The 230,686-nt window shown below is 42.7% G+C and carries 183 protein-coding genes, 1 pseudogene and 2 riboswitches (1 of these 186 running past the window's edge); of the genes and pseudogenes, 62 read left to right on the top strand and 122 right to left on the bottom strand.

What is annotated here, in order from left to right; genetic code table 11:
* From NST09_RS02190 to NST09_RS02165, 6 genes are all read right to left on the bottom strand, one after another.
* Positions 1-536, bottom strand: partial view of an amino acid ABC transporter ATP-binding protein gene (locus tag NST09_RS02190; protein ID WP_007498162.1) — the 5' portion only. 211 nt of this gene lie to the left of the window's left edge; the window shows 536 of its 747 coding nt (coding positions 1-536); it begins with the start codon at positions 534-536; the stop codon falls past the left edge of the window.
* A gap of 12 nt (positions 537-548) precedes the next feature.
* Positions 549-1,223: an amino acid ABC transporter permease gene (locus tag NST09_RS02185; RefSeq protein WP_007498163.1), complete on the bottom strand. Its 675-nt coding sequence runs from the start codon at positions 1,221-1,223 to the stop codon at positions 549-551.
* 24 nt (positions 1,224-1,247) lie between these two features.
* Positions 1,248-2,042: an amino acid ABC transporter substrate-binding protein gene (locus NST09_RS02180; RefSeq protein ID WP_008347268.1), complete on the bottom strand. Its 795-nt coding sequence runs from the start codon at positions 2,040-2,042 to the stop codon at positions 1,248-1,250.
* Positions 2,043-2,064: 22 nt separating this feature from the next.
* Positions 2,065-2,568 carry a GNAT family N-acetyltransferase gene (locus NST09_RS02175; protein ID WP_007498165.1) on the bottom strand — a complete coding sequence of 168 codons (504 nt, stop codon included), beginning with the start codon at positions 2,566-2,568 and terminating at the stop codon, positions 2,065-2,067.
* A 17-nt stretch (positions 2,569-2,585) separates the two neighbouring features.
* On the bottom strand, positions 2,586-3,911 hold the full coding sequence (locus NST09_RS02170) for an LLM class flavin-dependent oxidoreductase (protein ID WP_342493301.1): 1,326 nt from the start codon (positions 3,909-3,911) through the stop codon (positions 2,586-2,588).
* Between the two features lie 198 nt (positions 3,912-4,109).
* Positions 4,110-5,894 carry a right-handed parallel beta-helix repeat-containing protein gene (locus tag NST09_RS02165; RefSeq protein ID WP_342493300.1) on the bottom strand — a complete coding sequence of 595 codons (1,785 nt, stop codon included), beginning with the start codon at positions 5,892-5,894 and terminating at the stop codon, positions 4,110-4,112.
* A 263-nt stretch (positions 5,895-6,157) separates the two neighbouring features.
* Between NST09_RS02165 and NST09_RS02160 the strand changes: the two genes are divergently transcribed.
* Positions 6,158-7,651 (top strand): peptide MFS transporter, encoded by a 1,494-nt coding sequence (locus NST09_RS02160; RefSeq protein WP_241511730.1) that lies wholly within the window; start codon positions 6,158-6,160, stop codon positions 7,649-7,651.
* Positions 7,652-7,695: 44 nt separating this feature from the next.
* On the opposite strand, the gene NST09_RS02155 is transcribed toward NST09_RS02160, so the two are convergent.
* Complete coding sequence (locus NST09_RS02155; protein ID WP_046344933.1) at positions 7,696-9,087, bottom strand: amino acid permease; 1,392 nt, start codon at positions 9,085-9,087, stop codon at positions 7,696-7,698.
* Between the two features lie 327 nt (positions 9,088-9,414).
* Positions 9,415-10,035, bottom strand: a complete 621-nt coding sequence (locus NST09_RS02150) for an alpha/beta fold hydrolase (RefSeq protein ID WP_342493299.1) — start codon at positions 10,033-10,035, stop codon at positions 9,415-9,417.
* Positions 10,036-10,396: 361 nt separating this feature from the next.
* Between NST09_RS02150 and tcyA the strand changes: the two genes are divergently transcribed.
* The 16 genes and pseudogenes from tcyA (at position 10,397) to queC (ending at position 25,326) form a co-directional block, all read left to right on the top strand.
* Entirely contained in the window at positions 10,397-11,212 is an 816-nt protein-coding gene (gene tcyA, locus NST09_RS02145) for a cystine ABC transporter substrate-binding lipoprotein TcyA (protein ID WP_007498178.1), read from the top strand.
* Positions 11,199-11,891, top strand: a complete 693-nt coding sequence (locus NST09_RS02140) for an amino acid ABC transporter permease (RefSeq protein ID WP_017366604.1) — start codon at positions 11,199-11,201, stop codon at positions 11,889-11,891. The genes tcyA and NST09_RS02140 overlap by 14 nt, the downstream gene beginning before the upstream one ends.
* A gap of 12 nt (positions 11,892-11,903) precedes the next feature.
* Positions 11,904-12,647, top strand: coding sequence for an amino acid ABC transporter ATP-binding protein (locus NST09_RS02135; protein ID WP_007498183.1), 744 nt, complete (start codon positions 11,904-11,906; stop codon positions 12,645-12,647).
* 104 nt (positions 12,648-12,751) lie between these two features.
* Positions 12,752-14,104: pseudogene (locus tag NST09_RS02130) on the top strand (IS1182 family transposase).
* Between the two features lie 993 nt (positions 14,105-15,097).
* A complete protein-coding gene (locus NST09_RS02125; RefSeq protein ID WP_056703552.1) occupies positions 15,098-15,499 on the top strand; it encodes a 6-carboxytetrahydropterin synthase in 402 nt (133 codons plus the stop codon).
* Positions 15,500-15,728: 229 nt separating this feature from the next.
* Entirely contained in the window at positions 15,729-16,730 is a 1,002-nt protein-coding gene (locus NST09_RS02120) for a bis-aminopropyl spermidine synthase family protein (RefSeq protein WP_162242777.1), read from the top strand.
* A 12-nt stretch (positions 16,731-16,742) separates the two neighbouring features.
* Positions 16,743-18,392: a carbamoyltransferase C-terminal domain-containing protein gene (locus tag NST09_RS02115; protein ID WP_056703558.1), complete on the top strand. Its 1,650-nt coding sequence runs from the start codon at positions 16,743-16,745 to the stop codon at positions 18,390-18,392.
* Positions 18,393-18,408: 16 nt separating this feature from the next.
* Positions 18,409-19,116, top strand: coding sequence for a DUF5591 domain-containing protein (locus NST09_RS02110; protein ID WP_056703563.1), 708 nt, complete (start codon positions 18,409-18,411; stop codon positions 19,114-19,116).
* Positions 19,082-19,909 (top strand): glycosyltransferase, encoded by an 828-nt coding sequence (locus NST09_RS02105; protein ID WP_056703565.1) that lies wholly within the window; start codon positions 19,082-19,084, stop codon positions 19,907-19,909. Before NST09_RS02110 ends, NST09_RS02105 begins: the two co-directional genes overlap by 35 nt.
* Complete coding sequence (locus NST09_RS02100; protein WP_056703568.1) at positions 19,884-20,657, top strand: class I SAM-dependent methyltransferase; 774 nt, start codon at positions 19,884-19,886, stop codon at positions 20,655-20,657. The genes NST09_RS02105 and NST09_RS02100 overlap by 26 nt, the downstream gene beginning before the upstream one ends.
* Before the next feature lie 16 nt (positions 20,658-20,673).
* Positions 20,674-21,318 (top strand): PIG-L domain-containing protein, encoded by a 645-nt coding sequence (locus tag NST09_RS02095; RefSeq protein WP_056703571.1) that lies wholly within the window; start codon positions 20,674-20,676, stop codon positions 21,316-21,318.
* A 73-nt stretch (positions 21,319-21,391) separates the two neighbouring features.
* Positions 21,392-22,342 (top strand): ATP-binding cassette domain-containing protein, encoded by a 951-nt coding sequence (locus NST09_RS02090; RefSeq protein ID WP_162242778.1) that lies wholly within the window; start codon positions 21,392-21,394, stop codon positions 22,340-22,342.
* On the top strand, positions 22,339-23,130 hold the full coding sequence (locus tag NST09_RS02085) for an ABC-2 family transporter protein (RefSeq protein ID WP_056703577.1): 792 nt from the start codon (positions 22,339-22,341) through the stop codon (positions 23,128-23,130). The genes NST09_RS02090 and NST09_RS02085 overlap by 4 nt, the downstream gene beginning before the upstream one ends.
* Before the next feature lie 79 nt (positions 23,131-23,209).
* Positions 23,210-23,917 carry an ABC-2 family transporter protein gene (locus NST09_RS02080; RefSeq protein WP_268356244.1) on the top strand — a complete coding sequence of 236 codons (708 nt, stop codon included), beginning with the start codon at positions 23,210-23,212 and terminating at the stop codon, positions 23,915-23,917.
* A gap of 10 nt (positions 23,918-23,927) precedes the next feature.
* Positions 23,928-24,629: a radical SAM protein gene (locus tag NST09_RS02075; protein ID WP_056703583.1), complete on the top strand. Its 702-nt coding sequence runs from the start codon at positions 23,928-23,930 to the stop codon at positions 24,627-24,629.
* Between the two features lies 1 nt (position 24,630).
* Positions 24,631-25,326 carry a 7-cyano-7-deazaguanine synthase QueC gene (queC, locus tag NST09_RS02070; protein ID WP_082515459.1) on the top strand — a complete coding sequence of 232 codons (696 nt, stop codon included), beginning with the start codon at positions 24,631-24,633 and terminating at the stop codon, positions 25,324-25,326.
* Between the two features lie 259 nt (positions 25,327-25,585).
* Here queC and NST09_RS02065 read toward each other — a convergent pair whose 3' ends face one another.
* The 3 genes from NST09_RS02065 to NST09_RS02055 all read right to left on the bottom strand — a co-directional run bounded on the left by NST09_RS02065 (position 25,586) and on the right by NST09_RS02055 (position 30,597).
* On the bottom strand, positions 25,586-25,870 hold the full coding sequence (locus tag NST09_RS02065) for an AbrB/MazE/SpoVT family DNA-binding domain-containing protein (RefSeq protein ID WP_041508244.1): 285 nt from the start codon (positions 25,868-25,870) through the stop codon (positions 25,586-25,588).
* Between the two features lie 110 nt (positions 25,871-25,980).
* Complete coding sequence (locus NST09_RS02060) at positions 25,981-26,541, bottom strand: class D sortase (protein WP_039166256.1); 561 nt, start codon at positions 26,539-26,541, stop codon at positions 25,981-25,983.
* Between the two features lie 6 nt (positions 26,542-26,547).
* Entirely contained in the window at positions 26,548-30,597 is a 4,050-nt protein-coding gene (locus NST09_RS02055; RefSeq protein ID WP_268414371.1) for an isopeptide-forming domain-containing fimbrial protein, read from the bottom strand.
* A gap of 546 nt (positions 30,598-31,143) precedes the next feature.
* On the opposite strand from NST09_RS02055, the gene NST09_RS02050 reads away from it, so the two are divergent.
* Positions 31,144-31,788, top strand: coding sequence for a YitT family protein (locus NST09_RS02050; RefSeq protein ID WP_007498187.1), 645 nt, complete (start codon positions 31,144-31,146; stop codon positions 31,786-31,788).
* 85 nt (positions 31,789-31,873) lie between these two features.
* The gene (locus tag NST09_RS02045) at positions 31,874-32,464 is read left to right on the top strand and encodes a hypothetical protein (protein ID WP_342493298.1); all 591 of its coding nucleotides are present in this window, start codon (positions 31,874-31,876) and stop codon (positions 32,462-32,464) included.
* A gap of 25 nt (positions 32,465-32,489) precedes the next feature.
* Here NST09_RS02045 and NST09_RS02040 read toward each other — a convergent pair whose 3' ends face one another.
* Entirely contained in the window at positions 32,490-33,350 is an 861-nt protein-coding gene (locus NST09_RS02040; RefSeq protein WP_342493297.1) for a GyrI-like domain-containing protein, read from the bottom strand.
* Positions 33,351-33,493: 143 nt separating this feature from the next.
* Here NST09_RS02040 and NST09_RS02035 point away from each other — a divergent pair, with 143 nt between their 5' ends.
* Positions 33,494-34,195: a 4'-phosphopantetheinyl transferase superfamily protein gene (locus tag NST09_RS02035; protein ID WP_035704395.1), complete on the top strand. Its 702-nt coding sequence runs from the start codon at positions 33,494-33,496 to the stop codon at positions 34,193-34,195.
* On the opposite strand, the gene NST09_RS02030 is transcribed toward NST09_RS02035, so the two are convergent.
* On the bottom strand, positions 34,182-35,519 hold the full coding sequence (locus NST09_RS02030; RefSeq protein WP_342493296.1) for a PLP-dependent aminotransferase family protein: 1,338 nt from the start codon (positions 35,517-35,519) through the stop codon (positions 34,182-34,184). The two genes, NST09_RS02035 and NST09_RS02030, sit on opposite strands and share 14 nt — an antisense overlap.
* A gap of 131 nt (positions 35,520-35,650) precedes the next feature.
* Between NST09_RS02030 and NST09_RS02025 the strand changes: the two genes are divergently transcribed.
* Positions 35,651-36,565, top strand: a complete 915-nt coding sequence (locus tag NST09_RS02025; protein WP_008347299.1) for a DMT family transporter — start codon at positions 35,651-35,653, stop codon at positions 36,563-36,565.
* A gap of 38 nt (positions 36,566-36,603) precedes the next feature.
* Here the strand turns inward: NST09_RS02025 and NST09_RS02020 are convergent, their stop codons facing one another.
* The 12 genes from NST09_RS02020 to NST09_RS01965 form a co-directional block, all read right to left on the bottom strand.
* On the bottom strand, positions 36,604-37,344 hold the full coding sequence (locus tag NST09_RS02020) for an alpha/beta fold hydrolase (RefSeq protein WP_048001291.1): 741 nt from the start codon (positions 37,342-37,344) through the stop codon (positions 36,604-36,606).
* 6 nt (positions 37,345-37,350) lie between these two features.
* Positions 37,351-45,549, bottom strand: a complete 8,199-nt coding sequence (locus tag NST09_RS02015; protein WP_342493295.1) for an amino acid adenylation domain-containing protein — start codon at positions 45,547-45,549, stop codon at positions 37,351-37,353.
* Positions 45,550-45,562: 13 nt separating this feature from the next.
* A complete protein-coding gene (locus tag NST09_RS02010; RefSeq protein ID WP_342493294.1) occupies positions 45,563-55,705 on the bottom strand; it encodes an amino acid adenylation domain-containing protein in 10,143 nt (3,380 codons plus the stop codon).
* Positions 55,706-55,767: 62 nt separating this feature from the next.
* The gene (locus NST09_RS02005; protein ID WP_342493293.1) at positions 55,768-59,601 is read right to left on the bottom strand and encodes an amino acid adenylation domain-containing protein; all 3,834 of its coding nucleotides are present in this window, start codon (positions 59,599-59,601) and stop codon (positions 55,768-55,770) included.
* A 45-nt stretch (positions 59,602-59,646) separates the two neighbouring features.
* Entirely contained in the window at positions 59,647-70,341 is a 10,695-nt protein-coding gene (locus NST09_RS02000; protein WP_342493292.1) for an amino acid adenylation domain-containing protein, read from the bottom strand.
* Positions 70,342-70,360: 19 nt separating this feature from the next.
* The gene (locus NST09_RS01995) at positions 70,361-81,076 is read right to left on the bottom strand and encodes an amino acid adenylation domain-containing protein (RefSeq protein WP_342493291.1); all 10,716 of its coding nucleotides are present in this window, start codon (positions 81,074-81,076) and stop codon (positions 70,361-70,363) included.
* Positions 81,077-81,223: 147 nt separating this feature from the next.
* A riboswitch (cyclic di-GMP riboswitch) is annotated at positions 81,224-81,316 on the bottom strand.
* A 368-nt stretch (positions 81,317-81,684) separates the two neighbouring features.
* Positions 81,685-82,488 carry an ABC transporter permease gene (locus tag NST09_RS01990; RefSeq protein WP_008347828.1) on the bottom strand — a complete coding sequence of 268 codons (804 nt, stop codon included), beginning with the start codon at positions 82,486-82,488 and terminating at the stop codon, positions 81,685-81,687.
* Positions 82,481-83,350, bottom strand: coding sequence for an ABC transporter permease (locus NST09_RS01985; RefSeq protein WP_008347830.1), 870 nt, complete (start codon positions 83,348-83,350; stop codon positions 82,481-82,483). The genes NST09_RS01990 and NST09_RS01985 overlap by 8 nt, the downstream gene beginning before the upstream one ends.
* Positions 83,350-84,438 carry an ABC transporter ATP-binding protein gene (locus NST09_RS01980; RefSeq protein ID WP_342493290.1) on the bottom strand — a complete coding sequence of 363 codons (1,089 nt, stop codon included), beginning with the start codon at positions 84,436-84,438 and terminating at the stop codon, positions 83,350-83,352. The genes NST09_RS01985 and NST09_RS01980 overlap by 1 nt, the downstream gene beginning before the upstream one ends.
* An 8-nt stretch (positions 84,439-84,446) precedes the next feature.
* The gene (locus NST09_RS01975) at positions 84,447-85,532 is read right to left on the bottom strand and encodes an ABC transporter substrate-binding protein (RefSeq protein WP_057078562.1); all 1,086 of its coding nucleotides are present in this window, start codon (positions 85,530-85,532) and stop codon (positions 84,447-84,449) included.
* Positions 85,529-87,514 carry a hydantoinase B/oxoprolinase family protein gene (locus tag NST09_RS01970; protein ID WP_017366593.1) on the bottom strand — a complete coding sequence of 662 codons (1,986 nt, stop codon included), beginning with the start codon at positions 87,512-87,514 and terminating at the stop codon, positions 85,529-85,531. The genes NST09_RS01975 and NST09_RS01970 overlap by 4 nt, the downstream gene beginning before the upstream one ends.
* On the bottom strand, positions 87,504-89,573 hold the full coding sequence (locus NST09_RS01965; RefSeq protein ID WP_342493289.1) for a hydantoinase/oxoprolinase family protein: 2,070 nt from the start codon (positions 89,571-89,573) through the stop codon (positions 87,504-87,506). The genes NST09_RS01970 and NST09_RS01965 overlap by 11 nt, the downstream gene beginning before the upstream one ends.
* Before the next feature lie 366 nt (positions 89,574-89,939).
* On the opposite strand from NST09_RS01965, the gene NST09_RS01960 reads away from it, so the two are divergent.
* The 3 genes from NST09_RS01960 to comJ all read left to right on the top strand — a co-directional run bounded on the left by NST09_RS01960 (position 89,940) and on the right by comJ (position 92,717).
* Entirely contained in the window at positions 89,940-90,368 is a 429-nt protein-coding gene (locus NST09_RS01960) for a NucA/NucB deoxyribonuclease domain-containing protein (RefSeq protein ID WP_007498233.1), read from the top strand.
* A 127-nt stretch (positions 90,369-90,495) separates the two neighbouring features.
* Entirely contained in the window at positions 90,496-92,193 is a 1,698-nt protein-coding gene (locus NST09_RS01955; protein ID WP_342493288.1) for a methyl-accepting chemotaxis protein, read from the top strand.
* A gap of 137 nt (positions 92,194-92,330) precedes the next feature.
* On the top strand, positions 92,331-92,717 hold the full coding sequence (gene comJ, locus NST09_RS01950; protein WP_050826928.1) for a competence protein ComJ: 387 nt from the start codon (positions 92,331-92,333) through the stop codon (positions 92,715-92,717).
* Between the two features lies 1 nt (position 92,718).
* Here comJ and NST09_RS01945 read toward each other — a convergent pair whose 3' ends face one another.
* Both NST09_RS01945 and NST09_RS01940 read right to left on the bottom strand, forming a co-directional pair.
* A complete protein-coding gene (locus tag NST09_RS01945; protein ID WP_342493287.1) occupies positions 92,719-93,525 on the bottom strand; it encodes an AAC(3) family N-acetyltransferase in 807 nt (268 codons plus the stop codon).
* Between the two features lie 24 nt (positions 93,526-93,549).
* Positions 93,550-93,969, bottom strand: coding sequence for an Lrp/AsnC family transcriptional regulator (locus NST09_RS01940; RefSeq protein ID WP_008347846.1), 420 nt, complete (start codon positions 93,967-93,969; stop codon positions 93,550-93,552).
* Positions 93,970-94,084: 115 nt separating this feature from the next.
* Here NST09_RS01940 and NST09_RS01935 point away from each other — a divergent pair, with 115 nt between their 5' ends.
* Positions 94,085-94,849, top strand: coding sequence for an MBL fold metallo-hydrolase (locus NST09_RS01935; protein WP_342493286.1), 765 nt, complete (start codon positions 94,085-94,087; stop codon positions 94,847-94,849).
* A 46-nt stretch (positions 94,850-94,895) separates the two neighbouring features.
* Here NST09_RS01935 and NST09_RS01930 read toward each other — a convergent pair whose 3' ends face one another.
* On the bottom strand, positions 94,896-95,225 hold the full coding sequence (locus NST09_RS01930) for a YckD family protein (RefSeq protein WP_007498247.1): 330 nt from the start codon (positions 95,223-95,225) through the stop codon (positions 94,896-94,898).
* A gap of 181 nt (positions 95,226-95,406) precedes the next feature.
* Between NST09_RS01930 and NST09_RS01925 the strand changes: the two genes are divergently transcribed.
* Positions 95,407-96,279 (top strand): transporter substrate-binding domain-containing protein, encoded by an 873-nt coding sequence (locus NST09_RS01925; protein WP_342493285.1) that lies wholly within the window; start codon positions 95,407-95,409, stop codon positions 96,277-96,279.
* Positions 96,280-96,291: 12 nt separating this feature from the next.
* Entirely contained in the window at positions 96,292-96,969 is a 678-nt protein-coding gene (locus NST09_RS01920) for an amino acid ABC transporter permease (protein WP_008347854.1), read from the top strand.
* 31 nt (positions 96,970-97,000) lie between these two features.
* Here the strand turns inward: NST09_RS01920 and NST09_RS01915 are convergent, their stop codons facing one another.
* The 5 genes from NST09_RS01915 to NST09_RS01895 form a co-directional block, all read right to left on the bottom strand.
* Positions 97,001-98,299, bottom strand: a complete 1,299-nt coding sequence (locus NST09_RS01915) for an arsenic transporter (RefSeq protein ID WP_098680999.1) — start codon at positions 98,297-98,299, stop codon at positions 97,001-97,003.
* A 129-nt stretch (positions 98,300-98,428) separates the two neighbouring features.
* Positions 98,429-99,661: a helix-turn-helix domain-containing protein gene (locus tag NST09_RS01910; protein WP_008342058.1), complete on the bottom strand. Its 1,233-nt coding sequence runs from the start codon at positions 99,659-99,661 to the stop codon at positions 98,429-98,431.
* Positions 99,662-99,786: 125 nt separating this feature from the next.
* Positions 99,787-101,334, bottom strand: coding sequence for an L-glutamate gamma-semialdehyde dehydrogenase (pruA, locus tag NST09_RS01905; protein ID WP_007498254.1), 1,548 nt, complete (start codon positions 101,332-101,334; stop codon positions 99,787-99,789).
* A 23-nt stretch (positions 101,335-101,357) separates the two neighbouring features.
* The gene (locus NST09_RS01900) at positions 101,358-102,275 is read right to left on the bottom strand and encodes a proline dehydrogenase (protein ID WP_007498256.1); all 918 of its coding nucleotides are present in this window, start codon (positions 102,273-102,275) and stop codon (positions 101,358-101,360) included.
* A gap of 161 nt (positions 102,276-102,436) precedes the next feature.
* The gene (locus NST09_RS01895) at positions 102,437-103,240 is read right to left on the bottom strand and encodes a nucleotidyltransferase domain-containing protein (RefSeq protein WP_335358087.1); all 804 of its coding nucleotides are present in this window, start codon (positions 103,238-103,240) and stop codon (positions 102,437-102,439) included.
* A gap of 60 nt (positions 103,241-103,300) precedes the next feature.
* Here NST09_RS01895 and NST09_RS01890 point away from each other — a divergent pair, with 60 nt between their 5' ends.
* The gene (locus tag NST09_RS01890) at positions 103,301-103,615 is read left to right on the top strand and encodes a hypothetical protein (protein ID WP_008342068.1); all 315 of its coding nucleotides are present in this window, start codon (positions 103,301-103,303) and stop codon (positions 103,613-103,615) included.
* Between the two features lie 71 nt (positions 103,616-103,686).
* On the opposite strand, the gene NST09_RS01885 is transcribed toward NST09_RS01890, so the two are convergent.
* Entirely contained in the window at positions 103,687-104,649 is a 963-nt protein-coding gene (locus tag NST09_RS01885; protein ID WP_342493284.1) for an acetylxylan esterase, read from the bottom strand.
* 210 nt (positions 104,650-104,859) lie between these two features.
* Here NST09_RS01885 and NST09_RS01880 point away from each other — a divergent pair, with 210 nt between their 5' ends.
* Positions 104,860-105,645: a carbon-nitrogen family hydrolase gene (locus tag NST09_RS01880; RefSeq protein WP_342493283.1), complete on the top strand. Its 786-nt coding sequence runs from the start codon at positions 104,860-104,862 to the stop codon at positions 105,643-105,645.
* Positions 105,646-105,843: 198 nt separating this feature from the next.
* Here the strand turns inward: NST09_RS01880 and NST09_RS01875 are convergent, their stop codons facing one another.
* Positions 105,844-106,749: a LysR substrate-binding domain-containing protein gene (locus NST09_RS01875; protein ID WP_129548440.1), complete on the bottom strand. Its 906-nt coding sequence runs from the start codon at positions 106,747-106,749 to the stop codon at positions 105,844-105,846.
* A gap of 117 nt (positions 106,750-106,866) precedes the next feature.
* On the opposite strand from NST09_RS01875, the gene NST09_RS01870 reads away from it, so the two are divergent.
* Positions 106,867-107,640, top strand: coding sequence for a class I SAM-dependent methyltransferase (locus NST09_RS01870; protein ID WP_017366580.1), 774 nt, complete (start codon positions 106,867-106,869; stop codon positions 107,638-107,640).
* 230 nt (positions 107,641-107,870) lie between these two features.
* Here NST09_RS01870 and NST09_RS01865 read toward each other — a convergent pair whose 3' ends face one another.
* From NST09_RS01865 to NST09_RS01845, 5 genes are all read right to left on the bottom strand, one after another.
* Entirely contained in the window at positions 107,871-109,247 is a 1,377-nt protein-coding gene (locus NST09_RS01865; RefSeq protein ID WP_024718969.1) for an MFS transporter, read from the bottom strand.
* 120 nt (positions 109,248-109,367) lie between these two features.
* Positions 109,368-110,375 carry a LacI family DNA-binding transcriptional regulator gene (locus NST09_RS01860; RefSeq protein ID WP_017358562.1) on the bottom strand — a complete coding sequence of 336 codons (1,008 nt, stop codon included), beginning with the start codon at positions 110,373-110,375 and terminating at the stop codon, positions 109,368-109,370.
* Between the two features lie 77 nt (positions 110,376-110,452).
* Entirely contained in the window at positions 110,453-111,400 is a 948-nt protein-coding gene (locus NST09_RS01855) for a dihydrodipicolinate synthase family protein (protein WP_060832059.1), read from the bottom strand.
* Between the two features lie 411 nt (positions 111,401-111,811).
* Positions 111,812-112,369 (bottom strand): shikimate kinase, encoded by a 558-nt coding sequence (locus tag NST09_RS01850; protein WP_007498270.1) that lies wholly within the window; start codon positions 112,367-112,369, stop codon positions 111,812-111,814.
* 85 nt (positions 112,370-112,454) lie between these two features.
* On the bottom strand, positions 112,455-113,228 hold the full coding sequence (locus tag NST09_RS01845) for an IclR family transcriptional regulator (protein ID WP_017366579.1): 774 nt from the start codon (positions 113,226-113,228) through the stop codon (positions 112,455-112,457).
* A 143-nt stretch (positions 113,229-113,371) separates the two neighbouring features.
* Between NST09_RS01845 and NST09_RS01840 the strand changes: the two genes are divergently transcribed.
* A complete protein-coding gene (locus tag NST09_RS01840) occupies positions 113,372-114,733 on the top strand; it encodes a hypothetical protein (protein ID WP_342493282.1) in 1,362 nt (453 codons plus the stop codon).
* A gap of 40 nt (positions 114,734-114,773) precedes the next feature.
* On the opposite strand, the gene NST09_RS01835 is transcribed toward NST09_RS01840, so the two are convergent.
* The 9 genes from NST09_RS01835 to NST09_RS01795 form a co-directional block, all read right to left on the bottom strand.
* The gene (locus NST09_RS01835) at positions 114,774-116,084 is read right to left on the bottom strand and encodes an MFS transporter (RefSeq protein ID WP_008342087.1); all 1,311 of its coding nucleotides are present in this window, start codon (positions 116,082-116,084) and stop codon (positions 114,774-114,776) included.
* 45 nt (positions 116,085-116,129) lie between these two features.
* Complete coding sequence (locus NST09_RS01830; RefSeq protein ID WP_146271393.1) at positions 116,130-117,332, bottom strand: CoA transferase; 1,203 nt, start codon at positions 117,330-117,332, stop codon at positions 116,130-116,132.
* 86 nt (positions 117,333-117,418) lie between these two features.
* Entirely contained in the window at positions 117,419-117,799 is a 381-nt protein-coding gene (locus NST09_RS01825) for a cupin domain-containing protein (RefSeq protein WP_017366575.1), read from the bottom strand.
* Between the two features lie 23 nt (positions 117,800-117,822).
* Positions 117,823-119,583 carry a thiamine pyrophosphate-binding protein gene (locus NST09_RS01820; protein WP_079920443.1) on the bottom strand — a complete coding sequence of 587 codons (1,761 nt, stop codon included), beginning with the start codon at positions 119,581-119,583 and terminating at the stop codon, positions 117,823-117,825.
* Between the two features lie 38 nt (positions 119,584-119,621).
* Positions 119,622-120,395 carry a type I 3-dehydroquinate dehydratase gene (aroD, locus tag NST09_RS01815; RefSeq protein ID WP_342493281.1) on the bottom strand — a complete coding sequence of 258 codons (774 nt, stop codon included), beginning with the start codon at positions 120,393-120,395 and terminating at the stop codon, positions 119,622-119,624.
* Between the two features lie 9 nt (positions 120,396-120,404).
* Positions 120,405-121,838 carry an aldehyde dehydrogenase family protein gene (locus NST09_RS01810; RefSeq protein ID WP_202734005.1) on the bottom strand — a complete coding sequence of 478 codons (1,434 nt, stop codon included), beginning with the start codon at positions 121,836-121,838 and terminating at the stop codon, positions 120,405-120,407.
* The gene (locus NST09_RS01805) at positions 121,835-122,692 is read right to left on the bottom strand and encodes a citryl-CoA lyase (RefSeq protein ID WP_272511972.1); all 858 of its coding nucleotides are present in this window, start codon (positions 122,690-122,692) and stop codon (positions 121,835-121,837) included. Before NST09_RS01805 ends, NST09_RS01810 begins: the two co-directional genes overlap by 4 nt.
* A 324-nt stretch (positions 122,693-123,016) precedes the next feature.
* Positions 123,017-123,838 (bottom strand): ammonia-dependent NAD(+) synthetase, encoded by an 822-nt coding sequence (nadE, locus tag NST09_RS01800; protein ID WP_007498287.1) that lies wholly within the window; start codon positions 123,836-123,838, stop codon positions 123,017-123,019.
* A 195-nt stretch (positions 123,839-124,033) separates the two neighbouring features.
* Complete coding sequence (locus tag NST09_RS01795; RefSeq protein WP_008342104.1) at positions 124,034-124,630, bottom strand: urea carboxylase-associated family protein; 597 nt, start codon at positions 124,628-124,630, stop codon at positions 124,034-124,036.
* A gap of 82 nt (positions 124,631-124,712) precedes the next feature.
* Here NST09_RS01795 and NST09_RS01790 point away from each other — a divergent pair, with 82 nt between their 5' ends.
* Entirely contained in the window at positions 124,713-126,062 is a 1,350-nt protein-coding gene (locus NST09_RS01790; RefSeq protein ID WP_007498290.1) for an amino acid permease, read from the top strand.
* On the opposite strand, the gene NST09_RS01785 is transcribed toward NST09_RS01790, so the two are convergent.
* Entirely contained in the window at positions 126,057-126,815 is a 759-nt protein-coding gene (locus NST09_RS01785) for a YqcI/YcgG family protein (RefSeq protein WP_342493280.1), read from the bottom strand. The two genes, NST09_RS01790 and NST09_RS01785, sit on opposite strands and share 6 nt — an antisense overlap.
* Positions 126,816-127,044: 229 nt before the next feature.
* On the opposite strand from NST09_RS01785, the gene NST09_RS01780 reads away from it, so the two are divergent.
* On the top strand, positions 127,045-127,326 hold the full coding sequence (locus NST09_RS01780; RefSeq protein WP_008342109.1) for a DUF2651 family protein: 282 nt from the start codon (positions 127,045-127,047) through the stop codon (positions 127,324-127,326).
* Here NST09_RS01780 and NST09_RS01775 read toward each other — a convergent pair.
* From NST09_RS01775 to NST09_RS01750, 6 genes are all read right to left on the bottom strand, one after another.
* On the bottom strand, positions 127,321-127,707 hold the full coding sequence (locus NST09_RS01775; RefSeq protein WP_342493279.1) for a UPF0715 family protein: 387 nt from the start codon (positions 127,705-127,707) through the stop codon (positions 127,321-127,323). The genes NST09_RS01780 and NST09_RS01775 overlap by 6 nt on opposite strands.
* A gap of 119 nt (positions 127,708-127,826) precedes the next feature.
* Positions 127,827-128,456, bottom strand: coding sequence for a LysE family translocator (locus tag NST09_RS01770; protein ID WP_008342111.1), 630 nt, complete (start codon positions 128,454-128,456; stop codon positions 127,827-127,829).
* 125 nt (positions 128,457-128,581) lie between these two features.
* Positions 128,582-129,769, bottom strand: a complete 1,188-nt coding sequence (locus tag NST09_RS01765) for an MFS transporter (RefSeq protein WP_342493278.1) — start codon at positions 129,767-129,769, stop codon at positions 128,582-128,584.
* A 57-nt stretch (positions 129,770-129,826) separates the two neighbouring features.
* A complete protein-coding gene (locus NST09_RS01760; protein WP_007498302.1) occupies positions 129,827-130,873 on the bottom strand; it encodes a Gfo/Idh/MocA family oxidoreductase in 1,047 nt (348 codons plus the stop codon).
* Positions 130,870-131,736 carry an HAD-IIB family hydrolase gene (locus tag NST09_RS01755; RefSeq protein ID WP_342493277.1) on the bottom strand — a complete coding sequence of 289 codons (867 nt, stop codon included), beginning with the start codon at positions 131,734-131,736 and terminating at the stop codon, positions 130,870-130,872. Before NST09_RS01755 ends, NST09_RS01760 begins: the two co-directional genes overlap by 4 nt.
* The gene (locus tag NST09_RS01750) at positions 131,711-133,036 is read right to left on the bottom strand and encodes a DegT/DnrJ/EryC1/StrS family aminotransferase (protein ID WP_342493276.1); all 1,326 of its coding nucleotides are present in this window, start codon (positions 133,034-133,036) and stop codon (positions 131,711-131,713) included. The genes NST09_RS01755 and NST09_RS01750 overlap by 26 nt, the downstream gene beginning before the upstream one ends.
* Positions 133,037-133,145: 109 nt before the next feature.
* Between NST09_RS01750 and NST09_RS01745 the strand changes: the two genes are divergently transcribed.
* Positions 133,146-134,135: a LacI family DNA-binding transcriptional regulator gene (locus NST09_RS01745; protein WP_342493275.1), complete on the top strand. Its 990-nt coding sequence runs from the start codon at positions 133,146-133,148 to the stop codon at positions 134,133-134,135.
* 250 nt (positions 134,136-134,385) lie between these two features.
* Here NST09_RS01745 and NST09_RS01740 read toward each other — a convergent pair whose 3' ends face one another.
* The 3 genes from NST09_RS01740 to NST09_RS01730 all read right to left on the bottom strand — a co-directional run bounded on the left by NST09_RS01740 (position 134,386) and on the right by NST09_RS01730 (position 138,647).
* Positions 134,386-136,008: an L-lactate permease gene (locus NST09_RS01740; protein WP_217816209.1), complete on the bottom strand. Its 1,623-nt coding sequence runs from the start codon at positions 136,006-136,008 to the stop codon at positions 134,386-134,388.
* Between the two features lie 43 nt (positions 136,009-136,051).
* Entirely contained in the window at positions 136,052-136,999 is a 948-nt protein-coding gene (locus NST09_RS01735; protein WP_007498309.1) for an L-lactate dehydrogenase, read from the bottom strand.
* A gap of 217 nt (positions 137,000-137,216) precedes the next feature.
* Positions 137,217-138,647, bottom strand: a complete 1,431-nt coding sequence (locus NST09_RS01730) for a YfcC family protein (protein WP_017366562.1) — start codon at positions 138,645-138,647, stop codon at positions 137,217-137,219.
* 153 nt (positions 138,648-138,800) lie between these two features.
* Between NST09_RS01730 and NST09_RS01725 the strand changes: the two genes are divergently transcribed.
* A complete protein-coding gene (locus tag NST09_RS01725; protein WP_342493274.1) occupies positions 138,801-139,928 on the top strand; it encodes a M20 peptidase aminoacylase family protein in 1,128 nt (375 codons plus the stop codon).
* A gap of 47 nt (positions 139,929-139,975) precedes the next feature.
* Here NST09_RS01725 and NST09_RS01720 read toward each other — a convergent pair whose 3' ends face one another.
* From NST09_RS01720 to NST09_RS01650, 15 genes are all read right to left on the bottom strand, one after another.
* Positions 139,976-140,698 carry an SDR family NAD(P)-dependent oxidoreductase gene (locus NST09_RS01720; RefSeq protein ID WP_342493273.1) on the bottom strand — a complete coding sequence of 241 codons (723 nt, stop codon included), beginning with the start codon at positions 140,696-140,698 and terminating at the stop codon, positions 139,976-139,978.
* An 85-nt stretch (positions 140,699-140,783) separates the two neighbouring features.
* Positions 140,784-141,659: an alpha/beta hydrolase gene (locus NST09_RS01715; protein WP_342493272.1), complete on the bottom strand. Its 876-nt coding sequence runs from the start codon at positions 141,657-141,659 to the stop codon at positions 140,784-140,786.
* A 39-nt stretch (positions 141,660-141,698) separates the two neighbouring features.
* Positions 141,699-142,580, bottom strand: a complete 882-nt coding sequence (locus NST09_RS01710) for a glycine betaine ABC transporter substrate-binding protein (protein WP_008342122.1) — start codon at positions 142,578-142,580, stop codon at positions 141,699-141,701.
* Positions 142,580-143,425, bottom strand: coding sequence for a glycine/proline betaine ABC transporter permease subunit OpuAB (gene opuAB, locus NST09_RS01705; RefSeq protein WP_024718999.1), 846 nt, complete (start codon positions 143,423-143,425; stop codon positions 142,580-142,582). Before opuAB ends, NST09_RS01710 begins: the two co-directional genes overlap by 1 nt.
* A 10-nt stretch (positions 143,426-143,435) precedes the next feature.
* Complete coding sequence (gene opuAA, locus NST09_RS01700; RefSeq protein ID WP_008342124.1) at positions 143,436-144,701, bottom strand: glycine/proline betaine ABC transporter ATP-binding protein OpuAA; 1,266 nt, start codon at positions 144,699-144,701, stop codon at positions 143,436-143,438.
* Between the two features lie 400 nt (positions 144,702-145,101).
* Complete coding sequence (locus NST09_RS01695) at positions 145,102-146,196, bottom strand: toxic anion resistance protein (RefSeq protein WP_007498324.1); 1,095 nt, start codon at positions 146,194-146,196, stop codon at positions 145,102-145,104.
* A 14-nt stretch (positions 146,197-146,210) separates the two neighbouring features.
* Positions 146,211-147,827: a YceG family protein gene (locus NST09_RS01690; RefSeq protein WP_096880960.1), complete on the bottom strand. Its 1,617-nt coding sequence runs from the start codon at positions 147,825-147,827 to the stop codon at positions 146,211-146,213.
* A 70-nt stretch (positions 147,828-147,897) separates the two neighbouring features.
* Positions 147,898-148,713 (bottom strand): HAD family hydrolase, encoded by an 816-nt coding sequence (locus NST09_RS01685; protein WP_342493271.1) that lies wholly within the window; start codon positions 148,711-148,713, stop codon positions 147,898-147,900.
* Positions 148,710-149,819, bottom strand: coding sequence for a cysteine protease StiP family protein (locus NST09_RS01680; protein WP_138825003.1), 1,110 nt, complete (start codon positions 149,817-149,819; stop codon positions 148,710-148,712). Before NST09_RS01680 ends, NST09_RS01685 begins: the two co-directional genes overlap by 4 nt.
* Complete coding sequence (locus NST09_RS01675) at positions 149,812-151,143, bottom strand: phosphoribosyltransferase family protein (protein WP_224559460.1); 1,332 nt, start codon at positions 151,141-151,143, stop codon at positions 149,812-149,814. The genes NST09_RS01680 and NST09_RS01675 overlap by 8 nt, the downstream gene beginning before the upstream one ends.
* A complete protein-coding gene (locus NST09_RS01670) occupies positions 151,127-152,320 on the bottom strand; it encodes an HpcH/HpaI aldolase/citrate lyase family protein (RefSeq protein WP_017358591.1) in 1,194 nt (397 codons plus the stop codon). The genes NST09_RS01675 and NST09_RS01670 overlap by 17 nt, the downstream gene beginning before the upstream one ends.
* A gap of 82 nt (positions 152,321-152,402) precedes the next feature.
* Positions 152,403-153,182, bottom strand: coding sequence for a TerC family protein (locus NST09_RS01665; protein WP_008342130.1), 780 nt, complete (start codon positions 153,180-153,182; stop codon positions 152,403-152,405).
* A 140-nt stretch (positions 153,183-153,322) separates the two neighbouring features.
* Positions 153,323-153,901, bottom strand: a complete 579-nt coding sequence (locus NST09_RS01660; protein ID WP_007498343.1) for a TerD family protein — start codon at positions 153,899-153,901, stop codon at positions 153,323-153,325.
* A 41-nt stretch (positions 153,902-153,942) separates the two neighbouring features.
* Positions 153,943-154,524 (bottom strand): TerD family protein, encoded by a 582-nt coding sequence (locus NST09_RS01655; RefSeq protein WP_008342133.1) that lies wholly within the window; start codon positions 154,522-154,524, stop codon positions 153,943-153,945.
* A gap of 20 nt (positions 154,525-154,544) precedes the next feature.
* Positions 154,545-155,147 (bottom strand): TerD family protein, encoded by a 603-nt coding sequence (locus tag NST09_RS01650; RefSeq protein WP_017358594.1) that lies wholly within the window; start codon positions 155,145-155,147, stop codon positions 154,545-154,547.
* Positions 155,148-155,564: 417 nt separating this feature from the next.
* On the opposite strand from NST09_RS01650, the gene NST09_RS01645 reads away from it, so the two are divergent.
* Together NST09_RS01645 and NST09_RS01640 are read left to right on the top strand one after the other, a co-directional pair.
* Complete coding sequence (locus NST09_RS01645; protein ID WP_342493270.1) at positions 155,565-156,557, top strand: LLM class flavin-dependent oxidoreductase; 993 nt, start codon at positions 155,565-155,567, stop codon at positions 156,555-156,557.
* Positions 156,558-156,770: 213 nt separating this feature from the next.
* Positions 156,771-157,811 carry an acyltransferase family protein gene (locus NST09_RS01640; RefSeq protein ID WP_035703090.1) on the top strand — a complete coding sequence of 347 codons (1,041 nt, stop codon included), beginning with the start codon at positions 156,771-156,773 and terminating at the stop codon, positions 157,809-157,811.
* Between the two features lie 19 nt (positions 157,812-157,830).
* On the opposite strand, the gene NST09_RS01635 is transcribed toward NST09_RS01640, so the two are convergent.
* Together NST09_RS01635 and NST09_RS01630 are read right to left on the bottom strand one after the other, a co-directional pair.
* A complete protein-coding gene (locus NST09_RS01635) occupies positions 157,831-158,613 on the bottom strand; it encodes a glucose 1-dehydrogenase (protein WP_017366553.1) in 783 nt (260 codons plus the stop codon).
* Positions 158,614-158,725: 112 nt separating this feature from the next.
* Positions 158,726-159,154 carry a cell wall hydrolase gene (locus NST09_RS01630; RefSeq protein ID WP_008342138.1) on the bottom strand — a complete coding sequence of 143 codons (429 nt, stop codon included), beginning with the start codon at positions 159,152-159,154 and terminating at the stop codon, positions 158,726-158,728.
* A gap of 539 nt (positions 159,155-159,693) precedes the next feature.
* On the opposite strand from NST09_RS01630, the gene NST09_RS01625 reads away from it, so the two are divergent.
* On the top strand, positions 159,694-160,755 hold the full coding sequence (locus NST09_RS01625) for a DUF4352 domain-containing protein (RefSeq protein ID WP_007498351.1): 1,062 nt from the start codon (positions 159,694-159,696) through the stop codon (positions 160,753-160,755).
* A gap of 29 nt (positions 160,756-160,784) precedes the next feature.
* Here NST09_RS01625 and NST09_RS01620 read toward each other — a convergent pair whose 3' ends face one another.
* The 4 genes from NST09_RS01620 to NST09_RS01605 form a co-directional block, all read right to left on the bottom strand.
* Positions 160,785-161,018, bottom strand: coding sequence for a hypothetical protein (locus NST09_RS01620; RefSeq protein WP_227820658.1), 234 nt, complete (start codon positions 161,016-161,018; stop codon positions 160,785-160,787).
* Between the two features lie 42 nt (positions 161,019-161,060).
* On the bottom strand, positions 161,061-161,372 hold the full coding sequence (locus NST09_RS01615; RefSeq protein WP_017366552.1) for a hypothetical protein: 312 nt from the start codon (positions 161,370-161,372) through the stop codon (positions 161,061-161,063).
* A 172-nt stretch (positions 161,373-161,544) separates the two neighbouring features.
* Positions 161,545-162,726 carry an ABC transporter permease gene (locus NST09_RS01610; protein WP_050826896.1) on the bottom strand — a complete coding sequence of 394 codons (1,182 nt, stop codon included), beginning with the start codon at positions 162,724-162,726 and terminating at the stop codon, positions 161,545-161,547.
* Positions 162,726-163,466, bottom strand: a complete 741-nt coding sequence (locus NST09_RS01605; protein WP_041508193.1) for an ATP-binding cassette domain-containing protein — start codon at positions 163,464-163,466, stop codon at positions 162,726-162,728. The genes NST09_RS01610 and NST09_RS01605 overlap by 1 nt, the downstream gene beginning before the upstream one ends.
* 160 nt (positions 163,467-163,626) lie before the next feature.
* On the opposite strand from NST09_RS01605, the gene NST09_RS01600 reads away from it, so the two are divergent.
* Positions 163,627-164,328, top strand: a complete 702-nt coding sequence (locus NST09_RS01600) for a LytTR family DNA-binding domain-containing protein (protein ID WP_017358602.1) — start codon at positions 163,627-163,629, stop codon at positions 164,326-164,328.
* A 182-nt stretch (positions 164,329-164,510) separates the two neighbouring features.
* Positions 164,511-165,305, top strand: coding sequence for a GHKL domain-containing protein (locus tag NST09_RS01595; RefSeq protein WP_342493269.1), 795 nt, complete (start codon positions 164,511-164,513; stop codon positions 165,303-165,305).
* Positions 165,306-165,340: 35 nt separating this feature from the next.
* Here NST09_RS01595 and NST09_RS01590 read toward each other — a convergent pair whose 3' ends face one another.
* The gene (locus NST09_RS01590; RefSeq protein ID WP_007498377.1) at positions 165,341-166,270 is read right to left on the bottom strand and encodes an aldo/keto reductase; all 930 of its coding nucleotides are present in this window, start codon (positions 166,268-166,270) and stop codon (positions 165,341-165,343) included.
* A 498-nt stretch (positions 166,271-166,768) separates the two neighbouring features.
* Between NST09_RS01590 and NST09_RS01585 the strand changes: the two genes are divergently transcribed.
* The gene (locus NST09_RS01585) at positions 166,769-167,809 is read left to right on the top strand and encodes a DUF4352 domain-containing protein (protein WP_008342147.1); all 1,041 of its coding nucleotides are present in this window, start codon (positions 166,769-166,771) and stop codon (positions 167,807-167,809) included.
* A gap of 48 nt (positions 167,810-167,857) precedes the next feature.
* Here NST09_RS01585 and NST09_RS01580 read toward each other — a convergent pair whose 3' ends face one another.
* The 3 genes from NST09_RS01580 to NST09_RS01570 form a co-directional block, all read right to left on the bottom strand.
* On the bottom strand, positions 167,858-168,949 hold the full coding sequence (locus NST09_RS01580) for an SEC-C metal-binding domain-containing protein (RefSeq protein WP_342493268.1): 1,092 nt from the start codon (positions 168,947-168,949) through the stop codon (positions 167,858-167,860).
* Between the two features lie 193 nt (positions 168,950-169,142).
* Positions 169,143-170,081, bottom strand: coding sequence for a response regulator (locus tag NST09_RS01575; RefSeq protein ID WP_017358606.1), 939 nt, complete (start codon positions 170,079-170,081; stop codon positions 169,143-169,145).
* A gap of 4 nt (positions 170,082-170,085) precedes the next feature.
* Positions 170,086-171,372, bottom strand: a complete 1,287-nt coding sequence (locus NST09_RS01570; protein ID WP_342493267.1) for a sensor histidine kinase — start codon at positions 171,370-171,372, stop codon at positions 170,086-170,088.
* A 516-nt stretch (positions 171,373-171,888) separates the two neighbouring features.
* On the opposite strand from NST09_RS01570, the gene NST09_RS01565 reads away from it, so the two are divergent.
* Both NST09_RS01565 and NST09_RS01560 read left to right on the top strand, forming a co-directional pair.
* Positions 171,889-172,869, top strand: coding sequence for a glutaminase (locus NST09_RS01565; RefSeq protein WP_008342152.1), 981 nt, complete (start codon positions 171,889-171,891; stop codon positions 172,867-172,869).
* A 33-nt stretch (positions 172,870-172,902) separates the two neighbouring features.
* A complete protein-coding gene (locus tag NST09_RS01560) occupies positions 172,903-174,330 on the top strand; it encodes an alanine/glycine:cation symporter family protein (protein ID WP_046342539.1) in 1,428 nt (475 codons plus the stop codon).
* A 39-nt stretch (positions 174,331-174,369) separates the two neighbouring features.
* On the opposite strand, the gene NST09_RS01555 is transcribed toward NST09_RS01560, so the two are convergent.
* From NST09_RS01555 to NST09_RS01540, 4 genes are all read right to left on the bottom strand, one after another.
* Positions 174,370-175,230 carry an alpha/beta hydrolase gene (locus NST09_RS01555; RefSeq protein ID WP_008342154.1) on the bottom strand — a complete coding sequence of 287 codons (861 nt, stop codon included), beginning with the start codon at positions 175,228-175,230 and terminating at the stop codon, positions 174,370-174,372.
* 113 nt (positions 175,231-175,343) lie between these two features.
* Positions 175,344-175,709 (bottom strand): VOC family protein, encoded by a 366-nt coding sequence (locus NST09_RS01550; protein WP_008342155.1) that lies wholly within the window; start codon positions 175,707-175,709, stop codon positions 175,344-175,346.
* A 100-nt stretch (positions 175,710-175,809) separates the two neighbouring features.
* Positions 175,810-177,192 (bottom strand): amino acid permease, encoded by a 1,383-nt coding sequence (locus NST09_RS01545; protein ID WP_017358611.1) that lies wholly within the window; start codon positions 177,190-177,192, stop codon positions 175,810-175,812.
* A 67-nt stretch (positions 177,193-177,259) separates the two neighbouring features.
* Entirely contained in the window at positions 177,260-178,768 is a 1,509-nt protein-coding gene (locus NST09_RS01540; protein WP_342493266.1) for an AMP-binding protein, read from the bottom strand.
* A 262-nt stretch (positions 178,769-179,030) separates the two neighbouring features.
* Here NST09_RS01540 and NST09_RS01535 point away from each other — a divergent pair, with 262 nt between their 5' ends.
* Positions 179,031-179,468 (top strand): MarR family transcriptional regulator, encoded by a 438-nt coding sequence (locus NST09_RS01535; RefSeq protein ID WP_007498406.1) that lies wholly within the window; start codon positions 179,031-179,033, stop codon positions 179,466-179,468.
* A gap of 278 nt (positions 179,469-179,746) precedes the next feature.
* Here NST09_RS01535 and NST09_RS01530 read toward each other — a convergent pair whose 3' ends face one another.
* The 3 genes from NST09_RS01530 to NST09_RS01520 form a co-directional block, all read right to left on the bottom strand.
* On the bottom strand, positions 179,747-180,769 hold the full coding sequence (locus NST09_RS01530; RefSeq protein WP_035390571.1) for a quercetin 2,3-dioxygenase: 1,023 nt from the start codon (positions 180,767-180,769) through the stop codon (positions 179,747-179,749).
* 80 nt (positions 180,770-180,849) lie between these two features.
* Positions 180,850-181,413, bottom strand: coding sequence for a TetR/AcrR family transcriptional regulator (locus tag NST09_RS01525; protein ID WP_041508183.1), 564 nt, complete (start codon positions 181,411-181,413; stop codon positions 180,850-180,852).
* 45 nt (positions 181,414-181,458) lie between these two features.
* A complete protein-coding gene (locus NST09_RS01520) occupies positions 181,459-182,943 on the bottom strand; it encodes an amidase (protein WP_342493265.1) in 1,485 nt (494 codons plus the stop codon).
* Positions 182,944-183,131: 188 nt separating this feature from the next.
* Between NST09_RS01520 and NST09_RS01515 the strand changes: the two genes are divergently transcribed.
* Positions 183,132-184,745: a S8 family serine peptidase gene (locus tag NST09_RS01515; protein ID WP_342493264.1), complete on the top strand. Its 1,614-nt coding sequence runs from the start codon at positions 183,132-183,134 to the stop codon at positions 184,743-184,745.
* Positions 184,746-184,782: 37 nt separating this feature from the next.
* Here the strand turns inward: NST09_RS01515 and NST09_RS01510 are convergent, their stop codons facing one another.
* Both NST09_RS01510 and NST09_RS01505 read right to left on the bottom strand, forming a co-directional pair.
* On the bottom strand, positions 184,783-185,319 hold the full coding sequence (locus NST09_RS01510) for a DUF402 domain-containing protein (protein ID WP_342493263.1): 537 nt from the start codon (positions 185,317-185,319) through the stop codon (positions 184,783-184,785).
* A gap of 284 nt (positions 185,320-185,603) precedes the next feature.
* Entirely contained in the window at positions 185,604-186,140 is a 537-nt protein-coding gene (locus tag NST09_RS01505) for a GNAT family N-acetyltransferase (RefSeq protein ID WP_342493262.1), read from the bottom strand.
* A 211-nt stretch (positions 186,141-186,351) separates the two neighbouring features.
* Here NST09_RS01505 and NST09_RS01500 point away from each other — a divergent pair, with 211 nt between their 5' ends.
* Positions 186,352-187,569, top strand: a complete 1,218-nt coding sequence (locus tag NST09_RS01500; RefSeq protein WP_148780765.1) for a multidrug effflux MFS transporter — start codon at positions 186,352-186,354, stop codon at positions 187,567-187,569.
* Between the two features lie 13 nt (positions 187,570-187,582).
* Here the strand turns inward: NST09_RS01500 and NST09_RS01495 are convergent, their stop codons facing one another.
* The 4 genes from NST09_RS01495 to NST09_RS01480 form a co-directional block, all read right to left on the bottom strand.
* Positions 187,583-187,753, bottom strand: coding sequence for a hypothetical protein (locus NST09_RS01495; RefSeq protein WP_017360401.1), 171 nt, complete (start codon positions 187,751-187,753; stop codon positions 187,583-187,585).
* A complete protein-coding gene (locus tag NST09_RS01490) occupies positions 187,750-188,337 on the bottom strand; it encodes a DUF1700 domain-containing protein (protein WP_342493261.1) in 588 nt (195 codons plus the stop codon). The genes NST09_RS01495 and NST09_RS01490 overlap by 4 nt, the downstream gene beginning before the upstream one ends.
* A complete protein-coding gene (locus NST09_RS01485) occupies positions 188,330-188,647 on the bottom strand; it encodes a PadR family transcriptional regulator (RefSeq protein ID WP_017366535.1) in 318 nt (105 codons plus the stop codon). Before NST09_RS01485 ends, NST09_RS01490 begins: the two co-directional genes overlap by 8 nt.
* Before the next feature lie 694 nt (positions 188,648-189,341).
* A complete protein-coding gene (locus tag NST09_RS01480) occupies positions 189,342-190,172 on the bottom strand; it encodes a YitT family protein (protein WP_025206673.1) in 831 nt (276 codons plus the stop codon).
* Positions 190,173-190,508: 336 nt separating this feature from the next.
* On the opposite strand from NST09_RS01480, the gene mmuM reads away from it, so the two are divergent.
* From mmuM to NST09_RS01465, 3 genes are all read left to right on the top strand, one after another.
* Positions 190,509-191,447 carry a homocysteine S-methyltransferase gene (gene mmuM / locus NST09_RS01475; RefSeq protein ID WP_342493260.1) on the top strand — a complete coding sequence of 313 codons (939 nt, stop codon included), beginning with the start codon at positions 190,509-190,511 and terminating at the stop codon, positions 191,445-191,447.
* A gap of 46 nt (positions 191,448-191,493) precedes the next feature.
* The gene (gene mmuP, locus NST09_RS01470) at positions 191,494-192,897 is read left to right on the top strand and encodes an S-methylmethionine permease (RefSeq protein WP_008342173.1); all 1,404 of its coding nucleotides are present in this window, start codon (positions 191,494-191,496) and stop codon (positions 192,895-192,897) included.
* Positions 192,898-193,010: 113 nt separating this feature from the next.
* Positions 193,011-193,631: a hypothetical protein gene (locus NST09_RS01465; RefSeq protein ID WP_342493259.1), complete on the top strand. Its 621-nt coding sequence runs from the start codon at positions 193,011-193,013 to the stop codon at positions 193,629-193,631.
* A gap of 323 nt (positions 193,632-193,954) precedes the next feature.
* Here NST09_RS01465 and NST09_RS01460 read toward each other — a convergent pair whose 3' ends face one another.
* From NST09_RS01460 to NST09_RS01450, 3 genes are all read right to left on the bottom strand, one after another.
* The gene (locus NST09_RS01460; RefSeq protein ID WP_096880938.1) at positions 193,955-194,698 is read right to left on the bottom strand and encodes a hypothetical protein; all 744 of its coding nucleotides are present in this window, start codon (positions 194,696-194,698) and stop codon (positions 193,955-193,957) included.
* A gap of 81 nt (positions 194,699-194,779) precedes the next feature.
* Entirely contained in the window at positions 194,780-195,265 is a 486-nt protein-coding gene (locus NST09_RS01455) for a hypothetical protein (RefSeq protein WP_096880937.1), read from the bottom strand.
* 107 nt (positions 195,266-195,372) lie between these two features.
* Complete coding sequence (locus NST09_RS01450; protein ID WP_342493258.1) at positions 195,373-198,039, bottom strand: S8 family serine peptidase; 2,667 nt, start codon at positions 198,037-198,039, stop codon at positions 195,373-195,375.
* A 242-nt stretch (positions 198,040-198,281) separates the two neighbouring features.
* Here NST09_RS01450 and NST09_RS01445 point away from each other — a divergent pair, with 242 nt between their 5' ends.
* Genes NST09_RS01445 through NST09_RS01420 form a run of 6 tightly spaced genes read left to right on the top strand, consistent with a single transcriptional unit; the run spans position 198,282 to position 205,771 of the window.
* Positions 198,282-198,740, top strand: coding sequence for a PTS sugar transporter subunit IIA (locus NST09_RS01445; RefSeq protein ID WP_116307362.1), 459 nt, complete (start codon positions 198,282-198,284; stop codon positions 198,738-198,740).
* A complete protein-coding gene (locus NST09_RS01440) occupies positions 198,737-199,066 on the top strand; it encodes a fructose PTS transporter subunit IIB (RefSeq protein ID WP_007498438.1) in 330 nt (109 codons plus the stop codon). The genes NST09_RS01445 and NST09_RS01440 overlap by 4 nt, the downstream gene beginning before the upstream one ends.
* 36 nt (positions 199,067-199,102) lie before the next feature.
* Positions 199,103-200,221, top strand: coding sequence for a PTS fructose transporter subunit IIC (locus NST09_RS01435; protein WP_008342177.1), 1,119 nt, complete (start codon positions 199,103-199,105; stop codon positions 200,219-200,221).
* 28 nt (positions 200,222-200,249) lie between these two features.
* Positions 200,250-202,913: a mannosylglycerate hydrolase gene (gene mngB, locus NST09_RS01430; protein WP_342493257.1), complete on the top strand. Its 2,664-nt coding sequence runs from the start codon at positions 200,250-200,252 to the stop codon at positions 202,911-202,913.
* A 57-nt stretch (positions 202,914-202,970) separates the two neighbouring features.
* Entirely contained in the window at positions 202,971-203,855 is an 885-nt protein-coding gene (locus tag NST09_RS01425; protein ID WP_342493256.1) for an ROK family protein, read from the top strand.
* Entirely contained in the window at positions 203,852-205,771 is a 1,920-nt protein-coding gene (locus NST09_RS01420) for a BglG family transcription antiterminator (RefSeq protein WP_342493255.1), read from the top strand. The genes NST09_RS01425 and NST09_RS01420 overlap by 4 nt, the downstream gene beginning before the upstream one ends.
* Before the next feature lie 61 nt (positions 205,772-205,832).
* Here the strand turns inward: NST09_RS01420 and arr are convergent, their stop codons facing one another.
* From arr to NST09_RS01395, 5 genes are all read right to left on the bottom strand, one after another.
* Entirely contained in the window at positions 205,833-206,249 is a 417-nt protein-coding gene (gene arr / locus NST09_RS01415; protein WP_216943107.1) for an NAD(+)--rifampin ADP-ribosyltransferase, read from the bottom strand.
* 120 nt (positions 206,250-206,369) lie between these two features.
* Positions 206,370-206,555, bottom strand: coding sequence for a hypothetical protein (locus NST09_RS01410; protein WP_008343855.1), 186 nt, complete (start codon positions 206,553-206,555; stop codon positions 206,370-206,372).
* Positions 206,556-206,712: 157 nt separating this feature from the next.
* The gene (locus NST09_RS01405) at positions 206,713-208,134 is read right to left on the bottom strand and encodes a glycoside hydrolase family 1 protein (RefSeq protein ID WP_025206665.1); all 1,422 of its coding nucleotides are present in this window, start codon (positions 208,132-208,134) and stop codon (positions 206,713-206,715) included.
* A gap of 19 nt (positions 208,135-208,153) precedes the next feature.
* Positions 208,154-210,013: a beta-glucoside-specific PTS transporter subunit IIABC gene (locus NST09_RS01400; RefSeq protein ID WP_008343857.1), complete on the bottom strand. Its 1,860-nt coding sequence runs from the start codon at positions 210,011-210,013 to the stop codon at positions 208,154-208,156.
* Between the two features lie 236 nt (positions 210,014-210,249).
* Positions 210,250-211,086 (bottom strand): PRD domain-containing protein, encoded by an 837-nt coding sequence (locus NST09_RS01395; RefSeq protein WP_017358738.1) that lies wholly within the window; start codon positions 211,084-211,086, stop codon positions 210,250-210,252.
* A gap of 185 nt (positions 211,087-211,271) precedes the next feature.
* On the opposite strand from NST09_RS01395, the gene NST09_RS01390 reads away from it, so the two are divergent.
* The gene (locus NST09_RS01390) at positions 211,272-211,472 is read left to right on the top strand and encodes a hypothetical protein (RefSeq protein WP_008343859.1); all 201 of its coding nucleotides are present in this window, start codon (positions 211,272-211,274) and stop codon (positions 211,470-211,472) included.
* A 34-nt stretch (positions 211,473-211,506) separates the two neighbouring features.
* On the opposite strand, the gene NST09_RS01385 is transcribed toward NST09_RS01390, so the two are convergent.
* Together NST09_RS01385 and NST09_RS01380 are read right to left on the bottom strand one after the other, a co-directional pair.
* Positions 211,507-213,126 (bottom strand): APC family permease, encoded by a 1,620-nt coding sequence (locus tag NST09_RS01385; protein WP_008343861.1) that lies wholly within the window; start codon positions 213,124-213,126, stop codon positions 211,507-211,509.
* A 343-nt stretch (positions 213,127-213,469) separates the two neighbouring features.
* Positions 213,470-214,438, bottom strand: a complete 969-nt coding sequence (locus NST09_RS01380) for a rhodanese-related sulfurtransferase (protein WP_007498459.1) — start codon at positions 214,436-214,438, stop codon at positions 213,470-213,472.
* A gap of 199 nt (positions 214,439-214,637) precedes the next feature.
* Here NST09_RS01380 and NST09_RS01375 point away from each other — a divergent pair, with 199 nt between their 5' ends.
* A complete protein-coding gene (locus NST09_RS01375) occupies positions 214,638-215,720 on the top strand; it encodes an iron-containing alcohol dehydrogenase family protein (protein ID WP_342493254.1) in 1,083 nt (360 codons plus the stop codon).
* Positions 215,721-215,768: 48 nt separating this feature from the next.
* Here NST09_RS01375 and NST09_RS01370 read toward each other — a convergent pair whose 3' ends face one another.
* The 3 genes from NST09_RS01370 to NST09_RS01360 all read right to left on the bottom strand — a co-directional run bounded on the left by NST09_RS01370 (position 215,769) and on the right by NST09_RS01360 (position 218,046).
* Positions 215,769-216,596, bottom strand: a complete 828-nt coding sequence (locus tag NST09_RS01370) for an aldo/keto reductase (RefSeq protein WP_017358734.1) — start codon at positions 216,594-216,596, stop codon at positions 215,769-215,771.
* Between the two features lie 181 nt (positions 216,597-216,777).
* On the bottom strand, positions 216,778-217,239 hold the full coding sequence (locus NST09_RS01365; RefSeq protein WP_045034650.1) for a DUF523 domain-containing protein: 462 nt from the start codon (positions 217,237-217,239) through the stop codon (positions 216,778-216,780).
* Between the two features lie 348 nt (positions 217,240-217,587).
* On the bottom strand, positions 217,588-218,046 hold the full coding sequence (locus NST09_RS01360; RefSeq protein ID WP_017366520.1) for a MarR family transcriptional regulator: 459 nt from the start codon (positions 218,044-218,046) through the stop codon (positions 217,588-217,590).
* A gap of 207 nt (positions 218,047-218,253) precedes the next feature.
* Here NST09_RS01360 and NST09_RS01355 point away from each other — a divergent pair, with 207 nt between their 5' ends.
* Both NST09_RS01355 and NST09_RS01350 read left to right on the top strand, forming a co-directional pair.
* Positions 218,254-219,021: a GNAT family N-acetyltransferase gene (locus NST09_RS01355; protein ID WP_342493253.1), complete on the top strand. Its 768-nt coding sequence runs from the start codon at positions 218,254-218,256 to the stop codon at positions 219,019-219,021.
* A gap of 138 nt (positions 219,022-219,159) precedes the next feature.
* Positions 219,160-219,537, top strand: a complete 378-nt coding sequence (locus tag NST09_RS01350) for a hotdog domain-containing protein (protein WP_008343876.1) — start codon at positions 219,160-219,162, stop codon at positions 219,535-219,537.
* Between the two features lie 53 nt (positions 219,538-219,590).
* Here the strand turns inward: NST09_RS01350 and NST09_RS01345 are convergent, their stop codons facing one another.
* The gene (locus NST09_RS01345) at positions 219,591-220,763 is read right to left on the bottom strand and encodes an MFS transporter (RefSeq protein ID WP_017366517.1); all 1,173 of its coding nucleotides are present in this window, start codon (positions 220,761-220,763) and stop codon (positions 219,591-219,593) included.
* A gap of 77 nt (positions 220,764-220,840) precedes the next feature.
* A riboswitch (purine riboswitch) is annotated at positions 220,841-220,940 on the bottom strand.
* A gap of 400 nt (positions 220,941-221,340) precedes the next feature.
* On the opposite strand from NST09_RS01345, the gene proS reads away from it, so the two are divergent.
* A complete protein-coding gene (gene proS, locus NST09_RS01340; protein WP_035703007.1) occupies positions 221,341-222,774 on the top strand; it encodes a proline--tRNA ligase in 1,434 nt (477 codons plus the stop codon).
* A gap of 290 nt (positions 222,775-223,064) precedes the next feature.
* Positions 223,065-223,241, top strand: a complete 177-nt coding sequence (locus tag NST09_RS01335; protein WP_017358723.1) for a hypothetical protein — start codon at positions 223,065-223,067, stop codon at positions 223,239-223,241.
* A gap of 52 nt (positions 223,242-223,293) precedes the next feature.
* Here NST09_RS01335 and NST09_RS01330 read toward each other — a convergent pair whose 3' ends face one another.
* From NST09_RS01330 to NST09_RS01285, 10 genes are all read right to left on the bottom strand, one after another.
* A complete protein-coding gene (locus NST09_RS01330; RefSeq protein ID WP_058214104.1) occupies positions 223,294-224,070 on the bottom strand; it encodes a sulfite exporter TauE/SafE family protein in 777 nt (258 codons plus the stop codon).
* Positions 224,071-224,128: 58 nt separating this feature from the next.
* Positions 224,129-224,359, bottom strand: coding sequence for a sulfurtransferase TusA family protein (locus NST09_RS01325; protein WP_008343881.1), 231 nt, complete (start codon positions 224,357-224,359; stop codon positions 224,129-224,131).
* Between the two features lie 34 nt (positions 224,360-224,393).
* On the bottom strand, positions 224,394-225,521 hold the full coding sequence (locus NST09_RS01320; RefSeq protein ID WP_079919412.1) for an MBL fold metallo-hydrolase: 1,128 nt from the start codon (positions 225,519-225,521) through the stop codon (positions 224,394-224,396).
* Positions 225,522-225,536: 15 nt separating this feature from the next.
* Complete coding sequence (locus NST09_RS01315) at positions 225,537-226,100, bottom strand: sulfurtransferase TusA family protein (protein WP_342493252.1); 564 nt, start codon at positions 226,098-226,100, stop codon at positions 225,537-225,539.
* A gap of 53 nt (positions 226,101-226,153) precedes the next feature.
* The gene (locus tag NST09_RS01310) at positions 226,154-226,510 is read right to left on the bottom strand and encodes a rhodanese-like domain-containing protein (RefSeq protein ID WP_079919416.1); all 357 of its coding nucleotides are present in this window, start codon (positions 226,508-226,510) and stop codon (positions 226,154-226,156) included.
* Between the two features lie 14 nt (positions 226,511-226,524).
* The gene (locus NST09_RS01305; protein ID WP_052320710.1) at positions 226,525-227,007 is read right to left on the bottom strand and encodes a DsrE/DsrF/DrsH-like family protein; all 483 of its coding nucleotides are present in this window, start codon (positions 227,005-227,007) and stop codon (positions 226,525-226,527) included.
* A 125-nt stretch (positions 227,008-227,132) separates the two neighbouring features.
* Positions 227,133-227,393, bottom strand: a complete 261-nt coding sequence (locus NST09_RS01300) for a metal-sensitive transcriptional regulator (protein ID WP_003217059.1) — start codon at positions 227,391-227,393, stop codon at positions 227,133-227,135.
* A gap of 122 nt (positions 227,394-227,515) precedes the next feature.
* On the bottom strand, positions 227,516-227,980 hold the full coding sequence (locus NST09_RS01295) for a DMT family transporter (RefSeq protein WP_035390624.1): 465 nt from the start codon (positions 227,978-227,980) through the stop codon (positions 227,516-227,518).
* A 13-nt stretch (positions 227,981-227,993) separates the two neighbouring features.
* The gene (locus NST09_RS01290; RefSeq protein ID WP_008343887.1) at positions 227,994-228,422 is read right to left on the bottom strand and encodes a DMT family transporter; all 429 of its coding nucleotides are present in this window, start codon (positions 228,420-228,422) and stop codon (positions 227,994-227,996) included.
* A gap of 83 nt (positions 228,423-228,505) precedes the next feature.
* A complete protein-coding gene (locus tag NST09_RS01285) occupies positions 228,506-228,820 on the bottom strand; it encodes a metalloregulator ArsR/SmtB family transcription factor (RefSeq protein WP_008343888.1) in 315 nt (104 codons plus the stop codon).
* Positions 228,821-228,939: 119 nt separating this feature from the next.
* Here NST09_RS01285 and NST09_RS01280 point away from each other — a divergent pair, with 119 nt between their 5' ends.
* Positions 228,940-229,446, top strand: coding sequence for a hypothetical protein (locus NST09_RS01280; protein WP_099496266.1), 507 nt, complete (start codon positions 228,940-228,942; stop codon positions 229,444-229,446).
* A 361-nt stretch (positions 229,447-229,807) separates the two neighbouring features.
* On the opposite strand, the gene NST09_RS01275 is transcribed toward NST09_RS01280, so the two are convergent.
* A complete protein-coding gene (locus NST09_RS01275; RefSeq protein WP_025206654.1) occupies positions 229,808-230,644 on the bottom strand; it encodes a helix-turn-helix transcriptional regulator in 837 nt (278 codons plus the stop codon).
* Between the last annotated feature and the right edge of the window lie 42 nt (positions 230,645-230,686).

Genomic DNA, 230,686 nt, shown 5'->3' with positions numbered 1-230,686 from the left:
AGCACACCTGAAACAAGCTCTGGATCTAGTGCTGACGTTGGTTCATCTAGCAGAATCGCATGTGGATCAACCGCTAAGGCTCGGGCAATTCCGATTCGCTGCTGCTGACCGCCGGATAGTGTAACCGGATAGCTGTCCGCTTTTTGTTCTAGCCCTACTTGTTTCAATAGCTTCATACCAATTTCATTTGCCTGCTGTTTTGTCATTTTTTTCGTCACAAGCAGTGACTCGGTAATGTTTTGCAAGGCTGTTTTGTTTTTGAATAAATTATAGTTTTGAAACACCATGGCCGTTTGCTGACGCAGGTGATGGGCTTCTTTACGTGTATATTTAGACGCATTCAGCTTCGCATCGCCAATTTCAATCGTACCTTCATCTGGCGTTTCTAATAGATTTAGACAGCGCAGCAATGTTGATTTACCGGAGCCAGAAGGTCCGATAATGGCCACAACCTGCCCTTTTTGCACGTCAAGATTAATTCCGTCTAAAACGACAAGGTCGCCGAATGATTTTTTCAAATTGGTGAGCTTGATCATGTCCACACCTCCTTAATTCCGGTAAGGTTTGCTGATTTTTCGTTCAAATAGGTCTTGCAGGAAACTATAAATGATGGTGAGCACCCAATACACAATGCCAACCGCTAAATACGTTTCAAAGTACTTATAGTTGGCCGATGCAATCATTTTCCCTTGCGCAAACATTTCTGCTACCCCAATGGTAAAGGCAAGCGATGTTTCTTTTAAAAGACCAATAAAGGTATTCCCCGTCGCTGGAATGGCATTTCTGACGGCCTGCGGGAAAATAATTCTGACGTAAGACTGCCATCTTGTCATGCCGACAGACAGGCACGCCTCAAGCTGCCCTTCATCCACTGAATTAAGAGCCGCTCTAAAAATTTCTGCTAAGTACGCTGAGTTTTTAATACTTAAACCGATAATGACCGCTGTTAAGGCATCCATTGAGGTCATCGCAGGGAATAGCTGCGGAAGACCAAAATAAATGAGAAAGAGCTGAACCAAAGTTGGAACCGCTCTGAAAAAAGAAATATACAGCTTGGCAAATTGGTATAAGACAGGTATCCGGTTTTTCGTTATAAGCGCGAATACCACACCAATGATAATGGCAAATACCATGGAGACAATCGCCATGAAGATCGTTATCGGCAAGTATTGAATCAAGGTTGGAAAAACCGTCACCATATACTGCCAATCAATGTGATTCATGTCTGCTTTTCACCGCCGCTGTTGTTATTTTTTAATCGGCACTGTGACATCGTCTTTGAAATATTTCTCAGACAATTTCTTCAGTGTTCCGTCTTCTCTTAATTCTTTGATCGCTTTATTGAATTCTTCTCTTAGCTTGTCGTGCTTTTCATCTTTGGCAAATGGGTAGCCGACTTCTTCATATACGATTGGGTTGCCGACGATTTTGAGTGGAAGTCCTGTTTTTTCAATTTGAGCTAACAAGACACTGCGTCCGTTGACGTAAGCATCTACACGACCATTTGCAACTTCATTTAAGACACCGTCTTGTGTTTCATATGTTTTGATGTTGATTTTCTTGTCTGGGTCTTTGCTCTCTAGGTTTTTGGCATGGTTTGAGCCAAGAACAGCCGCCACCGTTTTTCCTTTTAAGTCATCAAGTCCTTTAATGTCCTTGTTGTCCTTCTTGACAATGATTTGTGTTCCTGCGTATGCATACGTATCTGTAAAGTTGAACGTTTGTTTACGCTCATCTGTAATCGCAACTTGGTTTGATACGGTATCCAGCTTACCAGATGTCAGCTGGCCCATCAGTCCGCTGAATTCACTCAGCTGCCAGTCTAGTTTGTAGCCTAGCTTTTTCGCAATGGCTTCTGTGACCTCGACATCAAATCCTACTAGTTTGCCGTTTTCTTTATAAGCAAATGGATAGCTTTGGCCTGTAGCGCCCACTTTAAGAACTTTCTCATCTTTGCCTTCACTCTGATTACCCCCGCCGCATGCCGCTAACACCGCAAGCATTGCCGCAAATAAAACAACTAGCCACTTTTTGTTTTTCATGTTCGTACACCCTTCTTTCCTCTTATGGTTGTGTAATATCTGATCGTAATTGTTTTTTAAAATAAATGGTGATATGGCCTTTGCCTAGATCCTTTTCACCTGCTCTGACATAGCCTTTACGCTCATACATGTCCATGAGCCACGGATGCTTATCAGCTGTACCGAGAGAGACATACGGTACCTTTAGTGTGTCCCTTAGCACTTCCGTTTCAACCCACTCAAGCAAGGCTGAGCCTGTGCCTTTTTTTGCCGCTGGTTCTGAAGCAAACCACCATATATGCGGAACGCCGAATGGTCCTGGCTGTTCTCCCCAAGGCATACGGAGTGATAAGGTGGAGAGAAGCTCTCCGTTTTCTTCCATTACATAGCAAAGGTTCTTTTGTACATTTTTCTGAACGAGGGCGATATCTGCATGTGCTGCTTGGAACTGGATGCCGAGCTCACGAATCGGCTCATAGGCTCTTGTTGTCAGTTCAAGCAACGCTTCTATATCATCCTCAGTTGCCAGACGAAACGTATATCCCAACGTTAGTCACCTCACCTTTATGTCATGTAGCGATTTTTTGGCTGTTTTAATCCGAGATTTTCTCGTAAAGTTTGTCCTGTGTATTCTGTTTTGAACAGGCCTCTTTCCTGAAGGATCGGAACGACGCGGTCTACGAAGGCATCAAGTCCTTCTGGCAATAATGGCGGCATCACGTTAAAACCGTCGGCTGCTTCCTCAACGAGCCATGTCTCCATCACATCTGCTAGTTGCTCTGGTGTTCCAATGAAGATATGGTGCCCACGGGAACCTGCAACAGATTGGTAGAGCTGGCGAATGGTCAGGTTGTCCTTTCTCGCCATATTCATCACAAGGTCAAAGCGGCTTTTCACGGCATTTGACGCGCTTGGATCAATCTCTGGAAGCGGTCCGTCTAGTGGATACTGCGAAAGATCAATACCCCCTAAGTAGTTTTGTAAAATGCTAAGGCCGATCTCTGGAACAATCAGCTCTTGTAATTCTTGATACTTCGCTTTTGCTTCTTCGACAGTATCGGCAATGATTGGGAAGATGCCCGGCATGATGCTGACATCCTCTCTAGCTCGTCCAGCAGCCTCTACTTTTCCCTTCAAGCTTTGGTAAAATTCCTTCGCTTTGTCGAGATCGTTTTGTGCCGTAAAAATAAGCTCAGCCGTTTTAGCCGCAAGCTTTTGACCATCTTCAGAAGACCCTGCTTGAATGATCACCGGCTGTCCTTGAGGGGTGCGTGATACGTTAAGCGGACCCCGTACGGAGAAAAATTCACCTTTGTGCTGCAGCTCATGAAGCTTACTAGACTCAAAGAATTCTCCTGTTTCTTGGTTTCTGATAAGTGCGTCCTCTTCCCAAGAATCCCACAGACCTTTGACGACATCGACGAATTCTTCAGCTCGCTCGTATCGTTTGTGGTGCGCTAAATGCTCTTCTCCGCTAAAATTTTTCGCTGTTTCTTCAATAGAAGACGTGACCACATTCCATGCTGCTCGTCCGCCTGATAAATGATCGAGTGAGGCAAACTGTCTCGCAATATGGAATGGCTCACTGTATGTAGTTGATGCTGTTGCTGCTAAACCAATTGTTGAGGTAGACTCTGCAATCGAAGAAAGCAGGGTGAGCGGTTCAAATCTCGTTAATACATTTGGATGAGATGTATGATTAATTGATAAGCTGTCGGCTAAAAAGAGCAAATCCAGCTTCCCTTCCTCGGCCTTTTTCGCTAATTGTTTAAAGTAATCAAGATTCATGGCTGCGTCTGGTACTGCTTTCGGATGTCTCCAAGAGGCGACATGATGTCCAGTTCCTGCGATGAATACGCCTAGCTTGAGCTTCCGTTTCGGCTGTGACACTTGTTCTTCATCCTTTCTATATCTTCCTTGTATCAAGTGATTATTTTACAAGATACATTTTTCTGATTGAATTAATCGGTTTTATCCATAAAAAAAGGGCAAATGTTGTGAAAAATGAAAAATAATTATTACTATATGCCCTTTTTACATGATTGTCAACCGCCTTCTGAACCTCCAAAAAAAGGGATTTACAGGCGTTTAGGGCGGATCAATTTCAATATTTCCGATGAGCCGGTCCGTGGAGTGCGTCATCAATTGACTGCGCTCTAGTACGTTATGGGCAATCACCGAATGAGTGGAAGATACGGTGCGGACGGCAATCGCTTTTTGAGGAGAGAGATTAATGATGTTATTCCGTAGCACACGTGCTGAGACAACCTCATCAAGAAAAACGGCTGTCGGCTGTCCGATCGAACGATTTAAATAAAAGCGGTTATCTCCAATTTGGGGTGAGCCATTTTTAATATACATCACCACATATAAGGACGTTTCTTCAAAGGAATTGTCTTTAATCTCTAAAGGAGCGGTCGTATTGCTGTAGACGGCATAGTTTTGATAGTGCTTAAAACGATTCTGCCATATGAAAGCCTTTGCATTTCCTGTCACGCTGATCGTATACGAAGATGCGAGCTGTGAATGTCCTTCTTGAATAAAGTGATTGCCGTTGATCCCTGCTTCTCCCTCCTGCACCCATATCCCGCGGCTGAATTCCTTGAATTGATTATGCTGAATTAAGATATTCGTTCCTCTGACCATCGCCGCATCGATGACAGAGTAGACGGTATTGTTTGAAAAGACAATGCTGTCTGATTGATAAATACGCAGCGATGTACTTCTAAGCCGTGTGTTTGTCCCTGACTCAATATGGTTTCCTTCTATTAAAATACGATTGGCCATATAGACAGACACAGCCGCATCTTCAAAAAGACTGATTTTATTACCTGTGATGTGCACGCTGTCTCCCCTCACATCAATCCCCTTTTCAAATCCTTCAATCATATTGCCAATAATGATCACATTGTTTTCCGATTGATCAAGCGGCACGCCTAAGCTCGTAATCCCTGCTTTTGTCACGCCCCCTCCCACTGCACGAATCAAATTATTCGCAATGATCATTTCAGTGGCGAAGCCATAGGAGATACTGCTGTCCGTTTGATTGCCTTCAATGATCACACCATAGCCATTGAAATTATAGATAGAGCTGGCTGCGCCGCCTCTGACTATGTTGTTTCGAATTTGAATATTCAGCGGTTCCTCCAAGTTGGTCGCATTTTCCCCGTATCCTTCAATATCAATGCCCATTTTTGGCTCGACCCCGTTCACCCCTGCCCTTTCAAGCAAACAGTCTTCCACAATGACACCATCACAGCCTGTAATAGACATATTGTTTCGCCTTGAGTCAGTGATGGTGCAGCCAGAAATATGAATAGACGAAGCTGGCGAGTACGATTCGATATGTGTCAATAAACCGTGCGGACTGACAATGATACCGTCTCCCGTACAATTGTTGATTTGAACACGATCGATATTCACATGGGAAGCACCTTCAATACACACCCCGAAGCCCCATTCATGTGTTTTTCTTTCTGGCGGGAGTGCCTTGTACACATGCTCATCACGGTCGCCTTCAATCCGCCCGCCCCGAATGGTCACATGCTCTACCTCTCCAATATAGAAGGCTGCATATCCCCACGAATCATTTGGTTTCACTTTGATAACGGCATCTGATGCCATCTCAATACAAATATGACTTGGCACTCGTATGCCGGCATTACGAAAAGGAAAAAATTGATCCCCCCTGTACACCGCATCTATTAGATACGTTCCACTCGGCAACCAGACATGGGAGTAACCCTGTGCTTTTGTCCATTCCAGGCATTCGTTCAGTTTCGCTGTACAGTCCGTTTTCCCGTCAGCAATCACGCCAAAGTCTAATACATTGACAACGGGTTTCTTCAGATCAGTTTCATTTACATCCCCCAATGAAAACCCCTCCTTTTTACACATGTCCTCTTGTCATCCTATGCATGTGGGAAAGGTTTGCTTGTACGATATTTCAAATTTTATATAAATTCTTCTGGAATAACTTTCCGATGATTTTCACTTGAGCGAATTTTTCATTTTTTTGAGTCTTTACGCCTATTAAACTAACATTTTCCTGTTTTAGAATAGTTTTATATTGACACAAGAACTATACAAGAATATCATTTTTCTCATATCTCTTTTTTTAAGAAAGGATCTATGCCATGTCTACAATTGACCACGATAAAATTGTTAAAAGTGTTCCTCAAAAAGGGTTTTTTGGACATCCTAAAGGACTTTACACACTGTTTTTCACTGAATTTTGGGAGCGTTTTTCTTATTATGGCATGCGTGCACTGCTTATTTATTATATGTACACAGAGGTGACAAAAGGCGGTCTTGGTTTCGACCAGACAACCGCTAATTCGATCATGTCTGTCTATGGTGCGCTTGTCTACATGTCAGGTATTATTGGCGGATGGCTCGCCGACCGGGTATTTGGTTCGTCCAGTACGGTCTTTTATGGCGGGGTATTCATTATGCTTGGTCATGTCATTTTGGCACTACCTAGCGGAGCAACAGCGCTCTTTATTAGTATGGGGCTGATTATTATTGGGACAGGTCTCCTAAAGCCGAACGTATCAAACATAGTCGGTGACCTGTATACAAAAACAGACCCTCGCAGGGATTCTGGATTCAGTATTTTCTATATGGGGATCAATATGGGTGGTTTTATTGCCCCATTAATTGTCGGAACACTCGGTCAAAAAGTGAATTTCCACCTTGGTTTCTCACTCGCTGCCGTTGGTATGCTTGTTGGACTGATTACGTTTGTCATCACGAAAAAGCCGAATCTTGGACTTGCCGGCACTTATGTCACAAATCCACTATCAGCTACTGAACGCAAGAACTTCAAAATTTTCGGTACATTGATCGTGATTGTACTTGCTGTTTTTGCTGTCATCGGCATTCAAACAGGAGCGCTCACGATTAATCTATTCACTTGGTTTGTCAGTGTCCTTGGTGTGCTGATTCCAATTGTTTATTTTATTGTGATGTATTTTAGTAAAAAAACGAGTGCAGTGGAGCAGTCGAGGGTCCTCGCTTATATTCCATTGTTCCTAGCTGCGGTGATGTTCTGGGCCATTCAAGAACAAGGCTCAAATATTTTAGCCACATATGCAGATCAGCGAACAAACTTGAATTTCCTTGGCATGACATTAGCCTCTTCTTGGTTCCAATCATTGAACCCAATCTTTATTGTGCTCCTGTCACCAGTATTTGCTTGGTTATGGGTCAGACTTGGTAAGAAACAGCCGTCTACCCCGATTAAATTCTCACTTGGCCTTCTGTTCGCAGGATTATCCTTTATCATCATGATCATTCCTGCCTACATGTCTGGACCAAATACACTTGTAAGCCCACTATGGCTCGTTCTAAGCTTCTTCCTTGTCGTGATTGGAGAGCTTTGCTTATCACCAGTTGGGCTGTCAGCGACAACAAAACTGGCACCTGCTGCCTTCTCAGCGCAAACGATGAGCCTTTGGTTCCTTTCAAATGCAATGGCACAGGCGATCAATGCACAAGTGGTCAAGCTGTTTGATAAAGTGCCAGAAACCGTCTATTTCGGGATCATCGGCATGCTCGCTATCGTTTTATGTGGCGCTATGCTTCTGCTTACACCAGTGATTAAGAAAGCGATGAAAGGCGTGCATTAAATTGAAAAAGAAGCCTCCCAAATGGGAAGGCTTCTTTTTTTGAATTAAAACCGAATCTCATCATCTCCGTGGATTTGCAACTGGAGCGGTTCACTTTTCACCTGATGTTTTTTCACATAGCGGTGATAGACAACATACCCAATGATCATGAGCGGTACGCCGACATACAGCCCAATCCGCTGCTCCGCATCAAAGGCAAGACTGATTAGCACAATCGAGTTCAGCGTGATCGCAATGATCGGCAGTACCGGATAAAGAGGGGTTTTAAATTTTAGGTTTTCCAGCTTTCCGCCTGCTTTCAAATATCTTCTGCGGAAAAGCAGCTGTGATAATGTAATCGTAATCCAGCCGGTTTGGGCACTCATGCCTGCAATAGACACGATCCAAGCAAAAACGGTTTTCTCTGCAAAGAATCCTGATAATAACGAAATACCTGTAAACAGGAAAGTGAGCAGTAAGGCATTCATCGGGATGCCCCGCTGATTGACTCGTCTAAACGCCTTCCCTGCCATTCCTTCCTTCGACAAAGAGTACAGCATTCTCGTAGAGGCATATAGGCCAGAGTTCGCCACAGATAATAAAGCAATGATAATGACAAAGTTCATGATATCTGCCGCATATGGAATGCCCGTTCTCTCAAACACAGTGACAAATGGGCTTTGCAGCACACTCGCTTCTTTCCAAGGCACCATGCCCGCTAAGACAAAAATAGATAAAACGAAAAAAACAAGTGTGCGCCAAACCGTCTGATGAATCGAGCGAGGCACGGTTTTCTCTGGATTTTCACTTTCTCCTGCCGCAATCCCGATCAGCTCCGTTCCTTGAAACGAAAAATTCACCGTGATCATCGTGACGACTACTGCGAGCAAGCCATTCGGAAACAGACCGTCACTCACAAAATGACTAAAGTAAGGAGCTGGTTCCCCGCTCGTCGTTTGAATAAAACCAAACATCGCCGCTCCGCCTACGCCAATAAATAGTAAGATGGCAACAATCTTAATGGTTGAAAAGAAAAACTCCGACTCCCCGAACGCTTTCGCTGACCTGGCATTTAATAAGAACAAACACAGCCCAAATATGAGACACCAAATCCACACATCCACTTGTGGAAGCCAGCGTCTCATCAGCTGCCCTGCTGATAAAAATTCCAGCGCCACAGTGGCTGCCCAGCCAAGCCAATAAATCCAGCCAACAGCAAATCCTGCTGCAGGACTCATAAATTTCGTCGCATACGTATGAAAAGACCCCGACACAGGAAGCGCGACTGAGAGCTCTCCAAGACACAGCATGGTTAAATACATAATCAATCCGCCCACAATATAGGAAAGAACAGCTCCAACTGGCCCTGCTTGTCCAATCGTATAGCCTGTTCCAAGGAAAAAGCCTGTCCCAATGACACCGCCAAGAGAAATCATAAATAAATGGCGGGAGGTCATCGCCCTTTTCAATTGTTCGGGCTGATTTTGTCCAACATCCACAATGATGCCCTCCTTCTTCTAAGATGTTCTGTTATCAAAACATGTCTCCATGTAATTATTCCATTTTCAAAACAACCTACTAATTATACATCTTTTATAATAAATATGCTTCCTTCTATCGTCACTGTTACAAAGTCTTTATTTTAGTAATGTTCGCACAACTATACGGTGATTTTGATCATTTGATAGGATGCCTAATATCCAACAGAATTGTACGAAAAAACCAGCATGCAAACTTACAGACACTGGTTTCATTTCCCTCTATTCGAGTCTCATTTCAAACAGTCATGAGTCATTTTCCTTTTGTAGACACTCTTTGATAAAAACATTTATTTCTTGAAAGCAGCGATTTTTAGATTCAGCGTGAAAAGTCGTAGAATCTGGATTGGCGAATCCATGCTGCCCCTTTACTATTTTCACGCAAAGCTTTTCCTTTTTCTCCAAAACATTCGCAACCTCCCGAGGGTTAAAAGATGCTTCAACTTCCGGGAAAAATAACAGCGTATTGCAGGCAGGCGTCATATCGAGAAAATCTCTTATCCTTGAACCATAAAATCCAATGACTCCGGTAAACAACTGATCATATTGGCTGCATTGCCAAGCAATTGTTGCCCCCACACTAAAACCTATCAGACATATGTCTCTCTCTGCATTTTTCGTTTTTAACTCTTTTGCCACATTCAATACGATCTTTACCGATTCATCAAAACCAACATTATTCATAAAGTAGTCATATGCCTCATTCTCACTGGCATAAGGGAAGTGTTTAGCCTGTCCTAATAAATGAGGACAATAAACCTCAAAACCAGCTTTGTCAAAATGATCGATCATACTCTTCATATGATCATTTATTCCGTATATTTCGTGTACTAAAATCATGACAGGTTTTTGTTTCGATGTATGCAAATGATCACACTTCCCTTTTATTCCGTTTGTTCACTGGAGGATCGTGTACTTTAAAAAGTCATTTAAGTCGACTGATCAACACCCACATAAACTTCTTTTGATGTGAAAATCATAGCATATTTTTCCATTAAATAGTCTATCTCACATTCTCATAAATCGAACTCTCTTCATCATCGTTTGAGAATGCGTTTGGTTTTATCCACCTTTTGTTTTGGGTATAGTTCTATCGTTTATCCGTTCAACCAGTTCAAGGCATAAAGTTGGTGAGATTCGCTCAAGCTAGTTTCAAATGCTTTACTTTTAGGTTGCTTCTCTGTAAGATCATATGTTGTAAATACCAACAAGAAAAGTGGGGAATAAAATGAAAAAAATGTTCTTTGCCATTATTTTAGGCGCTTGTGTTGCATTGATCACAGCATGTGGATCAGCTGCAAACGACAGCGCAAATAAACAATCTGGGTCTAAGGAATCAGGTGACCTTTGGAAGTCCATTCAGGATAAAGGCGTATTAACCATCGGTACAGAAGGTACATATGCTCCTTTCACCTTCCATGACAAAAAAACAGATAAATTAACTGGCTATGATGTCGAGGTCATCACAGAAGTCGCAAAACGTCTTGACTTAAAACCAGAATTCAAAGAAACACAATGGGACAGCATGTTTGCTGGTCTGAATTCTAAACGTTTTGATGTGGTAGCGAACCAAGTTGGTAAAACTGGACGTGAAAATCAATATGATTTCTCTGATAAATACACAACGTCTCAAGCCATTGTTGTGACAAAATCAGATAACAATGACATCAAGAAACTTTCTGATGTGAAAGGCAAAAAAGCAGCGCAATCATTAACAAGTAACTACAACAAATTAGCTACAGATGCTGGCGCTAAAATTGAAGGGGTTGAAGGTCTTGCACAATCCATTCAATTGATTCAGCAAGGGCGTGCTGATTTGACGTTCAATGATAAATTAGCTGTCTTGAATTACTTGAAAACAAGCGGTAACAAAAACCTAAAAGTTGCATTTGAAACAGGAGATCCACAAGAAACGTATTTTGCCTTCAGAAAAGGTAGCGGCGAAGTCGTTGACAAAGTGAATGGCGCATTAAAAGAAATGAAAAAAGACGGTACACTTGCTAAGATTTCTAAGAAATGGTTTGGTGAAGATGTTACAAAGTAATACCCTAGGAGTCGTCATTCCTTGGGATCTTCTTCAGCAATCTTTTTGGCCAATGGTGATGCAGGGGATTTATTATACAATCCCCCTTGCCATCATTGCCTTCATTATTGGTCTTTTTATCGCGCTTGTGACAGCTCTTGCTAGAATGTCTAAAATCAAAGCCCTCAGATGGATTTTCTCCATCTATGTGTCGGCCGTTCGCGGAACGCCGCTTTTTGTGCAATTGTTTATTATTTTCTATTTCTTTCCGACATTTAATATCACACTTGATCCATATCCAAGTGCTATCATCGCTTTTTCTTTAAACGTAGGTGCGTATGCTTCGGAAATTATCCGTGCATCCGTCCTATCTGTTCCAAAAGGACAATGGGAAGCGGGGTATTCGATTGGGATGACCCATCGCAAAACGCTCGTCCGCGTGATTTTACCGCAGGCAGTGCGTGTATCGATTCCGCCGCTGTCTAATTCATTCATTAGTTTGGTGAAAGATACATCACTTGCCTCCCAAATCCTTGTGGCTGAGATGTTCCGTAAATCACAGGAAATAGCTGCGGCGAACTTGGATCAAATTTTATTTATTTATATGGAAGCAGCCCTGATCTATTGGGTATTCTGCTTCATTCTATCGCTCGTTCAACACCAAATTGAAAAACGACTTGATCGATATGTCGCAAGGTAAGGAGGGAACGACATGCTAACAGTCAAAGGCTTAAACAAATCCTTTGGTGAAAATGAGATTTTAAAGTCGATTGATTTTACGATCAACAAAGGGCAGGTTGTGGCGATTCTTGGTCCATCAGGTTCAGGAAAAACAACGATGCTTCGCTGTTTAAATGCACTTGAAATTCCAAATGCCGGCTCCTTTACCTTCGATGATTTCTCGATTGATTTTTCTAAAAAAAATAAACAAGCTGATTTGCTCAAGCTTCGCCGGAAGTCAGGCATGGTGTTTCAAGATTATCATCTGTTCCCACATCGTACTGTTCTTGAGAATGTGATGGAAGGTCCAGTCCAAGTCCAGCGCCGTCCGAAAGAAGCGGTGCGAAAAGAAGCGATTCAGCTCCTGCAAAAGGTAGGACTTGAGGATAAAAAAGATTTGTATCCCTTCCAGCTGTCAGGCGGTCAAAAGCAGCGTGTCGGCATTGCCCGTGCACTTGCCATTCAGCCAGAGCTTATGCTTTTTGATGAACCAACCTCTGCGCTAGATCCTGAGCTTGTCGGAGAAGTCTTAAAGGTCATGAAGGATTTAGCGAAAGAAGGCTGGACGATGGCGGTTGTTACACATGAAATCAAGTTTGCCCAAGAAGTAGCAGACGAAGTGATTTTTATTGATGGCGGCGTCATCGTCGAACAAGGTCCTCCTGAAGAAATCTTCAAACGACCAAAGGAAGAACGAACAAAACAATTCTTAAATCGGATTTTGAATCCAGTATGATCAAAAAGGCTGTTCTCATCATGTGAGAACAGTCAGCTTGTAGACAAAGTCTACAAGCTTTTTTATATAATAAGGGTAATAACACAATTCTGTGGGGGATGAACATGTTATGGAAACATGAAGAAGAAAGAAGAAATCAACTAGAAGTAGTGGCTTTAGATGAATTAGTACCTAAAGATCATCTTGTACGAAAAATTGATCAAGCGATCGATTTTGATTTAATTTATGATCTCGTCAAAGATCATTATAGTTCTGTTAACGGTAAACCAAGTGTGGATCCCTTTGTTCTCATTAAAATGGTTTTGATTCAATATCTATTCGGCATTCGCTCCATGCGTCAAACCATTAAAGAAATTGAAACCAATGTGGCTTATCGTTGGTTTATTGGATATGGATTTTCGGAGAAAATTCAGCACTTTTCTACCTTCGCTAAGAGCTACGTGAAACGCTTCCACGATACAGATTTATTTGAACAAATTTTTTACCGAATCTTAAGAGAAGCGATGAAAAAATGTCTCGTTGACCCTTCTATCGCCTTCATTGCTCAACCCATGTAAAAGCGAACGCTAATAAGAAAAAACTTGAAAAGAAAATCGTTCGAGTAGAAACAGAAGTTATCAAAATCAGCTTCATGAGGAGATCAATATTGATTGTGAAGAACATGGAAAAAAGCCCTTCCCCTACAGAATAAAGAAAAGGAAAAAGAAATCAAGGTCAGTACAACTGAACCAGAGAGTGGCTACTATGTAAAGGATGAACGTGAAAAGTTATTTGCTTATTCATTTCATACAGCTTGTGATTCAAAAGGATTTATTTTAGGATCACTGGTCACTGGTGGAAATGTTCATGATAGTCGTAGGTTAGATTCACTCGTATCAAAGGTGACAAAGAAAGTCGGAAAACCAAATGTAGTTGCAGTAGATGCTGGATATAAAACATCCTTACATCGCCAAGTTTTTAATGGATAAGAGATAAGACCTGTCATGCCTTACACTCGTCCGAGAACAAAAGCTGGTTACTTGAAAAAGAATGAATATGTGTATGATGCACATTTTGATTGTTACATTTGCCCAAACGGGCAAATTCTTTCTTATCGTACAACAACTAGAGAAGGCTATAAGCAATATACGTCCGATTCAGAGGTATGTAAATCCTGCTCATTTCTAGAGAACTGTACACAAAGTCAAAATCATACCAAACAAATTCATCAGCATATTTGGCAGGACTATCTAGATGAAGCAGACCATCTGAGACTCACACAAATGAATATGGACATCTATGCAAAACGGAAAGAAACAATAGAAGACGCCTTTGCGGATGCAAAAGAAAAGCATGGTATGCGTTGGACGAAACTTCATGGACTAAAAAAAGTTTGAATGCAAGCGATGCTTACTTTCGCTACCATGAATCTTAAAAAATTAGCAAACTGGACATGGAAAGAACCATGTCCAGCGTAAGACATCAGATAGATTTTATCGAAATAAGTGAAAACCCCACTTTTACTTGAAGTAAAGGTGGGGTTTGTCTACGGTCTGACTGTTCTCATCATGTGAGAACAGTTTTTTTGATTTTACGCATCAAGCTAGCAAATCTGCATGGACCCATAAAGTTATCATGGCCAAAATAATTATTCAATCTTACGATAATTTTTTATTAACCATTTCATCTAAAAAATTGGATGACTTCTCTCCCATACAATTTTTATTAACTAAACAAAAAAAACTGTAAAAGTATTTTCAAATTAAAAAATTACTGATTGATTTCCCTTAAAACTTGATAAAACGATAGTTTATTTCTTACTGTATATTTTATATTTTATAAATTTTAATAGGTACAGCCCTTAAATATTGAATCTTTCCTTTCAGTATCAAAATCTAAGGAACACATTTTTTATGAGTAGAATTACTCTTAAAAGCAGCAATATTTCAAATTCATTAATTTTTAAGGAAAAACGACAATTTTCACCTTACTTCGACAAAACGACGGTGTTATATTGCATTTAGATACATTTTATTACATCAATGGATAATTAGTTGAATTAAAGAGTAAAAATGACAATTTTGATATACCTCGTTTTAAACAAATGTTAATTCGTTTAAAACTAAATGAAACGCCAGCAAACAAATATATATCTATATTTACAATTCATGTAGCAAAGCCAGTTTTTAAAAGAACATTCTAACACATGTATTTGTCATTCAAACGGCGCTTAACTTAATCCTTCAAGCCTAGAATTTAAACTAAACCAATAAATTCTATCCTCTTTGAAATGCACAGTTATTTTTCATCATGATAAACACCTTATTGTTTCCTTAACAAATATCTTACGTGAAACCTATAATTAATTATCCGAATTTTGCAATACTTATATGCATAAATGGAAAATTTAAATTGCTTCTTAATCCGAAAATTAAATTGTATAAACATAGTATAAAAAAGGGGTTAAATCCATGAGTAATCAATATATCTATACATTAACTAAACATTTCTGGATTTCTTGCGCCCATAAAGTCACAGGTGCGGGAAAATGCGCAAGGCTTCATGGCCATAACTACAAGGTTACCTTTTGCATTACCGGTTCAGCATTAGACGAAAAAGATATGTTAATAGATTTTCGTGAAGTGAAGCACCATTTAGAGAAAAAGTATGATCATTATGTGCTAAATGATTTTGACGAATTTAACAAAATAAAAGGAGGATATGAGCCGAGCACCGAAAGGGTCGCTCAGGTTTTTTTCGAGATAATAGAATCATTATGCAACGCAAAGAGGAATCAGCCGCATATTAAATGGATTGAAGTTCAAGAAACCAATGAAGCCAGTGCGAGATACGAAAAACTTGAAAGGAGGTGATCCTGTGGAAAAAGAAATCGTGAAAAAAGAGGAAGATCAAATTTCTGAAGATTTGCTCTTGACTGACGAATTGGAGCTTGAAGAAAAAGAACTTTTTTTAACCAACGCTAAGACGATATAACAAAAAATAGGATCTACAAAACAAATCGTTTTGTAGATCCTGATAATGATAGGGTGTGATCTTATAGACATTTTAAAAAAATGCTATGAAGATTTTTTAAAGATAGATATGGAAACAGAAATCGGACATCTTCTTAAACATAAGCAAGCTGAAAAAATAATTGGCATATGGAACTTATGGAGCGGTATCAGCTTCACACAGTTTGAAAAGTATGTGTGGCAATGCATAAATAAGGCAAAAAAAATTCAAGACGTCATCAATATAACCGGAACGATGCACATTGCCATAAATCTCCTCTACGTTTTAAGGAATCACCAACTATGTAAAATAAGCAAAATTGGCGAAATCGAATTTTCAAATGATCTGATGAACTTTGAGGTTGCTGGTGATCTCGCAACTGCGGTTTTTCCGGAACGGATAAGAAACAAAAAAGAACATGGGCAGTTTCAAGCAACATGGACCACTTCGGTTAAGCGTGCAAATATAATTTTTGAGAAAGTGCCTCCGTGGAAAGATGTATTTTTTTGCGGCGATGATGATTTAACAAGCCTTGCTCTTGCCCAAATCAGTGGCAACGCATTTAACATATCTGTAGGTGATATAGACAGCGATCTCGTGTCTTTTATAGAATCCATCAACAGACGGGAAGGGTTGCAAATTGAAACATTTGAATTTGATGTCACATATGAAGCCCCTGACAGGCTTAAAAAGAAATACGACGTATTCCATTGTGATCCCCTCGATCATGGGCAAGGCATAGATTTATGGTTACAGAGGGCACAAGAAGTATTGAAAGGCGAACCAGGGGATTTGATTTATCTGAATATTAGTGCGGATCGTCTCGGACAAAGAGAGTATCTTCTATTCAAACATCTCCACGAGATGGGCTTTTACTTGGAGGAAAAACATAAAAATTTTAGTAGCTATCAAGTGGAAGAAGAACCTTTTTTAAATAAGGAAAAATTAAATGATGAAATAGGAAAATTAAACCTTGAGTACAGCGCAATAAAAGATTTATATATTCATACAGATCTATATGTTTTCATCAGAAAAGCGGTTAGATCAATTTTTCTTCCGCAAGAATTTTTGGAGATTAGAAGAAAAATATGATGAGGTGTTTTAATGTACGTGCTAGGTATAAATGGTTGGGATAAAGGTGTGCACGATACGAGTGCAAGTTTATTTTATCAAGGAAAATTGCTCGCTGCCGCTGAAGAAGAACGATTTATAAGAAGAAAAAAAGCGTTTGACACAGTGCCCGTTCATTCTATTTCTTATTGCTTGCACGAAGCAGGTATTACAGCAGATGAAGTCGACTATATAGCATTAGGCTGGGATGTGGAAAAACTTGAAATTGAGTATGGCGACAAACAAAGGCTGACAACTAAAGATATCTTGCATTGTGTTTTCCCTAAAAATATGTTTCCGAGAAAAAAAGACCCAACACTACAAATGTATCCCCACCATCAAGCCCACGCTGCTGGCGCATACTATAGTTCCGGATTTGATGACGCAGCAATACTTGTAGTAGACGGTTCGGGCGAGGAAGAGTCCATCACAATCGCTAAAGGAGAAAAAGGGCATATCGATTATCTTGAAGTTTACCCTTTGGAATGTTCCTTGGGAATCTTTTATGAGGGGTTATCAAAATATATTGGTCTGGGCAGATTTAGAGAAGGAAAAACAATGGGCTTGTCATCTTATGGAGTATGGGAAGGGAACGTCCCGTTAATTGTCAACAAACATGATGGATATAGAAGAACTTATAATCAAATTTTAACAGATTGGGTACGTTACTTTTATAAAAAATTCGGTGAAAAGAGAAATTCAGCACATTATGTCTACGACCACAAAGGGGCTAAACTATACGATCAACTTGATGCATTATCTTATAATCATGTGGCAGCTTTTGGACAAAAAGCATTGGAAGAGAATTTGATCTACCTTGCCAAGAGGGCGATAGAGATTACCGGCTGCTCTCGATTATGCATCTCCGGCGGCGTCGGGCTTAACTGTGTAAGCAATAGGAAACTGCTTGACTTAGAAGAAGTTAAAGATATTTTTATACAGCCCGCTGCATCTGATGCAGGAGTATCATTAGGGGCAGGAGCAATGCTGTCTAAAGAACTGGGTTTTGATGTAAAGCTTTCGAAAGACCATGTCTATTCAGGACCGGCCTTTAGTGATAGAGAAATTAAAGATTTGCTAGAACAATACAAAATTAAATATGAGTTTTTTGAGAATGGCATAAACGAAGCTGCAGTCGAGCTTTTAAAAAAAGGAAGTGTCGGAGCTAGATTTTCCGGAAGAATGGAATTCGGACCAAGAGCTTTAGGAAACCGAAGCATTCTGGCCAATCCGCAAAGCAAAACAATGCTTCAAAGGGTAAATTATATAAAAGAAAGGGAACAATGGCGCCCACTTGCACCTAGCATTAATGCAGAGAATCAGACGATGGCGATAAACGAGGTAACGGCATCTCCTTATATGCTTTTAAACGCAACAATACATAAATCCTCGCTAGAGTTGCTTCAGGCAGTAACTCATATCGATGGTTCCACAAGGCCTCAAATCGTAGATAGAGAGGTGAATTCACCTTATTGGGAGCTTATTCAATGTTTTTATGAAGAAACCGGAATACCAGCTGTTTTAAATACGTCTTTTAATATTGGAAATGAGCCGATCGTTTGTTCACCGAAGGATGCAATTCGTTCATTTTTTTGTTCTGAGCTAGATTTTCTATTCTTAAATCATTTTTTAATCAAAAAATAAGATGAGGTGAGTGTTCATGAGTTCTACCTATCCAAACTTTCCGGAATACAAACTGAAAAACATCTATAAGGGGGAAACCTTCTTTAAGAGAGGGGCGACCAGCGACCATATCTTTCACGAAGAATTTGAACAATGGCAAAAATTCTTTTGTAGTGATGAGTACCTTCCGCCAGCCGGAAAAGACATCATTTTATTCCAAGTCTGCACATGGGCAAAACCATATGACTTTTCTTATATTGGAAAAAAAATAAGAAAGATAACAAATAAATTTGAAAGGATACACCCCATCATATTGTCTAATGCAGGCGTTATCCCTTATGAATATCAAATGAATCCGGCATTTTGCGCATACGATTGGATACAAACAGAGGATATATCCGAAGAAGAAGCTTTAAGAATGAAAAAATTATATCAAGATTCACTTTTAAATCGAATAAAGAATTATTTAACCTCCAAGCAGCAACATTATAAAGCAGTTGTACACTATTGCATGCCAATAAAGGATTCAATTGTGACTGACATTCATGATTTTTGCAAAACAATAGACCTCACATATTTTCATACACCTGGTTTGGAGACATTCAGAAGTTCAAAAGGCGTCTTGACTAACTTAAAGGATTGGGGAGAGTTTTATATTTTAGATCCTGTGTTGAATGATTTGGAAAATACTTTAAAAAAGGTGAGTAGCATTGATAGATCTGTCAATCGTAATACCAGCTTATAATGACCCTAGACTTGACGATTGTTTAAAAAGCATAGACATAGAGGCAGAAATTATAGTCGTACTCAACGGCGCAACCAAACAAGTTGAAAATATCGCCAAAAAACACAATGCAATAATGGTCTATCTTCCCTTTCCAAATCTTGCAAAGGCTTATAACGAAGGAATCAAGTCTTCAAGCAAAAATAATGTTCTGCTAATGGATTCAGATTGTATTTTTAGAAAAGGCTGTATAGATAAGTTATACAACATGTTGTATAAACATCCGTTAGCTAAAGGAAGGGTTCTTTTTGCCTACCGGTCAAAAACAGAAAAAATAATTGCAACTTCCAGACATATTCATACTACTAAAAAAAATGCGTATTCCCCCCCTTTAGCATTTAGAAAGAATATTTTAGATCAAATAGACAACTATTATTTTGACGATCAAATAAACTGGACAGAAGATTATGATTTTGATGCAAGAGTGAGGAGGGCTGATCTCAGCATCGGATACGATGATAGTGCCCAAGTCATCCATCCTGCCCTGACGCTGTTAGGCGATTTGAAAAGCTCTTACAACTATGGAAGGGGACAAGCAAGGGGGGTTAAATCGAATAAAGAATGGTATTCTCCTCCTAGCAACCTGTTGAAAAGCATGCTAAAAAGTTGGACTCCTTTGAAAAATAGGTTTGGTACGGGTGTAGCTATTTATCTTTCTTTATGGCAGATTGCATTTTTCATGGGGTTTAAAAAGGAAAGCAAATCATTTGAAAGAGGTGTAAAAAAGAGTGGTTCAGCAAATACAACAGTATGACAATATCTCTAGCGTTTATGATAAATTAATTCCTGAACCGGACGGACTATTTGATTTCTACAGCAGCTTTGTAAAGGAAGGTATCACAATTCTTGACATCGGATGCGGATCTGGCCGACTGGCCTTTCAATTAGCCCAAAACGGTGCAACCGTTCATGCTATCGATATTTCCGCAGGGATGGTTGAAAATGCAAAAAGGAAACTTGCTACATCTGACCAGAAAACATTAGAACGTATACATTTTGAGAAGGCCGATATAAAAAATTTCCATTGTGATAGCCAATTTGATTATATTTTTATGAGCGGTGGTGTTTTTGAGTATCTTTTGACCCCAAAAGATCAGGTCGAAGCGCTAAAAAAAATTAAGCAACTGCTAAAACCTGAAGGCAAGTTTATTTTTGACATCATATCGCCGCCGCAAGTCTGTCCTTACGACAAGAGGCAAAAAGATTTTGGAAACACAGCTAATCCCTCCAAAGATCATCAATATATTAAATCCCAAAGTATATTTCGAATAGACCATTATAAACAAATTGTATCAACTTATTGTTTATTTGAAATACATCAAGGTGATAAAGCAACGGAGAAATACGAATTCAAGTTTTTAACTAGATATTCACTACCGACAGAACTGTTTTATCTTCTAAAATCCAGAGGTTTTACTGTTTTAGACTTTTATGGGGATTACAATAGAGAACCTTTCAAGCGAGGCAGCGAGTTTATGATCTACATCACAAAGCTTTCTTAAAGAAAGGAGAAAGTGAATGCACACAAATAACAGAAAACATTTAGTCATCGCGCCACATCATGACGATGAAATGATCGGATGCGGGGGAACAATTGCCAAAGCGATTAAACGCGGGGATCAGGCGAGAATTATTATCGTCACAAAGGGCGAACTTTCCGGAATCGATGGCAGCATTGAACAAAATATTCAAATACGTGAAAACGAATGCAAAAGAGCTTGCGCAATCATCGGCACACAAGATATTCATTTTTTAAAAGAAAAAGACCGGGCGCTCACCTATAGAAGAGATCTTGTTGAAAGAGTGCTGATGCATATAGATGATTATCGGCCTGATTATGTATACTATCCTCACTCGGAAGAAGCTGACCGTGACCATCGAATTGTTCATGAAATTACCAGTGAGGCATTATTTTTAAACCGCTCTAATTTTCTGCGAAACAAAAACAAGATCAAAAGATGTTTGCAGTATGAGATTTGGACTCCGTTAACCACTTATCAATTAGTCAGTGATATCAGTAGTGTGATAGACCAAAAAATGGAGGCTTTAAGCGCATATAAATCTCAAGGAGCCATCCTCCAATTGGAAAATGGGGTTAAAGGGTTAAATGCATATAGAGGTATGCAGGTCGGCACTGAGTTCGCAGAAATTTTCAAATTTTAAAACTTATCAACGGAAGGATTTGGTTATGTTCATACAGGTCGAAAATGTATCACGTTCATTCAGCAGAGCTTCAATGGATGAAGGATTTTGGAATTCCGTTAAGAGTCTATTTCATAGAGAAAAAGAAGTCATTCATGCTATAAACAATGTTTCTTTTTCAATTCCAAAAGGAAAAATTATTGGTCTTATCGGTGCAAATGGGGCAGGCAAGTCAACTTTAATTAAGCTGATGACGGGTTTGATTACACCGACTTCAGGGAGGATAACGGTCGATTCATTTACGCCGCATAAAAAAGAACCGGCGTTTTTAAAGAAAATAGGGGTTGTATTAGGACAAAAAAATCAATTGTGGTGGGATCTTACACCATACGAAACATTTTTGCTCCATAAAGAAATATATCAGATTGCCCAAGCTGAGTTTGAGGATCATATAGAGCGACTGACAACCGCTTTGCATGTGAAGCATGTTGTGAGATCTCCCGTTCGAAATCTTTCTCTTGGCGAAAGAATGAAATGTGAATTGGTAGCCGCGCTACTTCACTCTCCTGAGATTTTATTTTTGGATGAGCCAACAATTGGCTTAGATTTTATTGCTCAAAAAAATATTAGACGATTCTTGAAGTCATACTGCCGGGAACGGGAAGTGACAGTTATCTTAACGAGCCATTATTTACAGGATATCGAGGAGCTTTGTGAGCAAATTATGATTTTGCGAGATGGAGCGCTTTATTATAATGGGAGCTTTAAAGGTTTGCCAGGTTTAAACGATGATGAATACAAGTTGTTGTCGATCACCCTATCAGAAATGGAAAACCTTTCGCTTTTGAAGCAATATGGTGAAATCATCGAAGAACTGGATCATACTGTTCTTTTGAAAATTAGTAGAAATACATTCAGTCAGGCTTTGAGGGATATTATCAATAATTACGATATTATTCATTTTGAGGAGAAGCATACAGAAATCCAATCTTTATTAGAGGAGATTTATAAACAATCAGAGCATGTCGGAGTTGAAAAAAATTGAGAAAATATATTAAGCCGGGGCTCATGGCCATACAGACGGCTTTTCAGTATCGACTCAACACCCTGCTGTATATGGCATTTAGCCTGCTTCCACTTATTGCAGTCATTTATTTATGGCAGAATGTCTACGATCAAAAACAAATCATTGAAGGCTACACAATTGAATCAATGATTACATATTTAATTATAGCAAAGATTCTCGAGATCTTATTGCTTCCTTCTTTCCACTGGTCAATTCAAGATGAGGTGAGCAGCGGTGAACTTTCAAAATATTTAACAAAACCTATTTCATACTGGGGATTCTGGTTTTCAAAAAATACCGGAAATAAGCTGGTCCAATTAACGCTTGTTATTATTCCAATAGGAATTATTTCTTTTTGCAATAGAGAATATTTTTTATTTCCTGATTTTCATGATTTAGCAGGTCTGATTGCAGCTGCCATCTTGGCGATGATTTTGTATTATAATTTGTATTTTCTTGTTTCTCTATTTTCTTTTTATTTTGTTGAGATAGCTTCGTTCTTTTTTACAGTAGATATTTTGCTTGAACTGCTATCAGGTACGCTATTTCCATTAAAGCTTTTGCCGGACCCATTTTTTCATATCGTTAAAAATCTCCCATTTGCCTATTTGATTGATTTTCCTGTAAACATATATCTTGGCCGTTTGGGAATGGGAGAAATCTTTTACGGCTTATTTATTCAACTTATATGGATCGGCATACTTTCTGCTTTTTCGAAGTATGCGTGGAAACGTGCGATGTCAAAATATGAATCGGTTGGTGCATGAAATGAGATACATCACTCTTTTTCTCCACATTGTTAAAATCAATAGCATTAATTTAATGATGTACAGAACCAACTTCTTTATGAATATTATTGACAGTCTCATATGGTTTGTCATTACACTAATTTTTTTCAATACACTCTTTGGTTATGTGGAAAACGTCAATGGATGGAGTATATATGACATTTATTTACTAATCGGAACAAGCGAGATATTAAAATCCTTAATTTTTGTATTGTTTATCAATAACCTTCCCTATATCCCATCATTGGTTAATAAAGGAACCTTGGATCTTCTTTTATTAAAGCCCGTAAACAGCCAGTTTATTATTTCTTTGCGGAAATTAGATATGGGGAATTTCGGGAATTTAATTCCAGCAATTTTGCTTGTTATATATGCATTGATCAATCTACATGTCGCCTTACAAATAAACCAAATATTTGAATATTTGTTCCTTATTTTAACCGGAGTAGTGCTGGCTTACGCACTCTGGTTTATCACTATGACATTATCGATTTGGATTACGAAAGTTGACGGTCTGCACGAATTGTTTTTAGGGGCAATGACGCTATTTAGATATCCGACGTCTTTTTTTAAAGGGATTGGCAGAATAATTTTTGTTTTTATTTTTCCTATAGTGATCGTCGCAAATGTACCGGTGGAACGCCTTCTTGATGTGTCTAATGAAACAAACGTTTATCAGTATTTCTTATATGTTATTGGTTTTCTAGTATGTAGCGCGATATTTTGGAAATTCTCTCTGAAACATTATCAGAGCGCGGGAGGGTGATGAGCGTAAAATGAATGCAGATACAACAGTATTACCAATGGTCGAAATTTTCGAAACAATAGAGGGTGAAGGATCTGCTGTGGGAAAACAGACGACATTTATAAGGCTGTTTCATTGTAATCTGCGTTGTGTGTGGTGCGATACAAAATACAGCTATGCCCCCAGCAAACCCGAGTTTGAAGCTACAATAGAAGAGATCGCACAGAAGGTGTCCCGTTTGGCAAACCATTATGTTTGTTTAACCGGGGGAGAGCCCTTAATCCATGGGGAAAAATCTTTAGCTTTAATTCAGAGGCTGGCTAAAATCGATGTAATTAAAGATATTCATATTGAAACAAATGGTGCTATTCATTTAAAGACTTTTATAAACATGAGGCGTCAATCCCCTGAAATGTCCAATAAAGTTCGATTTATAATGGATTTTAAACTACCAGAAAGTGGAGAAATGGAAAAAATGATCTATGAAAACTTTGATTTATTAGATGAAAATGATGAAATCAAATTTGTTATAGGATCTGAAAACGATTTTCAAATCGCCATGGATGTTATTGACAAGCATCATAAAAAGGGCCGGCTATTAATGAGTCCGGTTTGGGAGACGATGAAGCCAGCGAATCTAGTCAAAAAAGTTCTAAACAGCCGGCGGAAAGATATTCAAGTTAATCTTCAGATTCACAAAATCATTTGGGATCCGAAAGAAAGGGGTGTTTAATATTAAAAAGAATGATAAGAAAGCAGTCGTTGTTTTAAGCGGTGGATTAGACAGTGCCACCTGCATGGGAATTGCAGAGAATGAAGGATACAAGTTGCATGCCCTCACGTTTTACTATGGGCAGAGACATTCCAGAGAAGTGGAACAAGCTAAAAAAATTGCAGAGCATTATCAAGTACAAGAGCATAAAATTGTAAATATTGATTTTTTAAAAAATTTAGGAGGCAGCGCATTAACCGATGAAAATATAGATGTACCGAAAAAAGTGAATCAAAATAACATCCCGATAACATATGTACCGGCTAGGAATTTAATTTTTCTCTCCTGTGCATCAGCTTATGCGGAAGTGATTAAAGCAGAAGCTATTTTCACTGGAGTAAGTAGAGTCGACTACAGTGGGTATCCAGATTGCCGTCCAGAGTTTATTGAAAGCTTAAACAATACGGTCCGTCTTGCGACCAAAAGAAATATCGAAGGGGAAAAAACAAACATTTATACTCCTCTTATCAATTTAAGTAAAGCGGATACAATAACGCTGGGACTTAAGTTGAATGTGCCTTACGAGCTTACTACCTCCTGCTACAACGGAGAAGAGTATGCCTGTGGTGAATGTGACAGTTGCACATTAAGGTTAAAAGGTTTTAAAGAGGCTGGTTATAAAGATCCTATTACTTATAAAAATATTCAAATGATTTAAAAAACGGAAAATCGGTAGACACCAAAGATAACCTTATCATTTAAGTAAATAATAAATCAATGTACTGATCAATTTTACGAATCAGGTGATCCTCTTTGATCCAATTGATCTAACAATACAAATTCTGCTTCGTGCTGAGGATAATTTCTAATGTGGAACATGAGAAAATCACCTTCCTGTACTAGACTTTTTCCTATTATAAATGAGAACCTGGAAAATTTAAGAAAAAGGCTGTCAAGATTTTCTCGACAGCCTTTTTTTATATCTCTTTTTGCAGCCGCAGCGCTAGTAAATCTTGCAGGAGCAGTCTCGCTCCCTCTGGGCTGACAACTACACCGCCTGACAGCGCCTTATTGGAACAGGTGACTTGCCCTGTAACGATACAAGGTTTATCCTGCCAATAAGGCTTTATCACAATGTGACTTTCTTCTTGATAGATTTCAATAAAATCTTGTGGATGAATTTTCAACCGTTTTCTTATATCTGTCGGCAGGACAATTCTTCCAACGTTATCTATATACTTTACATCTTCTTTATTTAACAAATTGACCCCCCCTGCATCTCTAGATATGATATAGAAGATTCCCTGTTTATCAAGGGATTAAGCGCTCTAATCGGTTAATGAAAAGAATGAGCTGCAGGCTGATCCAGTGGCTAAACACGCTTCCCATATATAATATATCTGTTTGGCGCAGGCCCAATGAAAGAAAAAGGATAACATGTGGTGAGGACAAGTTCTTCCTTTTCCTGTTGTAGTGTAATAATACTTTGATCATCTTTTTTCACAATCTTTGTTTTCTCAATTTCATAGGTAAACCGACCGTATGAAAGCTCTATGACAAGTTGATCCCCTTTCACAAGTTCTCCTGTTCGTCTAAACACAGTATCACGATGCCCAGATAAAACAATTTGTCCCTGTTCGTTAGGAAAATAGCTCTCGTGATAATGACCCACTCCCTTTGCCAAATCCTCCGCCGCTGTTCCTTCTACAATTGGTAACTCAGCGTTTAACTTTGGAATGTGCAAGAGCCCAATGGTTTCACCAGCCTCCGGCACAAAAGAGGAATCCATTTTCCCCTTTTGCTGGATGGCTGCTTGCGCTGACTGGAATGATTGATCTACTTGTCTTTGTCCATCAACGATTTTCATATATCCTACAATCACAAGACAAATACCTGCTGTAATCAATAGAGCTGAGATGATTTTTTGAAACATGGACGATTATCCGTTTCTTTTTCTTCTTTTCCATACAATAAGGGATGCACCTATTAGTACAAGTGCAAATCCTGCTAGTAAAAGGTTGTACATCTCTGTTGCAGTGTTCGGAAGATGATGACCAGGTGTATCCGGTTCTGAATGAGAAGGCTGCTCTGGATTTGCTGGCACCTCTGGCACATGCGGCGGTACTACCGTTGTTGAGTTTTCAGGTTTGTCTGGTTCGTCAACATTATCACCCTTCACAACTGCGATATTTTGAATGGTTTTACCTTCAGTTCCTTTCGCGACCTTCGCTTCAAAAGTCACCGTATGCCAGTCCGTATCTTTGATATCGCCAAATTGACCGGTCACTGTGCCTTTTGTGTAGTCTCCGTTGTCGTCATCTTTTGCATCTGTGACGGCTTGGTCATCTACTTTTAATGATCCTTCGACATATTCAAGACCTTCTGGCAGTTGATCTGCGATCACTAAATCTTTGATGATACTGTCTTCTACACTATTTTTTGTTTTGATGGTGTAAAGGAGAGTGTCGCCTACTTGTACTTCTTTTTCATTTGTATTGCCTTCTGCTTTTTGAGAGATCTCAGATGTTTTTTCTGATTCAAGCTTTGGATCTCTTGGATCAATGTTCGTTTCGGTTGTCGGCTCATCTGGCGGTGTGTTTTCGCCTGTTACTTTCGCTGTGTTTTGAATGGTTTTATCCGCTTGGCCTTTTGCTACTTTCGCTTCAAACGTCACGGTATGCCAGTCTGTATCTTTGATATCGCCAAATTGACCGGTCACTGTGCCTTTTGTGTAGTCTCCGTTGTCGTCATCTTTTGCATCTGTGACGGCTTGGTCATCTACTTTTAATGACCCTTCGACATATTCAAGACCTTCTGGCAGTTGATCTGCGATGACTAGATCTTTGATGACACTGTCTTCTACACTATTTTTTGTTTTGATGGTGTAAAGAAGGGTGTCGCCTACCTGAACTTGTTTTTCATTTGTATTGCCTTCTGCTTTTTGAGCAATCTCAGATGTTTTTTCTGATTCAAGCTTTGGATCTCTTGGATCAATGTTTGTTTCGGTTGTCGGCTCATCTGGCGGCGTGTTTTCGCCTGTTACTTTCGCTGTGTTTTGAATGCTTTTACCTGCTTGTCCTTTGGCTACTTTCGCCTCAAACGTCACAGTATGCCAGTCCGTGTCTTTGATATCACCAAATTGTCCGGTCACTGTGCCTTTTGTGTAATCTCCGTTATCGTCATCTTTTGCATCTGTGACGGCTTGGTCATCTACTTTTAATGATCCTTCGACATATTCAAGACCTTCTGGCAGTTGATCTGAAATCACGAGATTTTCGACGATGCTGTCCTCTTCAAGATTCTTTGTTTTGATCGTATACAGAAGGGTATCGCCTACCTGTGGTGTTTTTTCATCTGTGTTCCCTTCTGCTTTTTTCTGAATGCTCGCTGTCTTTTCTGATGCTAGTTTTGGTTCACGAGGATAAATTTCTGTTTTCGTTGTTGGATCATCTGGCGGTGTGTTTTCACCTGTTACTTCGGCAGTGTTTTGAATGTCTTGACCAGCCTGTCCCTTTTCAACTGTCACTTCAAACGTCACGGTATGCCAGTCCGTGTCCTTCACATCACCAAAATAACCTGTGACCTTTCCATCTGTGTAGTCTCCGCTATCGTCGTCTTTCACATCTGTGACAGATTCTCCATCAATTTCAAGAGACCCAGCGACATACGTCAGCCCTTTTGGTAATTGATCTGAGATCACTAGATTTTCCACAAGGCTGTCTTCTATCGTGTTCTTTGTTTTAATTGTATAAAGCAGGGTATCTCCTACTTCTGGATGCTTCTCATCTTTGTTACCTTCAGCTTTTTTCTGCAAGACCGCTGATTTTTCTGATTCTAGCTTTGGATCACGAGGATAGATTTCTGTTTTTGTTGTCGGATCGTCTGGTGGTGTGTTTTCACCTGTGACACTCGCTGTATTTTGAATGTCTTTGCCAGATTGTCCTTTTTCAACCGTCACTTCAAATGTCACAGTATGCCAATCTGTATCTTGAATGTCACCAAATTGTCCTGATATGGTACCATCTGTGAAGTCTCCGTTATCGTCATCCTTTGCGTCAGTGACTGCCTCTCCATCCACTTGAAGTGAATCCGGCACATACGCTAATCCTTCCGGCAGTTCGTCTGAGATCACTAAATTTTCAACGAGACTGTCTTCTATCGTATTCTTTGTTTTAATCGTATAAAGAAGTGTATCACCGACCTCTGGATGCTTCTCATCTGTATTGCCATCTGCTTTTTTCTGCAAGACCGCTGATTTTTCAGAAGTCAGCTTTGGGTCACGAGGATAGATCTCTACATTCGTTGTCGGCTCGTCTGGCGGTGTGTTGCCGGTTGTGACACTCGCTGTATTTTGAATATCTTTGCCTGCCTGGCCTTTTTCAACTGTGACTTCAAACGTCACGGTATGCCATTTCGTATCTTTCACTTCACCGAACGTTCCAGTGACAGTTCCATCTGTCATATCACCGTTGTCGTCATCTTTTACATCTGTGACCGGATTTCCATCTACCTGAAGTGAATTTGGTACATAAGATAATCCTTGAGGTAACTTGTCAGAAATCACAAGGTCTTCTATTACACTATCTTCAATAGCGTTACGGGCTTGAATGGTATACAGCAATGTGTCCCCTACTTCTGGGTGTTTCTCATCTGTATTCCCATCTGCTTTTTTCTGTAAGACCGCTGATTTTTCTGATTCAAGCTTCGGATCACGAGGATAAATTTCTATGTTTGTTGTTGGATTGTCTGGCGGTGTGTTTTCCCCTTTGACATTCGCTGTATTTTGAATATCTTTACCCGCTTGCCCTTTTGCTACTTTCGCTTCAAATGTCACGGTGTGCCAATCGGTATCTTTCACATCACCTATTTGACCTGTCACAGTACCGTTTGTAAAATCACCTTTGTCTTGATCCTTTGCATCTGTTACGCTTGTGCCATCTACCTTAAGAGATCCAGAAACATAGGTTAAGCTGCTCGGAAGGTTATCTGATATGATCAGATTTTTAAGAATGCCGAATTGCACCGTATTTTTTGCTCTAATTGTATAAAGCAAAGTGTCGCCTACTTCTGGATGCTTTTCATCTGTGTTGCCTTCTGCTTTTTTCTGTAAAGCAACAGATTTTTCTGATTCAAGGTTAGGAGGATATGGATCGAATTCAGGCTTCACCCTTGAAGCTAAGTCGTAAGATAATGAATCACCTACAGTGCCCATATATGTTGTACTTAATGTTTTCGCATCAAGTGTAAAAAGAGTAGAATGACCAATAGAGTCATCTTTTCCTGATTGTAATAGCATTTGTCCATTTGGCAAAAAGCTAATTCCTCGTACTCCTCCCTCAATCGGTTTACCATCTGCATTTGTGATTGGAATCACTCGAATGACTTCAGCTGTTTCAGGATTCATTTGCGCAATGGACCCACTGGTATTAGATGCGAACCAAAGATAGCCATCCTTATCGACGACAAGGTCTCCGCCAATGTCTCCGCCAATGCCAGGGCCAACGTCATAACCGACAATTTTCTTGGCCGTTTTTTGACCAGTTGCTAAGTCGTACGTTGCAAGGTAGGGTTCTCCATCAACCGCATACGAATGAATATATTTACCGTTATAAACAACGGCATTAGGCGCTCTTCCGCCTAAAACACCTACACGCTCTGCTTGTCCAGTGGTCGCATTTATTTTATAAAGAACTGGCTCTCCACTTGCTGTCGTAGTTGCATACACAGTGTTTTCTTGATCATTCACAGCAACACCGTTCACTACAGTCGAATTAATTCCCTTCACCTGTACACTAGCCTTTACGTTTGTTGGATTTTGCCCATCAAGCTGATAAAGAACTAACTTCCCATTTCCAATCATGTAGGAATCTGCGTTATTGACAACCACTGTCCCAGCGGCTTTCGTAACAGGTGGCGAAACTGTTAATAAATTCCCAGCAATCAGCACCAATATTAGAAATAATTGACTCGTTCTTTTTAATATGTTCATTTTTTGACATCCCCTTTTCCCTGCTCTAAATCATAATGGTATGTACCAGTTCACCTCCCACACTTTGGTAAAGAATATCAGTAACATTTCAGAACCCTCAACATGACTAAAAGACTATTTTCGACAAAAATAGCCCTTTTGTCATATACAGCTTTCGACATCTGATCCATCTATGTTTTTTCCAATAAAACAAGTTTTTTTATCGTGTATTAAATATTTTATCTATCAATAAAAACAGGCCTAACGGCGCAATTTACATACAATCTATTCTAATTTATCTTGAATATTCTTTAATTGGATAAAGGTTGTTTTTTTGTCATTTTACATTGAATTTTTTTCTTATTTTCATAAAAATTGTTAATTATTGGTTCACTTTGTTAAAAAAAACAAGGCAAAAGTCTTGCTCCAAAATTTGATGTTTTCTGCTCTTTTTATGGAAAAAATTCTTTTTATCGAGTAAGCGATTACAATTGAGCAAAGCCATTTAAAGGGGCGTGCGAGTATGTTACGATTGAAATCGAGTGTTTAAGAAAGAAGGGAAAGCTTTTGAAGCGGGAACATCTTTTACGTTGGTTTTTTTATTTTGTTGGATTGATTGTACTTGCTTTTGGACTATCGCTGACAGTGAAGGGAAAGATCCTTGGCATTGGTCCGTGGGACGCTTTTCATTATGGACTGTTTCAGCATTTTGGTTTAACCATTGGACAATGGTCGATCATTATTGGTGCACTCATTGTGACACTGACATCTGTTTTCACGAAATCTTTTCCAAAGATCGGCGCCCTTCTCAATATGGTGCTGATTGGCGTGTTTATTGATTTCTTTAATGCAGTATTACCTGCACCACATGGGTATTTACCTGCTTTATATGTATTTATTACGGGCGTGATTGTGTCTGGGTATGGCGTTGGCATTTATGTCTCAGCTAATCTTGGCGCCGGGCCAAGAGATTCATTAATGCTGCTCATCTCAGCAAAAACAGGGCTGAACGTACAGTGGGTTCGAAATGGTATTGAGTTAACCGTGCTTCTATTTGCATGGATGCTCGGCGGCCCGATTGGCATTGGAACGATTCTGACGGCCATCTTTACTGGACTCGTCCTTCGCTTTTCATTGCCACAATCGACACGGCTCTTGCAGCTGCTCATTACAAAAACAGCGGAGAAACCTGTTCAAACCCTTACCCGATAAGAACAAGCCATTCTACTAAAAGAATGGCTTGTTTTGTGCTAAACTAAATAGACGCAATATTCTTAAAACAGGAGATGATCCTCTGATGCAGCTTTTCCATTATCATTACTGGACACCATTTGTTGAGGAGACGGAGCAGGCGTACACTTCATTAGGCTTTGAAGTAAAGGGGCGTTTCGCAAAGGAAGGTTCCTTTCCCCCTCCGCAGACATGGGATGATTTTAGAGAGAAGAAGCCCTCTTTCCGAATCATTGAGATGAGAAAGGGACAGATCAATATCACATTTGGTTATAGTAAAAAAGTCCTTTTTGATCACATCGGCTTTCTAGTGACTGATGATGAATATGATCAGCTGCTGGTACAAGCGCAAAAGAGAAACTGGGCAATCCAGACCGGGGAGCGAAGAACGTTTCTTTCTACACCGATGCGCTTAAGGCTTGAATTGCAGCGGCGGACAGATGTGATTGAAACTGGTGAAGAAGCAATTGCCGAGATGACGATCGCAGTACCTGATTTGACTCATACACCTGCGGTCGATCAGTTGCTGGACGGTTTGACACAACCTATTCATTGGAAAAAGGGAGAACGTCTCTCTTTACTTGAAGTGAAGATGATGGATTCTTCTGGGATGAATACGATTGATCCAAACGGTGTTCATGTCCTCAAACAAGGATAAAAAGCAGCGAGATACGCTGCCTTTTTTATGATTGTTTACGGATTGGAATCCAAATCAATGTCACATGATCTGGAGAATTTATCTCTCCATCTAAAGGGTACGTTTCCATCTCCATTCCCCCAGCATGCTCATATCCTGAGGCAGGAAACCATTCTGTGAAAATACGTGTCCATGTTGAATGCACAGCGGTTTCGACAGGCCCCTTTGCCTGAAATACAGCCCACGTACTGGCCGGAATCTGCTCGACTGTCATGGTCGAATCTGGTTGTTCCTCACCTTGCTCAATCCCAATGATATAGTCAAATGTTTCAAGCGTTTCATCAAAATGCGCACATACACCGATATATCCGAGTTCTCCAGCTGCATGAGCCAGTGAATCCGTCCATCCTTCTTGATTGACACGCTTCCAAAAGGCGGGAATATCCTGTTTGTTTTGGCTATTCTTTGTTGTTGTCTTTAGTTTTCTGCCCATGATTGAAAATGAATCCTTTTCCACAATTCGATAATGCATCGGTTCGACTCCTTTTATTTGAAGTTCGAAGGAGAGACGGGGGTAGGCTTTCACTGTATACTCGCCTGTTTTCACTGCTGCCGGTGTATATCCATGATGCCGCTTGAAGGCTTTCGCAAACGACTCTGGGGTTTCATAGCCATACTTCACCGCCGCATCAATGACTTTCACTTGCTTGGTCATGAATTCTTCTGCCACAAGGGTTAATCGTCTTTTGCGAATATATTCTGCTACTGCAATTCCCGTCAGCATATGGAATAGCCGCTGATAATGAAATTTAGACATACATGCGGCCTCTGCCACTTCTTCGATCTGCAAAGGCTGATCCAGCCTCTCTTCCATATAATTGATACTATCCATGATCAAGTGAATCATTTTTCCCTCTCCTTCCTTTTCCACTATATCGAGAACCGCCCGCACCTTCCTGTCATTTTGTGCTTTCATTGAACAGGATGTCTGTTTCTCTTTTGCATGTGTTCATCCAATGGTACAATAAATGTAAAAAATTGAGGTCCGTTATGAAGATTTTCGCTATTCAATTACAACCTTTAGATGATAGAAATGCACGAAAACAAATAGAACAGCTGAAGCCTTTTGTATCACTTGAAAAACGCGCCGCCGCTGAGCGCTTTCGTTTTTTGATCGATGCAAGAAGAACGCTTTTAGGTGAGGTACTGATTCGTCACATCATTCATGAGATGTACGCACTGCCTATGGAACAGATCATTTTTGAAACAGAAGGGAATGGAAAGCCTGTTGTCCGGCAAATTCCTTCTTTTCATTTTAATCTTTCTCACTCTGGTGATTGGGTCGTGGGCGCAGTAGATGATGCGCCTGTTGGCATTGATATTGAAGAGATTAAACCGATTGATTTAGCCATTGCCAAACGATTTTTTTCAGCTGACGAATATCAAGATTTACTCTCACAGCCGGCAGAACGGCAGGAAGCCTATTTCTTTCATTTATGGTCCATGAAGGAGGCTTTTATCAAGCTGACAGGGAAGGGAATATCCTATGGTCTTTCATCCTTTACCGCTCGCTTGTCAGAGGATGGACAGGCTACTTTGAGATTACCTGATCACGAAGCCCCTTGCGTTGTCCAAACATATTCGCTTGATCCTGCCTACCAAATGGCGGTTTGTACAAGAAAACCTGCTGCGGCTGAGCACGTCGATATACTCACTTGTGAGAACATGCTATCTCGCCTTAATAACGTGTGATTTGTTGAAGTGATGACTTTAGCAAATCGACGCCTCGTGCGATTTCCTCTTCTTTTACATGCCAAATGTTCAGCTGAAGTATAGGCTCCTTTTGATAAGTAGAAATGAAATGGCGGTCGATCGGCTGAACCATCACAGAAGCCTTTTTTAGCTGCTGAATGAGCTGATTCATTGGAATGGACCGGTCGACACGAACGTGGGTGTGGGTAGCTGGCTCCTCTTCTCCCAGCGCATAAGCACCTTGATCATTTTTCAAACAGGCCACAAGTTGTTTGGATCGAGCTCTATAGGTCGCCTGCATCCTTTCTCTATGACGCTCAAACATCCCGCTTTTCAAATAAATTTCTAAAGCAGCCTGCGAGAGCATCGAGCTGTCGATATCAATAAGCCGTTTATGTTCACTAAAGGGGCCAATCAGCTCGTTTGGTAAGACGACAGCACCTGTTCTAAGCCCCGGAAAAATGATTTTTGAGAAGCTTTTTAAATAAATGACCTTCCCCGCCTGATCATATGAATAGATCGGGTCTCTTTTTGTATCGAATTCTAAATCAGCCAAATAATCGTCTTCAACGATGTAGACATCATATGCTTCGGCAAGGGCTGCAATCGCTATTTTTTCTTGTTTCGACAGACTCGTTCCAAGCGGGTTTTGAAATCTTGGCATCGTATAGAAAAAGCGAATATCCTCCTCCCGGAAGATACGCTCCAATTCCTGAAGGTCGAGTCCGTTTTCCGTCCGCTGAATCCCCCGGACAGGCAGCTGGTTTTTCTCTAAGTATTGGAGGAATAGGTGATAGCCTGGCTGCTCGACCAATATGGTCTGTTTTCCATTTGGAAACGGGATGGTGCTTAAAATCGATAAAGCCAGCTGAATACCAGAAGTCATGACGATCTGTTCTGGAGAGGCAAACACTTGATAATCCGTTAAACGCTTTGAAATGATTGGCAGTAAAGATGGTAATCCATTGGTGGTGCCATAGATAAATAAATCATTTTGATACAGATCAATCGCTTGATTGATGCAGTGCTGAAAATCGACATACGGAAACACAATGGGATCAGGCGCTGAGGAAGCAAAATCAATCCATGTGCAGCCCTTCTTAACGGCTGACTGATTGGTTTTCACGACAAAATAGCCACTTCTTTCTACAGAGTACAGCAAGTGTTCACGCTCTAATGTGTCTAGTGCTTTTATGACAGTGCTTTTGCTCACAGCATATTGAGCCGCTAAGTGACGAATGGATGGGATTTTCATTCCAGCATTGTATTCACTGCTCTCGATTTTGTTTTTTATATTCAACACAAGCTGATCATATTTCCTCACAGTACTACCCTCCTTGTACCGGTACAGATATCAATAACTCTTATTGTACACTTTACTTGATCCGTTTACGATAAAAAGACAGAACCGGTCAATTCAACTGAAGCATGCATGCTCGTGTAAGGAGAATTCTGATGGATATGTCAAAACAAAAAGCGTATGCTGCTTCGATCGCATACGCCTGTATAATTGGTTTTTCATTCTTGTTTGTCAAAGTAGCCTTAGCATCAGCGAATCCGATAGATGTATTGGCACACCGATTTACTGTTTCTTTTGCAGCGGCTCTTTTGTTATTTCCATTTTTGCGAAAAAAGTATCGTTTTTCCATTCAATGGCGTGATCTCATTTACATTGTGCCTTTTTCCTTGCTTTATCCTGTGTTGTTTTTTGCATTTCAAGTGTGGGGGCTGATGTTCACCTCTTCATCAGAGGCCGGCATTATTCAGGCGACCATCCCTATTTTGACAATGGTGCTTGCAGCATGGTGTTTAAAGGAACGTCCTACCTCGATTCAGGTGCTGTTTACCATTCTTTCTGTGTCCGGGGTGATGCTCCTCTTTGTGGTGAAGGGAATTGATGTGAAACATTCTCATCTCATTGGTTATGTGCTGATCTTACTTTCAGCCTTATCATCCAGTGCCTATAGCGTATTTGCCAGAGTGATGACACGGCGATTCCATGTCATTGAACTGACTTTCGTGATGACATTCTTTGGATTTGTCTTCTTTAATGCTGCTGCTCTCATTCGGCACTCGGTACATGCTACACTACCGCAGTTTTTCAGTCCGTTTACGCAGCCATCCTTTGTATGGTCTATGCTCTTTTTAGGCATTCTCTCATCACTGCTCACAGCGTATTTATCAAACTATGCTCTTTCCCACCTTGAAGCAGCAAAGGTGAGTATTTTTAACAATCTATCTGCTTTCATTACCATTGCCGCTGGCGTGCTTATTTTACATGAAACGATTGATATGGTTCACCTCATCGGGGCTGTGCTCGTTATTGGCGGAGTGATTGGCGGGAATGTGGTGAGGAAGGGGAATTCATAAAGAAAACGGCCCTCGTTTGACGGGGCCGTTGTTTTCTTTTATTGGCTGATGAATTGCCTTTTTGTTGTCTGCTCAATGACATGCCTCATATGTTCTGCGAACTGCTCGAGGTGTGTGTTGATATACATGTGCCCTCCTTCGAAATCAGTACGTTCGATGGCGTTTGCCCATGTTAGCCAGCCGTCTGCGTCTTCCATGCATTTCTTATCTTGCTTTCCGTTCAATAAATAAACGGGTGATTTAATGATTGTTTTGTCTGTGTGCTGGAAGGATTCTAATGCTTGATAGTCGGCACGTAAGGATGGTGTAAAGTAATCCATCATTGGCTTGTTCTCTAACAATTCTTTTGGAATCCCGCCCATTTCAGCGATATGCTGAACAAATGCTTCATTCGATAAATGGGTCAATATTTGTCTTTTTGTTTGCGGTGGCTGAATGGCAGAAATGACAACCGCTGCCGGATCGATGCCTTCCCTTTCTAGCAACTGAGTCAGCCTGTACACCACAAGTCCGCCCATGGAATGTCCGAACAAAATAAATGGACGGTTTAATTTGCCTGTCAGTCCTTCTTTATACAATTCAGCCAGCCGGTCAATGCTTGTTTCAAGCGGCATGAGGTTCGTTCCATGACCCGGAGGCTCTGCTGCTGTCACTTCGGCCGTGTCCTTCAGCTGTTCAAAGAGCGGACGGTAAGAGGCGGAATATCCGCCAGCAAAAGGAAAACAAATAAGCTGAATGAGATCTGATTTTTTTTCAAAGGTTTTAAATAATTGGTTCATACGTCCTTACCCCTTTACGATCGTTTCAAGAATCTGCGCAAGTTGATCTGCCTGCGGTCTTTTCATCATGGTCACATGGTCGCCTTTTATTTGATAATACGAGCACGTTTCTCTCGTGTAAGCTTCCCAATCGGCAAATTTCTTCTGGAAATCTGTGGCGTGATCGCTGCTTTGTATAATATAAAACGGCACAGAGAATGGGTCTTTTTCTAATTCAATGGCTTGTGACATGATGGTATTATGAGTCTGCATTTGCAAGTATTTATCTAAATAGTGATCATTCATAAATTGATGAACGACTTCATCCTTTTCTGCTTCTTTGAGGATTTTCTGCTTCACTTCTTGGAAGCTGAGCCCTTGTAATGCTTCTGGTTTGATGCCGACGAGGTTCCCCATACCTAGGACGAGGGCGAGCATTTTCACTTCTTCTTCGTTCATATCGGCATGAAGCGCTTGATCTGCCTCATCTCTTAATACCGGAACCGTATCTAAAATGATCAATCCTTTTGGCGCTTTTCCTGCATGACAGAGTCTCTGATTCATTCCGTAAGCAAGATGTCCGCCCATAGAATGCCCTGCCAAATAATCAATGCCTGGTCGATAGAATGTCTCAATGGCTTCAATAAAAATGGTGACAAGCTCTGTATAATGAAGGAATTGTGGTTCTTCATCCTCATATAAGCCTGGAGACTGCAAGGCGTAAACAGCTCCTTCATGTGTCATGAGCTTGGCCACATCGATATACCCCATCACCGTTCCACCAGCAGGCGGTGCAAAGAAAATTCTCGGTTCAGCCGGATCCCCTTTTTTCAACTCGATTACATAGTCTTTCGGCGCTCTTTCGACAGGCTCGCCTGTTTCTGGCACTGTGTCCAAATATGCCGCTAACTGTGCTGGCGCTGGGTGCATAAAAATCCATTTCGGATCAACACGGACACCTTTTTCTTTTAATTTGGCAACGGCTTGAATACTCATAATGGAATCTCCACCTAAATCAAAGAATGAATCATGAATTCCTACTCGTTTGACACCAAGCACTTCACTGAAAGCTGTCACAATCAGCTGCTGTGTTTCTGTTGCCGGTTGATCGTCTTCATGTGAGGATGAGACTGCGTCTGTCGGCTCCGGCAAAGCTTTTTGATCGACCTTCCCATTCGTTGTGACGGGAATTGCGTCAAGTACGATAAAGTAACTTGGAATCATATAGCCTGGCAGGCTTTCCTGTAAAAATGCTTTCCATCCGGGAACAGGCTCTCCCCCATCTGTGACAAGGTAGGCTGCCAGCCGTTTTGAGCTACCGTACGTTTTAGCAATGACGGTACATTCTTTTACTTGTGGATGTTTGAGCAGGGCTGTCTCAATTTCTCCACATTCAATTCGGTAGCCTCTAATTTTGACCAAGTTGTCTTTTCGGCCAAGGTATTCAATACTGCCATCAGATCGCCATTTCCCTAGGTCACCGGAACGATACAGTTTGTCCCCTTTTAATGCCGGGAATGGATTGTCAATAAACCGCTCCTCCGTGCGCTCTGGGTCATGCAGATATCCTTTTGCCAGCCCTGTTCCGCCGATATAGATTTCTCCTTTGACGCCTGTTGGTACTGGATTGAGATGATCATCTAGTATGACAACCGTTGAGTTGGCGACTGGCACACCGATTGGCACTGATCTTGCATCCTCCGGTACGTGTGTGACTTGATAAGTGGTCGCTAATGTTGTGTTTTCTGTTGGACCGTAAGCATTGATCAGCACACCCTTCATATGTGGCAATGCCTTTCGTGCATGCTCACTAGACATGGCTTCTCCGCCAACAAGTAATGTACGGTATCCAGCCACACTTTTTGGATCATGCTCAATCAGCCGGTTGAATAATGCAGTTGGCAAACAGTTGGCTGTGACTTGATGCGTTTTGATTAAACGAGTTAATTCGTCCATATTCAGAGCAGCATATTTCGGGATCAGAACCAGCTGACCGCCATTTAGCAGCATTCCCCATAATTCAAAGGTAAAGGCATCAAATGCATAATTAGACAGCTGAAGCATTTTATCTTCTGAACCAAGCTCAATATAGTTTGTTTCTTTCACTAAGCGGACCACTCCTGCATGAGGAAGCATCACGCCTTTTGGTGTGCCTGTTGAGCCTGAAGTGTAGTTCACATAGGCAAGCTGGTCTTCTCCTACAATCGATTTTTCCCTTTGATACACTGCGCCTGTTTCTGGTAACGGCTTGTCCATTTCAATCTTTGTGCCGCTCAGATCGTCTAAACGTTTGATCAGATGCGACTGGGTTAAAATGATATCGCTTTGTGTATCGCGAACGATCAGACCGATGCGGGCATCTGGATACTCAGGTGACATCGGTACATAAGCAGCACCCGACTTGACGATCCCTAGAACTGAGACCATCATGTCAAACGAACGATCAAACAGCATCGGGACAAGTGAACCTGGTCCAACGCCCTTTAACTGTAAATAGGCAGCCAGTTTTGTCGCCTTCTCGTCTAAATCTTGATACGTCATATGCTCTTCCATATAAGATACAGCAATCCGGTGCGGGTCACGCTGCACTTGTTCTTCAAATAATTCTTGCAGCGTACGCTTTGGATAAGGCGTGTCAGTTTGATTTTTCCCTATGATCATGGCATCCTGTTCTGTTTTGTCCATGACGCAAAAGTCAGCGAATGTCCGTTCAGGCTGAGCCGTCATGCCATCTAACAGATTGAGATAATAATTCATCATACGGTGGATCGTTTCTTGCTCAAATAAATCCGTATTATATTCCACATGGATAGACAGCTTGTCCTCCTGCTCAAATACATGCAAGGTGAGATCAAATTTAGAGACGGTATGATGGACCATCACTTGTTCCGATGTCAGTCCTTTTAGGTTGATATCCAGCGAATCAGTGACATACCCCATGGCGACTTGGAAGATTGGTGAACGACTTAGGTCTCTATCCATTGAAAGGTCATCCACAAGCTTGTCGAATGGATAATGCTGATGCTCAAAGGCTTTTAACGTCATTTCTTTCACCTTTGCCAGTAAATCGGCAAAGGTATCGGCTTTTGAAACGTCCTGTCTCAGCGCCAATGTATTGACAAACATGCCGACGAGCTTCTCTGATTGTTCGACATCACGCCCAGCGATCGGCGATCCAACAATGACATCTGTTTGTCCAGACAACTTGTGAAGCAGGACATAATAGGCTGACAGCATCGTCATAAATAGTGTTGTCCCCTGCTGTCTCGACAAGGCATGTAAACGACGAACAAGCGGTTCATCTATCACGATTTGCTCTGTAGCTCCATTAAATGTTTGAACCGGCGGACGAGGACGGTCAAACGGGAGCTCTAATACCGGCAGCTCTCCTTGTAACGTTTCTAGCCAATAGCTCTGAGCCTCATGGTGGTTCTTTAATTGCTCATTCTCCCAATGAACATAATCGGTCCATTCAATCTCAAGTGCAGGTAGCTCAGGCGTTTTCTCTGATAATAGCGCACCATACACGACTTCTAATTCTTGAATAAGCAGGCTGAGCGACCATGCATCGGAAATGATATGATGCTGCGCACAAAGCAAGTAATATTCCTCTTTCCCCATATCAACAATTGTCCATTGTGCAAGCGGTCCCCGTTCTAAGTCATAGATGCGGTTCGCCTCTTGCTGAATCAGCTGTTCCAATCTTCTCACTCTTGTTTTTTCATTAAATAATGAGAAATTCGCAACGGTTACTGATGGCGGAAGATCTTCACGGATGACTTGAACCGGCTTGCCGCCAATGGTTTGAAATGTTGCGCGAAGTGCTTCATGACGTTTTGTTAAGAGACCGATCGCCTTTGTTAACGTTTGGATGTGTAATTGACCCATCAGCTTCCAAGCACCTAATATATTGTAATGATGGCTCTTTTCTAATGTAGATAAGAACCAAATCCGCTTTTGAGCGTGTGACAGCTCATAGCTTGTTCGTTTTTCCAGCTTTGGAATGCTGGCTTCCTGAATGGCTGGTGCTTCATTGATGTCATCGACCATTTGTGCCAAGTGTGCTAGATTCTTGCTTTCAAACAATATTTTTAGCGGCGCCTTTAGTGAAAACTCATGATTAATACGTGAAATCGTTTGAGTGGCCTTTAATGAATGTCCACCAAGGTCAAAGAATTGATCCTCTTTGTACACACGATCGACTTCTAAAATATCCTCCCATATGGCCGCAAGCACCTGCTCTGTCTTCGTTTCTGGCAATTGCTTTTCAAACGGCTGTGCGTGTTTGTGATGGAACTGTTTGAGGGCTTCGTGATCAATAGAGCCATCTTGTTTTTTCGGTATATCTTCCACTTGCCTGATGTCCCATTTCCCCTCTATGATGCCTGTGATCTTGTCAGCATCCACTTCTTTGCCTGATTGCACCGTATAGTACAGTTTCTTTTCAAAATGTGGTATTGGTGCTGGTTGAAGATGTTCAGCAATTTCTTGATTGGCCCCATCTAGGCCGATAAATAGATGCGCTTCATTCAGCCGAACACCTAGACATAATGAATGGAGTCCTTGTTTTTTTCCAATCAATTGAAAGCCCTTGCGAACGGTTAGCGCAGCCCCAGTATGTCCCTTAGACAAACCAAGATTATCCCACATACTGAAATTCAACGAAATCGCTCTTCTTCCCTCATGATAGGTAAGGGCATGTGCGAGTCCATCTAAAAAGCTGTTCGCCGCAGAATATGCGCCAAATGTGGTACCACCAAAAAAGCCATTCACTGATCCAAAAAAGACGAGTGGCACTGACGGATCATGCTTGAAAGCTTCCTGCAGCACCCAAGCACCGTCTGCCTTCCCTGAAAGTTCTTTGACGAAATCTTCTTCTGTTGTATGAGCCAGTGTGTACGTATCCACATGCTGAAAGTGCTCAGATACATTGCCAGCACCGGCTAAATGAAGCGCTCCTCGGATCGACTGTCCGAAATGTTTTTCTGCTTCATAAATCGCCTGCTCGACGTCACATAAATTCGTCACATCGGCTTGTACATAAAGGACGTCTCCCAGATCTTTAAGTTGTGAGAATGACGCCTCTTTTTCTCTGTCTTCTTCAAGGGATGTCCGTCCAATTAACACGAGCTTCAAGCCAAATTGGAGCATTTGCTTAGACAGTTCAAATCCAATACCGCCAAGCCCGCCAGTCAGCAAGTACAAGCCTTCATATTCTAAAAACCCTTCTGTCTGAGGTGCCGTCATCATATTCACTTTTTCCAGCTTTGGTACGAGGCGCTGGCCATGCCGGTAAGACACTTCTGCTTTTAAATGAATCGCACCTAGTTCGTCCGCAATATGCTTGGCATCCTGTTCCACATTCTCCGCTTCAATATCAAGGTGAGACACTTCTGCCCCTTCCCATTCTTGCGGGATGGTTTTTAATAATCCAGCAAGAGACGTTTTCTCCACATGAAGCTCATCTTGCGGTTTTACAAATTGACCACCTTTTGTGACAACAACGAGACGCATCGGCTCTTTATTTTCTTGTCTCAATGCTTGATACAAATACAAAATGGATTGGCTGGTGCTTGCATTCAGTTCTTTGAACTGCGCAGGGCTGGCAATCATCTCCTTGTCTGACACATTCCACAAGTGGAGCATACGGTCAATTTTTAATTCATCGGCTTCAAGCGCCGCCACAAGCCTGACGTAATCCCCCTTGATTCGAGGGTTCATCTGATACATCCCTTTTGACAGGCGTAAAAATTCATGACCCTTTTTCACAGAAACATAAGGCAGGTTCATTTGTTCAAATTGTGTATAAAGCGATTGATAAAGCCCTTTTTCATCCTCAAATACGAGTACATGATCAGTGGAGACTGGCTGAGATGGACCGATATTCTCTTTTACCCAAATACGTTTAAAGAACCAATCTGGGAGGGTTTGTTCATTTTCCGAAGCAAGATCAAGTGCACGTTCAATGTCATGAAACACCCCATCTTTCAGTGCCGCACCTAGTTGGGCACGTTGGATTTTTCCGCTTTCTGTTTTCGGAAATTGGTCTTTTTTCACCGGAATGATGTGGTCAGGTTCGATTCCCATTTTGCGAATGATGCTCTCTCTAATCTGCTGAATCATTGTGATTTGATCCTCTATCGAATCCTTCTGCGTGACAAAAAAGACGGCGAGTGTGTCATTACTTGATTCGGGATTGTAAATGCCGTACGCAGCGGCAAAGGTGACTTCAACCCCCTCAACCTCTTCCACAACGGCTTCAATTTCGTAATTCAAATAGTTCGCGCCGTTGATGACGATGATATCCTTTTCCCGCCCTGTGAGGACTAGGCGCCCTTCATGAATAAATCCTAAATCTCCTGTATGAAACCAGCCGTTTTCCGCAAATACTTCTTCATTCGCTTCCTCATTTTGATAGTAGCCCATCATAATCGTTGGACTCTTCACCTGCAAGCGGCCGACTTGATCTTCTGGCAGCACATGGTGATGCTCATCAACAATCCGAATCCATACAGAAGGGATGGGTGCACCAACTTCTGTAAAGGTCATCTTGTGCGGATGATCGTGCGTCACATATTGAATCTCACTTGTTAATGAGGTCTGATCAATGGTCAGTTGTCCATCCTGATCATCATGACGCATGAATTCTTTTGACTGGACAATGGCTGATGATGTTTCTGACATGCCATAAGCCGGCACCATCGCATGGCGGCTTAATCCGTGCTCACCCATGATGTGCATGAAACGCTGCGTCACTTTAGGAACAACTGCTTCGGCGGCGTTCATGATATAAGTCAAGGTGGAGAGATCCCAGCTCCCTTTGCGAATGTCGTCTTCATATTCATTCATCATCGCAAAGGCAAAGTTTGGCGCCCACGTCCTTGTGACACCGTATCTTTCTACCCAATCCAGCCACACCATCGGACGTTCGATAAATTGGTCAATGGATGGACTAATTTGCTGGCAGCCGAGGTACACATCATGGACATGAAACATGACAATGCCCCCTACATGATCAAGCGGCATCCAGTTCATTGATACATCCTCATGCGTGAAACCATTTGCCTGCTCAAAGGAAATGATTCTAGATAAAATGCTTTGATGGTTGTGCCGGATACACTTTGGCACACCCGTACTTCCTGAGGACAGCAGCTGAAGCACAGGCTCATCCGGCTCTGGCTCATAATGCTGTTCATCTGGATCACAGGCAAGTAATGTTTCGATTGTTAAAATCGGAATCGCTTTTGATTCAAATGTTTTACGCAGTCCTGCAATGTCCTCAGCACTCGCTTCGTTTGTAATAATGAATGGCTCATTTTGCAGCTGAAACACGCCCTTGAGCTTGTTCACGCCTTGATTCATTTCATCGTACACCGGCGGTACAGAGACTGGGGTTGGAATGATTCCACCGAGAATACAGCCCCAGAATACCGTGATAAAATCTTGATGATCTTTCAATTGAAGCAGCACTTGATCGCCGTTTGAAAGTCCGGCTGCCCTTAATCCAGATAGGACACGTTCCGCTCCTGTGAGCAATTCCGGGTAAGTCTGGATCACCTCATGACCGCCTTCTTTGAGATACGTGACTCCGCGATTTGGTGACATAAAGGCGGCTCGGATCAGTACCTCTGTCAATGTGACTGGTGTACCTAGTTTTCTGATCACATCACCTCCATAAACAAGAGCTGGTGGTTTTTCTTGTACGGAGGATTGTATGGTTTGGCTGACTTCATCTTTTGAAAACGATTCGTTTCCATTTGTACGCTGTCTATCCGGGAAGAGGTCATCTAAATGATAAGGTGTTTGTTTTTCTGTCTGACTCTCTATCAAAACAGCTGCTTCCTCTACTCCATCTATGGCTTTCGTGCGCTCTTCTATCTTTCTTCGTTCCTCTTCATCTAGTACATCAATGGCAAGCAGCGCCTCGGTATCGACCGCTCCACTTTCTTTTCGCGGCAAGGAAGAGACGAGGACGAGTGCGGCTGGCACTTCATCAGGATGAAGCGGGCCTTTCATCAAATCCTCTCTTGTCAGCGAAGGGTCCTTCGCCTGTGCAAACAGCACAAGCGATAGGCCTCCTTCTTGATTTTTCTTCGGGATGAGCGCACATTCCTTTAGTGGAAAGTGAAGCATGAAGACTTTCTCTAATGCTTTGAGATCGATTCGTTTTCCATTGATCCTGACAATATGATTTGCTGCATTTCCTTTTCGTCTACTAACTAGCATTCTTCTTCTCCTCCTACATCCAATCCAAAATCTGAATCTTGCTTTCTTCCGTCCAAACGCCGACATCCCCTGTCGGATAAAGGTATTCGCCTGTTTGATGTTTGAATGGATGCGGAATTTTATGCGCCTCCATCCAATCGGCTAGCTCTCCAAAAAGTGCTTTGATCTCTTTGGCGCCGATAAAAATATCTCCAGGAAATCCAATCGGCATGAGCTGATGTTCTTCATTCAGGACATATATTTCCGTTTCATAGGCAGGATCATGTACGCCTGCATAAACTTCTTCTTGGTCTGGGTATAGCACGCTGACACATGCGTTTTTCGCCCAATCACTGATCATCCGCTCTTTTTCCTCATTTGTCACAATTGTGAAGGAAGATAGCGGCGTATCCACTTGTTCTGTCATGGCTTCAAGTGTGTGAATCAGCTGCTGCATCAGCGTTTGTATTTGCTTTTCTGTATATTGATTTAAGTTGTATGTGATCCGAAGCTCCAGCGTATCTCCCGGCACTGCGACAAGGGTTAAGTCATAATTTGTTTCTTCATGACTGGCGATGTCTAAAATGCGTACGCCATACGGCTCAATGGACTCAATCGGATAGTTTTCAAACACGACAATGCTGTGAAACAATGCCTCTCCATTTGGAATTTCCGTCATCTGCTGAATATCTGGCAGTACGGTATACTCGTATTCTCTCATCTGAAAAACGGTTTCCTGTGTATGGGCGAGCAATCGTGCAATCGTCCAGTCCGAATGGATCGGTAAACGAAGCGGCAATGTGTTAATAAAGAGCCCTGTCATGCTTTCCACTTCTGGTAAGTCGGCTGGCCGGCCAGATACGGTCACCCCAAATATGACATCCTCTGCGCCCGAATGAAGGTGCAAGAGCAGTCCCCACGCTGATTGAATCAGTGTGCTCATCGTGACCTTCTGCTTGCCAGTCATCTTCTCCAGCTTCTGCTGCATCTCTGGCGTCAATTTGACGCTGGACTGCGCCATGCTTACTTCTTGGTCTAAAGCATGTTCTTCGCCGTCTCCTGGAAGCGGTGTCGCTTCCTCTACGCCTGACATATAACGCTGCCAGAATTCTTGCGCCTTCTCTTGATCCTGCTTTTGCAGCCATTCGATAAAATCTTTATATGGACGGACTGTAGAAAGACTGATCTCTCGGTCGTCCACAAGAGAGCGATACAGCGCAAAGGATTCCTGAATAAAACTGAACAAACTCCATCCATCGATTAAAATGTGATGAAAACTAAAGACAAACGTGCATCTTTCCTCATCACAACGGAATAAAGCAATCCGAATTAGCGGTTCATCTATATGGTCTAAATGGAAATCCTTTGAACGATCAGATACTAAAAAGTGTTCGATTGTCTCTTCTTGCTTCGCATCACTCAGGTGGCGCACATCGTGCTGAGTGAGATGGATGCTTCCTTCTGATTGAATGAACTGAACAGGCTCCTTCAGCCCTTCCCAAGCGAATTTTGTTCTCAAAATCGAATGACGTTCTACAAGAAGATTCCAAGCTTGTTCATAGGCATCGCCGTTTGTTAAGCCTTGGAGCGTCATATGCACCTGACCAAAATAAGCTTGTGAGTCTTGATCTAGCAGTGCATGAAACAGCATTCCTTGCTGCATTGGAGACAGCGGATACACATCGACTACATTGTCTGGAAGTTCATCTATTTGCTTTTGCGTGAGCTGAACCATCGGAAAATCAGATGGTGTAAAGCCGCCGCTCGTTTCAACACAATGCGTCAAGATGATCTCCATTTTTTCTTTAAAACGTTCAGGTAACAACCGCACCTCTTGATCTTGTAGCAGTTCACGATTGATCATAAAGTTCATCTGCAACTGACCATCTGTCACATATCCATACACATCGATCAAATGCTGTCTTTCTGCTTTCGGATCGTGAACATGTCCATTTCGCTCGTCTGCTATATACAGCTTGGCTTCGCCATCTGCCTGATCTAACTGACCGAGGTAATTAAAGCTCATCTGCGGCGTTACCGTTTTGAGTAAACGAGATTCTGTCATGTATTGAAGCAAACCGTAGCCGATTCCCTTTTGCGGCACAGCTCGTAAGGTTTCTTTGACGTCTTTGATTTGTCTTGCAACATCGGTTTGTATAAAAGGAATAAAAATAGGATAAGAGCTTGTAAACCAGCCGACTGTCCGTGACAAATCCATCTGTTCAAATAAATCCTCGCGTCCGTGCCCTTCTAAGGTAATGAGCATTGGCTTTCCAATGGCTTGCGTGAGTCCTGCTAACAGTAAATCGTTAATCTCTGTTCGGTATGCTTGTGAGGCCTGTCTAAGTAACATATCTGTTTGTTCCTTTGTGAGCTGAACCGACAGGATCTCTGCATGTTCTTCTATATTAGAAAGCGCAGGCAGTTGGAAAGGAGAACCTTCTTCCTCTTGATCCTTGATTTTTTGCCAAAAAGAGGCCTGCGCTTGTAATTGATCGGTTTGTGCATATTCATATAAGGCATCTGCCCACTGCTTATAGGAGGCGGTTTTTTTCGCAAATAGGATGTCCTGCCCCGTAGCAAGCTGTTTCAATCCATTTAGTACATCTTCTTGTATCATGCGCCATGATATGCCATCCATGACGAGATGGTGTGCAGCAATAAAGAGCTCAGACGTGTCTTTACCTGTATGGAAAAGAATCGCTTTGATCACTTCTCCTCGCTCTAATGACAATGTTCCTTGACAGGCACTTGTCTCCAAGCGGATTTGTTCCCGTGCTTCCTCCTGAGATACATCCGTCACATCAAAGAATGTGACACAAGGTGTGATGCCAGGCTCACGAATGGTTTGAATCCATGTGCCATCTGCCTCTTTTGTATATATAGCTCTCAGCATATCGTGATGATCGACCAGTTTTGAAAGAACCTGTGTTAACTGTTCATGTGGAACAGATCGCTTCATTTCAATATGCGCCGAGAGATTCCAATAATCTTGATTGGTCATCGATTGCTCAAAGAACCAAGATTGAATCGGGAGAAGACGAACCTCTCCTGTCACAGGTGATTGATCATAGACCGTAGAGACCTCTGACTTTCTCATCGCTTGTGCGAGTTGTGAGATGGTCTGTTTTTCAAATACATCTCTCGGCTGGATGACGTAGCCTTCCTGTGCTAAGCGTGCCACCATTTGTATGACAATAATGGAATCTCCGCCAAGCTCAAAGTAGTTATCATGGACGCCAATAGAAGGAACGCCTAGCAGCTGAGACCACACTTTTTCTAACACACGTTCTTCCTCAGTAGCTGCTTTGTCAATGGCTGTTTCTACTTCTTCTTGTCTCCACTCTGGCGGTGGAAGACGCTTTTGGTCTACCTTGCCATTTGGCGTGAGCGGTAATTCATCCAGCTCTATTAATAGGCTTGGCACCATATAATCTGGCAGAATGTCTTTTAAGTTATGGCGAATGTCTTGCGTGGTCATGCCGCCTTTTTGGACAAAATAACCGATCAATCGCTTATGACCACTCTCATGCTGATGCGGGATAACGGCACATTCTGTGATGTCATCAAATGTCAGCATAGCGGCTTCAATTTCTCCGCATTCCACGCGGTGTCCACGAATTTTCACTTGATGATCGATTCTTCCAAGACAGTCAATGATGCCATTTGACAGCCAGCGGCCCATATCGCCTGTTTTATATAAACGCGCTCCTTCTTGGAAAGGATGCGGGATAAATGATGATGCTGTTTTTTCTTCATCTCCAAGGTAACCAAGTGCTAGCCCTGTGCCGCCAACATAAATTTCGCCGATGACGCCTTGCGGAACTGGCTGCATTTGGTCATCTAATACATAAGCTTGTGAATAAGCAATAGGCTGTCCAATCGGGACCGTCGCCTGATCTTCTTCTAGTGCTCGAATGTGATGCACACAGGAGAACGTCGTATTCTCTGTTGGTCCATATCCATTTAAAAGCCCTTCAGGCAAATACGGTAGTGCTTTTCGGATATGAGCGGCTGATAAGGCATCTCCGCCGATCAATAATGCATGAAGACCAGATAAAGCTTCTGGATGTTCTTCTGTTAAACGGTTGAACAGCGGCACAGTCAGAAACCCTGTTGTAATCTGATAAGTTTTTAGTGCTTCCGCTAATGTATCCATTGATAAAATGGTATTTCGATCCGTCAGTATGAGCCTTCCCCCGTTTAAAAGGGCTCCCCATATTTCATACGTAAAAGCATCAAAAGAGAAGCTGGCGATTTGTAAAATGCGCGTTTGTTCATTAAGGGTGACATAGTCTGTTTCACACACAAGCCGGACGACCGCTTGATGCGGGATCAGTACTCCTTTTGGCTGTCCAGTTGACCCCGATGTGTAATTGATATAAGCAAGTCCATCAGGTCTTAGTGCAGCGGGCATGACCTCTGCTTCTGGTAAAAATTCTTCATACCCTTGATCAAGACAAATAAGTTCCGTTTGATGGATGGATACTTTTTTCAGCCATTCATTTTTTGTCAGTAAAAGCTGAATCCCTGTATCTCTCAGCATATAGTCAATGCGGGCATCTGGATATTCAGGATCAATTGGCACATAAGCCCCTCCTGCTTTCACAATGGCCAGCACCCCAAGAATCATTTCAGGCGATCTGTCGATGAGCAGTCCAACTGGTTCATGCGGCGTCACGCCTCGCTGCTGCAAATAGGCTGCAAGACGATCGACTTTCCCGTGTAACTCCTGGTACGTCCACTCATCTCCCTGGAACTCGAGCGCCACTGCATGAGGTGTCTTTTTCACTTGCGCTTCAAATCGTTCCGTCATGAGTAGCGGACCTTTTGGTTGATCAGTCTTTCCGCTCCATTCATAGAGCAATTGATGCTTTTCTTTCTCTGGCAGGAAATTCACTTGTCTGATCGGCTGCGCTGGATTTTCACAAATTCCTTCAAGCAGGTGCTCGTAGTATGCAAGGAATCGCTCCATCGTGTCATCAGAAAATAAATCCGCATGATACTCAAGCTTTAACTGAAGCCCTTCAGCTCCTTCAAACACAAACAGAGAGAGATCAAATTTCGCTGTATCATTATCCTCAATGGCTAAAACCGACGTCGCCTCTCCCATTGGAGAAGCTTCCAGCGGTAGGTTTTGCAGAACAAACATGACCTGAAACAGCGGCTGCTTACTGGCATCACGCACAATATTCAATTCATCGACCACCATCTCAAACGGCACATCCTGATGTGCATAAGCACCGACGGTTGTCTCCTTCACTCGCTCTAATAATTCCGTAAAGGCTGGATTCCCGCTATGGTCGATCCGAAGCGCCAATGTATTCACGAAAAATCCGATTAAATGCTCCATTTCCGTTCGATTTCTCCCAGCAATGACCGAGCCAATGACAAACTCGTCCTGTGAAGACAATCGATGTAATAGCGTAGAGAAAGCCGACAGCAAGGTCATATACAGTGTGCTGTCTGTTTTCTTAGATAGCTCATCAATCTTTTCAGACAGTGACTTCGACAGCTGATATGTTTTCGTCTTCCCTTTGTAGGATTGAACGGCCGGCCGCGGATGATCATACGGCAATACCAAATCTTCAACAGGTGCCGCAAATTGCTCCTTCCAATAGGCAAGCTGCTTATCTAGTGGCTCTCCTGTCAAATACTCCTTCTGCCACAGTGCGTAATCCGCATATTGAATAGGCAGTGCCGGCAAGTGAGGCTCCCGCCCTTCGATCTCCGCTGTATACCACTCGGATAATTCTCTTGCAACAATGCCGATCGACCAGCCATCTGACACGATGTGGTGAATGGACATCAGCAAGATATGCTCTGCGGGTGAAAGTCGAATCAGCTTCACTCGAAAGAGCGCTTCGTGTTCTAATTGAAAAGGTGTGGATGCCTCTTCTTTCGCCCATTCAGCCGCTTTTTGTTCTTTCTCTTCCTGTGACGCTATGCCTGAAAGGTCCATCACCTCAAGCTCTGGAAGGGCCATCTGTTCATGAATGACCTGTACCGGTTCATCCCCGCTCATCGTAAAGGACGTTCTGAGCGATTCATGTCTTTCCACCATATGATGCAGACTTTCCTGAAGCACCTTGATATCTAAAGGCCCATTCATCCGAAACGAAATCGTATTATTGTATAATGGCAAATCCGGCTCTAATTGATAGAGGAACCACTGTCTTTGCTGGGCATAAGACATCGGAATGTCCTGACCCTTCTCCATTTTTCTCATCGGAATCACTTCATCTGCTTTGGCATTTGAATCGATCCAATCCGCTAATTCTCCGAGTCTCGTATGTTCAAACAACACAGCAAGTGGCACGTCAAACCCTGTTTTTTGTCTAACCGCAGACAGCATTTGCGTCGCCTTCAGCGAATGACCTCCTAGTAAAAAGAAATGATCGCCGCAGCTGACATCCGAGACATCGAGCAACTCTGACCAAATGTGTGCGAGCAGTTTCTCCGTTTCTGTGTGAGGTGCTCTGTTGTCTGAATCCATTCCGCTTTCCTCTATTAATTCATGAAAATATGCCTCGTCTGGCGATCCATCTTCTGTTTCTTTCCAATATTCCTCAGGAAACAAATGCACGGCATATTCACCAGATAGACGGGACTGTAAACACGTATGAATCGATTGATACAGCCGCTCTTCAACCGCCTTTGTTTGATCAGTTTTGAAAAAGACGTAAAAGGTCTGCTCTGTTTGCATCTCCGCATCCGCATGGACCATCTCGTGAATCTCTTTTTTCGATCGATCCAATCCCGCATAAATGAGCGGAGCATCTGTCATCAGACATGCGAGCATCGTTTGGAAGCCTGCCTGCTTTGAAATTGGGAGATAACCTCTTTCTTTTAACATGCCTTTTATCATGGAGCCTTCACTCATTCCAATCTCGTCCCACATGCTGAAACTAAAGCAATATGGCTTCACTGTAGATGTCAGCTTCTGATAATGAGCAAATTGTTCCACGAACTCATTGGCAGCGCAATAGGCGCCGACAGTCATACCGCCCTTTAGCGTTCGGGCTGACGAGCTGGAAAGAAATAAAACATTCCTGCGTTTGGAGGCAGCTTCATGAAGCGCAATCGTTCCATATACCTTCGCTTCGTACATGTCATTCAGAGACACAGATGTCATATCAGCAAGCAGTTCTTCTTGAATGATACCTGCGAAATGAATGATCCCATCCAGCCTTCGATTTCCAGCGACCTCATGTCTAGAGATGATCGCTTCCACCTCTTTTTCAGCCGTGATGTCTGCTTTCTCATAAAGAACCTTGCCGCCACGCCATTTTGCCTGCTTTTCTAGCAAAGACAATGTCTCTTGCTGGTCACTAGAAAGTGCCTCTCTCTCTTTCCTTCCAAGCAACACGAGATGTGCTTGATAAGATGTCAGTAGGTGTTCACTGACTAAACGTCCAATTCCGCCTAGCCCGCCTGTTATGACATAAAGCCCAGATGATTCAAATGGCGGCTCTTTCCTTTTCTGTTCCTTTTCCAAATGAAGAGGTGCTAAAAAGGGAATATAACGAACACCTTGACGATAAGCAGCAACATGACGATCTTGGTCATGTGTGAGTTCTGCCATTATCGCCATTGCATGGGAATGACTAGATACCGATTCTGCTAGAGAAAAATCAAGACATTGCACCTTGATAAACGGCCATTCATGCTGAATTGCTGTCATCAGTCCTACTGTCGTTGCTTTTTCTACATCGTGGATTTGATCCTCCGGCACATTCATCGCATGGGCTGAGACAAAAGTGATGGCCACCTGCTCCTCATAGACGGAAATGGCTTTTGTTAAAAATAATGCACTCATGCTGCCCGTTTTCTGCGCTTGTTTTGCCTTGTCCACATAAAGCTTGTCTTCTTGGTTTGTATAGTTCCAAAGGTGAATGATGTGTTTCACCGAAACGCCATACGAACGGAGCGTCTCAAAGAGTTGTTCGTAGTCAGACGGCCGATTCGGGTGGATGATGAAGTGAGTGTGTGTGAGTTGTTTGAACGCTTGACCCGGTTCAACCGTAATGTATGTTTGTTCACTGTTTGCGAAAGATTTCAAATGATCTGCCAGTCCTAATGGATCTGCGAAGATCACAACGTCCCCTACGATCTGCTTGTCAGCTGCATCAAGTGGAGCAGGTATCCACTTCTTTTGATAACTCCAATCAGGCAAGGTATGTTCATTTTCAAGTCTCATATCCATTTCCATGATCATTTCATCAAATTCGCCTTCTTGCCATCTTGTCTTGAGCTGTGCCCTTTCTATTTTTCCAGAGCTTGTTTTGGGAAATGCATGCTTCTGGACAGGAATGATGCGAGATGCAGACAAGCCCATTTTTGTTGCAATATGGGATTTAATGTGCTGACTTGCCCTCATAATATAAGTCGGCTCATACAGCTTCGGTGTAAAAAAGAGAATCAGTTCATCGGATGCAGAAGCCTCCATTCGGACGGAACAAGCAGCCACAAAGCTCGTTTCTACTCCCGGTACTTCCTCTGCTATGGCTTCAATTTCATAGTTGTGATAGTTTTTCCCGTTGATGATAATCATGTCTTTTTCTCTACCGGTTAGTGTCAGCCTTCCTTCGTGCAGGAAACCTAAATCACCTGTGTGAAACCAGCCATCCGCTTGAAATACTTCTTGATTCGCTTCGTCATTCCGGTAATAGCCCTTCATGGTGGTTGGACCTTTTATTTGCACACGGCCAATATGATCTTCTGGAAGAAGCTCATGCTGATGATTGACGATGCGTATCGTGATACCTGGAATCGGTTTGCCCAACTCTGTAAAGCTGACGGTTCCTGTCTCACGTGCTTCTGCAGGTCTTAGCTGCTCTGTCAGCGACGTTTCCTCAAAGGTCAGAACCCCGCTGTTTTCATCTCCACGCTCAATCGCAAAGGAAAACACAACCGCTGATGAGATTTCAGACATGCCGAAAGCCGGTCTGATCACATCTCCCTTTAAGCCGTGCGGAGCAAGCAGGTGTAGAAATCGGTGGATGGTTTTTGGCACGACCGCCTCTGCCCCATTGATCATGCAGGTCATCGCCGACAGATCCCAAGATCCTGATGAAATCTCTTTCTCATAATCATTGATCATCGCAAATGCAAAGTTAGGTGCCCACGTCTTCGTTGCACGGTAGCGGTCCATCCAGTCAAGCCACCGCAGCGGCTGAGCGATAAAGTCATCTGTTCTTGCCCGAATCTGCTCGCAGCCTGTGTACACATTGACAAGGTGGAACATCACGATGCCACCAATATGATCTAAAGGCATCCAGTCTAACGAGACATCCTCTTGTGTAAATTGATTTGCTGCCACTGTTCCTTTGACGTTCGCCAGCACACTTCTATGGGAATGCTCTACACACTTTGGCATCCCTGTACTTCCAGACGTTAAGATAAAGAAGACGGAATCATCCGGCGCGACAGGGTGAGCGGCTGTATCTCTTTCTAATGTCAGCATCGGCTCAACTGCTGCGACACGTATTTGGTCTGTATGCCACAGTAAGGCTAACCCTTGCACCTCCTCGATCAGTGAGTCATCTGTTAGGATGAGCGGATGCTCGAGCAGCTTCCAAGCATGATGAAGCTTCTTCACTGCAGCATTCATCTCCCGATAGGTTGGGGCAGCCGACACAAGCGTTGGAACAAATCCGCCTAATACACATGCCCAAAAGGCAGTGACCATGGCATGATTCGATGAGAATTGAAAGAAAACAGGATCGCCTGCCTTAAGCCCCAGTGCCCTTAAACCAGTCAGAACCCTCTCGGCGTCTCCTTGTAACTGCGCATAAGATTGTGTGAGTTCGTTCTTGCTATTCACGATATACGTAAGCCCATTTGTCGTTTTTGCAGCCTCTGTTAAGACGTCCTGTAAGGTCTGTGCGCCTTGTGTGACGTCGAGATCCCCTCCATAGGAAAGAGCGGGCGGCATATCGGCCAAAGCAGGTACAGCCGTTTGCGTCTGTATCGCTTCCGCTGCGGCCTCCTGCTCAATGTGCTTGTCGAGAAATAAATGAGAGAGGTGATACGGCCGCGGTCGAATGGTTTTTTCACGTGAAAAAACAGCGAAGCGTTCGATTTCGTTGGTTTGTAAAATGGTTGTCTTTACATCTTGTAAAATCGCATCCATTGATTCATGTCTACTCGTTTGGTTAATGGTTGATGGTTTCATATGAGTTCCTTTCCTTTTTTGTTAGGCAGGACTGCAAGGCTGCATCCTGCCTAATCTAAAGTTTACAAGACTCGTTCTCTATTTGTTTGATTGACAATATGTTTGATCAGCTTTGCATTTTGAGCTGCACATTCTTTCTGTTTGAACATATCAGCATGCTGGCCATAGCCTTGGTATTGGGTAAAAGATCCGGCTGTTGCCTGTGTCCACTCTTCCATCCAGTCCGGGATCGCTATTTGTTCTTCAGATTGGATGAACGTAATATCTGCCTGTATTTTGCCTTGATTCACCCCCTTAACAAACGTTTCATAGTAGGCGCGCGTCTTTTGGGCAAGCGCTTCTTGAACGATCTCCCCTTGAGCAAGTTCGCTTTGTTTCGTTTGATGAACAATCGCTTCAATATCATCATCAATGGATCGTCCTTCTAAATCACTTTCTCCAATTTTCTTATAGGAATCGATCATGATGACCTTCTCGACTGTCCGCCCTCCTTGTTCAAGCGCTTGAACAAGCTCAAAGGCGAGGTAACATCCGCCTGAGTACCCCATCAACGTCAGCTGCCCTTTTGGCTGAAGGTGCTGAATATGCTGAACGTACTGCGCCATTCGGTTATTCGTTTCAATAAAATCAAAAGCGACTAGCCGAACATCATCAAGCGTTTTTGCTGCTTCCTGATAGATAAAGCCGTAGCCTGGTAATGGCGGAAGAGCAAAGACTGTTGATGTTTGAGATTCATTGAATACAAGATAGCCAGCGGTTTCCCCGTCCTGATGCTGAATATAATGACTAAGTGCTTCAATCGTCGGGGTCTCAAACAACAAATGGATCGGCACCTGAACCTCAAACTCTTTTGATACTTTGGACAAAAGAGACATCGCTTTTAAAGAATGTCCGCCAAGCTCAAAGAAATGGTCATCTGTGCTAATATCCTCTCGTTCAAGTACTTCCCGCCACATTACCAGCAGCTTTTGTTCAACTTCATTTGCGGGCAGTTTCACATGGCGGTTCCCTTGCGGCGCCTCTGGTTTTGGTAGCTGGCGTTTATCAACCTTCCCGTTTGGCGTAAGTGGGAGGTTCTCCAGTTCAATCAGCTCATGAGGCAGCATATAAGCTGGAAGACGCTCTTTCAGCCCTGATTTGATGTCATCGAGTTTGCCTTTCCATGCATCATCACACGTGATGTAGGCAAGCAGCCTTGTATGATTGGTTTCATCATGATCCGCTAGGAGTACAGCTTGTTTTACACCTGGGTGCATGAGAAGGTTGGCTTCAATTTCTGTCAATTCAATTCGGTGCCCCCGAATTTTCACCTGATCATCGACTCTGCCTGCATACTCAATCAGACCGTCTTCTCGAAAATAGGCTAAATCCCCCGTGCGATACAGCCGCTCGCCCGCAGCGAATGGATGAGCGATAAAGACTTGTTTTGTCAGATCAGGACGATTCAAATACCCTTTTGCCAGTCCTTTGCCGCTCAGACAAAGCTCTCCAACCATTCCAATCGGCTGAAGCTGTCTGTGCTCACTCAATATATAAGCGCCCGTCTGGTTGAGCGGCTTCCCAATTGGAATAGAACGTGCCTCTAAAGGGATCGCTTCATCTATCGGATAATATGTGGCAAAAACCGTTGATTCGGTTGGTCCGTATACATTCAACAATCTGCCTTTTCCCATCACATCAAAGGCTTTTCTCACATGCTGAACCGATGCCCTCTCTCCCCCAAACAGCACCTTACGCACACCGCGCATCCAGTCTGTTCCTTCATCAACGAGAAGATGGAATAAAGCGGTTGGAACAAACATGACAGAAATATGCTCTCCTTTTATCAACTCAGTGAGCTTCCCCATATCTAAAATGGTTTCTTTTTGCGGCAGGACAAGCTTTGCTCCGTTTAAAAGCGCACCATATACATCAAATGTAAAGCCATCAAATACGCTATTTGATAACGACAGCAATGTATCTGTTTCTAAAATGGTTAAATAATTCGTATTTTTGACCACCCGGGCAATATTGGAATGGGTCGTCATGATGCCTTTTGGCTGTCCGGTTGTTCCAGATGTATACATGATGTATGCCGTATCATCTAAACCAGCTTCAAGTGGCAGATTCTCTGAGCTCATCAGTAAAATTTCTTGATCATCTGCAAAAAGATACGTGCCATCAAATGCGAGTGACCTCGTCTGACTGATAAAGGATGAATGAGTCAGAAGATGCGTCGCTCCGCTGTCTCTCAGCATATATTGGATACGGCTTTCTGGATAATCTGGATCAATCGACACATAGGTGGCACCTGCTTTTAAGACAGCGAGTAAACTGACAATGAGTTCAGGTGTCCGCTCTGCTAAAATGGCGGTCACCGTTTGATGACCCACCCCATTTTTTTGCAAATGCCTTGCCAGTCGATTGGCTTGTTCGTTCAGCTCCGCATATGTCATCGTGTGATCACCTGCTGATAATGCCACTGCATTCGGCTGTTTTCGGACATTATGCTCAAACCACTTTGTCAAATAAAGCTGATCATGCTCCAGCTCAGGTGCATTCCATTCCTCTAACATTCGCTGTTTTTCCTGCTTTGTCACAAGTGTCAGTATATGAACTAACTGATCTGGATGTTTGATGGCCCCTTTGATCAAAAGGGTCAGCTGATCCTTTAATTTATGGACAAATGCAGGATCAAATGCACGCTGATTAAAGGCCAGCTTCAGCTGCAATTGTTCCCCGGGCGACGCCAGTAAATTGAGATCATAGTTCGATTTCTCATAGACATTCATGTCTTCTACTGTAAAGCCAAGCAGTGACTCCTGCTCGTCTTTCTTTGCAGCAGGGACATTCTCAAACACCACAATATGATCAATGAGCTGCTGCTGACCTGCCTTAGCCTGAATATCATAAATCGGGATATATTGGTGCGGTTCAGCCGCTAAAGACTGCTGCTGCGTCTCTGATAATAGAGAACGGAACGTCATTTGGTCTGTCAGCTGAATTCGTCTTGGAATGACATTGATGAACAACCCCACCATCCGGTCCACACCAGCTAAATCTGCCGGACGTCCTGACACAACCGTTCCAAACAACACATCGTTTGAGCGCTGATACCTGCTTAGTAAAATGGACCAAGCCGATTGAAGCGCACTGCTTAACGTGGCATTCTGCTGCAAGGCTAACTCTGATAAAGCAGCAGTTTCTTCTTTACTCATGGCCCATTCGATTTCGCCTAATTCATGCTCATTTGTTTGCTTTCGCTGTTCTTTAAAAGTCGACTGCCCCTCAAAACCAGCCAAAGATTGCGTCCAATATTCAAGTGAGGCTTGTTTATCTTGTTTTTCCAGCCATTGAATATATTCTTTATATGGCTTGACTGGCTCCAGCCTATAAGGGATGTCATGCAAAAGTGCATGATAAATCGCAAACAATTCCTGCACAACTAGGCCAAAACACCAGCCATCTAGAAGGATATGGTGATAGCTCCATATCCAGCGATAGCTTGAAGGACCCGTTTGAAAAACAGAGGCCCGCATGAGCAGATCCTTCGAGAGATCAAATCCTCTCAGCTGATCCTTTTGTTTAAAACGATCAATACGTTCAAGCTGTTCACTTTCAGAAAGATCCTGTATGTCCACAACATCAAGCTGGAAAGGTCGATTTTTTAATACAACTTGGACAGGACGCTTCACTTTTTCGTGGAGGAACACGGTACGAAAAATATCGTACCGTTCCACAATGATATTCATGCTTTTCTCAAGCAAATCATGCCGAAGTGTGCCCTTCACGTTCATATCCATTTGTTCTACATAAAAGCCTTTTTCTTGATGATGGAGGGTATGAAACAGCATTCCTTCTTGCATCGGTGACAGATAGTACATATCTTGAACTTGATCCCTTTTAAATTGACTCATCTATTTCATTCCTCCTTCCCCTTTTTCATGACTGATCTAGTGGTGTTAGGTCAATTTCTCCTCAAGCATGTCAAAGATATCGTCCATTTCATCCATTTCAAGGTCTGCAGCCGAGAAGTCACTTGGTGTAAATTCTCGCTCTTGATGCGCTAAGCAATGGGTGATGATGGATCTGATCTTCTCCTTCAACAATGCGATGAACTGCTGTATCGTTTGTTCTTCATATTCACTTGCACAATATGAGCACGACAGAATGAATTGATTGTGCTGAACAAGACCGCTGAGGTTCAGCTTATAAACAGCTTCAGATTCAGGGCTTGCTTGACGGCCCATATCATAGGTTGAGGGCCCAAAGAGTTCTGTCGTCACTTCCTGATCAATCTGCCCAAGATAGTTCAAGCTGATTTCAGGCTGCACGTGTTTGACTGACGGTTCGGATGGTGTCATGTATCTTAAAATACCGTAACCAATCCCTTTATTCGGTACACGCCGTAGCATCTCTTTCGTTCCTTTGATAGCGTCTGCAATGGTCTGATTCGGTTTCGCTTCAAGAACGACTGGATACATGCTCGTAAACCAGCCAACTGTGCGGGATATATCTAATCCTGATAAAATGTCCTCTCTTCCATGACCTTCAAGCTGTACATGTACATGAGATTGACCTGTCCATTCCTGAACGGCCAGCCCAAGCGCACATAGAAGAATATCATTCATTTCTGTTGTGTACGGAAGATGGATATTCGTTAACAGATGCTCGGTTTCTGCTTCTGTCAGCTGCATTTTGACCGCTTTCGTATCCGCGACTTTTCTTTCTTTTACTTCATGGTCAACAGGTAAAGTCGTAAACGGTCTATTTTCAATCGCTGCCCAATACTCCTTCTGGTTTTTTAGCAGCTGTGACTGCGCATATCGTTCAATCGCTTCTGCCCATTCTTTGAAAGAGTGCGTTTTTGGCGGCAGAACCATCGTTTCTCCTTTTTCTGCCTGATGATAAAGAGACATAAAGTCTTCTAGTAAAATCCGGCATGAAACGCCGTCAATCACTAGATGATGTGTGATCATGAGTAAGTGATCACCGTTTTCTGTATGGAAACAAATCACTTTCATCAACGGACCTTTTTCAAGATTCAGTTGACGCTGATACTCATTGGCGTATGTGGAAATCGCCTGTTTCACATCTTGCGCTTTTGAAACATCACAAGAAATAATTGAAAATGGTTCTGTCAGCTCCCGCTGATTGTATTGCAGCATGTCATCATGCTCCTGTCTGAACACCATACGCAGTGCATCATGATGTGAGAGCAGTCTTTGCAGAACTTGTTCTATGACAGCCAAGTCAAACCCTTTTGGTGCATGAAGCATCATTGAGAGATTCCAGTGGTGCTGGTGATCAAAGTTCCGTTCAAAGAACCAGCGCTGAATCGGTGTTAAAATCACCTCTCCTTCGACAGCTGACTGATCGGCTGTGAGAAGATCCGCTTCTTCGATATATGGGCGGAGCTCCGCAATCGTTGGATATTGGAAAAGCAGTTTCATATCGAGCTTCCAGCCTTCTTGCGTGAGTCTGCTTGCCATTTGGATGCCTTTAATCGAATCTCCGCCAAGGAAGAAGAAATGGTCGTGAATACCGACTTGGCTGACGCCAAGCACATCTTCCCAAATGCCGCAAAGCAGTGTTTCCACTTCATCTCTTGGGGCTTCGTATGCTGTTTGATTCGCTTCCACATCAGGTGCTGGCAGTGCTTTGAGATCCACTTTGCCATTTGCCGTCATCGGCAGTTGGGCTAGCTTAATGATCCATGATGGCACCATATATTCAGGTAAGGTGCGCTTTAGGCTTTCTTTCAAAGTGCCCGTTTCTTTATCTGTGATGACGTAAGCGACAAGAGCGTCTTGATCACTTGCGTCTTTGACCGTTGTCACGACGGCTTCTTGGACTGAATCCAGCGCAAGGAGCTGCGCTTCAATTTCTGACAGCTCAATACGGAATCCGCGGATGCTCACTTGATGGTCTTTTCTGCCGAGATAGATCAGTTCGCCATCCTCTGTCCATTTCACCAAGTCACCTGTACGGTACATGCGCTCTCCTGGATAAAATGGATCTGGGACAAACCGTTTGTCCGTTTCCTCTGGGAGATTCCAGTAGCCTCTTGCCAGTCCTTTCCCCGCAATCACGAGCTCACCCGGTACGCCTTGCGGCGAGAGGTCATATAACGAACCCATAATGTAAAAACGAGTATTGGCAATCGCTGTTCCGATAGGAAGCGTGCCTTGATCTGGATCAATGATCCCGCTTGTCGCCACGACCGTATTTTCTGTTGGGCCGTAGTTATTCACGAGTTTGTATGGAACGGGCTTCACCTGTTTCAGCTTGTCCCCGCCTGTCAGTAAGTAACGGAGAGAATGATTGTCCATCGACATAAACTGCTCACATAGCTGTGTTGGCAGGAACGCAATGGTGATGCCTTCATGATTAAAATACGAATTGAGCTTGATCATATCGAGGCGAATCGCTTCGTCGATGATATGGAGCTCTGCGCCGGCGATCCACGTCGGGAACATCTCCCAAATGGAGGCATCAAAGCCAAAGCCGGCATATTTAGCGGTTCGGTCTTGTTTCGTTACCTGGAAGGCATCATTGTGCCAGTAGGCGAGATTGACAAGGGACTGGTGCTCGACCATGACACCCTTCGGCTGTCCAGTCGTTCCAGATGTGTAAATCATATAGGCGAGATCCGTTGGTTTGATAGGAACCTGAATCTCGTGCGCTTCTCCTTCTACCGCCTCTTCTATTGAGAGGGTATGACCTGTGAAAGAAGGTGGTGCAGTGAGCCCTTTCTGAATCAGAAGGACCTCTGCCCTGCCATCTTCCAACATGTAGGCAATGCGCTGCGCTGGATAATCGGCATCAATTGGCACGAATGCCGCACCTGCCTTGAGCACACCGAGAACAGCGGCTGTCATCTCGAGCGATGGACGCGTGAGAATGCCGATGCGGTCTCCCGGTTTTGTGCCGCTGGAAATGAGTCTTGCGGCGACTGTATTCGCCCGGTTGTTCAGTTCTTCATACGTCCAGCTTGTGCCGCAGAAGGATGCGGCTTTTTGATGAGATACTTCCTGCGACTTCGCCTTAATCAATGCATGAACCGTTTGATCTGTCGGAACATCTAGGATAGGTCCTGACCATTCATTAAGCAGTTCTCGCTCTTCTTCTTTTGTTAAGATGGAGATGGTTGAGATCGGCTGATTCAATTTCTCGATCATTTCGTCTATGATTCGCTCAACATATTGACTCCATCGCTGAATGGTACTCTTTTTAAATAGTGCCGCTGCATATTCAAAGCGCAAGCCCATTTGATCTTGTTCCTCAAAGATGCCGAGCGTTAAATCAAACTTTGCCTGAACGGCTTCTTGCTGTCTGTGTGAAAGCGTAAGTCCATTCAAATTCGGTAACGTCAGATCACGCTCATCCGTTGTCATCATGACACTAAACAACGGGTTGCGGCTCGTGTCTTTCGGAAGGTCTAACTGCGCGACCAAATCCTCAAACGGGAATCCTTGATGTTCATAAGCTGATAGATTGTGATCTTTTATTTTTTCTAGCAGATGCTCTGCAGTTTCTTCTAACTGAACGTCATGTCGAAGGGCCAGTGTATTCACAAACATGCCCGGAATCCGTTCGATTGACGCATGTGTACGTCCAGCCGTTACAGCCCCTATGACGATGTCATGCTGCCCAGTCAATTTATGAAGGAGAATGGCAAAGGCCGTTTGCATCACCATGTTCAAACTCACATTTTTTTCAGCCATGAGCGCTTTGATATGCTGCGCCTTTTCAGCAGACAGCCATCTATCCACCCGGTCTCCTGCAAATGACTGCACACTAGGCCGCGGGAAATCAAGCGGAAGTGCTAAGTCTTCTGGCGGCTGTGCATATTGCTCCAGCCAATAATGCCGCTGTTTTTCAAGTGCTACTTGCTGCTCTTCCTCTTGCTGCCATACCGCATAATCCTTGTAGTGCAACTGAACTGGCGGTAACGTCTTATGCTCATACAACTCCGCTAATTCTTGAATGAGCAGACTGCGTGTCACCCCGTCTGCGATGATATGGTGCATATCCATCATGAACACATATTTGTCATCAGACAGCTTTGCCACTTTCGCTCTCATTAGAGGTGCTTGATGTAATGAGAATGGAGTCATGAAGTTGTCTACGACGGATTGTACCTGATCGCTTTCTACTTCAACCATCTGTAACGTAAACGGCACACGGCGATAAATTTTTTGGACGGGACTGCCGTCAATTTCAACAAAGGCTGTCCGCAATGACTCATGTCTATCAATTAAAGCTTGAATCGCTCCTTCTAGCTGCTTCAGATCAAGGTTTCCTTCCATCATGAAAACGGCTGGCATATGGTAGGTGACGGATTCTGGATGCAACTGCTGTAATACGTACATTCGCTTTTGTGCGGAAGAGACTGGATAGAAATCTTGCTTTTCCGCTGGCTGAATGGATGTAACAAGCGAAGCATCAGCTTCTTTCAAATAGGCAGCTATCGCCCGTATCGTTGGCTTTTCAAAAAGAACCTTGAGTGGAACATGCTGATTCAGTTTGGCTTGGATTTTCGAAATGAGCACCATGCCTTTCAGAGAATGCCCGCCTAATTCAAAGAAATGGTCATCAATGCCAACTTTCTCAATTCCAAGAACATCTGACCAAATATCACAAAGCGTCTTCTCAAGCGCCGTTTCTGGTGCTGCGTGTGCCGTGCGGTTCATATGTGCCTCATGAGGAAGCGGCAGAGATTTCGCATCTACTTTTCCGTTTTGCGTCAGCGGCATATGATCCACTTTGACAAAATAAGTAGGAATCATGTAATCCGGCAGTGTCTCTGAAAGCTTTTCTCTAAATGTCAGCGTTCCAATGTGATCAGGTGCTGTATAATATAACGCCAGCTCCGGTAAACGAGACGTGTTGATCACTTTGACATACACTTTTTGAATGGTTGAAAGGGCACGTGCGGCATGCTCAATTTCTTGTTTCTCAATTCGATAGCCGCGAATTTTCACTTGATCGTCTACTCTTCCAAGGAATTCAATCTCCCCATTTGCATGCTGTCTGACCAAATCTCCAGTTCGATACATCCGCTCTTGAGGGAAATAAGGATTTTCAAGAAAACGCTCTGCTGTTAATTCAGGCTGATTCAAATAACCTTTTGAAACACCATCACCTGAAATGTAGAGCTCACCCGGTGCGCCATAAGGGACAAGGCGCTGCTCGCGATTGCATACGAGCGCTCTTGTATGAGCAATAGGCTTTCCGATGATAGAACGCTCCTTTAAAGCATCCAGCTCATGCGGTGTCATTAGCTTGCTCACTGTACCAATCGTTGTTTCTGTCGGACCGTAATGGTTCATCACTGCCACGCATGGATGCTGCTTCATAAATGTCGCAACATCTTCAGAGACAATCGGTTCTCCTCCCAATACCACAAGCCGTAAAGCGTCAAATGTATGACCCTTCGAATCTGCCATCATATGAAATAAGGATGGTGTCATTTTGATATAAGTCAGCTCTTGTTCATCAATAAAACGCATGAGACGTACAGGGTCTGTATACACGTCTTCACGAGGAATATAGAGTGTCCCGCCTGCTCTTAGAACCGGGAAAATGCTTGTGTAACCAAGGTCGTATGCATAAGAAGACAGGAGTGCTGTTCGATCGCATTCTTGTAAAGTCACTTCATGTGTCAACCAATTGACGTAGTGTGATAGATTACGATGCGTGAGCTGTACACCCTTTGGCTTCCCTGTTGTTCCAGATGTGTAAATCACATAAGCCAGTTGATCAACCGATACGTCCGGCAGGTCTAGAGAATCGTTTCGTTGGACGGCTTTCTCCACATGTACGACCTGAATCGACTTGAGATGCTGATAGGAATCGCCAAGAGACTCATTTGCCACGATGACTTTTGCCCCTGAATCTTTTAATGTGTAACGAATACGTTCCGCAGGAAAAGCTGGATCAATTGGTACAAATGCACCGCCTGCTTTCATTACACCTAGCATCGAGACAATGACATAGACAGACCGATCAAGAATAAGCGCGACTGTGCTTTCTTTCTCTACGCCTTGCATCTTCAGCTCACTGCAAAGAGCATTGGACATGTGATCTAGTTCACGGTAGGTCAGCTTCCTTTCACCATCCATCACCGCAATGGCATCAGGCGTTTCCATGGCTTGACGTGAAAATTGCACATGGTACGGCTCATGTTGACCTGTTTGTTCTCCATCCCTTTTCTCCAGCCGCTCCATTTGCTCATGCTGATCCAAGAGATTGAACAAGCCAATTCGTTCATCCGGATGCTGGACCGCCTCACGAATAATCGCAAGAAGATGTGTTCCGAACCGGCGGATGGTTTCCTCTTTAAATAATGCCGTTGCATAGTCTAGGCTTAGTTTTATTTCTCCCTCACGTTCAAATGCTTCTAGAGACAGATCAAATTTGACGGATCGGTGTTGCATTGCATAAGGCGAAATGTTCAGATTGCCGAGCTTTAGTGCAGGAACATCCATGTTCTGCATATTAAACGAAACACTAAAGAGCGGGCTTCGGGTTGTATCACGATCAAGCGGTAGACGCGCGATTAACTCTTCGAGCGGATAGCTTTGATGTGCAAAAGCATCTACACTCGTTTCTTTTATTTCTTCAAGCAGCTGTATAAATGACTTTGTTTGTTCCGGTTTCCCGCGCATCGCAATGGTATTGATGAACATCCCTGGCATGTCCTGAATATCTGGATGTGTTCGCCCCGCAACAGGAGATCCGACAATGATATCTTCCTGTCCGCTGTAGGATGCAAGCAGCACTTGAAATGCAGATAACAAGAACATGTACAGCGTCGTATCTGTTTTCTTGAGCAGCTCATGAATACGCTGAGTTGTCGCTTGATCACAGCCAAACATCACCCGTTCTCCAGAAAAATCACGTTCCACTGGACGTGGGTAGTCTGTCGGCAAATCTAAAACCGGTACATCTCCTTCGTATTGCTTCAGCCAATACGCTTCATGCGCACGCTGTTTCTCTGTTTCTTCTTCACTTAACTGCCAGACAGCGTAATCTTTATAATGAATGGCTCTTTCTGCAAGTGCCTCTCCATCATAGGCTTTCGCCAAATCCTGAATGAACGTCTTCATGGAGCTGCCATCTGTAATCAGGTGATGTGCTTCCAAGACTAATAGATGACGATCATGACTCACTTTGAGCAACTGTGCTCGCAGGAGGGGAGCGGCTGTCAAATCAAACGGCGCCTGACGTTCAGCAAGAAATGCCTCGGCCTCTTCTTCCTTTACATCATGGACAGGGAGGTCAAATGCCGCTCTTTCATGTACCCTTTGGACGATGTTCTCGCCTTTCATATGAAAACTCGTTCTTAAGATTTCATGCGTTTGAATCAACTCATCAAATGCTGAGGTGAGCCGCTGATGATCGAGCGTACCTTCAAGCGTTAAGACGATCGGAATATGATAGTTCGTACTCTTAGGTTCAAGTGTTTGTAAAATGTATAAGCGCCGCTGAGCTGGTGACACTGGATAGTCCTCCGCCTTCGCTGCGGGTAAGATCGGATGTCCTTGTTCTTCTTGACCGTCCTGGTCAATGTATGCCGCAAGCGATCGAACCGTTGGCTTTTCGAATATCACTTGAATCGGAACTTCCTTTTGGAACACTTCTTGGATTTTGGCTGACATCATCATTGCTTTAAGTGAATGTCCGCCAGTCATGAAGAAATGCTCATCTATTCCCACCGCTTTCCCAAGCAGTTCCTCCCAAATTTGAGCAAGCGCCTTTTCCGTCTCGGTTTCAGGTGGAATGATCCTGATTTCTTCACGATCAGCTTCGTCAGGCGTTGGTAAAGCTTTTCGATCAACCTTTCCGTTTGTGGTAAGCGGAAAAACATCTAGCTTCATGACGTGATGAGGTACCATATATGCTGGCAGTGCTTGATGAAATAGAGCCCGCACTTCTTCTTCCGTGATCGTTCCCGTATAGTAAGCGGTCATTTCTTTTTCATCTGAAGGAGACGCATGGATGAGCACAACCGCATCATCGATCCCCGCCTCTTGTTGAAGAATCGTTTCAATTTCACCTAGCTCAATACGGAAGCCGCGGATTTTCACTTGATCATCTGTCCGTCCGAGGAATTCGATTTGACCATTTGAACCGTACCTAGCCAAATCTCCTGTTCGATACAAACGCCCTTTTGCCTTGAAAGGATCAGCGATAAATGCTTGCTCTGTTAATTCTGGACGATGGAGATATCCTCTTGAGACACCGTCTCCGCCAACATACAGCTCTCCTGGCGCGCCAATTGGCTGAAGTCTTTGATTTTCATCTAAAATGTAAGCGGACGAATGATTGATCGGCTGACCAATTGGAATCGTGCCCGTTTCATCCCCTCTCACCTCATAAATGGTCGAGATGGTGGTGTTTTCTGTTGGGCCGTACGCATTCAGTAAAACAAGTGATGGATGATGTTTCTTCACAAGCTCTGCACTTTTCACATTGATCACATCACCGCCTGTGATCAATTTGGACAATCCTTTAAACATATGCGGTCGCTGCTGAGCGAGTTGATTAAACAAACCTGTCGTTAAAAAGAGTGCCGAGATTTGATTCGTTTGGATAAAGCGTTCAAACCGGTTGATGTCCAATAACGTGTCACGGTCAACAGGATAAAGCGTTGCACCGTTCAGCAGTGTGGTGAAAATTTCAAAAGTAATGGCATCAAAGCTGACTGCTCCTGTATGTGCCATACGATCCGACTTGTTCAAGCCCAGTGTCTCCTGTGAACATGCCAATCTGACAATATGTTGATGCTCAATTTGAACACCTTTTGGCTGACCGGTTGACCCCGACGTGTACATGATATACGCCAATTGCGAAGGAGAGGTCTCGACTTCGAAAGGTCCGTTTGACTGATTCGATATGTCCGACACATGAACGGCTTGGATGCTTTCATGAACTGGCGGCTGGCTGTCCGCATAGAGCAAAACGGATGCACCGCTGTCTTCAAGCATAAAGCGGATTCTATCCTCTGGCTGGGCTGGATCAATTGGTACATAAGCAGCCCCTGCTTGAAGAACCGCTAAAATGGCGATCACTGCTTCAGCAGATCGATTCATATACACTGCGACGGCATCTTCTTGTTTCACTCCGCTATCAATCAAATGACCCGCAACACGATGGATTTCTTGGCCGAGCTCTTCATAGGTGAATGCCCGCTCTCCTTCGACTAACGCCAGATGGTCTGGTTGCGTTTGAATGCGTTCTTTCAGAAGCTCAGGAATAGACAGATGCTTTGGATAATCTCGTTCTGTCTTGTTCCATGCTTCCATCTGCTGTTTTTCTTCTTCGGTGATACACGTCACGTCATGAAGGCGAACTTCCGGATTTTCGATGATCTGCTTCATGAGATTAGTGAGGTGTTTTGATATTTTTCCAATGACCTCTTCTTCAAAAGCCACCGCATTGTATTTGATTTTCAATGTCCATGTTTCACCTGGATATACGAGGACATTTAGATCGAAATTCGTTTGTTCAAATCCGTCTTTTACATCAATGGAAAACCCTAGACGTTCCGACATGGTGTCACCAGATAGCTCTTGATCTAAAGGATAGTTCTCAAACCCGACCAAGTGATCGAAGAGTTGTCCTCCTGCAGCTGTCTGTTGCTGAATGTCATAAAGCGGCATAAAATCATAGTTTTCCGCTTCCAGCGCATGCTGCTGAACTTTTTGAAACAGCTGTTTGAAGGTGTCTTCCTGATTCATTTCTACCCTGACCGGTATTGTATTGATAAAAAGCCCTGCCATCTGTTCTATCCCAGCCACACTTGGCGGCCTTCCAGATACGACTGTTCCGAAAGTGACATCATGTGCCGCATGGTAAGTCCCTAAAAGAACCGACCAAACAGCCTGGAATAGATTTGGTGCTGTCACTTGGCAATTCCTTGCGATCTCTTGAATGCTGCTGACCATTTCAGCATCCCATGTGAACGTCCATTCCTGATGGTCATATTGCCCGTTCGCTTCTTTTTGCTGCAAAAGCCCTTGATGCTGAACCGCACCGTCTAAGCGATCCTTCCAATAGCCTTCCGCTGCTTGTTGATTTTGCTTGCCAAGCCACTGGATATAATCTGCATAAGGTTTTCCTTGTGAGCGATCCGGCGTTTTGCCGTTCCGATAAGATTCGTAGTAATGAAACAATTTTTTCATCAAAACTCCCATGGACCAACCATCCATGATGATGTGATGGTTGCTCCAAATGAGATGCCAGTTTGTTTCATTCAGTTGAAAAACAGCGACCTTCAATAACAAATCATTCGTTAAATGGAAGCCTTGCCTTCTCACTTGCTTTTTATATTGATCTAGTACCTTTTGCTGTTCCTGATGATTCAGGTGAGATAGATTCTCTCTATACACATCTAGATTGCGCTCTGCCAGTACAACCTGACGAGGCTTCTGTAATTGCTGATAGACAAAGGCTGTACGGAGAATGTCATATGTGCCGATGAGCTCATTGAGACTTTTTTCAAAAAGATCGAGATCAAACTCCCCTCTTATTCCAAGCTCCAGCTGTGTGAAATAAGAGGACGAATTAGGGTCTAGCATGGCATGATATAACATGCCTTCTTGCATTGGTGTTAAAGGATATACCTTTTGAATCTTCTGTTTGCTCATAGTCCACCTCTTCGTTTGCTTAAAATATATCCATTAGCTTTTCAAGTTCATCCATGGTCAGGTCATCGTCTCCTACATCACTAGGTGTAATTTGCGCTTCATCTTGTGATACACAATGTGAGATGAGTGCCTTCACGTTCTTTTCTAAAAGGTCCTTAAACTGTTCCATCGTTTGCTCTTCGAATTCAAGCTGGTGATATGAAATCGTCATATGGAACATGCCCTGTTCTACGAAACCAACAATATCTAATGCATGAGGTTTCTCTGATTCTGGACTTAATGATTGACCTGCCTGCCAAGTGGATCGACTTAGTTCACCCCCGCCAATCTGTTCATCAAACTGACCAAGATAGTTAAAGCTGATATCTGGCGTGACATCAAATGCGATACCGTCCTTCATTTTGTCAGGCGTTAAGTATTTTAAAACGCCATAGCTGATTCCCTTGTTCGGAATGTGTCTGAGCTCTTCTTTCAAAAGCTTGATTTGATACGAAAGATCCTCCGCATGCGACAAATCAAGCAGCACAGGATACATGCTCGTAAACCAGCCGATGGTCCGCGACACATTGACCGCCGGAAGGATGTCTTCCCTTCCATGTCCTTCAAGGTGAATAAAGTGTCTGTCTTCTCCTGTCCACTCTTTCAGGGTCAATCCTAAAGCGGTTAGCAAAATGTCATTGATTTCCGTATGGTACGCTTCATGTACTTCTGTCAGTAGACTGCGTGTTTCTTCCTCAGACAGCGTAAAGCGAATGGTTTTTGTATGCAGCATTCTTTGATCCTCTGTAACATGATCCTTTTTCAGAGGTGCAGTTAAATGCCCAAGTACCTTTTTCCAATAGTCCCTTTCTGCCAGCAGCTCATCTGACACTGCATATTCCGTCAACTTCTGGGCATATGCTTGGAATGAATGTGTTTTTTCAGGAAGTGTCAGCTCTTCCCCACGCTTCGCCTGCTCATAAAGAGCCATGAAGTCTTCAAGGAAAATACGCCATGACACACCATCAATGACAAGGTGATGTACAACGAGCAATAAGTGATCTCCATGATCGGTACGGAAAATCGCAGGTTTGACTAATGGTCCCTCTGTTAAAGAAATACTCGCCTGCACTTCATTTGCCAGCTTTTCTACGTGCTCGATTTGCTGTGATCGTTCTCCTTGTACTTCTATCACGTCCACCGCTACATCGTTTTCGTCTACTCCACGATGACGCTGGATGATGCGTCCTTCTTCTATCGGATAAACCAATCGCAAAGCATCATGATGGGTCATCATCTGCTCGAGCACTTGCTTGACAAGCGCTTCATCCAAACCATTTGCCGCATGGAGCATAACGGACTGATTCCAATGATGCTGGCTGCTGAAGTTCCGTTCAAAGAACCAGCGCTGTATCGGTGTTAAAATAACCTCTCCTTCGACAGCTGACTGATCGGCTGTGAGAAGGTCCGCTTCTTCGATATATGGGCGAAGCTCCGCAATCGTTGGGTATTGGAAAAGCAGCTTCATATCGAGCCTCCAGCCCTCTTGCGTGAGTCTGCTTGCCATTTGGATGCCTTTAATCGAATCTCCGCCAAGGAAGAAAAAGTGGTCGTGAATACCAACTTGGCTGACGCCAAGTACATCTTCCCAAATGCCGCAAAGCAGTGTTTCCACTTCATCTCTTGGCGCTTCGTATGCAGTTTGATTCTCTTCCACATCAGGTGCTGGCAGTGCTTTGAGATCCACTTTTCCATTTGCCGTCATCGGCAGTTGGTCTAGCTTGATGATCCATGATGGCACCATATATTCAGGCAAGGTGCGCTTTAAGCTATCTTTCAAAGTGGTCGCTTCTTCATCTGTGATGACATAAGCGACAAGAGCGTCTTGATCACTTGCGTCTTTGACCGTTGTCACGACGGCTTCTTTCACTTCATTTAGCGCAAGGAGCTGTGCTTCAATTTCTGACAGCTCAATACGGAATCCGCGGATGCTCACTTGATGGTCTTTTCTGCCGAGGTAGATCAGCTCACCATCCTCTGTCCATTTCACCAAATCACCTGTGCGGTACATGCGCTCTCCTGGATAAAATGGATCTGGGACAAACCGTTTGTCCGTTTCCTCTGGGAGATTCCAGTAGCCTCTTGCCAGTCCTTTCCCCGCAATCACGAGCTCACCCGGTACGCCTTGCGGCGAGAGGTCATATAACGAACCCATAATGTAAAAACGAGTATTGGCAATCGCTGTTCCGATAGGAAGCGTGCCTTGATCTGGATCAATGATCCCGCTTGTCGCCACGACCGTATTTTCTGTTGGGCCGTAGTTATTGACGAGTTTGTATGGAACGGGCTTCACCTGTTTTAGCTTGTCCCCGCCTGTCAGTAAGTAACGGAGAGAATGATTGTCCATCGACATAAACTGCTCACATAGCTGTGTTGGCAAGAATGCAATGGTGATGCCTTCGTGATTAAAATACGAATTGAGCTTGATCATATCGAGGCGAATCGCTTCGTCGATGATATGGAGCTCTGCGCCGGCCATCCACGTCGGGAACATTTCCCAAATGGAGGCATCAAAACCAAAGCCGGCATATTTGGCGGTTCGGTCTTGTTTCGTCACCTGGAAAGCATCATTGTGCCAAAAAGCAAGATTGACAAGAGACTGGTGCTCGACCATGACACCCTTCGGCTGTCCAGTCGTTCCAGATGTGTAAATCATATAGGCGAGATCCGTTGGTTTGACAGGAACCTGAATCTCGTGTGCTTCTCCTTCTACTGCCTCTTCTATGAAGAGGGTATGACCTGTGAAAGAACGTGGTGCAGTGAGCCCTTTCTGAATCAGAAGGACCTCTGCCCCGCAATCTTCCAACATGTAGGCAATGCGCTGCGCTGGATAATCGGCATCAATCGGCACAAATGCCGCACCTGCCTTGAGAACCCCAAGAACAGCGGCTGTCATCTCGAGCGATGGACGCGTGAGAATGCCGATGCGGTCTCCCGGTTTTGTGCCGCTGGACATAAGTCTTGCGGCGACTGTATTCGCCCGGTTGTTCAGTTCTTCATACGTCCAGCTTGTGCCGCAGAAGGCAGCGGCTTTTTGATGAGATACTTCCTGCGACTTCGCCTCAATCAATGCATGAACCGTTTGATCTGTCGGGACATTTAGGATAGGGCCTGACCATTCATCAAGCAGTTTTTGCTGCTGCGCTGGTGATAATAATTGCATCTGATCTAATAATTGATCTGGTGCTGACACCATTTGTTCGATCAAGTAAAGGAAATACTCCTTCCACTTCTCAATCGACGACCGTTCAAAGATAGAAGAATTAAAATCAAACACAAGCTCGATTTGATCGTCAGATTCGTTTCCAGTTAAGGTTAAGTCAAATTTCGCTATGTTCTCATTGAACGGCTGGGGAATGATATCAAGTCCATCCATCGACAGGTCACGAATATCTGCATTTTCCATCGAGAACACCACATCAAAGATTGGATGGCGGCTTGTGTCGCGAACCGTTTGCACTTGGTCCACCAATTCTTCAAATGGGTAAAGTTGATGTTCATTTGCCGCTAACACAAGCTCATGAACTGTTGACGCAAATTGAGAAAATGTCTGGTGTCCTTCCGGTTTTGTTCTGAGTGCCAGCGTATTCACAAACATGCCGATGACTGATTGAATATCAGGATGAGTTCTGCCCACCACTGGAGAACCGATCATGATGTCTTCTTGTCTCGAAAGCTTGCTTAAAAGTGTACTGTAGCAAGCAAGCAGCACTGTATACGTTGTACCGTTGAGTGATCTAACCAGCTCATCCAATTGCGCTTTAAGCGCACCGTCTATAGAAAATTCGACGCGGCCCCCTTCAAACGTCTGAACCTTTGGTCTCGGAAGATCCTCAGGCAACGCCAAAACAGGCAGTTCTCCTTGTAATTGTTCCAACCAAAACGCCGCTTCAGCCTCTTTTTGTACAAGAGATTCTTCACTGTTTGACCAAACCGCATAGTCCTTATATTGAATAGGCAATTCATCAAGTTCGTCTCCTCGATACAAGATCGATAGCTCATCAATTAAAATACCGACAGACGCACCATCTGAAATGATGTGGTGCATATCAATCAACAGATAATGAACACTCTCCGATTCAGACACAAGCCCCACTCTAAGCAGCGGCGCTTTTTCTACATCAAATGGACGAATAAAATCATTCATTAATTGCTGAATGTCTCGGCCTTCCCCTTCGATGTTTTCAATGTTCACAGAAACATTCGTTTCAATTCGTTGAACAGGTTCACCCTGAACGAAGTCAAAGCTCGTACGGAATGCTTCATGACGATGAACAAGCTGGTCAATGGCTTTTTTAAATCGTTTTTCATCAAATACACCTTCAAGCTTTAAAGCAGCTGGCATATGATAGCTCTGCTCGGCATCTGTCATTTTTTGCAGAACAAACAATCTTTTCTGAGCAGATGTCACAGGATAAAAAGCCGCTTCTTCCGCTTTTTCCACTCGTCTGATTTCAGTTCGATCTGTTTGATCCACCGCATGGGCAAACGCCTCTAAAGTGGGTGATTCAAATAATGTTTTCAACGTACATTCCACATGCATCTCTTCATAGAGCCTGTTCAGCATTTTCATGCCGCGCAGTGAATGACCACCGCATTCAAAGAAATGATCATGTCTGCCGATTTTCGGAACTTCAAGAACTTCCTGCCAAATATGTGCCAATATACGCTCTGTATCTGATTGAGGTGGGACGTATTCATTTGCCGCCTGCTCACTTACATCAGGTACCGGTAATGCCCGTCTGTCTACCTTGCCATTCCCCGTTAGTGGCAGCTCGTCTAATTGCATGAAGAAAGCTGGCATCATATAAACAGGGAGTTCTCGTCCTGCTTGCTCACGTAAATCCGACAGCGGAACAGCACCTTCTGCTGTGAAATATGCACACAATGCATCATTTGATATCGCAATGACAACGGCTTCCTTCACTTGCGGATGCTGCAATAGCTGGTGTTCAATTTCGCCAAGCTCGATACGCTGACCTCGAATCTTGACTTGATGATCGATTCGCCCAATGAATTCAATATCTCCATTTGACAGCCATCGTGCGAGATCGCCCGTTTTGTACATGACTTCACCAGGTCGGAAAGGATTTTCAACAAACTTTTCGCTCGTTAACTCTGGCTGGCGATAATACCCCTTGACCAGTCCGTCACCTGCGACACAAAGCTCTCCAGCTACTCCCGGCGGCTGCACATGTCCAAACTCATCGACAATATAAACAGCCGTTTGACTCACCGGCTTTCCGATCGGAATCGATAGTGCTTGTTCTTCAATGTGATTCACCGGATAATACGTTGTGAAAATCGTGCTTTCAGAAGGTCCATACATATGAATAAGTTTGTCTTCTCCAACCGTTTCAAGGGCTGCCACAACATGCGGCACAGAAGCACGTTCCCCGCCAAACAGCACTTTTCTGACGTTTTTCAGGCTGCCTTTTTTCATATCAATCAGTAAGTGAAATAGAGCGGTCGTGATCATTAAAATACTGACTTTTTCCTTCTCAATCGCGCCAGAAAGCTCATTCATATTTAAAATGTGATCCTTTGGCAAAACAATGAGTTTCGCTCCGTTCAATAAAGCGCCAAACACATCAAACATAAATGCATCAAATACATAGTTTGAAAGGCTCATCACCGTGTCTTCATGATGAATGGTGAGATAATTCGACTGCTTCACTGTTCTCAAAATGTTCCGGTGCGTCACCATGTTCCCTTTAGGTTTGCCTGTCGTACCAGATGTATAGGTTAAATTCGCCAAGTCCAAAGGCGAAACACATACAACTGGATTGCTCTCTGACTGCTGATCAACGGCTCGATCTTCTGTTTCTATGATTTTCCCTTCAAACGCAGTAAGCACAGAGCGATGACGCAGCACCTGATGGGTCAGGACAAACTGTGCACCACTATCTGTCAAAAAGTGCTTGATGCGCTCATCAGGGAAGTCAGGGTCGATTGGCACATAGACACCGCCAGCCTTTAGCACAGCTAAAACCGACAACACCATCTCATTGGAACGTTCAAAGAATAAAGCCGCTGTCATCCCTTTTTCAAAACCATGTTCACGTAAATAATGAGCCAGCTGGTTCACTCTGCGATTCAGCTCTTGATAAGAAAGAACCTCATCTTTATATTGCAAAGCAGGCTGATGACCATGCTGCTGTACTTGCGATTCAAATTGCGTCACAATGGTTTCTTCCACAGGATATGGCGTAGGTAACGGGTTCCACATCTTCAATTGAGCCGCTGCTTCTTGTTCAGACAGTAAGCGGTATGATTGAATCGCTTGCTCCGGCATTTCGACCATCTGCTCCAGAAGATAAACATAATGCTTGAGCATCTGCTCGGCAGTACTTCGTTTAAATAACGCCGTACTGTAATCGAGAACAAAGGAAAGACCATGACTTGACTCCATCGCTTGAAGTGTGAGATCAAACTTTGCAATATGGAAATTGGTTTCCTCGGCTTCGACTTTCATCTCTCCAATATGCTGGGTTGTTGAATGATCTGGCGTTAGAGTAAAGACCGTATCAAATAATGGATGGCGGCTAAAATCTCTTTGCACATTTAGCTTTTCAAGCAGCAGCTCGAATGGATATTGCTGATGCTCAAACGCCCTCATCGTCTTTTCCTTTACTTGCTCAATCAACTGCGTCATTGAACCGTTCGGATCTACCTCTGAACGTAAAGCAAGTGTTTGGACAAACATGCCGATCATGTCATTCAAATCTGCATGCACCCGGCCTGCTGTTGGCGTCCCCACCACAAACTCCTTTTGACCTGTGTATTTCGCAAGCAATGTATAGTAAGCAGAAAGCAACACGGTATACAGCGTCGTATGATGATTCGCTGCAAGCTCCTGCAAACGGCCTGTTAACGTCTCATCGATGTTTCTGAGAACGCGGTCTCCAGCGAAAGACTGGACAGCCGGACGCTGATAATCCGTTAGCAGCTGCAAAGCAGGGATATCTCCTGAAAATTCTTTCAGCCAGAATGCTTCATCTATTTGCCCGCCTTGCTCTGCCTGTTGTTCTTGCCAAACAGCATAATCTTGATATTGAAGCTTCAATGGCGCTTTCACTAATCCCTCATATGCGTCAGACAGCTCACGCAGCATCAAATCAATTGAAAGACCATCTGAAATCAGATGATGCATATCGAAATAGAGAAGATGCTCCCGGTCATGTAAAGACTGTAGACCAACACGCAAAAGCGGAGCCTGCTCAAGATAAAAAGGTCGGACGAATTGACGCATGTTTTCTTCCATCGTACTGCCTGTCACCTGTTCTATTTGAAATGGGACGGATGAAGCTACCCGCTGACGAGGGACTCCTTTGACTGTATGAAAAGAAGTGCGCAGCACATCATGACGTGCGATCAGTTTTTCAAAAGCTCCCTCCAACTTCTCTCGTTGCAGCGTTCCTCTTAATTTCACAACGGCAGGCATATGATAGGCGATGCTCTGCTCCAGCTGAGTCACCATATAAACACGCTGCTGCGCTGGTGACAGTGGATAATCGGCGGCAGTCGGTGCTTTCGGTATGACCACTTGTGAAGACTTTTCCGCTTGTTCAATATAAACAGCAAGTGCTGAAATCGTTTGCTGTTCAAATAAAACAGATAAAGGGACCTCCACTTGAAAAGCCCGCTGAACGAGTGTAAGAACTTTCATCGCTTTGAGTGAATGCCCGCCTAGGTCAAAGAATGAGTCGTACACACCTATGTTCTCTTGATGAAGAACGTCTTCCCACAAACGAACAAGCTTCGTTTCTACATCGTTTCTAGGCGCTACATAAACAGCACTGACAGCCTTGTCTCCTTTTAATACAGCAAGCGCACGCCGGTCGACTTTCCCACTCACTGTCAGTGGAAATGCCTCAAGCTGCTTGAAATAAAGCGGCATCATATAAGCTGGCAACTGATGTTTGATAGCGGCTTGCAGGGTGTTCACGGAAAGAAATTCTTGTCGTGCTTGATAGTAAGCACTTAAAGCCTTTCCACCGTCCGGTTCATCCACGACAAGGACAACAGCCTGATCGACTCCGTCTACCTGCTCCATGACCGCCTCAATTTCACCTGTTTCGATGCGGTAACCTCTTATTTTTACTTGGTCATCTATTCTTCCAAGGTAATCAATTGTGCCGTCTGGAAGCCATCTCACTACATCACCTGTGCGATACATCCGGTCTTCAGGAAAAAATGGATCTGGTCTGAATGCCTTCTCCGTCAATTCAGGCTGATTCACATAGCCCCGTCCAACTCCTATTCCCGCAATGCATAGTTCTCCCACAGCTCCCTGCACCTGTAGTTGTTCATGTTCATTTAAAATATAAATCCGGTGATGGCCCAGTGGCTTTCCAATTGACACATAGCGCTGTTCTGGTGACTTCTGCAGCTCACTGAGATCTAGACGGTGAACCGCCGCATCCACACACGTTTCTGTCGGACCATACACATTCCACAAGGCAAAATCCGGCTGGCTGACACGCACAGCTTCAATCAGCGCCTGCGCTGCTTTCGCAGGGAGTGCTTCTCCCCCAATCAGCATATGAGTCAGTGCAAGCCCATCCAAATCAGCTGCAAGTAAAAGCTGCACATGTGCTGGCGTTCCATCTGTTGCCTTAATTTGATGTTCTTTGTAATAAGCCGCTAGCTGTACACCGTTTCGTGTCGTTTCTCTTGGCACAATATGAAGCGTATGTCCAAATAAAAGAGCAGCAAAGATTTGTTTAACAGATGCATCGAAATGGAACGGTGCAAGAAGCGCCACTTGAAGCTGATTTGCCCCCTCATACACTTCGTGATGCAGGGCATGAACCAAATGATGCAGCTGAAGATGCTCGATCATCACTCCCTTCGGCTTTCCAGTTGTACCCGATGTATAAATAAGATAAGCCAAATCCTGTGATGTCGTCTGATCGATCAGCTCAGGCAGCGGACGATCTTCTAATTCCATATGCTGCTGGACAATCATTTTTTCCGCAATGGATGAATATTGCTGAACAAACGATTCTTCTGTTAAAACGATAGAAGCACCAGAATCTTCTACAATAAATTGAATGCGTTCCTCAGGTAATGCCGGATCGATCGGTACATATGCACCGCCAGCTTTTAATATCCCAAAAATGGCAACCATCGCATCTGCCGTCCGTTCCATTAAAACGGCAACTGGTACATCACGCGAGACACCTTTCATCTGTAAAAACCGTGCCAGTTTGTCCGCTTTTTGATACAGCTCTCCATAAGTGAACGTTCCATTTTCCGCTACCACAGCTGCCCGTTCTGAATACGTTTTAGCTACCTCATCAAATAAGTGGTGAACTGGTTTCGCTCCTGGTAAATCAAATGCTTCTCCCTTAGATAATTGAAGCAGTTGCTTTTGTTCATCTGCTGGCAGTAAAGAGAGAGCCCCAATCAGCTGATCTGGCTGAGAGACCGCCGCCTCCAGCAAAATGATCAATCGATCAAACAGCTTACTCATATCGTCTTCACTAAATAGGTCTGTACGGTAATCCAAATCAATGGTCAATGTATCTGTATCCCAGCGGTCCTTCACATGAATCGATATATCATTCATCCCGCTTCCACTAAAAATCGGCTCCGTAATGAACGAAAGATTCTCTTTTTTCTGCCACTGCATGACCTGATACTCTAAAGAAATATCAAACAGGCGCCCTGTAAATCCATCTCTTTCCCTTAAATCATTCATGAGCACATTGTAAGGATATTTTTGATGACGCAAGATCTTCATCTGATCCGCCATGACCTGCTTCACGAAATCAAGAAACGTGAGGGATCCTTGCACAGATGCGCGCATCGGAATGGTCGACACAAACATCCCAATCATCTTTTTTTCCTTTGCATTTGTCCGATTGCCCATAAAAGTGCCAAGGACCACATCCTCCATGCCGCTAAATCGGTGCAAGTAAATATAGACAGCGGACATAAACATAGAAAGCATACTGACTTTCTCTTCTTCACAAAAGACTCGAAGCTTCTCCTTTAAAGAATCAGGAATATCCCCTGAAAATCTCTCCGCATGTAAGCTCATCTCGTAACCTTTATGCGGTGTTAAAGAAGCGAAATCTGGAATATTGGAAAATTGCTCGTTCCAAAAAGCTTGGTCTTTCTGAAAACGTTTAGAAGATTCATACGTTTGCTCACTCATGATGTGATCAACGAAGGAAATGTCTTCAATTGGGGAGATGTCTGTCCCCTGCAGCATGTCATGGTATAGATCAATGATTCGATTTCCCATCAAGATAATTGAAATACCATCAGCCACAATATGATGTGCTTTACAGAACAGCCAGCACTCTTGATCACTGATTTGAAAGACCGTAAATTCAATTAAGGAACGATCAATCAGTTCCATCGGCTCACGAATCTCCTCGTTCGCCCACGCTCTGACTTCCTTTTCACTCCAGCCTTTCACCAAACGAATCGGCTGTTTTTCATATGGCTTGATATATTGAACGGGCTCCTCCTGCTCATGTCGATACACCAGCCTTAAACGAAGAGAATCAGTTTCACGAATGTACGCTTGAAGCACATCCACGATCAAAGAAGGATTTAGACCTGATACCGATCTTAACTTGGCAAACCCACCCAAATTAGAAATACTTGTGCCTGGATAAAATCTTTCCGTGTAGAATACTCGCTTTTGCGCATGTGTTAAGGGGTAATAAACTGTACTCATTCTCATCCTCCGCTCTTCTATGTTTTCTCCACCAACTGTGATACCCTGCACCCTCTATATCAAAAGAACCAAGTCTATTTCATTAAAATAGACGGAATAACAAAAAAGGAGCCCACCCCGAATAAAACGGAGGGACTCCCATTTTGATTCGGTAACCTGCCGACCATAGTAAAAAAGCAACTTTTACCTTAGGACATGGCTTTGCGTCTCTATGTTTCCATAGATTTGCCTTTTTCTTCTTTTCTTTTAGATATTTTCTATTTACGTCCACTTTATATGAAATTATTGTTTTTTTCACCGAAAAATGGGTGTAAAGATTCATGCGTTATGCCGAAGGGATCACATCATAATTTACGATATTTACCGAAAATAACTAATAATAGTTGCGTTCCACCGAAAATAAATGACCGATTACCGCAAAAATTTCATGTTTTTCCTTAAATTTTTCAAATATGACCGAAAATGTAGGAGAGAGGTCTCCTATCACGCCTCGCATTTTCTTAAACCTTAAGAACTATATTCCATAAAACTTTGAATATTTTTACCATAAAAAACAATACAAAAAGAGCTGTCATTTCAAATGACAGCTCCTTGTTTCTTCATTATATTTACATCACCTTAGACAGACCAATCGTTTTCTCAATAATGAGCAACGCAATGATAGAAATGATAATAAATATGACAGATATCGCATTGACACTCGGATCAAAAGTTTGCTCAATGTAATTAAACGTCCTCACGGGAATCGTAATGGTTTGAGGTGAAGAAACGAACAAACTAATCGAGATTTCACCAAATGATGTCACAGCAGAAAACACCCCACCTGCGATAATACCAGGCTTGATCAAGGGCAGTGTCACACGAAAGAAAGTACGTATGGGCCCTGCACCAAGATTCATGGAAGCTAGCTCAAGACGTGGATCAAGATTTGAAACACTGACACCCACGGTTCGTACCACATAAGGAAAACCAATGATGACATGCCCAATGACTAATGCCCACAAAGACCCTGTAAAGCCCATAGCTGTAAACAAATACAGCATCGCAATCCCTAATACCACTTGAGGAATCATAAGAGGTGACAAAATAAAGGCTTGAACAGCTTCCTTTCCCTTAAAGGAAAGCCTTGCTAAAGCATAAGAAGCCATCGTTCCTAAAAGAACAGTAAGCGGCGTCACAATCAATAACAGAATCACGCTGATACGCAAAGATTCCATCCATTCTGGATTCGACACGACCTCATGAAACCAGCGAACGGAAAACGAAGTCGGCGGGAATTCAGGAAAAGCATTCGGACTAAAAGCAGAAAGAACAATGACAAGAACAGGTACGGTTAAAAAGAGATAAACGAGTGAGCCTGCGGTCCATATCAGAACCGAAAGCAAACGGTCACTTATTGATTTTTTACGCATGCATCCTCGCCTCCCAACGCTTCAATAGATAGCTTAATAGACTGACGACCGCTAGCACACAAATCAATAAAGTAAAGGACATCGCAGCGGCAAGAGGCAAATTATACACCTGCATGACCTGCTGATAAATGGACAGTGGCAAGAGCGGTTGCATCCGTCCGCCGACTAGCAGAGGAGTAATATAACTTCCTGCTGCAAGTGAGAAGACAATAATTGCTCCGGTGATCATGCCTGGAATCGTAAGCGGCAAGGTCACATGAAAAAATGTCCGAATACGACCAGCACCAAGACTCATAGAAGCCGGTCTTAAGTGACGGTCCATATCAGTTAAGCTCGTTGCAATAGGCAGCACTGCAAAAGGCAGCATCACTTGAACATAAGCAATAATGACCGCATTCATATTCCACAGCATCGATAGCGGTTTCTCAATCAGATGTAAATCGATCAGCATGCCATTGATCAAGCCATTTTGAGAAAGAAGAACGATCCATGCAAATGTCCGAATGACGACACTCGTCAAAAGCGGCGATACAAGTAAGATATAGAAAAAAGCCCGCAATCTTGGGTGAGGTGCTTTCACTAGCACATAAGCTGCTGGATATGCCATCAATAAACAAATCACCGTTGTCTGTAAGGCCACCCACACAGTACTTCCAATTGCTTTCACATATGCATCTGTCGTAAATACATGTAAATATTGAGACAAACTATAGGATTGTAACGTATTCATCATCGAATCCACATCACGAAAACTGAGGACAAACATCATCACAAGCGGAGCAAGAAGGAATACAACTAGAAACAAACAAGCTGGCAGCAGCATAAACCAATGAAAGCGCTGATTCTTTTTTTTGATTCGCATCACGCATGCACCTTCGAATCTAAGAACACAATATCTTCAGGCTGCCAATGAATATGCACAGTTTCTCCAACTCGAGGCAGCTCGGGAAATGCTGCGTCTGATGCATGGACAATGATTTCACCTTGATTAAGCCCAACGACCAAACGTAAAGAGTGCCCAATATAACTGACATCTGCCAACACGCCTGTGACATGATTTGGCTGAACTTCCTCCCCGCCAGAAGATAACTTGATTCTCTCAGGACGCAGCATGAGTAAATGCTTCTCGCTCTTCTCTTTAAATGCGGCTTTTAGCTGAACTTGCTTCCCGTTTGATTGAATGAAATGTGGAACAGTGTATGTGGAAGTAACTTCATCATACTTCGCTTCAAATAGATTGACCTGTCCGATAAATTCAGCAACAAAACGATTATTTGGCTGACGATATACTTCTAAAGGTGTCCCAATCTGCTGAATTTTCCCCTCACCTAATATCCCAATTCGGTCGGAAAGACTTAAGGCTTCCTCCTGATCATGCGTCACAAGAATAGTCGTAATTCCGACATTCCGTTGAATATTTCGCAGCTCCGTCTGCATATTTTTTCTTAGCTTTGCATCTAGGTTACTAAGTGGTTCATCCAGAAGGAGAACGGCAGGCTGGATAGCAAGTGCACGTGCAATTGCGACCCGTTGCTGCTGACCACCACTTAATTGGTGCGGCATACGTTTGGCAAATGACTCTAATTGAACAAGAGACAAACTCTGCATCACCTTTTGCTTGATTTCCGCCTTCTTTTTCTTTTGAACCTTCAACCCATATGCAACATTATCAAATACGGTGAGATGTGGGAAAAGTGCATAGCTTTGAAAGACCATCCCCGTTTTCCTTTGATAAGGAGGTAAAGTCGTCACATCATGATCACCAATATAGACGACTCCTTTTGTCGGTTCTAAAAAACCGCCAATGATATTGAGTAAAGTTGATTTTCCGCAGCCACTAGGGCCAAGAAGGGAGAAAAACTCTCCCTCTTTTACCGTAAGACTGACATCATCAAGAGCAATCTGTTCGCCGAAATGCTGGCTGATATGTTCTAAATTGATTCCACTCATGCGATCACCTATTTTCCTCCGCCTAATACTTCATTCCATCGATTCGTCCATTGACCGAGCTCTGAAGTCGCTGTTTCATAATCTACCCAAGTCAGCTTGCTATAATAATTTTCGCCAACCTTCACTTTCCCTTTAATCTTGTCTCCGTATTTCACATCAGAATTCGACATACCGTAGTAAGATTTTTCTGAGAAGGCTTCTTGAGCTTCTTTCCCACTAAGGTAGTTTAATAGCTTATAAGCCGCTTCCTCATGCTGACTTCCCTTTGTTAACGCCCAGCTCGCAACTGCTGCCACAGCGCCTTCTTTCGGATATGAGAATCCAATATCCATCCCTTCTTCTTCAAGTGCAAATGCTCGGCCATCCCAATATGGAACTGCCGTCACGTCACCACGTTCTAACAGCGTTTGAATAGACCCTGGGTTATCAGGAAAAGCAGCTACACGCCCTTTTAATTGTGCGAGGCTTTTAAATGCTTTATCAATATCCTTAGGATTTGATTCTGTCCCTCCTTGAGCATGGACAAGTGCAGAGAAAAATTGTAAGCCCGCTGAATAAGTTGGGGAAGAAATCGCCACTTTCCCTTTCAGCTGATCGCTCCATAAATCTGTCCAGCTGTTTGGCTCCTGTTTGACAAGATCTTTTCTATAAGCAATTCCAAGCTGTCCCATACTAAAGCCTGCTGCATATTGTTTTCCATCAACAGTGAGTTTCTTTTGAACAGAACGATAAAGCTTTTTCACATTTGGCGCTTGATCTTCATCAATAGGCGCAAGAACGTTTGCCGCAATACCTCTTTGAATCGTATCAGGCTGTAAAATAAGCAAATCATACGGTGGATTTTTACCATTAGATGCTTTTAATTTTGTAAACCATTCAGAATCTGCCCCAGAGACCGTTTGTACTTTAATGCCTGTATCCTTTTCAAACTTTTCGAGGATTGGCTTAATATTCTTTTCCCAATCCCCTCCGTAGACACCAACGATCACAGTCTGCTGCTGTTTACTTTGATCATGCCCATTTCCACCGCATGCAGACAGCAGTAACATGACGGATAGGACACCTGCAAATATGGCGATTACTCTTCTTTTCATGATTCATTTCCCCCTTTTTGTTGATTCAACTGACGAAGTGCTTGAATAATATCCATCTTTGTTAACGGTTCCTGTCTATGACTAAAATGAGAATGAACCGCATGTTTATAGTGCGTACGCTCATTTGCTGGGTATGAACGAAGCTGCACAGCAAGCTCACTGCTGGCTTCGTCCGTCCACACTTTCTCATAAGCTGCTCTTTGTTTTCCAAAATCCCAAGCGACAGCATCAGCATCATTCATCTTTTCACGAAGCCTGCTCGTCTGCTCGTCATCAATTTTCCATTCATTATGATATCGATAGACTTTGACGCCATATTGCTGAAGTGCTCTTTCTTCACTTAATAGCCCTGCTTCCACTTCATGAAGGACTTTTTCTTTCATTCTAGCAAATGGATTCCCCCATCCTCCTCCACTTGGTGAAACCAATTGAACAATATCGCCTTTTTCAAGACGCATGACATCAATTTTCGGCTGGTTTTGTGTCTCCCCATTTGGTTTGGTCAATTTCACCTCACCAATTGCTCCTGCACGTCCGCCCATTAACCCCCAAGGTTGAAACTTCATTCGTTCCATTCCTCGTGCCGTCACCATCGATTCTGGCTTGATCATTTCAAATTCTAAACCAATCGCATGTCCCCCTCTATGTTCCCCTGCTCCACCTGTGTTCGGTAGCAGTTCATATCGGTGTACATGAATATCAATATGCTGTTCCAAGCTCTCGATAGGTGTATTTTTTAAAAAGCCTGACGAATGATCAATTCCATCGACTCCATCAGTCCCTTTTTGAGCACCGCCGCCTCCGCCTAACGGTTCGACCACAGACATTTTTCTGCCTCCTGTTTGATCATCAGGAACTGAGAGAACGACGATAGCGGATTGACCTGCACCTGCCGCCGGCACTGCTTCAGGCAACAGCTTACCAATAGCACCTAGCACGACATTATACAGTCTCATTGTAATGGAATGCCGAATACCGACAGAAGCCGGATATTCTGGATGGACAAGCGTTCCTTTAGGTGAAATCACGTCTATCGGATACGTAATCCCACCATTAATCGGAATAAAAGGATCTTTACTAATGATGTAATTAATCAATCCTTGATATAAGAAGGAGTGCTTTTGACCATTGGTGACAAGATTAAAAGCTGTCTTAACTTGCGGGTCACACTCAGAGAAGTCCAGTGTCAGCTGTTTCCCTTTGACCGTCAGCTTGATCTTTAATCGGATCGGCACATCCGAAATCATATCATCATCCAAATAATCAGCGAATTCACTCGTTCCATCAGGAATGGCTTCAATTACTTTTCCGGCGCGATCCTCTGCTTGCTTCAGCAGATCAATCATTCCTTGCTTCACTTCGTTTTTTCCAAATTTCTCGATCATTTCTTTTAGTCTGATTTCTGCTGTATTAACAGCGGCAATCATCGCATTAATATCGCCATCATTTAAATGACTCGCCCGGCTATTAGCTCTTAAAAAGGTACGAACAACCTGATTCTCTTTTCCACCTTCATAGATTTTCACTGGTGGAATTCTTAATCCTTCCTGATGAACATCTGTTGCAGTTGGAGAAATGCTTGAAGGGACAAGACCTCCCACATCACTTACATGAACAAAAGACCAGGCATAACTGACAATTTCATCTTCTATAAAAATAGGTTTGATGATATGAACATCTGGCAAATGAGTCGCTAAACCGTCTGTCGTATAAGGATCATTTGTGATGATAATGTCACCCGGCTGCATCGGTCCGCTTTCTTCAATCGCTTTTTTGAGACTCAGCCCTAAAAAGATCGTGACACCGACTGTTTTTGGGTAAACAAAGAAATCTCCAGAAGGCGTGGCTAATGCTGTGGCAAAATCCGCCGATTCTTTTACGAATGTTGTAAAAGATGTCCGCTCAATGACATGTCCCATGCCTGATGCAATCGCATTAAAATAACTCCTCATCATCTCAAGCTTTGCTGGATCAGTTCCCATGTAAAGCCGCCTCCCTTGAAATCACCAAGTTTCCTGAATGGTCTATGCTGCCTGCCCAGTTTGGCAAAATCAATGTTGTCGTATCATCTTGCTCAATGATGGCAGGTCCATTCACAACAGCACCTAATGACAAAGTACTCCGATTGTAAACAGATGCTTCGTACTCTTTTTCTTCTATAAAGATTCGTCTGTATGATTGTGGTATTAAAGGCTGTCCGCTGCTTTCATCAACAGGAGAGAAAGGCAGTGGAGGTGTTTCACCTATAACCCGAACTCGCAAATGAGTAAATTCAATGTTCGCCTGATCATCTCTATGGCCATATTGACGCTCATGCAGGTTGTGGAAAGCTTCAATCAGGTGATAGACGTCTTGTTCCTGCTTTAGCCAATCCACCGATAATGGCAATTCAATCTCAAATGCCTGTCCTTGATAGCGGGCATCTGCTAATAACAAAATGGACGTTTGATTGATATGTTGAATGTTTTGCTGGCTGAACCAATCCGTTGCTTTGCGAGAAAGCATTTCATAATCTTGTTTTAATTCGTCAATCGTATAGTCTTGTAAGCAGATTTTCTTAGACAACACAGCATCATGGATAAAATCGGCTGTAAGTGCACCTAGCGCACATAATGTTCCTGGACTTGGAGGGACGACCACATTTTTTGCATGAATTTCTCTCGCAAGGAAATTCGCAACAACAGGCCCTGCCCCGCCAAATGCCAACAAACTAAAATCTCTAGGATCAAACCCTTGCTGCTCCATGACATTGCTTAGTTCTGTGTACATATTGGCAACAGCCACTTGAATCAACTGGTCAGCCGCCTGTTCGACCGTTCTATGAAGCTGATCAGCAATTGGCTGAAAGGCTATTCCCGCTGCAGACCGCTGCAATTGTAAATGTCCTCCGGCAAACCGTTCTTGATTGAGGTAACCGCATATGAGAAATGCATCGGTTAAAGCAGCTTTTTTTCCCTTTCCATACGAAGCAGGACCAGGCTGCGAGCCAACTGATTCCGGTCCTGCTTTAAGAAGCCCGCCTTGATCAAGCCATGCGACAGAACCTCCGCCAGCCCCTATCGAATACATTGCAACAGATGGAAGAATGATCGGAAATCCTGAAAGCTGATTCGATTGAGCCATTGTAGGCTGCCCATTTTGAATGATCGAGATATCTGCACTTGTGCCACCAACATCAAACGTAATTAAATTGGGTTCATTTGCAGATATTGCAATTCTTGCTGCACCAATTACACCAGCTGCCGGGCCAGAAAAAAGAGTTTTAACGGGTGAAGTAGCTGCACTTTCTGCATCCATTAAACCACCATTTGATTGGGTAATGTATGGAGAAATTGGTACACCTTCTTCTTTCAAGCGGTTTTTCAACGTTTGTAAATATTGTTTCACCTTTGGTTGAATGTACAAATTGACAACAGACATCACTGTCCGCTCATATTCTCTCATTTGTGGCCATAATTCTGATGATGTCAGGACTTCTAACTGTGGGTAATGATGATGAATATAGGCTTTTGCCTGTAATTCATGAACTGGATTTTGATAGCTATGTAAAAAAGAAATGACAATGCCTGCTAGTTTTTTAGAGATGACCTGCTGGACAGCATCATCTAATTGCTGCAGTTGGAGAGGTTTTTTGATCGAACCATCGTGTATGAGCCTTTCAGAGATTGGATATACATGTTTTCGTGGTATCAATGGTTCTGGCAATTGAGAATTGAAGTCATAAGGAATGGGTAGACGTAAACGCTGTAATGACAAAATGTCTTGAAAACCTTCCGTTACAAAAAGGGCTAAATCTGCTCCCTTTCTCTGCAATAATGTATTAAGACCGATTGTCATCCCGTGTACGAGATATTGTATTTTGGATAAATCGACACCTCTTTCTTTTAGAAGTTTCAGCCCATTGATAATTCCTTGAGCTGGGTCATCTGTCACTGTAGGTGTCTTGAGTTCAGTCAGCTCCCCTGTCGCTTCATTCATCAGCGATAAATCAGTAAATGTTCCACCTATGTCTATTCCGAGCCGATAAGAGACATCCGCCATTTGTACTTCCCTCCTGCAATGTAATTGGAATCATATTTTGATAAATTACGACATTTTTTGATATTTGACTCCATATTATTAAAGCATATCGGTCTAGTCAATTTTATTTTTTTGAAATTTCTGTGTGTTAAAATCTTGAAATTAGCCCAAAAACCAATCATAAAGCCATTTTGCATCAGCATATATGTTTTTTGAGCAGCAAAATTAAATTTTTATGAGTTTGTACAACGATGAAAAGAGCATAAACAGGTAAAAACCGTTTTTCAAACTTTAAAAGACGTTTTTTCAAAACGAGGAGAATTTGGTAAGTAATTCTGCTATACTTCTGTTTACAAAATACGCTAAAGAGAAAGAGAGCTAGCATCTATGAAACTTCTTAAAACCATTCTCTTGCTTTTATTGATTGTCATTGGTATAGCGACAGGCTATGTCCAACTAGGGCAACATAAACAAGAGACGACAAACTCTTCTTATGACAAAACCATTCACTTTCCATCAGATCGATATCCAGAAACCGCGAAGCACATAGAAGAAGCTATTGACGAAGGTCATTCTTCCATTTGCACCATTGATCGAAAAAATAGTGATGAGCAAAGAGACAAATCACTTCATGGCATTCCAACAAAGCGTGGTTATGATCGTGATGAATGGCCAATGGCGATGTGTAAAGAAGGTGGAGCAGGGGCTTCTGTCAAATATGTACGTCCTTCGGATAATAGGGGGGCAGGCTCTTGGGTAAGTCATCAATTATCAGATGATCCTGATGGCACAAGAATCCAATTTATTATCGAGTAGCACTATCTTTCCTTTTTTCACAACAAAAATTTCTGTGTAAGTGCATTCACGTATATCAAACATTTTTTTCATGCCGATAATCCTTAAGGAGGGATACCCCTACCTTATACCTAAAGGAGTAAAAAGCATGAAGAAAAAAGGAAAACTGAGGCTTGGCGCCAAAATAATGCTGATCTTTTTAAGTGTCCTCATCGTATTTTCAGCAGTTGTTGGTTATGTAGTGAACCGCGAAATGACAGAGAACATTAAGCAAATGGCCACCGAAAAAGCAAAAGGCGATCTAAAGCTAGGATACGCTTACCTAACTGAAAAGGTTGCTGGCTCGTGGCAGATAAAAGATGGCAAGCTTTACAAAGGAAATACTCAAATCAATAACCATGACACATTGGTTGATCAATTGGCCGAATATACTGGTGATACAATCACGATTTTCCAAGGAAATACCCGTGTTGCCACAAATGTCATGTTAAACGGGAAACGAGCTGTAGGAACCGAAGTCTCGCCTGAAGTAAAGGCCGCTGTTTTGGATAAAGGCGAGAATTATTACGGAACAGCCAATGTTGCCGGGGAAGACTACCAAACGGCTTATATGCCCATCAAAAATGATACAGGGGAAACGATTGGTATTTTCTATACCGGTGCAAATCAAAGCATGATTTCACAAATGCTTCAGTCTTTCTTTATTCAATTTGTCACGGTTCTACTGTTAAGTTTAATTGTTTCTGTTATCATTATTTCTATTTTCACAAAGCGGATTCAGACACGTCTCAAACATATGGCATCTGCTATTAAGAGTGCAGGCGAAGGAAATTTAACCATCAACGTGACAGATCACACAGGCGATGAACTTTCTGAGCTGGCAGGTCACTTTAATAAGATGCGTGAGAAATTAAATCACACCATTTTAAATGTAATCAAAACTTCTGAATTAGTAGCCACCTCTTCTGAGGAGCTGTCAGCTAGCGCAGAAGAAACGAGTGCAGCATCAGAGAAAATTACCCATACCATTCAAGAAGTCGCACAATCGTCTGAACAGCAATCAGCCCAAATGACAGCTAGTGAGCACACGATGAGACAAGTATCTAACGAGCTGGTAAACATCACTGAAAATGCGGGACAAATGGCAACAAGAAGCCAGTCCGCACAAGAAATGGCCCAAAAAGGTGTACAAAATATCGGTGAAGTCAATTCACAAATGACATCTATTGCAAAATCAATTGAAGAGAATGGTACAGCAATTCAAGCGTTGGAAACACGTTCAGCCGAGATTGATCAAATTTCCAAAGTGATTACAGATATCGCTAACCAAACAAATCTACTTGCTCTTAATGCGGCCATTGAGGCAGCACGCGCAGGTGAACATGGAAAAGGTTTTGCCGTTGTGGCAGACGAAGTGAGGAAGCTCGCAGAAGAATCGCAAACATCATCCAACATGATTTCACATCTCATTTCCGAAATACAAAAAGAGATGAATCATTCGACGAGTGCCATTAAACGAGTACGAGAGGAAGCGGCTCAAGGGGCTGTTCTTATTTCTCATACAGAGGATTCATTTATTGACATTCAGCAGTCAATGAAGGAAATGGCAGATGGCATTCAACATTTATCAGATGCATCCCAAAAAATCGCAGCTTATACAAATGATGCGAAGCAGACCTTTGCCTCTATCACAGAAGGCGTTAAACTGACGAGTGAACATTCACAACAAGTAGCAGGTTTAACAGAAGAACAATTTGCAGCAATGGAAGAAGTAACAGCTTCATCAGAGGCTCTTGCCCATTTAGCAGGAGACCTAAAAGAAATGGTTTCGCAATTTCACATCTAGATCCCTCAAACAGTAGCGCAAGACGGCGACAATCGTCTTGCTGCCTAACATTCTCTTCAATTATCATACTTTCAAACATTCACTTTTCAACATGATCGCCAGCTGGACAAATTTTATGAATAAAGGAGTTAATCTATATGAATGATTTAAATCAAATGTATCCCCTATCTATCTCCTATCACCAAATCACCGTATACACTGGAAGCACGACGCCACCTGTGATTGATTGGACAGATGACGATATTCTTCAAGGATTCGCAACTGGGGATCGAGGTATTTCTTTTGAAGGCATCAATAACGGAAAGGCTTCTATTATCGTGACATTAAACAGCCATGAGCCTCCATCATCCGTTGATAGAGTCATCACAGTGCCATTTACTCATTCAAGTGATCATGTTTATCTAACAAGCGTCATGGCACAGGTACTGTCTTTCTCCATTCCAAAAGGAGACTATCAGCTCACCTGCTATATATCTGAGCACCCTGATCAAGATCTCTATTATTTTGATTTTCAGACTGCTTAGATCACGCCTGGTCGTACTGCTCAAGCCATTTTTCTGCAAAATCGACTGATTCTCTCATCGGCAATAAATACGAATTGGCTAGCCCGATTTGACTGTGGTTATAACTACATCCTGATTGTAAAAAGTCACGACCAATCTGTTCAAATAGTTCTTCTCTTGTGATGATATCTTGATACTCTTTCCACACCCTCCAACCATTCTCTAAAATGGGGGCCCCTCGTGTCATGAGGTCTTGCTGTGAGATTCGATATTCAGCTAAGTGAAAAGCTGTAACACTCTCGAATGATGTGCCAATTAGCAGCACTTTTGCATCAAGATTGTACATACGTCCAAGAGGTGAATTTTCTCCTAAACCATAAGGAAGCGCATGGTGGTTCAACACTTCATGTTTCCTTTTCCCCCAGGCGGTGAATGAGAAATGAGGATGATTGCTTCTTTCTACGCCTGGGTATTTCCAAAAGGTCTCCGCTACCTTTCCCATTGCTGTTGGAGCTGTGTAAGCCGGATCAAATGCAGGCATCGTGTCTTTGATCGGTTTCCACCAAGAATAAGGAACAGGCGGATTGATCCAATCAGCAGGATCAGACAGCTCTAATGTTTGTGCCGGCATAATCAGTGTTCCTTCATCTGTTAAAATATCCATCATAGCTTGGATAACTGCTATGGCCCCTCCATTCACCCAGCCAATAGATGACAAGGATGAGTGGACACATAAGGTCATGCCCTGCCTCACACCGAGTTGAACCAAATCCGCTTTGATTCTTTCCTTTGTGATCGGCTCAACCTGATGTTCGATTAATTTTTTCATCGGTTATTTCCTCCTGCGCCTCATCTATTCTTGATGAGTGAGACGTTTCACAGCGATAGACAATTTATAATTTGCATGCTTTGTTAGCTCCGTTAAAAATTGATCAAGCTCATCATGACTGGAGAAATGTCCTTCAGCCATATAACAGCCCTCTCCACTTATTTTAAACAGGTTTTTGATTTCTTCCTTTTGATGGAGAAACGATAAAAGCGGTTCATGATCATAACTTCGGGTAAAGAGCTGCAAAAATGTTTGGATGTTCTGCTGTGTCCGCCAGTTAATTGAAATGGTATAGGCTTCAATAATCCCCTCTTCTTCAAGCTTTAAAACTCTATTTTTAGCAGCTTGACCGGTTAAATGGACTTTTTCACCAAGTGCTTTCATCGTCAATCGGCTATTCTTTGAGAGTTCTTTTAATATATCCATATCTGTTTTGTCTAGCATTAGCTCACCTCTTTCAAAAATCAAGTCGTTCCGCTGAAAGACTTTCATGATCCTCTGTCACATGAGGCTCTTTTAATATACTGTAAACTTAATAAGAAAAAAAGGAGGCCTTCTAATGAAAATAACACTCATTCGTAATGCTACTTTATACCTTCAATATGGTCCGTCAACATTTTTAATCGATCCCTTTTTAGCAGCAAAAGGAACCTATCCACCGTTCCCGCATACTGCCAATCAACATGCAAACAATCCAATTGTTGAGCTGCCTGCAAACATTGATTTGGACAAGATATTACAGCCTGATGCTGTCCTGCTCACTCATTTACATGTAGATCACTTTGACGACGAGGCAAAAAAGAGATTAGCTCAAACTTTGCCGATCTATACTCAATCAGAGAAAGATCGCACGGAAGTAAAAGAAGCTGGATTTCAGCATGTTACATGCATTGAAGATGAAATGGATGTTTGCGGTGTTCATATCAAACGAACTGGCGGGCAGCACGGGACAGGAGAAACCGCTAAACGGATGGGACAAGTGAGCGGTTTTGTTTTCTCTCATCCTGATGAGCCTACTCTTTATATTGCAGGAGATACCATTTGGTGTGATGAGCCGAAAGAGGTTGTGAATACATGCCAGCCAGATATTATTGTGGTCAATAGTGGGGCTGCCCAATTTTTAGAGGGAGATCCAATTACGATGACAAAGGAAGAGATTGTAGACATTCACCATACTCAACCACAAGCTCAAATCATCGCCTGTCACCTTGAAGCCGTGAATCATTGTTTATTAACAAGAGCGGCATTAACATCTTACATTCGAGAGAATCATGCAGATCAGGCCATTTTTGTCCCTCAAGATGGTGAGACGCTGACCTTTTAACACATAAACAATAAAAACCGGCACCTTGCTGCCGGTTTTCTTGAACTTATGGTCGATGGTGCTGTGGTTTTTTTAGTAATGGAACAAACCCGTTATTTTTTAAGTGATTGTAATGTTCATCCATTCGTTTTGTGATGTGCGTGCCTTGTTCCTTCGTTAACACACCATACTGAACGTATTTTTCGATCACTTCTTTTCGTTTAGACAAAATTTGCTGTTCAAGTACTTCAATTTGTTTTTGTTGCTCTGTCGTTAATTTTACTTGATGCGTGACGGGGCGCTTTTCCATTTGGGGTGTTTCTCCATGAGCCGTATTCACTTGAAAACCAAATAATATCACCATCGTTAGTATGATCAAACCACTTGTTTTTTTCATCTCTGTCGTTCCCTCCTTTATTCGATTTTAATTTGCGCATCCTTTCCTTTTTTATACATTATTCACACCATCAAATTGCACATAATATTCTTACTTTTTCGCTTTTCATCTGAAAACGTTGTCCTAACTGAAAAAGCGTGCTATGTTTTGTTTTGTATAAAAAATAGAGGAGGATTCTTAAATGAGTCGTTTTTATCATAGAAAACCTATATGGGTGTTGCTTGTTGTGTCTGCTCTCATGCTTGTCATGTCTGCTTGCAATCAATCAGGCTCATCTCAGTCTGGAGAATCAAAGTGGGATCAGATTCAAAAGAAAGGGAAAATCGTGGTCGCTACTTCAGGCACCTTGTATCCTACGTCTTACCATGATACATCGAACGGCAAGGATCAATTGACTGGCTATGAAGTGGAAGTCGTCAAAGAAGCATTTAAGCGCCTTGACGTAAAAGTAGAATTTAAAGAAATGGGTTATGATGGTATGCTCAGTGCCATTAATTCAGGTCAGGTGGATGCCGCTGCAAACGATATCGACATCACAGATGACAGGAAAGATAAGTTCGCCTTTTCAACACCTTATAAATACTCATATGGAACCGCTATCGTCAGAAAAGATGATCTGTCAGGTATTAAAACGCTAAAGGATTTAAAAGGAAAGAAAGCAGCAGGTGCTGCAACGACCATTTATATGGATGTTGCCCGTAAGTATGGTGCAAAAGAAGTCATTTATGATAATGCTACAAACGAGCAATATTTAAAGGATGTCGCAAACGGCCGTACAGATGTCATTTTAAATGACTACTACTTGCAAACACTGGCGCTTGCTGCATTCCCTAAGCTAAATATTACGATCCATCCAGACTTAAAATACATGCCGAATGAACAAGGGTTTGTGATGAAAAAAGACAATACAGAGCTGCAAAAAGAATTAAATCATGTATTAAAAGAGATGAAAAAAGACGGAACCATGAAAAAGATTTCGGAGAAATTCTTTAATCATGCTGACGTCTCAAAGAAAATTGATGTTGATGTCGAAGATGTCGACATTTCTAAATAAGGAGCCGCAGACGTGGGAGATATTCATTTAGAATATATCTTTAATCCTGCACTGGCAAAAGCGTCATTTCCATTTGTGATGAAAGGCATCTGGCTGACGCTGCTCATTTCTTTTGTGAGCATGTTTTTTGGTACGATTCTAGGCTTTTTTATTGCCCTTGCTAGAATGGCAAATACGTGGTTCCTTCGGTTGCCTGCACGGCTGTATATTTCATTCATGCGTGGGGTTCCCATTCTGGTCATTTTGTTTATCCTTTATTTCGGATTCCCTTACATCGGCATTGAATTTACAGCTGTCACTGCTGCTATTATTGGATTCAGCTTCAATAGTGCTGCATACATTGCCGAAATTAACCGGGCGGCTCTCTCCTCTGTTCCAAGTGGTCAAGTGGAAGCCGCCAAATCACTTGGTCTCAGTTATTGGCAAACGATGCGCGGAGTCATTTTGCCTCAATCCGTGCGCATTGCACTGCCGCCCCTGACCAACGTCATGCTTGATTTAATCAAAGCTTCCTCACTAGCGGCAATGATTACTGTGCCCGAACTCTTCCAGCAAGCAAAAATTGTGGGTGGACGAGAATTCGATTATATGACCATGTATATTTTGGTTGCCTTGATTTACTGGGGCATATGCAGTGTGGTCTCATTGCTCCAAGACTTTTTGGAAAAACGCTATGCGAAATATCTATAACAACAAAAAGCAGATCCATTGGGTCTGCTTTTTAATGTATCAACCATAACCACACATACAACCCCAATAACGTGATGATCAGCGTCGGTATGGTTAGAATGATTCCAGCTTTCATGTATGCTCCCCAAGAAATATGCACACCTTTTTTCTTCAAGACATGAAGCCACAGCAATGTCGCCAATGAACCGATTGGGGTCATTTTCGGACCAAGGTTTGAGCCGATGACGTTGGCATAAATCAGTGCATCTCTCATCACACCTGCTGTATCTGTGTGACCGATGGCAATCGCATCAATTAAAACGGTTGGGAGATTGTTCATGACAGAAGATAGCACTGCTGCCAGGAGCCCCATAAACATCGTTCCCGCAAGTAAACCGTGTGACGCCCCCTGTTCAATCCACGCCGCTAAAATTTCTGTCAGGCCGACATTTTTCAGCCCATACACCACGACATACATGCCGATAGAGAAAAACACAATCGACCAAGGTGCTTCTTTGACGACTCGTTTTGTCGCCACTTGTGGACTCCGTTTCGCCAGCCATAAGAAAGCAATGGCAATGCCTCCTACAATGATTGACACCGGAATGCCTGCCAATTCCCCAGCAAAATATCCAACAAGCAAGCACCCTAACACATACCAAGATAACCGGAACATGCGCAGATCACGAATGGCCGAAGCTGGTTCCTTCGCCTGCGAAACATCGTACGTTTTCGGGATGAGTTTCCGATAAAACACATACAACACAAGCATACTAGCGCCAAGCGATACAAGGTTTGGGACGAACATGTTTGCTGTATATTCAAGAAAGCCAATATGAAAATAATCGGCTGATACGATATTGACCAAGTTACTAATGACAAATGGCAAAGACGTCGTATCTGCAATAAAGCCGCTTGCCATGACAAACGGCAGGATCATACGCTCATCCAGCTTCAGCGCTCTGACCACAGATAAAACGATCGGGGTTAAGATAAGTGCTGCTCCATCGTTGGCAAAAAAAGCTGCTACCACAGCGCCTAGCAATGTTAAATAAATAAACATGCGGACCCCGTTCCCTCTTGCGGCTTTTGCCATATGAAGTGCCGCCCATTCAAAAAAACCAATCTCATCTAAAATCAGTGAAATGATGATAATTCCAATAAATGCAAAGGTGGCGTTCCAGACAATTTGGGTGACTTCCCATACATCGCCCAAATGAACGACCCCAAAAGCAAGAGCAAGAATCGCTCCCCCGCACGCTGACCATCCAATGGTTAAACGTCCTGGCTGCCAAATGACAAGGACGAGGGTCATGATGAAAATCAAAATGGCCAAGGTGACTGATCCCAAAGGTGGCCCTCCTTTCACTTTCCTCATAAAATCTTTATCTATCATACAACGAAATAAGGCAATTGTATGCCATTTTATGATCTCGCATAAAAATCCGCAGGTCATCCTTTGCACCTGCGGAGTCCACGCCTATTGATCTTTTTTCATCAGCATCAATTCAATAAATAACTCACATCGCTGGCTAAAATGACTTAAATCGATAGACGTCATTTCAAAAATTTGTTTCATTCGATAGTTTAGTGTATTTTGATGAATAAACAACTGCTCTGCAGCTGGTTTTAACTTGCAATTATTCAATAAGTAGACCTCTAAGGTTTTTAAAAATGATGTTTGGCTGTCACGGTCTTTTTCCTTTAGGCGCAACAGATCTGGATTAAAGTCGTTTTTCTTTTTTTGGTGACTGTAAATCGAGTCTAAGAACCGGAAGACCCCCAAATGCTCGTAATCGTATGGAATCAATTCCTGCCCCCCGACAATCTTCACTGCTTTCACGACTTCTATCGCTTCAAATCGACTTGTGCTCATTTTCATGACATCTCGATATTCTCTTCCCATCCCAATATATAAAGGAGATGGGTGTGTATGCGTTTTCGATTGAAGATGGGCGACGACATCCGCAGCGGTCGCTTTTGGTGAGTGTCGATCTGACAAACTGCCTAATATCACGACGATGTCTGCTTGCACAGAGTAGACGTGATTGACCTTGTCTTCTAGCTGTAAATAGGTTCTAATCATATCCTTCACATCTTCTGCCGTCTCACTTTTATTATCGGCGGCATGAACAACCATCACAGTAAAGACAGCTGGCAGTGGAATGCTTAAATTCTCAGCTTCCCATTTCAGCTCTTCTTCTGTATAAAAATGATCATCCATGACCTTTTTGAAGAACTCTTCAATCTTGCCTTCCTTTTTCTCCAGCTGTTTCTTATTTTTATAAATGACTTTTCCAACCTGAAACGATGCCTCGTGTAAAAATTGCAGCTCCTCTTGAGAGAGAGAATCTTCAATGTCCTGCACCCAAATAAAGCCGACAACCTCTTGTTTGTGCTTGGCGCTTACAGCCACTCGTCGATTAAACCCGAGCTCCTCATGACCATTCACATAAAAAGGATTTGAATCTGTATATAGCTGCTCAATGACCCCTGTTTTTTTTAACCAATCCACCACAGCTCCCGGACATTCCTTTGAGAAAATGGTTTGCTGATTGACTGGGTCGAACTGCTGGATGCTGTAAGAATTATAAGCAAGCAGCTGACATTCAGTACTTTCTAAAATGACTGGTTTTTTTAAATAACCACTAATAAATGCAATTAATTTATCGACATCAAAAAATGTATGAAGCTTTTCTAATATCTCTTCCATCCCGATTGCTCCCTGAATAAGTGATACATTTATCATACTTCTTTCCAGTCAGATTTGTATAGAAACAAGTCGTAGACAGGTAAAAAAAGCATGAACTCGCCTGCACGAGTTCATGCTTTTCCATATTAAAACATTTCGCTGATCGTTTTGGCCTGCATGTGCAGAGCAAGATAATCTGGACCGCCTGCTTTTGAATCAGTTCCTGACATTTTAAAGCCGCCAAATGGGTGGTAACCCACAATCGCTCCCGTACAGTTACGGTTAAAGTAAAGGTTCCCGACATGGAACTCCTGCTTCGCACGGTTGATGTGATCACGATTATTTGTAATGACCGCACCGGTTAACCCGTATTCTGTGTTGTTGGCTACTTCAAGCGCCTCATCAAAGCTTGAGACTTTTGAGAAAGCTAGGACAGGTCCAAAGATTTCTTCTTGCATTAAACGAGATGTTGGCTCTAGATCTGCAAACACGGTTGGATGAATGAAGTACCCTTCTGAATCATCACTTGTTCCGCCAGTGACTAGACGGCCTTCTTGCTTGCCAATTTCGATATATTCCGTGATCTTGTCAAAGGAAGCTTGATCAATGACAGGTCCCATGTACACATCAGCTGATAACGGATTCGCTGTTGTTTTCGTTTCTGTGATTTCTTTCACTCGCTCAACGACTTGGTCATACAGCTTCTCGTGGACGACAGCACGAGACCCAGCTGAACATTTTTGACCTGAAAAACCGAAGGCTGATGTGAAAATGGCGTTAGCGGCTAATTCGACATCTGCATCCTCATCTACAACGACTGTATCTTTACCGCCCATTTCAGCAATTACACGCTTTAAATGCTGTTGTCCTGGCTGTACTTTTGCCGCACGTTCAAAAATACGTGTGCCCACTTCTCTTGATCCAGTGAATGTAATAAGGCTTGTTTTCGGATGATCTACTAAGTAATCTCCAACTTCTGCTCCGCTACCTGGCACGAAGTTGACAACACCTTTCGGCAGACCTGCTTGCTCCAGTTCTTCTACAAAGCGGGCAGCAATGACAGGCGTCGCACTTGCTGGCTTTAATACGACTGTATTCCCTGTGACGATTGGTGCAACGGTTGTCCCTGCCATGATCGCAAACAAGAAGTTCCATGGTGGAATGACAAGCGTCACGCCAGTTGGTGTGTACACATATTGATTGCGTTCCCCTTCGCGGCTGTTCACCGGTTTGCCTTTCGCAAGCTCTAGCATTTGACGGGCATAATACTCTAGGAAGTCAATGGCTTCTGCTGTATCTGCATCCGCTTCATTCCAAGGCTTCCCTGCTTCTTTTACGAGAAGGGCTGAATACTCATGCTTTTTACGGCGAATGCTTGCCGCAGCGCGGAATAAGACGCCGGCTCTTTCTTCTGGAGACGTGTAGCGCCATGTTTCAAACGCTTTTGCCGCAGCTTGAATCGCTTGCTCTGCCTCTTCTTTCCCAGCTTTTGATACGGTACCCACGACTTCTTCCTTCTTCGCCGGATTGATCGAAACAATCTTGTCTGTTGTTTCGATTCTTTCTCCATTAATCACAAGCGGATAGGTTTGCCCAAGCGATTCTGTTACTTTGGCTAATGCTTGTTCAAACGCTTGGCGATTTTCTTCCTGGCTAAAATCCGTGAATGGTTCATGCTTGTAAGGTGTTGTCATCTTTGTCACGCTCCCGTTTCAAATTATTTTCTCGTCATCCCTTTTAAAGCAAATGCAATGTTTGCCGGTCGTTCTGCAAGACGTCTCATGTAGTAGCCATACCACTCTCGTCCATACGGGGTGTAGACCCTCATTTGATAGCCTTCCTTCACGAGTGCTTGCTGCGTTTCTGATCTCATGCCATACAGCATTTGAAATTCGAACTGATCTGTCTGTATATTGTGTTTTTTCACAATATGTTTCGTAAATTCGATCATTTGATCGTCATGTGTCGCAATGGCTGTATAGTTCCCTGAGAGTAATTGCTTTTCGATCAGCTTCTTGTAATTCTGATCGACGTCTTTTTTGTTTGGATACGCCACTTCAGCGGATTCCTTATAGGCACCCTTTACAAGTCTTAAAAATGGCTGCAACTCATTTAGGTCATCAAGATCTTGTTCTGTTCTGTACAAATACGCCTGCAAAACCGTACTGACATACTCATATTGAGATTTCATTTCTTTAAAAATGTCCAGCGTTTTTTGACAGCGCTGTTCATCCTCCATATCAATTGTCACCATAATACGGTGTTTCTCTGCCGTATCTAAAATACTTTTCATATTGCGATACACAAGGTCATCGTCAATATCTAAGCCAAGCGATGTCATTTTAAGTGACACGTGGGAATTGAGTCCCGCCTCTGCAATTCGCTGAATGGTTTGAATACACTCATTCGTCCGCTCATTTGCAATCTCTGCCTTTGTGACAAACTCACCAAGGTGATCAACCGTTACGGCCATACCTTGATCGTTTAATCGTTTGATGACAGGGATAGCGCTCTCAAAATCCTTCCCACCGATGATTTTCTTTGATGCAACAGCACTTCCCCAATTACGAGCAATATGGTTCAAGAGACTGCTCTTTGACAAAAACAAGAAGAAATTTCTTGTGACCGACTCCATAAAGGGCACCTCCCACTCTTTGTAAGCTATGTCTTTATTGTAAGGCTCATGAGCTGTCCGCTACAATATTTGAAGATGACAAAAATTCTGACTTTTTTTGTGGTTTTATCACAATAAGAGATAAAAAAGAGCCTGCCGCTAACCGGCTGGCTCTTTCATGCTTACGCCCACACCTCATCAAGGGTAGACTGCAAAAGCTTATTTAATTCTTGCATCAGATTGTCTTTCGGCTGATTGTAGCTTTTCACCAATTCATCAAAACGCGCCAGCTCTTGATCAATAAATGGATGGACATGAGCGAGACGGTTCTCTACATCCATTTCTTCTCCGTCCATTTTACGTTTGAGCAGTTCGTGAATTTCTGCTAACAGCGGGCCTTCCTCCACTAGCTCCTTGAGTAATTCATGAAAGTCCATGGGTGGAACCGTCCGGTAACGTTCAATCCACTGACAGGCAAGCAGCGGACGGAGCACATAGAAATACTTCTTGATTCGCACCTGCTCTCCTCGTAAATGCCGGCTTTCATTCCGCTTCGCCATATTGAGGTAATGATACATCAAAGCCGCAGGGTAAAACGCTCGATCCTTTAATTCTCTTAGCTGCTTGGCTAGAGAGAAAGATTCAGCATAGATGATGTCAGAAGACAGCCATTCCATAATGGATGGATTCGATTTATTGAATAAACGCAGCGCCTTTCTAAGCTCCCAGCCGCTGATATCAAGCATGTCATCAATCGGCCGTTCAATGACATCTCGATGTTCTTCCATCGCCCAGTACCATTCCTTCCGGGGAACGTATAAAAAGCGAACATCATAATCACTGTCAGTTGAAGGAAATCCCCATGCCCTGCTGCCCGATTCAACGGCGAGACAAATCTTGACGTCATACGTTTCTTCGATGATTTTCAGCTCTTCCTTAATTCTTTCTCTCAAGTGTCCATCAACTCTTTCTATAGAATTCTGCATGACTTCTTCACCTTTTGGGAAAATACGAATAAGACATATATGAAAAAGGAGTTGGATCTGATGTCTATATCTCGCATTATGAAATGGATCACTGGGATTTTTGAAGCTTGCCTTGCTATCCCTGTGATCGGAGGTCTATTCGTTATCAGCAATGGCTATTCACCGCTCATGGTCATGCTTATTCTGCATATTATCACACTCGTCTTATCGAAGCGAGACCAGGGACCAATGATCGGAAGTATCATTGGCATTGTGACATCCTGCCTTGCCTGGATTCCGATTCTCGGATTCATCCTTCACATCATCACAGCCCTTGCCCTGATCGTTACAGCATTAGTGCCTGATGAAAAAACAAGACAGAACACCAGTTATTAAGCTGATCGCTCCAATAGCTGAAAAAAGACAAAGAGCTAAAATGAATGTCATTTTAGCTCTTTGTCATGCTCTTATGTTGATAGAAGCAAATGCTTTTGTAAAAAGGACAGCTTCTCTGTTTGAAAAGCAGGAATAAACTCGTGCCCAAAATATCGGTACACTTTCAGCTCTTTATCTGTTTCTAAATGATTGTATGCCGCAAACACGGTGGATGGCGGTGTCACTTGATCAATCAGACCGATCGCCATCAATGTTGGCTGTTTCACCCAGTCGGCTAAATTGATTAAATCAAAATAGCTTAATGTCTCAAATGCCTTTTCCTCCACTTTCGGATCACTGTTTCTTCGAAAGTATGAATTGATTTCTAAATAAGGCTGCTCCAAGGCAACATCAACTGCACGCTCAAAATTTGATAAGTAAGGATAGTCTGCCACAACGACTTTTGGAATGTCTGAAAGGGCTGCGGCCGCAATCGCTAATGCACCCCCCTGACTTCCACCGATCACGCCGATACGGTGTTCATCTACTTCGGGGAAAGACTGAATGACTTCGAGTGCACGAACAGCATCTAGATAAACACCTCGATAATAGTACGTATCCTTCGATAAAATGCCTTTTGTCATCCACCCTAATGCATGTCCGCCCGGCGTCACTGAGGTGTCTTCACTGCCACCTTGACCACGGACAAGCATTCCAAACGTCGCATAGCCATGCAGCGCCCAGTTGACGATGTCGTGAATGCCGCCGTCATAGCTGGCATTATAGCCATGAAAACGAACGAGCGCTGGATGCGGACCAGTTTGATCAGGCACAGCATAAAAGCCTTCAATTTTAGAATGTCCAAAGCTTTGATACGTCAGGCGGTACACCTTGACGCCTTTCACTGGATAGTCATAAGATTCAAGTGTTGGCTCTGCCTCCACTTGGCGCAGTTCTTCGAGCGATTTCTTCCAAAAGTCTGAGAAATCAGGACGTGCTGTTTTCTTTGGTTTATATTTTTTTAGCTCTTCTAGTGATAAATCGAACAATTGCATATCATACTATTCCCCTTTGTTTTATTAGTTATGAGTATCATACCACTCATTTCTTGATTGAGAAAGTCATTTAACAAAACCTTCTGACATTTCTATTGGCAAAGATGGCGGAAAGCTTTATGATAAAGAAACTGGCTTGAAGACTAGATGCTTCAGGCAATATCACCCGAACCATTCATTGCATGAAACGAATAAAGGAGGAAGACCGACATGAACATCGCCCTGATTCAAATGGACGTACAAATAGGAGAACCTGATGTAAACTTTCAGAAAGCAGAAGCGTTTTTAGAAGAAGCCATTCGCCAACAGCCTGATTTGATTATTCTACCTGAAATGTGGAATACCGGCTATGCGCTGGAACAAGCGGATGAGCTTGCCGATGCAGATGGTGAGCGGACAAAACAACTCTTCTCTTCCTTTGCTCGTCAGCACCAAGTGTATCTCATCGCAGGCAGTGTTTTAAATAAGAGGACAGAAGATGAAAACATCACCAATACAATGTATGTCTTTAACCGCCAAGGTGAGCTTTTGTTAGATTATGATAAAATTCATTTATTCCGCTTAATGGATGAACACAACTATTTAACCGCCGGTCATCAGCTTGGTTTATTTAACTATGATGAAGATGTCAAGATTGGCACCATGATCTGCTATGACCTCCGCTTCCCTCAGCTTTCTAGGACGCTCGTGAACAAAGGGGCGAAGGTGCTTATCAATACCGCTCAATGGCCGTCAGCAAGAGTGGACCATTGGCGCAGTCTGCTCATCGCAAGAGCCATTGAGAATCAGTCATTTGTGATTGCGGTGAACCGGACGGGCACAAGCAGAGACACTGAATTCCCTGGTCACTCCATGGTGATTGACCCGCTCGGACGCATTCTGCTTGAGACAAATGATGAAGAAGACATTTATTATGCAGACATTGATCTTCAGCTCGTAGATGAAGTGAGACAACAAATCCCCGTCATGACAGATCAGCGGCTGGATTTATATTAGAAAGCAGGGGACTCCCCTGCTTTCAGCGTGTAGACAAACCCTCGCATTCGGTGTCAGTCCTGCGTGCCGGTGCTCACGAATGTCAAATTCGCTCCGCGTCGGTACTCGTCCTTCCTAAACTGCAAAGGTTTTCTATCACGCTGAAAAAAGGTAAAAGCAGGGGACTCCCCTGCTTTTTGCGTTTAATTAAACGTTTGTTTAAGCTTTTCCTTGATTCTGTTGAAGGTCCATGAAGGCTTGAGCGGCTTTCGTTAAATATCTTTCTTCCACATATGCAAACACAAGTGTGCGGGTTGGGCATGAATCAATGTGTAAATAAGTGACTGCTTTGCTTTCCTCTTGTGCCACCATTTTCGGCACCACTGTCACCCCTAGCTCATTTTCAACCAATGCCTGAGCTGTTTGAATATGACTCGTTTCAAATGCAATCCTCGGCCGAAAACCATGATGACGGCACAGTTCCGTGACCACTTGCCGAAAGCCATATCCCTCTTTCAGCATAATAAATGGGGCATCTTCCAGAAGACGAAACGGGACAGACCCTTCTTGATCCGCTTGATTGATGATTTCATTCAGTTCATCTGTCAACCACGGTTGAGCCGTTTGCGGAATGGCGAGAAGAAGCGGCTCGGTCAGCATTTGTTTTGTTTTCAATGATTCATGCTCGACAGGCAAAGAAAGAATCGCCAGATCCAGTTTCCCAGTGAGTAAACGTCTTTCTAGCTCACGAGGCGATTCTTCTATCAAATGAACGTGAACATGCGGATACGTTTGACAATAGGTTTTTAATAAACTTGGTAGGACATATCCCCCTGTAACAGCTGGCGCACCGATCATCAGTTCTTTCCCCACCTCATAAGCAGCTTCCCCCATCTCACGCAATAAATCATCTCGTTCCTTCAAAATGGTTTCTGCTCTTTTGATCAATCGGTTTCCCTGAGGTGTAGGAGTGACTTGTCCATACTTCCGAATAAACAGGGGAGTATCTAATTCTTCCTCAAGTTTTTTAATTTGCTGACTTAATGAGGGCTGTGCAATGTGAAGTTTTTCCGCTGCTTTTGTAAAGCTTTGCTGCCGGTACACTTCCATGACATATTCCATCATTCGTATATCCACTTCTCTCACCTCATAGGTTTTAACTATTCATATCATATCTTTTATGTCTTAGACAAATCACGGGAAGAACCCTACGATAAAGAAACAACAAAAGGGGGTAAAGAAATGAATCCATATTCGAAAGCCGAGAAACAATTCTCACAAAATGCAGAGAACTACCGAGATTCACCCATCTTTGCAGCTGGAAAAGAGCTTGAATGGATGAAAACGGCGGCGAAGCCAAAGGGCGATGAGCATCTACTTGATATCGGCTGCGCGGCAGGTCATACCATTTTTTCCTTTTCAGACGTCATCTCTAAAGGAATCGGGATTGATGTCACACACAAAATGATCGAGGTTGCTACAGCACTTGCAAAAGAGCGCCAGCTGAACCACATTACGTTTGAGCAGGCATCCGCAGACGCATTGCCCTTTTCTGATGCATCATTTGATCTCGTCACATGCCGATTTGCTGCTCATCACTTCCCACATCTCCCGGCAGCCATGTCTGAAATCAGCCGAGTCTTAAAGAAAGGCGGCAAATTTCTACTTGTCGATCATTATGCACCTGAAAACCAAGCACAGGATGACTTTATTAATCATTTAAATAGACTGAGAGATCCCTCCCATGTGCGAGAAAGCTCGTTATCAGAATGGAAAGAGCTTTTCGCTGACAACCATCTGACGAAAGAAGATATCCGTTACTGGGATCTGCATATTGATTATCAGGACTGGATCATACGAGGACGTACACCAGAGAATGTTCAAAAGGAAATCGTTGCCCACCTTCATGCTGCAGACGATGAAACGAAACAGCTGTTTCAACTGCAATTCGACGAACATCGTCAGCCAATATCCTTTTGCCTAAAAGCCGCACTGCTTCAAGGGATCAAACATTAAACTGATCGAAAAAGTCTACCCTAGCCGGTAGACTTTTATATTATGAATATACATTTCCACTATCTGATAGATATTACTTTTCATGTTCGTGACAAGGAGTGTTGCATGATGTTTCTATTATAAGATAATTGAACTGAGGTAGGTTAGGCTTTTTCAAAAGTGTACGTAAATCCTCTGAATAAAAAAAGAACCTACCCTCTTTAGAATAAGTTCTTCACTGCATGCATCACTTACGGTGCAATATCTTCTAATACTTTCTCTCGCGTTTCGATCATTTTAAAAGCAAGAATTGCTCCCACTACAGTCACACTTGCAAAAAGAATAAAAATAGTTGAAACACCGCTCACCTCTAAAATAAAACCTATCATAATAGGAGCGATCGCTGAGGCCAGCCTAAGCCACGCTGTAGCAAATGCCGTACCAATTACCCTCATACGGGTTGGATAGATTTCAGGTGTATATAAATAGAGAAGAACTGTAATTGTCCCCATCATTCCGTAGGCAGCGGACCCTAAATAAATAACGCTTTCTGGAGAATTTGCTCCGCTGATCCATAAAGCCGTTAATAAAGCACCTGTTACGATAAATGCAATGGTTGCCCAGCGCTTCCGTCCTACTTTATCGATTAAAAATGCACAAGCGAATACCCCTATGGTCTGTAAAATATTTGTGAGAGAGGCTGCCCTTAATGAATCTCCAACTGGCAAATTGTAAACCGTATTATAAAGACTCGGTAACCAATTATTTAATCCATTCGATACAAAGTAGGCAGAAAACCATAGTCCCCATACTATCAATGTTCTTTTACGATAAAAAGTAGAAAAGAGCTCTTTCCAGTCGCCTTTTTCAGTGCTGCTGGACACTTGCTTTGCAACAGGCATTCGTTTGTCCGTACTAGCTTCAATCTCTTCAATGATTCTTTCGGCTTCATCTAACCTGCCTTTTGAAATAAGCCATCTTGGAGATTCACGCAACATGAAAAAGAAGACAAAGACGATTAAACCGCCAATTCCACCAATCAAGAACATCCATTTCCACCCAAAGCTAGGTACAACAAATGCGCCAATTTGAGCTGAGATCATTAATCCTAATGGAAAAATCATCTCATAGAGCATAAAAAATCTCCCTCTGCCTTGGGCCCGGGACAACTCATTGATATATGAGGCCGCTACTGGCACTTCTCCTCCTACTCCAATCCCCTGTATAAAACGAAAAATAAAAAGGGCCATAAAGTTACCTGAAAATACACATGCGATACTCATAATAGACATGAGAAACACAGTCCACTTTGCACTAAATACACGGCCACGTCTTTCTGCTAACCATCCAAAGAAAATAGCACCAATCGCTTGTCCGATATAACCAGACCCAATAAGAAGACCAATTTGAGCAGGTGATAAATTCCACATGCCGATGAGAACTGGGAGAACAAACGCTAAAGATAGTGCATCAAAAGCATCAAAAAAGGTAGCAGATCCCATAATGATACGAGGTTTTAAATGCCATCTCGAAAAAGGTACACTTTCCATCCTAGTCAATAGTTGTGAAGCTCTATCAACAACTTGCTCATCATGAGAATTTGAATTTCCGCTGAGTTCTAACGTCATGATATCTCCTCCTTAATAGAGGAAATGATGCAAAAGTACATGCTGATGAGCACAAAAGAAATCGCTTACATTTTAAATGAAGAGACATTCTAAAGCGATCATATGAGTTTTCAGCATCTATCATTTCTTTTTTGGCGTTCCCGTGGTGCCACGATCTACATAGTACATCGGGAAGATATGTTCCATCTTCTCTAACTGTTCTCCTTCTACTAACTGCGTTAGTAAAGAAACCGCTTTTCTTCCCATTCCAACTAAATCAACATGAACAGAAGATAAAGAAGGGGTTAGAAAACTTGCAATGGGCACATCATCAGCACCAACGACAGACAAATCATGAGGTATTGACACATTTGCGATATCTGCCGCTTTCATGACCCCTATCGCCAAAAAATCTGAAGAGCAAACAACTCCAGTCATGTGCTGGTTTCCTTGGAGAAATTGAGAAACCACTTCTACTACTTTTCCCCCATCAAATTCATCTAACTCAAACACAAGCTCTTTGTTCATTGTTAATCCTAAACTTTTCAGTGTACGCTCATATCCCTTGTAATACCTCACACTATGCATCGAACTCATTGGACCATTGACCAGTCCAATGGTTCGATGACCTTTATCAAATAAAGCCGTGACAGATTGGCACACACCTTCTTCATCATCAGGCCTGACACATGGAAATGGAGAATCCTCTAAGTAACTTCCGACAACGATAATGGGAATAGCTAAACTTTTTAACCAATCCATGCTCAATTCTTCATTTCTTGGAGAAAATAAAATGGCACCATCTACAGCCTGCGTTTCAAGTAATCGCTGCTGCTGTACAGATGTAAATGACATCAACATATTGAATTCAGTCTCATCTAATTCCTTCGCTATCCCATCTAAAATCGTCGAAAAAAATGGATTATTCAAAATATATGAACCACGCGGAACCACGACAGCAATATTGCCAGTCTTTCTTTTAACGAGCCCTCTAGCTCCTAAATTAGGACGATAGCCTAATTCATCAATCACTTGTTTAATTCTTTCAGCCGTTTGAGCACCTACTCCTGGTTTGCCACTTAATACTCGGGAAACAGAGGCGATAGATACTCCAGCTTTCAATGCGACATCTTTAATACTTACTGACACATTTCATACCTCCGGGAGTCTGTTGTTTTATACTCTATTATAACCTGACTCACCTTCATCATGAAATCAATGGTCTGTTATTTACTAACGTTTTCCTTAAGTAAACCAACACTTTGAAGGCCCTGACGAATCTCTTCTTTTTCCTTTTGAGTTAAAGGTAATACTGGCTTCCTCGCAAGCGAACTGCTGATCAAACCTCGCTGGAACATCGCTTCCTTCATTCGCAGATGAGAGGTAGAGGAAGGTTCATCCATTTTATACACAGCATGCTTTAATTCAAAGATTCTATCGTACACTTTATTAGCCGCTACAAGGTCTTGTTCTTCCACACATTTCACAAGCTCAGCAATCAAATCTGGTACAAAACAGCCGAAACCTACAAGCGCCCCATCAATTCCTTGAACTAATGTTGGCAATAAATATTCATCGTGACATGTGAGCAACGATACATCTGGTGCATGCTTTTTCAGTGCGCGCACATCGACTTCATATTGCGCCATGTCTCTTTGACCGATTTTAAATGAGACAACGTTTGGAATCTCCGACATTTCTAATAATTGACTGGTTGTATAAGAGGTTTTTGTCCATGTTGGATACTGATGGACGATGATTGAAATGTCAATTGCTTCTGCAACATCTTTAAAGAATTGGACAGGTGACTCAGGCTGCATACCGAATCTCAGCCATGAATGTGGCGGCATAAGAAGAATACCTTCTCCACCAGCTTCCTCCACTGCTTTTGCATGCTGGATCGCTTCAATTGTCCCTTCAGCTGAAACCCCAGAAATGACAGGAATTTCTCCCTTTAATTCGTCGGCTGCAATACGCACAGCTTCAGCTCGTTCATGTGGCAGCAAAGTCATAATCTCGCCAGTATGTCCATTGACAACGATCCCATTAATCCCTTCGTGCCCCGCCACCCAGCGAACAAGCTTACGAAAAGCAGGTTCATCAATTGAATAGTCATCTTTAAAAGGAATTAAGACTGCCGGGAATACACCGCTCCATTTTTCTTTATTTTTCATCAACAAATTCCTCCCCATCCGTTATAGTAAACGTTTACGGTAAGCGTTTACGTTAATAATCATAGAATGATATAACCGAAGGTGTCAACCAGATTTTTAAAAATTATAATAATTCAAAAAACTATTATTGGAATTTAGATACTATTTTATTTTTTCAAAAAAAGAAAATGAGAGATATATTTCGTTTCCCACATCAATCAAATAACCTCATCATCTTGACCTAGTTGTAGTCTAATCACCACTTTTTTCAAACGGCTAGACACACCACATAAAGGATGCATACATTTTGATATAGTGACGAAGGAAAAAACATCTTTTCTTCTTTTTTTCATCCATCATCCAACTTAGACTGTGATTTCTTTGACTACTCCTGATCTAATAGAAAAAGTCTACCCCATAGGATAGACTTTTTTATTTCGAATATAGATCCCAGCCAAGCTTGAGTGTGTCGACAATATAATTGGCGACTTCTTCAGCTTCTAGATGATCTGTTTCCACTCTTGAGTTATGAAGGGAATAAATTTCCCGGCGCTCTTCAAACAGCTCTTTCATCTCGTCAAGCGTGCGGTTATGAAGAACAGGACGGTTTTCAATTAAAATATCCAGCCGCTGCTTCCAATTCTCCCAAGATAGGTCAAGGAAAAGAACCGTACAATGCTTTAAGCAAGATCGTTTGATTTCTTCCTGTTTAAACGCACCGCCTCCAAGAGACACGATCTTTAGCTGAGTATGTTCACATAAATCGACGATATAGTCCTTTTCAGCCTGCCTGAAGAACGCTTCTCCTTTTTGCTGAAACATTTCTGGAATCGTCATGTTGTACTTTTTCTCAATCTCCTGATCAACATCAATAAAATCTCTATATAACTTTTTGGCAACCAGCTGCCCAATGGTTGTTTTCCCAACGCCCATAAAGCCAATGAGGACAATATTTCGCTGTCTCACAGGAATCTCTCTATTGTTTTTCATGTTCGTGACACGTCCTCCTTACGACAAGGAATGCTACATAATGTTTCTATTATATGATAAATGGACTGAGAAAAGATAGGCATTCTTAAAAATTGTGTTTGACGACGTAACCGAGCTGTTCGGAGAGCTTCTCGGCATGCTCTTTCACTTTTTGCTGCAGCTGAGGGATGACATCTTCAGTAAATCGTTGGGTCGGTCCAGATATGGATAAACATGCCTGCACTTCCCCGTGAATGTTAAAGATCGGTGCCGCCACTGCCGCCGATCCGACTTCCCGTTCATCAATACTGCAAGCGGTATGCGTTTCAAGAATATGACGACATTCTTTTTGCCATTCCTCCATCGTCATGTGATCAGCCTCAGATGCGAAAACTTGCTGTTGAAACTCTTCGCTTTGGAAAGCAAGTAGCACCTTTCCACCAGCACCAGCGTATAACGGCAGCTTCTCACCGATTTTCACAAGATGCCGAATCGATTGCAGCCCTTCGGCTTGTTCAATACATACCCTGCTTTTGTGATCGAGCACATACAGGTTGACGGTTTCCTTTGTTTCATCACGAAGTGTGTACATGAGCGGTTTTGCCAGTTCCCTCAATTTGATGGACTTCCCAGCAATATAACCGAGAAGATAAAGTCTTTGACCGAGCCGGTACTTCATCGTCTCTTGGTTCTTTTCCACAAAATGATTCATTTCAAGTGCCTTGAGCAGTCTCGTTGTGGTAGACATTGCTAAGTTCATCTCTTTTGAAATGTCCGTTAGCGTCAACTCTTGACGTTCTTCGCTAAAGCAAGAAAGAATATCCAAAGCCCGCTGAACGGTACGCAATCCTGATTCTTCTTTTGACTTTTTATCAGCCATGTTCACTTTCTCCTTTTCCCCTTTGATTTCTTATCGACATGATTAACCAATTTTGCTATAATCCATTTTAAATGTTCCATTAAAAGAAAACAAATTCCACTGTACGGAATAAAACCGATAGATGTTTTGATGGAGGAGATATCATGATCTACCTGCTCATTTTCACACTTCTTATTAGCTTATACATCGTTCATCAACTATTCCCTGCTCCCATTCTCTCCTATTTGGTTGGTCTGCTGGCGGCTACTTCGCTCACCATTTCCTTTAAGAAGGCCAATGGACTTTATTTGAAAACGGGTGCTATGTTTCTCTTGATTGGATTGGTGTTATTTTTCTGGTCAGAACAGCCTTTGCATACGCTTTTTCTTCATTTTCATTCCATGCTAGGCTTGCTTTCTTTATTTTTCATGTTGCCATTTATTCATTCTCTCATACATGTTGGACATTTCGATACTCAATTAAATAAACTGCTTACCTTACATACAACAAGTACAAATCAGCTTTATCGCAAGAGTTCATTTGTCACTCATGTTCTTGGCATGTTTTTAAATATCGCAACGATTCCCTTATTATATACATCCTTGAAACCGTCGCTGAACGCCCTTCAGGAACAAGTCAAACAGCACCTTTATACGCGCAATCTTTTAAGGTCATATGCGCTATGTCTTAGCTGGAGTCCTGTCGAAGTACTGGTGAGTGTCACCATTGATGCAACCAAATTGAAATATTATCAGATTGCACCCGTTACGTTTTGTTTAATGGTGCTTGTACTGTTGACGGATTGGTTGCTGTTTTCTCGTCAAAGCAAACGATTGCCGCATATCATCCAGCCGGCGGAAGCTCACTCCAACCCTCATCGCATCAAGAGAAAAACCCTTCAGCTTGCTTTCATGCTGCTCAGTTTTATGACAGTCGTTTCGCTTGTTGACGCCTGGGTTGGGAAAGGTTATCTGTTCGCTGTTGTGCTGACGATTATTCCTTTCGCTCTATTATTCTCGTCTATCATCAAAAAACGAAAACAATATGTAGCCGTCTCTATTCCCCATTGGAAAGAACGGACCCGCCGGCTCTCCAATTATATGTGTCTATTTTTAAGCGCGGGCTTCTTTGTCGATATGCTGCTTGTCACAAACAGCCTGCAGCCGATTCAAGCATTTATCGTCAGTATATCAGATCATGCCATTTGGGTTTATGGGGTCATCGGGCTGTATTTTCTCATCACCGCTCTTTGCGGTTTTCACCCGCTCGTTTCGCTTGCTCTCTTAGTGAGCTTGATGGCACCTGTCATTCATGAACTACCTGCCCTTCCCATCGCCATCATGCTCATTATCGCTGGAACCTCAACGGTCATGTTTAGCCCATATAATGTATCTGTCTCCCTATTAGCCGATTTGATGAAGGTCAACCCTTACCGAATCACTCGATGGAATATCTGGTTTGCTGGTTTTTATATCAGCATGGGGATCGCATGTGCAACGATCATCACCGTCATCTTTTATTCATAGAAAAAGAGAACCCAATGAGTTCTCTTTTTCTTACTCTCTATTATTTTAATTGAATCCGTTCAATCTTACCTACAATAAAGATATACGACAACGCTCCGCCTAATGCCACTAGGCTGACGAATAAAATACCGCCGTTGTAAGAGCCTGTCGCCGATACAATGAATCCGATAATCAGCGGGGTGATGATGCCGGATAAGTTAGCAAAAAAGTTGAATACGCCGCCAGCCAGCCCGACCATTTCTCTTGGTGCCACCTCAGACAGCATGGTCCAGGAGATATTAGACAGTCCTTGTGCAAAGGAGGCGATGGATAAAATAGTCAGCACAAGCGGGATATTCGTTGTAAAATTCGCTAAAACAATGGTACTTGTCAGAAGCAGACCGACCACAACCGGCAGCTTTCTCGCTACATTGACCGATACACCCTTTTTAAGCAGCCAGTCAGACACATATCCTCCAAACAGCACCCCAAAGAATGCAGCGATGTATGGCAGAGATGCCGCAAAACCCACTTTGAGAAAGGCCATATTTTTCGCCTCTGCTAAATAGGTCGGAAACCATGTTAAAAAGAAAAAGAGGGTAGACGCAACAGAAAATTGACCAATATAGAGTCCAATCAATTTACGATATTTTAAAAGTGCGGCAAAGTCTGCCCATTTCAGTTTCTCCTGTGATGCCACTGTCAGTCCTTCGCCTTGACGGATCAATTCTAGCTCATCTTCATTGATCTTTGGATGCTCTTTCGGTTCGTGATAATACTTGTACCAAAAGAAAGCAAATATAATACCGAGCGCACCAGCAGTGATAAAGACGGTTCTCCAATCGAAAGTTGTCATGATCCAAAAAAGAAGAGGTGTCGCAAATGCAAGCCCCACATACTCTCCAGCGGTATAAACCCCTGTTGCAAATGCGCGTTCCCGCCTTGGAAACCAAGTGGTCACAATGCGGTTATTCGCAGGAAATGCGGGAGATTCTGTAATTCCGATAAACAAACGGCAGCCAAATAAGAAGGCAAAGCTGTTCGCAAACGCCTGTAAACCGGTGAAAATAGACCAAGTAATGAGTGATATTCCATACGTTACCTTTGATCCAAATTTATCAAGAATAAAGCCGCCAGGGATCTGCATGGCTGTATAGGTCCAGCTAAATGCTGAAAAGATGAGGCCTAATAAGGCAGGGTTTAATTGCAATGAAGACTGAATCGCAGGTGCAACAATGGATACACTGGCTCGATCAATATAGTTAATAGCGGTAATAAAAAACAACAGAATCAAGATGCCGAAACGAGCTTTTGTTGGTTTCGCATAAGCAGGCCGCAAGTCGTTCCCCTTCAGTTCTGAATGCACTTTCATAACCATCCTCCTTTGTTTCCGCAGCGTGCGGATCGGTTGAGTGTCTTAAATGACCCCTTTTTCTTCTAACTGTTTACACTCTTCTTCTGTGAAGCCAAGCATTTTCGTTAAAATTTCATAATTATGTTCACCTAAATCAGGCGCAATATGGCGAATACGGCCGGGGGTTTTTTCAAACTTCGGAATGATCCCAGGCACTTTCACTTTTCCAAGACGCGGATGATGCACCTCGACAATATTTTCTCGTGCTTTAAATTGCGGATGCTCAAAGATATCCCGAATGCTTAGAATCGGACTCACAGGCACACCATGTGTATCTAGAATGTCTAGGACGTCATCTCTTGTTTTGGACGCAATCCACTGCGAGACGATCGCATCCATTTCATCGTTATGCTTCAGCCTGGCTGCATTCACAGAGAATTTCTCGTTCTCAAGTAAATCTAAGCGATTCATCGCCTCTGCCAATCGATTAAAGGTCGAATCTGTACTTGTCACAAGAACCAAATAATGCCCATCCTTTGTCTCATAGGTGCCGGCAGGGCTTGAATGACCGCTTAACCCTGGTGAACGCTCACGCACCTTCCCTAGCTTGTCATATTCAGCAACCAAAAATTCTAACATGCGGAACACAGATTCATAGAGAGCCAAATCCACCATTTGCCCTGTTCCTTTTGGATGTGTGTCACGGTAATACATCGCTGTCACAGTGGCAAACGCCACATAGATTCCGGCGATATAATCCGTAAGGGAAAAGGACGGGCTGACTGGATGCCGATCTGGAAACCCTTGAATATATGTAAAGCCGCTAAACGCCGTCGCAGGTGTACCAAACCCCGCCTTGTCCTTAAATGGACCGGTTTGCCCATAACCCGAAACTCGAATCATAATTAAACGAGGGTTGATTTCTTTTAATACATCGTACCCAACGTCCCATTTTTCAAGTGTTCCCGGACGAAAATTTTCAATGATCACATCAACCTGTGCTGCAAGCTTTTTAAAAATATCTTTTGCTTCTTCTTTGTGTAGATCGAGTGTAAGAGATTTCTTATTCCTTGAAAGCCCTGACCACCTCAAAGGTTCACCATCTGCAAAAGGACCAACATGCCGCAGTGTATCCCCTTTTCCAGGAATCTCGACTTTAATGACCTCTGCACCGAAATCCCCTAGAAGCACCGCGCCGTATGGTGCAGCAATCATTGTAGAAACATCTAATATTTTGATTCCTTCAAGCGGTGTATTCTTATTCATTGCTTGACTCCCTTTCGTTCAATTGATAAAGGGCTAAAATGCTTTCTATTTTAGCCCCTTTTCTTCTTTCTCTCGTGCAAGGTTTTTTAGTCCTTCGGAAGCTGCCCTTGCGGTGTATAGAGCCAAATCAGCCATAAAGGTTCGTCCCCTGTGTTCACATGCTGATGCGGGACACCATCTGGAATAAACATAAAGTCATTTTGTTTAAATGATTGTCTTTCTCCGTCGCAAATGACTTCGCCAGACCCTTTAATCACATAATCAAATTCCTCTGAACCCGGGTGATTGTGTACCGAGCTTGCTTCGCCCGGCTCAAAAATAGTGAGACCTGCCATCATATGCTCTGACCCTACGGTATCTGGTGTGATCGTTTGAAACACTTTCCGAATCATTTTCTCTTCTGGATGATCTAAACCTAACCATAATGGATGACCGTCTTGAAATGGATTTAATACTTTAATTTTCATTGTTGATTCCTCCCTAGTCATGTTTAGTTCACACTGACATGTGAACGTTTTGTATTTGGTGAATAAATATCATTAATGTTCCAATGTCCATCAGTAGGCACTGGATCATTTTTCATCGCTACATCAATGACACATGGCTCCTGAGAAGCGATTGCTTCAGCCAAAGCTTCTTTGAATTCAGAAGCCGCCGTAATTTTGATCCCCTTCATCCCATAACCTCTTGCAATGGCTGCAAAATCAGGCGAATAGCTTTCTCCATCTTTTCTAAAAACAGTGCCGTAAGTCGTTTCATAGTGTGCCATTTGCAAGCCGGCGATCGTCCCAAACGCACTGTTGTTCATCACAATCCACACGACAGGAATGTTTTCTTCCATGGCTGTTGCGAGAACAGATGGATTTTGACCGAATCCGCCGTCCCCAACAAGTGATACAACGACACGGTCAGGCTGGGCAATCTTTGCTCCAAGTGCAGCGGGAGCGCCAAATCCCATCGTCGCAAAACCACCTGGGGTTAATATAGTGCCTGGCGTGTATACAGGAAATTGCTGTCCTACCCCATTTTTATTCCAGCCAACATCGGTTGTAATGAAAGCATCCGGCGGCAATACTTCCCGCACTTCCTGCAAAATACGCTGTGGTTTCATTGGGAAAGACTCGTCTTGAATATTCGTCAAATTGCTCTTCTGAAATTCCTCACGATATGCCGCAATGTCCTTTTTCAATTCAGGGCGATCCAGACCTTCTGGCAGCCTTTCTTTCGCCACACGATTGAGTACAGTCAACGCCTGCTTGAGATCTGCTACCGCTCCAATTTCAACAGGATAGTTCCGGCCAATTTCATTCGGATCAATGTCAATATGAATGAGCTTGGTTGATTGGAAATTGAACGTATACTCCGATTCCCACGAACTCGCATCTGCTTCAGCAAAACGGGTGCCTAAAGCCAATATATAGTCCGCTGCTTTACACTGATCATTGATAAATTTCGTCCCCCAAAACCCTGTCATGCCAAGGGTCATTGGATGATCATCCGGCATCGCCCCTTTCCCCATCAAAGAATGGGCAACAGGGATACTCAAATGGTCAGAAAATGCCTTTAACTCTTCTGCTGCATCGGCTAGTAAAATGCCTCCCCCTACATATAAGAGTGGTTTGTCTGCCTGCAGCAATCGATCTAATATCCGATTCGCTGTTTGATCATCAATAGATGGTTTTTCAACGGTGTGTGTATGATGAGCGATTTGTTCAAATAACGACACATCTAAGTCTTTTGAGAACACATCCATCGGAACTGAAATCAGGACTGGCCCAGGGCGACCGCTTTCAGCTAACTGAAACGCTTTTGATAAAATTTCTGGAAATAATTCTGGAATGTCGACTCGCCATGCTCTTTTCACAAATGGGCGATAAATTTCGTATTGAGAAGCATCGGAATGAAGATTGATTTCTTGGTGTGGGTGCTTTCCGTAGTAATGACTTGGAACATCTCCTGCAATGACAACCATTGGAATGGAATCGAGTGCGGCATTCGCTACGCCTGTTGCCGCATTGGTGAGTCCAGGACCTAAGTGACTGAGCACAACAGCCGTCTGTTTTTTCGCTCGTGCATAACCATCTGCTGCATGCGCCGCTATCTGTTCATGTCTGACATTCACAAATTGAATACGGCTTTTTTCTAGGGCTGATAAAAAAGCAATATTCGTATGACCGCACAGACCGAAGATATGCTCAACTCCTCGATTTTCTAAATACTGAATGACCTGTGTAGATATATTCTTCTTCATGTTTCTCTCCTCTCACGGTGCAGCTATGAATCTGCTACTCACTGATTCTTTGAAAACACAATCGATAGAACGGCATTCAAATCCTGTATCGCAACTTGTCCAGGTGCCGAGCTTTCTTTCCCTACAGCAAAGGTCATGACAGACCCAAAGAGTCCACCTACCATTCTTGTGAAGGCACCATATTCCCCCATCGCCATCGAAATAACGGGGATGGACAGATGCTTTTTCGCCTTGCCTGTCGCAGAGAGCAGTGTCAGTGCATCCTCATAGGAATGCGGCATGACGGCGATCTTTGCGATATCGGCGCCAACCGATTCTGCATTGGTGAATAGCTCCACAAGCCGATCTGCCTCCGGGGTACGCTGGAAATCGTGGTACGACACAATCAAGATGACCCCGTTTCTCTTAGCCGCCTGACTGACTTGCTGGATATGCGAGACATCATGCATTAATTCAAAATCAACGGCAGCCACAAGCTGAGTGGCACAAAGCTCGACAAGCAGGGAAACCTTTTCATCCTCTGAGAGTGAAATGCGTTCGCCGCCCTCTTTTTCAGAACGAATGGTGAATAAAAATGGGATGTTATCTGCCTTTTCAATCATCCCTTTCAGGGTGGTGATGACTTGTTCCTTGTCATTGAGGTGATTGAAAAAATCCGCTCGCCACTCTATCACATCAGGCTTCTTCTCAGCTAACACCTCAACTTCAAGAAACAATTCTTCCTTTGTTTGTCCAATGGGCGGCGTACAAATCATCGGCTGACCGCCTGTCTGCGCACTCTTTACCTTTTGCTGAAAGACATTCACATCCATCTGCCCCCTTTATAGCCCATTTGGCAGCACAACCATTTTGGTTTCGGTCATCTCCTCGATGGCGAAACGCGGGCCTTCCCTTCCAATACCGCTTCGTTTAATCCCGCCATATGGCCAGTGATCTAGTCTGAAATTCGATGTCCCATTGATGACTACGCCACCAGTTTCAAGCTCTTTTGCTGCGTGTAACGCAACATCCAGCTGATTCGTAAAGACACCTGCCTGCAAACCATATCGACTATCGTTTGCTTCTTTGATTGCCTCATCCAGCTCCTCATATGGGAGAATGCTGACAACTGGACCGAACACTTCTTCACAGACGACCTTGGCTTGTTTTGGCGGGTTTAGCAAAATAGCCGGTGTGATGCTTGCGCCATTTCGTTGTCCTCCAGATAAAAGCTCCGCACCCATTTTCTCTGCCTCTTGTATCCATGCCTCCACACGTTTTGCTGCCTGTACATCAACCATACAGCCGATATCACTTTCACTAGACAGCGGATCTCCAACGACGAGCTGTTCTACTTTTTGTTTAAGTGTCTCAGTAAATGTCGACAAAATTTGCTTGTGAACATAAATTCTTTGAACAGAAATACAGCTTTGACCAGAGTTGCTAAAGCCCGTTTTGGCACAAAGAGAGGCGGCTTGCTCGATATCTGCATCATGATGAACAATCGTCGCTCCATTTCCTCCGAGTTCCAGCAGTACCTTTTTTAATCCAGCCGAGTTTGAAATATGTTCTCCGCCCACCGCACCGCCAGTAAAAGAAACAAGATTGGTTCTTTCATCAGTGACTAACTGTCTGCCGGCGTCTACTCCTCCAATCACAAGCTGCAGGCTCTTTTCAGGAAACCCTGCTTCAAGCAGGAGCTTAACAAACGCTGTGGCAACAGCTGATGTTTGCGGTGCTGGTTTTAAAATAATCGCATTCCCTGCCGCAAAAGCTGGACCGATTTTGTGACAAATTAAGTTGAGAGGCGCATTAAAAGGCGTAATCGCCAGCACAACCCCAACCGGCACTTTAAATGTCATCGCCATTGCTCTCTGTCCACGGGAAGATACATTGCCAGGAATAGTCTCACCGATTAGTCGATTGGCTTCTTCGGCTGACTGCGCCAGCGTTTCAATTGATCGTGAGACTTCATCTCTTGTATTTTTAAGCGGTTTTCCTAATTCTAAAGAAATGAGTTTTGCAAAATGCTCTTTTTGTTCTTCCAATAAGGCGGCTGCCTTTGTTAGAAGCGTTGAGCGTTCTAATGCTGATATTGCCGCTATTTGTTTTTTAGCTTGCTGCGCAATAGAAAGCGCTTGTTCAATATCTTCTGAGGAGGCAAGATAGGATGTACCGATGCTTTCCCCAGAGTATGGATTGATGATATCTTCTTTGCCATGGTTTGCATCCAGCCATTCGCCGTTTATATATGACAACGCTTTCAATTCACTCAAATTTTCTCACCCTCCTTCAAGTGACGCGTCCCGACCCCCGCATAACGAACCAGTCTTTCTTCATTCGGACAAGGGCCTTTCACTAGGGCACCTTTTGTCAGCTCTTCATATGCATGCGCCACGATGCCCATTCCTCTGGATAAGGAAAAGATGCCTTTTGCCGCTTCAGCTGGAATGTTTAATTCACATTGGATCGCAGCAGATACACCATCTATGTTCATCGTGATTTTTTTCCCTTTTAATTGTTCTAGTTCATGTCTAATCGCCTCAGCTAACCGTAAGTACGTTCCGCTGATATCACCTTGTTGCACATATGTTTGACTCAGCTCATACAGCCGTCTCACTCTCGGATCATCATCATGCAGCTGATGACCGATTCCTGGAATTTTTTCCTTGCGAGCTAACCACGTCTGACATACTTGCTTTGCAGCAGACTTCATATCTTTTTGTGCATCATAAACCGCTTTGGCTTCGTATAACATACGCATCGCCTTTTCTCCGGCTCCGCCATGAATATCACCTAATAGATTCACCCCTGTTGCAACAGAGGAATTAAACGAAATGCCGCATGTAACCGCCATTCTTGCCGCTGCAATAGACGGTGCCCTTGGCCCATGATCCGCACCTGCGACCAGAACACTTTCAAAAAGAGCTGCCTTCGAATCATCTAGTAATTCACCAACAAGCAGTAAATAAAGCATTTGTGGATACGATAATTGACCAATAAGCTCTTCAATTGGATAGCCCCGAAGTTCAATTGAATTTTTTTGAATATGACTAATCTCAGTCTCCCACCAAGCGCCTCCTTCTTTGTATATTTCCAGTGCACTTCGATTTTTCATCGTGTGAATCATTCCTTTAGCCTCTTATTTGGAGATGAACGACTCCTTAGATTCCGTCTAGTGGAATTCAATTTCACTTTTTGGAATGTGTTTTCATTGTAAGCGCATTCGTTTTTATCGTCAATCATTTTTTCTGAAAATACTGTCTTTTGATAAGAAATTAAGTGAATCGAACTAATTATTTCACCACTTATTCTTCAATATATCCTTTATTTAGTAAAACAGACTTATGTAGATCGTTCTACTAATTAATGAACCATTTCCGATTCATTCTGTCAAATCCAGCTGAAATTTGACATAAAAAGACCCCTCCATCTTCTGGAGAGGTCACTTATTTTATTTCCACCAGTCATCAAACATAGAAGCTGGTACTTGACGTTTATGTTCTGATTGAACATAGCGTTTTTCAATCGCTTCTGCTGCTTGATCTGAAACTGGTTTTCCTTCTAAGTAATCATCAATTTCATTGTACGTAATACCAAGTTCTGTTTCATCCGTTTGTTGAGGCTTGTCATCCAGCAGATCGGCTGTCGGTTTCTTTAAGTATAATCGCTCCGGCGCCTGAAGGGTCTCAAGCAGCAACCGTCCTTGGCGTTTCGTTAAACCTGTGAGCGGAAGGACATCTGCACCGCCATCCCCATACTTCGTGAAAAAGCCCGTCACAGCTTCGGCTGCATGATCCGTTCCAATGACAAGTAAGCCTTCCTGTCCACCGACGGCATACTGTGCGATCATTCTCATGCGTGCTTTGACGTTCCCCTTATTAAAATCAGACAGCGCACCGCCTGTTTCCTTTTGATATTGTTCACTGAATGCCGTCACGGCAGGTGCGATGTCATATTTCCAAGACTTGTCCGGCTGAATAAATGATAGAGCCAGCTGCGCATCGTCTTCATCCTGCTGCGTGCCATGCGGAAGACGGACCGCAATAAAGACAGCATCCTCTTTTCCTTCTTGACGAAGCTCACTTACAGCAAGCTGAGCGAGACGGCCAGCAAGCGTTGAATCCTGTCCGCCGCTAATACCGAGAACGAATCCTTTTGCACCGGTCTTTTTCAAGTACGCCTTTAGAAATCCAACCCGTTTTTCGATCTCCTGCTTTGGGTCAATTGAGGGCTGCACATGCAACTCTTGGCTGATTTTTTTCTGCAAACTCATACACTTTTCCTCCTAAGCATCCTCTACATGAAGAGAACAGGTTTTACTTCCATTTCAATTGATTTACCTACGATTTTAGCCACTTTATTATATCATGTTTTGATAAAGGATATTTTTTAGACGTTCCCCTTTTTCATAAATGATCAAACATTCACAAACGAAATAGACCAAGCCGCTTTGACTGGTCTTTCCTTTTCAATCAATCTCCACCCGGATGGATGTACAGCTTGAACCATTGCATTTTCCAATGTCGGCGGGACATGCAGACACCGCGACAATGAGGTCCATTTCTGCACGCAGGCGGATGTAATCACCGGAGAGCGATTTTGGCAGCTCGACAGACAACTTTCCTTTATCATCAATGACTGTATTCATAAAGACATTAAAAGGATAATACATATCCTCTTTTGGAATCCCGAATGGCTCAAAGGCCGTCCTGAGATTATCGTAGCATGTATGCATGACCTCTAGGTGCGTACGCCCATATAAGAGCTGATACATTTCTTGCCGGCACGCAGGCATATATAAATCATGACATTCGACTGTATCTTCGATGACCGTAAACATTGGTTTATATAAATTAGAATAAAGCTGATCTCCCTTTTTCACCTTGGAAGAGAACAGGCTGTCCATTGTAGCGCCTTGATCAAATTTTTCATAAAAATCCTTTTCATGATAGGCCATCACATCTGCTACTTGCTGCCCTTCGACATCAACCACTCGCATACATTGTCCTTTTCCTAACCGAAAACCAAGCCCATCCTTTGGTAAAATTACGTATTCTCCGTTCATCACATGCACTCCTTTCCATGTTGACAGTATGCCCAAAACGTCCTCTTGATCATGTATAAAAAAAAGAGGCGGTTACAAGCTAATGCTATTGAATCAGAAAGGTGTTGCACATGCATTGAAAGAAGAACAATCTTTATCTTGGTGGCAGCTTTCTCTTATCGGAGTCGGCTGTACAATCGGCACTGGTTTCTTCCTTGGTTCCAGCATCGCCATTACAAAGTCCGGTTACTCCGTCTGCATTTCATTTTTGCTTGCGGCAGTCGGCACATATCTCGTCTTTAAACACCTGGCTGCGATGACAGCCGAAAACCCAGATAAAGGATCATTTTGTTCCTATGCCCGAAAAGCCTATGGGCGCTGGGCGGGTTTTAGTAATGGCTGGGTGTATTGGTTTTCAGAAATGCTCATCACAGGGAGTCAGCTGACGGCGATTTCTCTTTTTACTCGTCACTGGTTTCCATCCATTCCACTTTGGGTATTTTCAGCGATTTATTCCGCTCTTGCCCTGCTTGTGATTATCATTGGGCTTTCTTCTTTTCAAAAGACGGAAAATGTCCTTGCCGTGCTGAAAACCGGGGCGATCCTATTGTTTGTCGTCCTTGCGGTTCTTGTTTTATGTGGCATTCTCACAGAGCATAGGCCCACCCTCCACCTGCCAAATAAAGACCATGAATGGATGCCGCTCGGCCCGCTCGGTCTATGGAATGGGCTGATTTATGCGTTTTATGCTTTCGGGGGAATTGAAGTCATGGGGCTGATGGCGGTTCATTTAAAAGACCCGAAAGACGCCGCAAAATCTGGACGTGTGATGCTGATCATTCTTGCTGTCATTTATATCGTCTCCATCGGACTTGCGCTTTTGCTTGTGCCAGTGACAGCCTTTAACGAGAATAGCAGTCCATTTATTACATCACTGGAGCCATTTCATTTATCCATTTTTCTTCATATCTTTAATGGCATTTTCATTATTGCCGGGTTTTCCACATTGGTTGCCTCCCTCTATGCGGTCACGACGCTGCTTGGCACGATGTCGGAGCATCAGGATGCACCTGCTTGTTTTAAACAAAAAGAACCATCTCATGTCAGATGGTCTTCAATTCTTTTAACTGCTGCAGGGTTGATTGTCTCGATTTTGCTGGCACTCTTTTTGTCCAAACACATTTACGAGCATCTCACAACGGCAGCCGGTTTAACTCTTTTGTACACATGGGTGTTTATTCTGCTTTCAAGCAAAAAACTGTCAAAGCCATCCACTCGCCAAACGTGCGAAATGGTTCTTGCCCTGATCTTAATTGGTGCAGCTGTTTCAGGTACTCTGACAGAGGCAAGCGGACGACCTGGCTTTTTTATTAGCCTTGGAATCATTGCTGTAATTGGCATCATGGTACTCTTTATGAGAAAAAAGTGGAAACAGGATCAGGCCGCATCATAATTTCATCATGTTTTTTAAAGCAGTAAATGGACATTTGGCGGAGGCTGGTTTCTCCGCCTCATCATCTGAAAGAAAGTATTGTTTCCATTCTAAATTTTTCTGATCCCCATACCATTTTAAAGCTGGGTGTACATCTACTTGATCATACGCCTTCAGCCTCTTCCGAACGAGTTTACTCATTTTTTGACCAAATGTGGTGGAACCGTTCATCTTTTCAAACACCCACCTTGGTTGAAAGGCCCACATCACATAAGGAAAGTGACGACTTTTTCTTAGCTTATGCGCTGGTGTCGCGCATAAAATAAAATAAGGCTCCCCATGAAAACAAAATTCCCATTCATGATTTTCAGGATCTGATGGGATTTCCTCTGGCCATTTCATTTCATCCTTTTGATGTAATTGCTGAACCATCGACCAAAACTGCTCCTCATACTCTTCGAGCGAATACTCTTTCATATCCTGTGGTGTTTCAAAAAAGCAAATGAACGAAGCATATTGACCGGTTTCCCTAGAGCAGCTTTGGTATTCCCTTAAAAGCTCTGCTAATTCATTCAAGGCCTCTTCTCCCCGCGGATCACCGACAAACCCATAACGCAAATGATCGAGAAAAAATCCTTGTCTGCCTGGTACACACGGAAATGTATCTGCCTCATCCCCGACCATTTCTCCAAACTGTGTGAAAGCATCCTGCTTCCATTCATCTAGTGATCGTAGATTTTGATCAAGGCAACTTTTTGCATACAGCTGGGCCATTTTCTTCCACCTCGTTTTAGCGTCTTCTCCATAGCCTATGAGGAGGAAAAAGCTGTGGTGACTGTCCTTCAACGACTTTCACTGGACATTCACAGGGTGGTTGATTTGCCGGATGAAGCAGGAATTCACTTCCATTTATCTAATCATGTATGAGTATGCTTCTGCATATCATCATTTAGCCGCCTCTATCTAATAGAGTCGGTCATCATAAAAGAAATGGGTGAATGACATGCGTCTTCTTTTTCTCCATCCGATGTATCTGATCTTATTTACACTACCAGTGATGGCTTTCCTTTGGGGATTTGTTGGTTATCTGCTATTTAAACGGATATGGCCTGTCCTCATATTAACGTCTGTGATCTCGATGATTTTCATCTTCGTTTATACTGGATTTGACCTTAGCAATCTATACTGGGTCCTTCTAATGACGGCTCTTGCTTTTGTATCAAGCGGATTCTCGAAGGTCATACACGTTCATTTTCAGGAGAAAAAACGGGAAAAACCTTTATGATTGATTCTTCTTCTTTAAAAAGACTGAATCAAGCAGCCAATAAATAAAGGCCGCGCAAAAGCTAAATAGATAAACTTTGTAGCTAATAAAGACGACAACACCATAATCAATCCATAAAGCAAGCGCCGAACAAACCACCCACGCCCCGATAAAATAAACCAATAAATCACGGCGCCGAAACTTCTCAGGATGACGGTGTAAAACCATTTGGATAGGTGCAGCAAATAGGACATAAGCGATCAAAATAAAAAGACTGGTGACCTCCACATAACTGAATCTGGATTCAGGTGGGGCAAACAACATGGTATAAACGAATGTCGCTGTGATCACAGACAAAATCAGCATACACACATAGTTGAATGCTGGCAGGAACATACTCATGGCAAAAACTCCTTCAATTTTATGTATCTTCCATCATTATTGAAGAGTGTCCTATTATTGTCAAATATGAAAAAGGGCTAAAATGATTTAGATTTTAGCCCTTTTTCTGATCAACCATTCTATCCAATGAGCGCCATGATCCCTTGATATCCAAAGTAAGCACCGAAGCCAAGTAAAGAGAGACCTGCCAGAACGGATAAGCCGTGCAAAATCCGTTCATTTAAATATCGTCTAAACGTACTGGCGAGCAGCGCCATACAGAAATCCCATAAGAGCATGCCGATGAAAATAGCAATGCTGTACATCAGCATTTGAGATGCCCCGTACTTTTCAATCGTATTGGCTAAAATACTGCCATAGATCCCAAGCCAAAATAATATACTAAGCGGATTGGAAAGGGAAATGAAAAATCCCGTCATGAACGAATGCCCGATCGACGTGTTTCCTCCGTCCTTCTTTGGGCTTTCATGCAAATTGATTTTACGAAGGCTTTCAATACCGGTATAGGTCAGAACGAAAAAGCCGAACAGCCACAAAAAGGTTTTCACAAGAGGTGCAGTCAAAAGCTGGGCGACACCAAAATAGATGAGGATCATATAGACAATATCCGCAGCCATAGCCCCCACACCAAAAATCCAAGCGTGCCAAAATCCACTTTTAATCCCTCTGTCGATTTGGGCTGCATTGACTGGCCCAACAGGCGCTGAAAGTGACAACCCTAAAAAGATATAACCAAAAAACACCGCCACATAGACGTCCTCCTTTTGATGCTGACTTGTACATGTTATTCACGCTTTCGTTGTTTTAGTACAAGTCCTTCGTCACCTTTTCTGAAGATAAGCTATACAAAAGGAGGAGCCACCAGATCAGCTGCTTATCGATCTGCTTTCATCGCCGGCGGCTGTGTGGGTATGGTTTCTTTTTTCCGAGATCGATTCATTTGAATGGCAGCCGCAAAAAGGAGAACAGCTAAAAAGGCGAAAACAAAGACGGCGCTTGCCGCACCTGCCCACTCAAGGCTAAACCCAATCAAAAAGGACAAACAGGCTCCACCTAAACTAGCGGCGGCAATAAAATAACTCGTTGCCTCGTCGATGGCATTTTCAATCATTAATGCAGAAGCCGTCAAGGCAATGGGGAACATGCCAGCTGCGCACAGACCGATGAAAAAGATAAGAATCAGCTGCGCAGCGATGTGGGTGGCTAGAGCAAATATGGCGAGCAGCACAATCATCAGCGCTGCGCTTAACTTTAAAAAACGCAGCGGATGCAGCTGATCGGCTTTTCTCGCAATGACAGTTCTGCCAATGACGATCGCTGTCCAAAAAGTAGAGACCGCAAAAAGACCCCAGTTGTCTCCCCCTTTTTCCAGCATGATCGACGGTAAAAAGTTCGCAAAGTTCGTTTCAATTCCTGCGTAGAAAAACGCAAAACAGATCATAAGCACCACAATCATTCGATTCCCTCGATCAAACAGCAAGGACGGTTTCTTCATGTCTTGAACAGGAGCCGCCATCTGCCCACGAGGGAGTTTATTCATAAAGGTAAGCCAGAGCATGAGAAAAAAAGTCAGTGCACCGACTTGAAATAAAAACACATAATGCCACGTTTCCTCTGTCACAGTCAGCAGAATCAATAGAGGAAATAATAGCGCACCTAATCCAAAAAAGACCTCCATGATGCTGATTCGCTTTGCACTGTTTGCCATTGAAATCACATACGCCCCGGCCGTCGTCTCAAGACTGCCTGCACCGCTCCCAAGGAAAAAACCTGCCACCACAAGAATCGTCCAGCCCGGCACCAAAAGGCCAAGAAGAAGCGCTCCGATCATCAGCAGCAACCCCATTGTCAGGACAGCCCCATAACCTTTTTTCCTCACAAGAATGGGCGACAAAAGAACGCCTGTCAAAAAACCAATAAACTGAAAGAAGATTAAAGAAGATAATTCCCCAGGACCCTTATCATAACTAGACAGCAAATAAGGCGTTAAACTGCCAAAAAACACATGAATGGTCCCAATAAAAAAATAAAAGATACAGCCAAAATAAAACACCTTTTTCATCTTTTCACTTCCTCTAAAAAGGAGCGGAGTCATGATATCCTCCGCTCCACCTCTTCATTAATATGCACGGGCAGAGACGACAGCCTCTTCCCTCTCGAAGCATGTATTCAGCGCAGCCTGCGCGCGATAACCATCTTCAAAATCAGCTACCTTCATATGAGATGGATATGAGTTTGTATTTACCCAATGCATCAGCTGATCACGGAATGTATCAGACCATCCATAAAATTCATTCGGCGGATCTGTCAGCAATGTTTGCGGCATTTGATGACGCTCTACACACAAACCATCACTGATCTCATATTCGTTTTTCATGTTTGTATGGTATTTAAAAACCTTGTCATGCCCCACCACTTCTACACTAAATCCACATTCCTCGGGCTGCGTACTTTTGGACGTCACCAAATGAAAGAACACTTGATTCTCCATTTGTCCGAAAATTTCGGTATGGTCATCAACCTGTACCTTTTTCTCTTCTTTTTCCTTTACATGTGTCAGCATCTTCGTATTAAGGGATTCTTTTTTCATTTCACTGCCAAATAAGTACCACAGCATATCAATCAAATGAATCCCTAAATCTCCTAATGCACCGCTTGTACGCAGACTTTCGCCGCTATCTCTCCACGAAAATGTCTTTCTTCTAAGGGCACTATTTTTCTTAAAATGTGTCCGTACTGTCAAAACGCGTCCTAATTCACCATTGGCGATCAAGTTCTTCAAAATATTCACAAAGGATAAATAGCGATAGTTAAAGCCCATACTGGCTTGAACCTGGAACTGTTTGGCTGTCTCCACCATTTCCTTCGCTTCTTTTAACGATACAGCCATCGGTTTTTCGCATAAAATCGGCTGTCCTGCTCTAAGCGCCTGAAGGGCATGGTCCTTGTGACAGAAGTTAGGGGAAGCAATGATCAATCCATCTGATGCATCCGCTAGTGTTTCGATACTGGCATACACCCGTCCGCCGTACTGTTTAATAAATCCTTGTGCGACGGATTCGTGCAAGTCATAGACCCCAGATAATTCTGCACCTTTGATCGTTGATAAGGCTCTAGCATGTGCTTTTGCAATATTCCCTGCTCCAACAATTCCAATTTTCTTCATGAATGTGCCTCCTCATGTTTATACATCACTGTTTTCAATGTTTCATAGATTCCTTTTGCATACCCATGATGACAAATTTGATGATGGTGCCGTTTGGCTTCGGCTGTTGCATTTTGGACAAGAAAGCCGTGCGTGACGGATTGAAGCATCCGCAGGTCATTCCCACTATCACCAAAAGCAAAGCCCTTATCTTTTGACAGGTTATATTGATTCAGCATAAACCGAACGATTTCATCCTTCCCTGTTCCCACTGGTAAAAAATCAACGTCATAGCAATCCGCAGGGTCACCCGCAAGTGGGTTGCATTTGTTGATGTTCACCGCCACACCCCGCTCCTTCGCAAGTGTATGGATGAACGATAGATGATGGAGATCTGTTCGTTCATCCTGCTCCTGATAATAGAAATTCTTTTTATACCCAGAGCTGCCTAGCTGCGTTTGCGGCCTAAGGGTGATCCCCTTTTCACGTACGGCTTGCAGAATATCTTCAATTTTTTCGTCTGAAAAGCCCTGTGCATCAAGCCGTTTCATCCATTCTGCATCCGGCTGTCCAAATTTCCCATTTGATGTATACACGATTTCAGTTCCTAAATTCGACGCAATAAAATGCGGGAATTGATAGAAACCGCCTTTCACCATTTTGCTCGTAACAGAATCGAGGCTGCTTCCCGTCACCCAGCCCAGCATGAGCTGTCCGGCTTCGCTCTTTTCTGCCACAAAAGCTTCCAGCCGTTTTACATCCTCTCTCTGCTCCTCGGTCATTCCGTGAGAATAGTAGGTCTCATCGAAATCACAGAAGACGATCCACTGCGGATGTTGCGGTTGATGCACAAGCTTTTTATTGAATGGAAGATTTGATAACATGATGAACCCCCTCGATGACTTTCTCCTGATCTTGCAGCGGCATACCTGGATAAAGCGGCAAATGGAGTAATTGCTGTACGGCTTTTTCCGTATGTGGTAGTTCCGTTTGTCTATACTTTTGAGAAACAAGATTCGTTTGATGCTGATGCGATAAAATTGGGTAATAGACGTCTGTTTCTATGCCCATTTCTAATAATTTCTCTGCCAGCTCATCTCGGCTTCCCTTCACCACTCTGATCGGGAATAGATGCCATACATGATCGTCTGTCAGCTTCGGAAGCTTAATATAGCCTTCGTCTTCCAGCGTTTGCAGCTGATCTATGTATCTCTTTGCCAAGTAAAAGCGTTTAAAGTTTTGTAAACCTAAATATTTCATTCGTTCTAGCCCGATTGCGGCCTGTAAGTTATCAATCTTAGAATTAAAGCCATAGTCACTGCGCTTCACGTTTTTCTTTCCTGGTTCAAAACCGTGATAGCTGATTTCCATGCATTTTTCTGCTAGGGCTTCATCATTTGTCGCGATGGCTCCTGCCTTCCCGCAAACTCCAAGGTTTTTGTAAGGATTAAAGCTGAGAACAAGTCCATCCCCAAATGCCCCAAGCCCGCTGCTGCCAATCGCCTGACAGCCATCCTCAATGATCGATAGACCATGCCGTTTTGCAATCGTCGAAATGGCCTTCATATCCGCTTGCTTTCCATACAAATGAACCGGGAGAATACATACTGTCTTATCTGTGATATGCTTTTCTATTTCATTCGCCGCTAGGCAGTAGGTGTCTGGATCAATATCGACATAGACTGGAACCGCCCCAATCGCAAGCACTGCATTTTCTGTTGCAGCAAAGCTGTTGGCAGGTAGGATGACCTCATCTCCAGGATGGACGCCTGCTGATATTAAACTGATCATCAAGGCATCTGTTCCACTTGATGTGGCAATGACATATTTTTTCCCTAAGTACGCTGCGAGCGTCTTTTCAAACTTTGGAATATAAGGGCCTGATGTAAAACGGCCTGAACTTAATACTTCTTTCAGCACCTGCATAATATCATCGATCTCATCCTCTGAAATCAGTTTATCGACCGGCAGGAACGGTATCTTTTTTTCCTTATTTTGTTTATAATGGAAGAGAATTTTTTCCAAACCTGTACGCGCAATATCTTGCTCAAGGAACGCAGCAAGCTTATCATTCGCTAGATTCTTTTCAACTGAATCAGCCTTTACTTGAACACCTTGATTGATCATATCCAGCAACGGTAGATAATCCTTGCTTTTACCTGATATCTTCGTCAATATTTGCATTCCATTCCCTCCAATTAATCAATTCCATTTGTTAATATTTAACTTGTTTCACATTGTAAATGATGTTATCGATTTCAGAACAATAACTTTGTGTAAAGGATTTGTTAATATGTGTACAATTTATGAAATTGCCAAACGCTGCGGGGTTTCAACGACCACTGTTTCTCGGGTGCTGAACAACCATCCATATGTATCAGAAGAAAAGCGCCAGCACATTTTACAGGTGATGAAGGAAATGGAGTATACACCAAGCTCAGCAGCCCGCACCCTTCGGTCACATCAGACAAAAACCATTGCTGTGTCTGTTCCAGCTGTGGACCATCCTTTTTTTGCACAATTGATTAAAGGCATTTCAAAGGAAGCACTGGATCAAGGGTATAAAGCCATCGTGCTCCAGACGTTTTATCAAGAATCAGTAGAACTTGAAGGGCTTCAATTATTAAAAAGAAAAGAAGTAGATGGTGTCATATTGGGGGCGTTAGAAAATAAGTGGGAAACAATCGAGCCATTTTTATCAAACGGCCCGATCGTCATGGCAAATGAATTTCATCAAACAGCAGACATTCCGATTATCGGATATGATGAGCGGGAAGCTGCTTATAAAGCGGTTGACTACTTGATTCAATCAGGGCGTACATCCATTGGATTTTGCTTTGATACAGAAAGCAGTGAAGCACAAAAACAAAGAAAGCAAGGCTATCTTGATGCGCTTTCTGATCACGGTTTGCCGCTTAAAGAAGATTGGCTGTTTGGCGAGGCTTTTACCATTGAAGACGGCTTTCGTTTGATGGACTTAATCCACCGGATGCCGGATGCGCCGGATGCGATTTTCACCGGCAATGATCAAGTGGCAGCAGGCCTCATTAAACAAGCCATTTCATATGGATATGACATTCCTAAAGATTTAGCGGTGATCGGTTATGACAATCAAGACATTTGCGAGGTGACAGCTCCAACGATCACGACCATCGACATCCCTATCGTCGAGCTTGGCCAGCAGTCTGTCAAACAAATGATTCAGCTGTTGCAAGATCAAAAACCATTACAACGTGAACATATTCAGCTACCTACTCGGCTTGTCACACGAGAATCTACATAAAAAAAAGACTGAGAAATCTCTCAGTCTCAGCGTGTAGACAAACCCTCGCATTCTTTGTCAGTCCTGCGCTCTGGTGCTCACGAATGCCGAATTCGCTCCGCTCCAGTGCTCGTCCTTCCTAGACTGCAAAGGTTTTCTTTCACGCTGAAAAGAAGACAAAGGGCTAAAATAAAGTACATTTTAGCCCTTTGTTAACAATCTGAAGACTGAGAAATCTCTCAGTCTTCCATTTTTCAATCAATCGATCAACCTATATAAATTGAGCAAGAATGAATGTCCATATACATACGATGCCGAGCAAAATGAAGCTGTACTTCACTGTTTTTTGGAAGAGCTCAGATTCTTTACCTGTTTCTCCAACAGCTGCTGTTGCAATAGCGATAGATTGTGGAGAAATTAATTTCGCCATCACACCACCGGTCGTATTTGCCCCGATTAACAAACCTGCCTGAGAGCCGATTTGAGAAGCGGTGACTGCTTGAAGGTTACCGAATAAGGCATTGTTACTCACAACAGATCCCGTAATAAACACGCCGATCCAGCCAAGCACTGGGCTGACAAGCGGGAATAAATCGCCTGTTTTAGCAAGCGCTAGTCCGATAGCAGAACTTAGGCCTGCAAAGTTCGCCAAGTTGGCAAAGCCCATGACAAAACAAATCGTAAGAACAGGAACCCAAAGCTCTTTGACCGCTGCATTCAAGCAGGCAGAACCTTCTTTTAATGTAATATGTCTGCTGAACAATCCTGTCAGCATCACTGCAATTAAAATGGCGGTACCTGTTGCACTAATAACATCAATTTTAAAGATCGCATCAATCGGTGTTTCTGTTTGGGCAATTGGCGGTAATTTCACAATTTGCTGATGCAGAAACGGCATTTTCACTAAAATGGTTGTCCAGTTAAGCGGTCCTCCTACAGCAAATAATGCTTTAAAAGCTGGTAGGCTCCATACAGTAATGACGGCAGTTAAAATATAAAACGGAGACCATGCTTTCAGCACCTCAACACCGCTATACGTTTGTTTCTTCTCAATGGCTGGTGCCCCTTCTTCACGATAAATATGTTTCGGCTGCCATTTTCGAAGAAATAAAGCCAAAATTCCCATACTCGCTAAAGCTGAAATAATATTGGCAAGCTCAGGACCCATGGTGACCATTGTAACAGCCTGCAGAATCGCGTAGCTTCCACTCACAACAAGCAAGGCCGGAAGCGTTTCTTTAATCCCTTTAAAGCCGTCTACAATGAGAATCAGCAGAAATGGGATACAGAAAGAAATAAACGGAATGGTGTACACAAGGGTTTGAGACAGCTCAAGCGGCGTCATATTTCCCATTTGCGCCCCTGTAATAACCGGAATACCTACTGCACCAAAAGCGCCAGACGCAGCATTTGCAATCAAGCAGAGCATGGCGGCTTTTAGTGGTTTAAACCCAAGCTCTGTTAAAAGAGCGGCACTAATCGCAATCGGTACACCGAATCCAGCGGCTCCCTCTAAAAATGCGTTAAAACTAAAACCAATTAATAAGAGCTGTAACCGTTGATCTTGAGAAATTCCTGCAATACTAGAACGAATGACATCAAACTTTCCAGACTTCACAGCAATTTTATAGAGCCACACGGCCATGATGACGATATACCCAATCGGCCACAGCCCATTAGATACACCGAGCACCACAGCAGATAATGCTTTTTCAATTGGCATATGAAAGAAGAAAACAGCTGTTACAAAACTGACGATCAAGGTAAAACAAGCGGCTAATACCCCTTTTAACTTAAATACAGTTAATGCTAGTAGGAAAAACAAGATTGGAAGCATGGCCACCAATGCACTGACGAACTCATTACCAAACGGATCATATATTTGCTGCCACATAGTGATTCATCCTTTTCTGCTCAGATAGGTTGCCTTTGGTTGATTAAAAATGAGGAGCTAAAATCTCTTTTAACACATTCACACTGTGTGCGAATTTTTCTTTTTCTGTGTCGTTCAGTGCGAGCTCCATCACTTCTGTTGCACCATTTCGGTTCACGAGGGCAGGTACACCAATGTAGACATCTTCTGCTCCGTATTCTCCATCTAAATAAGTGCTGACAGTCAAAATGCTGTTTTCATTGTGCAAAATGGCTCTAGTAATACGAGCTAAACTCATCGCTACGCCGTAATAAGTGGCGCCTTTTTTCTCAATGATTTGGTAAGCGGCATGACGGACATTCTCCATGATGTCGTCTAAATCTTCTTGTTTGTATTGGTCATTTCTCTTCATTAGTTCTGTGATCGGTACACTTCCGATATTCGCATGGCTCCAAACAGCAAGCTCTGTATCCCCATGCTCTCCAATGATGTACGCATGCACATTGTGCGCCGCTGCTTCAAAGTACTCACTAAGCATGTATCTGAATCTTGCCGTATCAAGCGTTGTTCCACTGCCAATCACTCGTTCTTTTGGTAGTCCGCTGAATTTCCAAGTCGCATATGTCAAAATATCAACTGGGTTCGTAGCAACTAAGAAAATACCATCGAATCCGCTTTTCATCACATTGTCTACAATGCCTTTAAATATATTTAAATTTTTCTCAACAAGATCAAGTCTCGTTTCACCTGGCTTTTGGTTTGCACCAGCGCAGATACATACAATGTCAGCATCCTGACAATCCTCATAATCTCCATACCAAGTATTCACAGGATGCGGGGCGAATGCTTTCCCGTGGTTTAAATCCATGACGTCACCCATTGCTTTATCTTGATTCAAATCGATGACTACCAATTCATCTGTGATTGCTTGATTTATTAATGTAAAGGCATAACTGCTGCCGACAAAACCTGCTCCAATAAGTGCTACTTTGTTTACTTTTTCGTTTGTCATTTATCTCATCCTCCTGAGTAAAACTAGGTTGTTTTTCTTATGTGAAGTATTTCACATTCTTATTGTGCAACACTTCACAAACTTTTGCAAGGGGATTGCTCAAAAAAATAATGTAGCCATTTTGTGAACACTCTTATTGTGGTTTTAAACCGCTGTCCCCATACATGTTCTCATAAGAAAAAAGCCACCAAACACTCTTTGGTGGCTTCTCTCTTATTTAATAAGGTCCCCAATTGATCATGACACCGATACAAATAAAGACAAGGCCGATGACGAACCAAATGAGCGCAAGCGGCACCATAAAACGCAGCCATTTCACGTATGGAATCCCACTTGCAGCCAAGACAGCCATCAACACACCTGAAGTCGGATTCACGCAGTTGACCACCCCTTCACCGAGCATCACTGCTTCTACCGCTACTTGTCTCGTGATACCCATTAAATCAGCAAGCGGCGCAAGAATCGGTATAAAGACAACCGCTTCTCCTGATCCTGATGAAATCAAAAAGTGAAGGAGCGCACTGGCGATATACATGCCGATCGCACCAGCGATTGGACTAAACCCTGTCAGCATACTCGCAAGCCCATTCACCACAGTATCAAGCAGCTTGCCGTTTTCCAAAATGACTGAAATGCAGCGTGCCATGCCAACAATGAGTGCGCCGTATACAAGGCTTTGACAGCCGACAATAAACGTTTTTGCAATATCATTGGCAGCTAATCCCCCAAGCAGTCCAGCAGCAATGGCCATGAAAATAAACACACCAGCCATTTCCTTATCGGTCCAGCCAAGCTGAAGCGCACCATACAAAAAACCCCCAAGCGACAAACCACACACCGCTAAAATCAGCTTATGTCTACCGGTGAATTCAGGCTTGTCCACAGATTCCGCATCAGCTCCTCCAAGCCCTTTAGCAGGAAACCACTCGTCACCAAGAAGGCTTCCCTTTTCTTTATTTTTCAAGCGTTTTGTATACAAATAGATGTACACAATACTAGATAGGAGAAAACAAAGATAAATGATGACACGCAGCCCAATACCAGAAAAAATCGGCAGTTCTGCAATCGTTTGTGATAAGCCTAATGGAGATGGAGACAAAATGGTTGCGTTAAAACCTGCATAACAGCCGATGTAAATAACCGCTGCTCCCGCCACTGCATCCCACTTTAAAGAACGTGCCACAATGATCCCAATAGGAATAAAGCCAATGACCGAGTTCACCACAATTCCGGTCGTCCCAAGTACAGAAAACAATCCGCCAACAATACAAATAAACAATAGCTGTTTCGTTTGGAACCGGCTGATGACATTGTGAATCATCCCATTAATGGCACCTGTCTTTTCCAAAATCGCAATGGTTCCGCCAGTAAAAAGAATCAGAAAAATAATAGAGGATGAACCAACCATCCCTTCTTGAATCGCTGTAAAAAAACCAACCGGACTAACTGGTGATTGATCAATACGGTGATAACTGCCAGGAACAGCTGTTGTGATTTCTCCTGACGTTTTCCGATCAAATTCACCGGCTGGTACAAAATACGTTGCGATCGTACAAATTAAAGCAATCATAAATAAGAGTACATACGCATCCGGCATCTGAAGTTTTCTTTTTTGTTTCTCAGGTGCTGATACTGTTGTTGTTTTCATCTGTCAAAACCCCTTTGTCCCGATCGGAATTTCACTTAATTTTCAGAATAATCAAATGATGTGTTATATTATAAACACTGATGATATTTAAGATCAATATTATTTCACTAAAAGAATGTTTTGGCAGATTATCTGTCAGCAAGGAGGCTTCTCATGACAACTTTGACAAACGAGATGAAACAAACCATGACAGACATCTTTGAACATCTGCACGCCCATCCAGAAATCAGCTGGGAAGAGACAAATACGACAGCTTATATTGAAGCTCTATTAAAGAAATTAGGCTGTAAAACGAGAACATTTGAAGACTGCACAGGGGTAATCGGTGAAATTGGGGAAGGCGCACCAGTGGTTGCTGTGAGAGCCGATATTGACGCATTGTGGCAGGAAGTAGATGGCGTATTTCAAGCCAACCATTCATGCGGACACGATGCTCATATGACGATGGCACTTGGGACATTCATGGCATTGAAAGAAAAAGAACTTCCAAGTGGCACGATCCGATTCATTTTTCAGCCTGCCGAAGAAAGAGGCGGCGGCGCTTTAAAGATGATCGAAAAAGGTGTGTTAGCTGACGTCGATTATTTATACGGGGTGCATGTGCGCCCAATTCAAGAAACCTTAAACGGACGCTGCGCTCCTGCCATTTTGCACGGATCAAGTAATCATTACGTCGGGACCATTCTAGGGGAGGAAGCACACGGTGCACGCCCGCACCTTGGGGTCAACGTCATCGAAGTTGCATCTACGCTTGTGCAAAGACTGGCGCATATCCATGTCGATCCACGAGTCGCTCATTCTGTGAAAATGACCAATTTAAATGCAGGCGGCGGCAGCTCCAACATCATCCCTGGCAAGGCCTCTTTTACACTCGACGTTCGGGCGCAGACAAACGAAGTGATGGATGAATTAGAAAAGGAAATTGAAAGAGCATGCCATTCTGTAGCGGATGCTTTTGGCGCCTCTATCACACTTTCAACTGATCATCGTCTTCCAGCTGCGACATTAAATGAAGAAGCTGTGGAGATCATGTCACATGCCATAGAGCAAGTGCTAGGCAAAGAACAGCTCGATCCACCGATCGTGACGACAGGCGGAGAGGACTTTCATTTTTATGCAGCAAAGGTTCCTCATATTAAATCGACGATGCTCGGTTTAGGCTGTGATTTAAAACCTGGGCTTCATCACCCTTATATGACATTCGATCGCTCTGCGATTTTTACCGGCATTGAGATTTTGACGGAAGCTGTATACGAAACACTTCAGCAGCATTCATCGTAAAATAAAAAAACCACCCGTCTTTCCTGAAGCGGGTGGTCTCCTTTATTTTACGCATTCACATCTGTCATCGCCGGGACATTGATTTCTTTCACACAGGACACCCTTGATAGATGAATAACACATCTCGCCAGCTCGACAATATCTTGTACAGGTATTCTCGTTTCATCATACAGAGCAATGGCTTTTTCAGCGCCATCTTCGTACGGAACTTCTGCCGCCAGCTCCCCTGGATTGATACAGGTAACGGATATTTTATCTTTCCTTACGTGCTCTCTTAGTGCGTTCACAATACCACGAATCCCAAATTTAGAAGCAACAAAAGAAACCTGAGACAAATTCGTATGGTCAAGTCCCGCAGTAGAACCAATGACGATGATCTTTCCATTCCCAGATGTCCTTACATGCGGAAGCAGAGCTTGGATGTAGATAATCGTTGAGGTAACGTTCACATTGATTAAATGAGCGATATCCTCCGGTTGATCAAGATCGAAAGAATAATCATCTTCAAAGCCGCGTTTCTCCCATAAGCCTACGTTATAAATAAGTACATCAATTGTTTGATTCTTCAATGCTTCGAGCATAAAAGGGATATGGGTTTGGCTTGATAAATCGATCTTCAGCCAAATTCTACGCACCCCATCGTCTATGTTCAAACTGCTTGGTTCACTTCGTGACACAATCCATACTGTATCTCCACTTGAAGGAAGACCTTTTACAAAGGCATCCCCTAATCCTTGACTCGCACCGAATATGATATAGTTTTTACTCATGCTTCCTCCTTCATGGCTCACTTACGAGCTTCCATCCATACACCCATTCATCTGTAAGCGTTTTATACCTATATCATACAGTGTCTTATACATGCCTGCCCCTTTTATGCTCATCTTTACTTTCTAAATGGCCTAGCTTCCTTATTTCCTTTAATTCCTCTGGTAACGCACGCGCTTCTATAAAGCTTTTGATCATGTCGACAAAAAGTTCTTTCTTTTCAAAAGTAAACGTATGTCCAATGTCAGGAACGATGAACCCGGCTGCATTCGGGTGTGCATTCGTGATTTTTTCTGCTGACCTAGTCATAATTCCCTTTTCCTTTTCTCCCACTGTCACAAGAATCCGTGCCTTCGCTTGTTGAAACGTCTCAGGGAGCTTGTAATGAAGATTTTCTTGAAACATCGTAAGCAACGTCTTCTTCTGCAATTGTTTGGAATCCGCTGCATAATGATCCAGTACATCGTTTGGAAGTCCCATCTTTTCTGCTTGCAGCTGGATGAACCAATCTTTCTTTAATAACGGATATGTAAGAGGTAAAATGGGCCTTACCATCAAATAGAGCCATGGTAATGGCAACACAAGGGCGCTATTGATGATGGCGATGTCTGCGATGTCTGGCTCTCTCGATAACACATCAACGGCTACCTGTGCACCTAGAGAGAAGCCAATTAGAATGACTGTACGACCATGTGCATTCTCCTTTATCCATGAAATGATTTCAAAAGCACTTTCTCGCATGGAAAACGACGTTTCATTTGCTCTTGTCCCGTGACCAATAAAATCAGGGGTATAGCATTCATACGTTTCCTTGAATATTTCCATATGCTCCTGCCACATCCAGCTGCTTACGCCTCCACCGTGCAGGAAAATCATCATTGGTTTTTCCACCATCGACAACTCATCCACCATCCTTATATATAAGAAAAAGCAGTCGCTTTTTGAGCAGACTGCTTTTTCCATATGCTCCCTTCTATTATAAGGGAACTGTTATACAATTGGCTATTTTTTCAAATCTTCGATCGAGTTGACGTTTTTCATATAAGTCGGAACAACGAGACCCATGCGAAGACCCTTCATACTTGTACCGAGGTCATCATATTTTCCTTTAAACTTCGCTGCATACGTTTTATGCGTATTTGGAAGCCATGCAGATAATGATGCATCAGCACTTCCGGTTGCAATTGCTGTCCACATTGGACCCGCTTCAACCTGAGTCAAGGTCACTTTAAAGCCAAGTTCACGCAATACCTCGGCGGCCACATTGGTACTTGCAATCTCACTATCCCACGCAACGTAGGCAAGATTGATTTTGTCACCGTTTGACTTTTTCACGCCTTTTGTCCATTTCGCTACTTGATCTTTATGCTTTTTCACATATTTAACAGCAGCATCCTTTGGTTTGACGCCATCCTGAATATCAAGCATCACTTCACCCATGTCATCTTGAGACCATTTAAACTGACTGAGCATTTTGGCTGCTTCCGGCTGATCCTTCGCAAATCCTTTACGAGAAATGGTGTGAATTTCTTCTTCGTCACCATATGATTTTTTCGGATCATCTAAATATTTCAAATCGTAGCGGGAAAACATCCAGTGAGGATTCCAGCCAGTGATGATAATCGGTTTTTTACGGTCATACGATTTCTTCAATGTCGCTGTCATCGCTGCACTTGAGGCAGATACTACCGTCCAATCCTCTAAACCGTAATCCTTTTTCGCTTGATCGGTTAAGGCCATAATACCTGAACCCGGATCAATCCCGATAATCGTTTTATTGACCTGCTGTGCTGCACTTGCATTTGAATCTGATTGTGCACCACAAGCCGCTAGTAAAAAGACGAGCAGGGCGGTCATCCCAATGTAGAGAGACTTTTTCCACATTAAGCATTCCCCCTGGTTTTTTTCGTTTTAATGTTTTGTGTAATACGATCCAGTGTAATCGCTACGATAACAATGGCAATACCAGCTTCAAAACCAATCCCTGTTTTCAGCTGCGTTACTGCACTATATACTTCCGAACCAAGTCCTGGTGCACCAACCATTGCCGCAATGACGACCATGGATAGAGCAAGCATGATACTTTGGTTAATCCCAGCTAAGATGGTTTTTGTAGCAAGTGGAAGCTGAACTTTGAACAAACGCTGGAATGTCGTTGAACCAAAAGCTTCTGTTGCTTCAATTAAATCAGATGGTACTTGTTTAATCCCAAGAATGGTCATACGAATCGTTGGCGGCATAGAGAAAATAACCGATGCCACAACCCCAGGAACAACTCCAATATTAAAGAAGAAGATCGCTGGTAAAAGGTATACGAATGCAGGCATTGTCTGCATTAAGTCTAAAATAGGTGTGACAATTTTACGCACCGTTTCCTTCTGTGATGCCCAAATACCGATCGGAACCCCGATCACGATAGAAATGACCACAGCTGTCAGAACGAGCGCAAGTGTTTGCAGCATTGGCTGCCAGTAGCCTAAATAGTCGATCAGTAAGAATCCAATAAGTGTGAAAAGAGCAACTCCTCTTGTACTGATCCACCAAGCAATGCCGGCAAAGATAAGCGTTAAAATAATAGATGGAATCACGCCAAGTGCAGCTACAATACCATTTACTGTTCCAGCTAATCCATTTGTGATGCCATCAAAGAAACCACCAAAGGTTAATGTTAACCAGTCAACAAATTGATCGATATAATCCGCGAACGGAATTCTAGGTAAATCACTCATACTAAACATCTTATTCTACCTCCTGTGCAGAAGGCTCTTGTGCTTTAATTTCCTCTAGCTCGTTAGAAGACATGTTGATATATTCATCATTACCTGATAATGCACCAATCAATGCACCTCTGACCACAATACCCTTCATTCTGTTTTTCTCATCTACAACGGCAATTGGAATGTTCGCATCAGACACCGCGTCAAAGATCTCTGTTAAATACGTTGATTCCAATACTGTCGTAAATTCTTTATCAAGAACAGTTTCTAGCGACGCACCCGTTTCTGCCGCTTTTTTCGCTGCTTGTGCAGAAATAACACCTAATAAATGCTTTTTCTTATCTACTGCATAGATAGACGAAATACCAAGGTTCTTCATGAGCGTGAGCGCAACACGTGCCCCTTTATCAAGCTGAACTGTTTCTGCACGTTTCATAATATGACCAGCGGTTAATACTTTAGAAAGGTCTACATCTTCAACGAAACGTTCAACATACTCGTTCGATGGGTTCATCAGAATTTCTTCTGGTGTTCCGATTTGAACGATATTCCCGTCTTTCATGAGGACAATGCGGTCTCCAATACGAAGCGCTTCATCTAAATCATGCGTGATGAAAATAATTGTTTTTCCTACAGACGTATGAAGCTCAAGCAATTCATCCTGCATGTCTTTACGAATTAATGGATCTAGTGCGCTGAATGCTTCATCCATTAACAAAATATCAGGGTCATTAGCTAGTGCACGTGCCAATCCAACACGTTGCTGCATACCGCCACTTAATTGATTTGGGTACTGCTCTTCAAAACCTTCAAGCCCAACAAGCTTTAAAGATTCAAGCGCTTTAGAGCGGCGCTGTTCTTTTTCTACACCTTGCAATTCAAGCCCGTATTCTGTATTCTCCAGAATGGTACGATGCGGGAACAATGCGAAGTTTTGGAAGACCATGCTGATCTTTTTCCGTCTAACTTCACGCAATTGATCCTTTGACATATTTGTTATCATATCCCCATCAATATAAATTTCGCCGGAGGTTGGTTCGATTAACCTATTTAGCAGCCGCACAAGTGTGGACTTTCCGCTCCCTGATAGCCCCATGATGACAAATATCTCGCCGTCATACACATCAAAATTTGCTCGATTGACACCAACTGTTGCGCCGGTCTCTTTTAGGATTTCTCTTTTTGTCTTCCCTTTTTCAAGCATTTGAGATGCTTTTTTAGCATTTTTACCGAAAATTTTAGATACATTATTTATCTTGATTTTGATCTTTCTCTCTTCAGAATTCATTTTTTCCCTCCAAATTAGCATCTTTATAACCGTAACATAAGCGTTATGATGCGAACAATCTTTAGAATTCGCTTATTTCCGTACAATATGTATGAATTCCATATAGAGGTCTGGTGATTACAGTTTATACGCCGTATTACTCGTAAATCCTATAGAATGCTTCATAAACTACATATTTTACGGGGTATTTTCTCTCACCAGACAATATTTTACTGGAAATTCCTTATTGTGCTAAAAAATAAGTCGAATCCTTGTGATAGCGGACTTTTTCTTTCATGGGTGAACCATGCCCCTGAACAGGATTTACCCGAAAAAGGTCACATAAAAACCTTTTTCCTCAAATTTTAATCAAATTCATGAAAAAACTGCCTGCAACTTTCGTTACAGACAGCCTGTTTTTTTAGGACTCTAGGGCAGCTTTCTTAATATTATCTTGAAGCTCAAGCATACGTTTTGTTCCGTCCTCACGTAATCGTTTGTTTTCTTCTTCAATCTGCTTCGTCTCTTTCATCCCTTGTACAATCGTATTGAAGGATGATTCGATCGTTTCAATGTCGATGCTTGGACGACCTGATAATTTAGCAATCTCAACACTTTGACTTGAGATATTTTCAGCATTTCGTTTCAGCATTTCATTCGTTCTTCTGTCCAGTTCACTCATGGAATCAGCCACAAGCTTTTGTCTCTTCGCTGTTACAGCTTGAATGATTCCATTTTTGAAAATCGGAATCGTAATGATGAAGGCAGAGTTAATTTTCCCGATTAATTTCGTATTACCACGCTGCAGCAAACGGATTTGCGGTGCCGTTTGAAGTGCCACCATCCGTGCCATATCAAGATCATATACACGCTCTTCAAGCGCTTGAATCCCATTACGAAGCGTATCCAGCTCCATTTGTGCCAGCTGGTTTCCCCCCGCCGCTTTTTCTTCATAAGAAGGAACCAATTGTTTTAATTCTTCGATCTTCATTTGCCCTGCGACGACATACTTTTCAAGCTCCATATAGTATTGAATGTTATGCTCATACATTTCTTCAAGCGTAACCGTCGATTTGGTCATTTCATCTTTGTATTTACTGATTTCCACATTGATTTTTTCAATTTCTGCACCGAGCGTTTGATATTTGCTGAAAATCTTTTCGATCATGCTGCCACCGCGTTTAAAGATTTTTGATAACAAACCGCCCTTTGGCTCGTCAAAATCATTTTTATCAAAACGATCCATAATTTTTCCAAGCTGTGTAAGCATCGTTCCTGAGTCTGTGACACTTGTTGAACGCATCATAGAGAGAATACGGTCAGAAAACTTAGAGATTTCGACAGCCGGCTGTTTCCCGTATTCAAGCAGTTCAAGCTGATTTTTGGCATCAATCTGTCTCGCAATGTTTTGGACTTCTGGTTCATTGCGCAGCTGAACGCGAATATCGTCTGCCTTTTCAATCGTGATTTCCTCTTTATCAATTGAAATGATGTCATTTCCGTTTGTATTTGTCATAAGCTTTGATCTCCTTATCGGTTTTTAATGGATTGAAATAACTTTCTCACAATGGACGGCTCTTTAAACTCTTGGTTCATGACCATTTCATCAAGCCAATGTGTATCAAATAATTGATCGTCTATATACCGCTCTATACACTGATAGCCGGCGGGATGATACACGAAGAGATCCACACCCATTTCATTTAGGAAAATCAGGGCAGCCGCATCAGAACGAGTCAGCTCACCATTATATTCCGTATGGTATAAAATCACTTTCGGCACAGTTTGGGCATAATCAAAGGTTTGAATGAGTTCAATTACATCTTGGTTCATATGCAAAAGCTGCTTGAATAAATAAATACGCACATCTAATTCGGTCTCATGGCCTTCTTTTAACAGCTTCGGATGCTGACAAATGCGAGAAATGGCCTCTGCGATCGCACGCTGCGTGCCCTCATACAAATGCGAGAACTGCCACACATTGCTTTTCATTAACAAATCAGGGTCAACCTCTCCTGCTTTAGAGAGTGCATGCTGATAATGAAATTGATAATTCGAAGACACTTCTTGTGTGAAAGGGAAATGACGGATCGTTTTCGTTTCTTTCCCCTCCATTAGCGTATGAATACGGTCCCAATATTCTCGCTTGTCTCTCGTCACCCCCATCATCTTCGCAAAAAGATTCGGAATCTGTATGGTGTCACGGTCTGCTTTGAAATTCGGGCGGATAAACGACCGTTCCTTTGCAATTAAAAACAGCTCATCATACGTTGTCTTTAGCGTAATGGAATGAGGAGTATGATCTCTGAATTGCCATGGCTTATACAGCATGGAATCTTCTGTGTGAAGTACCTCTTCAAGCTCTCTTGTCGAACGGTACGCCACCGTTGATTTCCTCTCAGGCTTTTCAGTAGGGAACGGTTCAAGCTTTGACGTCCCTGGATACTGATCAATAAAAGTCAGCTTTTCTTCTGGATCTAATTCACGAAATTGATCCTTGCCTTCTGGATGAAACAGCACCACATCACAGCCAATCAGCATGACATAGTAAAGAAAATAAAGCTGACTTTTATTCGCCTCTCCATACCAAATGACAGCTGGCATTTTTTCTTCCATATTGCCTTCCTTCAGCCATGGTCCTAGATGATTATTTGAAAACTTCACCACATCTAGCAGCACACGGCGGAAATCAGGATGCTGGAATCCCCCTTCATGCAGCTGCTTGAAATGTTCAAACACCTGGATTAACGAAAGGCGAATATGCCGGTTCATCACTGGGTTTGGATGACGGACAATGAGCTGTTCACCGTCTAAGAAAGCCACAAATCGATTCACGGACAATCCCTTTTCTTCCTGATTGATCATATGAATCCGCTGGAGCGCTTGAAAGTGCTCCGGCTCAATATGCCGGTTGAGGGTTTCACTTAAAATATGCATGCCGTCAGTTTCGTATAATTCATGTAAATAAATAAAATAATCGGTTGCATCATGCGGAGTTCCAAGGACACGGGCGGCGAGACGCGGCAAGGATAAGGTGTGCTCGTCCTTGACGTAGCCGTCTCGTTCAGGGAGCGGCTTTTTCAGCAGGTTTTTCCAGGCTTCCTGTTTCGCCCGTGTCTGGGTTACGTTGATTTCTTTATAACTCACGCCGCTCCTTCCTTTCTCCTATATTTTCTAGAAAGCTACTACTATCATATCATTCAGCCTTCTACTTCTGCTATCGAATCGAAGGCTTTTTTGCTGTGTTCATCTTCTTTGCGACAGAAGCGGCGATTTCGTCTGCCGCCGCCATGCCAGAGGCTGTCGTCGGTTCAAGCGATAGATCAACATCTAAGACTTCCCCATGACTCGGAGCGAAGCCTTTATCCGCTTGACGTATGAGATCAACATCTAACAAGGAGTCGCCCGCACCATATACATATTCAAGGTGTAGCCTTTCTTTTAGAAAAGCAACAGCAGCCCACTTATTGAGCGGCTTTGGAATAAAATATAGCTTCCGGCCCTGAAGGGAAACCTGCCAGCCTCTCTCCTCACCCCACAGCCTTAATTCAGCAAGCGGAATATGAGAAAGAAACTCGTCTTTCATAATTAAATAAAGAAATCTTCCCTCAGCTGTTCGAGTACGTTTCACCCAAGCGGCAACCGGAAGTTCAGAGATCGCCCTCAGCATATCTCTCACCGGCATACACTCTTGCAGTCTCTCATCTACAATCGCCTGCCACTCCTCAAGCGGCTTGCCATGATGAAGGATACAGCCGCCGTTTGTCGTGACGGCATACTCTGGTTTGATCTCTTGCTGAAAGAGAGTGATTCGTTCAAATTGTGCTGTCGTTCTTGTCGTCACTGGGATAAACCAGCCTGCTTGATAAATTGCCTGCAAGGATGCTTTCGTTTCAATAGATATGTAGGAAAGCGGCCGGTCGTCCAGCACCTCAATTAATTCGTATGCTCCCTTGTATGCATACTGCTCCAGCATTCGATGTGAGTATATCAGTGTCCGGTCTAAATCACTGGCAAATGCGATATTCTTCATGACGATTGCTCCAACGGGCGGATGAGTCCGCAGCATGTGTAGGACATGTTGGCATATTCAATGACGGGCACGCCTCTGTCCTCTGCGAGTAGTAAAATGTGCTTGAGCTTCTCCCGAGATCCAGGCTGAATAAGTATTTTCCAAGGGACTCTTCTGAGCAGCACACGGGTCGTCTCACCGACGCCTGGCTTAATCAAATGCGTATTGTCAATTTGGAACTCCTGACCAATCGCTTCAATGGAGGTCATCCCTCGCCAGTCAGGAGGCGTTCCTTGTGCGAGCAGGGTCTCTGCTTTCTCTTGTACATTTGCATTAAGTTCAGAAAATGCTTCTTCAATTGTATTAACGTACAGATTAGAGACATCCTCATCAATGAGCTCTTCATAATACTTGGCCCCATGGAAATCATCGGCATGGATCCAGCGGTTGTTTAGCACCGTTCGACTAACTAGACCAGAGACCGTTGAATTCAAGCAGGCACTTGGAATGAGGAAATCCTCTCTCGTTCCGTAAACACTCGTACAATAACCAGGATCAGCCAGCACAGCCAGCTCACTCGAAAGACGAATTCCATATTTCTGTTCAAAATCGAGCACCGCTTTTTGAAGCTCTTTGGAAATAGCACCCTTTCCAGTCCAACCGTCAATAAAGGCAATCTCAAAACCTGGATGTTCTTTGAGGATATAATGCAGCGCATTTTCATCTATTCCACGGTCACGAATAATAGAGATGCTATAATGCGGCAAATCGAGACCATACGTCTTTCTGATATACCGTTTAATGAGCACCCCGATTGGTGTCCCAGCCCGTGCCAAGCTGCACAGAACGGTTTGAAATCCTCGCTTTTTCACAATTTGTTCTGCGACAATCGCTACGGCTTCCGCTACCTTTTGCTTACTTTCTTCAAGAGATTGATAGAATAAGTCCATATAAGATGCCGTCGGCTTATATTCAATTGGCAGCATTTCTGAGTAATGGGCACCGCTTTGAATAGAGCGCTCCCGCTCTTCTGTACTTTTCTCCATCTCAATCGATGATAAATCCTTGAGTAAGAAGGTTACGTCCTGCTCTGGATAGCTTCCCATCTTTGTATACACGTTAGCCATTCACCTTCACCTCATCTGATAAAGTCACAATATGCACATGCTTCACATGCCGCTCGGCAAATAAGTGGATCAGCGGCATCAAAGCTTCTTGAGACACCTTTTTCTCAAAAAACAAAAAGACATCATCGTACTGATCTTTAGGGATATTGTACACGTAGTGCTGAATGCGGGCATCCTCTGGACTCAAAAATGCGAATCCGTTTTGAACAGCGTACCCTTCCTTTTCAACCGGATGAATCGGACTTCTTGTCGTCGAATGAAAAAGGACACCTTCGCCCATATGAGCTGCAAGTCTCATCGGCACATACATCAATTCTCCTGTTCCTAAGCAGAGTGTCTGTTTTCCTTTTCGTTCTCGCTGAAGCTTCAGCCCAGCCTCAGCAGTTGCTTGATCAATGGCGTCCGTGTCCACTGCGCTTAAACCGAAACGACCTGTTTCATGGATATACGGCGAATGCCCCGCCGGATTGACTGCATGGGAAAGTGAATATGGCACTTGCTTAAAGAAGGATTGAAGAGAATGAAAAGAGAGTTCAGGTCTTTTCTCTTGCGCAGCAATTTCATACGAATAAGCAGGCTCATCCAGCGTTGTCCCCCGAAACATCATCTGCCCTTTTAATAAAGATAATGATGTGATATTTACCCCTAGCTCCTCTTGAAGCTGAAGCATCGCTTCCTCGTGCTCCTCTGTTCTCCAATCTAAAATGGATAGAATCGTATAAGAGGATCTAGGGTGCTTTGCGTGCAGATCCCGAATGATATTCATATTTGTCCGGCCTGTCGTGACCTCATCATCTACTAGCACAATCGGGCGATCCGTCCGAAGTAAGGCGTCATCTGCGTAGCAAAGCTGATCTGTCGCATGAGAATGTTCCTCTTCAAATACGAGTGAAGGATCAAGATCCAACAGCTGTTCACGTGTCGTATGAATGTAAGATGCTCCTTCTATGACGTCATACACACCATGACCAAGCGCTGTTGCCGTTTCAGCAAAGCCGATCACAATCGGCTCGTTTACCGCCGAAAGCTTCTCTTTTTTGAGCGCAGCATAGGCTTCAGTTAACTTAACATGATCATTCGTTTTTAGTGCTTCTACTACATCGTCTTGATGCGGGGGCGTCTTGCCTGTTTGTTCTTTTGCATAAGCCATTGCCAAAAGACCTGAGACGAGGAGTGGCTTCAACGGGTGAACAGGCATATGTTTCCCGAGCACCTTGCTAACAAATAAAAAGGCTCTCTTTTTGTTCACCCGTGCCGCCATGTCAAAAAGATGTTCTTTTTCAAGCTGAAGCGTACCCTCTTTGAGGTTAAGCTCCACCTCCATATGTTCCAAGATGTTCAGCGTATGCGGCTTCTGATTCTGTGAGTATGTCGATATAGCTTCTATTTTCATGAAACACCCCGTAAATGTCTGACTTCATTAAAATGTTTTCCGCCCAGCGATAGTGCGGCTTCGTTTCGTTCATTTTATTAGAAAAGGTACTCTTCATCACGCCGACTGTACCATCTGCATGCTCTAAAATACTTAATGCATCCATGTACTCTTCCTTTGTGACAACGTACATGCTTTGAACTGGCTTGAGATGCGTTGGATGGATGACTGTCTTGCCATGAATACCGTTTACCACATCCAGCCTTGTCTCTTTGAGCAGACCTTGCATATGATCGAGCTCAGATGATAAAGACTCACCACTCTTAGAAATTGCACGGATGAATGGATTTTGTTCTTTTCGTGCCGGTCCAAAATGCTCCCATACAGCTCCTGATATCACAAATGAACGACCAAAATAATTGATGATATCTGTGATCAACTCAGCAATGACTCTGATCTCATAAATGGTGGTCTCGCGATCACGGCGAATGCCGTACAATCCACACAGATCCGTTGCCCCAATGCGAATATTCAAAATATATTCCTCATCATTCAGCATGATCTGCTTTAACTCAGACAACACCTGATATCTCGTTTCTTTTTCTAATAAATCTGGTGTTTCTAAAATGGGCATTCCGTATAGTGTTTTCTGAGTTTGTGCTGAAGCTCGTTTCAAACTGTCTACATATTCCTTTGCATTGTGAACGGAGCACTTTGGAAACACAAAACCAGTCAGTAAATGAAGAGAGGAACCGAGCAAATCTGCCATTTTGAGCAGCTGTTTGGGCGAACGAACCCGAATAAATAAAAGCGGCAAATGCTCAGCCATTTCTGGAGATTGATGAATTGTCTCAGAAAGGCAGGTCAATTGTGCCACTATATTCTGTTCAGCCATGTCCACTTCCTGATCACCAATGGCGTCCTCCAAGCAAAACACAACAGAGCAAAGCGCTTCATATTTCTGCGAAAGCAGCATGTCTGCTACATCCTGTCTTGTCGCAGGCATATACAAAGTAGCACCTAATGCATGCGCAAGTACATGCCTTGGCGTCAATGAATGAACTGCCGCCGGCCGCTTAAAAAAAATATCGTGCTGCCTCGTCTCTGATAAAAAACGAAAATATCGCATGCAGTGCCACCTCCTGTTGTAATGACTTGATGATTCAAAAAAGGATGGAGCCGCTAGTCAACTCCATTCCTTTTTGATCGTCCTATTCTTCTTTTGAAGCCGCAGCTTCGTTTGTTACACCTTGATGCTTCTTCTTATTGATTTTATGAACAATAAACGTTCCGATAAACGCTAGGATAATAATCGCAAAGAATGCGAGATGCGGGATTTCAATATGAGCAGCACTTAAGCCCATTTTGATGGCAATAATTCCAATGAGAATAAATGCCGTATTCTCAAGCTCTGGTATACGGTCGATGAGCACAAGGAATAATTGTGCCACTGTACGCATCATGAGAATTCCAAGCATTCCACCTAAAAGAAGAATCCATACTTCCTCAGATACAGCGAATGCAGCAAGAATACTATCTACCGAGAAGGCAAGGTCCATAATTTCTACAGAAATAACAGTTGCCCAGAAGACGCCAAATACACGAATCATCCAGCCTTCTTTTTTCAATTCCTTCGCTTCGTCATCTCCGTCACCTAACCAGAAGTGCTTAATGACCAGCCAAGCCAAGTATGCAGCGCCTAGAACCTTAATCCACCAAAACTTAATAAGCAGCATCCCTACGCCAATGAATAGAAAACGGAAGAAATAAGCGCCAATTAATCCGTAGGTTAATGCCTTTTTACGCTGCTTTTCAGGTAAATGTTTCACCATAACAGCTAATACAAGTGCGTTATCCGCTGACAACAAACCTTCAAGCACGACAAGGGTCCCAATAAGCCCCCAAGAGACAGGGTCTGTTAATACCTCTGCCCACATATGCCAATCAAAAAACGAGGCATACGTGTCCAACATATGTTTCAAAATGTCCAACTGGTTTTCCTCCTATAAGTGTAGAAGCATCAGCAGGCTTTCGCCTGCTGTTATTCTTGATCGCTGTTTCTTTCTCACTTTGGAAAATACCCTCATATGAGTCATTGGCAGCGCCTCTTGAATGAAGTTGTTTCTTCTCTTTACACTTCTAACCCATAATTTTGACAAAGAGCAGCAAGTCCGCCAGAGAATCCGCTTCCGATTGCGTTAAACTTCCAATCGCTGCCGTGTCTGTATAGTTCGCATACGACGACAGCTGTTTCAATTGAGAAGTCCTCCCCTAAATCAAAACGAATCAATTCTTCCCCGCCCTCTTCATTTACAACACGAACAAATGCATTAGAGACTTGTCCAAAATTCTGGCTACGTGCCTCTGCATCATGAATCGTCACTGTAATTCCGATACGATCAATGTTAGCAGGAATTTTCGAGAAATCAACGAGAATTTGCTCGTCATCTCCATCTCCTTCACCCGTACGGTTATCACCGGTATGAGTAACACTACCGCTTGGATGCTGCAGATTATTATAGAACACGAAGTCTGTGTCTTGTTGACAACGATTGTTTGCATCTACTAAGAAAGCCGAAGCGTCCAAATCAAATTCGGCTCCGCCTGAATATTTATTCGTATCCCAGCCAAGTCCGATCATCACTTTTGTCAGCCCTGGATTGGTTTTCGTTAAATCGACACGTTGTCCTTTTGAAAGCTGAATCGCCATATTCGTATCTCTCCTATCTCCTGAAAATATGAAAACGGGCGTTACCCGATATCTAAGCCGAAGTCTGTTGCAATGCGGGCAAGTCCGCCTTGATAGCCTGATCCAACAGCTGAGAATTTCCACTCTCCGCCATGACGGTATAATTCACCTACAATAATCGCTGTTTCAATTGAAAAGTCTTCTGCCAAATCATAGCGAATGAGCTCTTCATTTGATGCCGCATTTAAAATACGGACGTAAGCGTTAGACACCTGTCCAAAGTTTTGGCTGCGTGCTTCTGCATCATGGATTGTAATGACGAAGGAGATTTTCTCAATACTTGCTGGTACAGTTGAAAGATCAACATTGACCTGCTCGTCATCTCCGTCTCCTTCACCTGTACGGTTATCGCCTGTATGTACGATACTTCCGCCACCGCCAGTTGTTTGATTGTAGAAGACAAAGTCAGATGGAGAGTTTGCTTTCCCTGCTGCATCTAACAGGAATACGCTTGCGTCTAGATCAAAGTCATGTCCGCCATCATACTTGTTTACATCCCAGCCAAGACCTACGACTACTTTTGTTAAACCTGGATTCGTTTTTGTTAAATCAATTTTTTGACCTTTCGCTAAAGAAATTCCCACTAGGAACCTCTCCCTTCTAATTAAATGTAGTTTCTCGTAATATCGGCAAGCTTCGCATCGTTTGTACCATTTCCTACAGCTGCAAACTTCCACTCATTCTCGTGGCGATAAAGCTCTCCAACGATTAATGATGTTTTACCTGCATATTCATCTTTCAAATTATATTTCACTAATTCTTGATTGTTTGAACGGTCAACAATTCGGATGTAAGCATTTTGAATCATACCAAAGTGTTGGTTTCTTCTAAGTGCATCATAAATGTTCACAACGAACACCAATTTATTCACATTGCCTGGTACCTTGCTTAAGTTGACGAGGACTTGTTCATCATCTCCGTCTCCTTCACCTGTCAGGTTGTCACCTGTGTGCTCAACACTGCCGCATTTGCTTTTCAAGTTACCAAAGTAAATCAAATCTTTATTTTCAACAAACTTATCATTTTTCAGCATCAGCACTGAAGCGTCACAATCAATATCAGCACCGCCGCCTCCGCCAAACAGCTTTCCAAGAAAACCGCCACCTTGTGACACAGGGTCCCAGCCAAGTCCAACTAGAATATTGGTTAGTCCTGCTTTTCCTTTTGTTAAATCAATACGTTGACCTTTTTCTAATGTAATCGCCAAATCAATCACTCCTCCAGCATAATAAAAATCTATTTATTAAGCGATGGACCCTATTAAAATCATCATACATGAAAATTCGACAAAATTCATGAAATGACATTGGAGCCTCTTACTCTTTTTTCTATTTACTAGTATATACGATCTATGTATAAAAGAGGTTTCAATATGATGATATTTTTTTAAAGAAAGATCCATGACAAAAATGATTCATGTCGTAAAAGAAGTGTTTCATGTGAAACATTGTCGAATGTTCCCGTTACACAGCCTCTCGCTTAAAAACAGGGCGCGCACCCACTTCATATGTTGATATAGAAAATTCATGTACATAGCTGTGATAAACCCTTTCATTTCCTTCCGTTCATGACTTTCTTTATACTTATGGATAGAATTCAACGTATTGATGAAAGGGTGTTGATGATGCCATCACTTCATATATTAGATCAAGTCGCCATCCCTAAAGGCCAATCCGCACAAGAAACATTGGTTCATACGACAGAGCTGGCCAAGCTTGCGGAAACACTGGGGTATGAGCGGTATTGGTTTGCTGAACACCATAGCACGAGAGGACTCGCGAGTACAGCGCCTGAAATATTAATGGCACATATTGCTTCACACACATCGACATTGCGCACAGGCTCTGGGGGGATTTTACTCCCGCAGTACAGCCCTTTTAAAGTAGCAGAAGTCACCCGCCAGCTTGAAGCCCTTTACCCTGGGCGGATTGAGATCGGGGTTGGTAAATCCCCAGGCGGAATTGAACGGACGAGACTCGCTTTGACAGACGGCGTGAAGAAAGAACTGTCTCAATTTGACCGCCAGCTGGAGGACCTTCTTTTTTACTTATCTGACAGCCTGCCTTCTGGTCATCGGCATGCAGGAGTGAAAGCGGCTCCGCTCATTGATTCTTATCCGCCAGTCTGGCTGCTTGGACTCGGGGAAAACAGTGCCATCCAGGCGGCATCACTTGGAATCAACTATATTTTCGGACATTTTATTCATCCTGCACGAGGCCGGCAAGCTTTTGAAGCGTATCGGTCACACTTTTCTCCATCCGTTTTCTCACGTCAGCCTCAGTCTATGTTTGCTGTCTTTGTGATCTGTGCAGACACAGACGAGCAAGCAAGCCGCATTGCCACCAGTACAGACTTATGGCTACTTCGGGTTGAAAAAGGGCTGGACAGTCGCGTTCCTTCTATAGAAGAAGCAGAGAACTATCATTACACTGAGCAAGAAAAGAAAAAAGTGTTACAAAACCGCCAGCGAATGATTGTTGGCTCAAAGCAAACAGTGAAAGAACAGCTGCAAATCTTAATGGACCGCTATCAAACGGACGAGATGATGATATTAAACAATTCATTTGATCCAATGGAAAAACAGCGTTCCTTTGAACGAATCGCAGAACTATTTTGAAGCCAATCTTTCGTTGGCTTCTTTTTTTACATTGTTATAAAAAATGGGAAATGTAACATCGAGATGTCAAAAAGCTTCCTTCTGTCATCTGATCGCAAATGTGTCTTCTAATCGTTAGCGAACTGTAAACGCATTGTAGGTGTACCTTTTATATAGTAGAGGTACATATGAAGTAACGGTTTACAATGCTGAGAAGGAAGGAGATGACTGGCCATGAATAAACGACTCGACTGGGTGGATGCGGCTAAAGGAATCGGCATTCTGCTCGTCGTTATGGCACATGTACCCATTCCTGATTCATTCAAGCAATTTATATACTCATTTCATATGCCACTCTTCTTTTTACTATCAGGTATGATGTTTCGATCATCCTCACAACCTGCTATATCATTTATACAGAAAAAAGCGAAAAGCTTGCTCTTACCTTATCTCTATTTCTCCATTATTACGTACGTTTTCTGGTTCACGGTGACCCGATTTTTCGCCTTTAAGGGGCAAACAGATATTGATCCCTTCGTTCCATTTACGGGAATTTTCATTTCAAATGCCGATGAAGCAAGACTGACGCATAACCCAGCCATCTGGTTTTTAACGACGCTCTTTTTAGTGGAAATGTTGTTTTTCTTAATGCATCGTCTGACAAAAGGAAAACCAGCTGTATTGATGTTACTGACCGTCCTTTGCGGTGGAGCCGGATATGCTTCCACGCTATTGTTAAACCAGAGTCTCCCTTGGAATGCCAATGTTGCGTTAACGGCTGTTGTGTTTTATTCAATCGGATTTTTAGCAAAACAATGGTTTGTGGAATTAAAAACAGATCCTACCCTTCTGTTATGTACAGGTCTGCTTGTACTGACTGCATATATGCAAAGCTTTAATTCACGAATTGATATGCGGGTCAATGACTATGGGGATCTATTCATTTTTTATGCTTGTGCACTGCTCGGTTCAGCTGCTGTTATTTATTTAAGCTTCAAATTGAAAACGTCCACGATATTGACGTATCTCGGACGTCATTCCATTGTGATTCTCGTCCTGCAATTTGCCGGTATCGATATCATGAAGGCATTTGTTTATTACGGACTAGGCATCAATATCTCTGATACAGCGCAGCTTTCTTGGACGCTCTTTTATACGATCGGTACATTGCTGCTCATGGTGCCATGTATCTCTTTCTTGAGCAAGTATCCTATGCTGCTCGGCAAACCAGCAAAGTCAGCACACCGCTACAAAGAAAAAACATCCGCCGGCTAATGGGGCGGATGTTTTTCTATTATTCATCATTTAATTGAGAAGGATAAAGCGTCATTCCTCCATCAACAAATAATGTAGTACCTGTAATATAGGCCGCTTCTTTCGATACGAGAAATGCAGCGGCGGACCCAATCTCTTTCGGATCGCCAAACGTTCTCATTGGAATTTTCTCAAGTTGCTTTTGTTTTTTCTGTTCATCTTGAAGGTCGTCATTTGATTCCGTTGCCATTGTACCTGGTGCAATCGCATTGACCCGAATACCCGCTTCGGCATAATCAAGAGCCAGCGTCTTCGTCATCATATTCATTCCTCCTTTAGAAGTAGAGTAATGAACATTGAACGGACGCGGGATCTCTTGATGGACACTGGATATATTCAAGATTGACCCTTTCACATCATGCTCCATCATATAGGCAATCGCTGCCTTTGCTCCTAAAAATGAGCCTGTGATATTCACATCAATGACCTTTTGCCATTGTTCCAACGTCATTTCATGCGGCATTGCTTCTTCACCGTTAAAGCCTGAATTATTGACGAACACGTCTAGTGCGTTAAAATTCTCCAGCGCGGCATCCATTAACGCCTGAATTCCTTCCTCTTTGGAGACATCTGCGTGTACTTTCACCGCCCTACCTCCATGCTGTTGAATGGCTTGTACTGTTTCTTCAGCCCCCTCTTCATCGCCTTTATAATTCACAACCACGTTCATTTGTTCTTGTCCAAATCTCAAGGCAATGGCTTGTCCTATGCCTTTAGAAGAACCTGTCACAATGGCTGTTTTCCCTTTTAAATCTTGATACATCTTCATTTCCTCCAATCACGTGCTTCATCTTGTTGATACACAATGGTTACCCATTTTGAAAAAAAGAAAAACACAATCCTCTTGAATACAAAGGATTGTGCTGTTCATCAAGCTAAAAGGTGTTATAAACATTCTCACATGTTTCAGCTGTGGGCTGGTAAAAGCAATGTGACTTATACCTTGCCACAAACGGCTGATTGTACCAAGTGGATGGACAATTTCCAGGCGGTTTGAAATACCAAAGGCTGAATTTCGCAGGCCAAAATCGTTCACCATTAATGTTCCTCCGTGCAAGTGTCTTTTCACTTTCTCGTGCTCGCTGATAAAAATAGCCATGCGTGACTGCCTCAAACGCATGCTCCTGATAAATCATTTGTGGAATCGTACGCAGCCCTTTAAAGTCAGAACAGTTGGCACGCAAACGATTGATGCCTACATTTCCTACAAGCAGCATCCCTTGTTTCCCTTCACCTTCCGCTTCGGCTCTCAGCAGTCTGGCCATTAAATCAATATCAGAGCTTGTCGCTCTTACCACTGCCATACATCCACCTCCCATTCATTTCTCTTTTATTTTATGTAGGGTTTCTGTGTAGATGACTGCCATTTTGAAGGGAAAAGACACATTCCGTGTCGAGAGCCTGTCTAAATACCTCAACATTTCGCTGGACAAGTGTCTCTATGTCAACAACACACAAACCTAGTGATCATACACATCACAGGAAAAAATATTCATTACTAACGACTCATTTACAAGTCATAAAAATCCTTCTATTTGCTACATCTTCTTCAAAAACAGTCATTTGAACCTATTCAATAATCCGACTCAAAACCTTAAAATATAAAATGTTGAGTTTTTACAGGAGATTTCAAACAATAAAATACACATTTCTCCTCTCAACATAGTGTCATTTTTACTACTTGAAGTGGATGAACCTTTCGAACGCACTGAGGTATTGACAGTACTTTCGCTTCATTCTACAGTAAAAAACATACAGTATTTTTCTTTTTGTGCAAAAAGAACGATATGAACTAAAGCTTTCCAATGAAATTCACCATAAAACCCGAGGAGGAAAACATCTCATGTTTAAAAAGAAATTATCCCTGTTTCTTCTGATTTTGTGTGTAACTGTTGTCGCTGCTGCTTGTAGTGGTGGAAAAGACAAAACTGCTGCGAAAGAAAGCGATACAAAAAAATCTCTTGATGCAGCTGAAGTAAAAGTAGAAAGTGCTGAGTACACTTTACCACCTCAATACGATACATCTGTTCAGGATGATCAGTATGTCCTAAAAGTGAATGTATCTGTAAAAAACATCAGCAAAGAACCATTGAATGTGGATAAAAGCAACTTTACGCTTTACCAAGATGACGCTCAGGTGTCTACCATCTCTCCTGATGACTACAACGAAGTATTATCTTCAAGCTCTCTAAATGCAGGTAAAGTATCAAAAGGTGGTCTTTTCTTTGTGGTTGATAAAGAAAAAGACTATCAATTGGTTTACACAGAGCCTGGTTCTGGATCGAAAAAAGATGACAAAACACTAGAATTCGATATTAAAGGAAAAGACTTGATGAAAAAGGCAGATACACTTCAAGCGTCTGCAAAAGCCCTTTCTTCTTATATTGATGTCATGATTTTTGGTAAGAAAAATGACGATTTCGAAAAACTAACAGGTGATAACAAATCAACTGTCGTAAACGAATTTGATAAATCATTCAAACAAGGCTATATTTCTTCTTCTGGTATTTCATCTAGCTCAGCAAAAGACGAAAACCTTGATAAGCTTCTAAAAGCTGTGAAAGAAACATTAGCTGAAAAATCAAAAGTATCAACGAAAACAAAATCAATCAGCGGTGATAAAGCTGTCGTGACTGTGACACTTACACCAATTGATGCAAGCCCGCTTGTCGATCGTTTAAAAGAAAAAGCAACTGAATTCTACAGCAAAAACCGTACAGCATCTTATGATGATGCTCAGAAATATCTACTTTCTATCTATCCAGATGAATTTAAAAAATTAGGACCATCATCTTCTGAAGAAACAGTAGAAGTGAACATGAAGAAAAACGATATCGACCAATGGAAACTTGATTTGAACGACTACAAAACAAGCTCATTGGTTGAAAAGTTCATCAAGAACTAAAGAAAACCCCCGGTTCCCGGGGGTTTTCTTTAGTCTTTTTTCGATTGATGTCTATATTTGATTCCGACATACAAGCAAGTAAGGAAGAAAATGGTGACCCACACCCACAAGACATTCACCATCAATAATGTGGTGGCTACTACGATCAAAATTGTGAGATCTAGTTTTTTTTCTAGTTTTTTATGGGTGAGAACGAAAATGATTAGTAGAAAAGCGATGAAACAGGTGATTCCATAACTGAAAGCTGCGGGCAATTTTCGCACCTCCTTATTACAAGGCCTATACTGACAAAAGGATACAACATACTATGAAGATGAATTCCCCTTTTCAGCATCATATCCTTTTATGATGTCAATCGGATCAACTGCATCATCTTCTTGTATGTATTCCTCTACATAAGGAGTGATTAATTTCTCGAAACTTTGCTCATCGCCTTCATAGTCAGATGGGAATAAATGTGCAACAGAACTACCTGTTTCTAAAGCTCTATCAATTGCATTTCTCAATTCTATCAGTCCTTTTTTATTCCCTAAAATGAAAGCTTCAAAATGATGTGTTTGCTGAGCATATATATTACATAACCCCAAAACATCATCATCTTCTAATTGATCACTCATATACAAAACCCCTTTTAAGTGAAATGAAGTCAATTTTACACGACTGAGCATTTTTATTCTATCACCTCATTCACATTGTGATCCCTTTTTTATCACTCACTTAAACATACAAAACAAAAAACTTGTAGAAAAAATCTACAAGTTCTTCATTTCTATCAATGAAATGTTCTTTCTATTTCGCAAGCATCCATTTCTCTTTCATAAACAAACTTCTCACGATGACAAACAAGATCATCACTGTCAGCGCCGAGGAGCCGAGCGTCAGGCCAATCGACATTGGGTCAACGATGCCAAACATCAATTGCTTGCATAGTGCGTGAATATTAAGGAATGGGATCGCAAAGTAATACGTATCTAGCTGCATAGCGCCTGCTCTCATGGTGAAAAACATCGGAATCACACCTAGTGTAATGATCATGGACATGTACGATTGTGCTTCTTTCACTGAGCTTGAAACGACACTGAGCAGCAGTTCAATCATGGATACCATGAATGAGAAAATAATTAATGCCGCAAACATAACACCGATGATGCTCCACACTTGATCTCCGAAGTTCAGCGCTTGTTTCAGCTTTTCTGTAAAGAGCAATGTAGAGAGCAGCAGCATACCAATCGCCACAATGCCACTTAATATACCAAACATAGAAACAGCTAGCCATTTTCCAATCAAAAGCTGAAGTCTGCTGGCCGGTGTCAGGAATAAAGCTTCAATTGACTTTCTATCCTTTTCACCTGCTACGATATCAAGAGCAGCTGGCAAAGCACCTGAGATCACGGACGTCACTAAAATCATTGGAAGGAGAATCGACAGCAGCATGGTGGTCACACCGTTTTCTCCGTCCCCGTCCTCTCCTTCTTGCACATCAACCGATTGCACCTCAAACGGATGAATCACTGACGATTTGATCTGATCCTGTGCCAAACGCTTTTCTACGACTTGATTTTGATATTGTTCAAGCAATGATTGCAGCATTTGAACCGCAATCACGGAATCATCATCTGTTGGATACCCATGGACTTTAATGGCAAACGATGTTTGATGCTGAAGCATATCGCCTGCATCTTTTGGCATTTCTAGATAAGCATTTGCCTCACCGTCTTTAACGGCTTGCTGCGGGTCATCAAATGTTTCAAGTTTCAGGTTTTTCACTTCTTTGATCATATCATTCATATCGGACGGAAGCTTTTCATTGATTGCGACTGTATACGTTTTATCGCCTGGATCAGCGATCATGCTTTCGTAGAAAAACACGAGTCCGAGCATCGTCAAAAGAGGGATCAACACTGTTAAGAGCAACGTTTTCCTGTCTCTGAGCGAATCTGTCATTTCTTTTAAAAAGACGGTTTTCCACATTATGCATTCCCCCTTGCGAGCTTCGACATAAAGATGTAATTCAAGTCTTCACTTTGTTCCTGTGCATATAATTCTGGAAGCGTTCCTTTGTACACGAGCTCCCCTTGATGTATCATCATGACACTGTCACAAAGCAGGCTGACTTCTTCCATGATGTGGCTTGAAAATAGAATCGTTTTATTTTGCTGTTTCAACTGATGAATAAACTCTCTGAAAATATTACTCGATGTGATATCTAAACCTGTTGTCGGTTCGTCAAACAAAATAATGTCAGGGTCATGAATCAATGTTCTGGCAATCGCCACCTTTTGCTTCATCCCTCTTGAAAATCCTTTTACCTTGCGATCCATGTACTGCCTCATCCCGAATCGCTTTGCCAAATCCTCAATTCTTGCTTTGATTTCATGCTGATCTAAGCCATATAATTTCCCAAAGTATTCAAGGTTTTCACGAGCCGTCAAACGGTCATAAAGTCCCGTCTCACCGCCAAATAAGACCCCAATTCGCTTCTTCACTTCAGTTGCTTCTTTGACTGTATCAAAGCCTGCGACAGTGACTGATCCGTGCGTAGGTTCTAATAATGTGGCAACGGCGCGTAGTAATGTGGTTTTCCCCGCTCCATTTTCTCCTAAGATGCCGACGACTTCTCCTTCCTTCACGGAGAATGTCATATGTTTCATCGCCTTTACGACTTTTTTCTTATCTGTAAACCAGCAACTACAATCGCTGAGAGTAATCATTTGGTTCGCCCCTTTCGACTATCTACGTCTATGATAGAAAAAATACCGCCTGTCTGACATAAAAATGTCGCGAAACGTCCTTTTTCTGTCTTGAAATGATCCATTTTAAAAAACAAATGGTAAAATAGACAAATAATAAGAAGAGTCATAGGTGATTTTTATGATAAAAGTAGGTCTTGTCGATGATTACCGAGTGGATTTAGAAAAGCTGCATGCCATTGTCGGCAGAATGGATGCCGTTGACATCGTTTTTGTGACGCAGTCAGCGGAGGAGGCATATGAGAAGGTCAAACAGGGCGACATTGATCTATTGTTTGCAGACATTGAGATGCCTGGCATGTCAGGCTATGAATTAGCAGACCTTATTCACTCTCATGCACTGAATGTGGATGTTGTATTTGTGACGGGAAACAGTGGGTATGCTGTCCATGCCTTTGATTTGAATGTCCATGATTATATTATGAAGCCTTATCAAGCTGATCGAATCGCCAAATCCTTAGAGCGCTACATGTCCACCAAGCAGGAGAAAAGCATTCACGGACGGCTTCTCATCAAGCAGCAATCAGATATCCATGTACTGCAAAAAAAGGATGTCATCTTTGTTGAACGTACTGGCAGGTCGACGACCATTGTCACAACAACAGGAGATATTCAAACATACCAAACTCTCAACGAGTTAAAAGGTGATTTAGCTGAGAAAGACTTTATCCGCTCCCACCGCTCGTTTATCATCAATATTCATTATATCAAGAACTTTTCGGCGTATGCCAAAAATTCATTTATCGTGTCTTTTGAAGGGACTGATAAAAAAGCCATGATGACGAAGCAGCAATTAGAATACTTTAAGAAATACTACTTTTAAGGAGAACGAACGTGAACGCTTGCTATCTTGGATTTCGCATATATACGCTCATCTGGCTGGGTCTTGCAGTTCATGCTGCTGCTAACGCTGTTCTGCCTTTGTCATCAAGCATGGTGTGGCTTCTGACCTTTTGCATCTTGTGCCTTTACACCTTTTTCATTTACAAAAGGTTTTGGCTAGTTATGAGTGGTTACATGATATTAGGCGCTTTTGTGCTCATTACCTGCTCAGGCATTTCACTTTTTCTCACGCACGGAAATGGACTAAGCCATCTTTTAACTGTCATCATCATTTTGACAGCCGATCTCCTTTCCATCAAGATGATGCAAACGGAGCAACGATTAAATGGACGGCTTCAAGAGCTGATTCATGCTGAGTCGAGAACCAATGACTTGCTGCTTGAGCTGCGAAGTAAACAACATGAAACAGCTAGACATTTAAATGCCTTTTCCGCATCGAATGACGAGCATGAGATCAAAGATTTGATTGAGCAATACGTGAAACATTTCCCTTGGATCAAAGGGGAAAATGCTTATTTGGCTTCCACCCTTCATTCCTTTTTCCAGCGGGCTGAAAAAGAGGACATCGCCCTTTCACTAGATCTTCAAGCACCCTTTTCTTCTCTGCCTTTTTCTAAGGCGGATCAGGTGAGTTTTACTGGCAACCTGCTTGATAACGCATTAGATGCCGCCATTGAAGCGAAGCAAGCTGGGAACGAAGGAAGCATCTCGGTCATGACTTCCATACGGAGCGGGCTCTTTTTGATTCATTGTGAAAACAGTACGAAGGGAATGGAAAAACACGTATTAGATCATCTGTTCAAGACGTTTGGCCGCTCGGCAAAAGGCGGTGATCATCAAGGTATGGGTACTTATATCATTCATCAGCTTGTTGAAAAGGCAGACGGCACGCTTGATTTTACGTATCGTTCTCCAAACCTGAGGCTCGTGATCAAGATTCCTCTCACAATGGCATAAAAAATAAGGTGCTACTTGGCACCTTATTTTTTATATTAAGAAAAGATCTGATCGATTTCGTTGATTTCTTCTTTTGTTAATTGAACATCGTTTGTTTTCAAGTTTTGTAAGACTTGCTCGGCTCGTTTTGCACCAGGAATAATGGCATCAATGCCATCCTGCGCCAACAGCCACGCCAGCGCTACATGGGCTGTTTCGGCATGTTTTGATTGCGCAATGGCCTTCAGTTTGTCTACTTTTTCGAGGTTTTGAAGGAAAGCATCGCCTTGGAAAAGCGGGTCCTTTGCTCGAATATCATCAAATGTCGCATCCTTTGTAAACTTCCCAGTCAACAGGCCTGACGCCAATGGAAAATAAGGGATAAAGGAAATCCCATGCTCCACGCAGTATGGGAGCAGGTCTTGCTCTGCCTGACGTTTCAGCAGAGAATACTCTGATTGAAGCACGTCTAGGTATCCATCTCGATTAAAGGTTTGAAGCTGTTCAAAATCAAGGTTTGATGCCCCAATTGCCCGGATTTTCCCCTCATCCTTCAATTCCTTTAAAGTACCTGCCACTTCATCCAGCGGCGTGCGGCCATCTGGGAAATGCATATAGTACAAATCAATATAATCGGTTTGGAGCCTCTTCAGGCTGTCTTCGACTTGCTGTCTTAAGAAATCTCGGCTATTATCCAGTTCGATTTGCCCGTTTACCTCTTTATGAGCCCCTTTTGTCGCAAGAACCAGTTCGTCTCTGCCGCCTCTTTTGGCAATGATCTCACCAATCAATTCTTCTGAACGGCCCAGCCCATAAATAAAAGCAGAATCTAAGAAATTGACACCATGATCAAGAGCTGTTTCTACCAGCTCCCGCCCTGCATCTTCACTCAGATTCGGGAATAAATTATGCCCGCCTACTGCATTTGTTCCAAGCCCTATCGGATTCACCTGTAAATCAGTTCGTCCAAGCGTTACTTTTTTCAAAAGCTCATCTCCCTTATCTGCTTAATCATCCTTATTTTCCCATGAATCATTTTCAACATTCAAGTATTCTGCTCTCTTAAAATCAATCTGGAGGTGGACGCTTTGAAAGAAAAAGATTCGTATGATGAAGATACACTTAAACGAAAAGTTTTGCGATGTGAATCCTAACACATCTTTTGAAATGAAAACTACCTCCGTTTCAAGATTTTTACACACAAAACATTTAAAACTCATGATAAATAGATAAATTAATTCTTATTAACTAGTATATTCTACTTATTAAATTCCGTTTTTTATAGGTATTTGTGTAAAAATCTATCAAAGATAGGGACTAAAACCTATTCCTCATCACGAATGAAATTCGATAGAATGAATAGTGCAAATCGTCATTAGGATATTTTCCCCTTTAACACCCGAATATACCATTCTATCTGTTTCTTTTTTCTCAGTCAGATAGCGGGAAGAAAATGACGAAAGAAAAGCAAAGGAGCATCAACTGTGAATCTTAAAAAAATAAGTGCACTCCTCATGATTTCATTCGTGATGATCATCTCTGCAGCCTGCCAGAGCTCAGCAAAATCAACAAAGGCTGACCAAAAATCAACAAAAACAGCAGAGGTAAAAGTGAATAGCTACGAATACACGTTACCAGAAGACTCAACAACTACCTTGCGAGACAATGAATTGGTGTTAAAAGTTAACCTGACGATCACCAACAAAGGTGACAAAGCCCTTTCACTATATAACTCTGATTTCACCCTTTATCAGGACGATGCCAAAGTCTCTGATTTAAAATTCTACGGCAGTAAAGACCGCCTTGATCTTGGGTCATTGAACAAAGGAAAATCACTATCAGGAGCTCTTTATTTCCTAGTAGATAAAGGCAAAAAATATCAGTTCGTGTACCAAGATAGCATCAAGAAAAACAGCGATTCGATCGAAATTGAACTAGATGGCGAAAAGATACTGGATACAGCGAAAAAGCTAGATAACCCAGCAAAAGCGCTATCTGCTTATACAGATCTCATTGTTTTTGACAAAAAGAATGATCAATTCTCAGAATTAACAGGTGACAATCAATCAGATGTCGTTAATAAATATCACGAAATGTTTGTGAAAGACTTCAAGAGAAGTGCAGGCATATATGGAAACGAAGTCAGTGACCGCGATATTTTATCCATGTACAAACGCATGCAAAATACAATGAAGGATAAAGCGAAAGTGGAAACAAGTGTGAAAACCATCTCAGATGACGAAGCGAAGGTTGTCGCTCAAGTAACCGGTATTGATGCTTCTAACTTAAAAGACAAACTAGACAAACAAAGAGATGAGTTTTACAACGGCAAAATCCGTTCGAAAGAAGAATTGTATAAGAAAAGCTTGAATATGTACGCCTCTGAGTTTGAAAAGCTTCCTCCAGTCTCAAGCCCTGCTGAGTATGAAGTGAAAATGAAACGTAACGGAGATGGCCAGTGGAAAATTGACCTCAATGATTATAATACAGAGCAATACATGAGTGGTTTTATTAAAACAAGATGATGAAAAAAAGACGCTGGCTCCTTGAAAGGTGCCGCGTCTTTTTTCATGCTATGATACAGTCGTCTCTTGCTCTTCTTTGACCGCTTTTTCAATGTCTTTAAATCGGCTCGATACAGTGGACGCACTAATACCATACTTTTTAGCAACTTGTGCTTGAGAAAGCGGGGCATCGCTTGCAAGTGAATGAATATAATATTCGATTCCCGCAGCAAATGACGCCGCTTTACGGATCACAGGTGCTTTCTGATCACAGTAAGCTTTCCAAACTGTTAAAGCGCCATCTGTCAGGCTTTGGTCACCGTGCTCTTTCATCCCGTCTTCAATCAGCTTGGCTGTTTCCAACTGAACGTCACTAGCCCAGTTCATCCGATCTGCTGATAGTCCTACTGTACTTCCTTCTGTTTGAGCAGGCGCTTCTGTTTCTTCAACTTCTTGCTTCGCAAACATACACTTCAGCACTTCAGGGAAGGCTTCTCTCATAAATGTGCTGCGTGCTCCTCCGTTTGCCTCATGTGCTTCAACGAGCTGGCGAACCTGAAGAAGAAGCGTATCAGTAAACTCTTTCGCAAACATCGTATATTGAATGAAAAACTCTGCCTTTTCTTCAAACTGAACAGGGAAACCTAGAACAAGACTACCTTTCTCAGGGAGCACTGTTTGATCCGGCTTCACATCAACTTCAACCTTCTCAGCTGTCACCATATTCTCAAAGTAAAGAGACTCGTCCGTTTTTTCATTTAATAAAAGCAAAGATGGCTCCATGTCTGTCCAAGATTCAACCACTTGTCTTGTTTTAGGACGGGTAATATCTTCTGCTTTTTTTGTCAGGAATTCTTGGAAGATGGTCTCTTTCTTATCTGTTAATGGGCGGAAGAAAATGCCCCATACACTCAAATGAAAGACTGAGATTTGTTGCGTTTCTTTATCCATATCTGCTAGGAAAGAAAACTCATTAATGAATTGATTGATCGCTCTCTGCTGCTTAGAGAACGCATAATTCATTAAATCCTTTTGAACTTGTACAGCTTCCTTAAACACAAGCTCAGACGTTTGTTCTCCGCCTGACTTTTGACCACAGCAATGTTTATATTTTTTTCCGCTTCCGCATGGGCAGAGCGCATTTCGTTTAATTTTTCCCAAAATAAAACCTCCGACATTCTAGTCTAACCTCACTATTTTAACAAACGATTGCACAGGAGAGTTTTATTTTCAAGAAAAAAGAAAAATCAGAATGATCAGATAAATAACAAAGACGTCTAAAAGAGCAAGGCGGCTCATAGTCAAAAGCACTCTGTCTCTGTTTATTTTCTCCAATCATTCCAATAGATTTCCCTCAGCTCATCCCTTCGAATAGCTGCTTTGCTTCAAAATAAAAGATTTGCACGAACTTTTTCGTATTGACTCTGCCTGTTGACCCTGCGGATGAAGAAGTCTTCTGCATTTCTTTCATCCTTTGGCTGACATCAGTGAAATCAAAAAACTTCGACGCATAGTGCTCAAATTTAGGGTTTGAAAAATCTGTGAGCCCTAGTGATGCGAAATGATTTAAGGAATGATGGATGGCTCGTCTAATTCGCTGCTCTGCTGCTTTCACTTCCCGCATCACTTCCACATCCGACGCACCACGACCAAGCTTTCGTTCCGCCGTTTTGATAAATAGCTGCTTTAATGGCGGAAAATTCACCTCATGAGAATTGGCTGTCTGTGTTTCATGTAAGTAGATCAATATCTCTAGTAAATCCTTAGAGCCACTCTCTCCGACAATTCCTAATTCAGATAGGAGGAATTCCCCTGCCTCTTTCATCGTTCTTCGCTTTGATCCAGTACCTGTCTCATGAGAAATCACTGGCTCTAATGGCAGCACATGCCGAAGAGAAGCTTGAATATCGTAAATTGATTTTTCCAGCTTGATCCGCTCCATGACCTTTCGAATGACACTGACAATCTCAATTCGATTGACGGGTTTATGAATATAATATTCAATTCCAAGTTCATAGGCTTCTGCCATCATCTCTTTTGCTTCTACTTGAGATATCATGATGACCTTTCCTTTGAATTCAGGGTGAATATGACGTATGGTTTGAATGCCGTCTCTAGCTGGCATTAAAAGATCAATCAGAAGGATGTCTACTTTTTTCAGGTTCAATGAATGCGCTTCTAATCCTATGCCGTCATCAGCTTCATCCACGACCTCTCCTAGATCCTCATCCTCAATGATCTGACCTAAAATCGAGCGTATTGCACGATCATCATCTGCAATGAAAAATCGCATACACTCACCCTCTCTGTATTAAATTTTGTATCGGAAGGACAAGCTGAAAAGCTGTTCCTTTCGTTTCTTTTTGCTCAATCTGGATTTGACCGTCCAGCTCTTGAACCAGCTCTCTCACATAGGATAAGCCAATCCCAGTTGACGGTGTTCCATATGCATCAAATTTTGAGGTATATCCAGGATCAAATACAATCTCTCTCAATTTCTCAGGAATACCCGGTCCATCATCCTCAACCCGAATCTCTATTTTATCATGACTCCCTTTTAATACGAGTGAGATGGCTCCATCATCCTTGATTGCTTCAACTGCATTTGCCATTAAATTATTAATCAGCGATAAGAAAATGAACACATGATACTCATGCAAGTGAATGCCTTTTATATCAGATGTAAAGGAAATGTTCTTCCCGAGAGATAGCGCATATTTCTCTTGAATGCGAATCACGATTTGAACAAGATCCTCTGCCCTCATATAATCTTGCATATTCTCCTTGGAAATTAGCTTTGAAAGCCCAGCGTAAATACGCTGATTGTCCTTTTTGACTTCATGTATTTCCCCTGCAAGCTTGAGCAGCTCCTGACTCACTTTCTTTCCTGCCTCATGTTCATTCAGCAGACGATAGAGCCGATAGGATTCTTGCGTTATGTGCTCTGTATGATTTAACGTTTTCTTTAAATGAACTGTTTCCTCATATAAATTTGAAATGACCATCATCATATGCTCATTTTGCTTCATGATTTGTTTCTCTCTTGATTGTGCCTCATACAGCCTCATCATATTAAAAAAGCTGATGACCACGAAGCTGTGAGCAAATGCAATGAGGATCATATCACTCAGCTTTGAGAAAGTCATGGTTGTATCAAACACTAAAAATTGTACAAACAGCTCAACAAAATCAGCAAGCAGTTCAATCATCAGTCCGATCAGCCCAATAAAAATGGAACGCTGCTTAAAACGTCCTGTACGGACAACAAAGAAAAGAAAAGCATAAGTAAAGTAAAAAAAGAAGCTCGGAAACTGCTGATAAAATGACAGAGCCAGATCAGCTTTTTGCTGAATAAGATCTAAACCTACCCGAAATAGGACAATGGCTGCGCCTGTTAAAAAACCTGGCAGCAATGGTCTTGATTTTCTTAAAAGTAATAAGCAAAAGAAAAACGCAGGTGCCCCAAAACTAATACGAAATGTTTCATTCACAGGATAAAACTTCAGCTCTCCCGCAAGCGGCACAATGACGATCATAAAAATCAAAATAAATGCGTCTTTTTTGACAAGCTGGTTTAAACTCAAATGACTGACATCCCTTCCCCTGTTTACATAGCCACAGTATACAAGGAGACTCTTTGCTTCACAATGAGCAAAAAAATTATTTTCACGGCTTCTTCTCTCTTCAAAATCATTTTTTATGACTATTCTCCGAGAAGGCATGGTGACCTTTCAGCTATTCTACATTTGGAGATTGTCTACAATAATGGGAATTGTTTAGACAATTGCATACGGACTGATTTTTATTTGTAAGTTTTTCTGTAGATTTTCGTCAGATTGTGTAGTTTCCAAGATAAATTGAATGAACAATTTTAGTGAAACTATATGTAAGCGTTTTCTGAATTTTCACTAAAAACCCTTTTTGTTGTTTCGCCGCCAAAGCCTTCATTTGAACATATATTTAGGTGTAAAGGAGTGGTACAAGCAGCGCATGACAAGTTCTTTGAAGATGTGTAACATGTTTTCGTGCCTATTTGATCGCATTTTTTGTCATCCGCCAATTCAATAGGGTACTTTTTGATTTTTGATTGGAGGAATCGTATGAAAACAGCAATTTCTAATAATACACAACACGCATGCCAGTCTTCTGTTGATCAATGGGCAGAAGAAATACGTCCGTATTACAAAAACGGGCAGAACGCTGGCTACATTCCAGCACTCGGAAAAGTAAATTCCTCTCAACTTGGTATCAGCGTGATAGGCCCAGATGGATCATCTGTACGTTATGGTGATTGGGACGTTCCCTTTACCCTGCAAAGTATCTCAAAAGTCATCAGCTTTATAGCTGCCTGTTTAGGAAGAGGCGTTCCGTACGTCTTGGATCGGGTAGATGTAGAGCCAACTGGTGATGCATTTAATTCCATCTACCGCCTTGAGATGCATAAACCAGGGAAGCCCTTTAATCCAATGATTAATGCTGGAGCTATTACCGTATCCTCCATCCTTCCTGGAAAGACTTCTACAGAAAAGCTAGCATATATTTTCGATTTAATCGAAAACTTAATAGGTAAGCGTCCTTCTGTTAATGAAGAAGTTTATCAATCAGAATGGGCAACTGCACACCGCAACCGGGCACTTGCTTATTATTTAAAAGAAACCAATTACTTAGAATCAGATGTCGAGGACACGTTAGAAGTGTATTTAAAGCAATGTTCCATTGAGGTCACAACAGAGGACATCGCCTTGATTGGACTGATTATTTCAAGTGATGGCTACCATCCCTTTAAACAAGTCCAAGTCATTCCAAAAGATATCGCAAGACTAACAAAGGCATTGATGCTGACATGCGGCATGTACAATGCGTCTGGTAATTTTGCTGCTTTCGTAGGCGTTCCAGCTAAAAGTGGTGTGTCTGGAGGAATCATGGCTTGCGTTCCGCCAAGCGCAAGAAGAGAATTCCCATTTCAGACAGGCTGCGGTATCGGCATTTATGGTCCTGCCATTGACGATTGTGGAAATAGTATTACCGGTGTCATGATGCTGAAGAAACTCGCGAAAGAGTGGGATCTCAGTATTTTTTAAAAAGAACAGTGATGAAATCGAAGAGGTGATGTTATGAACGAAAAAGCTTTGCTATCTTATTTAACAACTACAAATGATTTTATTTGGACTTATCTTGTCATTGCTCTGTTACTTGGAGTAGGGGTCTACTTCACATATAGATCACGCTTCTTGCAAGTCAGAATGCTGAAAGAAATGCTGCGTGTTCTAAAAGAAGGAAGAAAAGAAAAAGAGGGAATCTCACCGTTCCAAGCATTTGCCATCAGTATGGCAGCACGTGTAGGAACAGGGAATATCACAGGGATTGCTATCGCTATTGCGATCGGTGGACCTGGCGCAATCTTCTGGATGTGGATCGTAGCGATTATCGGTTCTGCTTCGAGCTTTGTTGAAAGTACACTAGCTCAGGTGTATAAAGTAAAAGATAAAACAGGATTCCGCGGTGGACCTGCTTATTATATGGAAAAAGGGTTAAACAAGCGCTGGATGGGAATTTTATTTGCCATCCTGATCACGATCTCTTTTGGGATTGTCTTTAACGCCGTGCAATCAAATACAATCACCGTCGCTTTTCAAAACTCTTTTGGTCTAGATCGCTTAACTGTCGGAATCGTTATGGCTGTTATTTTTGCAGCGATTATTTTCAAAGGGATCAAAGCGATTGCAAAAGCATCTGAATATATTGTCGTGGTTCTTGCCGTTGCTTACATCGGGATTGCTTTCTTTGTGATTGTCACAAATATTACTGAACTGCCAGGTGTCATCAGTACGATTGTGAAGCACGCTTTCGGATTTGAACAGTTTGCCGGCGGTACACTAGGTGGAGCATTGTTACAAGGGATTAAACGCGGTCTCTTCTCAAACGAAGCCGGTATGGGTAGCGCCCCTAACGCAGCAGCAACTGCTGTCACGAGCCACCCAGTCAAACAAGGGTTAATCCAAGCATTTGGTGTGTTAACAGATACGTTAATTATATGTACAAGCACAGCCTTTCTTGTCCTGTTCTCTGATGCGTATAAAACAACCAATCTGCAAGGAATTGAGCTAACTCAGGCTTCATTAAGTCAGCACATTGGGCCTTGGGCTTCTGGATTCCTAGCGATCATGATTTTCTTATTCGCTTTTAGTACGTTAATCGGTAACTATTACTATGGTGAAACGAACATTGAATTCTTGGGAGCGAATAAAATTTGGCTCAACATCTATCGTGTGGCTGTCATTGGCATGGTTCTATTCGGAGCCATTGCCACTGTTCCTCTCGTTTGGGGTCTGGCCGACTTATTCATGGGTCTCATGGTCATCGTCAACCTCATTGCCATTACCATGCTGTCTAAAGTCGCCTTTGCAGCACTGAAGGATTACATGCGACAGAAAAAAGAAGGCAAAGATCCTGTTTTCTATAAAAACGCCGTTCCGAACAATGAACAGATTGAATGCTGGGACGACGAACCTGTTTCCTTGAAAAAGAATCAAATCGGATAAAACAAATAAGCTCTGGTCATATGATCAGAGCTTATTTCTTTATGTTAAAAATTCGAGTATGAGCTTATTCACGACATCTGGCTTTTCATGATTGATCCAATGAGTGGCATCATCGACAAAAATCAGCTGTCCATTTGGGCAAATTTTGATCGTTTCTTTTGCGAGCTTTCTGCTTAGAAACTTGTCCTCCATTCCCCAGATCATGCGGACAGGCACGAGAATTCGTTTGGAAATCGGTTTTTCAAAGCCGCCTTTTTTAATACCTCGATACCAATTCAACATGGACGTAATGGCTCCCGGCTGCGTCCATGCCAGCTTATAGCTTGAGACATCTTCCTTCGTGAACAGATGAGGTCTAGCAGACAGTCCAATGGCTTCATCCAGTCTTTGAAAGTGATTTTCTTGAAGGGCTGCCTCTGGTACATTTGGAAGCTGAAAGAACGCGATATAAGAGCTCTTCTTCCACTGCGGCGGATAAAACGGAAGGACCTTCATCATCACACGAGGATGCGGCATGTTGACGATGATTAATTTTTCTACATATTGAGAACGGGTTGAAGCAAGATGCCAAGCAACAGCTCCGCCCCAATCATGTCCGCCGACAATGGCCTTTTGATTTGGGCTCAGTGCCTTAATTAATCCCACGATATCATCTCTTAATTTGTCTAAGACGTATGATTCGACTCCTTCTGGTTTGTCACTCAGATGGTATCCCCTTTGATCAGGAACAACGACACGATACCCTGCCTCAGCCAGGGGGCGGATTTGATTTTTCCAACCATACCAAAACTCAGGAAATCCATGCAGCAGCACCAGCAGTGGGCCATCTTCAGGACCAGCCATTGCTGTATGGAGCTTTATGCCGTTTGTTTGAATATATTGAAACTCAACTTGATCCATTCCTTTTCCACCCTTTCCCCATGTCTTATCATTCTTCCAACATAGCATATTTTCCATTTTTCAGAAAATAAAAACACTCACAAAAAAACCTTTACAAGGGTGAAGGTCTTTATTTATTTCATATAATTCAGCACCCATATCAGACCATTCTTCCGATCTTGTACTTGTCCATGAAGTGCGCCAAAAAACGTATCCTGTAATTCCACAAGGACATCTCCGTCAGCTTCAAGCGCCTCGTATACAGCCTTTAACTCTTCCTCATTGTCAAACTGCATGATCAATCGAAGATTCTCCGGTTTTGGTGTGCGGCCAAATGTATCTGAAAAGTGGAGCAGTGATTCTCCAAGGTGTAGCTCAGCATGCAATACACGGTCTTGATGTTCATTTAAGATACGAATATCTCCGCCAAAAATTCCTTGATAATATTGAAGAGATTCTTTGACGTCTTCTACGACAATATAAGGACTAACGCTGATCATTTCCCTCATCCTCCTCTTGTTCCGTTCATTATCTCTTATATAGCTTATCCCAAATCGTATGAAAAAAGGCACAAATCGTCAACGGATTTGCACCTTTTTCTTAAGCAGATTTCGCTAATTCACTGTGTTTGTTAGAATATGCTGCGTACATGACGACACCGATCATCAGCCAAACCCCGAAGTACAGCCATGTCCGGCCTGGTAAATTGAGCATCAGAAACACACAACAGCCCATCGAGATAATTGGCAAAACCGGTACAAACGGAACCCGGAATCCCCTTTCCAGCTGTTTATGTGTCTTTCTCAAAATGAGTACGGATAAGCTCACCATCGCAAACGTTAATAATGCACCGATATTGGCTAGGTTGGACAGATCCTTCAAATCAATAAACCCTGAAATAACAGCTGTCATCCCGCCAATCACCCATATACTGGCAACAGGTGTATCACTTTTGTTTGTTTTTGAAAACACTTTAGGCAAGAGCCCGTCCCGCCCCATCGCAAAAGCAATTCGAGTTGCCGCATAATTATTGGCGAAAATCACAGCCATCAATCCAATTACAGCACCGACAGAAATAATACCAGCCACGCTATGTTGATGGACACTTTGCAATACATAAGACATTGCCTCTGTCACATTCAACTTCGTATAGTGCACCATGCCTGTCATGACCAAACAAACGACAATATAAATGATCGTACAAATGAGCAATGAACCAATAATGCCAATTGGAAGGTTCCGCTGTGGATTTTTCACCTCTTCTGCAGAAGCCGAAATGGCATCGAATCCTAAAAAGGCAAAAAACACAGCAGCGGCACCAGCAATAATCCCTTCCGTACCAAACGGCATGAACGGCTGCCAATTGGCTGGTTCTACATAAAAACCACCTACTACAATGAAAAGAACAATAATGCCAAGTTTCACAAACACCATGATATTATTGAATTTTTTACTTTCTTTCGTTCCTCTAGATAGGATCCACGCAATGAGTAAAGCAATGATAATTGCTGGCAAATTCATATATCCGCCTTGTTCTGGACCAGCTAAAAATTGATGTGGAATTGAGATTCCAAACCCCTCCAGCAGGCTGTTAAAATAACTCGACCAGCCACTCGCTACAGCTGAAGCAGTCAGCATATAAACAGATAATAACGTCCATCCCATGAGATGACCTACGAGTTCACCCATTGTGGTATATGAATAAATGTACGCACTGCCGAACACAGGCAGCGCAGAAGCCATTTCTGCATAACAAAGTGCTGCTAAACTGCACACAATCGCTGCAATCGCAAAGGAGAAAATAACAGCCGGTCCTGCATCCTTAGCTGCTGTAATTCCGGTTAACACCATGACCCCCGTCCCAATCACAGCCCCTATGCCAAGGAGCGTGAGATCAAGCCCGCCCAGTGTTTTCTTTACCTTTTGCTGTCTGCTCTGTTCTAACAAATCGTGAATGTGTTTCTTACGAAGTATATGTCGCAAACCCTTTCCCTCCAAAACGTTAGAAAAACAAAAAAATCATTCAAATTTCATTATAGCAGAATAGGTCCTACGCATTCACAACCAATTCACGTAAATCTTTCTTCATGATTTTACCAAGTTTATTTTTTGGCAGATCGTGCGTGAAATGAATGGATGGCACTTTGTAATCTGCTAAACGTTCCTTGCAGTAATTCAACACATCTTCTTCGCAGAAATCGACAGATTCGTCTTTTACGATATACGCACTTGGTACTTCACCATATAAGTCATCTGGTACCCCAATGACAGCAGATTCAATTACACCTGGAATTTGATCAATGACCTCTTCCACTTGGTCAGGATAAATATTATCCCCACCGTATAGAATCACATCTTTGTATCTCCCTGTGATGTAAAGAAAACCGTCTTCATCCAGATAGCCTGCATCCCCCATATGGAACCAGTCATCTTTGAGCACTTTCTCTGTCGCTTCAGGTTGATGATAGTAGCCTAAGAAATAAAATGGGCTTCTCATGACGACCTCACCAATTTCTCCAGCTGGGAGCGCCTCCTCTGTCTCAGGATGCACGATTTTGACTTCTACATCCGGATCCACTTTACCAGCAGAGCCCATCTTATCCTCACCCATCGCTGGATGCCACGCACTCACAACCCACGCTTCTGTACTTCCGTAGCCATGCATCATCTGAATGCCTACTTCTTTGTAATCTTTAATTAAGCGTACCGGTACCTTCGTACCACCAGAAATCGCAATTTCAAAAGATGAGAGATCGTACGAACCGCGCTTCATTTCTTCTAGCATGTACGTATAAGCTGATGGGAAAGCCATCATAAACGTAATTCTTTCTTTCTCAATCGTTTCTAAAATGCGTTTCGGCGTTGCATCATGTAAGAAGACTAACGTATACCCTTCAATTGCAGCTGCAATCAGGTGATTAATTGAACTCATATGATATAGCGGATGACTTGCCAAGTATCGTTTTCCTTTCAGATCAAATCCTCGATTCCCACGTCTTGTTAAAAATTGATAGATTCGTCCATGTCCGACCATACAGCCTTTTGGATTACCTGTTGTACCTGAGGTGAATAAAATCATGGCCAAATCTTCCTCTGATACCTGCTCAGCAAGATCACTTCCATCATTAGACGCCAATATGTCTTCAAACAGCTGTGTTGTTTTCGCATTGACACCAGATTCCACCATGAGACAATCTTCTAAAGACACATTCACTGCCGCAATGATGTCACGGAATTCACGGTCAAAAAATAAAGCCTTTGGCTCTGCTTTTTTCAAGATACCTTCTAGCTCAAAAGAGGTAAGCTGCCAGCTAAGCGGTACGGCGACAACACCTGCTTTAATGGCTGCCAGCATAATCGTAGAAAAGTGATGATGGTTTTGACAAATAAAGCACACCCGGTCACCTTTTCGAATTCCTTTACGATGTAAGTAATGCGCCAGCTGATCAATGCGTTTTGCATATTCTTCAAATGTATAAGACACACCTCCGCCAGTTACCGCTTCAATTTGTGAAGAGCGTTCCATTCTGTCGTTTAGTAATGCCTGTAAAGTATTCAATATCTTCATCTCCAAACGTTTGATGTCCAATAGCCAATTTCCAGTGAATTGGATTGGCAGATTTTATCTCATTCACATTCTAAAATAAAAAAAGGTGAAAGTAAAATCATTTCATTTTGGAATTGTTCCTTTTATTAATTGATAATATAGGTAATTTTATAGCCGTCTTCCATTTTGGTTTAAATGATGATGCTTATTATGATAAGATAGACCTAGTAATTGATCGGAAAATGCGAATGCAATAGGAAAAGAGGTATGGAGAATGCAACATTTCGAGCTAGAGGCAAGTTTGTTAGACCATGCACTGACAAAGTATTTAAAGGCGACGAAACGAATAGATGAAGAGAATATCCCGAAAAACGTCACGAATGTAAAAGGGTTTATTTTACGCATCATCTACCGCCATCAATCATGTACTGTGAAAAATATTCTGCAGGAAGTTTCATTATCTCCCTCCGCAACAACAACCGCTCTCAATCACTTAGAAGATGAAGGGCTGATTATCCGCTCTAGAAATAACAATGACCGCCGTACGGTATGGATTACACTCTCTGAATCAGGTGAACAAATCGCCAGACAAATGATCGACAATCGTCAGCTGCTCGTCAATCAACTGTTCAATCACCTATCAGAAGAAGATAAAAAAACATTTTTTGAATTAATTGAAAAAATGATGGACGAGCGCACACTAAAGGCTTAGGAATTATCCTAAGCCTCAGATTTTTGACAAAGGGCTAAAATGAACTTTATTTTAGCCCTTTGTTTTCTTTTAGCGTGATAGAAAACCTTTGCAGTCTAGGAAGGACGCGTACTGGCGCGGAGTGAATGTGACATTAATGAGCACCAGCACGCAGGACAGACACCGAATGCTATGGTTCATGCATATGAATAGGGATGCTGTTCCATAAGGGAAAACAAAATAACCCGCCGATTGATTCGACAGGCTGTTTATTCAAATCTGTGTAACGCGTTACACAGCTATTTATCTTCGACAAACACCAAATCATACTGAGCAGAGGTCTCCCCACCCTCCATCATGTTCCCTTCCTGTATAAAATAAGGGCACATACCTGGACTTTGTGCTTCTTCAAATTGTTCAAACACTTGCTCAATATAGCCAGGCAGCAGCAAAACCAACATTTTATTTGAATGAGACACGAATTCATACAAGTGAACGGTATTCGGAGGAATATAGGCAAAATCCCCTGGCATCAAGCAAATATTTTCTCCGTTTAACTGAAGATTGATTCTGCCTTCAACACAATAAAGTGCTTCTGTATGCATTTCATGATAATGCGAACGTAACCCTTTTCCCTTTGTCCCTTCAATCACAAAATAACTAAATCCGTCTCCTGTTGTTTCCGTTGTCGCAATCAGCTCATGAAGCTGACCTTCGACCATGTATTGCTTTCCTTCACCAGCCTCCAGCACATATGGCTGCACTGCGCGCGGGAGCTGACTATGAAACAAAACAGCTGGCTTGGTTGTATTGGATAGCTCCCTAATGCCGTGCATCAATATGATATCGCTTTCTTTTTCAGCCTGATGAAAGCTGTCTGCATCAAATGGGTGATCAGTCATCGGCCATTCATTCTGCAACAGCCTCTTTCCGATTTGCTGATAGACATCTGTCATTTGCCCGCCCAGTGTATAAGAAATAAACCGTGTTTTGTGACTATGCATTCTATAGCCATGAATTGTTTTGGGCGGAATATGAATATAATCACAGGCCGTCACCATATACTTTTTACCGTCCAGTATCACTTCCAGCTTCCCTTCCAGCACAAAGATGGTTTCAAATAGCGTCTCATGACAATGCAGCGGAAAGTAAGCACCTTTCCCACCTGTGATTAAGACAAGCTCAAACAGTTGATTTGTTTGATTTGCTTCTGCCAGCACATGTACAAGCTGATTTTCCAAACCATACAGCTCCCCCGAACCGGACACGGTATAAAAAGAGGTATCTTCGGATTGCTTGATCGATTGTGGTTGCTCCGACATCCCATCACTCCTCATGACTAATTGACTATCTTTATTATATAGACCAATTGATATAATAGATAGGCAATATGCGAGAGATTTTACTCTTCTCGCATAAATAAGTGTCTAAGGTAACATTTCACGTGCTCTAAAGGTGTCGTTTGCTTTAATGCAGTAGTCATTGATAATCCACCGATGACCATTGAATGAAGGAGAGATGCCCGCTCATCCGCTTTTGTTTCATCATATCCGCTATTCATCAGCTTTTCTTTGACAAGCTCTTGCCAGCGGATCATTTCTTGTTTGCATGCAGCATGAAGTTTTGTATGTTCAGGTTTTGACTCAGCCGCCAGTAAGACAATCGGTATCCCTCTTTCACTTTCTTGCTCCATAAAACCCCGAATGATATTTGTCATAAAATGATCGACGGCGACATATGGGTCATCAGAATAGGCAAAGCTTGCTTCAATTTGATCGATGACCCTTTGACTCATATATTCAACGGCTGCTATGGCTAGCTCTTCTTTTCCATTTGGAAAGTAATAATAAAGAGATCCTTTCGGCGTGCCGCTCTCTCGAATGATTTGATTCAACCCTGTCGCATGATACCCCTGTTTACGTAAAAGAAGTGCGGCCGTTTGAATGATTTTGTCCTTCGTACTCACGTGTGACACTCCTTTCCTCCATAGACCAACGTCGATGCCATTGTATTATTGATTCAGTAATGGATGCGTTCCTTTCCATAATGAGGATGATTCTATTTCTGACGCCAGTCTGAGCAGCCAGTCCTCTTTTCCTTTCGGTGCTGTCACCTGTACGCCTAAAGGCATGCCTGCTTCTGTGAGATGAACTGGCACACTCATAGATGGCTGGCCGGTTAGGTTAGCCAGCTGTGTAAATGGTGTGTAGGTCAAACTCTTGAGGAACATTTCATAAATCAGATCCTGCTGTGCTTGCATTGAAAGGGATGACACACGTAACAATGCAGCAATTTCTTGATCGTTATGCATCAGCTCGCCAACCTTTGGAGCCGAATAAGCAGTAGCTGGGGTCACATATAGATCGTAGGTTTGATGAAATGCGGCCATTTTTGCAGCGGCCATATCCCATGCATCAAGACTTTCTGTATAAGCAGCAGCTGTCACATTTTTTCCTGCTTCCGCCAGTACCCATGCCACAATATCTGTCTCCTCAGGCTTCACCGGACGCCCGAATGAACGAGCCAGAGAGGTAAATAAGGCAGACATTTCACCGCTGTTCATGACATAATATTGCTGCATCAGATGGACACCATCAATGTCCGGCTTCGCTTCCTCTATTTGATGCCCTTGTTCACTCAGCCATTTCACAGTGTTCAAGACTGCCTGCTTTGCTTCCTCACTCACCTTCGTGCCTACTGGAGAGTCTACACTGTAAGCAATTCGCATCGAAGAGGTTCGTTTCACTAAATCCTCCTGATAGCTACCGTCATATAATGGCGTTTGGAACGCAGCCTCTGGCTGAATGACTTGAAGCAAATCAAGCAGGGCTGCACTGTCTCGAACTGTTTTTGTGAGCGTAAAGTCAATGGAAGCTCCTTGCCACTGCCTTCCTGCACCCGGGCCGACCGGTGTTCTCCCCCTTGTTGGCTTGAGTCCAAATAAACCAGTAAAGGATGCCGGAATCCGAATAGACCCTCCGCCATCACTCGCTCCACCCGCCGGTACGATGCCGCTTGCCACAGCTGCTGCCGTCCCGCCGCTTGAACCGCCCGGAGAATAGTCAGCATTCCAAGGGTTTCTCGTCGGACCATATAAAAAGGGTTCTGTCACATTTCGCAATCCGAATTCAGGTGTGTTCGTATGACCGATCATGAGGAGCCCAGCCTGCTTCAATCGACGGACAAAGTGGGAATCTGTTTGCGCCTTTACATCCTTTAACAGCAAAGCACCCGCCGTCAAAGGTTCATGTTCCAGCCCCTGCGATATATTTTTCAACACAAACGGAACACCAGCAAACGGCTGATCCGCATCTAGTGACTTCATGTCTTTGAACACTTGATCTCGCCTTGTCTGAATCACCGCATTTAGTACTGGATTCACTTCTTCCAATCTAGTAAATGCAGCGTGTACAAGCTCTTCGGGCGTGACCTGCTTTTTCTGCACAAGTGATGCCAGTCCCGTCGCATCATACGTCATATACTCTTTTACATTCATCGGCATGTCCTTCTTTCTCATATTATGATCTCTCTATTGTCTACTAGAATTCTATGAAATTCAATTTCGGGATACGTGTGAAAAAAACTTTCTTTCTAGACTATGATTCTTCTAACCATCCATCTTATTTCTCCGATATAATAAAGAAAAAAAGACGGAGGTCACCTCATATGCAAGGAGCCATTGCCTTGAAAAAGAAAATCGTCGTGGTCATCGCGTTTCTTCTTGCTTTGACAACTGCTTTGCCCTTCCATTCGCAGGCAGTTGCACCACCAAAAGAAACAGATGTCATCATCGTCTATAAAAATCAAAAAGGAAAACAGACGGCTATTCAAGAAAGTGAAAAAGTGAACGCTCAATACATACACCTTCCAGCTGTAGCAGTGACAGCAGATGAGCAAGCTGTCACCTCACTTAAAAAAGACCCAAACATCGCTTATGTTTCAAAAAACGTTAGGGTCAAACTCGCTGCTGCTACCGTGAAAAAAACGGCTGCTGCTACTGGTCAGGATGCTTTGGTACAAAAATCTTATAACTTGCAGAAGCTCAATGTAAAGCAAGCAATCAAAGAAGGTGTGACAGGGAAAAATGTGAAAGTAGCCGTTCTCGATACTGGTATTTTCCCACATGAAGATTTAAAGGTAGCCGGCGGTAAATCATTCGTCGATTACACGTCTTCTTACAAAGACGATGAAGGACATGGAACACATGTCGCCGGTACAATTGGGGCGCTCAATAATGATTACGGTACGGTCGGCGTCGCTTCTGGTGTGAAGCTGTATGCTGTAAAAGTATTAGATAAAAAAGGAGAGGGCGACTTATACAGTCTGCTCCGAGGCATTGATTGGGCGATTAGCAATAAGATGGACATCATCAACCTAAGTCTAGGTTTTGAAGATAACATTCCGATTTTACGTTCAGCAGTTGATGAAGCATACAAAAAAGGACTGCTGGTCGTTGCTGCAAGTGGAAATGATGGAAAGAAGAATGGGATTAGTTATCCTGCCGCATACAATAGCGTCATTGCTGTTTCTGCAACGACTGACAAAGACAAACTCGCCTCCATCTCTAATACGGGGAAAGGAATTGAATTTTCCGCTCCCGGCGAGAACGTCATCAGTACCTATTTGAAAAATGAATATTGGTATGCAACCGGTACATCACAAGCGGCACCGCATGTCACAGGGATGCTGGCGCTGTTAAAACAGCTACATCCTAAGAAAACAAATGTTCAGCTCCGCACTTTATTGCGCAGCTATACAGTCGATCTCGGCGCAAAAGGAAAAGATTCACAATTCGGCTATGGCCGCGTGCAATATGTGCCGCAGTCAACCTTTTTAAAGGCTGCGACAAGCGCAGTCAAGACAGCCGAAACATCTAAAAAACAGACAGATGTTGATCAAGCCAAAACGAAAATTGGCAGACTCACTGCCAGCAAGCAAAAAACCGCACTCACTGACCGAGTCAAAAAAGTCCAAACAGCCATTGATATTCGTGACGCACGAGCGAAGGTCCAATCAGCTGAAAAAAGTAAAACCCAAGGCTCGATTAAAAGTGCCCAAACGGCCATTAAAAAGCTATCCAAAGGCAAAGAAAAAACAAGCCTGCAAAACCGGCTCGACAAAGTCAAAAAACAAGTCGACTATCAAAAGAAAGTGACAGATGCCAAACAAAAAGTCAAAAAAGCCGAAGCCAAACGAACAAAGAAAACAAAAGCAACCGCTCAAAGTGCGGTCAAACAACTAAAAGCATCTAAAACAAAAACTGATTTACAAAAACGACTAAACCGGATCAAGGTTTGATAAAAAAACGATTCCTTTCAGCAAGGAATCGTTTTTTCTATTTCAACATCTTCTGAAACAGGGTGTGATGATATTTCCCTTTCGCATCCAGCCTCACTTGATCGAGGATGTGCGCTATCGAATGGATGACATCACGGAGTGCTCGATGAACCGAGCCCTGCTCAAAGGAAGCTAAACTATCCGGCAGTTCATCTTCATCCAAAACAAAGAAATCACCATTCGGAAGAACGAGTAGATCAATCAATAAATCTTCAAAAACAACCGCCCGTTCTTCAAACCATGTATGTCTGACGATATTCACATAAGAGCCAAGTTCATTACCTTGATCATCTCGCCAAAAATAGACATTGTAAGGCCGGTCCGTCCAATAATAGGCGGTCGTATAACTCCCTTTTGGAATCGTGACAGTGCCATCACCAGCAACCATTGTAAATGGTTCTTGAATTTTATGAAACAACACGACTTGCTGCTCCTGTGCGTCTAACAGCTGACACGTATGTTCCACAACCTGATCATCGTATTTGATTTTTCTCTCGATTACGTCATCCCAAGAATTTGCATATAGCGGAAACAATCGGTCACAACCCCTTCTGCATCTACTTCTTATTCTAGTATACACTGCTTTCTTTTGAAGAAATAAAGGTTCACTGCTGCTGCCTATGGAAGACATATGGTGAGGTGAAAACGAAAAGAGATCGGAAAGCTGACCCTTTATGAACATGTGTTAAAATTCTTTGTCATGTTTGGGTTAATCTCATGGTGCTTTTCATATATGGCACTGAACATATGGGTGTCATGAGAAAAAGGAAGAGTCCCGTCCATGCAGGACATACTCTTCCTCTTCTTATTCGGTGTATATTATGAGCCAGCCGGCTGTTCTTTTTTGATCACATACTGATAGCTCTTCACATGCGTCCCATTTTGATTCACAAATTCTTTATCAAGTGCCCGTTCAAAGCCCATTCTTTCATATAAACGAATGGCGGCCTGCATTTTATCCGACGTATGAAGGTACAGGACGTTCTCGCCCCACGATTGCGTCAGTTCTATACTTTTACGCAACAATGACTCTGCAATACCTTTTCCTCTCACATCAGGATCTACCCCTAAAAACCGGACAATCGCTGAAGTAATGCCCATCTCCGGCTTGTCATATGCCTGTTCTGATGATCGGAACATTTGAAGGGTCCCCACGACCTTGCCCTCAAGCTCGGCCACAAGCATCAACTCCATGTTTGGGTTATCTACAGCCGCTCGCAGGGCTGCAGAATAATTTTGCCAGCCTTCCTCTGTAAATTGAGGCTCATACTGTGCGTATGATTTGATCAGCACATGTGTGATCGCCTCATGATCTTCACTCACCGCTTGACGAATGATCAACTCTTGATGCTCCATGCCAGCACCTCCTGTTTGTCTATGAATGGATATACGTATCATGCAATCACTGCATGCCGAAGACCTGATTCTTTTCTCTACTCATTCAATGTAAAGAGTCTCCTTCGAAAGATCAATGATTTTGCACGAAAACTTCTTTGAAAATTTTGATTGAAATGGAAAGCTTGATTCATTATGCTGATTTGAGGACATATACGAGGAGTGGCATCATATGAATTCTTTATCTTATCCCCAAGAATCGAAAAAAAATCGATTCCTCCTTGCCGCGCTTCTTGGCTCTTTAACAGCCCTTGCACCGCTGGCAATGGATATGTATTTACCTGCTTTACCTAATATCGCCCGTGACTTTGAAGCAAGCACGGCGCTGTCTCAGTTAAGTCTCATGGCTTGTTTGATTGGACTTGCGCTTGGACAGCTCATTGCAGGTCCAATCAGTGATACAGTTGGCAGAAGAAAGCCGCTCATGATTGGATTGATCATTTTTATTGCGGCCTCTCTTTTATGTACAGTGGTCACATCAATTTGGACATTCATTCTTTTAAGACTGATTCAAGGACTTGCTGGTTCAGCAGGCATTGTCATTGCACGAGCCATCGTACGAGATCATTATGAAGGCTCAGAAATGACGAAATTCTTTGCTTTGCTCATGTTAGTCAACGGAGTGGCTCCTGCAGCGGCACCGATCGTGGGCGGACAAATGTTACGGTTCACGACGTGGCAGGGAGTGTTTGTTCTGCTAGGAATCCTCGGGACGCTCATGCTCCTAAGATCGATGTTTTCATTGAAAGAAAGCTTACCTGTGGAACGTAGACAGACTGGAGGCTTCAAACAGATCCTAGGTGCGATGAAAATTCTAGCGAGCGATCGACTCTTTGTCGGATATGCTCTCTCACAAGGACTTGTCTTCGCCGCCATGTTTGCGTATATCTCTGGATCACCGTTTGTATTGCAGGAGATTTTCAACCTTTCTCCGCAAGGCTTCAGTGCTGCCTTTGCGGTGAATAGTCTTGGCATCATCACAGCTGGACAAGTATTTGCCCGCGTTGCTGCGAAAATTGGTGAGGAGAAAGTCCTTCGCATTGGGCTGCTGACAGCTGCTTTAGGAGGCGTCACCTTGTGTGTAATGATCTCTATTGATGCAGGGCTTTATGGCATCCTCATCCCGCTCTTTTTTGTGGTCTCAAGCGTTGGGATTGTCGGCACGTCTGCACCGTCTCTTGCGATGCAACATCACGGTGCGCATGCTGGAAGTGCCGCTGCCCTCATCGGAGTGGCACAAATGCTTCTTGGCGCATGCATGACACCCCTTGTCGGCTTAGCTGGAAGCCAGACTGCCTTTCCCATGGGTCTGATTATTATGCTCTGTGACCTTGGCGCACTTTGCTGTTATTTTTTCTTTGTTGCCAGAGCGAAAAAAAGACCCGCATAAGCGGGTCTTTCATTTATGGCTTGCTCCAATTGATCGTGCGGAACACATTGTACTGGTCATTGTTTTGATATGCATCTAGGTCAAAGCCTGAAAGTCCAAAACCAATTGCCATGACAATTCCTCCGGCAACGGTGAAGATGATCCCCCATTTGATGCATTGCTTTTTTAAATCATTCACGTTCATACTCTCACGACCTTCTTTTTAAACATTCCCATGAATGCCTTAGTGGTTTGAACAGTCCCTTGCACAAATAGCTTTGTCAAATACGCCGTGGCTACGCCGCTTAATAATCCGACACCTAATAGAAGAATACCAACTCCGATCTGCGTCACCACCACATGCAAACCGTCTTGAAAGATAAACGGAGAACCAATGATGCTCCAAAAACCGCCGAGCAGACCAACTAGCGTCATTGTACCTGTCACGAGTGGAATGCACCAAATCACCATATACACAGAAAGAAACAGCAGGAAGACTGTTGCTAGAATACTGCCCCATAACGGAAAGCCCAAAATGAGGATGGAGAGCCTTGTGGCTTTTTCTCCAAACGTCGGCACCTGAACGGTTTTGATTCCTTGTTCCTTCATAATCCCTTCAGCGATGATGGCAGGCTGACCGACTTGATGAACTGCCTCCTGTTCACTGTAGCCATCTTCCTGATAATCCTCGATCATTTCATCGTAATACTCGATGAACCGATCACTTTCTTTTTCGCCCAGACGATGCAAGTGCTTCTCCAAGCTGGCTAAAAATTCTTTTTTATTCATTGCTCTGTCCTCCAGAAATAAAGTCGTAAATCGCCATCACTTGATCCCATTCCGCTAAAAACTGTGCCATATGCTCACGGCCACTTGTTGTCATCCGGTAGTATTTTCTTAATCGACTGTTATGTTCCTGTGAATAGGTCTCCACATAATTGTTTTGCTCTAACCGCTTTAATATCGGATATAATGTCGATTCTGAAATCTCAATACAATGGGACATATCTTTAATCATTTGATAACCATAGGAATCGCCTTTCTTTAATACCGCCAGTACACAGAATTCCAGTAATCCTTTTTTTAGTTGTGCATTCATGTTTACAACTCCTAACTATTTATACTATACAATACATAGTATGATGTGACAAGAGGTATCTTTTGCAACTTTTCACACTCAACGTCCCTATAAATTTTCATACAGGAAGTTTCTCTTTCTTCAAGGCTACACCTAATCAAGGTAAATCTAGCGTGTATCTATTGTAGACAACAAACATAAACAAGAACGAATATCAATAAATGAGGAAACACCCCATTTAATCTCTTTATTTTAAAGGGATAAGCTGAATTTTATGGAATTAAGAAGTTCATTCACAATCGCTTATCCTTATGATCATCATACTAAGTTTTACGAACACTCAACTCGAATTAAAGTGATGAGAACGGCTGAAAGTGGCTAGTTCTTTTCAACCCAACCAATACCGAATAATGGTAGACCTTAAAAACGAGGAGCTGATGACCTTGAAAAAAATGTGGAGTAATTATCTCACTTTAGTCATTACACTAACTTTGTGTTATATCGTGTATTTGTTCATCTTCAAACAACCTTTTACCATTACACCCATCATCCTGTTTGTGGTGGGAGCCGCCATTGCTGAGTGTATACGTTTTTTCGTTCTGAAAAGTAACGAGAAGAAAGATGATACCTTGAAAAAATAGTCCCTTAAACATAAGATCACTCAACATATGAAAAGACACCGCCACTTTATAGTGGAGGTGTCTTTTTTCACTTTTTATATATTCACAAATCCTTCTCCAAACACATCCCGCACGTCATGGACAACAACGAATGCGTCTCGATCAATTTTCTTAATGATTTTCTTTAAACGCATAAGCTCCTGTTTTTGAATGACCGCATAGAGAATTTCCTTCGATTCCTTCGAATAATGACCGCGACCGTTTAAAATGGTCACGCCTCGATCCAAGGTGTGATTGATTTCTTCTGCAATATCATCTTTGCATGAAGAAATGATCGTCACTGCTTTTTTCGTGTTAAGCCCTTCTATGACGAAGTCCATCACCTTAGTCGCCACATACAGCATCACAATCGTAAACATTAATTTTTCCGCACCAATAATAAAGTAAGAAGCAAAAACAACGATCAGATCAAAGAACAAGATGGCGTAGCTCACGTTCCAGTCTAGATACTTATTCGCAATTCGCCCGAGGATAGCAGATCCCGCTGTTGTACCGCCCGCTCTTAAAACAAGACCAATGCCAATCCCAATGATGATCCCAGCGAAAATAGAACCAATGATCAATTCATGGACATTCACCACCCATGTAGTGGTCAAATGTAAAAATAGAGAGTTACTTGCGACAGCTACCACTGTGTAGATCGTGGTCTTCTTGTCCAAGTATTTATACCCCACAAGTAATAAAATCGCATTCAACACAAGGTTTGTCAGCCACGGCGCAATCTCAAACATATAGTAGAAAATGATGGACAGCCCCGTTACGCCGCCTTCACCAAACTCAAGTGGAATGACAAACATGTTCACAGCTGCAGCAAATAAAAAAGAACCAACTAGAATCATTGCAATATCTTTTACACATTTTTTCAATTTCTTCTTTCCTCCTTTTTTAAGCATATAAAAAACCCTCTTTCTGCACGAAAGAAGACAGTCGTTGGACAAAATAAAAATCAAAAGACGGCGCCTTTTGATGAAGCTTTCTGAAATGAACCTTTCCATAATATATATCTCTTTTTAGAGGCTGTCAATGACTTGGTTTTCTATTATTTCAACTGTATGTTTATGCACTCAAACCCGCATGTTTTCAGGGTTTTTCCGTCATATGATGCTTATTCCTCTCCTTGACAAAAACACTTTAGTCATTTAAACTACTGCCTCATATCATATCCATTATTTCCGATCGACAAAGGAGGCTGTTTGATTTATATGAATCCTATTCAAAGCCGTTTACAGGCTCACGCACCTTTGATTTTAGATGGTGCACTTGCAACGGAGCTTGAACGAAAGGGCTGTGATTTAAACGACAGTTTATGGTCAGCCAAAATCCTCATTGAACAGCCAGAATTGATTCAGCAAGTACACTTGGACTACTTCCAAGCAGGTGCTGACTGTGCAACAACAGCCAGCTACCAAACGACAATTGATGGCTTTGCTGAAAAAGGTTATACAAAAGAAGAAGCCATCGAATTAATGAAACGATCTGTCACGTTAGCAAAAGAAGCGTGCGAGCAGTTTTGGCAGGATGAGACACAACGTAAAGAGCGGACAAAACCATTTGTCGCTGGATCTGTGGGGCCCTTCGGCGCTTATTTGTCTGATGGTTCAGAATATAAGGGAAATTACGGACTCACAGAACAGGCGCTCATTGATTTTCACAGACCAAGAATTCAAGCATTGGTAGAGGCTGGTGCAGATATTCTCGCTTGTGAAACCATCCCTTGTCTCATTGAAGCTATCGCCATCGCTAAACTGCTGCAGGATGAGTTCAGCGGTGTATATGCGTGGATTACATTTAGTGCAAAGGATGGTCAGCACATTAGTGAAGGAGATTTACTTAGGGACTGTGTACAAGCACTCGAGCCATATGAGCAGATCGCTGCTGTTGGCGTAAACTGTACACCGCCGCAATATATGTCTTCTCTTATTCAGGAGATGAAAAAAGGGACGAGCAAACCGATTGTCGTGTATCCGAACTCAGGGGAATTATATGATCCTGAAGAAAAGGTTTGGAGCGGAGATACGTCTCACCATACATTTGGTGAATGTGCGCAGCAATGGTATAAAGACGGCGCACAAATCATCGGCGGCTGCTGCCGGACGACACCAGAGGATATTACCGATATCTTAAAACAGGCAACATCGTAGCATCATGACTCAACACACATACTTCTAAGCAAAAGGGCGGGAAGACATGGAACAAGCAAAAGATCAGTCACAACAATATCAACGAAAAATGACAAGCCGTCACCTGTTCATGCTTTCTTTAGGTGGCGTGATTGGCACAGGACTCTTTTTAAGTTCAGGATATACGATCAATCAGGCCGGACCTGCGGGAACGATTTTGGCTTATCTGGTTGGGGCATTAATTGTGTACCTCGTGATGCTCTGTTTAGGTGAACTGTCAGTCGCAATGCCGGTTACAGGCGCTTTTCACACATATGCAACAAAATACATTGGGCCCGGCACTGGCTATACAGTGGCTTGGCTTTATTGGCTGACATGGACCGTGGCACTTGGTTCAGAATTTACAGCGGCAGGTCTTTTAATGCAGCGCTGGTTCCCGGACACATCGGTTTGGATGTGGAGCGGTGTTTTTGCACTTCTCATCTTTTTACTCAATGCTTTTACAGTTAAGTTTTTTGCAGAATCGGAATTTTGGTTTTCTAGCATTAAAGTCATGGCTATTATTCTCTTTATTATCCTTGGTGGAGCCGCGATGTTTGGATTGATTCCACTAAAAGGCGGTGAGGCCGCTCCGTTCTTCTCTAACTTCACTGGAGATGGGGGTCTCTTCCCAAACGGCTTTTTACCGATTTTAATGACCATGCTGGCTGTTAATTTTGCTTTTTCGGGTACTGAGCTGATTGGGATTGCTGCGGGGGAAAGTGTCAATCCAGATGAGACCATTCCCCGGGCGATTCGCACGACTGTGCTGCGCCTTGTCCTGTTTTTCGTCGGAACGATCGTGGTCTTAGCCGGCTTAATTCCAGTAGAAGAAGCCGGGGTGATCAAAAGTCCTTTCGTTGTGGTATTTGACCGCATCGGGATTCCTTATGCGGCAGATTTCATGAATTTTGTCATTCTGACAGCGATTTTATCTGCTGCAAACTCAGGGCTATACGCCTCATCTCGCATGCTATGGTCCCTTTCTGAAGAACGAACATTACCTAAAAAGCTGGCAAAATTGACGTCAAAGGGAATTCCTTTGAATGCACTCATTTTGAGTATGATTGGGGGCATTCTCTCTTTGCTATCGAGTGTCATCGCACCTGAAACGGTGTATCTGGTTCTTGTTTCAATCTCTGGACTCGCCGTTGTTGTTGTATGGATGGGAATTGCAGCTTCACAGTTCATGTTTCGCAAAAAATTCTTACAGGATGGCGGACAGCTTCATGATTTATCTTTCCGAACCCCGCTCTATCCGGTGGTTCCGATTGCTGCCTTCCTCCTATGCCTTGCATCTGTGATCGGCATTGCTTTTGATCCAAATCAGCGTATTGCTCTTATCTGCGGTATCCCTTTTATCGCACTCTGCTATGCTGCCTATTACGTGACAACATGGATTCAGAAAAAACGAGAAAACCCTGGTGTATAGCACCAGGGTTTTTTGTTTGCCCCAAAAAAGGATATCACTAGCAAAACAAAGACATTTTGGTATATGATAGGAATCTATGATTTTCAGGACGAATCAAGGGAGCTGTCGTTAATATGGAAATGACCATTACAAGAGCATTAAGTGAACTGAAAATGTTAGATAAAAGAATCAGCCGAACGATTGATGAAGCCGTACTCGGTGGTTTGATCATCGGGAAACATATACAGAACGGATTTCAAAATCAAGAAGAAGTAGAAAAAAAGGCAAAAGCAGATGACCAATCGATTCAAGCATTAATCAAACGCCGAAATGCCATTAAATCAGCCATCGTTGTGTCGAATGCTACGACAACGATTGAGGTGGCGGGTGTTAGCATGACCGTAGCAGAAGCTATTGAACGCAAGACATCCATAGATTACGATATTCGTTTTTTACGAAAATTAAAAAAGGTCTACACAGAGCTGGTTGACCGGTCAGAACAAATCAATGAAGATGTGAAAAAGAGACTGGATCAGCATTTAGAAACACTATTTGGGAAAGATGGGAAAACACAAGCCGCTGCCAACCAAGAGATCGTCAAGTCATTCCTAGCTGAAAATGAGGCGGCGATCATTGACCCTCTTCGTCTTCGAGTGAAGATTGAACAGCGTTCGAAAGAGATTGAAGATTTCCAAATGGAAGTGGATTTCTCCTTATCAGAAAGCAATACCTTGACAAAAATACAGATCGACTAGTCGATTTTGTTAGTGAGCCGAAAATCGATAGGACTAAACACCTCCGAGGGAAAGGTCATTCCCTCCTCATCTGATGATCATCTTAGGATGATCCATGATAAAAGCTCAAAGCTGAACGTTCAAAGCTGAAAGCTCAAGTATTCAAAGTTCTTATCCATCAAAGCTCAAGATGTAAAGCTCAATGCTCGATCGAATCTGGGAGAAACGGCTCATGAGTGTTTGTTTATCGACTCTTTCGGTTGCCGCCCAGCAGGTTTGCTAACAATAATAATCATAAATTAAATAAAAAGACATGCTCTATCTGAGCATGCCTTTTTATTTAATTAAATTCCTCCACCTTGATATGTTTTATACTTTGTAATATTTTTAATATATTTTTTATATCCTGAATCTTTATAATAATTATATTGAGTTTTTACAGAGAGCTGCCATTTCCCTACCTGTTTAGTATATGTTCGCTCTTTCCAATACATCATTTTAGCTTTTGCCGCCTTATACACTCCAGCAATTGAGTAAGCTATTCCTGCTGCAGTTCCTAACGGACCACAAACTGATAAAATAATAGCTACTATCGCTCCCTCTTGAGCAGACGCTATTATTGTATTATTCTTTGTAGTTCTTTTATATTTATATCCATTAACAGAGCCCTTTGGAGGACCTGCTGCAAAAGTAGATGCTTTTGACACATTACTTTCTTTATTAAGAATTGCATCTGTTTTAGCTTGTTCTAAAGGAGTTTCGTAATATACTTCAGAATTTATTTTAATTTCTTTAACTTCACCAGTTTTTAGGTTCTTTAATTCTAAAGCATTTTCAGATTTTCTAACTACTTCAAATTCTAGACTTCCATCTTCATCAGTCGCAATTGTTCTTTCATCACTTAGCTTAGTCACAACAACTCCTGAATTTAAAACAATTTTGTTAGAATCAATTTTTTTTATTCCACTAAATTCATCATTTTGTACTTTAATTGATTCAGCACTTGCAACATTATCAGAAGATCCAGAAAAACAAAACATAATCAATAATGATGCGATCAAACTAGAAATACTAACTTTTTTATACATTGTATACCTCTCCTCATTACTATATTTATAGATTTATAAAATCATAACTAATTAAAAGTTTTCAGTTTAAATTTATTACATTTAGCGATTACGTGATGTATATGCCAAATGGTACACACTTGTCACATTTGAAGATAGCGTGATGTCGTTTGAAGTGAAAGTCACTGGAACGATATCGTAGTAATGTGTAGACCAGCCTGCATTATTGTATGTACGGTAGCCTGCACCTGCAGGAACTTGAATCGTTAGTGAAAATTGTCCATTCTCGTCTGTTGTGCCTGTCGCTGTTTGAGCATATGATTTGATTGCTGCTTCAAAATAAAGCTGAATTGGCTGATTCGCCATGAGTTGACCACTTGTGTCCTTTAATGTTCCTTTAAAAGTAGCTGGATAATATGAACCTACACGATATTTACTGCCAGAACCGTAATTGACCATACCACCGTCTGCTGCTGTGACGCCTGTTACTTGTACGGATGCTGGTACTGCTCCTGTTTCCTCTGCATGTGCAAAGCTTGGGAAAACGAGAAGCAATGATAGAAAGAAAGCAAACATGATTTTTTTCATCGATAAATCCTCCTTTTTTTTCCTACTATATTACTATCGACAGTTATTGTCATTTTTCCAGCAAAAAACATAAACTTCCCTTTTTATTCAAAAGGGAAGCTGCAAGACTATTTTTTCACAACAACTTTCACTGCTTTACTTTCTCTTTTTCTCACATCTGAAGCCGTCACATACAAGACGGTTTTGGCTTTTTGCGGCTTGATTTTAGCCGTAAATGCGCCTTTGCTATTGGTTTTGACCGTTTGAATGACTTTCTTTGATTTGTTCTTCACCTTGATTGTCAAGCCTGCACCCGCAGTTCCTTTGACCGTTTTACTTTTCACTGTTACTCGATTCACCTTTGGCTTAGCTGGTGCTTTGCCCTTTTTCACGACCGTTTTGAGCGAAGTCGCAGCCTTTCCTTTTGATATCTTGATGTGAAGCACTTTATTTTTGTTTTGATGCTTGATCTTCACACTAAAGGTTCCCTTTTTGCTTGCCGTGCCTTTTCCAAGCAGGGTTTTGCCTCTATACACAGAAATGGCAGCGCCGGCTTTCGCCTTTCCTGTCACCTTTTGATGCTGATCTTCTACTTTGTTAACTGATGCGTTTAATTCAACAGCACTTAACGCGGCAAAAGCATTGAGTCTGCCATGTCCTGTCATCCAATCGATACCCGGAATTTTCGGATCGACAACAGGCTCGTCATTTTCATCATAGAAAACGTCATCTGTTCCATCAACAGCTTTAAATGAAATATCATCCGCTGTATTTTGTAAAATATTTCTCACTTGATTTGGTTTCAGGGTTGGATTTTTAGAAAGCAGTAATCCTGCTGCTGCTGCAACATACGGTGTAGCCATTGATGTCCCGCTCAAGTATGAAACATTCCCATCAGGCATTAAGCTTGGGATATCAGACCCTGGTGCAGACATGCTTAATCCTTTCCCATAGCTTGAGAATTCAGCGGCAATATCCATGCGATTGCTTGCACCAACTGCCATGGCGTATTTGGACGTCGCCGGATAACCCATTTCTGGAATGCCATCGTTTCCGCTCGCCACTACCACTAATACATTTTTTTGTGCAGCATAGTTCATCGCATATTCAATGACCTTGCTGTAGTAGCCGCCAAGGCTCATGTTGATGACCTTTGCACCTTTGTCCACTGCATGTTTAATGCCAAGAGCAATATGCTCTGTATCTCCATTTCCATACGCATCCAGTACTTTGACCGGGATGATCCCTGTATGTTGATTCAGCCCTGCCATGGAGTAATGATTGTCGGCTTTTGCTGCAATGATACCTGCCACATGGGTACCGTGGCCATTGTCATCAATTGCATCTTTATTTCGGCCGATGAGATTGGCACCTAAGTCTGTGCGAACCGTTCCGCTTAAATCGGACAAACGGCTGTCGACACCTGTATCCACAACAGCGATTAACGTTTGCTTCATTTTGCTTGTACCAATCAATGTATTCATTTGTTCAAACTTCACATCAGCGCCTTTTTTCCCACTGTTCTGCGCACTGTTTTTCAGCGGCCACTGATAACCATACTGCGCGTCATTGCTGAGCGCACGATACGTTTGTACAGGCTCTGCAAATTCAACATTCGGCATACTAGAAAGCTTTCTCGCCGTGCTTTTGATCACAGCTTTGCCTGCTTTAAGCGTTTTGCCAGCTGATTCTTGCCCTGCCGGTACATCATAAACATACATTCCTTTAAATAAAGGATTTACTGATTGAGATGTCACACGGTTTTCTTGAATTCCGTAGCCTTTCATCTTCTTTTTTGCGGATTGAAGCGTTTGTCCATCCTTTAATTTAAAGATGATTTTGTTTGTGTTGACCTTTTCTTCTGGAACAAGCTTTTGTTTCTCTAATACATAACCGATCGATTTTCCTTCAAGCTGATCGATTCCTACTTTTTGTCCCACTGTTTCTAATTCCTTTTTTAGATAGGCTGGACTTGCCTCTTTGAGCATATCAAAAAGGGAACGGATCGCCTGTTGCTCTTTCTCTGTGACGATATGACCGCTGAATGCACCATTTTTCTCTACATCATTCAGCAATGATTTTAATGTAAGCAAATGATTGTACACCGTTTGCTGCTTTTTTTGATTGTTGATGAGTTTAGATTTGAGAAACGGCTTTGTTTTTTGTAGCAGACGTGTAAGCTTCTGACCGTCGGCTGTTTCATTGAATCGTTTGTCTTCGATCGTACGAATGGATTGAAGAATTTGACGTCCATGCTTTTTCTCAATAATGATGATCCCTGGCTCTTCTTCTTCAGGGAAAATCGGTTCAGATGGCGGAAGATTCGCGCCTTTATACCCGATTGTATATGCTGCATCCTCTTCCTCATCACGGCTGTCTTCCTCTGAACCTAAATACAGCACTTTGACATAGTAAGGACCTGACCATGCATGCGGGAAGTTGATTTCTGTCTCTCCACTTGCTGTGTCCACACGATATCTCGAATAAGTGTCATCCTTTATCGCTCTATCCTTACTTGGGTAGACCGATACAGATAACACTTGTTTGCTTTTGACAGCAATTTGCATATGTGTATGTTTTGCCACATCTTGTGCAGATGGCGTGATTTGGTACCATGACTCTTCTTTTTCATTCTGTAATGTACCTGAGATGACTTCACCATTTTTTAACCCAATGGCTTCATTGACACTTGTGCCCTTACTAACTGCTGATGCCTTGTACCCAGGTAATGCAGCCATACATAGAATGATAGCCATGAGTACAACCACACAGGATTTGACCTGCTTTTTAAACATGAAAAGACCCCCTTATCTTTTACAATACCTTGGAAGAATATCACAGAATCCCTTTTAGTAGAATCTGTTTTTGACATAATTAAACTCGTTTTAAGCTAGGATTTGAGATATTCAGATGGCTAGTCTGATCGCTTCATAAACTTTTTGCCATTTTAAACGGAAAATGATGCTATTTAACCATGTCGAAAAGTACATTACAATCAAATTGTAAGCGCTTAACAAACAAGAGAGAAGGGATCAGCTTGTTCCAAAAAGATCATGTTTTTACACAAGTAAACGGTCGATCAAAGAATGAGATTTTACAATACATTTCCGAGAAAGCTGAAGACCTTCACATTACAAACGATCAGTCAGGGTTATTAACAGATTTGTTGAAACGCGAAGACGAAGTCTCAACAGGACTTCAGCAAGGTTTTGCGATTCCTCATACAAAAAGCTCTGCTGTTCAAACGGCTTCACTTCTCTTTTTAGAACTTGAACAACCCATTGATTGGGGAAGCTTCGACGATTTGCCAACAAGCTATTTATTTACACTGCTCGTTCCACTAGAAGAGGCCAATGTCACACACCTCAAATTACTGTCTGGCATTGCCACAAGTTTAATGGAGCCTGCTTTCATCGAAAAGATTCAACCCGGTCAAACAGCAGACTATTATTACGAAGTCATTGAACAACAATTGAAAGAGGGGATTACACAATGAAAATTGTCGGTGTCACTTCATGCCCAGCAGGGTTAGCTCATACACCAATGGCAGCAAAAGCATTAGAGAATGCGGGTAAACAGCTTGGACACGAGATTAAAATCGAGCAACAAGGAATTATGGGACAAGTGAATGGCATTACAGCAGAGGAAGCCAAGCAGGCAGACCTTTGCATTATCGCCTCCAATCAGCATATTAACGACGCTGAACGCTTCTCAGGTATTCCTACTGTTCGTGTCGAAATCGGACGCGCCCTAAAAAATGCCGAGCAAATCATCACAAAAGCCGTTGCGCTGGTTGAAAAGAAAAAATCTGAATCCCAATAAACAAGAGCAATGCCATATAGAAAGGAGCAAAGCAGAATGAAAGCAAAATTAAAAGTCATTGAAGGCCACCTCATGACCGGTATTTCTTATATTCTTCCGGTGATCATCGGAGCTTCACTTATCGTTGGTTTAGCCAAACTAGTCGGGTTAGGTTTTGGTGTGTCAGATTTAAACGCCTATAAAGATGCAGGCGGCATTTTACATGGTGCCTATTTGATGGAACAGGTTGGCTGGACAGGCATTGGCTTAATGAACGTACTGCTCGCTGGCTTTATTGCCTATTCGATTGCGGATAAATCTGGTCTTGCGGCCGGCTTTATCGGCGGAGCTCTTGCCAGCTCAACAAATGCTGGTTTTATCGGCGCCGTCATTGCAGGTTTCTTTGCCGGATATGTCGCTCTCTTTGTGAAAAGAAAAATTCAAATTCAAGGCTCCGCAGCTGGACTCGTCCCTCTGCTCATCTTACCGCTCATTACTGTTGGCTTAACCGGACTTCTCATGTCCGTTCTGCTAGGCGGTCCATTAGGGGCTTTGAACACCGCATTAATTGAATGGATCAAAGGCATGGTCGCAGATGGAACGAGCACACTCGCACTTGCTCTCATTTTAGGCGCCATGATTGGCTTTGATCTTGGCGGCCCAGTGAATAAATCAGCTTGGATGGCTGGTAATGCGCTCTTCCTATCAGGTGTCTATCTTCCTGCCATTCTCGTCAATATCGCGATTATCATTCCGCCGCTTGGATACGGGCTTGCGACATTGATTCGAAAACGCAACTTCTCTCCTACCTTTAGAGAAGCCGGACGAGGCGGTCTTGTGATGGGGATTATCGGGATTACAGAAGGAGCCATTCCCTTTACACTCGTCAATCCTTTGAAATTGATTCCGCTGAATGTCGTCGCTTGTGCTGCTGGAAGCGGGGTTGCTGCCTTATTAGGTGTCCATGACATCATGCCGCCAATTGGCGGACTCTACGGATTCTTCTCAGTAGGAAACTGGTGGGCATATTTAATCGGCGCGCTAACTGGCGCACTTGTTATTGGAATTGGTGCCAACCTACTTGTGAACTTCTCTGAGAAAAAAGAACCCCAAAAGCCAGAACATGATCAGAAGCAGAAAGAAGAAGATGATTTTGACCTTGTGCTAGAAGGATAATTTGAACAAAGAAAGGTGTCGTTACACAATGACTGTCAATGTACATGTGATTCCACATACTCACTGGGACCGGGAATGGTATTTTACCACCTCCCGCTCCCGTATCTACTTAATGAAAAGCGTAATGGACATATTGGACACCCTCGAAACAGATGAACGATTCCATTACTTCATGCTCGATGCACAAGCATCCTTGCTAGATGATTACTTGAAATGGCGCCCAGAGGATGAGGATCGAATCAAACAGCTCGTCACAGCAAAACGCCTCATCATCGGTCCGTGGTATACACAAACGGATCAGCTCGTGATTTCTGGGGAATCGATTGTACGGAACCTGCAATATGGGATTGAGCGCTGTCAGCAGTTTGGACATGTCATGAAGGTCGGTTATGTCCCTGATTCCTTCGGTCAATCTGCACAAATGCCTCAAATTTATCAAGGCTTTGGTATTGTCGATACAGCCTTTTGGCGCGGCGTTTCTGATCATATGACGAATCACACAGAATTTAATTGGCGCGGGGCTGATGGCAGTGAAGTTTTTGCAGTGAATCTGCCATTTGGCTACTACTACGGAGGAAATATTCCTGAAAAGGATGAAGACCTGCAAGCCTTTCTTTCTGAAAAAATCGGGGCGCTGCAAGCAAAAGCCACGACAAAGAATGTCTATTTCCCAAATGGCTTTGACCAGGCGCCTATTCGTAAAAACCTGCCTGACTTATTAGAAAAAGCCAATGAAATAGACGAGCACCACTATCAAATCAGCAGTTTAGAAGACTACATTGCAGCAGTGAAAAAAGAGCGGACTTCTTTTGAGACATTAGAAGGAGAGCTCATTCATGCCAAGCATATGCGAATTCATAAGTCTATTTTTTCAACAAGAGCAGATTTGAAAATCTTAAACAATCAAATTGAAAACTATCTTGTCAATGTGATGGAGCCGATCCTTACAATCAGCTATTCACTCGGACATGACTATCCGCATGACACGGTGCGTGATATTTGGTACCTCATGTTTGAAAATGCAGCGCATGATAGCATTGGCGGCTGTAATAGTGATACGACGAATCAAGATGTCTTCTTCCGCTATAAACAGGCAAAAGAAATTGCCGAAAATCTTGCGGACTTACACATGCGTCTGATCGCCATCCGGCTGCAAACCGAGCAAGAAATCACGTTCACTTTATTTAATACGTTGCCTTCAAAGCGCTCTGAAGTCATTGAAGTCGAAACCTTTATCACAGAACGTCCATTTACGCTAAAAGATGCTGATGGACGAACTCTTCACTACACAGTCAAAAGCAAAACCGATGTGACAGATTATGTCTTAGCACAGCAGATTTCACTTAACCCAAGCAAAAAGGTGTACATGCCAAAGCAAGTATGGAAAGCTGTTTTACTCATTGAAGCAGTCGACTTGCCATCCGTTGGTTATACACAAGTAAGCATGGTTTTCGATGAATCTAGTGAATCCATTTTTGAAAAAACAGAAGGTCATGTCATTGAAAATACGTTTTACCGCATTGTAGCAAATGACAATGGGTCATTAGAAATTACGGATAAGCAGACCGGACGAACGTTCTCTGAGCAAATGATCTTTGAAGACAACGGAGATGATGGGGATTCTTATAACTATTCACCACCGCGTGAGGATCTTTATGTATCATCTAAAGATATCTCATCAGCCGACATCACCGTATCTAAAAGCAGTTTACAGGAAGAGCTCACCATCAAGCTTCAATTGACTGTCCCATATGATTTAGAGGAACGTTCGGAGCAAAAGGGGACGACTTCCCTCCCGATCACAGCGAAGGTGGCTTTAAATAAAGATGAAGCGGTCATCCGTTTTCATGTGAATGTGGACAACCATGCGCTAGACCACCGTCTACGGGTGCTCTTTGATACAGGTATTGCGTCAAACGTATCACTCAGCGATCAACAGTTTGGCACCATCGAACGTCCAACGGAGCTGACGCAAGAGCTAGAATGGTGGAACAATGAACATTGGGAAGAAAAACCGATTACCATTGAACCCATGCAATCATTTGTTGCACTTCGCGATGAAGCATATGGTGTCTCTCTTTTGACGGACTGCGTCAGAGAATACCAAATCACAGGCGCAGGCTACACAACCATTGCTTACACACTCTTCCGCTGTTTCGGAAAAATGGGGAAAGAAAACCTTCTTTACCGTCCTGGCCGGGCTTCTGGAGAAAAAATCGTGGAAACACCTGACGCCCAGCTTCAAGGATCGCTATCATTCTCCTTTGGCATGCACTATAGCCAAGAAGCGGTGAGTGAAGGACACTTGGCTCAACTTGCTAAACGTTACACCACCCCGGTTCAGTGCTACGAGCGGGCAGACTTTTTAAACGGTCGTTTAATTTTCTCTTTCCGAGATGAAAAAGAAGACTTACAATCTACTTATAGCCTGCTTGACATTGAAACAGACGGGGCCGTTCTAAGCGCTTTGAAAAAAGAAGAGCATGGAACAGGCATTGTCCTTCGTCTCTTCAATCCATATTTAACACGTCAAACAGCCGCTTCAATCAATAGTTCATCTCTACAACATGGAGAAACAGCGAATTTAGGCGAAACACCTGAAGGACATATACTGAAAGCACAACATGGATCATTACACATTGAACCGCTCACACCTTGTCAGGTACAAACCTACATTGTAAAGAAAAAATGAACATGTAGGGGCGGGATCCATTTGGATTCCGCCCCTCTTTAATGGAGGGCATTGATCATGCGAATTGGAGGCATCGAAGCAGGCGGTACAAAATTTGTCTGCGGCTACGGAACAACAGACGGAACGATTGAACATATGACTTCCTTTGCAACAGGGAATCCAGAAGAAACATGCCGGCAAGTGATCGAATACTTTACAGAGCATCCAGTCGATGCGATTGGCATAGGCGCATTCGGGCCTGTCGATGTAAAGGAGCACAGCCCCAGCTATGGAACGATTCTCGAAACACCCAAAACAGCTTGGCGCCAATTTCCATTACTCTCAACCTTAAAACAAGCACTCGGTCTCCCTATGAAGCTTGATACGGATGTGAACTGTGCGGCGCTCGGTGAAGCTCGTTTTTCAACAGAAACAGACAGACCAAATTCCTTGATCTATATCACGGTTGGGACGGGAATCGGCGGCGGTGCCTATATTGAAAACCGCCTCATCCACGGACTGCTTCATCCAGAAATGGGACATATCACCGTTCAGCGCCACCCTCATGACACCTATGGGGGCTGCTGCCCGATCCACCATGATTGTTTAGAGGGACTAGCATCTGGACCTGCCATAGAAGGCCGCTATCATACATTGGCACAAATGCTGCCAGAGGAGCATCCAGCCTGGTCACTTCAAGCTTATTATCTCGGGCAAATGACCGCAAATTTATTACTCACCCTGTCACCAGAACGCATTATATTTGGTGGAGGTGTCATGAAACAGTCGGCTTTGCTGCCGCTCATCCTTGAAGAAACAGACAAACGTCTTCATGGTTACTTACAATTACCAAAGCCATTAAATGAAATCGTCACAAAGCCTTCCTTTGACGGATTATCTGGTTTAATGGGAGCCATCGCCCTTGGAGCTGATGCCTTAAAGGAACAAGGAGCGGCGCAATGATGATGACGGCAGATACTCGAACCTACCAGCTCATTCAGCGGCTATTTGAAACGAAAGGGTTCGTGAAGCTTGAGGAGCTCACTGCCTCTTTTCGCTTATCTGACCGCTCCATCCGCAATTTAATCAAAGAAGCAAACGAACTGTTAACGCAAGCTGGAGCCATGATCAAGACCATCCGCGGGAAAGGATATACGCTCTTAACAAGTGACCAAGACGCTTTCCTGCTTTGGCTTCATCAGCAAAAGCTTCCTGCCCGCTCTCTCGTACCCGTCATGCCAGAAGAGCGCATACGATTTATGATGAGAAAACTATTGCTTCAATCAGACTACTTAAAAATTGATCAATTAGCAGAAGAATTGTTCATCAGCCGTATGACGGTCAGCAGTGATTTAAAAAAAGGACGGGAGCTGTTAGCCCGTTACGGTATGACCCTTGTCTCAAAGCCTGGATTTGGCTTAAAAGTAGACGGAGACGAATTGCAAAAAAGGACGTGCTACGCAGACTTACTGCTTGAAGAAGAACCCGCCCTATCTCATATAACTGAGCGGGAACAGCTTCATTTCCCTGACATTTCACTTGAAACCATTCGATCCATTGTGCTGACAAATCTATATCAAGAATCACTGCTCATTAAAGATATTGCCCTAAAGAATTTAGTGATTCACTTAGCGATTGCCATTCAGCAAACGCAAAAAAAACAGCGGATACCCGCCAGTACCACTCACACACAAAGACCGCCAGTGTTAACAAGAATCGCTCAAAAGATCACTCATCAAATAAGTGACACGTTTCACGTCACCTTATCAGAGGATGAAACAGATTACTTGGTGATGCATCTCTTAGCGAATCAAACGTGGAAAGAAATCGATGAGCACCAAACGACAGAAGAAGTGCGTCAGGCGGTGACACAATTTCTCCAGCACATTGAAAAAACAAGCGGTCATCGTTTTGTAGATGACGATATCCTGCGTCAAGATTTGATGCTGCATATGAAGCCATTATTAAATCGAATTCAATACGGCGTGTCTTTACAAAATCCGCTTTTGCATGAGATCAAAACTTCTTATCCTTATCCGTTTGATTTGGCTGTCAGCGGACTCAATGCCTTACAGCTGGTGCGGACGCCAAATGAAGATGAGGCGGCATATGTTGCCTTACATATTGCTGCTTCATTTGAAAGAAGTCATCTTGACACCTCACAAAAAAAGAGGGCCATTATTGTATGCGGGTCTGGACTAGGAACGGCACGGCTGCTTGAAATTAAATTGAAGGCGGCCTTTCAACATGAGCTTGAGATTGTTGAGCTTTATTCTTATCAGGATTACGCTTTTAGCACCACTTTGCCATGTGATGTGATTATTACAACCGTACCTCTCGCACCAAAAGGGAAACCAATCATTCAAGTGAATGCTTTTTTTGAACATCATGATGTCCAGCGTGTGAGTGAGGTCATTCACCTGTTAAACGGACACGGTTCCCCTTCGCAGGAGCTGATGGCTTTTTTCCAAGAACGATTGACCTTGTTGGATGTGAACCTTTCAAGCAAAGAAGAGGTATTAGATACGCTTTGCAGCCGGCTGGAGGCGCATCAGCTTGTTTCATCTTCTTTTCGTTCCTCCGTGCTGGAGCGGGAGCAAATGTCATCAACTTATCTTGGCAAGGGGATTGCGATGCCTCACCCGCTCATCACAAATGAAGGCACCTCCTGCGTGGCAATTGCACGATTGAAACAGCCAATTGATTGGCAGGGCGATCAAGTATCTCTGATTTTCTTGTTAGCCATCCAGAAAGATGACGCTGCCTGCATGAATCAATTTTTTGAACAAGCTGTCGATTTATTAGACAGTCCTGACCGCCTTCACTCCTTGACACATGCAAGGACATTTGATGAGCTAATGCATGTCCTGTTTCAATAGCACAAAAGGCCGCCCAAGTGAAATCGGGCGGCCCTTTATTCATCTATTCCTCACATACGAGTCAATCGTATATGACATTTTTTCCTTCTTCCCTTAACTTTTTTAACGACGTCAGCATATGATTGATTTCTTCATCGGAGTGTCTTTCCCAAGCGCCTAATTCTGCGACAATTTTCAAAGGGGATGTCGATCGATAAGAACGGGTCGGATTCCCCGGAAACTTTTGATTCGTCAAATTCGGATCGTCTTCAAACTCGCCTGTCGGTTCTACAACATAAATTCTCTCTTTGGAATCAGATCGAGCTAATTCTGCTCCCCATTTGGCTGCATTTAATGTTCCGGTGAAATAGATGTGGTTCGATTGTTTATCCTGATAATTGGATAAATGCAACGGTTCAAGCAGGTCCCCAATCTTCAATTCCGCTTTCGTCCCATGAAAAAATGGCCCAGGATCTAAAACATCTTTCTTGTCATTCATACAGCCACATCCCTTATCGTTTTTGACTTGCGTATAACAGTATACGGGCTGATGCGGGCGGAAAACAGTCTATAAATGAGATTAAATTCGGGGTATAATGATAGTAGAGAGTAAGATCGTTTAAAAAAAAGGAAATTTCTCATTGATTCCAACAAGAACAAAAACAAGAATACCTTCCACTGCTGACAGCGTCACAATCAATCCGTGGTTCATTGGGTGTTCCTTCGCAATTAATTTCTGACCAATATAGTTTAAAGCGTAAAAAAGAAAGAACAATAAGAAAAACAAATAAAGGATCGTCATCATCTACATAACCCTCTTTCTTATAATGGATAATCAACCAATTTTTACAATATATCATTAGACTAACATTTTAGAACAACTCGAACAATATGCTCTTGCCAATAAAGTAAACGAACAAAAAAGCCAGCCACCCGCTAATAAGGTGACTGGCTTTTTCCTGTTACTTCCCGATGTTCTCTCCATTTTGCTCGATCAATGTTTCATACCAATAAGAGCTCTTTTTCCGAATTCTCTTCAGGTCTTTCAGATCAAATTCGTCACGATTGACGTAGATAAAACCGTAGCGTTTTGAGCAGCCTTGGTGTGTACTGATTAAGTCGATGGCTGACCACGGGCAGTACCCGAATACCTCTACACCGTCAGTGATCGCCCATTTGATTTGTTCAATATGTTTTTCTAAATAATCAATTCGATAATCATCCTGAATCGATCCATCCGCTTCTAACTTGTCAAAAGCGCCTAGCCCGTTTTCCGTAATAATAAGAGGCAGCTGATAGCGATCGTAAATCTCACGCATCGTTGATCGGAAACCGGTAGGGTCAATCTCCCAGCCAAATGCATTTTTACTTAAGAACGGGTTGTTCCCGCCTTTGTAGACGCCATCTTCACCAGATTTTAAATGCTGATCTCCGCCGCGGGCAAATTCATCATTGCCATCTCCTTTACTCGCTTCAACCGTTTGAGATGTGTAGTAGTTAAAGGCAATGAAGTCTGGTTTTGCACTTTTCAAAATATCCATATCTCCCTCTTCAATCACAGGAAGAATGTCTTTTTCCTTCATGTATGCCCATGCAAGGTTGTTATAACGACCGAATACCGCCATATCAAGATATAGCCAGTTGCGGATCGCATTGTAATTAGCCGCAGCAATGATATCCTCAGGTTTTGGAGATGCCGGGTAAATAAGGGCGATGTTTGGCGCTGGTCCGATTTTCGCCTCAGGCAGCAAACGATGACAAAGCGTCATGGCTTTCGCCTGTGCCACAAGCATATGGTGGTTCTGCTGATATAGTTCTTTTTTCGGATTTTCTAAATTTGGATCCAGTGTACCTAGAGCTGATCCATGTAAGATCATCATGTTTTGTTCATTAATCGTCAGCCAATATTTTACCTTCTCACCATACTCTTGGAACAAAACTTCCGCATAACGTTCAAACGCATCGACTGTTGAACGATTTGACCAGCCGCCTTTCACTTGAAGCGCATGAGGTAAATCAAAGTGATACATCGTCACAATTGGTTCAATGTCATAGCGTCGCAATTCATCAATGAGAGAATGGTAGAATTCAATTCCCTTTTGATTGATCTCCCCATCTCCATTTGGAATGATACGTGTCCATGCAATGGAGAAACGATAAGCCTTCAAGCCCATTTCTGCAAACATCTTCACGTCTTCTTTATATCGATGATAGTGATCGCTGGCTACCTTAAAATCAGTTGTTCCTTCAGGATAGCTTTCTCTCATATCAATGACTGAAGGTCCCTTGCCATCCTCGTTCCACGCACCTTCTACTTGATAGGCGGAAGTCGATCCGCCCCAGAAAAAGTCTTTTGGAAATGGTGCTAGTGTTGAATATCTCATGATTATGTCCTCCCTTTTCTTAAACTAAGTGTAAAAATGATTGTCCTGGTGTCACTTGTTTTTCTTCTGTCTCAATGATATCGCTAAATTCACCGGAATTGGTAATAATCACAGGTGTTGTGACAGAAAGACCTGCTGCTTGAATGGCCTCAATATCAAACTCCGCAAGCAGTTCACCTTCTGTAATCGTTTGGCCCTGCTCAACCTTCGGCGTAAAATGACGGCCCCCAAGTTGTACAGTATCCAGTCCAATATGAATAAGTACTTCTGCTCCGCTTTCAGAGGTGAGACCGTATGCATGTCCTGTTGGGAATACCGTTGTCACGACCCCAGTTACTGGTGCAAACAGCTTGCCTTCTGACGGGATAATGGCTGCGCCCTTACCTAATGCGCCAGATGAGAAGGCTTTATCCTGCACCTCTTCTAGCTTGATGACTTCGCCAGATAAAGGACTTTTCACATGAGCTGCTTTGACACCATGTTCATTTTCAGATGCTGGTGCAGAACTAGCTGCAGGAGCATCTTCTTCATCCACAGGATCTTTGAATCCAATCAAATAGGTTAAGACGATTGAAAGGACAAATGAAACGGAAATTCCGATTAAGAATCCTGTAAACCCTTGACCATAGAAGATCGGAAGTGTCAGTAAACTCGGAAGACCTGACGCGATCGCAATACTTTGTGAATAACCGATAATGGCACCACCGACACCGGCAGAGATCACCGCTGCAATAAATGGTTTTTTCAAACGAAGTGTGACGCCGTATACAGCAGGTTCTGTAATTCCAAATACAGCAGAAACCGCTGTCGATCCAGCTAATGATTTCAGCTTTTTGTTCTTTGTTTTCAGCATAACACCGATTGAAGCACCGGCTTGTGAAAATACAGCTGGCGCAGTGGCCGGCTTAATATGATCTTTTCCATGAACCGCAATATTATTTAAAATGACTGGCACAAGCCCCCAATGGATACCGAAGATCACAAGAACCTGCCATGCCATCGCAATTAAAGCACCGGCAAGTGTAGGGCTAAAGGAGAATACTTTCAGCAGGACGGCTGCAATTCCGTTCCCTGCATACACACCAAATGGTCCAAATACGATCAGTGTCAGTGGAACGACCGTGACCAGTAAAATCAGTGGTGTAATAAAGTTTTTCACACTTTCATGAATGACTTTGTTAAAGAAACGTTCGATATATCCCATCACAAACACTGCCAAAATAATCGGGATAACCGTTGATGTATAAGACATTAAGACAACCGGAATGCCGAAGAACGACACATCTCCGCCGCCTTTTGTGAGCTCTTGAATAGTCGGGTAGATCAGTGCACCTGCAATCGTCACAGCGACAAATGGATTCGCTTTAAACTTCCTAGCAGAAGTGAATGCGAGCAGCAGCGGCAGGAAGTAGAACAAGCTGTCTGATGCGGCAAATAAAATTTGATACGACGTATCTTCAGGTGATAACCATTTTGCATTGATACAGATGCCTAGAAGTCCTTTTAAAATACCGGCACCCGCCATGACACCTAGAAGCGGTGTGAAAATTCCAGAAACAATGTCGACGAATTTTCCAAAAAGACTTGTACTTTCTTCACTTGATCTAGCAGATGAAGAAGTGGAATCCTCTAATAGATTCGTAAACTCCCCAATCTCTCGATATACCTCTGGTACGGTGTTGCCAATGACCACCTGAAACTGGCCGCCGCTTTCCATGACAGTCACCACACCATTTAATTTTTCAATGGCCGCTTTATCTGCTTTTGATCTGTCATTTAATGTGAAGCGAAGTCTTGTGGCACAGTGAACCAATGAATGAACATTTTTCTCTGTCCCGATATGTTTGATAATGTCTTCTGCTAATTGACGATGACTCATACAAAAACCCCCTTTTTTTCAAAAAAATACGTTTTTAGGCAAAATAAAAACCTAAACGGGCACCAAAAATAGTCGCAACTTGCTATTGCGCTTTTTCAGTGAACGTTTAGGTTTTGCCTGCCGAACAGTCACAATCCTCTAAGACGATCATTGTGAAACCGTATTCTTTTATGTTTATGAGCAAATAGTACCACTCACTTTTTGTGATGTCAACGCTTTCTTTTAAAATTCTATCTTTATTTTTCTCGTTTGATGAGTCGATTCAAATGAATCGATAGATAGAGCATCTCCTCTGATGTCAGGTCGCGATGATACGTTTGATACACATATTCTGCGATTTTCTTTGCGCAATCGTACGCCTTCGGATATTTCACTTTAATCAGCTGATATAAATCTTGATCTTCACTGACGAGTAACGTTTCGTTGATGAGACGCTGTACGAAAAAACGTAAATGTGTGAGAAAACGATAAAAGTTGAGCGAGTCTTCATCAAATTCCATGTTCAGATGATATTTCACAATGGTCAGTATGGCATTCACTTCTTTCGTGATATTGACCGTTGTATTCATGTCTTCATTGAGCTCTGCATTAATAATATGCATGGCAATAAAGCCCGCTTCATCTTCAGGCAGTTCAATATGAAGACGATCTTCAATCATCTCAAGGCATTCCTTCGCCACGAGAAACTCATCTTTGTATAAACGTTTAATCTCCCAAATCAGCGAATTCTCAATCAAGTGGTTTTTCTTTAATCGTTCGATGGCGTAATGAATATGGTCTGCCAGCGATACATGCAGACTTTCGTTTAATCTTCGGTTCAGCTTTGTATGTGCGTATTGGATCATTTCCTCGGTCACCTTGACGACATCATACGGAACCTCTTGAAGCAGCATTTTCATCCGCTCATGTACGGAATGATCCTCTAAGCGGAACACTTTATCAATTAACGCCTCGTCCACCGGGTCGCCGGGACGTCTTTGAAAAGCGATGCCTCTGCCCATGACGACGATTTCTTTTCCTTGTTCATCTATCACACTAATGACATTATTGTTTAGAACCTTTTGAATCTGCATCTCCAAACACCTCCGTCTATAACCAGCCATCTACACTCAAAATATGCTCTCATCTTAACACAACTGTCAAATCACTTGGCGTTTTTATCTGACTTTTGAAATAGATTTCACGATATTTTTACTTCTTTCTTGCTGGTCTGATCCTCCCTCGGCCTGCATACAATACCTCGAGGAGGTGACCTTCGATGAAGGCTTTTTTCTGGTCAGCATCTTTTTTATTCATGTTCATTCTGACTCTCTTTATTCTAGGTATTGTTTTTTGGCTTAGTGGACAAGGCTTAGATCAGCTATGGAGATATGCGCTTATCTGTCTTGTGACAGCCACCGTTCTACACGGCGTTACCACTTGGCTAAAGCAGCATGTCATGGATCATCCATCCAAATAAAAAGGCTGCCCTCAGTATTCAGGCAGCCCTTCCGTTATTCCTTAGATGAGGCGGCTTCTTTCTGAGAAGCACGCAGTTCATCATTGATTTTTTTCGCATCTTCTAAAAACTCTGTTTCAAATCCACTTTTGAGTGCCCACATATAAAATAACAACGCCACAACTGCAATAAGTGCCATATCCCAACCATAATGAATGACGTTATACCCGCCAAATTTATCACTGCCGAGACAGGAAATCGTCATCATCACAAGCAAATACACAACCATCCAAGCACCTGCTTTAAAGTGACGGCCAAAGCCCTTCCACTTCGCTTTTGCTTGATAGTAAAAATAGATTGGCAGACCGATGAGAATAATAAACAGCACCTGACCCGTCAGCGGCCATCTCGCCCAGTACAGTGTCAATGATGCAAAGACAAAACCAAGCGGAGCAATGATGCTGAGTCCTTTAATTCGCAGTGGACGATATAAATCTGTGCCCGTCTTTCTCAGCGTCATCACTGTCACAGGTCCTGTCAAATAGGAAATCAGGGTCGCCACAGAGATAATTTCAGCGAGAACCCCCCATCCTCTAAACAAAAACAGAAAGATAAACGATACGCCTAAGTTAAAAAACATCGCTGGACGAGGCACACCATAAATTGGGTGCAGACGACCAAGTACACTCGGCATGTACTTGTTTTTTTCCATCCCATAAATCATACGAGACGTCGTCGCCGTATACGTAATCCCTGTGCCAGAAGGAGAAACGAACGCATCTGCATATAAAATAAGGACAAGCCAGTTGATTCCTAGCGCAATGGCAAGGTCAGCAAATGGCGAGTTGAAATTCAAATGCCCCCAGCCATTCACTATCATTGATGGATCGACAGCGCCAATAAAAGCGATTTGCAGCAGCACATAAATGACCGTTGCAATCAAAATCGATCCAACAATGGCGATTGGAATCGAACGCCCTGGATTTTTCGCTTCTCCTGCCATATTAATCGGGCTTTGGAAGCCATTAAAAGCAAACACAATCCCCGATGTTGCCACAGCTGTGAGCACACTCGCCCAGCCGTTCGGCGCAATACTTGTTCCAGAAGTAAAATTCTCACTATGAAAACCTACGAATAAGAGCGCACCAATTGTTAATCCTGGAATGACGATTTTAAAAATCGTAATGAATGTATTCGCCTTTGAAAACAACCCAACTGTCCAATAATTGAGCAGAAAATAAATCACCAGCAGCACACTTGCCACCATGAGCCCCTCAGTCGTCAAAACCCCTTTTGTGACCAAATGGCTTGTCCACTTTGCCCACTCCCAAGGCCATGAGCTCATGTATTGAACGGAGGCAACTGCCTCAACAGGAATCACTGAGACAATCGCGATCCAGTTCGCCCAAGCGGCGATAAATCCAATAAAAGAGCCATGTGAATATTGCGTATATTTGACCATTCCGCCTGCCTCTGGAAACATCGACCCGAGTTCACTATAAGACAATGCGATAAATAAAATAACAACCATCCCGATCAACCATGACAAAATAGCAGCAGGGCCGGCGATTTGAGCAGCCCGCCACGCACCAAAGAGCCATCCTGAACCAATGATTGAGCCAAGACCTACCATCATTAAAGCGAAAGTTCCCATCCTACGATGCAAATGATTCATGTTCATAACACCTTTCGATTAAAATACAGAGCATGTGTCGAGCAAGCGCCTTTCTTTTATAGCAGCTCACCTTTCATTCCATTGGCAAATACTTTCTGATCTGAACTTTTATCTTTGTTCATTTTTTTGCCTGTTATATTATCTCTCAATTCTCCATTTTCTGAAATAGTCGAACATGCTTATTTCAAAAGAAAGCGCTTTTTCAACTGTTCAATCTATTAGACTGATTAACTACCTTTACCCTTATTTTGAAAAAAACAAAACAAAAAAGAAAGAGGAAATGACTTCCTCTTCCCTCTGAACACATATCATCCAAAGAAAAAAGGATAAAAGGGAAACCCTCTTATCCTTGTGAGATTGCTTGTTCTTTTTCAATGACAGCTAGTCTTTCTTGAACTTCTTCTTCAGATAAATTGTGCTGTTTCACATAAAGGTTACGTTCGCTTGTGCGGCATTCATGGCTGCAGCTGCGCATATATTTATGCTCGCTTTCTTCTGTTGCAATCATTTTGCGGTTACATGCAGGGTTCGCACAGTTCACATAACGCTCGCAAGGTTCGCCAGTGAAGAAATCTTTTCCTACCACAACGTGCTCTGTTTGATTGACTGGAACCGTTAGGCGGTTATCAAACACATAACATTGACCATCCCATAGCTTTCCTTGAACTTCTGGGTCTTTTCCGTACGTGACAATTCCACCGTCAAGCTGGGATACATCTTCAAAGCCTTCACGCTTTAACCATCCTGAGAATTTCTCACAGCGTACGCCGCCTGTGCAATACGTCAGAATTTTTTTCCCTTCAAGAATCTCTTTGTTGTCACGAATCCACTCAGGTAATTCACGGAATGTCTCAATGTCAGGGCGCACAGCACCTCTGAAGTGACCGACATCAAACTCATAATCATTACGTGCATCAATCACGACCGTATCAGGTGATTGCATTTGCTCATAAAATTCAACTGGACTGAGATGTTTCCCCGTTAATTCTAGCGGATTCACATCATCTTCAAGACTTAAATTCACCAATTCATTTCGGTGGCGGACGTGCATTTTCTTAAACGCATGACCATCTGCTTCGTCAATTTTAATTGGCATGGACGCAAAGCGTGGATCTTCTTTCAATGCTTGCATGTACTTGTCCGTCTGCTCAATGGTACCAGAAACGGTTCCGTTTATGCCTTCAGATGAAACAAGAATACGACCTAACAAACCAAGTTCCTTACAGAATGCTAGATGCTCTGCTGTAAACGTTTCTGGATCCTCAATGGGGACATATTGATAGTAAAGTAATACACGATATTGTTTTTCCATATATATAAACACCTCTTAAATTTAATCAAAACATACCATTTTATATCATACAGGAAATACATACCTTAAGGCAATGTCAGCAGTTCAATTCCATAAAACGGAAGGGTCTATGGTCTCATATTGTCCGTTTATTTGACAGAACTTTCTGTAAAATGAGATGATTTAAGAACTATATGATTTCATAAAGGAGCATAAGTCCATGATCCAACCAGAAGAGATCGTCAGAAGCGGTCCTAACCAGTTTATTTCTCAAAAGGGGATTTATCATGAAATCGAGTCACTTGTTACTCCCTTTCAGTCACCAGCTATAGTGACAGGATATGACTCATATCAAGCCTTTTCACAGTACACAAAGCTTCCATCCGAGTGGCCTGTTGTTCAGCATAAAGGTTACAGTTCACCAAATGCGATCACACGAATTGCGGAAGAACTCAAGAGTTCAGACGTGATCATCGGGATCGGTGGCGGCACGATTTTAGATACAGCGAAGTCTGTTGCCGACGCTCTCCAAATTGAAGTGATCATGGTGCCGACGATTCCTGGGACATGTGCGGCTTCTACACCGCTCAGCGTCATTTATGATGACAAGGGAAATTTTATGGGGGTCGACTATCATAAGCGGTCCAGCTATCTCACGTTAATTGATCATACTTTTTTGCTTTCATCTCCTCTTTCCTATCTCCAAAGCGGAATTGGGGATACGCTCGCAAAATGGTATGAAGCGGAAGCCATTATTCGTAACACAAAAGGCACCTTGCCGCTCATGGTACATGCTGCATTAAAGCAGGCAGTGTACGTTCGTGACATTCTTCTGACTCATAGTGAAGAAGCCGTTAGCAGTTTAAAAACAGGCCAGCTTTCTCAAGCCTTTGCAGATGTAACAGATACGATCATTACGTTAGCCGGAACAGTCGGCGGCTATGGAGGACGTTATGGCAGAATGGCAGGAGCCCATGCAGTTCATAATGGATTAACATTTATTGATGAAACACATCATGTGTTACATGGACAAAAAGTGGCCTATGGCATTCTCGTCCAGCTTGCCGCAGAAAACCGTATGACGGAAGTAGAAGAATTACTTGAGCTCTATCAAACACTCGGATTACCTAGAACGATGCGTGAGCTTGGCATCACAGCTCAGCTAGAGGAAGCAGCACATACAGTGGCAAACCATGCTGCACGTAAAGATGAAACCTTTTGTTTGATTGGAGACTATACGAAAGAGCAAATTGTCGACGCCATTCAAATCATTGAGACCTATCAGCCTCAAAAGACGGTCTGAACATAGGTGCAAAAAAAGCACAGGCATCCCGCCTGTGCTTTCTTTCTATTAAAAATCGAAGTTATCTGGGTCTGGACCCGTGCGCTCATCTTCATTGAGCTGATCAATGACACTCATTTCATGGGCGGACAACTCGAAATCAAATACGTTTGTATTTTCGATGATTCGGCTCTTCGTCACAGATTTCGGAATGGTGATAATGCCATGCTGCAAGTCCCAGCGAAGAATGACTTGCGCCACTGACTTCTCATGTTTTTTCGCAATATCTTGAAGCACCGGATGGTTAAGAAGTTTTCCGCTGCCTAATGGCGACCATGCTTCTACATGAATGCCTTTTGCCTTGCAGTAGTCACGTAAAGGCTCCTGCGTCAGCTTCGGATGCAGCTCAATTTGATTGACCATTGGTACCACTTCTGCCTCTTCTAATAAATCTTCTAGATGGTGCTGATGGAAGTTACACACGCCAATGGCTTTCACGCGGCCATCCTTATAAAGCTTTTCTAGCGCCTTCCACGTTTCTTTATATTTGCCTTCAACCGGCCAATGGATTAAATAAAGATCCAATACATCCAGACCTAGTTTGTTCATACTCGTTTCAAAGGCTTCAAGCGTTGACTCATATCCTTGATCACTATTCCACACTTTTGTCGTAATGAACAGCTCATCGCGAGAGATGCCTGATTGCTGAATGGCTTTGCCAACACCTTCTTCATTTTGATAGGCCGCTGCTGTATCTATACTGCGATAGCCAGCTTCAAGTGCGTCTTTGACTGCATTTACAGCCTCATCCCCATCTTTTACTTGCCATACACCAAAGCCAAGCTTCGGCATTTTCACTCCGTTTGCTAATGTGACTGTATCTGTTAATCCACTCATCAAACAAACCTCCGCTTCATTTTTGCTTACCATGCACTATACCCGAATGTGCGAAAGATCATGCATGAAAATAGACCATGCAAGGGCTACTATGACCTAATTTCATTTTGTCCCATACTAACAACACAAAATTTTTATGTGAATATATTTGTTTTTATATTAAATAGATTTCTACTTATCCCTATACAAACAGCGAGGTCCAATCATCCTCCTCAGAGAATACTTGAATCCCATGCTGTTTCAGCAAGGCAGACGTCACACCGTCCCCAGCCTTTGTCTTACCGTTAAACTCTCCCCGATAGATCATCCGGCTTCCGCAAGAAGGGCTGTACTCTTTTAACACGACGGATGTTGCGCCAAGAGTCTGAACCTGCTTAAGCGTGTCTTGTGCACCTTTTACATACATCTCTGTCACATCTGTTCCATGAACATCAACTACAGAAGCCTGCCCTCGTAAGACATCATGACCATCTCCACCAATAATTTCTGCGGGAGGTCTTGGTGTAGAGAAACCGCCAAGCAGCTCAGGGCAAACTGTTACCGCCTTTCCTTCCTGCACAAGCTCCTCGATACGTTGATCTAATCGATGGCTGCCATTATAACGGACCTTTAATCCCGCAAGACAAGCGCTGACAACGATCATGTATGTTCCTCATTTCTATGTATTGAACGTTTTTTGCTGACTTTAAAATAAATCCATAAAGGCAAACAGAGTATCGTGTACATCAGAAAGGGCAGAGCACAATACAAAACAGCCGCCCACATGGACCCTTCAACTCCTGTCACTCCAAAAAAATAAACAAATAATAGCAAGCTGACAAACAATCCGACGAACGGCATGATAAAAATAGATTTTTTGAAATTTTCCATTATCTCTTTCACCAACACGGCTCCCTCCCTCAATCATCATCACGAATAACGTCAATATATGTTAATTTTACCATAAAAAAACCGAAAGCATCTAGTTTATAGAAAGCTTTCGGTCCGTTATTTATATCTTTTCCTTCCAAGCCTTTAAGAAGCGCTCAATAACCTGTAGTTCGTCTTCATTAAATTCATGGAGGAATTCTAAATAGGAGGAGACTGCCTGTTCATGAAGTTCATCATGCAGTGCCGCAAGCTGTGTGCCTTCCTCTGTGAGTGAATAATAGACGGATTTCTTGTCACCTTGCCGGTGGCGATAGTCGACCATACCTTTTTCGATGAGCTTTTTCACAGCCTTTGTAATAGCTGGTTTTGATAGTTTTAGTTGTTGTGAAAGAAATGTATTATTGGATTCGTTAGGGTTTGCTTGAATCATAGATAAAATATGAAGCTGTGTAAGTGTCCAATCTTGCTTGAGTGTATCAGTCGTGGTAATCAGTGGATCTGTTGGATCGTTCCGTTTCTTTTCCCTATGCATAATCAAATCTTGAATCGCTTTTAAGACAATCTGCTCGTTTGTTTCCATCTGAACCTCCACTCTTAACTGGTTAATAAAATGGTACTAATAATCAATAAAGGAGTCAAAAGAAATGTGGGGATGATGAAAAGAATGGGTCATCAGACCTGATAAATAAAAGAACTTTTTTACTAGATTACAAGAGACGGCACAATTTCCTTTTCTTTGCTATTATTTATGATAGGTACCCCTCAATCAAAAAAAGAAGGTGAGAGAATGAAAACAGAGCAGCAAATGGCCATTCGCCAGTTAGAAGAAAAAATAAATTTGTTTACTTCTGTTGTCAACGGATCGTTCCTATCAACGGAGGATTTCGTTCTATCAAACACGCATATATCAACTGACACGTTCAATTTGTTATTACCCATTTCAGCGCACATACAAGATCAACAAAAAGTGGAAGCTGCCATCGAACAAATGCAGCAACAGCAGCTAGCATTCAGCACATGGATCACTCAAAGCCTGCTCCACCCAGATTGGTCGAATATCATGCAGAAATATGGGCTTCAAGAAGTGGAACGCAATACCATCATGATGCTTGAACATACAAACGACATCGATCAAAGGACCTCTCAATCGCTTACGATCAAGGAAGTGACTGACGATCAAACTTTTCTCAATTATCAACATTTATTTATCGAACTTTTCGAAGGATCACCTGAGGAAATCGCTTTAAACAGCTATTTCCAGCGCTTTTCGATTGAACGATTACACCCGAGTACCCGCATGTTCGTTGGATATGAACTCAACAAACCGGTCACAACGGGCTTATTGATTGAAACAGCAGACAGCTACGGTATTTATGATGTCATCACAAAGGCAGAACACCGCGGAAGAGGACTTGGCAGTGACATGTTTCATTACCTTCTGACCCAGACAGATAACAAACAAAAGTGTGTGATGTTACAAGCCTCAAATGACGGCAAACATATCTATCAGCGTGCCGGATTTCATCCAATTGGAGAAATGGTTGTTTTTGAATAGAAGATGACATTTTTCCTGACTTATCAAGGGCAAAGAAAGGTAGCCTGTCTCTTCTTTGCCTCCAACATCTCACCATAAAAATGAATGTACATTCATTCACTCCTTTGGTACATTTAAAAAAAGGAGCTGAATGAATAGATGGTTCGACCAGGCGATCAATTTCAAACAAGCAAAACCTATACGCATGAAGATGTGATTCAATTTGGCGAGATGACAGGTGATCTTGGCAAACATCATACCGAGCTAGATGATCAAGGCAGGCTCATGGTACACGGTTTTCTCACAGCAAGTCTAGCCACGAAGCTTGGCGGTCAGTTTCATTTTATCGGTCAAGAGATGACATGTACCTTCATACGCCCTGTTTATACAGGTGACACCATTACCTGTCAGATGGCCGTCACCAAGGTAGAACCCCTTGAAAAATACCATCGTGTCCACCTTTTTTCCCGTTATATCAATCAGCATGGAGAAGAAGTCATTACTGGTAAAAGTGAAGGTGTGGTTTTCAAAAAATAAAAAGCTGCCTATGATGAGGCAGCTAACTAACACGAAAACGTTCTTATTCCCTTCTATTCAGCATGATGCTGACGATCCATATAAAGCGGCGGTCTCTTTAATGAAATCACTGCACAGCTAAAGGCAATCAGCACAAAAACAGCACCGAATTTAGCCAAATCAACAGATGAACCGGTCATTGTAAACATGACGCCACCCACTGCTGATCCAATGGAAATCCCAATTTGCAAAGCGGATGTATTTAAACTTTGCTGAATATCAGACGTCACAGGGTCTGTTTGAATCAAATAGCTCTGCAAAGCAGGTGTCAGTGCCCAGCTAAGAGCACCCCATAGGACAACCATCACCATAAAGAGCATAAACACTCCCGCTGTATAAGGAAGGATAAACATCACAATGGCAAACGCCATGGTCACAAGCAAAATGGCTTTTCCTGATCCTAGTTTGTCACTCAGCCAGCCACCAAACCCATTCCCGCCAATCGACGCAAGTCCGAAGACCAAATAACAAATACTAATCCAAAACGGAGTCATATGCAAAACTTCCATCAGAAATGGCGTGAAATAAGAATACAGCATATAATGACCAGCAAGCATGAACAAGCTAATCAAATGTGCACTGAAAATTTTCGGATGCCCTAAAGAACGAATTTGTTCTTTAAGCGGTGTGACTTTTTCAACAGGCATTTTCTCCAAAAGAAAATAAATGAGTACCATGGATATAGCTGACAGAATACTGATTCCTAAAAACATCACTCTCCAGCCAAAGCTCTCTGTAATAAAAATACCGATCGGTACACCGAGAACAAGTGATGAGCTAATCCCAATAAAAATCAGACCTAATGCTTTCGCTCGATGCGCCGGTTCCACCATCTTGGCGGTAATCGTTAGTGATAACACCACAACAAGCGCCGTACTCATGGCAATCAAGACCCTAGAAATCATGACAAGGGCAAAGGTGGAACTAAAATATGTGAATACATTGCCTAATGTAAAGACCAATAATGCGATTAAATAAAGACGCTTTCGTTCGATTTTGGCTGTGACGGTCAGTAGCACCGGTGCTGAAATAGCATACACAATCGCAAATACCGTAATAAGCTGCCCAGCTGTCGCAAGAGACACATTGAGATCCTCTGCTAAACTTGGCAAAATGCCCCCGACCACAAGCTCAACTAATCCAACCGCAAAAGTAGAAACAGCTAATAAATAAACTCTCCAGTTCATGTCTAACATCCCTTCTCTATATCATGGCTTTCACTTTTGATACAGGGTGCAGACAAACAAAAAAACCCTGATTACAAAAAAGGAAAGCGCGCTTTTGTAATCAGGATTTATCGGATCCTGGTAGAAACCCTCAAACCATATTATTGAGGTTATACAAGTCTATTTTTTTCTTCAAATATATTAGCATAGCCTTCCATAACGTGCAAGCTGCAAAAATAGAAAATATCTGCCAATGGCTCAGCAACATAAACGACCTTAGAAAGGCATGAAATGAACTTGCGGACCAACTTGCTTTCTCCCCCATTTACAGGTAAACTGATGAAAAATCAACGAACAAGGATCAACGTAGATCTGGAATAGTAGCTTGAATTGATCTTTACCAGAGAGGGAACGGTGCTGAGAAGTTCCTACTGACATCTTCAAGTGAACCTGCCGATTTAGTTCTGTTTCATACAGCGGTTCATACCGTTATCATGATCGAGTGTAAAGCTGTGCTTTAAATTAGGGTGGTACCACCAGGAATGGTCCCTAACTTAAAGCACAGCTTTTTTGTTTTTTTAAAAGGAGGAAAAAGACGATGTCAAAGAAACAATTTGTTGAGAAAATTACAAGCATGGAAGACGACTTTGCCCAGTGGTATACAGATGTTGTCACAAAGGCGCGTCTCGTCGATTATTCAAGCGTTAGAGGCAGTATGATTATTCAGCCATACGGTTTTAAAATTTGGGAGAATATTCGCGACGAACTTGATCGTCAAATCAAAGAAACGGGTCACGAGAATGTCTATATGCCGCTCTTTATCCCAGAAAGTCTTCTCCAGCAGGAAAAAGATCATATCGAAGGCTTTGCTCCTGAAGTGGCGTGGGTGACACATGGCGGTGATTCGGAATTACAGGAAAGACTCTGCGTCAGACCAACATCCGAGGTGCTGTTCGCCGAGCATTATAAAAACATCATTCATTCCTATCGTGATTTACCAAAGCTATATAACCAATGGGCCAATGTCGTCCGCTGGGAAAAGACAACACGTCCATTTCTTAGAACCCTTGAATTCCTCTGGCAGGAAGGGCACACTTGTCACGAGACTGAGCAAGAAGCGATTGAAGAAACAGAAAGAATGCTTCATATCTATGCGTCTATTTGTGAAGAGCTTCTAGCGATCCCTGTCATTAAAGGCAGGAAAACAGAGAAAGAAAAATTCGCTGGCGCCCGCTTCACCTATACGGTTGAAAGCTTGATGCATGATGGAAAAGCCCTGCAAACCGCCACTTCTCACTTCTTCGGCAACGGATTTGCCAAGGCGTTTGGCATTGAATTTTTAAATCGCGAAGGAAAACTAGAGCATGTCCAGCAAACATCATGGGGCTTCACCACAAGAATTATTGGCGCTATGATCATGGTGCATGGTGATGACAGAGGACTTGTCCTGCCGCCAAACATTGCGCCAACCCAAGTACGTGTTGTGCCAATTGCTTCCCATAAAGAAGGTGTCCTCGATCATGCCTATGAATTAAAGGATCGACTCGCCCGCATCGCACGCGCTGACATCGATGCAAGCGATAAACAGCCTGGCTGGAAATTCAACGAATGTGAAATGCAGGGCATCCCTTTACGTGTAGAAGTGGGACCAAAGGATATGGAAAAAGGCCAGGTCATGCTCGCAAGACGAGACACAGGTGAAAAGCAAGCCGTCACGTTAGATGCACTTGAACAAACCATCACGTCCACGCTTGAAGACATTCAACAGACGATGTACGAAAAAGCAAAAGAACGATTACATGAAAAAACATCAAACGCCCACACAATCGAAGACATCGAGCAGCTTCTTGCCGAAGAAAACAGGTTGATCAAAGCCATGTGGTGCGGTGATGAAGACTGCGAAAACGACATCAAAGAGAGAACAGGGGCGACATCACGCTGTATCCCGTTTGAACAAGAATCCGTTTCTGACACATGTGTCTGCTGCGGGAAACCAGCTTCTGATATGGTGTTCTGGGCAAAAGCCTACTAATCATGCTTCAAATTGTTGACAAGGGCTAAAATGAACTTTATTTTAGCCCTTTGTCTTCTTTTCAGCGTGACGGAAAGCCTTCGGACTCTTGCGAAGCGAAATTAAAAATCATGAGCGCCAGCATGCAGGGCTGACAAAGAATGCGAGGATTTGTCTACACGCTGAAGCATCTTATACGATGCTTCTTTTTTGTTAAAAAGAGCCAAATATCCATTGACCTCCTTCACACAATACCCTATAATTCATATTAATATAATGGGTTTTTAAGACTTTAACTGGAGTGGTGATCTATGAAGCGCTGGCTCTCAATTTTTAACGAACGCTGTCCAAAATGTAAAACAGCATTAGATGTCTCGAAGTCCAATGCCTTGCAAGGCAAAGTCGTGAAAACATGCCCCAATCTTCATTATCAAAAAGAGTACCACCCTGCACTTGAAACGTATATCGAGCACGATGATATGAAATAAAAAAGACCAACACATGGAAAAGAGCCCTTGCTCTCAGTTGTTGGTCTTTTTCTTATAATAAATCTACCCAGATTTTGATCGCTGTGGCTGTAATCATCACGGCAAGCGCCCATTGCAAATAAACGGCATTGATTTTCTGACCAATTTTCGCCCCAATCGGCGCAGCAATTAAACTGGCCGCCATTAAGACAAGCGCAGGCATGAACATGACTTGACCAGTCAGCACTTTCCCAGCCGATGCGCCGATTGCAGAGAGAAACGTAATCGCCAGAGACGAGGCAATCGTCATCCGCACAGGGATTTTGAGAATCGATAGCATCACCGGCACTAAAATAAAGGCACCGCCTGCACCTAATACACCCGATACACTTCCGATCACAAAGGCAATACCAGCCGCCAGTCCTTTATGAAAAGTCACCTCTCCATCCGCTTCTGCCTGCTGACCTTTTTTCGGAACAAGCATTAAAATGACAGCGACAATGGCAAGCAGACCATAGACTACATTGATGCCTTTCTCTGGAAGGAAATGTGATAAATAGCTGCCTAATAAACTCCCTGCCAATATACTGCTCCCCATATATAAAATCAATGGTCGATGTAAAAATCCGCTTTTTCGATACGCCAGCACACCGCCGAGTGTCGAAAATAGGACTTGAATGGCACCAATCCCTGAAACCTCGTGTGCCGATAATGCCATCACTCCGACAAGAGGCGGGATATAAAGCAGCATGGGATAGTTGATCACCGACCCTCCTATTCCGACCATTCCTGATAAGAAGGAACCAATAAACCCGATGATAAATAAAGTAATGAAAAATGCAAAATCCACGCTGGTCTCCTCCTTTGCAAAAGGAAAAGGGGCTCCCTCATAGATACCCCTCTCCCCTTTAGGACCCTTTTCTCACCCAGAACTTCAGCACATGTCCTTCATCCGTCTGTGTGATCAATTCATGTCCGCTTGACTTAGCCCATGCAGCCAAATCAGCTTTGGCCCCTTTATCTGTTGCATGTATTTCTAATACTTGACCTTCTGCCAAGTCGTTCATTTTTTTCTTCGTCCGAATAATCGGCATTGGGCATGCAAGCCCGGTTACGTCTAAAATGTGATCTGATGTCATCTGATCATCCCTCGCTTCTTTATTTTATTGAACATTATCGAATCGCACAACGGTTTGGACCAATTTCCATGTCTCGCTGCGCTTCCTCGTCTGGATTCAGCTTCCCCATATTGGTAGACCGAATGTCTTGATAAGCGTTTGGCTGTGCAGGGAGATCCTGCGTGACCATTTGTCTAAATACGTCTTCATCTTCAATGTTCAGCCCGTGATTTTCTTCAAACAAAGCGCCTAGCTCCTTCCAAACGCTTCCGTCTTCATTAAGCTCATCCACGATCATAAAATGTGCAGGCAGCACAATCAATTCTGCCGAAAGCGCCGTATATCGTGTATAAAGGGTTTCTCTCAAATCACCTACCCAGTCCTCCGCCATACCGGCTAGGTCAGGTCGTCCGATCGAATCAATGAACAAAATATCACCTGAAAGGAGGTAACGGCCGTCTACGATAAAAGAGGTTGAACCAATCGTATGGCCCGGTGAATAAAGGGCATGAATATCAATCTCCGTCGCTCCAATCGTCACACGCTGTCCTTCTTCAAGGTGTTTGTAATCAAATGTCACCTCTTCGGCGTCTTTTGGCGGTAGCCAATAGATAGCACCAGTCAGTTCAGACAGCTTTTTCCCGCCAGATATATGGTCCGCATGGAGGTGCGTATCAAACACATGCGTCACTGTGACATGATGCTTTTTAGCAAATTGCGTATAGACCTCCGTCATTCTAGCTGCATCAATAATCGCAGCTTCCCCATTCGACATGATCATATAGGACAAGCACCCCTTGCCCATTCGCACAAATTGGTACAACTCTCCACCGCCAGTTAAATCACCGATCTTCACTGGCTCTAAATGCTCACTCCATGCCTTCATGCCGCCTTGCAAATAACGGGCCGCTCTGCCTGCCTCTGACAGCATCTCTGCCACCATAATAGAGGAGCCTTCTTTCGCACAAACGACCAGTACATCTAGGTCATCCGGTATGTTCTCCACCATATCCTCTACGCCATCAAGAAGCTCAAAGTAAGGCACATTTAAATATTCAACGGCTTTCCCTTCAATTTTCCAGTCCTGCACATCTGATTCGTTTCGTACATCCAACAAAAAGATCGGCTCTTTGTTGATGATCTTTTTTGTTAACTGTTCTGCTGTCATTGCTTTTACAGTCATCGTTTCATTCAGCTCCTATTTTTCAATCTCTCCTGTCCAGCTGTTCATACCTGGCACTACATTGATCAATTGATGAAATCCTTTTTCTTTTAACTTTTGTGCGGCTAATTCACTCCTTCTGCCTGAATGACAGATGAGGTAAATGAGCGTCTCTCGGTTCAATTCTTCAGCACGTTGTTCCACCTCGCCAAGAGGGATGTGAACAGCTCCTGGAATATGACCCGCTTCATATTCATTCGGCTCTCGTACATCTAAAATAAACAATGGCTGATCTTCTTTTACCTTCTGTTGAAACATGTTCAACGACATTTCCGAAATCATTGACTGCTCCTCCTCCTCCTGTTTCGCTCCGCCTTTACGAATCAAATGATGAAGCACCGGTCCTTCTACTTTCGTTCCTAAAAATTCATGACCGGCGCTTTTTGACCAAGCTGCTAAATCCGCTGTAGACCCTTTATCGGTTGCTTGCACTTCAAGCACATCTCCTGGCAAGAGCTCATTCATTTGTTTTTTCGTTTTGACAATGGGCATTGGGCATGCCAATCCTTTTGCATCTAGAATTGCTGTTGGTTGCTGCATTGTTTTTCCTCCTTTTTATAGGGGTGGGGGTATATTTTAAAGCCTATTTATACCTATAATCGCCAAGCATTCATGCCACCCTTGATATTCGTAATGTGGGTAAATCCCTGTTTTTTTAATAATTTAGCCGCCTGCATACTTCTCATCCCGCTTTGGCAGATCACATAAATTTCTTTGTTTTTCTCAAGCTCATGCGCTCGATTCCTTAACTGTGGTAAGGGGATATTTTGAAATCCTTTTATATGATTTGTTTGAAACTCTAAAGGTGATCGCACGTCTATCAGCTGTTGATGCCGACTATGCAATTTAGGTTTCAGATGAGCTGCGTCCATTTGTTTCACACCCCGTACAGGAAGAAAACGGCTCACAAGCAAAGCGAGCACAATGATGAGCAAAAGCGTTTGAATCATGTATGAACACCTCCCTAGATAAATAAGTTCACATTCCCGATTTCTGCCTCTGCTAAATACGCTGCCACACCTGCATATTGAATGTCTGCTAGTAACTCGTTCTCCTGTAGCCCTAAAAGATCCATCGTCATCGTACATGCCACGAGGTTGATGTCTTGTTCCTTCGCCATATCAATGAGCTGCGGCAGGGTCATGGCATTGTGTTTGTTGATCACATGCTTGATCATCTTCGGTCCCATTCCTGCAAAATTCATCTTTGACAGCCCCATTCGATCAGCGCCGCGCGGCATCATTTTGCCAAACATTTTTTCTAAAAATCCCTTCTTCAGTGGCACCATCTCTTCCTGACGCAAGGCATTCAGCCCCCAAAAAGTATGAAAAATAGTCACCTCGTGATCATAAGCTGCTGCGCCATTTGCAATAATATAAGCGGCCATCGCTTTATCATAATCTCCACTAAATAAAACAATTGTTGTTCGTTTTTTCTGTTCCTCCATCATGATCCTCCTTATATAAATTACCCGTGGGGGTATATTGAAAACAAAAAATATATACACATACCGGTAAGGGTATATTATAACAAGTAAAAAAATTCGTCAACCTCCAAAGGCTGAGGAATTTCTTACCGGCTTTTCACCAAGAGCTCAACCGCTTCTTTGACAAGCCCCTCTGTATCCTTGCCTTGCTCAAGACTTTCACGGACACATTGTTCAAGGTTTGTACTCACAATCACACCCATCGCCCGATCAATCGCATTACGAGATGCAGATAGCTGCGTCACCACCTCGCGGCAATCCTTTCCCTGCTCCATCATCGCAAGAACCCCTTTAATCTGCCCTTCAATCCGGCGAAGACGATTCTTCATCTGCTGATTATACTCCACGTTTAACACTCCTTTCTCTTTTCCCTATGATCAGATAGTATACCCTGATAGGTATTTAGTCAAACATGATGAATCAGTATAAAAGAGCTGCTGAGAGCAAATGTCACAGCAGCCCGTTCTCTTTAAGCACTCGCTTCCTCTCTAGAGCGCTTATTTCCTTTGTAAATAAAATAAAGAGCGATCAGCATAAAAAATAAGGCCAATATGCGTTTGAGATCAAGTGAAATCATTAGGCTATGGAACCAGCCAAAATGATCGATGACCATTCCAATGACAAGCTGCCCAGCAATCCCCGCAATATTTGCAGCAATGACACCGATTTTCGGAACAGCGACCACTGTCAGGATTAAATAAGCCGTTCCAAGAAAAGCCGCACTCAACTGCCACTTTGGTGCATGCAAGAGATTCAACAGATGTCCGCTCCCAAAGAATAAAATCAGAATGGTCAAAAACATCGTACCCGTTAAAAAGGTCAAAAAGGTCGTTTCAATCGTACCTGCTCTCCTGCTAAACGTACCGTTTATGGAAGATTGCGCACTTAACGTAATGCCTCCGATGAAAGTAAATAAAATTAACAATAATGCCATATCGACTTTCCTCCTAATGAATAAGAATAAGGGCAATGATCATCGAAATGACCGCAAATACCTTCTCTTTGTTTACTCTCGTTCTCTGACTCCCTAGCCAGCCAAAATGCTCAATCACCATACTCATCAGCAGCTGACCAATAATGACAGCAACCATCGTTACCCCCACACCAACAAATGGAACACTCACCACAATAGACGTTAAATACACAACCCCCATCGCTCCGCCAAGTAGCGACCATTTCGGTGCCTTCAACGTATAGGAAAGGTCACCTTTGCCAAAAAAGAGCCACAATAGCCCCATGATAATTGAACCGACAAAAAAGTTATAAAAACTCGTTTCTAACTGTCCGATCGACTTCCCAAGTTCCGCATAGATGGCTCCTTCAAAACTAAGTGCCGCACCCGCTAATAGCGCAAGTACATAAAAAATCAAACGCATCATCAAATCTCCTTCAATTCATATATTTATATATCTAGATAAACAGATATATAGAATAGAAAAAAACAGAAATCACACATCCTTTAGATCTCTGTTTTCATATATTGTCCGATCTGTTGGATAAATTCTTCATTTCGTCTATAGTATGTCCATTGCCCATGCCGTACCGATTCGAGCAGACCAGCCTTTTGCATCAAATGTAAGTAGCTAGAGACCGTTGATTGAGAAATTTGCGCCTTTTCTTGAATATCCCCAACACAAACGCCCCCCTTATAACTAACCTCCTTCGGTAAATGAGCGCCTTGCTTAGGAAAATGCTTCTCTGGTTCCTTAAGCCACTTTAAAATATTCAACCTTGTTTCATTCGATAATGCCTTAAACACATCAATAGGTTCCATGGCAGACATTGTATATCTAGAAATACCGATATGTCAAGCCGTTGCATATTTATCTCTAAATTGGTAAAAAGGAAATAATCAACGCTAAAAGGGGATATTTCAAGAAATGAGGGTAACCCATGACTTTACAGCATTATATTGGATCAAACAAAGAACTGCCGCTTGGTACCATTGGTCAAAATCCTACCTATAAACCATTCTCTGAACTCAATATCAACATGTTTGATAAAAAACAAAAAAAGCCCAAAATCTATCAAAAAGAAGATCTTTTGATAGAAGTATTTGAAACAGAAGAGGATTTCGAAGGCATTCACATTGATTATCTAGATCCCGTCAATGAAGCGGTAAGAAACAAATTCACGCACCCTTTTGTTTATGAATTAGACATCATTCATTCTCTTCGTGCACTTTTTAAATTCATTGAAAAAGAGCTGTCAAAAGGAGAAACCATCGAAATCTATTCTTGTCTAAATGAACTCGAAATGAAAGAAAAGGACGATCAATTGGATGTAGAAATTGACCTAAGCACAAAACGGTTTGGAAAACATATCGATTTTAAAGGGATCGATGAACTGATTGATATGTTTGAATTAGAAAACTTACAATATGTACTGGTGAAGAGGTAGAGGAGAATTGACAAGTTACATCAAAATGCTGTGTTATTAGAGATTGTAGAAGCGTAACCTTGGTTAAGCAAAGATCAATTGAAGTTATGAATAGAAAAGCGAATATAAATGTAACACGGAGGTAGTTGAAGGAACCAAAATTTCCTCAATTACCTCTCTTCAAATCATCATAAACTTTTTCATATTATTTGAACTAGATAAGCGAATAGACGGCATGTCTCAATCAGCAATACCCAAAGAAGCTAAATGTCATGATTAAGTTTTAAGAAGTAAAAAAATAATTTCTATCATAAATACCTAATTTATTTACTTTCTGAACATGGAAGGATACCTCAAATCTATTCTTCTCTCCAAACAATAGCTAGCCTTCAATTAAACGTTTTAACTTAAGCTCAGTTTCAGTATCCTCAACGGGTGTATAGACACTGCATCTTAAATCAGTATCCCCATACACTTGTAATGAAGTGAGATTAAACAACATTTTACCTGCCTTAGCATGACGAAATTCAATTAATACTTCAGGTGCATAGCTGATCTCATTTTCATTCCATATTTTACGAAACTCAGGATATGCCTGCTCCATCTCTTCTATAAATTGTTCATACCAGTCGTCTGCCACATACTGTCCATAATACGTTCTAAATATGGCGATATATCCTCTTACAAAATGCTCCCAATTCACGGCTAAACTTTTAAATTCCTTTCTTGCGAATAGTAAGCGTATGATATTCCTTTCTGCCGGGATGATCTGTTCAAAGTCCAAAAATACATTAGCTGCTGCTTGATTCCACCCAACAATCTGACTTCTTCTATCAGATATAATCGTTGGACAATAACGAAGCTCCTGCAAAATTTTCACTAAAGCCGGACTGATTTCCTTCTCATTCTCAATGATATAGGATTGTTTCACACCTTCCTCTAATGCTAAAGCGTACAAATATCTCCTTTCATCGTTATTTAATTGTAATGCACTAGAAATAGCATCTAATACCGAAGTAGATACTTTTATATCTCTGCCTTGCTCTAACCATGTATACCAAGTAAGACTCACACCGGCTAGTTGAGCCACTTCTTCTCTTCTGAGTCCTGGTGTTCTTCGGCGGGTTCCTACAGGTAAACCAACCATTTGAGGCGTGATTTTTGAACGTTGGTTTTTTAGAAATTCTGATAATGCTTGAAGTCTTGTTTCAGGTTTCATTAAGGTCTCCTTTTAAAATATTATTCATTATACTAGGATAAA

Origin of the sequence: Bacillus sp. FSL W7-1346, assembly GCF_038593335.1 — a bacterium.
GTDB lineage: Bacteria > Bacillota > Bacilli > Bacillales > Bacillaceae > Bacillus > Bacillus altitudinis.
This window is presented reverse-complemented; position numbering and strand designations above follow the sequence as displayed.

Coding starts and splice junctions, on each gene's coding strand:
- NST09_RS02185 (WP_007498163.1), bottom strand. CDS start 1,223: ATGAATCACATTGATTGGCAGTATATGGTGACGGTTTTTCCAACCTTG.
- NST09_RS02180 (WP_008347268.1), bottom strand. CDS start 2,042: ATGAAAAACAAAAAGTGGCTAGTTGTTTTATTTGCGGCAATGCTTGCG.
- NST09_RS02160 (WP_241511730.1), top strand. CDS start 6,158: ATGTCTACAATTGACCACGATAAAATTGTTAAAAGTGTTCCTCAAAAA.
- NST09_RS02155 (WP_046344933.1), bottom strand. CDS start 9,087: ATGACCTCCCGCCATTTATTTATGATTTCTCTTGGCGGTGTCATTGGG.
- tcyA (WP_007498178.1), top strand. CDS start 10,397: ATGAAAAAAATGTTCTTTGCCATTATTTTAGGCGCTTGTGTTGCATTG.
- NST09_RS02140 (WP_017366604.1), top strand. CDS start 11,199: ATGTTACAAAGTAATACCCTAGGAGTCGTCATTCCTTGGGATCTTCTT.
- NST09_RS02135 (WP_007498183.1), top strand. CDS start 11,904: ATGCTAACAGTCAAAGGCTTAAACAAATCCTTTGGTGAAAATGAGATT.
- NST09_RS02125 (WP_056703552.1), top strand. CDS start 15,098: ATGAGTAATCAATATATCTATACATTAACTAAACATTTCTGGATTTCT.
- NST09_RS02120 (WP_162242777.1), top strand. CDS start 15,729: ATGGAAACAGAAATCGGACATCTTCTTAAACATAAGCAAGCTGAAAAA.
- NST09_RS02115 (WP_056703558.1), top strand. CDS start 16,743: ATGTACGTGCTAGGTATAAATGGTTGGGATAAAGGTGTGCACGATACG.
- NST09_RS02110 (WP_056703563.1), top strand. CDS start 18,409: ATGAGTTCTACCTATCCAAACTTTCCGGAATACAAACTGAAAAACATC.
- NST09_RS02095 (WP_056703571.1), top strand. CDS start 20,674: ATGCACACAAATAACAGAAAACATTTAGTCATCGCGCCACATCATGAC.
- NST09_RS02090 (WP_162242778.1), top strand. CDS start 21,392: ATGGATGAAGGATTTTGGAATTCCGTTAAGAGTCTATTTCATAGAGAA.
- NST09_RS02080 (WP_268356244.1), top strand. CDS start 23,210: ATGAATATTATTGACAGTCTCATATGGTTTGTCATTACACTAATTTTT.
- NST09_RS02075 (WP_056703583.1), top strand. CDS start 23,928: ATGAATGCAGATACAACAGTATTACCAATGGTCGAAATTTTCGAAACA.
- NST09_RS02060 (WP_039166256.1), bottom strand. CDS start 26,541: ATGTTTCAAAAAATCATCTCAGCTCTATTGATTACAGCAGGTATTTGT.
- NST09_RS02055 (WP_268414371.1), bottom strand. CDS start 30,597: ATGAACATATTAAAAAGAACGAGTCAATTATTTCTAATATTGGTGCTG.
- NST09_RS02045 (WP_342493298.1), top strand. CDS start 31,874: ATGCAGCTTTTCCATTATCATTACTGGACACCATTTGTTGAGGAGACG.
- NST09_RS02040 (WP_342493297.1), bottom strand. CDS start 33,350: ATGATTCACTTGATCATGGATAGTATCAATTATATGGAAGAGAGGCTG.
- NST09_RS02035 (WP_035704395.1), top strand. CDS start 33,494: ATGAAGATTTTCGCTATTCAATTACAACCTTTAGATGATAGAAATGCA.
- NST09_RS02025 (WP_008347299.1), top strand. CDS start 35,651: ATGGATATGTCAAAACAAAAAGCGTATGCTGCTTCGATCGCATACGCC.
- NST09_RS02020 (WP_048001291.1), bottom strand. CDS start 37,344: ATGAACCAATTATTTAAAACCTTTGAAAAAAAATCAGATCTCATTCAG.
- NST09_RS02015 (WP_342493295.1), bottom strand. CDS start 45,549: ATGCTAGTTAGTAGACGAAAAGGAAATGCAGCAAATCATATTGTCAGG.
- NST09_RS02010 (WP_342493294.1), bottom strand. CDS start 55,705: ATGAAACCATCAACCATTAACCAAACGAGTAGACATGAATCAATGGAT.
- NST09_RS02005 (WP_342493293.1), bottom strand. CDS start 59,601: ATGAGTCAATTTAAAAGGGATCAAGTTCAAGATATGTACTATCTGTCA.
- NST09_RS02000 (WP_342493292.1), bottom strand. CDS start 70,341: ATGAGCAAACAGAAGATTCAAAAGGTATATCCTTTAACACCAATGCAA.
- NST09_RS01995 (WP_342493291.1), bottom strand. CDS start 81,076: ATGAGTACAGTTTATTACCCCTTAACACATGCGCAAAAGCGAGTATTC.
- NST09_RS01990 (WP_008347828.1), bottom strand. CDS start 82,488: ATGCGTAAAAAATCAATAAGTGACCGTTTGCTTTCGGTTCTGATATGG.
- NST09_RS01985 (WP_008347830.1), bottom strand. CDS start 83,350: ATGCGAATCAAAAAAAAGAATCAGCGCTTTCATTGGTTTATGCTGCTG.
- NST09_RS01980 (WP_342493290.1), bottom strand. CDS start 84,438: ATGAGTGGAATCAATTTAGAACATATCAGCCAGCATTTCGGCGAACAG.
- NST09_RS01975 (WP_057078562.1), bottom strand. CDS start 85,532: ATGAAAAGAAGAGTAATCGCCATATTTGCAGGTGTCCTATCCGTCATG.
- NST09_RS01970 (WP_017366593.1), bottom strand. CDS start 87,514: ATGGGAACTGATCCAGCAAAGCTTGAGATGATGAGGAGTTATTTTAAT.
- NST09_RS01965 (WP_342493289.1), bottom strand. CDS start 89,573: ATGGCGGATGTCTCTTATCGGCTCGGAATAGACATAGGTGGAACATTT.
- NST09_RS01960 (WP_007498233.1), top strand. CDS start 89,940: ATGAAACTTCTTAAAACCATTCTCTTGCTTTTATTGATTGTCATTGGT.
- NST09_RS01955 (WP_342493288.1), top strand. CDS start 90,496: ATGAAGAAAAAAGGAAAACTGAGGCTTGGCGCCAAAATAATGCTGATC.
- comJ (WP_050826928.1), top strand. CDS start 92,331: ATGAATGATTTAAATCAAATGTATCCCCTATCTATCTCCTATCACCAA.
- NST09_RS01945 (WP_342493287.1), bottom strand. CDS start 93,525: ATGAAAAAATTAATCGAACATCAGGTTGAGCCGATCACAAAGGAAAGA.
- NST09_RS01940 (WP_008347846.1), bottom strand. CDS start 93,969: ATGCTAGACAAAACAGATATGGATATATTAAAAGAACTCTCAAAGAAT.
- NST09_RS01935 (WP_342493286.1), top strand. CDS start 94,085: ATGAAAATAACACTCATTCGTAATGCTACTTTATACCTTCAATATGGT.
- NST09_RS01930 (WP_007498247.1), bottom strand. CDS start 95,225: ATGAAAAAAACAAGTGGTTTGATCATACTAACGATGGTGATATTATTT.
- NST09_RS01925 (WP_342493285.1), top strand. CDS start 95,407: ATGAGTCGTTTTTATCATAGAAAACCTATATGGGTGTTGCTTGTTGTG.
- NST09_RS01910 (WP_008342058.1), bottom strand. CDS start 99,661: ATGGAAGAGATATTAGAAAAGCTTCATACATTTTTTGATGTCGATAAA.
- pruA (WP_007498254.1), bottom strand. CDS start 101,334: ATGACAACACCTTACAAGCATGAACCATTCACGGATTTTAGCCAGGAA.
- NST09_RS01900 (WP_007498256.1), bottom strand. CDS start 102,275: ATGGAGTCGGTCACAAGAAATTTCTTCTTGTTTTTGTCAAAGAGCAGT.
- NST09_RS01895 (WP_335358087.1), bottom strand. CDS start 103,240: ATGCAGAATTCTATAGAAAGAGTTGATGGACACTTGAGAGAAAGAATT.
- NST09_RS01890 (WP_008342068.1), top strand. CDS start 103,301: ATGTCTATATCTCGCATTATGAAATGGATCACTGGGATTTTTGAAGCT.
- NST09_RS01885 (WP_342493284.1), bottom strand. CDS start 104,649: ATGCAATTGTTCGATTTATCACTAGAAGAGCTAAAAAAATATAAACCA.
- NST09_RS01880 (WP_342493283.1), top strand. CDS start 104,860: ATGAACATCGCCCTGATTCAAATGGACGTACAAATAGGAGAACCTGAT.
- NST09_RS01875 (WP_129548440.1), bottom strand. CDS start 106,749: ATGATGGAATATGTCATGGAAGTGTACCGGCAGCAAAGCTTTACAAAA.
- NST09_RS01870 (WP_017366580.1), top strand. CDS start 106,867: ATGAATCCATATTCGAAAGCCGAGAAACAATTCTCACAAAATGCAGAG.
- NST09_RS01865 (WP_024718969.1), bottom strand. CDS start 109,247: ATGACGTTAGAACTCAGCGGAAATTCAAATTCTCATGATGAGCAAGTT.
- NST09_RS01855 (WP_060832059.1), bottom strand. CDS start 111,400: ATGAAAAATAAAGAAAAATGGAGCGGTGTATTCCCGGCAGTCTTAATT.
- NST09_RS01850 (WP_007498270.1), bottom strand. CDS start 112,369: ATGAAAAACAATAGAGAGATTCCTGTGAGACAGCGAAATATTGTCCTC.
- NST09_RS01845 (WP_017366579.1), bottom strand. CDS start 113,228: ATGGCTGATAAAAAGTCAAAAGAAGAATCAGGATTGCGTACCGTTCAG.
- NST09_RS01840 (WP_342493282.1), top strand. CDS start 113,372: ATGATCTACCTGCTCATTTTCACACTTCTTATTAGCTTATACATCGTT.
- NST09_RS01835 (WP_008342087.1), bottom strand. CDS start 116,084: ATGAAAGTGCATTCAGAACTGAAGGGGAACGACTTGCGGCCTGCTTAT.
- NST09_RS01830 (WP_146271393.1), bottom strand. CDS start 117,332: ATGAATAAGAATACACCGCTTGAAGGAATCAAAATATTAGATGTTTCT.
- NST09_RS01825 (WP_017366575.1), bottom strand. CDS start 117,799: ATGAAAATTAAAGTATTAAATCCATTTCAAGACGGTCATCCATTATGG.
- NST09_RS01820 (WP_079920443.1), bottom strand. CDS start 119,583: ATGAAGAAGAATATATCTACACAGGTCATTCAGTATTTAGAAAATCGA.
- aroD (WP_342493281.1), bottom strand. CDS start 120,395: ATGGATGTGAATGTCTTTCAGCAAAAGGTAAAGAGTGCGCAGACAGGC.
- NST09_RS01805 (WP_272511972.1), bottom strand. CDS start 122,692: ATGATTCACACGATGAAAAATCGAAGTGCACTGGAAATATACAAAGAA.
- nadE (WP_007498287.1), bottom strand. CDS start 123,838: ATGAGTTTGCAGAAAAAAATCAGCCAAGAGTTGCATGTGCAGCCCTCA.
- NST09_RS01795 (WP_008342104.1), bottom strand. CDS start 124,630: ATGAACGGAGAATACGTAATTTTACCAAAGGATGGGCTTGGTTTTCGG.
- NST09_RS01790 (WP_007498290.1), top strand. CDS start 124,713: ATGCTATTGAATCAGAAAGGTGTTGCACATGCATTGAAAGAAGAACAA.
- NST09_RS01785 (WP_342493280.1), bottom strand. CDS start 126,815: ATGGCCCAGCTGTATGCAAAAAGTTGCCTTGATCAAAATCTACGATCA.
- NST09_RS01780 (WP_008342109.1), top strand. CDS start 127,045: ATGCGTCTTCTTTTTCTCCATCCGATGTATCTGATCTTATTTACACTA.
- NST09_RS01775 (WP_342493279.1), bottom strand. CDS start 127,707: ATGAGTATGTTCCTGCCAGCATTCAACTATGTGTGTATGCTGATTTTG.
- NST09_RS01765 (WP_342493278.1), bottom strand. CDS start 129,769: ATGAAAAAGGTGTTTTATTTTGGCTGTATCTTTTATTTTTTTATTGGG.
- NST09_RS01760 (WP_007498302.1), bottom strand. CDS start 130,873: ATGAAGAAAATTGGAATTGTTGGAGCAGGGAATATTGCAAAAGCACAT.
- NST09_RS01755 (WP_342493277.1), bottom strand. CDS start 131,736: ATGTTATCAAATCTTCCATTCAATAAAAAGCTTGTGCATCAACCGCAA.
- NST09_RS01750 (WP_342493276.1), bottom strand. CDS start 133,036: ATGCAAATATTGACGAAGATATCAGGTAAAAGCAAGGATTATCTACCG.
- NST09_RS01745 (WP_342493275.1), top strand. CDS start 133,146: ATGTGTACAATTTATGAAATTGCCAAACGCTGCGGGGTTTCAACGACC.
- NST09_RS01740 (WP_217816209.1), bottom strand. CDS start 136,008: ATGTGGCAGCAAATATATGATCCGTTTGGTAATGAGTTCGTCAGTGCA.
- NST09_RS01735 (WP_007498309.1), bottom strand. CDS start 136,999: ATGACAAACGAAAAAGTAAACAAAGTAGCACTTATTGGAGCAGGTTTT.
- NST09_RS01730 (WP_017366562.1), bottom strand. CDS start 138,647: ATGAAAACAACAACAGTATCAGCACCTGAGAAACAAAAAAGAAAACTT.
- NST09_RS01725 (WP_342493274.1), top strand. CDS start 138,801: ATGACAACTTTGACAAACGAGATGAAACAAACCATGACAGACATCTTT.
- NST09_RS01720 (WP_342493273.1), bottom strand. CDS start 140,698: ATGAGTAAAAACTATATCATATTCGGTGCGAGTCAAGGATTAGGGGAT.
- NST09_RS01715 (WP_342493272.1), bottom strand. CDS start 141,659: ATGGAAAAAGCAGTCTGCTCAAAAAGCGACTGCTTTTTCTTATATATA.
- NST09_RS01710 (WP_008342122.1), bottom strand. CDS start 142,580: ATGTGGAAAAAGTCTCTCTACATTGGGATGACCGCCCTGCTCGTCTTT.
- opuAB (WP_024718999.1), bottom strand. CDS start 143,425: ATGAGTGATTTACCTAGAATTCCGTTCGCGGATTATATCGATCAATTT.
- opuAA (WP_008342124.1), bottom strand. CDS start 144,701: ATGAATTCTGAAGAGAGAAAGATCAAAATCAAGATAAATAATGTATCT.
- NST09_RS01695 (WP_007498324.1), bottom strand. CDS start 146,196: ATGACAAATACAAACGGAAATGACATCATTTCAATTGATAAAGAGGAA.
- NST09_RS01685 (WP_342493271.1), bottom strand. CDS start 148,713: ATGAAGAATATCGCATTTGCCAGTGATTTAGACCGGACACTGATATAC.
- NST09_RS01680 (WP_138825003.1), bottom strand. CDS start 149,819: ATGGCTAACGTGTATACAAAGATGGGAAGCTATCCAGAGCAGGACGTA.
- NST09_RS01675 (WP_224559460.1), bottom strand. CDS start 151,143: ATGGAGGTGGAGCTTAACCTCAAAGAGGGTACGCTTCAGCTTGAAAAA.
- NST09_RS01670 (WP_017358591.1), bottom strand. CDS start 152,320: ATGCGATATTTTCGTTTTTTATCAGAGACGAGGCAGCACGATATTTTT.
- NST09_RS01660 (WP_007498343.1), bottom strand. CDS start 153,901: ATGGCGATTCAGCTTTCAAAAGGACAACGTGTCGATTTAACGAAAACC.
- NST09_RS01645 (WP_342493270.1), top strand. CDS start 155,565: ATGCCATCACTTCATATATTAGATCAAGTCGCCATCCCTAAAGGCCAA.
- NST09_RS01640 (WP_035703090.1), top strand. CDS start 156,771: ATGAATAAACGACTCGACTGGGTGGATGCGGCTAAAGGAATCGGCATT.
- NST09_RS01635 (WP_017366553.1), bottom strand. CDS start 158,613: ATGTATCAAGATTTAAAAGGGAAAACAGCCATTGTGACAGGTTCTTCT.
- NST09_RS01630 (WP_008342138.1), bottom strand. CDS start 159,154: ATGGCAGTGGTAAGAGCGACAAGCTCTGATATTGATTTAATGGCCAGA.
- NST09_RS01625 (WP_007498351.1), top strand. CDS start 159,694: ATGTTTAAAAAGAAATTATCCCTGTTTCTTCTGATTTTGTGTGTAACT.
- NST09_RS01615 (WP_017366552.1), bottom strand. CDS start 161,372: ATGAGTGATCAATTAGAAGATGATGATGTTTTGGGGTTATGTAATATA.
- NST09_RS01610 (WP_050826896.1), bottom strand. CDS start 162,726: ATGTGGAAAACCGTCTTTTTAAAAGAAATGACAGATTCGCTCAGAGAC.
- NST09_RS01605 (WP_041508193.1), bottom strand. CDS start 163,466: ATGATTACTCTCAGCGATTGTAGTTGCTGGTTTACAGATAAGAAAAAA.
- NST09_RS01600 (WP_017358602.1), top strand. CDS start 163,627: ATGATAAAAGTAGGTCTTGTCGATGATTACCGAGTGGATTTAGAAAAG.
- NST09_RS01595 (WP_342493269.1), top strand. CDS start 164,511: ATGAGTGGTTACATGATATTAGGCGCTTTTGTGCTCATTACCTGCTCA.
- NST09_RS01575 (WP_017358606.1), bottom strand. CDS start 170,081: ATGCGATTTTTCATTGCAGATGATGATCGTGCAATACGCTCGATTTTA.
- NST09_RS01565 (WP_008342152.1), top strand. CDS start 171,889: ATGAAAACAGCAATTTCTAATAATACACAACACGCATGCCAGTCTTCT.
- NST09_RS01560 (WP_046342539.1), top strand. CDS start 172,903: ATGAACGAAAAAGCTTTGCTATCTTATTTAACAACTACAAATGATTTT.
- NST09_RS01555 (WP_008342154.1), bottom strand. CDS start 175,230: ATGGATCAAGTTGAGTTTCAATATATTCAAACAAACGGCATAAAGCTC.
- NST09_RS01550 (WP_008342155.1), bottom strand. CDS start 175,709: ATGATCAGCGTTAGTCCTTATATTGTCGTAGAAGACGTCAAAGAATCT.
- NST09_RS01535 (WP_007498406.1), top strand. CDS start 179,031: ATGCAACATTTCGAGCTAGAGGCAAGTTTGTTAGACCATGCACTGACA.
- NST09_RS01530 (WP_035390571.1), bottom strand. CDS start 180,769: ATGTCGGAGCAACCACAATCGATCAAGCAATCCGAAGATACCTCTTTT.
- NST09_RS01520 (WP_342493265.1), bottom strand. CDS start 182,943: ATGAATGTAAAAGAGTATATGACGTATGATGCGACGGGACTGGCATCA.
- NST09_RS01505 (WP_342493262.1), bottom strand. CDS start 186,140: ATGGAGCATCAAGAGTTGATCATTCGTCAAGCGGTGAGTGAAGATCAT.
- NST09_RS01500 (WP_148780765.1), top strand. CDS start 186,352: ATGAATTCTTTATCTTATCCCCAAGAATCGAAAAAAAATCGATTCCTC.
- NST09_RS01495 (WP_017360401.1), bottom strand. CDS start 187,753: ATGAACGTGAATGATTTAAAAAAGCAATGCATCAAATGGGGGATCATC.
- NST09_RS01490 (WP_342493261.1), bottom strand. CDS start 188,337: ATGAATAAAAAAGAATTTTTAGCCAGCTTGGAGAAGCACTTGCATCGT.
- NST09_RS01485 (WP_017366535.1), bottom strand. CDS start 188,647: ATGAATGCACAACTAAAAAAAGGATTACTGGAATTCTGTGTACTGGCG.
- mmuM (WP_342493260.1), top strand. CDS start 190,509: ATGAATCCTATTCAAAGCCGTTTACAGGCTCACGCACCTTTGATTTTA.
- mmuP (WP_008342173.1), top strand. CDS start 191,494: ATGGAACAAGCAAAAGATCAGTCACAACAATATCAACGAAAAATGACA.
- NST09_RS01465 (WP_342493259.1), top strand. CDS start 193,011: ATGGAAATGACCATTACAAGAGCATTAAGTGAACTGAAAATGTTAGAT.
- NST09_RS01460 (WP_096880938.1), bottom strand. CDS start 194,698: ATGTATAAAAAAGTTAGTATTTCTAGTTTGATCGCATCATTATTGATT.
- NST09_RS01455 (WP_096880937.1), bottom strand. CDS start 195,265: ATGAAAAAAATCATGTTTGCTTTCTTTCTATCATTGCTTCTCGTTTTC.
- NST09_RS01450 (WP_342493258.1), bottom strand. CDS start 198,039: ATGTTTAAAAAGCAGGTCAAATCCTGTGTGGTTGTACTCATGGCTATC.
- NST09_RS01440 (WP_007498438.1), top strand. CDS start 198,737: ATGAAAATTGTCGGTGTCACTTCATGCCCAGCAGGGTTAGCTCATACA.
- NST09_RS01435 (WP_008342177.1), top strand. CDS start 199,103: ATGAAAGCAAAATTAAAAGTCATTGAAGGCCACCTCATGACCGGTATT.
- mngB (WP_342493257.1), top strand. CDS start 200,250: ATGACTGTCAATGTACATGTGATTCCACATACTCACTGGGACCGGGAA.
- NST09_RS01425 (WP_342493256.1), top strand. CDS start 202,971: ATGCGAATTGGAGGCATCGAAGCAGGCGGTACAAAATTTGTCTGCGGC.
- NST09_RS01420 (WP_342493255.1), top strand. CDS start 203,852: ATGATGATGACGGCAGATACTCGAACCTACCAGCTCATTCAGCGGCTA.
- arr (WP_216943107.1), bottom strand. CDS start 206,249: ATGAATGACAAGAAAGATGTTTTAGATCCTGGGCCATTTTTTCATGGG.
- NST09_RS01410 (WP_008343855.1), bottom strand. CDS start 206,555: ATGATGACGATCCTTTATTTGTTTTTCTTATTGTTCTTTCTTTTTTAC.
- NST09_RS01405 (WP_025206665.1), bottom strand. CDS start 208,134: ATGAGATATTCAACACTAGCACCATTTCCAAAAGACTTTTTCTGGGGC.
- NST09_RS01400 (WP_008343857.1), bottom strand. CDS start 210,013: ATGAGTCATCGTCAATTAGCAGAAGACATTATCAAACATATCGGGACA.
- NST09_RS01395 (WP_017358738.1), bottom strand. CDS start 211,086: ATGCAGATTCAAAAGGTTCTAAACAATAATGTCATTAGTGTGATAGAT.
- NST09_RS01390 (WP_008343859.1), top strand. CDS start 211,272: ATGAAGGCTTTTTTCTGGTCAGCATCTTTTTTATTCATGTTCATTCTG.
- NST09_RS01385 (WP_008343861.1), bottom strand. CDS start 213,126: ATGAATCATTTGCATCGTAGGATGGGAACTTTCGCTTTAATGATGGTA.
- NST09_RS01380 (WP_007498459.1), bottom strand. CDS start 214,438: ATGGAAAAACAATATCGTGTATTACTTTACTATCAATATGTCCCCATT.
- NST09_RS01375 (WP_342493254.1), top strand. CDS start 214,638: ATGATCCAACCAGAAGAGATCGTCAGAAGCGGTCCTAACCAGTTTATT.
- NST09_RS01370 (WP_017358734.1), bottom strand. CDS start 216,596: ATGAGTGGATTAACAGATACAGTCACATTAGCAAACGGAGTGAAAATG.
- NST09_RS01365 (WP_045034650.1), bottom strand. CDS start 217,239: ATGATCGTTGTCAGCGCTTGTCTTGCGGGATTAAAGGTCCGTTATAAT.
- NST09_RS01360 (WP_017366520.1), bottom strand. CDS start 218,046: ATGGAAACAAACGAGCAGATTGTCTTAAAAGCGATTCAAGATTTGATT.
- NST09_RS01355 (WP_342493253.1), top strand. CDS start 218,254: ATGAAAACAGAGCAGCAAATGGCCATTCGCCAGTTAGAAGAAAAAATA.
- NST09_RS01350 (WP_008343876.1), top strand. CDS start 219,160: ATGGTTCGACCAGGCGATCAATTTCAAACAAGCAAAACCTATACGCAT.
- NST09_RS01345 (WP_017366517.1), bottom strand. CDS start 220,763: ATGAACTGGAGAGTTTATTTATTAGCTGTTTCTACTTTTGCGGTTGGA.
- proS (WP_035703007.1), top strand. CDS start 221,341: ATGTCAAAGAAACAATTTGTTGAGAAAATTACAAGCATGGAAGACGAC.
- NST09_RS01335 (WP_017358723.1), top strand. CDS start 223,065: ATGAAGCGCTGGCTCTCAATTTTTAACGAACGCTGTCCAAAATGTAAA.
- NST09_RS01325 (WP_008343881.1), bottom strand. CDS start 224,359: ATGACATCAGATCACATTTTAGACGTAACCGGGCTTGCATGCCCAATG.
- NST09_RS01320 (WP_079919412.1), bottom strand. CDS start 225,521: ATGACTGTAAAAGCAATGACAGCAGAACAGTTAACAAAAAAGATCATC.
- NST09_RS01315 (WP_342493252.1), bottom strand. CDS start 226,100: ATGCAGCAACCAACAGCAATTCTAGATGCAAAAGGATTGGCATGCCCA.
- NST09_RS01310 (WP_079919416.1), bottom strand. CDS start 226,510: ATGATTCAAACGCTTTTGCTCATCATTGTGCTCGCTTTGCTTGTGAGC.
- NST09_RS01305 (WP_052320710.1), bottom strand. CDS start 227,007: ATGGAGGAACAGAAAAAACGAACAACAATTGTTTTATTTAGTGGAGAT.
- NST09_RS01295 (WP_035390624.1), bottom strand. CDS start 227,980: ATGGCATTATTGTTAATTTTATTTACTTTCATCGGAGGCATTACGTTA.
- NST09_RS01290 (WP_008343887.1), bottom strand. CDS start 228,422: ATGCGTTTGATTTTTTATGTACTTGCGCTATTAGCGGGTGCGGCACTT.
- NST09_RS01285 (WP_008343888.1), bottom strand. CDS start 228,820: ATGGAACCTATTGATGTGTTTAAGGCATTATCGAATGAAACAAGGTTG.
- NST09_RS01280 (WP_099496266.1), top strand. CDS start 228,940: ATGACTTTACAGCATTATATTGGATCAAACAAAGAACTGCCGCTTGGT.
- NST09_RS01275 (WP_025206654.1), bottom strand. CDS start 230,644: ATGAAACCTGAAACAAGACTTCAAGCATTATCAGAATTTCTAAAAAAC.